The 228,898-nt window shown below is 62.6% G+C and carries 206 protein-coding genes, 1 tRNA gene, 10 pseudogenes and 1 riboswitch (2 of these 218 cut by a window edge); of the genes and pseudogenes, 116 read left to right on the forward strand and 101 right to left on the reverse strand.

Going from position 1 to position 228,898, the window contains the following annotated elements:
• From EJ078_RS10460 to EJ078_RS10510, 11 genes and pseudogenes are all read right to left on the reverse strand, one after another.
• Nucleotides 1-1,120 carry the 5' portion of an FAD/NAD(P)-binding protein gene (locus tag EJ078_RS10460; protein ID WP_091600474.1) on the reverse strand. It extends 311 nt beyond the left edge of the window, so the window shows 1,120 of its 1,431 coding nt (coding positions 1-1,120); its start codon is at nt 1,118-1,120; the stop codon falls past the left edge of the window.
• Nucleotides 1,117-2,291: pseudogene (gene ssuD, locus EJ078_RS10465) on the reverse strand (FMNH2-dependent alkanesulfonate monooxygenase). The gene EJ078_RS10460 and the pseudogene ssuD overlap by 4 nt, the downstream one beginning before the upstream one ends.
• Nucleotides 2,292-2,323: 32 nt before the next feature.
• Nucleotides 2,324-3,571 (reverse strand): SfnB family sulfur acquisition oxidoreductase, encoded by a 1,248-nt coding sequence (locus tag EJ078_RS10470; protein WP_127403634.1) that lies wholly within the window; start codon nt 3,569-3,571, stop codon nt 2,324-2,326.
• On the reverse strand, nt 3,568-4,359 hold the full coding sequence (locus tag EJ078_RS10475; RefSeq protein ID WP_126037999.1) for an ABC transporter ATP-binding protein: 792 nt from the start codon (nt 4,357-4,359) through the stop codon (nt 3,568-3,570). The genes EJ078_RS10470 and EJ078_RS10475 overlap by 4 nt, the downstream gene beginning before the upstream one ends.
• A 66-nt stretch (nt 4,360-4,425) precedes the next feature.
• Complete coding sequence (locus tag EJ078_RS10480; RefSeq protein WP_127240525.1) at nt 4,426-5,757, reverse strand: ABC transporter substrate-binding protein; 1,332 nt, start codon at nt 5,755-5,757, stop codon at nt 4,426-4,428.
• Nucleotides 5,758-5,810: 53 nt separating this feature from the next.
• On the reverse strand, nt 5,811-6,860 hold the full coding sequence (locus EJ078_RS10485; RefSeq protein WP_128261021.1) for a branched-chain amino acid ABC transporter permease: 1,050 nt from the start codon (nt 6,858-6,860) through the stop codon (nt 5,811-5,813).
• Between the two features lie 3 nt (nt 6,861-6,863).
• A complete protein-coding gene (locus EJ078_RS10490; RefSeq protein ID WP_095487011.1) occupies nt 6,864-7,760 on the reverse strand; it encodes a branched-chain amino acid ABC transporter permease in 897 nt (298 codons plus the stop codon).
• A complete protein-coding gene (locus EJ078_RS10495; protein ID WP_127403847.1) occupies nt 7,760-8,662 on the reverse strand; it encodes an ABC transporter ATP-binding protein in 903 nt (300 codons plus the stop codon). The genes EJ078_RS10490 and EJ078_RS10495 overlap by 1 nt, the downstream gene beginning before the upstream one ends.
• 56 nt (nt 8,663-8,718) lie before the next feature.
• Nucleotides 8,719-9,819 (reverse strand): dimethylsulfone monooxygenase SfnG, encoded by a 1,101-nt coding sequence (sfnG, locus tag EJ078_RS10500; RefSeq protein ID WP_127403846.1) that lies wholly within the window; start codon nt 9,817-9,819, stop codon nt 8,719-8,721.
• Nucleotides 9,820-9,844: 25 nt separating this feature from the next.
• The gene (msuE, locus tag EJ078_RS10505; RefSeq protein ID WP_245459193.1) at nt 9,845-10,414 is read right to left on the reverse strand and encodes an FMN reductase; all 570 of its coding nucleotides are present in this window, start codon (nt 10,412-10,414) and stop codon (nt 9,845-9,847) included.
• Between the two features lie 565 nt (nt 10,415-10,979).
• Nucleotides 10,980-11,627, reverse strand: a complete 648-nt coding sequence (locus EJ078_RS10510; protein WP_127403844.1) for an amidohydrolase family protein — start codon at nt 11,625-11,627, stop codon at nt 10,980-10,982.
• Nucleotides 11,628-12,079: 452 nt separating this feature from the next.
• Between EJ078_RS10510 and EJ078_RS10515 the strand changes: the two genes are divergently transcribed.
• Entirely contained in the window at nt 12,080-14,239 is a 2,160-nt protein-coding gene (locus tag EJ078_RS10515) for a S46 family peptidase (protein ID WP_127403843.1), read from the forward strand.
• Nucleotides 14,240-14,805: 566 nt separating this feature from the next.
• Here EJ078_RS10515 and EJ078_RS10520 read toward each other — a convergent pair.
• Together EJ078_RS10520 and EJ078_RS10525 are read right to left on the reverse strand one after the other, a co-directional pair.
• Entirely contained in the window at nt 14,806-15,558 is a 753-nt protein-coding gene (locus tag EJ078_RS10520) for an AAA family ATPase (RefSeq protein ID WP_127403842.1), read from the reverse strand.
• Nucleotides 15,555-17,339 (reverse strand): hypothetical protein, encoded by a 1,785-nt coding sequence (locus EJ078_RS10525; RefSeq protein WP_127403841.1) that lies wholly within the window; start codon nt 17,337-17,339, stop codon nt 15,555-15,557. The genes EJ078_RS10520 and EJ078_RS10525 overlap by 4 nt, the downstream gene beginning before the upstream one ends.
• Nucleotides 17,340-17,791: 452 nt before the next feature.
• On the opposite strand from EJ078_RS10525, the gene EJ078_RS10530 reads away from it, so the two are divergent.
• The 15 genes and pseudogenes from EJ078_RS10530 to EJ078_RS10605 all read left to right on the forward strand — a co-directional run bounded on the left by EJ078_RS10530 (nt 17,792) and on the right by EJ078_RS10605 (nt 37,223).
• Nucleotides 17,792-18,991 carry an IS256 family transposase gene (locus EJ078_RS10530; protein WP_127403840.1) on the forward strand — a complete coding sequence of 400 codons (1,200 nt, stop codon included), beginning with the start codon at nt 17,792-17,794 and terminating at the stop codon, nt 18,989-18,991.
• Between the two features lie 733 nt (nt 18,992-19,724).
• Nucleotides 19,725-21,326 carry a metallophosphoesterase gene (locus tag EJ078_RS10535; protein ID WP_127403839.1) on the forward strand — a complete coding sequence of 534 codons (1,602 nt, stop codon included), beginning with the start codon at nt 19,725-19,727 and terminating at the stop codon, nt 21,324-21,326.
• A complete protein-coding gene (locus EJ078_RS10540; RefSeq protein WP_127403838.1) occupies nt 21,323-22,351 on the forward strand; it encodes a GTPase-associated system all-helical protein GASH in 1,029 nt (342 codons plus the stop codon). The genes EJ078_RS10535 and EJ078_RS10540 overlap by 4 nt, the downstream gene beginning before the upstream one ends.
• Nucleotides 22,351-23,430, forward strand: coding sequence for a hypothetical protein (locus tag EJ078_RS10545; protein ID WP_128261243.1), 1,080 nt, complete (start codon nt 22,351-22,353; stop codon nt 23,428-23,430). Before EJ078_RS10540 ends, EJ078_RS10545 begins: the two co-directional genes overlap by 1 nt.
• Nucleotides 23,427-24,476 (forward strand): hypothetical protein, encoded by a 1,050-nt coding sequence (locus EJ078_RS10550; protein WP_127403836.1) that lies wholly within the window; start codon nt 23,427-23,429, stop codon nt 24,474-24,476. The genes EJ078_RS10545 and EJ078_RS10550 overlap by 4 nt, the downstream gene beginning before the upstream one ends.
• 756 nt (nt 24,477-25,232) lie before the next feature.
• Entirely contained in the window at nt 25,233-27,125 is a 1,893-nt protein-coding gene (locus EJ078_RS10555; RefSeq protein WP_208721411.1) for a hypothetical protein, read from the forward strand.
• Between the two features lie 490 nt (nt 27,126-27,615).
• Nucleotides 27,616-28,056: a hypothetical protein gene (locus EJ078_RS10560; RefSeq protein ID WP_208721413.1), complete on the forward strand. Its 441-nt coding sequence runs from the start codon at nt 27,616-27,618 to the stop codon at nt 28,054-28,056.
• On the forward strand, nt 28,037-30,412 hold the full coding sequence (locus EJ078_RS10565) for a hypothetical protein (RefSeq protein ID WP_127403462.1): 2,376 nt from the start codon (nt 28,037-28,039) through the stop codon (nt 30,410-30,412). Before EJ078_RS10560 ends, EJ078_RS10565 begins: the two co-directional genes overlap by 20 nt.
• A 1,494-nt stretch (nt 30,413-31,906) precedes the next feature.
• A pseudogene (locus tag EJ078_RS30850) lies at nt 31,907-32,664 on the forward strand (ABC-three component system protein).
• A complete protein-coding gene (locus EJ078_RS10580; protein WP_127403465.1) occupies nt 32,661-33,266 on the forward strand; it encodes a hypothetical protein in 606 nt (201 codons plus the stop codon). Before EJ078_RS30850 ends, EJ078_RS10580 begins: the two are co-directional and overlap by 4 nt.
• A complete protein-coding gene (locus EJ078_RS10585; RefSeq protein ID WP_127403466.1) occupies nt 33,263-34,291 on the forward strand; it encodes an ATP-binding protein in 1,029 nt (342 codons plus the stop codon). The genes EJ078_RS10580 and EJ078_RS10585 overlap by 4 nt, the downstream gene beginning before the upstream one ends.
• An 8-nt stretch (nt 34,292-34,299) precedes the next feature.
• Nucleotides 34,300-35,331: a hypothetical protein gene (locus tag EJ078_RS10590; RefSeq protein ID WP_127403467.1), complete on the forward strand. Its 1,032-nt coding sequence runs from the start codon at nt 34,300-34,302 to the stop codon at nt 35,329-35,331.
• Between the two features lie 230 nt (nt 35,332-35,561).
• Nucleotides 35,562-36,080 carry a hypothetical protein gene (locus tag EJ078_RS10595; protein ID WP_127403468.1) on the forward strand — a complete coding sequence of 173 codons (519 nt, stop codon included), beginning with the start codon at nt 35,562-35,564 and terminating at the stop codon, nt 36,078-36,080.
• A gap of 235 nt (nt 36,081-36,315) precedes the next feature.
• Nucleotides 36,316-36,702, forward strand: a complete 387-nt coding sequence (locus EJ078_RS10600) for a hypothetical protein (RefSeq protein WP_095204923.1) — start codon at nt 36,316-36,318, stop codon at nt 36,700-36,702.
• Complete coding sequence (locus tag EJ078_RS10605; protein ID WP_127403469.1) at nt 36,699-37,223, forward strand: RES family NAD+ phosphorylase; 525 nt, start codon at nt 36,699-36,701, stop codon at nt 37,221-37,223. The genes EJ078_RS10600 and EJ078_RS10605 overlap by 4 nt, the downstream gene beginning before the upstream one ends.
• 43 nt (nt 37,224-37,266) lie before the next feature.
• Here the strand turns inward: EJ078_RS10605 and EJ078_RS10610 are convergent, their stop codons facing one another.
• From EJ078_RS10610 to EJ078_RS10625, 4 genes and pseudogenes are all read right to left on the reverse strand, one after another.
• Nucleotides 37,267-37,989: an SMC-Scp complex subunit ScpB gene (locus tag EJ078_RS10610; RefSeq protein WP_127403470.1), complete on the reverse strand. Its 723-nt coding sequence runs from the start codon at nt 37,987-37,989 to the stop codon at nt 37,267-37,269.
• Between the two features lie 2 nt (nt 37,990-37,991).
• A pseudogene (locus EJ078_RS10615) lies at nt 37,992-38,945 on the reverse strand (DUF1403 family protein).
• Between the two features lie 267 nt (nt 38,946-39,212).
• Nucleotides 39,213-39,560, reverse strand: a pseudogene (locus EJ078_RS10620) (IS21 family transposase); the annotation flags it as partial.
• A 132-nt stretch (nt 39,561-39,692) separates the two neighbouring features.
• On the reverse strand, nt 39,693-40,103 hold the full coding sequence (locus tag EJ078_RS10625) for a tyrosine-type recombinase/integrase (RefSeq protein WP_127403471.1): 411 nt from the start codon (nt 40,101-40,103) through the stop codon (nt 39,693-39,695).
• Between EJ078_RS10625 and istA the strand changes: the two are divergent.
• A pseudogene (gene istA, locus EJ078_RS10630) lies at nt 40,091-41,431 on the forward strand (IS21 family transposase); the annotation flags it as partial. The gene EJ078_RS10625 and the pseudogene istA sit on opposite strands and share 13 nt — an antisense overlap.
• A 25-nt stretch (nt 41,432-41,456) precedes the next feature.
• A pseudogene (locus EJ078_RS10635) lies at nt 41,457-42,062 on the forward strand (ATP-binding protein); the annotation flags it as partial.
• Nucleotides 42,063-42,233: 171 nt separating this feature from the next.
• Here EJ078_RS10635 and EJ078_RS10640 read toward each other — a convergent pair.
• Nucleotides 42,234-42,470, reverse strand: coding sequence for a hypothetical protein (locus EJ078_RS10640; protein ID WP_091600251.1), 237 nt, complete (start codon nt 42,468-42,470; stop codon nt 42,234-42,236).
• Nucleotides 42,471-42,772: 302 nt separating this feature from the next.
• A complete protein-coding gene (locus EJ078_RS10645; RefSeq protein ID WP_127403476.1) occupies nt 42,773-44,692 on the reverse strand; it encodes a potassium transporter Kup in 1,920 nt (639 codons plus the stop codon).
• Between the two features lie 683 nt (nt 44,693-45,375).
• Between EJ078_RS10645 and EJ078_RS10650 the strand changes: the two genes are divergently transcribed.
• The 7 genes from EJ078_RS10650 to EJ078_RS10680 all read left to right on the forward strand — a co-directional run bounded on the left by EJ078_RS10650 (nt 45,376) and on the right by EJ078_RS10680 (nt 54,873).
• Nucleotides 45,376-47,121, forward strand: a complete 1,746-nt coding sequence (locus tag EJ078_RS10650) for a DUF6538 domain-containing protein (protein ID WP_208721417.1) — start codon at nt 45,376-45,378, stop codon at nt 47,119-47,121.
• A 287-nt stretch (nt 47,122-47,408) separates the two neighbouring features.
• Nucleotides 47,409-48,041: a hypothetical protein gene (locus tag EJ078_RS10655; protein ID WP_208721419.1), complete on the forward strand. Its 633-nt coding sequence runs from the start codon at nt 47,409-47,411 to the stop codon at nt 48,039-48,041.
• Nucleotides 48,038-48,400 (forward strand): hypothetical protein, encoded by a 363-nt coding sequence (locus tag EJ078_RS10660; protein ID WP_208721425.1) that lies wholly within the window; start codon nt 48,038-48,040, stop codon nt 48,398-48,400. Before EJ078_RS10655 ends, EJ078_RS10660 begins: the two co-directional genes overlap by 4 nt.
• 218 nt (nt 48,401-48,618) lie before the next feature.
• Entirely contained in the window at nt 48,619-49,068 is a 450-nt protein-coding gene (locus EJ078_RS10665; protein WP_208721427.1) for a hypothetical protein, read from the forward strand.
• A gap of 84 nt (nt 49,069-49,152) precedes the next feature.
• Nucleotides 49,153-50,061, forward strand: a complete 909-nt coding sequence (locus EJ078_RS10670; protein ID WP_208721429.1) for a hypothetical protein — start codon at nt 49,153-49,155, stop codon at nt 50,059-50,061.
• 111 nt (nt 50,062-50,172) lie between these two features.
• On the forward strand, nt 50,173-51,804 hold the full coding sequence (locus tag EJ078_RS10675; protein WP_208721431.1) for a DUF927 domain-containing protein: 1,632 nt from the start codon (nt 50,173-50,175) through the stop codon (nt 51,802-51,804).
• Between the two features lie 201 nt (nt 51,805-52,005).
• The gene (locus EJ078_RS10680) at nt 52,006-54,873 is read left to right on the forward strand and encodes a DNA methyltransferase (protein WP_245459197.1); all 2,868 of its coding nucleotides are present in this window, start codon (nt 52,006-52,008) and stop codon (nt 54,871-54,873) included.
• A 372-nt stretch (nt 54,874-55,245) separates the two neighbouring features.
• Here the strand turns inward: EJ078_RS10680 and EJ078_RS10685 are convergent, their stop codons facing one another.
• The 6 genes from EJ078_RS10685 to EJ078_RS10710 form a co-directional block, all read right to left on the reverse strand.
• Nucleotides 55,246-55,968, reverse strand: a complete 723-nt coding sequence (locus EJ078_RS10685; RefSeq protein WP_208721433.1) for a DUF6602 domain-containing protein — start codon at nt 55,966-55,968, stop codon at nt 55,246-55,248.
• Nucleotides 55,965-56,720 (reverse strand): nucleotidyltransferase, encoded by a 756-nt coding sequence (locus tag EJ078_RS10690; RefSeq protein WP_208721435.1) that lies wholly within the window; start codon nt 56,718-56,720, stop codon nt 55,965-55,967. Before EJ078_RS10690 ends, EJ078_RS10685 begins: the two co-directional genes overlap by 4 nt.
• A gap of 13 nt (nt 56,721-56,733) precedes the next feature.
• A complete protein-coding gene (locus EJ078_RS10695) occupies nt 56,734-57,495 on the reverse strand; it encodes a hypothetical protein (protein ID WP_208721437.1) in 762 nt (253 codons plus the stop codon).
• A 9-nt stretch (nt 57,496-57,504) separates the two neighbouring features.
• Nucleotides 57,505-58,140 (reverse strand): hypothetical protein, encoded by a 636-nt coding sequence (locus EJ078_RS10700; protein ID WP_208721439.1) that lies wholly within the window; start codon nt 58,138-58,140, stop codon nt 57,505-57,507.
• A gap of 94 nt (nt 58,141-58,234) precedes the next feature.
• Nucleotides 58,235-59,227, reverse strand: a complete 993-nt coding sequence (locus EJ078_RS10705; protein WP_208721440.1) for a hypothetical protein — start codon at nt 59,225-59,227, stop codon at nt 58,235-58,237.
• A gap of 87 nt (nt 59,228-59,314) precedes the next feature.
• Nucleotides 59,315-59,860: a hypothetical protein gene (locus EJ078_RS10710; protein WP_208721442.1), complete on the reverse strand. Its 546-nt coding sequence runs from the start codon at nt 59,858-59,860 to the stop codon at nt 59,315-59,317.
• 699 nt (nt 59,861-60,559) lie between these two features.
• On the opposite strand from EJ078_RS10710, the gene EJ078_RS10715 reads away from it, so the two are divergent.
• On the forward strand, nt 60,560-61,168 hold the full coding sequence (locus tag EJ078_RS10715; RefSeq protein WP_208721444.1) for a recombinase family protein: 609 nt from the start codon (nt 60,560-60,562) through the stop codon (nt 61,166-61,168).
• On the opposite strand, the gene EJ078_RS10720 is transcribed toward EJ078_RS10715, so the two are convergent.
• From EJ078_RS10720 to EJ078_RS10730, 3 genes are read right to left on the reverse strand one after another with little or no spacing between them, the layout of a single operon-like run.
• Nucleotides 61,152-62,189 (reverse strand): SagB/ThcOx family dehydrogenase, encoded by a 1,038-nt coding sequence (locus EJ078_RS10720; RefSeq protein ID WP_208721446.1) that lies wholly within the window; start codon nt 62,187-62,189, stop codon nt 61,152-61,154. The genes EJ078_RS10715 and EJ078_RS10720 overlap by 17 nt on opposite strands.
• A complete protein-coding gene (locus EJ078_RS10725) occupies nt 62,182-63,303 on the reverse strand; it encodes a SagB/ThcOx family dehydrogenase (protein WP_208721448.1) in 1,122 nt (373 codons plus the stop codon). Before EJ078_RS10725 ends, EJ078_RS10720 begins: the two co-directional genes overlap by 8 nt.
• A gap of 32 nt (nt 63,304-63,335) precedes the next feature.
• The gene (locus EJ078_RS10730; RefSeq protein WP_208721449.1) at nt 63,336-63,512 is read right to left on the reverse strand and encodes a hypothetical protein; all 177 of its coding nucleotides are present in this window, start codon (nt 63,510-63,512) and stop codon (nt 63,336-63,338) included.
• A gap of 358 nt (nt 63,513-63,870) precedes the next feature.
• On the opposite strand from EJ078_RS10730, the gene EJ078_RS10735 reads away from it, so the two are divergent.
• Nucleotides 63,871-64,338, forward strand: a complete 468-nt coding sequence (locus tag EJ078_RS10735; RefSeq protein ID WP_208721451.1) for a hypothetical protein — start codon at nt 63,871-63,873, stop codon at nt 64,336-64,338.
• Nucleotides 64,339-65,184, forward strand: a complete 846-nt coding sequence (locus EJ078_RS10740; RefSeq protein WP_208721453.1) for a hypothetical protein — start codon at nt 64,339-64,341, stop codon at nt 65,182-65,184. It abuts the gene before it with no gap.
• A gap of 2 nt (nt 65,185-65,186) precedes the next feature.
• On the opposite strand, the gene EJ078_RS10745 is transcribed toward EJ078_RS10740, so the two are convergent.
• Genes EJ078_RS10745 through EJ078_RS30405 form a run of 3 tightly spaced genes read right to left on the reverse strand, consistent with a single transcriptional unit; the run spans nt 65,187 to nt 66,785 of the window.
• A complete protein-coding gene (locus EJ078_RS10745) occupies nt 65,187-65,750 on the reverse strand; it encodes a hypothetical protein (RefSeq protein ID WP_208721455.1) in 564 nt (187 codons plus the stop codon).
• On the reverse strand, nt 65,740-66,558 hold the full coding sequence (locus EJ078_RS10750; RefSeq protein WP_208721457.1) for a hypothetical protein: 819 nt from the start codon (nt 66,556-66,558) through the stop codon (nt 65,740-65,742). Before EJ078_RS10750 ends, EJ078_RS10745 begins: the two co-directional genes overlap by 11 nt.
• On the reverse strand, nt 66,501-66,785 hold the full coding sequence (locus tag EJ078_RS30405) for a hypothetical protein (protein ID WP_245459247.1): 285 nt from the start codon (nt 66,783-66,785) through the stop codon (nt 66,501-66,503). The genes EJ078_RS10750 and EJ078_RS30405 overlap by 58 nt, the downstream gene beginning before the upstream one ends.
• 219 nt (nt 66,786-67,004) lie before the next feature.
• Between EJ078_RS30405 and EJ078_RS10755 the strand changes: the two genes are divergently transcribed.
• The gene (locus EJ078_RS10755) at nt 67,005-67,418 is read left to right on the forward strand and encodes a hypothetical protein (protein WP_208721459.1); all 414 of its coding nucleotides are present in this window, start codon (nt 67,005-67,007) and stop codon (nt 67,416-67,418) included.
• Between the two features lie 41 nt (nt 67,419-67,459).
• Here the strand turns inward: EJ078_RS10755 and EJ078_RS10760 are convergent, their stop codons facing one another.
• Both EJ078_RS10760 and EJ078_RS10765 read right to left on the reverse strand, forming a co-directional pair.
• A complete protein-coding gene (locus EJ078_RS10760; RefSeq protein WP_208721695.1) occupies nt 67,460-67,741 on the reverse strand; it encodes a hypothetical protein in 282 nt (93 codons plus the stop codon).
• Between the two features lie 12 nt (nt 67,742-67,753).
• Nucleotides 67,754-68,221 carry a MucR family transcriptional regulator gene (locus EJ078_RS10765; protein ID WP_208721467.1) on the reverse strand — a complete coding sequence of 156 codons (468 nt, stop codon included), beginning with the start codon at nt 68,219-68,221 and terminating at the stop codon, nt 67,754-67,756.
• A gap of 173 nt (nt 68,222-68,394) precedes the next feature.
• On the opposite strand from EJ078_RS10765, the gene EJ078_RS10770 reads away from it, so the two are divergent.
• Nucleotides 68,395-68,949 carry a hypothetical protein gene (locus tag EJ078_RS10770; RefSeq protein WP_208721469.1) on the forward strand — a complete coding sequence of 185 codons (555 nt, stop codon included), beginning with the start codon at nt 68,395-68,397 and terminating at the stop codon, nt 68,947-68,949.
• On the opposite strand, the gene EJ078_RS10775 is transcribed toward EJ078_RS10770, so the two are convergent.
• Together EJ078_RS10775 and EJ078_RS10780 are read right to left on the reverse strand one after the other, a co-directional pair.
• Nucleotides 68,943-69,524, reverse strand: a complete 582-nt coding sequence (locus EJ078_RS10775; protein ID WP_208721477.1) for a GIY-YIG nuclease family protein — start codon at nt 69,522-69,524, stop codon at nt 68,943-68,945. The genes EJ078_RS10770 and EJ078_RS10775 overlap by 7 nt on opposite strands.
• Nucleotides 69,521-70,324, reverse strand: coding sequence for a hypothetical protein (locus EJ078_RS10780; protein ID WP_208721479.1), 804 nt, complete (start codon nt 70,322-70,324; stop codon nt 69,521-69,523). The genes EJ078_RS10775 and EJ078_RS10780 overlap by 4 nt, the downstream gene beginning before the upstream one ends.
• 80 nt (nt 70,325-70,404) lie before the next feature.
• Here EJ078_RS10780 and EJ078_RS10785 point away from each other — a divergent pair, with 80 nt between their 5' ends.
• The 5 genes from EJ078_RS10785 (at nt 70,405) to EJ078_RS10805 (ending at nt 72,411) form a co-directional block, all read left to right on the forward strand.
• Nucleotides 70,405-71,109, forward strand: coding sequence for an SOS response-associated peptidase (locus tag EJ078_RS10785; protein ID WP_208721481.1), 705 nt, complete (start codon nt 70,405-70,407; stop codon nt 71,107-71,109).
• Between the two features lie 414 nt (nt 71,110-71,523).
• Nucleotides 71,524-71,715, forward strand: a complete 192-nt coding sequence (locus tag EJ078_RS10790; protein ID WP_208721483.1) for a hypothetical protein — start codon at nt 71,524-71,526, stop codon at nt 71,713-71,715.
• A gap of 6 nt (nt 71,716-71,721) precedes the next feature.
• Complete coding sequence (locus tag EJ078_RS10795) at nt 71,722-71,898, forward strand: hypothetical protein (protein ID WP_208721702.1); 177 nt, start codon at nt 71,722-71,724, stop codon at nt 71,896-71,898.
• Between the two features lie 11 nt (nt 71,899-71,909).
• A complete protein-coding gene (locus EJ078_RS10800; protein WP_208721485.1) occupies nt 71,910-72,095 on the forward strand; it encodes a hypothetical protein in 186 nt (61 codons plus the stop codon).
• A 22-nt stretch (nt 72,096-72,117) separates the two neighbouring features.
• Nucleotides 72,118-72,411 (forward strand): hypothetical protein, encoded by a 294-nt coding sequence (locus tag EJ078_RS10805; protein WP_208721487.1) that lies wholly within the window; start codon nt 72,118-72,120, stop codon nt 72,409-72,411.
• A 19-nt stretch (nt 72,412-72,430) separates the two neighbouring features.
• Here EJ078_RS10805 and EJ078_RS10810 read toward each other — a convergent pair whose 3' ends face one another.
• Both EJ078_RS10810 and EJ078_RS10815 read right to left on the reverse strand, forming a co-directional pair.
• Nucleotides 72,431-74,008: a hypothetical protein gene (locus EJ078_RS10810; protein ID WP_208721489.1), complete on the reverse strand. Its 1,578-nt coding sequence runs from the start codon at nt 74,006-74,008 to the stop codon at nt 72,431-72,433.
• Nucleotides 74,005-74,355 (reverse strand): hypothetical protein, encoded by a 351-nt coding sequence (locus tag EJ078_RS10815; protein WP_208721491.1) that lies wholly within the window; start codon nt 74,353-74,355, stop codon nt 74,005-74,007. The genes EJ078_RS10810 and EJ078_RS10815 overlap by 4 nt, the downstream gene beginning before the upstream one ends.
• Nucleotides 74,356-74,470: 115 nt before the next feature.
• On the opposite strand from EJ078_RS10815, the gene EJ078_RS10820 reads away from it, so the two are divergent.
• Nucleotides 74,471-74,737: a helix-turn-helix transcriptional regulator gene (locus EJ078_RS10820; protein WP_208721642.1), complete on the forward strand. Its 267-nt coding sequence runs from the start codon at nt 74,471-74,473 to the stop codon at nt 74,735-74,737.
• 44 nt (nt 74,738-74,781) lie between these two features.
• Here EJ078_RS10820 and EJ078_RS10825 read toward each other — a convergent pair whose 3' ends face one another.
• Complete coding sequence (locus tag EJ078_RS10825) at nt 74,782-75,147, reverse strand: DUF3768 domain-containing protein (RefSeq protein WP_208721493.1); 366 nt, start codon at nt 75,145-75,147, stop codon at nt 74,782-74,784.
• Nucleotides 75,148-75,217: 70 nt separating this feature from the next.
• Nucleotides 75,218-75,832 (reverse strand): hypothetical protein, encoded by a 615-nt coding sequence (locus tag EJ078_RS10830; RefSeq protein WP_208721495.1) that lies wholly within the window; start codon nt 75,830-75,832, stop codon nt 75,218-75,220.
• 493 nt (nt 75,833-76,325) lie between these two features.
• Here EJ078_RS10830 and EJ078_RS10835 point away from each other — a divergent pair, with 493 nt between their 5' ends.
• From EJ078_RS10835 to EJ078_RS10845, 4 genes are read left to right on the forward strand one after another with little or no spacing between them, the layout of a single operon-like run.
• Complete coding sequence (locus EJ078_RS10835) at nt 76,326-76,961, forward strand: hypothetical protein (RefSeq protein ID WP_208721502.1); 636 nt, start codon at nt 76,326-76,328, stop codon at nt 76,959-76,961.
• Nucleotides 76,958-77,491, forward strand: a complete 534-nt coding sequence (locus EJ078_RS30410) for an MBL fold metallo-hydrolase (protein WP_245459200.1) — start codon at nt 76,958-76,960, stop codon at nt 77,489-77,491. Before EJ078_RS10835 ends, EJ078_RS30410 begins: the two co-directional genes overlap by 4 nt.
• Nucleotides 77,476-78,204 carry a hypothetical protein gene (locus EJ078_RS30415; protein ID WP_245459201.1) on the forward strand — a complete coding sequence of 243 codons (729 nt, stop codon included), beginning with the start codon at nt 77,476-77,478 and terminating at the stop codon, nt 78,202-78,204. The genes EJ078_RS30410 and EJ078_RS30415 overlap by 16 nt, the downstream gene beginning before the upstream one ends.
• Nucleotides 78,205-78,232: 28 nt before the next feature.
• A complete protein-coding gene (locus EJ078_RS10845) occupies nt 78,233-79,213 on the forward strand; it encodes a hypothetical protein (protein WP_208721504.1) in 981 nt (326 codons plus the stop codon).
• A 352-nt stretch (nt 79,214-79,565) separates the two neighbouring features.
• Here the strand turns inward: EJ078_RS10845 and EJ078_RS10850 are convergent, their stop codons facing one another.
• Together EJ078_RS10850 and EJ078_RS10855 are read right to left on the reverse strand one after the other, a co-directional pair.
• Nucleotides 79,566-79,772: a hypothetical protein gene (locus EJ078_RS10850; RefSeq protein ID WP_066993806.1), complete on the reverse strand. Its 207-nt coding sequence runs from the start codon at nt 79,770-79,772 to the stop codon at nt 79,566-79,568.
• A 377-nt stretch (nt 79,773-80,149) separates the two neighbouring features.
• Nucleotides 80,150-81,031 (reverse strand): hypothetical protein, encoded by an 882-nt coding sequence (locus tag EJ078_RS10855; RefSeq protein WP_208721506.1) that lies wholly within the window; start codon nt 81,029-81,031, stop codon nt 80,150-80,152.
• Between the two features lie 153 nt (nt 81,032-81,184).
• Here EJ078_RS10855 and EJ078_RS10860 point away from each other — a divergent pair, with 153 nt between their 5' ends.
• Nucleotides 81,185-81,394, forward strand: coding sequence for a hypothetical protein (locus EJ078_RS10860; RefSeq protein WP_066993812.1), 210 nt, complete (start codon nt 81,185-81,187; stop codon nt 81,392-81,394).
• Nucleotides 81,395-81,452: 58 nt separating this feature from the next.
• Complete coding sequence (gene xth, locus EJ078_RS10865) at nt 81,453-82,241, forward strand: exodeoxyribonuclease III (RefSeq protein ID WP_095826011.1); 789 nt, start codon at nt 81,453-81,455, stop codon at nt 82,239-82,241.
• A 28-nt stretch (nt 82,242-82,269) separates the two neighbouring features.
• Here the strand turns inward: xth and EJ078_RS10870 are convergent, their stop codons facing one another.
• Nucleotides 82,270-82,557 carry a hypothetical protein gene (locus tag EJ078_RS10870; protein WP_066993818.1) on the reverse strand — a complete coding sequence of 96 codons (288 nt, stop codon included), beginning with the start codon at nt 82,555-82,557 and terminating at the stop codon, nt 82,270-82,272.
• Complete coding sequence (locus tag EJ078_RS10875) at nt 82,538-82,888, reverse strand: DUF768 domain-containing protein (protein ID WP_127213780.1); 351 nt, start codon at nt 82,886-82,888, stop codon at nt 82,538-82,540. Before EJ078_RS10875 ends, EJ078_RS10870 begins: the two co-directional genes overlap by 20 nt.
• A gap of 367 nt (nt 82,889-83,255) precedes the next feature.
• Here EJ078_RS10875 and EJ078_RS10880 point away from each other — a divergent pair, with 367 nt between their 5' ends.
• From EJ078_RS10880 to EJ078_RS10935, 12 genes are all read left to right on the forward strand, one after another.
• Nucleotides 83,256-84,506 (forward strand): phospholipase D-like domain-containing protein, encoded by a 1,251-nt coding sequence (locus tag EJ078_RS10880; RefSeq protein WP_245432959.1) that lies wholly within the window; start codon nt 83,256-83,258, stop codon nt 84,504-84,506.
• Nucleotides 84,507-84,746: 240 nt separating this feature from the next.
• Nucleotides 84,747-85,151, forward strand: a complete 405-nt coding sequence (locus tag EJ078_RS10885; RefSeq protein ID WP_095782978.1) for a DUF982 domain-containing protein — start codon at nt 84,747-84,749, stop codon at nt 85,149-85,151.
• 463 nt (nt 85,152-85,614) lie between these two features.
• Entirely contained in the window at nt 85,615-86,397 is a 783-nt protein-coding gene (locus EJ078_RS10890; RefSeq protein WP_245322486.1) for a heme-binding protein, read from the forward strand.
• A gap of 125 nt (nt 86,398-86,522) precedes the next feature.
• Complete coding sequence (locus EJ078_RS10895; RefSeq protein WP_306462651.1) at nt 86,523-88,274, forward strand: methanol/ethanol family PQQ-dependent dehydrogenase; 1,752 nt, start codon at nt 86,523-86,525, stop codon at nt 88,272-88,274.
• Nucleotides 88,275-88,323: 49 nt separating this feature from the next.
• Nucleotides 88,324-89,124: a substrate-binding domain-containing protein gene (locus tag EJ078_RS10900; protein ID WP_245322488.1), complete on the forward strand. Its 801-nt coding sequence runs from the start codon at nt 88,324-88,326 to the stop codon at nt 89,122-89,124.
• Nucleotides 89,121-89,654 (forward strand): c-type cytochrome, encoded by a 534-nt coding sequence (locus tag EJ078_RS10905; RefSeq protein WP_095799423.1) that lies wholly within the window; start codon nt 89,121-89,123, stop codon nt 89,652-89,654. Before EJ078_RS10900 ends, EJ078_RS10905 begins: the two co-directional genes overlap by 4 nt.
• Nucleotides 89,655-89,668: 14 nt before the next feature.
• Nucleotides 89,669-90,664: a cytochrome c oxidase subunit II gene (coxB, locus tag EJ078_RS10910; RefSeq protein ID WP_127213815.1), complete on the forward strand. Its 996-nt coding sequence runs from the start codon at nt 89,669-89,671 to the stop codon at nt 90,662-90,664.
• A complete protein-coding gene (ctaD, locus tag EJ078_RS10915; RefSeq protein ID WP_127213782.1) occupies nt 90,661-92,637 on the forward strand; it encodes a cytochrome c oxidase subunit I in 1,977 nt (658 codons plus the stop codon). The genes coxB and ctaD overlap by 4 nt, the downstream gene beginning before the upstream one ends.
• The gene (locus EJ078_RS10920; RefSeq protein WP_127213783.1) at nt 92,634-93,239 is read left to right on the forward strand and encodes a cytochrome c oxidase subunit 3; all 606 of its coding nucleotides are present in this window, start codon (nt 92,634-92,636) and stop codon (nt 93,237-93,239) included. The genes ctaD and EJ078_RS10920 overlap by 4 nt, the downstream gene beginning before the upstream one ends.
• Nucleotides 93,239-93,580 (forward strand): hypothetical protein, encoded by a 342-nt coding sequence (locus EJ078_RS10925; RefSeq protein ID WP_127213784.1) that lies wholly within the window; start codon nt 93,239-93,241, stop codon nt 93,578-93,580. Before EJ078_RS10920 ends, EJ078_RS10925 begins: the two co-directional genes overlap by 1 nt.
• Nucleotides 93,577-94,455 carry a cytochrome c oxidase assembly protein gene (locus EJ078_RS10930; RefSeq protein WP_067328536.1) on the forward strand — a complete coding sequence of 293 codons (879 nt, stop codon included), beginning with the start codon at nt 93,577-93,579 and terminating at the stop codon, nt 94,453-94,455. The genes EJ078_RS10925 and EJ078_RS10930 overlap by 4 nt, the downstream gene beginning before the upstream one ends.
• Entirely contained in the window at nt 94,436-94,852 is a 417-nt protein-coding gene (locus tag EJ078_RS10935) for a c-type cytochrome (RefSeq protein WP_127213785.1), read from the forward strand. The genes EJ078_RS10930 and EJ078_RS10935 overlap by 20 nt, the downstream gene beginning before the upstream one ends.
• Before the next feature lie 30 nt (nt 94,853-94,882).
• Here the strand turns inward: EJ078_RS10935 and EJ078_RS10940 are convergent, their stop codons facing one another.
• The gene (locus tag EJ078_RS10940; RefSeq protein ID WP_067328531.1) at nt 94,883-95,800 is read right to left on the reverse strand and encodes a hypothetical protein; all 918 of its coding nucleotides are present in this window, start codon (nt 95,798-95,800) and stop codon (nt 94,883-94,885) included.
• Nucleotides 95,801-96,244: 444 nt separating this feature from the next.
• On the opposite strand from EJ078_RS10940, the gene EJ078_RS10945 reads away from it, so the two are divergent.
• Both EJ078_RS10945 and glf read left to right on the forward strand, forming a co-directional pair.
• A complete protein-coding gene (locus tag EJ078_RS10945) occupies nt 96,245-97,297 on the forward strand; it encodes a glycosyltransferase (protein WP_245322490.1) in 1,053 nt (350 codons plus the stop codon).
• Between the two features lie 2 nt (nt 97,298-97,299).
• Nucleotides 97,300-98,436, forward strand: a complete 1,137-nt coding sequence (gene glf, locus EJ078_RS10950) for a UDP-galactopyranose mutase (protein ID WP_066993849.1) — start codon at nt 97,300-97,302, stop codon at nt 98,434-98,436.
• Nucleotides 98,437-98,445: 9 nt separating this feature from the next.
• On the opposite strand, the gene EJ078_RS10955 is transcribed toward glf, so the two are convergent.
• The 4 genes from EJ078_RS10955 to ftsZ all read right to left on the reverse strand — a co-directional run bounded on the left by EJ078_RS10955 (nt 98,446) and on the right by ftsZ (nt 103,468).
• Complete coding sequence (locus EJ078_RS10955; protein WP_127403477.1) at nt 98,446-99,621, reverse strand: beta-glucosidase; 1,176 nt, start codon at nt 99,619-99,621, stop codon at nt 98,446-98,448.
• A gap of 97 nt (nt 99,622-99,718) precedes the next feature.
• Complete coding sequence (locus EJ078_RS10960; protein ID WP_095829150.1) at nt 99,719-100,549, reverse strand: SIR2 family protein; 831 nt, start codon at nt 100,547-100,549, stop codon at nt 99,719-99,721.
• 171 nt (nt 100,550-100,720) lie between these two features.
• Nucleotides 100,721-102,094, reverse strand: coding sequence for a hypothetical protein (locus EJ078_RS10965; protein WP_206517771.1), 1,374 nt, complete (start codon nt 102,092-102,094; stop codon nt 100,721-100,723).
• Between the two features lie 381 nt (nt 102,095-102,475).
• Nucleotides 102,476-103,468, reverse strand: coding sequence for a cell division protein FtsZ (gene ftsZ, locus EJ078_RS10970; protein WP_208721508.1), 993 nt, complete (start codon nt 103,466-103,468; stop codon nt 102,476-102,478).
• A gap of 430 nt (nt 103,469-103,898) precedes the next feature.
• Between ftsZ and EJ078_RS10975 the strand changes: the two genes are divergently transcribed.
• From EJ078_RS10975 to pqqE, 8 genes and pseudogenes are all read left to right on the forward strand, one after another.
• Nucleotides 103,899-105,146 carry an ABC transporter substrate-binding protein gene (locus tag EJ078_RS10975; protein ID WP_127213789.1) on the forward strand — a complete coding sequence of 416 codons (1,248 nt, stop codon included), beginning with the start codon at nt 103,899-103,901 and terminating at the stop codon, nt 105,144-105,146.
• Nucleotides 105,147-105,165: 19 nt separating this feature from the next.
• Nucleotides 105,166-106,137 (forward strand): YVTN family beta-propeller repeat protein, encoded by a 972-nt coding sequence (locus tag EJ078_RS10980; RefSeq protein WP_127213790.1) that lies wholly within the window; start codon nt 105,166-105,168, stop codon nt 106,135-106,137.
• 79 nt (nt 106,138-106,216) lie between these two features.
• The gene (locus EJ078_RS10985; protein ID WP_127213791.1) at nt 106,217-107,005 is read left to right on the forward strand and encodes an ATP-binding cassette domain-containing protein; all 789 of its coding nucleotides are present in this window, start codon (nt 106,217-106,219) and stop codon (nt 107,003-107,005) included.
• Nucleotides 107,006-107,016: 11 nt separating this feature from the next.
• Nucleotides 107,017-107,876, forward strand: a pseudogene (locus tag EJ078_RS10990) (ABC transporter permease).
• A gap of 585 nt (nt 107,877-108,461) precedes the next feature.
• Complete coding sequence (gene pqqB, locus EJ078_RS11000; protein ID WP_095826076.1) at nt 108,462-109,400, forward strand: pyrroloquinoline quinone biosynthesis protein PqqB; 939 nt, start codon at nt 108,462-108,464, stop codon at nt 109,398-109,400.
• Nucleotides 109,397-110,155 (forward strand): pyrroloquinoline-quinone synthase PqqC, encoded by a 759-nt coding sequence (pqqC, locus tag EJ078_RS11005; RefSeq protein WP_095826027.1) that lies wholly within the window; start codon nt 109,397-109,399, stop codon nt 110,153-110,155. The genes pqqB and pqqC overlap by 4 nt, the downstream gene beginning before the upstream one ends.
• Nucleotides 110,152-110,448 (forward strand): pyrroloquinoline quinone biosynthesis peptide chaperone PqqD, encoded by a 297-nt coding sequence (pqqD, locus tag EJ078_RS11010; protein WP_127213794.1) that lies wholly within the window; start codon nt 110,152-110,154, stop codon nt 110,446-110,448. The genes pqqC and pqqD overlap by 4 nt, the downstream gene beginning before the upstream one ends.
• A complete protein-coding gene (gene pqqE, locus EJ078_RS11015; protein ID WP_127403633.1) occupies nt 110,445-111,566 on the forward strand; it encodes a pyrroloquinoline quinone biosynthesis protein PqqE in 1,122 nt (373 codons plus the stop codon). Before pqqD ends, pqqE begins: the two co-directional genes overlap by 4 nt.
• A 101-nt stretch (nt 111,567-111,667) precedes the next feature.
• On the opposite strand, the gene EJ078_RS11020 is transcribed toward pqqE, so the two are convergent.
• On the reverse strand, nt 111,668-112,345 hold the full coding sequence (locus EJ078_RS11020; RefSeq protein WP_127213796.1) for a GntR family transcriptional regulator: 678 nt from the start codon (nt 112,343-112,345) through the stop codon (nt 111,668-111,670).
• Nucleotides 112,346-112,479: 134 nt separating this feature from the next.
• On the opposite strand from EJ078_RS11020, the gene EJ078_RS11025 reads away from it, so the two are divergent.
• The 8 genes from EJ078_RS11025 to EJ078_RS11060 all read left to right on the forward strand — a co-directional run bounded on the left by EJ078_RS11025 (nt 112,480) and on the right by EJ078_RS11060 (nt 121,252).
• On the forward strand, nt 112,480-113,067 hold the full coding sequence (locus EJ078_RS11025) for an amino acid synthesis family protein (RefSeq protein ID WP_067328500.1): 588 nt from the start codon (nt 112,480-112,482) through the stop codon (nt 113,065-113,067).
• The gene (locus EJ078_RS30715) at nt 113,060-114,853 is read left to right on the forward strand and encodes an alpha/beta fold hydrolase (RefSeq protein WP_127213797.1); all 1,794 of its coding nucleotides are present in this window, start codon (nt 113,060-113,062) and stop codon (nt 114,851-114,853) included. The genes EJ078_RS11025 and EJ078_RS30715 overlap by 8 nt, the downstream gene beginning before the upstream one ends.
• Nucleotides 114,850-115,887 carry an LLM class flavin-dependent oxidoreductase gene (locus tag EJ078_RS11035; RefSeq protein ID WP_127213798.1) on the forward strand — a complete coding sequence of 346 codons (1,038 nt, stop codon included), beginning with the start codon at nt 114,850-114,852 and terminating at the stop codon, nt 115,885-115,887. The genes EJ078_RS30715 and EJ078_RS11035 overlap by 4 nt, the downstream gene beginning before the upstream one ends.
• A gap of 22 nt (nt 115,888-115,909) precedes the next feature.
• Nucleotides 115,910-117,382 (forward strand): aldehyde dehydrogenase, encoded by a 1,473-nt coding sequence (locus EJ078_RS11040; RefSeq protein WP_127213799.1) that lies wholly within the window; start codon nt 115,910-115,912, stop codon nt 117,380-117,382.
• Nucleotides 117,383-117,447: 65 nt separating this feature from the next.
• Nucleotides 117,448-118,452 (forward strand): ABC transporter substrate-binding protein, encoded by a 1,005-nt coding sequence (locus tag EJ078_RS11045; RefSeq protein ID WP_067328491.1) that lies wholly within the window; start codon nt 117,448-117,450, stop codon nt 118,450-118,452.
• A gap of 61 nt (nt 118,453-118,513) precedes the next feature.
• Entirely contained in the window at nt 118,514-119,374 is an 861-nt protein-coding gene (locus EJ078_RS11050; RefSeq protein WP_067328488.1) for an ABC transporter permease, read from the forward strand.
• Nucleotide 119,375: 1 nt separating this feature from the next.
• Entirely contained in the window at nt 119,376-120,176 is an 801-nt protein-coding gene (locus EJ078_RS11055) for an ABC transporter permease (RefSeq protein ID WP_127213800.1), read from the forward strand.
• Nucleotides 120,173-121,252 carry an ABC transporter ATP-binding protein gene (locus EJ078_RS11060; RefSeq protein WP_127403632.1) on the forward strand — a complete coding sequence of 360 codons (1,080 nt, stop codon included), beginning with the start codon at nt 120,173-120,175 and terminating at the stop codon, nt 121,250-121,252. The genes EJ078_RS11055 and EJ078_RS11060 overlap by 4 nt, the downstream gene beginning before the upstream one ends.
• 53 nt (nt 121,253-121,305) lie before the next feature.
• On the opposite strand, the gene EJ078_RS30855 is transcribed toward EJ078_RS11060, so the two are convergent.
• Complete coding sequence (locus tag EJ078_RS30855) at nt 121,306-121,623, reverse strand: hypothetical protein (protein ID WP_336619674.1); 318 nt, start codon at nt 121,621-121,623, stop codon at nt 121,306-121,308.
• Here EJ078_RS30855 and EJ078_RS11065 point away from each other — a divergent pair.
• Nucleotides 121,604-122,026: a DAK2 domain-containing protein gene (locus EJ078_RS11065; protein WP_346016362.1), complete on the forward strand. Its 423-nt coding sequence runs from the start codon at nt 121,604-121,606 to the stop codon at nt 122,024-122,026. The genes EJ078_RS30855 and EJ078_RS11065 overlap by 20 nt on opposite strands.
• 88 nt (nt 122,027-122,114) lie before the next feature.
• Here EJ078_RS11065 and EJ078_RS11070 read toward each other — a convergent pair whose 3' ends face one another.
• A complete protein-coding gene (locus tag EJ078_RS11070) occupies nt 122,115-122,972 on the reverse strand; it encodes a LysR family transcriptional regulator (protein WP_127241171.1) in 858 nt (285 codons plus the stop codon).
• A 128-nt stretch (nt 122,973-123,100) separates the two neighbouring features.
• On the opposite strand from EJ078_RS11070, the gene EJ078_RS11075 reads away from it, so the two are divergent.
• The 3 genes and pseudogenes from EJ078_RS11075 (at nt 123,101) to EJ078_RS11085 (ending at nt 125,749) form a co-directional block, all read left to right on the forward strand.
• Nucleotides 123,101-124,183, forward strand: a complete 1,083-nt coding sequence (locus EJ078_RS11075; RefSeq protein WP_095799496.1) for an amidohydrolase family protein — start codon at nt 123,101-123,103, stop codon at nt 124,181-124,183.
• 11 nt (nt 124,184-124,194) lie between these two features.
• The gene (locus tag EJ078_RS11080) at nt 124,195-124,548 is read left to right on the forward strand and encodes a Rieske (2Fe-2S) protein (protein WP_066994002.1); all 354 of its coding nucleotides are present in this window, start codon (nt 124,195-124,197) and stop codon (nt 124,546-124,548) included.
• Between the two features lie 301 nt (nt 124,549-124,849).
• Nucleotides 124,850-125,749 (forward strand): annotated as a pseudogene (locus tag EJ078_RS11085) (dihydrodipicolinate synthase family protein).
• A gap of 50 nt (nt 125,750-125,799) precedes the next feature.
• Here the strand turns inward: EJ078_RS11085 and EJ078_RS11090 are convergent.
• The 5 genes from EJ078_RS11090 to EJ078_RS11110 are packed head-to-tail and all read right to left on the reverse strand — an operon-like array spanning nt 125,800 to nt 131,443.
• Nucleotides 125,800-126,462 (reverse strand): TetR/AcrR family transcriptional regulator, encoded by a 663-nt coding sequence (locus tag EJ078_RS11090; protein WP_127403631.1) that lies wholly within the window; start codon nt 126,460-126,462, stop codon nt 125,800-125,802.
• Nucleotides 126,463-126,513: 51 nt separating this feature from the next.
• Nucleotides 126,514-127,038 (reverse strand): hypothetical protein, encoded by a 525-nt coding sequence (locus tag EJ078_RS11095; RefSeq protein WP_095826040.1) that lies wholly within the window; start codon nt 127,036-127,038, stop codon nt 126,514-126,516.
• Nucleotides 127,031-129,910, reverse strand: coding sequence for a sarcosine oxidase subunit alpha family protein (locus EJ078_RS11100; protein WP_208721510.1), 2,880 nt, complete (start codon nt 129,908-129,910; stop codon nt 127,031-127,033). The genes EJ078_RS11095 and EJ078_RS11100 overlap by 8 nt, the downstream gene beginning before the upstream one ends.
• Complete coding sequence (locus tag EJ078_RS11105) at nt 129,907-130,176, reverse strand: sarcosine oxidase subunit delta (RefSeq protein WP_067322843.1); 270 nt, start codon at nt 130,174-130,176, stop codon at nt 129,907-129,909. Before EJ078_RS11105 ends, EJ078_RS11100 begins: the two co-directional genes overlap by 4 nt.
• Before the next feature lie 13 nt (nt 130,177-130,189).
• Nucleotides 130,190-131,443, reverse strand: coding sequence for a sarcosine oxidase subunit beta family protein (locus tag EJ078_RS11110; RefSeq protein WP_127403629.1), 1,254 nt, complete (start codon nt 131,441-131,443; stop codon nt 130,190-130,192).
• A 356-nt stretch (nt 131,444-131,799) separates the two neighbouring features.
• On the opposite strand from EJ078_RS11110, the gene EJ078_RS11115 reads away from it, so the two are divergent.
• The 3 genes from EJ078_RS11115 to EJ078_RS11125 all read left to right on the forward strand — a co-directional run bounded on the left by EJ078_RS11115 (nt 131,800) and on the right by EJ078_RS11125 (nt 133,853).
• On the forward strand, nt 131,800-132,240 hold the full coding sequence (locus EJ078_RS11115) for a hypothetical protein (RefSeq protein ID WP_095777431.1): 441 nt from the start codon (nt 131,800-131,802) through the stop codon (nt 132,238-132,240).
• Nucleotides 132,241-132,249: 9 nt separating this feature from the next.
• Nucleotides 132,250-132,834 carry a hypothetical protein gene (locus EJ078_RS11120; RefSeq protein ID WP_245307477.1) on the forward strand — a complete coding sequence of 195 codons (585 nt, stop codon included), beginning with the start codon at nt 132,250-132,252 and terminating at the stop codon, nt 132,832-132,834.
• Between the two features lie 254 nt (nt 132,835-133,088).
• Nucleotides 133,089-133,853 (forward strand): pseudouridine synthase, encoded by a 765-nt coding sequence (locus EJ078_RS11125; protein WP_095799402.1) that lies wholly within the window; start codon nt 133,089-133,091, stop codon nt 133,851-133,853.
• Nucleotides 133,854-133,865: 12 nt separating this feature from the next.
• Here the strand turns inward: EJ078_RS11125 and EJ078_RS11130 are convergent, their stop codons facing one another.
• Together EJ078_RS11130 and EJ078_RS11135 are read right to left on the reverse strand one after the other, a co-directional pair.
• Complete coding sequence (locus tag EJ078_RS11130) at nt 133,866-134,447, reverse strand: histidine phosphatase family protein (RefSeq protein ID WP_127213807.1); 582 nt, start codon at nt 134,445-134,447, stop codon at nt 133,866-133,868.
• 196 nt (nt 134,448-134,643) lie between these two features.
• The gene (locus tag EJ078_RS11135) at nt 134,644-135,978 is read right to left on the reverse strand and encodes a dicarboxylate/amino acid:cation symporter (RefSeq protein ID WP_095826078.1); all 1,335 of its coding nucleotides are present in this window, start codon (nt 135,976-135,978) and stop codon (nt 134,644-134,646) included.
• 234 nt (nt 135,979-136,212) lie between these two features.
• On the opposite strand from EJ078_RS11135, the gene EJ078_RS11140 reads away from it, so the two are divergent.
• The 3 genes from EJ078_RS11140 (at nt 136,213) to EJ078_RS11150 (ending at nt 139,930) form a co-directional block, all read left to right on the forward strand.
• Nucleotides 136,213-138,078: a sensor histidine kinase gene (locus EJ078_RS11140; RefSeq protein WP_095826079.1), complete on the forward strand. Its 1,866-nt coding sequence runs from the start codon at nt 136,213-136,215 to the stop codon at nt 138,076-138,078.
• Nucleotides 138,075-139,463 (forward strand): sigma-54 dependent transcriptional regulator, encoded by a 1,389-nt coding sequence (locus tag EJ078_RS11145; protein WP_067322825.1) that lies wholly within the window; start codon nt 138,075-138,077, stop codon nt 139,461-139,463. The genes EJ078_RS11140 and EJ078_RS11145 overlap by 4 nt, the downstream gene beginning before the upstream one ends.
• Nucleotides 139,464-139,675: 212 nt before the next feature.
• Nucleotides 139,676-139,930: a hypothetical protein gene (locus EJ078_RS11150; protein WP_170950361.1), complete on the forward strand. Its 255-nt coding sequence runs from the start codon at nt 139,676-139,678 to the stop codon at nt 139,928-139,930.
• On the opposite strand, the gene ggt is transcribed toward EJ078_RS11150, so the two are convergent.
• From ggt to EJ078_RS11165, 3 genes are all read right to left on the reverse strand, one after another.
• Nucleotides 139,931-141,670: a gamma-glutamyltransferase gene (gene ggt / locus EJ078_RS11155; RefSeq protein WP_127248465.1), complete on the reverse strand. Its 1,740-nt coding sequence runs from the start codon at nt 141,668-141,670 to the stop codon at nt 139,931-139,933.
• A 222-nt stretch (nt 141,671-141,892) separates the two neighbouring features.
• Entirely contained in the window at nt 141,893-143,185 is a 1,293-nt protein-coding gene (rhaI, locus tag EJ078_RS11160) for an L-rhamnose catabolism isomerase (RefSeq protein ID WP_127213809.1), read from the reverse strand.
• A 159-nt stretch (nt 143,186-143,344) separates the two neighbouring features.
• Nucleotides 143,345-145,447, reverse strand: a complete 2,103-nt coding sequence (locus EJ078_RS11165) for a bifunctional rhamnulose-1-phosphate aldolase/short-chain dehydrogenase (protein ID WP_127404025.1) — start codon at nt 145,445-145,447, stop codon at nt 143,345-143,347.
• Between the two features lie 187 nt (nt 145,448-145,634).
• Here EJ078_RS11165 and EJ078_RS11170 point away from each other — a divergent pair, with 187 nt between their 5' ends.
• The 7 genes from EJ078_RS11170 (at nt 145,635) to EJ078_RS11200 (ending at nt 152,819) form a co-directional block, all read left to right on the forward strand.
• A complete protein-coding gene (locus EJ078_RS11170; protein WP_127217348.1) occupies nt 145,635-146,444 on the forward strand; it encodes a DeoR/GlpR family DNA-binding transcription regulator in 810 nt (269 codons plus the stop codon).
• Nucleotides 146,445-146,500: 56 nt separating this feature from the next.
• Nucleotides 146,501-147,496, forward strand: a complete 996-nt coding sequence (rhaS, locus tag EJ078_RS11175; protein WP_095782942.1) for a rhamnose ABC transporter substrate-binding protein — start codon at nt 146,501-146,503, stop codon at nt 147,494-147,496.
• Between the two features lie 119 nt (nt 147,497-147,615).
• Nucleotides 147,616-149,172 carry a sugar ABC transporter ATP-binding protein gene (locus EJ078_RS11180; protein ID WP_245322491.1) on the forward strand — a complete coding sequence of 519 codons (1,557 nt, stop codon included), beginning with the start codon at nt 147,616-147,618 and terminating at the stop codon, nt 149,170-149,172.
• Nucleotides 149,169-150,146, forward strand: a complete 978-nt coding sequence (locus EJ078_RS11185; RefSeq protein ID WP_127248461.1) for an ABC transporter permease — start codon at nt 149,169-149,171, stop codon at nt 150,144-150,146. The genes EJ078_RS11180 and EJ078_RS11185 overlap by 4 nt, the downstream gene beginning before the upstream one ends.
• Nucleotides 150,143-151,144 (forward strand): ABC transporter permease, encoded by a 1,002-nt coding sequence (locus EJ078_RS11190; protein ID WP_095799395.1) that lies wholly within the window; start codon nt 150,143-150,145, stop codon nt 151,142-151,144. The genes EJ078_RS11185 and EJ078_RS11190 overlap by 4 nt, the downstream gene beginning before the upstream one ends.
• Nucleotides 151,144-151,458 (forward strand): L-rhamnose mutarotase, encoded by a 315-nt coding sequence (gene rhaM / locus EJ078_RS11195; RefSeq protein WP_067322795.1) that lies wholly within the window; start codon nt 151,144-151,146, stop codon nt 151,456-151,458. Before EJ078_RS11190 ends, rhaM begins: the two co-directional genes overlap by 1 nt.
• Nucleotides 151,455-152,819, forward strand: coding sequence for an FGGY-family carbohydrate kinase (locus EJ078_RS11200; protein WP_127214412.1), 1,365 nt, complete (start codon nt 151,455-151,457; stop codon nt 152,817-152,819). Before rhaM ends, EJ078_RS11200 begins: the two co-directional genes overlap by 4 nt.
• 85 nt (nt 152,820-152,904) lie before the next feature.
• Here the strand turns inward: EJ078_RS11200 and EJ078_RS11205 are convergent, their stop codons facing one another.
• Entirely contained in the window at nt 152,905-154,161 is a 1,257-nt protein-coding gene (locus EJ078_RS11205; RefSeq protein WP_127214410.1) for a D-amino acid dehydrogenase, read from the reverse strand.
• Between the two features lie 181 nt (nt 154,162-154,342).
• On the reverse strand, nt 154,343-155,338 hold the full coding sequence (gene galE, locus EJ078_RS11210; RefSeq protein ID WP_095777447.1) for a UDP-glucose 4-epimerase GalE: 996 nt from the start codon (nt 155,336-155,338) through the stop codon (nt 154,343-154,345).
• 281 nt (nt 155,339-155,619) lie between these two features.
• Here galE and hemA point away from each other — a divergent pair, with 281 nt between their 5' ends.
• On the forward strand, nt 155,620-156,897 hold the full coding sequence (hemA, locus tag EJ078_RS11215) for a 5-aminolevulinate synthase (RefSeq protein ID WP_127324990.1): 1,278 nt from the start codon (nt 155,620-155,622) through the stop codon (nt 156,895-156,897).
• An 11-nt stretch (nt 156,898-156,908) separates the two neighbouring features.
• Here the strand turns inward: hemA and EJ078_RS11220 are convergent, their stop codons facing one another.
• Nucleotides 156,909-158,075: a pyridoxal phosphate-dependent aminotransferase gene (locus EJ078_RS11220; RefSeq protein WP_127214406.1), complete on the reverse strand. Its 1,167-nt coding sequence runs from the start codon at nt 158,073-158,075 to the stop codon at nt 156,909-156,911.
• Between the two features lie 104 nt (nt 158,076-158,179).
• Entirely contained in the window at nt 158,180-158,602 is a 423-nt protein-coding gene (mscL, locus tag EJ078_RS11225; protein WP_095777596.1) for a large conductance mechanosensitive channel protein MscL, read from the reverse strand.
• Between the two features lie 250 nt (nt 158,603-158,852).
• Between mscL and EJ078_RS11230 the strand changes: the two genes are divergently transcribed.
• Complete coding sequence (locus tag EJ078_RS11230; protein ID WP_127214404.1) at nt 158,853-162,338, forward strand: PAS domain-containing hybrid sensor histidine kinase/response regulator; 3,486 nt, start codon at nt 158,853-158,855, stop codon at nt 162,336-162,338.
• Here EJ078_RS11230 and EJ078_RS11235 read toward each other — a convergent pair whose 3' ends face one another.
• Both EJ078_RS11235 and EJ078_RS11240 read right to left on the reverse strand, forming a co-directional pair.
• Nucleotides 162,339-162,998, reverse strand: a complete 660-nt coding sequence (locus EJ078_RS11235; RefSeq protein WP_066996819.1) for a response regulator transcription factor — start codon at nt 162,996-162,998, stop codon at nt 162,339-162,341.
• Between the two features lie 121 nt (nt 162,999-163,119).
• Nucleotides 163,120-163,557 (reverse strand): hypothetical protein, encoded by a 438-nt coding sequence (locus EJ078_RS11240; protein ID WP_066996874.1) that lies wholly within the window; start codon nt 163,555-163,557, stop codon nt 163,120-163,122.
• A gap of 110 nt (nt 163,558-163,667) precedes the next feature.
• On the opposite strand from EJ078_RS11240, the gene EJ078_RS11245 reads away from it, so the two are divergent.
• Both EJ078_RS11245 and EJ078_RS11250 read left to right on the forward strand, forming a co-directional pair.
• Complete coding sequence (locus tag EJ078_RS11245) at nt 163,668-164,015, forward strand: DUF952 domain-containing protein (RefSeq protein ID WP_095799389.1); 348 nt, start codon at nt 163,668-163,670, stop codon at nt 164,013-164,015.
• Complete coding sequence (locus tag EJ078_RS11250; protein ID WP_127214402.1) at nt 164,012-165,091, forward strand: quinone-dependent dihydroorotate dehydrogenase; 1,080 nt, start codon at nt 164,012-164,014, stop codon at nt 165,089-165,091. The genes EJ078_RS11245 and EJ078_RS11250 overlap by 4 nt, the downstream gene beginning before the upstream one ends.
• Here EJ078_RS11250 and EJ078_RS11255 read toward each other — a convergent pair.
• On the reverse strand, nt 165,084-166,424 hold the full coding sequence (locus tag EJ078_RS11255; RefSeq protein ID WP_164750380.1) for an MATE family efflux transporter: 1,341 nt from the start codon (nt 166,422-166,424) through the stop codon (nt 165,084-165,086). The two genes, EJ078_RS11250 and EJ078_RS11255, sit on opposite strands and share 8 nt — an antisense overlap.
• A 123-nt stretch (nt 166,425-166,547) precedes the next feature.
• Between EJ078_RS11255 and EJ078_RS11260 the strand changes: the two genes are divergently transcribed.
• Nucleotides 166,548-167,486: a histone deacetylase gene (locus tag EJ078_RS11260; RefSeq protein ID WP_127214400.1), complete on the forward strand. Its 939-nt coding sequence runs from the start codon at nt 166,548-166,550 to the stop codon at nt 167,484-167,486.
• On the opposite strand, the gene EJ078_RS11265 is transcribed toward EJ078_RS11260, so the two are convergent.
• The 3 genes from EJ078_RS11265 to EJ078_RS11275 all read right to left on the reverse strand — a co-directional run bounded on the left by EJ078_RS11265 (nt 167,461) and on the right by EJ078_RS11275 (nt 169,600).
• A complete protein-coding gene (locus EJ078_RS11265) occupies nt 167,461-167,724 on the reverse strand; it encodes a DUF6460 domain-containing protein (protein WP_066996803.1) in 264 nt (87 codons plus the stop codon). The two genes, EJ078_RS11260 and EJ078_RS11265, sit on opposite strands and share 26 nt — an antisense overlap.
• 149 nt (nt 167,725-167,873) lie before the next feature.
• On the reverse strand, nt 167,874-168,629 hold the full coding sequence (locus tag EJ078_RS11270) for a glycosyltransferase (protein ID WP_127214398.1): 756 nt from the start codon (nt 168,627-168,629) through the stop codon (nt 167,874-167,876).
• Nucleotides 168,608-169,600 carry a hypothetical protein gene (locus EJ078_RS11275; RefSeq protein WP_208721512.1) on the reverse strand — a complete coding sequence of 331 codons (993 nt, stop codon included), beginning with the start codon at nt 169,598-169,600 and terminating at the stop codon, nt 168,608-168,610. Before EJ078_RS11275 ends, EJ078_RS11270 begins: the two co-directional genes overlap by 22 nt.
• 134 nt (nt 169,601-169,734) lie before the next feature.
• Here EJ078_RS11275 and EJ078_RS11280 point away from each other — a divergent pair.
• A tRNA-Gly gene (locus EJ078_RS11280) sits at nt 169,735-169,808 on the forward strand.
• An 88-nt stretch (nt 169,809-169,896) separates the two neighbouring features.
• Here EJ078_RS11280 and EJ078_RS11285 read toward each other — a convergent pair.
• Entirely contained in the window at nt 169,897-170,370 is a 474-nt protein-coding gene (locus EJ078_RS11285) for a hypothetical protein (protein WP_095799372.1), read from the reverse strand.
• Nucleotides 170,371-170,603: 233 nt separating this feature from the next.
• Here EJ078_RS11285 and EJ078_RS11290 point away from each other — a divergent pair, with 233 nt between their 5' ends.
• Entirely contained in the window at nt 170,604-171,059 is a 456-nt protein-coding gene (locus EJ078_RS11290) for a hypothetical protein (protein ID WP_164750379.1), read from the forward strand.
• A gap of 122 nt (nt 171,060-171,181) precedes the next feature.
• Here EJ078_RS11290 and EJ078_RS11295 read toward each other — a convergent pair whose 3' ends face one another.
• Nucleotides 171,182-172,171 (reverse strand): LysR substrate-binding domain-containing protein, encoded by a 990-nt coding sequence (locus tag EJ078_RS11295; protein ID WP_067322751.1) that lies wholly within the window; start codon nt 172,169-172,171, stop codon nt 171,182-171,184.
• 293 nt (nt 172,172-172,464) lie between these two features.
• Here EJ078_RS11295 and chvE point away from each other — a divergent pair, with 293 nt between their 5' ends.
• The 4 genes from chvE (at nt 172,465) to araD1 (ending at nt 177,746) form a co-directional block, all read left to right on the forward strand.
• The gene (gene chvE / locus EJ078_RS11300) at nt 172,465-173,535 is read left to right on the forward strand and encodes a multiple monosaccharide ABC transporter substrate-binding protein (protein ID WP_066996783.1); all 1,071 of its coding nucleotides are present in this window, start codon (nt 172,465-172,467) and stop codon (nt 173,533-173,535) included.
• Nucleotides 173,536-173,723: 188 nt separating this feature from the next.
• A complete protein-coding gene (gene mmsA, locus EJ078_RS11305; protein WP_067322747.1) occupies nt 173,724-175,259 on the forward strand; it encodes a multiple monosaccharide ABC transporter ATP-binding protein in 1,536 nt (511 codons plus the stop codon).
• Entirely contained in the window at nt 175,256-176,548 is a 1,293-nt protein-coding gene (gene mmsB / locus EJ078_RS11310; RefSeq protein WP_127214394.1) for a multiple monosaccharide ABC transporter permease, read from the forward strand. The genes mmsA and mmsB overlap by 4 nt, the downstream gene beginning before the upstream one ends.
• Before the next feature lie 208 nt (nt 176,549-176,756).
• Nucleotides 176,757-177,746 carry an AraD1 family protein gene (araD1, locus tag EJ078_RS11315; protein ID WP_127214392.1) on the forward strand — a complete coding sequence of 330 codons (990 nt, stop codon included), beginning with the start codon at nt 176,757-176,759 and terminating at the stop codon, nt 177,744-177,746.
• Between the two features lie 47 nt (nt 177,747-177,793).
• Here araD1 and EJ078_RS11320 read toward each other — a convergent pair whose 3' ends face one another.
• Both EJ078_RS11320 and EJ078_RS11325 read right to left on the reverse strand, forming a co-directional pair.
• Complete coding sequence (locus EJ078_RS11320; protein WP_127214390.1) at nt 177,794-178,561, reverse strand: ABC transporter substrate-binding protein; 768 nt, start codon at nt 178,559-178,561, stop codon at nt 177,794-177,796.
• Between the two features lie 82 nt (nt 178,562-178,643).
• Nucleotides 178,644-179,738 (reverse strand): 2'-deoxycytidine 5'-triphosphate deaminase, encoded by a 1,095-nt coding sequence (locus tag EJ078_RS11325; RefSeq protein ID WP_127214388.1) that lies wholly within the window; start codon nt 179,736-179,738, stop codon nt 178,644-178,646.
• A gap of 135 nt (nt 179,739-179,873) precedes the next feature.
• Nucleotides 179,874-179,951, forward strand: a riboswitch (SAM riboswitch).
• A gap of 56 nt (nt 179,952-180,007) precedes the next feature.
• Between EJ078_RS11325 and EJ078_RS11330 the strand changes: the two genes are divergently transcribed.
• Nucleotides 180,008-181,198: an O-succinylhomoserine sulfhydrylase gene (locus EJ078_RS11330; RefSeq protein WP_127403712.1), complete on the forward strand. Its 1,191-nt coding sequence runs from the start codon at nt 180,008-180,010 to the stop codon at nt 181,196-181,198.
• A 41-nt stretch (nt 181,199-181,239) separates the two neighbouring features.
• On the opposite strand, the pseudogene EJ078_RS11335 reads toward EJ078_RS11330, so the two are convergent.
• A pseudogene (locus EJ078_RS11335) lies at nt 181,240-182,384 on the reverse strand (ceramide glucosyltransferase).
• 218 nt (nt 182,385-182,602) lie between these two features.
• Here EJ078_RS11335 and apaG point away from each other — a divergent pair.
• Nucleotides 182,603-182,995, forward strand: a complete 393-nt coding sequence (apaG, locus tag EJ078_RS11340) for a Co2+/Mg2+ efflux protein ApaG (RefSeq protein ID WP_066996767.1) — start codon at nt 182,603-182,605, stop codon at nt 182,993-182,995.
• A 52-nt stretch (nt 182,996-183,047) separates the two neighbouring features.
• On the opposite strand, the gene EJ078_RS11345 is transcribed toward apaG, so the two are convergent.
• The 3 genes from EJ078_RS11345 to EJ078_RS11355 all read right to left on the reverse strand — a co-directional run bounded on the left by EJ078_RS11345 (nt 183,048) and on the right by EJ078_RS11355 (nt 186,314).
• On the reverse strand, nt 183,048-184,079 hold the full coding sequence (locus EJ078_RS11345) for an Hsp33 family molecular chaperone (RefSeq protein WP_082953802.1): 1,032 nt from the start codon (nt 184,077-184,079) through the stop codon (nt 183,048-183,050).
• A 108-nt stretch (nt 184,080-184,187) separates the two neighbouring features.
• The gene (argF, locus tag EJ078_RS11350; RefSeq protein WP_127215492.1) at nt 184,188-185,099 is read right to left on the reverse strand and encodes an ornithine carbamoyltransferase; all 912 of its coding nucleotides are present in this window, start codon (nt 185,097-185,099) and stop codon (nt 184,188-184,190) included.
• A 15-nt stretch (nt 185,100-185,114) separates the two neighbouring features.
• Nucleotides 185,115-186,314, reverse strand: a complete 1,200-nt coding sequence (locus EJ078_RS11355) for an aspartate aminotransferase family protein (protein ID WP_095829193.1) — start codon at nt 186,312-186,314, stop codon at nt 185,115-185,117.
• 356 nt (nt 186,315-186,670) lie between these two features.
• Between EJ078_RS11355 and EJ078_RS11360 the strand changes: the two genes are divergently transcribed.
• Nucleotides 186,671-187,189, forward strand: a complete 519-nt coding sequence (locus EJ078_RS11360; RefSeq protein ID WP_066996757.1) for a GcrA family cell cycle regulator — start codon at nt 186,671-186,673, stop codon at nt 187,187-187,189.
• A gap of 118 nt (nt 187,190-187,307) precedes the next feature.
• Here the strand turns inward: EJ078_RS11360 and EJ078_RS11365 are convergent, their stop codons facing one another.
• From EJ078_RS11365 to EJ078_RS11375, 3 genes are all read right to left on the reverse strand, one after another.
• Nucleotides 187,308-188,318 carry a magnesium and cobalt transport protein CorA gene (locus tag EJ078_RS11365; protein ID WP_127215491.1) on the reverse strand — a complete coding sequence of 337 codons (1,011 nt, stop codon included), beginning with the start codon at nt 188,316-188,318 and terminating at the stop codon, nt 187,308-187,310.
• A gap of 121 nt (nt 188,319-188,439) precedes the next feature.
• Nucleotides 188,440-189,165: a phosphate signaling complex protein PhoU gene (gene phoU / locus EJ078_RS11370; protein ID WP_127215490.1), complete on the reverse strand. Its 726-nt coding sequence runs from the start codon at nt 189,163-189,165 to the stop codon at nt 188,440-188,442.
• 108 nt (nt 189,166-189,273) lie between these two features.
• The gene (locus tag EJ078_RS11375) at nt 189,274-190,539 is read right to left on the reverse strand and encodes an ATP-binding protein (RefSeq protein ID WP_127847041.1); all 1,266 of its coding nucleotides are present in this window, start codon (nt 190,537-190,539) and stop codon (nt 189,274-189,276) included.
• A 185-nt stretch (nt 190,540-190,724) separates the two neighbouring features.
• Between EJ078_RS11375 and ppk2 the strand changes: the two genes are divergently transcribed.
• Nucleotides 190,725-191,630 (forward strand): polyphosphate kinase 2, encoded by a 906-nt coding sequence (gene ppk2 / locus EJ078_RS11380; protein ID WP_127215488.1) that lies wholly within the window; start codon nt 190,725-190,727, stop codon nt 191,628-191,630.
• Between the two features lie 86 nt (nt 191,631-191,716).
• On the opposite strand, the gene EJ078_RS11385 is transcribed toward ppk2, so the two are convergent.
• From EJ078_RS11385 to EJ078_RS11395, 3 genes are all read right to left on the reverse strand, one after another.
• The gene (locus tag EJ078_RS11385) at nt 191,717-192,463 is read right to left on the reverse strand and encodes an enoyl-CoA hydratase-related protein (RefSeq protein WP_127215487.1); all 747 of its coding nucleotides are present in this window, start codon (nt 192,461-192,463) and stop codon (nt 191,717-191,719) included.
• Nucleotides 192,464-192,473: 10 nt separating this feature from the next.
• Nucleotides 192,474-193,112 (reverse strand): acyl-homoserine-lactone synthase, encoded by a 639-nt coding sequence (locus tag EJ078_RS11390; RefSeq protein WP_066996739.1) that lies wholly within the window; start codon nt 193,110-193,112, stop codon nt 192,474-192,476.
• A gap of 276 nt (nt 193,113-193,388) precedes the next feature.
• Nucleotides 193,389-194,120 (reverse strand): LuxR family transcriptional regulator, encoded by a 732-nt coding sequence (locus EJ078_RS11395; protein WP_066996863.1) that lies wholly within the window; start codon nt 194,118-194,120, stop codon nt 193,389-193,391.
• A gap of 218 nt (nt 194,121-194,338) precedes the next feature.
• Here EJ078_RS11395 and EJ078_RS11400 point away from each other — a divergent pair, with 218 nt between their 5' ends.
• Entirely contained in the window at nt 194,339-195,211 is an 873-nt protein-coding gene (locus EJ078_RS11400; RefSeq protein WP_127215486.1) for a transporter substrate-binding domain-containing protein, read from the forward strand.
• On the opposite strand, the gene EJ078_RS11405 is transcribed toward EJ078_RS11400, so the two are convergent.
• A complete protein-coding gene (locus EJ078_RS11405) occupies nt 195,208-195,618 on the reverse strand; it encodes a tellurite resistance TerB family protein (RefSeq protein ID WP_095826065.1) in 411 nt (136 codons plus the stop codon). The two genes, EJ078_RS11400 and EJ078_RS11405, sit on opposite strands and share 4 nt — an antisense overlap.
• Nucleotides 195,619-195,786: 168 nt before the next feature.
• Between EJ078_RS11405 and EJ078_RS11410 the strand changes: the two genes are divergently transcribed.
• On the forward strand, nt 195,787-197,436 hold the full coding sequence (locus EJ078_RS11410; protein ID WP_127215485.1) for a lysine--tRNA ligase: 1,650 nt from the start codon (nt 195,787-195,789) through the stop codon (nt 197,434-197,436).
• On the opposite strand, the gene EJ078_RS11415 is transcribed toward EJ078_RS11410, so the two are convergent.
• On the reverse strand, nt 197,399-198,283 hold the full coding sequence (locus EJ078_RS11415) for a thermonuclease family protein (protein ID WP_245459202.1): 885 nt from the start codon (nt 198,281-198,283) through the stop codon (nt 197,399-197,401). The genes EJ078_RS11410 and EJ078_RS11415 overlap by 38 nt on opposite strands.
• A gap of 10 nt (nt 198,284-198,293) precedes the next feature.
• The gene (locus tag EJ078_RS11420) at nt 198,294-198,935 is read right to left on the reverse strand and encodes a helix-turn-helix transcriptional regulator (RefSeq protein WP_067322695.1); all 642 of its coding nucleotides are present in this window, start codon (nt 198,933-198,935) and stop codon (nt 198,294-198,296) included.
• A gap of 252 nt (nt 198,936-199,187) precedes the next feature.
• On the opposite strand from EJ078_RS11420, the gene EJ078_RS11425 reads away from it, so the two are divergent.
• A complete protein-coding gene (locus EJ078_RS11425; RefSeq protein WP_245459203.1) occupies nt 199,188-199,781 on the forward strand; it encodes a flavin reductase family protein in 594 nt (197 codons plus the stop codon).
• A gap of 12 nt (nt 199,782-199,793) precedes the next feature.
• On the opposite strand, the gene EJ078_RS11430 is transcribed toward EJ078_RS11425, so the two are convergent.
• From EJ078_RS11430 to EJ078_RS11460, 7 genes and pseudogenes are all read right to left on the reverse strand, one after another.
• The gene (locus EJ078_RS11430) at nt 199,794-200,336 is read right to left on the reverse strand and encodes a thioesterase family protein (protein WP_095829200.1); all 543 of its coding nucleotides are present in this window, start codon (nt 200,334-200,336) and stop codon (nt 199,794-199,796) included.
• Between the two features lie 9 nt (nt 200,337-200,345).
• A complete protein-coding gene (locus EJ078_RS11435; protein WP_127403830.1) occupies nt 200,346-202,565 on the reverse strand; it encodes a 3-hydroxyacyl-CoA dehydrogenase NAD-binding domain-containing protein in 2,220 nt (739 codons plus the stop codon).
• A gap of 14 nt (nt 202,566-202,579) precedes the next feature.
• A complete protein-coding gene (locus EJ078_RS11440) occupies nt 202,580-203,788 on the reverse strand; it encodes an acetyl-CoA C-acetyltransferase (protein ID WP_095829202.1) in 1,209 nt (402 codons plus the stop codon).
• A 33-nt stretch (nt 203,789-203,821) separates the two neighbouring features.
• Entirely contained in the window at nt 203,822-204,991 is a 1,170-nt protein-coding gene (locus EJ078_RS11445; RefSeq protein ID WP_127243395.1) for an acyl-CoA dehydrogenase family protein, read from the reverse strand.
• Nucleotides 204,988-205,431 carry an endonuclease domain-containing protein gene (locus EJ078_RS11450; protein WP_095826070.1) on the reverse strand — a complete coding sequence of 148 codons (444 nt, stop codon included), beginning with the start codon at nt 205,429-205,431 and terminating at the stop codon, nt 204,988-204,990. The genes EJ078_RS11445 and EJ078_RS11450 overlap by 4 nt, the downstream gene beginning before the upstream one ends.
• A 117-nt stretch (nt 205,432-205,548) precedes the next feature.
• A pseudogene (locus tag EJ078_RS11455) lies at nt 205,549-207,344 on the reverse strand (acyl-CoA dehydrogenase).
• A 230-nt stretch (nt 207,345-207,574) separates the two neighbouring features.
• A complete protein-coding gene (locus EJ078_RS11460; protein ID WP_082980529.1) occupies nt 207,575-208,036 on the reverse strand; it encodes a MerR family DNA-binding transcriptional regulator in 462 nt (153 codons plus the stop codon).
• A gap of 463 nt (nt 208,037-208,499) precedes the next feature.
• On the opposite strand from EJ078_RS11460, the gene EJ078_RS11465 reads away from it, so the two are divergent.
• The 4 genes from EJ078_RS11465 to EJ078_RS11480 all read left to right on the forward strand — a co-directional run bounded on the left by EJ078_RS11465 (nt 208,500) and on the right by EJ078_RS11480 (nt 215,997).
• The gene (locus EJ078_RS11465) at nt 208,500-212,672 is read left to right on the forward strand and encodes a peptidoglycan-binding protein (RefSeq protein WP_128294385.1); all 4,173 of its coding nucleotides are present in this window, start codon (nt 208,500-208,502) and stop codon (nt 212,670-212,672) included.
• Nucleotides 212,673-212,862: 190 nt separating this feature from the next.
• Nucleotides 212,863-213,780 carry a sulfite exporter TauE/SafE family protein gene (locus EJ078_RS11470; RefSeq protein WP_066996707.1) on the forward strand — a complete coding sequence of 306 codons (918 nt, stop codon included), beginning with the start codon at nt 212,863-212,865 and terminating at the stop codon, nt 213,778-213,780.
• Nucleotides 213,780-214,568, forward strand: coding sequence for a TIGR02186 family protein (locus tag EJ078_RS11475; RefSeq protein ID WP_067322676.1), 789 nt, complete (start codon nt 213,780-213,782; stop codon nt 214,566-214,568). The genes EJ078_RS11470 and EJ078_RS11475 overlap by 1 nt, the downstream gene beginning before the upstream one ends.
• A gap of 172 nt (nt 214,569-214,740) precedes the next feature.
• Nucleotides 214,741-215,997: an Hsp70 family protein gene (locus EJ078_RS11480; RefSeq protein WP_127404323.1), complete on the forward strand. Its 1,257-nt coding sequence runs from the start codon at nt 214,741-214,743 to the stop codon at nt 215,995-215,997.
• 12 nt (nt 215,998-216,009) lie between these two features.
• Here EJ078_RS11480 and EJ078_RS11485 read toward each other — a convergent pair whose 3' ends face one another.
• Nucleotides 216,010-216,918: a LysR substrate-binding domain-containing protein gene (locus EJ078_RS11485; RefSeq protein ID WP_127847160.1), complete on the reverse strand. Its 909-nt coding sequence runs from the start codon at nt 216,916-216,918 to the stop codon at nt 216,010-216,012.
• A gap of 123 nt (nt 216,919-217,041) precedes the next feature.
• On the opposite strand from EJ078_RS11485, the gene EJ078_RS11490 reads away from it, so the two are divergent.
• Genes EJ078_RS11490 through EJ078_RS11505 form a run of 4 tightly spaced genes read left to right on the forward strand, consistent with a single transcriptional unit; the run spans nt 217,042 to nt 221,807 of the window.
• Nucleotides 217,042-217,200: a hypothetical protein gene (locus tag EJ078_RS11490; RefSeq protein ID WP_164749258.1), complete on the forward strand. Its 159-nt coding sequence runs from the start codon at nt 217,042-217,044 to the stop codon at nt 217,198-217,200.
• Nucleotides 217,197-220,127 (forward strand): molybdopterin oxidoreductase family protein, encoded by a 2,931-nt coding sequence (locus EJ078_RS11495; protein WP_127403526.1) that lies wholly within the window; start codon nt 217,197-217,199, stop codon nt 220,125-220,127. Before EJ078_RS11490 ends, EJ078_RS11495 begins: the two co-directional genes overlap by 4 nt.
• A complete protein-coding gene (locus tag EJ078_RS11500; RefSeq protein WP_208721514.1) occupies nt 220,124-220,858 on the forward strand; it encodes a 4Fe-4S dicluster domain-containing protein in 735 nt (244 codons plus the stop codon). Before EJ078_RS11495 ends, EJ078_RS11500 begins: the two co-directional genes overlap by 4 nt.
• Nucleotides 220,859-220,871: 13 nt before the next feature.
• The gene (locus tag EJ078_RS11505) at nt 220,872-221,807 is read left to right on the forward strand and encodes a DmsC/YnfH family molybdoenzyme membrane anchor subunit (protein ID WP_208721516.1); all 936 of its coding nucleotides are present in this window, start codon (nt 220,872-220,874) and stop codon (nt 221,805-221,807) included.
• Between the two features lie 7 nt (nt 221,808-221,814).
• On the opposite strand, the gene pdeM is transcribed toward EJ078_RS11505, so the two are convergent.
• From pdeM to EJ078_RS11530, 5 genes are all read right to left on the reverse strand, one after another.
• A complete protein-coding gene (gene pdeM, locus EJ078_RS11510) occupies nt 221,815-222,531 on the reverse strand; it encodes a ligase-associated DNA damage response endonuclease PdeM (RefSeq protein ID WP_095799350.1) in 717 nt (238 codons plus the stop codon).
• A gap of 16 nt (nt 222,532-222,547) precedes the next feature.
• Nucleotides 222,548-225,079, reverse strand: coding sequence for a ligase-associated DNA damage response DEXH box helicase (locus EJ078_RS11515; RefSeq protein WP_208721644.1), 2,532 nt, complete (start codon nt 225,077-225,079; stop codon nt 222,548-222,550).
• 230 nt (nt 225,080-225,309) lie between these two features.
• A complete protein-coding gene (locus tag EJ078_RS11520; RefSeq protein WP_208721518.1) occupies nt 225,310-226,170 on the reverse strand; it encodes an NlpC/P60 family protein in 861 nt (286 codons plus the stop codon).
• Nucleotides 226,171-226,220: 50 nt separating this feature from the next.
• The gene (locus tag EJ078_RS11525) at nt 226,221-226,571 is read right to left on the reverse strand and encodes a MarR family winged helix-turn-helix transcriptional regulator (protein ID WP_066996450.1); all 351 of its coding nucleotides are present in this window, start codon (nt 226,569-226,571) and stop codon (nt 226,221-226,223) included.
• Nucleotides 226,572-226,645: 74 nt separating this feature from the next.
• On the reverse strand, nt 226,646-228,010 hold the full coding sequence (locus tag EJ078_RS11530; protein ID WP_208721520.1) for a leucyl aminopeptidase family protein: 1,365 nt from the start codon (nt 228,008-228,010) through the stop codon (nt 226,646-226,648).
• Nucleotides 228,011-228,132: 122 nt separating this feature from the next.
• On the opposite strand from EJ078_RS11530, the gene EJ078_RS11535 reads away from it, so the two are divergent.
• Nucleotides 228,133-228,898: the 5' portion of a tetratricopeptide repeat protein gene (locus EJ078_RS11535; protein ID WP_095799347.1), read on the forward strand. 62 nt of this gene lie beyond the right edge of the window; the window shows 766 of its 828 coding nt (coding positions 1-766); it begins with the start codon at nt 228,133-228,135; the stop codon falls past the right edge of the window.

Consider the following 228,898-nt stretch of genomic DNA (forward strand, 5'->3'; position numbering starts at 1 on the left):
TGTCGAACGTCTCGGTTGTCTGAGTGGGTTGGCGCCTTGGCCGCAGCGTGACCCGAATGCGCCCGTCGACCTGCTCGGCGCCGACGATCGATGCGGCGCGATAGGCGAGCATGCCTTCGGCAACGCGGCGATCGAGCACGTCCGCGACCTGTGGCGCGATGCGGAAGCGATGCACATCCCACAGCGTGCGCAAATGGCGCACGAGGCGGCGTTGCTCGTCGAGCGGCAGGGCCTGCCAGATGATTTGTCCCTGACGTCGGACGGCATCGAGCACCGGGTGCCAGTCTTCGCCCCGACGCTTGGCATCTAGGATCGTGGCCCGGATGCGTCTGAGCATCACTGTTGCGCTGCGTGAAGGCAGACTGATGAAATCACCAATCGGGTCGCCCGGGAGCACCGCGTGGCTGCGCGAACGATAACCATGACGTGACAGCGCGACGATGCGGCTACGATGCCCATTGCGGTCCAGCGTGGCAATGATATCCGCCGACGTCAATCCAGTGCCGACTACGAGCACTTGGTCGTCGCGGCCGATCGCTTGCAGCCCTCCGAGATCATAGGGATTGGCCACCAGCCGGGCAGCAGCAGCCACAGACCGCAGGGCCGATGGCAAGGCCGGTGGCGGATGCGTCGCCGCAATCACTAGGGCGTCGGCTGCGAGCGTCCTTCCATCAGCGAGAATCAGGATGTAGCCCTGGCCACTAAGCTCGACTGACGCGACGGCGGACCTGACATGACGGATCACTTTGCCGAACAGAAAGGGTTGGAGATAAGATTCCACGTAGCGCCCGAAAACGCGTCGTTGTGGGTAGAGTGCTCCATTTGCGGCAATAGCCTCGGCATCGTCGAGAATCGCGCCGGTCTGCTCCAGCCAATCGGCAAAGTGGCTGTCCTGGCCGGAGATCAGCGTCATTCTCGACGCCGGCACATTGATGCGGTGTGAAGGATCGGCCGTCGAGTAGGCCAGACCATAGCCGAGCCCCTCTCTGGGCTCGACGACCACGATATCGGCAGCACCGGCGGGCAGCAGCCGCGCAAGATGAAACGCGGTCGCCGCACCGGAAAAGCCGCCACCGATGATGGCTACGACCGGTCCCCTGCCCAAGTCTCTGGCGCTCAAGACTGACTCGCGCGCAGTGCCGAAGGCCGATGGTCGCCGGCCACCGTTTCGCCGAACGGTCCCATGTTCACTGCCGTCGGGCGCGTCGAGATTTCATGATCGAGCGGCAACAACGGCAACACCAGTTCGCCAAACCGATAGGCCTCCTCCAGATGCGGATAGCCGGACAGGATAAAGCTATCGATGCCAATGCGCCGGTATTCGTCGATCCGTTCCGCAACTGTCGCCGCATCGCCGACCAGGGCGGTGCCGGCGCCGCCGCGCACCAGGCCAACGCCAGCCCACAGGTTCGGACTGATTTCGAGCTTGTCGCGGCGGCCGCCATGAAGCCGGCTCATGCGCGACTGGCCGACGGAATCCATGCGCGCGAAAACCTTCTGCGCCTCGGTTATCGTGTTGTCGTCCAGGCGGCTGATCAGGCGGTCGGCATCGGCCCAGGCCTCATGATTGGTCTCGCGGACGATGACATGCAGCCGGATGCCGAAGGTCACCTGGCGCCCGGCTTTCTCGGCAAGACCGCGCACATGGGCAATCTTTGCCGCGACGTCCGCCGGCGGTTCGCCCCAGGTCAAATATTTGTCGATCTGTTCGGCGGCGACCGCGTTAGCGGCATCGGACGAGCCGCCGAAATAGAGCGGCGGATGTGGCGTCTGCACGGGCGGAAACAGTAGGCGACCGTCCTCGATACGGAAGTGCTTGCCTGCGAACGCTACGGTCTCGCCGCGAAGCACCGCCTTGTAGATGTCGAGGAATTCCCGCGTCACCTCATAGCGCTCGTCATGGCTGAGGAAGATGCCGTCGCCCTTGTTCTCGACCGGATCCCCGCCGGTGACGACGTTGATGAGCAGCCGTCCGCTGGAAATGCGGTCGAGCGTCGAGGTCATGCGCGCGGCTAGCGTCGGCGATTGCAGGCCCGGCCGGACGGCGACAAGGAAGCGAAGCCGCTGCGTCAGCGGTGCCAGCGCCGACGCCACGACCCAGCTATCTTCGCAACTGCGTCCTGTCGGCAGCAGCGCGCCATAGTAGCCGATGGCATCGGCGGCTTTCGCGACTTGGGTGAGATAGGGCAAGTCGACCGCCCTGCCCCCTCTGAGGTGCCGAGATAGCGGCTGTCGCCATGAGTCGGCAGAAACCACAGGACCTTGATCCTGTCGGGAGTGGCAATGCTCATGAATGGTCCTCTGTGATTTGGAGGCGCTTCGCTCAGCTCCAGGCATGGAGCGGCGGATTTACGTCGTTGAGGTAGTAGTTGCCGAGGATCGCGTATTTCCAGCGCACCGGATCGTGCAGCGTGTGGGTGCGGGCGTTGCGCCAGTGCCGGTCGAGATTGTGCTCGGCCAGCGTCGAGCGTGTGCCGGCGAGCTCGAACAGCTTGTTCGTGGCAATGATGGCGATCTCTGTCGTGAGGATCTTGGATTCGGCAACCGCGATCTGCGCTTCCGCGACGGTCTTCTCGTTCGGGTCGGCCACGGCGCGATCGACCGCAAGCCCGGCCCTTTCCAGAACCGCCTCTGCCGCTTTGGCCCGCAGGCGAAGGTCGCCAATCGCCTGGATCGTATAAGGATCCTGCCAGGCATGATCGACGCCGCTGTCGATCCAGGCGCGCGACTTGGTGCGCACGAAGCCGACAGTCTCGTCGATCGCCGCCTTGGCGATGCCGAGATCGACCGCGGCCTGGATGATCTGGAAGATGGCGCCGTCGGCCGTCGGCCTGTCATAGCCCTTGTAGCCGGGGACAAGATGCGTTTTGGGCACCTTGACATTGTCGAGCAGGACCGTGCCGGACAAAGTCGTCTTCTGTCCGAAGCTCGACCAGTCGTCGATCACCGTCAGTCCGGGCGCGCCGCGATCGGCGATGGCATACCAGGCGCGCCCCTCGTCATCGAGCGCCACGATCGGAACCAGATGGGCAAGCAGAGCACCGCTCGAATAGAATTTCTGGCCGTTGACCACGACATGGTGGCCGGCGTCGACGAACTTTGTCTCGAAGTCGGCCGCGCGCTTGGAGCCGAACTCGGAGAACGCGTTGCCGAAGCGCGTGCCGGACAGCACCTCAGCGAAAAGCAGCTTCTTCTGCGCCTCGTCGGAGACGGTGCGGATAGCGGCGACGACGCCAAGATGGTTCTGCGGAATCTGGCCGAGCGACGGATCGGCCGCCGAGATGATGGTGATCACCTTCGACAGGGTCACATAGGAGAGCTCCGGCCCGCCATAGGCTTTCGGCACGTTGATCGACCACAGGCCGCTCTGCGAAAACGCATCGAGCTCTTCCTTCGGCCAGATGCGTTCACGATCCCGCTTGGAGGCATCCCTGGCGAATTCGGCGGCGAGTTTTTCGGCGACAGCGATTGCCTCGGCATCGGCCTTGATCACATGCGCCTTGGCAGAGGGTCGTTCGACCGGCGGGACGGCACTGCGGCTATCCGACGCCTGCCTGGATTGGATGGTCATGCTGCTGTCTCCTTGGGAAAATGTTGCGGTGGAAGCGGCGCGCCGCCGAGGTAGTAGGTTTTGATATCGGTGCGCTGGCGCAAGTCGGCAGCCGATCCTTCCAGCACGCTGACGCCGTTCTCGAGCACGGTGGCGCGGTCGGCGTATTTCAGCGCGACCGCCGAATTCTGTTCGGCAACGAGGATCGAAAGGCCTTCGTCGCGGTTGAGCCGTTTCAGGGCGCTGAAGATCTCGTCGACGATCAGCGGTGCCAGCCCCATCGACGGCTCGTCCAGAACAAAGAGTTTCGGCCGCGACATCAGACCCCGGCCGATAGCCGTCATCTGCTGCTCGCCCCCGGAAGTGAGGCCGGACCGGGTTCGCCGCTTCTCGGCGAGCCTTGGGAAAAGTGAATAGACACGATCGAGGTCGGCCTTGACGCCCGTGCGAGAGGACGAGCGTCCGAGCGCGCCGGTGAAGAGGTTCTCTTCGACCGTCAGCGAGCGGAAGCAATGCCGGCCCTCGAGGAATTGGACAAGGCCGCTGCGGACTAGGTGCGAGGGGCTTGCCCTTGAAACATCCTCGCCACCGAAGGTGATCCGACCGGCGGTAATGGCGCCGCGCTCAGCCGGAAGGAGATTGGATACGGCGCGCAGCAGTGTCGTCTTGCCGGCACCGTTGGAGCCGAGCAGCGCGACGATCTCGCCCCTGCCAACCAACAAGTCGACGCCGTGTAGGGCGGCGATGGCGCCGTTGTAGACAGCTTCCACGCTGCTAACTGACAGTATCGGGTATTCCGGGATGGACATCGATGACTCCGCTCGGGAAGGTGGATGGCGCGGCCGGCCAGATTTGTCGGCCGCACCATACCAAATTCAGTTGCTGACCACCGCGTCGGCGTCCTCGGCCGTGCGGATCTTGATGCCCTTTTCCTTGGCATACGCCTCGGACGACTTCTCGATGATCGGACGCAGCAGCTTCCAGTCGGGAGCGATCCAGTCGGAGACGACATTCCACTTCTTGCCGTCCCATTGCTGGAAGGTCACGTAGCCGTCACCCTCGTGATTGTCCCAGGAGACGTTGATCGAGTGGAACAGGTCCTTGGCGCCGAGTGCCTCGACGCGCGCCGGATCGAGCTTGAGATGCTCGAAGCCCCAACGCACTTCGTCGCCGGTCAGCGTGCGGTTGCCGAACTTGGCCTGTGCGATGCGGACCGCCTCGACATTGAGGATGCCATTGACGATGCCGAGATTGTGGTAGACCGAGCCGATGCGGCTTTTGTCCTCGAGATTGCCTTTGCCGTCGCCGTAGACCGTTTTGACGATCTCCTGGACCACCGGATATCGCTCACCCGAGGCCTGGGTGGTGATGGCCGTATAGCCCTTGGCGGCATCGCCGGCGGGGATGACATCCTCTTCGGAATTCGACCAGACATTGCCTATGATGTGATCGGCCGGGAAGCCTGTCTTCTGCGCGGTCTTCAAGGCGACGGGGTTCATCACGCCCCAGCCGCGCAGCACGACATAGTCAGGATGCTCGCGCCGGATGGTCAGCCACTGCGCCTGCTGCTCGTTGCCGGGATGCGGCACCTCGATCTGCGACAGCTCGAAGCCGTATTTCTGCGACAGCAGCTCATAGATCGGGATCGTCTCCTTCCCATAGGGCGAGCCGTGATAGAGCACGACGATGTTCTTGCCCTTGAGCTTGTCGAGGCCTCCTTCCTTGGACGCGATGTAGTTCACGATGCCGGAGGTCTCGCTGTAAGGATTGAGCAGCAGCGGGAAGACGTAAGGGAACACCCGCCCGTCGGTCGTGTCTGTGCGGCCGTGGTTGATGGTGATCAGCGGCACCTTGTCGTCGGTGATGCGATCGATCATGGCATAGGCGATGCCGACCGAGAGTGGATTCCAGGCAGCGATCCCGGGATTGCTCTTCAACCGTTCATACACCTCGACGCCCTTCTCGACCTCATATTGCGTCTCGCCTTCGCTCCAGGCCAGCTTGACGCCATTGACGCCGCCGTCGCGGATGTTGATCAGGTTGAGATAGTCGATGAAGCCACCGAAAAAGCCGGTTCCGCCGGCCGCATACGGACCGACACGGTAGCTCTGCAGGGGAAAGTATTGTTCTTCGGCGTGAACCGCCGTCGCGCCGAGCACGAAGGCCGTGGCGATCGCCGCTTTTCTTAGGTGACTGAAGAAGGTCATTGCTTACGTCTCCTGATGGGTTGGTCCGAGCGGAGGAGGAAGTTGAGCGGCAATCAGCTGGACCTTGAGCCGATCCGTCGTTTGAGGCGGTCGAAGAGGGCCGACAGCCCGCTCGGTTCCGCGATGAGGAAGATGATGATAAGGGCGCCGAGCACGATGCGCTGGCTCATGTCGAGAACGCCCGAATCGAACAGGCCGCCGAACAGGAAGGCGCCGAGCCGGGACAGAAAGAGCGGGAGGACAACGATGAACGCCGCACCCAAAAACGCGCCACGGATCGAGGCCAGCCCGCCGATGATGATGATGAACAGGATCTGGAATGAGCGGTCGAGATTGAAGCCTGCCGGCTCGACGGTGCGCAGATAGGTGAAGGCCCACAGCACGCCGGCGATACCGATGATGAACGACGAGATGGCGAACGCCAGAAGCTTGGTTCGCAGCACCGGCACACCGATGACGCGTGCGGCGGTTTCGTTGTCCCGCACGGCGATGAAGTTGCGACCGGTCGCGCTGTTGACCAAGCGCCAGACGAGGGCCGTCAGCACCATGACCGTGGTGACCGAAAGCAAATAGCGGCCGGTCGCGCTGTCGAGCGAAAGACCGGCGACGGCCAGGTGCGGCGCCGAGATCACCCCGGACGGGTTGTCGTTGGAGAACCAGCCGAACTTGGTCAGCGCCCATTGCACGAAGAACTGGGCGGCGAGCGTCGAGACGGCGAGGTAGAAGCCGCGCAGCCTGAGACTGGGCAGGCCGAACACGACGCCGAAGCCGGCGGCGGAAATTCCGGCCAGGATCATGGTCCCCGCCAGCGGCAGGCCTTCGACCCTGAGGTTGAAATTGTAGGCGGCGAACGCGCCCACCGCCATGAAGGCGGAAGAGCCAAGCGAGAGCTGGCCGCAATAGCCGGTCAGCAGATTGAGGCCGACCGCCGCCAGGCTGAGCGCCAGGAATGGCAGCAGGATCGCCTCGACCAGATAGCCCGAAGCATAGGCAGGGACCACGCCGTAGGCGACGACGAACAGGGCGGTCGGCAATGCCAGCTTCTGAACGAGTTTCACCCAGTCGACTGGAAGCCTTGCGGCGTCGAGCGCTTGCACGGCCATGGTTCAGACCCTTTCGACGGTTTTCTGGCCAAACAGGCCGGAGGGGCGCACCAAAAGCACCACCAGCGCCAGCGCATAGGCGAACCAGCCCTCGATGCCGCCGCCGACGAACGGGCCGAGATAGACCTCGGCCAGCTTCTCGCTGGCGCCGATGATGAGGCCGCCAACGATGGCGCCGAGGATGGAATCGAAGCCGCCAAGCACCAGCACCGGCAGCGCCTTCAGCACGATCAGCGACAGCGAGAACTGGACGCCGAGACGCGCGCCCCACAACAGCCCGGCGACCAGCGCGACGAAGCCGGCCGCCGTCCACACGGTGCCCCAGATGCGAGGCAGCCGCAGGCCGACGGCGAGGGCCGCGAACTGATCGTCGGCGACGGCGCGAAACGCAAGGCCGATCCGCGTCCAATAGAAGAAGGCGCTGAGGCCTGCGACCATGGCAGCGGCGATCGCCGCCGCCAGCAGGTCGAAGGACGAGATCAGTACGCCGCCGACCTCGAATGGGGTGTCGTCGATGCCGAGGTCGAGCCCGTGCACCTGCGTGCCCCAGATAAGCTGGGCGGCACCTTCGATGATGTAGGAGAGCCCCAGCGTCGCCATGAACAGCGTCATCGGCGAGCGGTTGACCAGCGGCCTGAGCACGGTCCGCTCGATGGTGAAGCCGAGCGCGACCATGACCGCGAAGGTGATGAGCAGCGAAAGCGCGAAAGGGACGCGGCGTTCGACCAGGCTGACGAAAGTGAGTGCTGCAAACAGCACCATCGAGCCTTGCGCGAAGTTCAGCACGCCCGAGGTCTTGTAGATCAGCACGAATCCGATGGCGACGAGCGAGTACATGACGCCCGACAGCAGGCCTCCGACCAGCACCTCGATGACGAAGAGGAAATCATAGTAGCTCATCAGATGTCCTCGCCATTCTCGCCCTCGGCGGTGCCGAGATAGGCCCGGATCACCGCAGGATCGGCGCGCACCTCGGCCGGCGTGCCGTCGGCGATCTTGCGGCCGTAGTCGAGCACGGCGACGCGGTCGGAGAGGCCCATGACGACGCCGATGTCGTGCTCGATCAGGATGACGGTGACGCCGTGCCGGTCGCGCGCGGCTCGCACGAAGCCGGCCATCTCGGCCTTCTCGGTCGCCGTCATGCCGGCCATCGGCTCGTCGAGCAGCAGCAGCTTCGGCTCGGCGACCAGCGCGCGCGCCAGCTCGACCCGCTTCTGCAGGCCGTAAGGCAAGGTGGCGACGAGGCGGTCGGCGACGCTTTCGAGATGCAGGAAGGCGACTATCTGATCGGTCTTTTCGGCGATTCCCGCATCTTCGCTCCGGGCGCGTGGCAGACCTGCAATATGTTCGACGAAACTGGCGCGCCTGGTGTGGACGCGGCCGCACGCGATGTTGTTGCGCACGGACAGACCGCCGAATAGCGCCAGGTTCTGGAAGGTTCGCGCAACGCCGAGCCGTGCTAGACGGCTCGCCGGCACCCGGGAGAAGGACTGTCCGCCGATCGCAATCCTGCCGCGGTCGGCGTGATAGAGGCCGCTGATGATGTTGATCAGTGAGGACTTGCCGGCGCCGTTGGGGCCGATCACCGCGCGGATCTCGCCGACTTCGACTTCGAGATCAACATCGCTCAGCGCCTTGACCCCGCCAAAGGAAATGCCGATCCCGCTCAAGGTCAGGATCGCATCAGCCTTTGCCGACAGGCGCACCGCGCGCGTCTCGTCAACGCGACCAGCACCAGCAAGAAGGGCGGAAATTTCGGGCGCGCGCTCGTATGCGGCGGCTCCCAGCGAAGCACCAATCATGAAACGTCCCTGCTTTTGAAGGCGTGTGGGCTGCTGCCCCGTGGGCCGCGCCCGTCCTATTCCGCGGCGACAAGCTCCCTGTCGCGAGCTGCTTCCAGTTCGCGCACCAGAGTAATGACGCGCTTGCCGAAGAACTCGACCTCTTCCTGGAAATGCAGGAAGCCGAGCAGGATCAGGTCGGCACCGGCGTCCTTCAGTTTCAGGATGCGTTCGGCGATCTGTTCCGGCGTGCCGATGAGATTGCTGCGGAAGCCGTCATTGTACTGAACGAGATCCTCGAGGGACGACTTCGCCCAATTGCCTTCGCCTTCCGGCGAGGCCTTGCCGGCATTCTTGACCTGATCGGCAAAGCCCTGCACCGCCTCCGGATTCGCCTTGGCGATGATCTCGTCGAGCACGGCGCGCGCTTCCTGCTCGCTCTCGCGGGCGATGGCGAAAGCGTTGACGCCGATCCTAACCTTGTGGCCGTTGGCTTTCGCCTTGGTGCGGATGTCGTCGACCTGCTTCCGGATCTCCTCCGGGGTATTGCCGTTGGTGAAATACCAATCGGAGACACGAGACGCCATGTCGCGAGCGGCTCGCGACGAGCCGCCCTGGAATATCTCGGGCAAGGGCTCGATCGGCTTCGGCTTCATGGAATAGTTGGTGAAGCGGTAGAAATCGCCCTTCAGCGTGAAGCTGTCTTCCGTCCAGATGCCGCGCAACGCTCGGATAAATTCCTCCGACCGGCGATAGCGCTCGTCATGATCGAGCCAGAGTTCGCCAATCGCGGCGAACTCGCCTCGGAACCAGCCGCTGACGACATTGACGGAGACGCGGCCATTGGTCAGGTGGTTGATGGTAGCGATCTGCTTGGCCGCCAGCGCAGGGTTCCACGGACCGGGCAGGATCGCTGCGATGACCTTCAGCGTTGTGGTCGCGGCAAGCAAGGCATGGCTGAACGAGACTGATTCGTGCTGGTTGTCGGCCCCATAGCCGGCTGTGAAACGGATCTGGCTCAGCGCATAGTCGAACCCGTTGGCCTCGGCAATCTGGGCGAGCTTGCGGTTGTAGTCGATATCCCAACCCGTCCGCTGCTCGATGTTGGAGATGACTAGGCCGCCGGAGACGTTCGGGACCCAGTAGGCGAATTTGATGGCGTCGGAATGCGAACTCATGTCGTCGTTTCCCCTGTTGATTGGCTCAGCCGACGCGGGTGGCGACGGCGGCATTTGCGTGACTTGCGTTGAGCAAGGAGACCGCGTCGGTAGCGGCCCTTGCAATACGCTCGATGATGGCTGCGCCGACGATTTCGCCATCGACGAAATCGTCGGGCGTGCCGTAGACGCCCGTAGGGACGGTGACAGCGCCAAAAAAGCCGAACAATGGCCGGAGCTGATGTTCGAGCACCAGGCCATGGTATGGGCTCCCGCCGGTCGCCGCGAGAAGCACGGTCTTGCCGGTCAACGCGCGATAGTCGACCAGGTCGAACAGGTGCTTGAGAGCGCCAGTGTAGGAAGCCCTATAGACAGGCGTTCCGACCACGAGCAAATCGGCCTTCTCGACACGCTGGATAATCGCTTCTCCAGATGCGCCAAGTGCGCCGCGGGATAGTCCGGCGAAAAGCGACGGTGCTGCCTCCGTGATCTCAATCAGACCGGTGTCGGCAGGCAGGCGCAACGCGACCGCCTTGACCAGCGCATTGACGACCGCCGTGGTGCGGGACGGGTTGCTTACACCGCCGGATATTCCAAGAACCGATAATCGTGCCAAGTCATCTATCTCCCACACATGCGCCATAGGCCACCACCGAAACCAAACGATATTCTACCAAATCTGTAGACATAAGGTACTTTGTTCTGATGTTTTCACGTCAATGGGAAAAACGGCGCTGCTAGGAGCGGCACGCCCACCGCATTCGATCTCAAATGGGATTAACTTGGCAGGGGCCGTAGGCGTCACCCGCGAGTTCGACTTTGGCGAAAACAGGCTCCGCCGGCGCGATATGAGGAATGTCGTCCAGCCGTTTGTGACAGCGCTCTCCACCGATGCCACGCAATCAAATGAGCGCGTGTATCATGACGGCTAGGCGTGCGAGAAACGTCCTCAGGCATTGCCCTACGAAGGAGCCGACATTAGCGCCGAGATTTCAAGGCTGGTCAGGGACGATTGAGAGTTTTGAGCACCGGCAGCACGAAGGCGGCAATCGCAGCGTCATGCCTTCGGAACCATCGGTAGCTGCTCAATACGTTCTGTTGTGCTCCTGCCTGTATATGTGTTGCGTAATTCCCCTGAATGGCAACGGATTACCTGCGTCTGGTTATTCATTCTTCACCACTCACCCGCCCTTGATGATCTTTCGAAGCCGGGCGGGATCGGACAAAATCGCGAGGTCCTTCAACGGATTGCCGTAGACGGCGATGAGATCTGCGTGAGCGCCAGGCGCGATGGTGCCGATGAGGCCTTCCATGTTGAGCACGCGGGCAGCATCCACCGTCGCGGATCGGATCACGTCCCGAGGCTTGAGAACGCGGCCGCGCAGAAGAAATTCCTCTGATTGGTGCCCATGCATCTGGCCAAGCAGATCGGAGCCGTAGCCCATGGTCACGCCAGCGCTTTGAAGCGTTTCGAGCGCCGACAAGCCGGCATCGAGAACGAAGCTCACCTTTTCAAGGGATTCGGCCGACATGCCGTATCTGGCTCCGTCCCGAGCGACGACAGCAAAGGTGATGTTCGTCGGGACGACGAACGCGCCTGCCTCGCGAACCGGGTTGGCGGTTGTCGCTTTGATGAAGTTTCCATTCGATTCGAATGGTCGACGTTTCATCCCAGATTTACTTTCGCGCCTCACGCCGGCACTCGCGCACATAGTCCGCCGGGTTATGTCGCCAAGCGCCGAGCGGATTTGCGGCAAGGGGAAGTCCGGGCACTCCTCGCACCCTCGTCCTCGCGCAACACCGCACGTAACAGAAACGATAGCACGCATTCTCACAATTAACGACGGCTGTTCGGCAGTGGGCTTCGTCGCGAGCGAGGACGAGAGTGTCGGGTCTACAACCAAATGTCGGAGGTCGGACCCAAATGTCGGAGGTCGGACACGCAAGGCCCTTACCACGTAGGTGATTGAAAGCTTTATTGACGAGGCGCTCCAATGGCCGGCCCGCAATGCGGGAGATATTGTTAGAGGCGTCTCGAATGACTTCTCCGCGGGACCCGAAGGGCGTCTCAGGCATCCTTTGGCACGATTAGTGCAACGGATGATCCGCAAACGTTGCACCGATACAATGTGAGGGGAGGGTCACCCAGATTTTTGTGTTGACCGTCCACTCACTCTTCACCCAGTGGCTGCCGCGCAGGCGCTTGCGGACGCCGGTCAGCCCGATAGCTCATCGATCCAGATCAGCGGGGAACAATACACAGAATGGGAACGAGATCAGCATGAACTCGAATTTTAGTCGTTTGGCCCAAGCCACCGCTATGAACTTGCTCTGGACGGTCACCGCTACGTCGGCGAACGAAGGCATGTGGATGCCGGCCCAGATTGCGGAACTTGGCGCGGCCATGCGCGCGAATGGGCTCCAGCTTGATCCCGCGCAGCTCAGCCGTCTAGACACTGCCCCGCTCAACGCGATCGTATCACTGGGCGGATGTTCAGCTTCCTTCGTCAGTCCGCAAGGACTGGTTGCGACCAACCGTCACTGCGTGCTGGAATCGATCCAGTACAACAGCAAGGAGAGTCAAGACTATCTCACCAAGGGATTTCTAGCGAAAAGCCTCGGTGAAGAATTACCCGCGGTGCCCGGCAGCCGCATCTATGTGATCGAGGATATCCGTGATGTGACCGCCGACATGCTCAAGGGCGTATCGGACAAGCTGAACGGCTTTGCCCGCTATGAGCGGCTCGACAGGAACCGGAAGGCGCTGATCGCCGCATGTGAAGAACAGCCCAATCGCCGCTGCGACGTGGAGTCCTATTATGGCGGCGCCTCCTACTATCTCCAGCAGAAGCTCGAAATTCAGGACGTGCGCCTCGTCTATGCGCCCGCGCTCGGCATCGGTAACTTCGGCGGCGAAACGGACAATTGGACGTGGCCGCGCCACACAGGCGACTTCGGTTTTTACCGCGCTTATGTCGCTCCTGATGGTTCCTCCCGGCCTTATGCGCGCGACAACGTGCCCTACCGGCCGAAGAGCTGGCTGCGCATTGCCTCTAAAGGCGTGCAAGACGGCGATTTCGTCATGGTCGTCGGCTTTCCCGGAGAAACCAATCGGTTCCGCACGGCGGATGAAGTACGGTTCAATTTCGCGCGGTACGAACCGCTGTTGCAGCATTTGCTGTCGGATTATGCGGCCCAGATAAACCAAACCACGGCAGGCAATCGAGAAGCGCAGATCCGCTACGCCTCCATCCTGCAAGGCGTGGAAAACTACAAGAAGAAGTTGGCGGGCGATCTCGCCGGGGCCAATGCGATCGGGCTCGACGTGCGCAAGGCTATCGAGGAGAAAGCTTATCTCGACTGGGTCGCCGACGATCCCGCGCGGCAGGCGCGCTATGGCGCAGCGATCGGCGAACTGGGCGCCATGGTGGACGAGAATAGCCAGGCCTCGCTCGAGGGGCTGCGCCAGGCGCTGCTGAACCGCGCGCAAATGCTCTCATCCGCGCGCACTCTGTATCGCTGGGCCAAGGAGCACGAGAAGCTCGATGAAGACCGCGAACGCGGCTTTCAGGATCGTGACCGTAACCAGACCGTGGATCAACTGACGCAGATCGAACGCGGTTACCTGCCCGACATCGATCGCAAGCTATTTGAGGCCGCGCTCGATGAATATCGCCGGCTAGACGCAAAGGACCGCGATACTGCGTTCGAAACGGCTCTGGACCAAATCGGCCTTGACCGACTTTATGCAGAAACCAAACTCGCCGACACGGCCACGCGGCTCGGCTGGCTCGACAAGCCGGCTGCTGCCTTGGAGGCGTCGGACGATCCTTTCATCAAGCTGGCGGTCGCGCTCTATCCCGGCGACATAGCTGCGGAGCGCGCGGCGAAGGACCGCGCTGGCCGAGCGCAGGCGGCGCGCGCGACTTACATGCAGGGCCTGCGCGCCTACTGGCAGGCGATTGGCCGGCCGGTGTATCCCGACGCGAATGGATCGCTGCGCATCACCTGGGGCAAGGTGTCGGGGCGAACACGCGACGGGCAGATCTGGACGCCATTCACCACGGCTGAGGGACTTCTGGCCAAGCACACTGGCAAGGGCGAGTTTGATGCGCCGGCCGCCGCCGTCGCTGCGATCCGGGCCAAGAATTATGGCCCCTATGTCGCGCCGGAGCTGGGCACTTTGCCGGTCGACTTCATGTCCACGGTCGACATTACCAATGGCAATAGCGGCTCGGCCACGCTGAATGGGTGCGGCGAGTTCGTCGGTCTCGCCTTTGATGGCACGCTCGATGGAGTGATCTCCGATTGGGCATATGCCGCAGACCGCAGTCGAAGCATCCATGTCGACAGTCGCTTCATGCTTTGGACCATGGACAAAATTGACGGCGCTGCCTGGTTGCTCAAGGAGATGGGAGTGCTGCCGGCGTCGCGTTCATGAGCGGGGTAGTCTGGCGGTAGGCGGCCTGTCGGCGTCATACCTCCACAAATCCCCCTTGGAATTTTAGACAAATCCCGTGCGGAAGCGCCGCCTCAGCCGGTCTTGCAGCGCCTGCCGGTCGGCGACGAGGTCGTCGCAGCGACCCGGCGCCGCTGCCCGGCCATCAATTGTCCAATCGGCGCCCACGTGCCAACACAAACACGCCGCAGTCATAAGCATTCGGCTGTCGGGTCATGGGGGCTGCCTCGAAGGTGCCGTTCAGCACCCTTGCGAGCTGGTTTGCAGGCTCGTCGTTGTGGCCCTGTCCGGGAGGAGTCGTGGTGATAGGCGACCCGCTCCGGGTTGCGGCCATCAACGAGCAGCAGCGAGCAATGGGTGCTGTCGCTGGTACGATTGCCATTGCTCACTGGCGCGAATAGGAAGTCGGCTGGGCCGACAGCTCGATTATAGATGACCTGCAATGTCTCTTGCGCGTTCTGCGACCCTGCGTAACGCATTTGATCCACCTCGCGACCCAAGTTCCATGTTCCAGTGTGCCGTTCAGAATTATCTGTCGCTGCCCGGAATTAAGCCGATCTTCGGAGGTCGTTTCCGCGCTCGTGCAAAAGCTTAAGCGCATCGCTCCCGCACGACATGACACGAAGCGTGGTCTCGATCCGGGAAAGACGAATGCTGCCAACCCCGTTCGTAACGGCAGCGCAGTTCTGGAGGAGGTGGCAAAGCGCGCGAAGGGAGGTGTTCTCACCGAAGATAACAATCGCTTCGTAGGCGTCGGCTCCCTCAACGTTGTGTTCGGCGCCGATCCTCACGCAATCCTCCCGCGTCGGCTGCCCGACCTCGAAACGCATGCCGATACGGCTTTCTATCTGATCCATAGCGTGGATATCACGCCTCGTGCCCGCTAATCGATGAGTGTTGCCGGCGAGCAGTAAAGCGAAGCCGCAGCGCTCCTGAAGATGCAGCAGCTCCCGCAAAACAGTGGGTGTGAAGTTCTGATATTCGTCCACCAGCAACGGACGTGTCGGGCCGTATCCGGCGCCCAAAAAGCTCATGCAATCCTTCGCAAGATCGTATGTGTGCTTGCTGTCTTTTTGGACGCCGTAGGCGTCGTGCAGCATCAGGAACATCGGCCTGATAGCCTTAGTATGCTGCGCAACCTCACAATAGGCAGCTCCGCTTTGGGCGGCTATCCAGTTGAGCGCTACAGTCTTTCCGAGTCCGGCTTTGCCGACCGCAAGCACCGGATATCGCATCTTGACCGCCGTATCGAAGGCAGCCCGCACGGTGAGCGCAGCGCGGGTTTCAACGAATATCGTCATCCGACGATCTTCTTCACCAAGTCCATCTGAGCGGCTATGCGCGCGTCCTGTTCGCGGCGGCGCTCTTCGGAGATCAAAGGCTTCTTCGGCATAACGATCCGCGCCGGCCGCTGAGACGGGTCGAAAGACACTTTGCCCGCCGGCTCGTTGGGGATTACGTCAGATTGAGCCTGACCGAGCGCTATCAGCCGAGCTGCAACGTCGATTTGCGGGATTGAGCTAACCATCTCCGCAATCGCATCGCGATGCGCCTTTGCCCGTGCTGCCGTGCTTTGGGCGCCACGATGATCAAGTGGATGAAGTGCGACATCGGGGGTTGCGATCCCGAGCCTGTTGCCCTTCATGTCTAGCACAAGCAGCTCGGCCGGCGCATGATAGACAGGCTCGCAGACCAGCACTTTATCGTGCGTGTACTGCCACAACTCTTCGCAGGACCACCGACGCCCACGGATCTGGAACGCGCCTTGGATCACAGTGCGCTCGACACGGCGCGCTACAGCCGCTCGGACCTCATCCCGGTTCATGGTGATCGCTGACCAGCCGGCAGCAACGTGCTGTTGAAAAGTGGTGTTGGGCGAAAGCCCCTTGAGGCCGCTCTGCTTTCCCGTGGGCACGCTGTGATAAGCCTTCAGGAGACCGAAGAACGCTGGAACGAAATCTTCGAAGGTGCCATATGGCGCAACCGTCCGGCCGATCGCCTCCTGGCGCTTGTTCATACGGTTGCCAGCAATCCAGCCAGGCAGCGTGCTCAGATAGCGGGACTCGAAGTCGCCGAACCAACGTTCGATCGGCTTTGCTGGGGCGTTGTAGGGCAAGGCCTTGATAACTCGCATCGAGCGACCTGGCCCATGGAATCCGGGGACCGCCAGCGTCATGGCGTCATCCAGGTACGTCGCGAACCCGTATTCCTTGCCATTATCGATGTAGAGGGCTTCAGGCAGGCCAAAGGCTGGATGCTCCACCATGGCCGCAAATACTTCGATCACATCACGGTTGTTGACGCCGCCGCGCGTGTCGAATGCGATCAAATCACACCAGACGCGGCCAGTCGCCCAATCAAGAAACCCGATCAGCTTCGCAGTGCAAGTCGAGCCGTCCGCCCGCGTCAGGTGGATGTCGATCGGGTACACGTCTCCGACGACCAATTCCATCGGGCGCATCCCGTCGGTGGAGCGTCGCCCGCGCGGGCGGCTGTCCTCGTAGGCTTTGCGGTTCGTGCGAAACTGGTGGACCTTTCGATACTGCAGCTCTTCCGAAACGAGCGTCCACGGGATCGAACAAGCTTTCTCGAAACTCGCTGGATCACTGGGGCGGAATCCCCATGACCTGGTGGTCTCTATCAGGAAGTTGCGGGCCAGGATTTTGACGTGTCCCCAAGCTGCGCCGGCTGCCAGAAGGCCTTGGATTTCCTGTTTTAGGTCCTCTGCAATCCTGGCCTTGGTGATAGGGTCAAAGGGTACCAAAGCATCCCACTGCCGGCTGATGACGACGCGTTTCTTGCCTTTATCCGCTCGGTCGCGCCGGCCTCGCCTTGCAATCGGCTTCGGACGGTTTTGAACCGGCATTTCAATGGGCTTTAGACGGAGCTGCAACTCGAGTGGGAGGGAAGTCGAGTTGACGAGATACTGCTTGCCCGCGTTGCCGCCCTTGTCCCGGACAACGCGGACATCCAAGGAGTGTCCTCGCCAGTTGCCACGCTGGCAGGCCTTCCAAACTGCCTGCCGGGAGATTCCTGCCAACTCGGCGATCAGCGTGGGAGGCACGAACTCTTTGATCGTCATCGTGCTTGGTCCCTGTCGGCAGAAAGGTGACCCTCGATTAGCAGCTGAAATTATATCTGGCGTGACAGTCTCACTGTAGATCGCCACGTAACCTAACAAGCCTTATCGAGCCCTGCTCTGGTTTACCAATCCTGTCGTCTTGGGTTGACCAATCTGTTGCCGACCTTACGGGGTTGACCAACGAAAGGGCCTAGATTCTGCGCAATCCAAGCGCTTAATACCAATCCGGAATTAGTTGTCATTGAGGCTATTGGTAAACCCAATCTCAAGATCGGAAGCCCCTATCCTCAGCCAGAAGGGTCGTGTCCCACCGCGTGGTGTAGGTCGGCGATAGCGAAGCCGCTCGCGAGCGCCCTCAACAGCGCTGTAGCGAGCGAGCGGCGCAGCGGCGGTCATCGATGTTCTTCGGTAGGGTTGGGTTGCTGACACAACCTGATTCGAAGGAACCACCGATGACCAACGACATGATGAACCTGCGCACGCTCGTAGAGAAGACCCCCGATGCCGATATCCTGCGCGAGATGATCGGCTTTGCCGCCGAGCGGCTGATGGAGCTGGAGGTGGGCGCCGCCACCGGCGCGGCCCATGGCGAGAAGAACCCACTGCGGCTTGTCCAGCGCAACGGCTACCGCGACAGAGACTGGGAGACGCGGGCCGGCACCGTCGAGCTGCGCATCCCCAAGCTCAGGAAGGGCTCTTACTTCCCGAGCTTCCTTGAGCCGCGGCGCATGGCCGAGAAGGCGCTGACCGCCGTCATCCAGGAGGCCTACGTCCAGGGTATCTCGACGCGCTCGGTCGACGACCTGGTCAAGGCGATGGGCATGAGCGGCGTCTCCAAGAGCCAGGTCAGCCGGCTGTGCGAGGAGATCGACGGCAAGGTGAAGGCCTTCCTCGACAGGCCCATCGAGGGCGACTGGCCCTATCTGTGGATCGATGCCACCTACCTGAAGGTGCGCCGCGGCGGACGCATCGTCTCGGTCGGCGTCATCATCGCCGTCGGTGTCAACGCAGACGGCCGGCGCGAAGTGCTGGGCATGGAGGTCGGCACGTCTGAGGCCGAGCCGATCTGGACGGAGTTTTTGCGCAAGCTGACCCGCCGCGGCCTGCGCGGCGTCAAGCTCGTCGTTTCCGATGCCCATGAAGGCATCAAGGCGGCCGTCACCAAGGTGCTGTGCGCGACATGGCAGCGCTGCCGGGTCCATTTCATGAGGAACGTGCTGGCGCATGCCGGCAAGAGCGGCCGCCGCGTCGGCTCGGCCTTCATCGCCACCGCCTTCGCCCAGGAGACGGCCGAGGCCGCCAGCACCCAATGGCGCGCCGTTGCCGACCAGATCCGGCCGAAGGTGCCCAAGCTCGCCACCATCATGGACGACGCCGAGCCCGACGTGCTTGCCTACATGACCTTCCCCAAGGAGCACCGTGCCAAGCTGCATAGCACCAACCCGATCGAGCGCCTCAACGGCGAGATCAAGCGCAGGACCGAGGTCGTCGGCATCTTCCCCAATGACGATGCCATAGTCCGTCTCGTCGGCGCCCTCCTGCTCGAACAGAATGATGAATGGGCCGTGCAGCGGGCGCGCTACATGACCCTTGAGACCATCAGCCAGATGAGCGATGATCCGCTCATCAGCCTGCCGGCAGTGGCGCGCTGATCAGTCCGGCCCTTGCCGGAGAGCACGGCGACCAATGCCGTTACCTACACCACGCCAGTGGGCACGATCGCCAGAAGACCCTGCTGTTTTCAATTGCATAGGCTTTCCACCAGCGCCCCCATAATTCCGGACTCGTAAACCCCGTGAAATGGCAAATATTTCTGGACATCACACCAGGTTACCAATTATGCGACTTTCGAAGTACAAAGGGCGAACATCTAGTAGCGACTTATGTGTTTTCGACGTCAACAGCTCTGGTTCAGTTCGGCGACCGGCCGGCATTGTGAATGCCTGGAAAGGGCCTGTAACCGGTCAGACAGCTTTAATCTCTGATCAGGCAAAGCACCCATTCGAAGTGTTGAGACAAGGCCCGACATGTCGCCCGCGAACTACGCATGAACGATGATATTGTAGCTTCGGCCCGAGCGCATCCGCCTAACATCGAGCATCTTACGGCGTAGCGGCGGCTTTAGAACAGTCCGGCGTGAGAGACTGGACGTTTTTGTGCCGTTGGCCGCGAAATCAGCGCTCGGTCTCGGGTCTATTTGCGCACTTCGCAGGTACTTTTGCCGATGCCATAGTTCTCGCGGGAGCCGGAACAATGAAAAATGTGAGACTGGACATTTGAAGGATTTCGCGGCATCCAGAACGGGAAGTTCTGTTCGGCGATCTCACTATTCTCATCAGCGCGAACATTTCCGGCAAGACAACGGTCGTTGAGGCGCTCGCGCTATTGCTGGGGCGCGAGCGGATCGTGTGCAATCTCACGGAGCATGACTTCTTCGGCTCCGATCTGCTGGTGGCAACGAAGATAAAGATCGTTGCCACGATATCGGGTTTCCCGCCCAACGACGTTGCCCATAACCATGACTGGGTGCTGGCGATACGGTTCGGGACACCTTATGTTCTCTTCTACGATGCGCTGGGGGAAATCTTGAAATCAGTCTTCGTGCACCTGTCGGACATACATTTCGGCCAGGAGAAGGACGGCGGTACAGACGCTGCGAACGCAGACGCCAAGATGCGCCTGATCGAGGACGCGCGCGTTCAGGTCGGCAAGCTTGGCTGCACGGCGAATGGCGTGATCGTCACCGGGGATATCGCCTTTTCCGGGCAGGAGCACCAGTATGCGATGGCGGCGCAATGGCTCGCCCAGCTGACCGACGCCATCGGATGCGACCGCACCGATGTCCAGATGATCCCGGGCAACCATGACATCGACCGCAAGAAGATCACGAACACGATCGACAGCGTCCTCTTCTCCATCCGCGAGGGCGGCGATCACTGGCTGGACCGCCATCTGGACAACCCAGGCGACTGCGCGGCCCTCTACGGTCGCTTCGACGCCTACAAGGGGTTCGCGCTCGACTATCGGTGCGAATTGGATCTGAACGGCGGCATATCAAAGAGCGCGAGGCTCGACCTCGCACCAGGAAGGGCGATCCGGTTCGTCCGCTTGAACTCAGCCCTCATCTGCTCCGGCCACCCCGAAGAAGGAAAGCTGATCCTCGGCGCCCGCCAGAGGATGCTTCCGATCGATGTCGGCGTGGAGAACATCGTCCTCTCGCACCATCCGCTCAACTGGTTCCAGGACTCTGACAAGGCGCGTGGCTATCTGCGCGGCCGTGCGCGCGTCTTCATCTCCGGTCACGAGCACTTCCCGAACCTCGACATCGAGGACGTGGAAGACGGCTGCCAGGTCATGATGCTGGCGGCGGGCGCCACCGCCCCAGACGAGGTCAACGAAAAATTCACGTACAAGTACAACATCCTCACGTTCGAGTGGGACGAGCAGCAGGACGCGCTCGCCGTGACCGTCGATCCACGGACGTGGAATCCAGACATGGCTCGCTTCGAACACGACGACGCCTTCATGGACGGGCGGCAGGAGCGACAGGTTCTCGCCTCGCCCAACTTTCACGACGCACCGATACCAGCTTCCAACACGCCGGAGAGCGAGGTGACGGCCGAACTGGTGGAGGAGCCGTCGGAAGTCCGGCCGACCGAAGACGCGCTTCCGGCCGCCCAGGACGATACGTCGGCCACCGCGCCGCCAATTGCGGGCGCCGAACCTTTGGCCGAGACCGCGACGGAGCCCGAGCCCGAGCCGACGCAGGACGTGCGCGACCTTCAGCTTCGCTTTTTCCAGACGCTCTCCGAAGGCGAGCGTCTGCAGACGTTAGTGAAGTTCGGCGTCGTGGCCCAACGGCATGGCGGCATCGATCATGCCATGGAGCGGCGGTTGTTCCGCCGGGCGATCAGGCAGGGTAAGGCGGCCGAGATCAGGCAGATGCTCGACGCGACTGAAAACGGAAAGGGCGGCAGTTCGAAATGAGCATTATGGCAAAGCATTCCCAGATCATCTGGGCACAGCCGACCGACGCGGACGTGGCGGCGCGGAACAAGGCCGTCGTCACTCTCCGGACGCAGCTCGCGGGGCAATCCACACTCGGCGCCATCAAGACTGCCGGCGCGATCGCCGACTGCTTCGCGGGGGCGCAGCTTCCGGCTCCCCTGGCCTCCGAGGTGCAGAGCGCCATCAGCGACCATAGCCCGGCTTTCTTGCTTGCGAATGGCGAGTTGCAGGGCACGGTCTGCCTCGCGGTCGCGACGCTCGCATCGGTGCGGGAGCACGGCGTCGAACGGACGGGCTGGTCCAACATGGACGCCATGGCGGCGGCGCTCTGGTCCGCGCTCACCTTCCAGAGCCAGGTGGAGAACGCCAGGATCGAGGAGCTCCGGCAGGAACTTGTCGGCGCCTGCTGCGACCGGGTCGCCGTCGTCGCGAAGGAGGTGCGTGTCCGTCACGACGTGCCGGACGTCGGCACGCTCACGATACCCGAGGCCAATGCGGCCGGCACCAGGGCCAACAACGCGTATCGCAAGGCGACGGCGCCGGTCATCGCCGCGCTCAAGGGCAACCAAGACCTGGATCGCGAGGAGATCGACTTCCTCTGGTGGGTCCTCAGCGACTACAGCGAGATTCTCGGCTGTCCGCTTGACGCCAAGGATGTAATGCCCCGGGCCGTAGCGGCCGGCATCGAGGGGGCGAAGATGCTGCGCCGGCTGCCTGGCGACGGCTATCGCCACGCGGTCCTTCGCCGCGTCGGCGCATCGGACAAGTTGTCTCTGTCGGCCCTGATTGCCGCGGTCGGGGCCGATCGCGCTCCACTCGGCCAGGCGTTCGCCGGGACATGGTCGGCGGGGATCCCAACGGTCTTCCCACTTCTGTCTGCGCTGGCGGCGACCGGCGAGGTCCAAGCCCCGGGGACAACGCTCGATGCGCGGGACTGGGGCGCCCGTGCCCTGCTCGAGGCGTCCATCGTCGCGATGGAAGGCCGTTTCGGCGGCGACGCGTGATGCGCGGACCCTGCACGAACACGACCTGCACGTTCAACGCCACGCGGACTTGCGTGCTCGGCAATCCACCCGAGGAGTGTTCGAACCGCTCGCTGATCCCGGACGACTCCGACGACACGACGCTCGCCGAGCGGATTTCCTCCAACTCATTCGCCGATCACGAAAAGGCGGAAGGCGAAACCTTGCCGTCCGGCAGCTCCGGTACGCCGGTGCCGCTTGGGGGCGCCGTGCTCCCCGCGCCGGACGACGATCTTCCGGTTCTTCCAGCCAGCCGGACGCTCGGGATTCCCCAGGCCAACGCGATGATGGAGAGCCGCCCCACCTGCATGGTCGGCATTGTCGGCCTGGCAGGCGCGGGGAAGACCGCGGCGCTGATCAGCGCCTATCTCCTTCTCTCGCGAGACCAATTCGCCGGATATTCATACGCCGACAGCGACACGCTGCGGGCCTTCGAGGAGATTGCGGGCGGCAGCAGAACCTGGCAGGAGGGTAGCCCGCCCGAGCAGATCACGAGCCATACCACCCTCTCGAACGACCGAGAGGCCGGTTTCCTACATCTCCGCCTATGGCGTCACGCGGATGACCGCCTTCTCGACGTCCTGCTTCCCGATCTGCCGGGCGAATGGTCCCAGGCCCTGATCGGGCGCAACGACGCCGAGCGCCTCCATTTCCTAAGGTCGGCAAGCGTGATCTGGCTGATGATCGACGGCCGGCAGTTCGCTGACGATCACAAGGTCATGAAGGCCCGCTTCGACACGAAGCTTCTGATCGAGCGCCTCGCCAATCTGCTCGAGGGCCGGCGTCCCCGGGTTCTCGTCGTACCCACCTGGCAGGACAGGCAGCCTTTCCCGCAGGCGGAGGCGGACGAGCTGATCGCGTGTGGAGGCGCCTTCGGCTTCAAGGTCGAAGTAGTGCCGATCGCCTCCTTCTCGTGGAGCGACGACATGATTCCTGGGTATGGCGTAGCGGACCTGTTCGATCGCTCGTTCTGCGTCCTTCCCCCCGCCCCCGACTTCTGGCCCGTGACCGAGGCGGAGGAGGGCGACAGGCGGCTGCACGCGTTCAGGAGGCGGCCATGACCGACGGTTCCATTATCCTCGTCGGCGGCCCGGCCTCCGGCAAGACGAACTATATCGCCCGCCTCTGGCTCGCCTTCCAGGCGAAGAAGGGCCGGCTCAAGGCGGAACACTTTCCGGACAACATCGAGTACGTCAACGAGGCGGTCGCGCATCTCCTCGCACGCAAGTTCGCACCCAGGACCGAGCACAACATGGAGGAAGGCGCGCGCCGCGACTTCACCGTCCCCGTGCGCGGCGGCGACGGTGGGGGCCCCGTGCGGAGCCTCACCGTTCCCGACATCACGGGGGAACTGTGGAAGCGCTCACTCGAGACCTACGAGCTGCCGCAAGAATGGATCGACGCGCTGGAGGCCTCGTCGTACGCGATCATCTTTATTCGCGCCAACTCGAAGCTGAATCACCAGCCGATGGACTGGGTGACGGCCCGAGAAATGCTGAAGGGGCATGACGACGAGGACGACGACGATACGGAAGACGACGGTGACGACTACGGTCAGAACGAGGACGAGGACGGCGAGCCGATAGCACGGGCCGACCCGCAGCCTCCGGCCGATCCGCCCTTCCTGGTCGAAGCACCTGCCCCGGCCACGGAGGACATGGGCACCGCTGAACCCATACTGGCCGACGCCGAGGTGCAGGATGCCTCCACGAAAGCGGCAGGCCTGCCCGCCCAGGTCGGTTTCTGCGAACTCGTCCGGTATCTGACGCTTCTGCTGGCGGACCGACCGGACGGATCGAAGCCCCGCGTGGCGATCGTGGTGACCGCCTGGGACACGATCCATCCCGCCACTAGGGCCGCCGGCCCCATGCGGTATCTGAAGGACCAGTTCCCGATGTTTGCTGGCCGAATCCGGACGCCCGGCCGCCTGGATTTCGGCGTCTTCGGCATGTCCATCGTCGGCGGCGACCTGCGCAACCCGGCGTTCCGCGAAAGTCTGAAGCGACGCGATCTTTCCAACCTCGGCTATACCGCCGTAATGAGGGACGGTGCGGTGGTGGAGGACCCTGACGTCACCCTGCCGCTCGCCTGGGCTCTCGGCGACTGAAAGACTGGCCATGATTGTCGACCAGCAGCTGCACGGATATCGCAACGGACACGAGCTTCTGTCTGGGACCATTCGGCTGCCTGCCCGAGATCAGGATCTCGTCGACCGCCTCTCCGACATCGCCGGCCCCATAGGCCCCGGCGAAAAGTTCGCGCCTTATCTCACATGCTACCCGCTTCCGAGCGGCTCCCACTACATCGTGGCGCGGACTTGGCTGGACCTGACCGCGCCGAGGGCCGGATGTGTGCGCACACGTTCTCTAATCGTCGCCATGTCCGACTGGACCGGCCTCGCCGGTCCTGCCTCGCTCGCCCGAGTGGCCACGGAGGCCGGTCCGACCGATCCCGGCCGTCAGCTGATGCTCGAGCCGTCGCTCGCCCCGCCGCTTCCACCGGTGGAAGGGCCCGGCGTCGAACTTATCGAGGCGCTGTTCCTCGAGGACAGCGTTCCGGTTGCTGTCTTCGGCGCCCCTGCTCCCGAGCTCCTCGCGCTCCGCTTCCTGACCGCGATCTGGCCGTCGATGCGTCGCCGATTCACGGTTTCGACCTTCTGCAATTCCCCCGGACCATCGCGAAGCGCAGCTTCGACCTCGTCTTCGCGCCGGTCAGCGCCCGATCGCGCTTCTCCGACTGGAAGGGGCGCCGTATCGACGGGACGCGAAAGAGCGCGTCGCGCCACCCCTGGTCGGCGCGGATCGAGACCGAGGTGCTCCGCGCACCCCATCCGTCGCTACTCGGTCTAGACGTTTTCGGCGAGATGGCTGGCGACGAGCAGGGCAGCCAGGAGACGCTCCGACTATCCCTTCTCTGGGAGGAGCTTGCCGGCAAGATCGACACCGAGCCCCATGCGGCGCTCGGGCTGCTCGACATCGCCAATACCCGTCCTGCGAGACGCGCCGAACTGGTCGAGCGACTCACACCGGCGCTGGCGGCCGCCGCGAATAGCGCCGCGTCGCGCATGCCCCCAGCCGACGCTTGGCGCTTCCTCCAGGTCCTGATCGGAAAGCTCGGGCAGACGCGCTGGCAGCTCTCGCTCGCCCGCTCGGTCAGATCGACTACCACCGCGCTCGCCACCCGCACCCCACTCGACGCCGTCGCCGCCGTCCCCGTCCTCCTGCGCGAGAGCGGCGGCGACTTCCTGCTAGGCGGGCTTGCCAACGGTCTTGCCAGGGCGAAGCCCTTTCATCCGATAGCCGAGGCGCTCGCCGGCCTCCCGCCGCTCGATCTCCTCAAAGTGATGTTGGGCGCACAGGATCTCGCCGCTGCCGCCTTTCGCGAAGACGCCGGCCTAGAGTCGCCGCTCGCCACGGGCATCGAGCATGCCCGGACCGGCGAACGGGCCGAGGCCTTCCGTCGCTTTCCGCGGCATCTTCTCGCGGATCGTCACGCCGAGGTCCTGCACGCGCTGCTCGTCGATGCGTCCGCCGACATCGTTGTCGCCGAGACGCGCCGCCTCGCCGGTGGAAACGCCCTGCAGCAAGCCGCCCTCAACGACGTCGTCGTCGAAGCCGCCCGCCTTAGCGGCGCCGTCCGGGCCGTCCGGGACATCGCGGTCAGCGCGCCCCACAGCGCCCCCGCGAACCGGATGCTCCGGGACCTCCTCGAGCCTACCCCTGGCGACGTCGACTGGATCGTCTCCCTCCCGGTCTCCGATCCGCGCAAGTCCGCCTTCCTTGTCGACGTCCTCTCCTCCGCATCCCAGGAGCAATTGCGTTCCATCGTCGCGCGCACCGGTGTTCTGGCCAGGATCGTGCCGATTCTGGGCACGATTCCGAGTGACACCGAACTCCTCGCCCGGATCGCCGAGACGGTTCCGCTTGCAGCCGAGGAGTTGATCCCGCTCGTTGCGCAGCTGCTGCCGTCGTTGACTGGGAAACGTGGCAGCGCCCTCGCTGCACGCGCGCTCGACAAGGCTCTTAGTCGAGATTTCGGAGCCGATCGCGACAAAACGATCGCCGCCCTCCTCGATCGTTCCGGCCGGGAACTCTATGCCGCCGACGCTTTTCGCACCGGCCTTGCCACCGGCGTTCCTGCCGCGCTGGCCAGCCACAACCTCGTCCTTTTCGATTCCTCCGCCCCGGAGACCCGTGGCGCCTTCCTCCGAATCCCGGAAGTTCTCGCCGAGACGATCATGGCCCGCCGCGTCCTCGACCTTTCCTATCAGGCCGCGGAAGCAGCCGGCCGCATCCTCTGGGACTCCGCCAAGGTCAACAACCGCGGCTACATCCGTGCGAGCGCTGCGCTGCTTCGTTTCGTCATGCACGAGCGCGGCATGTCCGCATCCCCGATTGTCGCCGCCGTGTTCCCCTCCGTCTACCGCGAGCTCCAACAGGATAGCATCCCGGACTTTCTCTCAATCGTCTTCCTCTTCATGGACTGGGATCGCTGCAAGATCGCCCGCCGCGATCTCGCCGAAACCCTCCTGTCATCGAAATGGCGGCCCCGCGACATCGCCCTCGCTGCCGCAAGAGCGGGCGATCCCGAACGCATCCTGCGCAACGTCGCGAGAAGACCAGGCGGTCAGGCCGCGATCGCGTCGATGGAAAAGGAACTCGGATCCATTGCCGATCCATGGCGGGCGCAGGTTCGGAAAGCGATCAAGGACGCGAAGGGTGATGGTCTGCCGGCTAAGCTGCCTTTCGACATCTAGCACCAATCGTGGCCGGCAGACCGACATAAGGTTCCGACGACCAATAGCCTAAGCCGACCATAGACACGTATGGCAGCTTCTGGGGTCGGCGATTTCGCCGATGAACGACAATCTGGCGCATTGCGGTCCGGCAGCCTTGGCCCGAAAGCTGACCGGCAGCTGTGGGTGGGTGGTGATGTAAGTGGATAAGAGCGGTCACCACGGCGACCCGAACTTTTTACCCAATTCATGAGGTCGTGGGGACGCCCACATGGGTGACCGCCTGCTGAATAGCGGTTATTAATCAATTCCTTAGTGGTACTTAACCTCACCTTAATCATAAATGGCGCGTTATTACCTGAATTGCGGGGGCACAATATTTATGGGCGAACGTCATCGGGAAGAGGTTCTAAATACAGTTCTCGCAGCCTGCTTGGGGCGACGCGGTGTTGACGCTGATCCTGAGACAATTCTTCAGAAGGGCCGATCCAGGCCAGATGTGATGGCAGTAATGCGCGGGCTGCGCTGCGCTGTCGAAGGTAAAGTAGCCGACACCCCGAACGCCGACCTTGTTGTTCTTGCCCAGGCTAAAAGTCGTGTGGATCAAGGCGTTGCTCATCTAGCCATCGCGGTGGTTTATCCCACGTATATACGCTCTGTTCAATTCAGCCGATTGCCCCAAGAGCTTGGCTCTGCATCCCTCAAATTTTCGGTACTCACAGATGCTGACAACGCAACTTGGCATCACGGGAGCGTCAATGAAATTCTTGCCGAGTTGCGACGCGCGCACGATGTGATCGTGCGCGACGACGTGCTGCAACAGGCAGTCGATACCCTGAACATTGGGCTAGCTGAGGTATCTAGTGCTCTACTCGACAGCGGTGCGACGTGCGACCGCTTGATTAAGTTGCTCGGGATAGGGACCAAGGGGCATGCCGAAACTACCGTTTGAGTATCGTCGGCGCGAGACAACCGCAAAGCTCTCAGCATTGATGCTGGCCAACGCGTTCATATTTCAGGAGCAACTGTCCGCCCTTGAAGAGAAGGTTTTGCCAATCAGATCATTCCTGCAAAGGCGTGACTTCATAGGCGAGACGGCACAGCACTGGGAGATGATAATCAGTGAAATCAACTACGTGCCAATTTTTAAGGTAGCGCGTGAAATTCTGCTGTCCATGCCGTCAAATCCAGACAGCGACGCCGCCATAAGACACTTGGCAAATCGCGCGCTTGAAATTGTATCTAAAAAGGCAGCGTTGCGGCACGACTTGATGGGTCGAATCTATCATCTGTTGCTGCTTGACGCAAAATATCTGGGAACCTATTACACGTCGGTTCCTGCCGCTACTCTTCTGCTGAAACTAACGTTGAGCATAGACAGATGGCACGACAAAGACTGGTCTGACCCGCAGACCTTGAGGCGATTTCGCATCGCGGACTTGGCCTGTGGCACCGGCACGCTGTTGATGGCAGCTAGCCAAGCGCTCACCGACAATTTCATCAAGTTTAGAATGAGCAAGGATGAGCAAGTTAACGATGAATCGCTTCGAGATCTACATAAGCTGATTATCGAAGAAATGTTGTATGGCTATGACGTATTGCCGTCCGCCGTCCACTTAACCGCATCGACGCTTGCGATGCTCGCTCCAGAAACTTGTTTTCGCAATATGCATCTATACTCCCTTCCAATGGGCAGAATGCAAACGGGTCAGGTGTACCTTGGAAGCATCGACTACATCTCGGCAGACACAATCCGAACCCAACTCGACCTCATGACGAGCGGTGGTGGTGCTGAGCAAGTCGGCAAGGAAACCTACCAATCTTCGGCACCGCTGCCGTCATTGGATTTATGCGTAATGAACCCGCCGTTCGTTCGCAGCGTTGGTGGGAATTTGCTCTTCGGATCACTCCCGGACGAGCGTGGGGAAATGCAGGAAGAACTGGCGCGGCGCGTCAAGACCTCCAAACTGGCTGCATCGTCCACAGCGGGCCTGGGGAGCGTTTTCACGGCCGTCGCCGACAAACACCTGAAAGATGGCGGAAGGATCGCCTTGGTCCTGCCTGCGGCCCTAGCAACTGGCGTCGCATGGGAAAAGACGCGCGATTTGTTCCGACACGGCTATGTGCTTGAAACAGTCGTCGCAAGCCATGACCCTACTAGGTGGAATTTTTCGGAAAACACCGACCTGAGCGAGATACTGCTGATTGCGCGCAAGCGAAATGGGCAGTCGGAATCCGACCAGATGATGGCAGGCCACACAACTCAATTTATCAATCTGTGGCAGAATCCAAAGAACAGCGCTCATGCTCTCGCCCTGGGCGAGGAAATATTGCGTGGAGCGCCAGCGCCTGTCGGCACATCGGCGAAGCCGGTCCACGGCTTGTCTGAAATCATCATCGGGGCTCAGAAATACGGCGAGACTCTTGAAATCCCATGGGGCGATGTACGGCAAAGTCCGTGGATAGGATGTTCATTCGCTCAAACAAATCTCGTCCGGACAGCATGGATGCTTCGGCGGGGCTATCTTTATCGACCGGGTCGGAATGAGTCGGTTGAGGTTCCAATTCAAGCCCTTAGGGAAATTGCCTCTCTCGGCCCAGACCGCCGTGATATTGCCGATGGCTTTACTGTTTCTAACTCTCACACACCATTTCCGGCACTCATTGGCCACAGCGGCGAATTGATCCGCACCATTGAAACCCTGCCGAACAAGTGGCTCGCGCCGCGTACCTCCCCTGCCAAAGGAAGACCAGCGCGCGATATCGGCCTTCTGTGGCCTCGCGCTGGCACTGTGATGATAGCCGAGCGTTCCAGACTGAATACTCAAAGGGCGTTGGCTGTGCGACTACCTGAGCGCGGGCTGTCGAATGTCTGGTGGCCAGTTAGGTTACACAGTGAAGATGAGCGTGCTGAGAAGGTCATTGCGATGTGGCTCAACTCAACACTTGGGCTTCTCACCTTGATAGCACATCGGGTCCCGACGGAAGGCTCGTGGGTACAGTTCAAAAAACCCACTATTGAGAACCTTCCAATTTTGGATGTAAGGGCTCTTTCCGAGCGACAACTCGCACAGCTGGCCGGTTCTTACGAAAAACTCGCCTCAATGGATTTAAGAACTATCCCTAATATGGCGGATGATCCGGTCCGAAAGGCGGTGGATGAGGCTTTCTCCAAGGTCTTGGGCTTGCCACACCTGGATAGCCTTCGCGCTGAATTAGCCGCCGAACCCGTCATCTGCAACAGGGCGCTCGGATTTGAAGTCACCGCGCCCGCCATCGAAGATCAACTGCAATTCGAACTTATCTAATATCACCTCGCGTTCCGCAGCCAATAGCCAGCCCATGCCCAGCTCGGATTGATTGACTGGCACCGCGTTTATGTCCTGCTTATTGGCTAAGGCAAGTTCGGGCTCAACGGCACATGGGCGCATTGCCGACAGGCAGTTTAGGGCCGTTAGCGGAAAGTCCGGTTCCAGCGGGACGAACTGGAAAGCGGACAGAATTCTACTGATCGAGAGCAAGGGAGGAATGCGCTCGCGCTCAGCCCTGCAACGGCATCAGCATCTCAAAGTATGCGGATGTTGAGATACTTTAAACAGACACATTATTGCAGTGGCGCACATGGACCAAACCGGCCAGAATGCGATCAAGCAAGTTTACGCCGCCTAGCTTCCAACCGGCTCGGCGTGCACTGACAAAGCCACTTAGAGGATGCTGGCGGGCGCATGGTAAACATTACCGACCATTTCGGCGACCGCGTCACGACCCTTTCGATCGATCTAGACATAACGGTCGAAGCGAAGTTGCACGTCTGCCTCGCACAGCTTCCGAAGCCCCCGCAAGACGCGATTGCGGGCGATGCAAGCCGGCCTGTTGCAGTCACCTCGGCGACACAGTTGCTGACCGGCGGCGGTGGCCATGCCGGCCCTGCACTTAGCGAGATGGCGCCGGGCAATGAGACCGTGCTTGTGGTATTTCCCGAGTTCGCCTTTGGCTCGGTCGATTGGGAAGCGCTCGACGCGGCGATTCGTGCCTCCGCGCGCCCGCTGATCGTGTTGGCCGGGTTCGGCGCGACCGCTGGGGGTTGGTTAATCGACTGGGCAGGGCTTGCAACGGGAGATGGTCAGACTCGCCGCCGACTGGCTTGGGATCAGGCCGGGGACGGCATTGGGGATATACGGCGAGTCAATGGCGGCTGGTGTTGGGTGCACGTTCCCGGCGAGACCCATTGCATCGCCTATTTAAAGACCGTCGCCGAGCAGAATTTCGAGGCGGTGGTCCTGCCGGACCTGCAGTTCGGCCGCTGGATCACGCATCTGCGCTTCAATGACGTCGATCTGTTTCCCCTAATCTGTGCCGACATGCTGCAATTGCCGGGCGACCATCCTGACAGCGCGCAGGCCCGCATCGCTGAGGCGCTGCTGGATCTGCCAGGAGACCGGCCGGCGATGGTCATTGGATCTCTGCTGCAGCATGGCTACAACATCAACTGGGTGCGCGCGATCGACTCGCTGTTGGTACATGTCCTCGCTGGACGGCGCGGATTGGTTGCGCTGGCAAATGTTGCCGACGCGAAGGTGTCCGCGATCGAAGCCGAGGATCAGTGGCGTAGCCTGACCGGGGTGTTTGGCAAATGGGACGAACTCACTAAGGGACAGGTCAATCTGCCCTGCGGGCGGCGGGTAATGACCGCGGGCGTAGTCGGTGCGGTAGTGCGCCAATCGGACCCTGTGGTGACCTGCGGCGCGGTCGATTGGGGACCTTATGGACCGGTCGACAGTAACTTCGTCTGGCATACGGCGATGCTTTGTCCGATCAACCAGGGCGGATTGGTCGCCCCGCTCGCGCTACCGCCGCCTCCGCACGCCTGCGAGATTGGCCGCTTCCTGCGCCGGCACCCCGGTGATCCAAATTGGTCGCCGCGGCTACGCGATGGCAGTGCTGCGATTGCCGCCCATCTTGCGGCGGGGACTCCGCCCCAAGCGAAACAGATCCTCAACACGCTGTTCCACGGCCCGGACGGCGGCGCGGTCGACCCCGATACGCTACACGAAATCGCTCAGCAGCAAGCAGCGGAGCACGGCCTACACGCGCTGGCGACGCTCACCCAATCGACGGGAATGTTTGGCAAGCCGCCCCCAGTCAACAAGGACAGTTGCGACAGGACGCCTCGGGCCGCCACCTCCTAGTCTGGCGTGATGCGCGCAAGACCAAGATGCAAATGCGGGCGATTCTGAGCAACTGGCAGCAGCAGGGGGGCGAGCACCCCGATCTTATCGTGATTGCGCAGTCGCATTTCGGGGACATTGACGAAGGCGCGGTCGCCGAAGCGCGGCGTGACGATTTCAGTGCCGCGCCAGCGACTGCAGCTGGGGCCGGAGGCGGGCTGATGGCGGAGCAATCGGATTACACCCAGCCCCGTGGCCGCCGGCGGGTATCAGTCGTCAGCCTTGCAGCCGTCGCTTCGCTCTATGCCGATTATCAGCCTGGCGTCGATGACGCGCCGTTGGTTGAGGGATTGCAGGCCCGTCTTAATGCAGCATTTGGGGCGGTGGCATGAACGGTCCCCACATTGATGCGTGCATCCAGGCGCTGGAGCCGCTATGCGCGAAGGTGGCAATGGCACGCCAAGCGCAATTGCCGGGCCTTGCTGAAGTCGCGAAGCCACCCGCCGGCACGGCCTTGTGGTCGGGCGGTTATGCGCGGCTGCTGCTTTGGCCTGTTGCGGCGAATCAGAGCGACGTGATCGCGCGCGCCGCCGATGAGGGCGAAGGTTGGCTCGATGCCCTGCTCGCCCAGACCGAGACGTTGTCCACTGCCCCGCTCGATGGCTATCTGGTCCTCGCCTTGCCGGCCCCGCCCGCACCGGAGACCGATGAGGAAATCCGCAAGGTGGAACTCTCATCGCGTATCTGCCGCAAGCATCTGGTCTGGCCATCATCCACTAAAGCGCTGGCCGCGGGCGCTGAGCCCTGGGCGCGCATAGCCGACATTACCGCGCTTGGACTGCCCGACGCCGCTACCGCCGCCAGCGACACGCTCTATTGGCCGGAGATTGGCGATGCAGCGGATGCCCTTTGGCTGGAGCTGCAAGAAAAGGGTGCGCCCGCAGTGGCACAAGCTGACGCCGAAGCGCCGATCCCGACTGGGGGCCTTGAATGAACGGCGTGCGCATCAGCAAAATGCGCGTCGAAGCCTTTCGCGGCATCGGCGCGCCCATCTTATTCGATTTCACATCGCCATTGACGCTGGTCTTCGCGGCAAACGGCACCGGCAAGACGACGATGTGCGAAGCGGCGGAATGGCTGTTGACCGGCCAGGTCGAGCGGCTTCGCGAAAAGGCTCACTTCAACCAGGCGGTGCTGCTTCCGAAATTTTCCAGTTTGACGCAGGCGCCGGTGGTTGACGCGCAAATTCATCTCAATGACACCGCGCAACGCCTGCAGCGCATTGTTGCCGGAAATGAGACCCAAGCTCGCACGGGGGGCGCGGATGGAGTGCTTGGAGCGACTATCGGTCTCAACGACATGCTCAGCCGTCTCGCTCCCGCAGCCGCGGCTGCGGAATCGCACCACCTGCGTGCGATTCCGCTTCGCCAAGGATGGCTGCGGGGTACGCGGTTTCTTTCCGCCGAAGCGCTGGCGACTCTGGTCGATTCGGACGACGGCACAGTAGAGCGGCGTAAGGACGTGTTCGCGGACTTGCTCGGTATTCGGCACCTGCTCGAGGCCGAGAAGCTGGCCGAGCGGTATGTCGCGGAGATCGGTAGCCGCGAGCGCCTCCTCGCGCAAACAGTTGCCGGACGCGAAGAGGAGGTCGTGCGGCTGACGGTCGAACTCGAAAGCGCGCCGCCGCTCGCAATTTCGTCTGCCGCTGTCGAAGTTGCTGCCGCCGAACATCGTCTCGGGCTAAGTGCGGGACCGGCTGACGGACCTCAAGCGTCGCTTGGTGGGCGGATCGAGGCGCTCGATGTCGAGCGGCACCGGCGCCAACATATCCTTGTAACGCGCCGCGACGCCATCGAAGCCTCTGCCGTTCGCTGGCCCGAACGCGCGCAGCTCGCCACCGCTGTCGGTGTACTCGATGCCGCGCATCCTACACTTGCCGCCAGGTCGCCGAGGTTGTTCAGGAAGGTCAAAAAGCCGGCGCTGCCGTCGCTGCCGCAAGTACCCGGTGTGACACACTGAAGGAACAGATGCGCGCACTCGAGGCAGCTCGGACGGTGTTAACTCCCCTGGTTCGCCGCTTTTACGGCGCGCTCTCTAAAATGGCGAGCGCAGCCAATTTGACCGGAGATGAAACGCTCGACGAGCTGTTCCAGATTTTGCCGCAGGCAAAACAGAGCGCGGATTCGATCGAGGCACTTCGAGCTGAAGTCGGCGCCGCGCTCACGGAGGCGCGCGCCGCAGAAGATGCGAATCGTCGCATCTCGCTCTTGCGTGAACAGCTGACCGAAGCTGCCGCCAAGGTCATGACCGAGGAGGCATTGGCCAAACTACGGTCCGAGGCGGATCGGCTCGAAGCCGAAGCACAGCGTGCCAAGCAACTCCACGATGCAACAGCCGGCCCCCTCGCCACGCTGCAGATTGCGGGCCGCGAGCTGCTCGGCCATCAGCACGCCAATGGCGCAAGTGAGTGCCCATTGTGCAGCCATGACTGGAAATCCGCCGACGCGCTTCGCGAGGCAATGGCCGCAACGCTCGCGCTGGTACCTGAGATGGAGAAGCTGGCGCAGCAGGCCGCTGCCAGGAGCAGTGAAGCGGCGCGGTTGGCGCGCACAACGTTTGAGGGGGCTCAGCGTCAAGCCGCTCAGTATGAGCGTCTCCGCGCGGAGCTTGCCGGCCTCGAGCGCGCGGCCCATGCAAGTGCGCCCCGCCTGGCGCGGCTCGGCATTATCGACACCGACCATGTCACTGCGCTCGAAGCGCTCGATAATGCGCTTGTTGCCTCAGCTTCATTGTCGCGCTTGCTCGGCGAGCGCGATCGAATATCAACCGCGCTGCCTGGCTCCGCTGTTCCTCTGCTCGGCGAAGGAACAACCCTACGGACACTCGAGGCCCACATTGAGGACCCAATCCGCGCGCGTGAAGCGGCGGTGCGAGATGAACTGGCCAGAGCCGAGATGATGCTGGCAGAGCACACCATGCGGCGCGACGGGCTGCGCAAGGATCATGCGGTCGCCAGCGAAGCCGTACGCGCTACCGCGACGAACAAGCCCGGCTTCTAAAGGAGCTCGAAAAGCTTCGGCAGGTTTGGCGAATCGCCGCGCTTGGCACTGAGTGGAGCGAGGAAAATCTTGCCAGCTGCCGCGACTGGGTTCGGGGCGAACAGGCGCTGCTCGAGGATATTGCGTCGCGGACTGTCGGGGCGCAGGCAGCCTGGACTACGGAGGCACGGCGCGCGCGGCTTGAGACGTTACGGCGCGAAGTCGCCCCGCTGCGGAACCGGCTCGCATATTTGGCCCAGCGCATCGCCGCAGCGCGGCAGGCAAGTGCGCGTTTCCACGACAGCTATGTCCAAGTCAGCGGCCGACAGATTGAGGACCTTGGCAGGGTAGTGAATCCGCTATTCGCCCGCATGCACGCCAATCGCGTCTTTGATCGCATCAAGCTCGGTCAGGTTGAAAACCCGCTGAGGTGGCTGGCTGACGCGGGCAGCCAGGAAATGGATCCCGGCAAGGACTTCAGTCAGGGGCAGCGGCAGGATCTGGCGCTCGCTTTGTTCTTAGCGCGTGCGCGCAGTCTCGGCGGCACCTTTTTCCTCGACGAGCCTGTCACCCATCTCGACGACCTCAACCGGGTCGGGCAGCTCGATATCTTCCGGGCTACCGTCCTCGAGAGCAGCAGGTCGCTCAACCTGGTAATCACCACTGCCAGTAAGCCGCTGGCTCGTCATCTCATCGAGAAATTTGGCCGCGTCGGCCCCGTCGAGACGACCGGCGGGCGCGTTGCGCCGCTGCGGGGTTGTCGAGCTTGATGGCAATGGCCGGACGGGGGTCACCTTGCAGACCGTCTATCCTTCTGGCGGCTAAGCCGTATCTCCGCCGCTGCAAAAACTGTGCACAGTTCACTTGCCGACGTCTGCCCTTCAATGCCGCGCTGTGCGCGCGTGGGAACGATCGGTGCGGCAACTTGACGAGGCAGGCCCTGTTCACTTGCTATGCCTAGAAATGTGCATATATTGTGCGCATGAGAGAGGTCGGAGATTTGTCATGACCCACGCACAGCTCGCACAATCGAAAGTGGTCTCAGGTTTTGTCGACAGCCTGCAGGAGCCGCGCACGCCTTATATCTCGCCGAAGCGCCTGTCGCAGGCCCTGGGCGTGAAGGTGGCCAACCTGGCGCAGTTGACCGGCGTCCACCGCAACACGCTCCGTAACCCGTCATCGGAGCGACTGCAGGGTCGCATGCGCGAGATGGTGAAAGTGATTTCGGCCGCAACGGAACTCACCGGCGACGTCAAGAAGGCGATCTTTTGGTACCGCAATGAACCGATTGCCGACTATGGCCATCGCACGGCTGCCGAACTCGTCGCGGACGGCCAGGTCGAGGCGGTTCTGGCCTTTATCCGGGATCTCGAGAATGGAGCGCGTGGGTGAGGATCACCCGCGTCGGTCCAGACGAGATCTTGCATCGCTATCTGACGCCCAAATGGGCCTTCCTGCCCACCAGCGGTGCAGGCGCGGCGATCGACGGCGGTCGTTTCAACCGGCCAGGCGTCGAAGCGCTTTACCTGTCCCGCGCGCCGCAGACGGCGTTGGAGGAATACAAGCAGGGTGCCAGCATCACTCCGCCCGCCACCCTTGCCGCCTACAAGATCACGCTCGGCCAGGTGGCCGACCTTTCTCAAGGGTTCGACCCAAACATCTGGGACGGCGCTTGGCAGGAATGGGATTGTGCCTGGCGCCAGGTCGCTCGCATTGACAAGAAGATCCCGCCATCGTGGAAGCTCGCGGACCTGATCATCACTGCCGGGCTTCGCGGTATCCTGTTTCCGTCGCTGCGCCACGCCGGCGGCACCAACCTGGTGATCTTTCCGGCCAATCTTGTCGACGGCGATCAGGTCGCGGTCCATGATCCCGATCACCGGCTGCCGCACGATCGGTCATCGTGGCCCTGAGTTGCTAGAATAGCTGTCGTAAGCAACCCGATTTCCGATCAGTTCAGAGCGCCTCATCCTCAACGAGGCCAGTCGTTGGCTCGCCCTCTTCGCCGTCGCCCTCCCCCCGGCCAAGACCGGTGGGTATATCCCCGGCCAGCAGCTTCTCCTTCGACAGCAGCCCTGCGTCCTCGAGCGCCTCGAAATCCGGCAGCTGGCGCAGCGTGTCGAGCCCGAACTGCGACAGAAAGTTTTTTGTCGTCACATAGGTATAGGGCGCGCCCGGCTGCGGCGAGCGCGGCCCCGAGGCGATCAGCTCCTGCGCGCGCAGAACGCCGATCAGATCGCGCGACACCTCCTTGCCGAAGAAGGTCGACAGCTCTGCGCGGGTGATCGGCTGGAAATAGGCAATGCACATCAACACCAGCGCCTCGGATTGCGACAATTCCTTCGCACCCTGCCCCGCAGGCGTACCGAATGCGGCGTGGATGATGTCTCCGAAGGCTTTCTTGGTCCGGTGCTGCCAGCCGCCCGCGACCGCGACCAGCTCATAGGGGCGGCCGGCGAGCTCGGCGCGGATGTCGTCGATGATCAGCTCGAGATTGCAGTTTCTTCCCACCACCCGCGCGAGGACACTACGTGTCACCGGTTCGCTGGCGGCAAAGATCACCGCTTCGACGCGGCCCATCCATTCGCGCCAGCGCAGCTCCGGCGGCAGGTGGTCCAGTTCTGTGTCGAGCAGCACAGGCTGTTCGTTCGGCTTGCGGCGGGCAGACGCTTCGCTCATCGCTAGAGTCCGAACAGCCGAAAAGTCGTGCGGCCGGAAAGCTCGCGCACGGCCTCGAGTTGTTGCAGCCGCTCGAAGAGGCGTCGCGCCGCAAAGCGAGACGGGTTTTTGGTCGTCAGCGATCCGGAGACGGCATCGTCGTCGAGCAGTCTTTGGATCACATCGCCCGCCCCCTTTGCCCTGAGCTTCGGTGCGACGGCGATAAGCCGCTCCGCGCGCCGCGACAGCTCGGCGGCCAACCGGCAGGCGTCCGCCGCAGCCTGCGCCAGCGCCAGGCACACCGCCCGCTCAAAGTCTTTTTCGCCTGGCCGAATCCGCTTCCCGCCGGCCTCGCGGCGAAAAGCCGGACCAAAGGCCTGGGCGATCAGCAGCGGCAGCGGCCGCGGCCAGCGCAGGCTTTGCGCCAGAACCAGGTCGGCCAGCCACCAGGCGAAAAGCTCGGCATCGGGGCGCATGGTGATGACGCGGGCCGCGATGGCCGCGGCGGCGAACGGCGCCGGCCGCTGCGCCCCCGCCAGTTTTTCGATCTCCGTGCAAAGGTCGGCGAGAGCCTCGCCGTCCCAATGGAGACCCAGCTGGTCGACGATTTTTTCGAGCCGGTCGGCACTGACGACGAGCGGCTGCACGGAAAACTGCCGTCAGGCGCCAAGAACCGCGCCGGCGGGGCCGGTGTCGGCGCCGGCCGGGCGGAGATACCACGCGTCGCGCAAGGCGACCTCGTCCTCTGAGCGGCCGGCGAGCCGCATGCTGGCGGCGGCACAGCGAAGCGCCAGCCGCTGCCGCCAGGCCCCGGCCCAACTGGCTTGCGCGCGGGCGAGCGTGTCGAGCGTGCTCACGGCGGCGCCGACCTGGAAGGCGGCGTCGGTGTCGCTGAGAGCGCCGCCGTGAGCGAGCGCCCAGGCCGGCACGGCCGGCGGCGCGGCGGGGCTGGCGGTCGCGGGATCGAGGCGAATCATGGTTTTGGAGAGTAAAGTGCCGGTGCGCTTTTTGCTATGATTTTTGCGTCGAAACGCACAGCCTGTCGGAGCATTAACACGAATGATAATGTTGCCTTATCAGTCGTTTAACTCTTCACGAGTTCGTCCCTGCTAAGCCATCCGGCTAACAAGTAAGTCTCGACAGGGCACCTTTTTGCGCAGCCGGACGAAATTCCGTTCGGTCATGTCACGAAACGCTCGGCCCGCTCCTCTGCCGGCCGATGGTCAACGAAATCCCCTCCCCTAGCTGCGGTTGATCTCGGGGTCGTAGAAGCTGGCGCTGCTGACGCCCGACTTCAGATTGTCGGGAACGATCAGCCGGGGAACGCCTCCGAAGAAACGAAACATCCGGACATGCGAGCCGATCCAGTCCGGGAGCGTTTGCGTCCAAGTTGCCTCCGCAAAGGTGAAGCTGGATGCGCCGAGCACTGCCACGAAGATCTCTGCCTCGCGGATCTCACCGGTCTTGCGATCAACAATCGGGATCTTCTTGCCGGAATAGTCGACGAAGACCTTGTCGCCGGCCGCATGCTCCTGGCGCATCGTCGGCGAAAGCCGCTGCTCGAAACTGCGAAAGAGTTCGTAGAAGCGGCTAATATGTTCGGCATAACACTTCACCTGTTATGTTGTGGCCAAATTTATGTTGCGTCTCCGGGGATGAGCCAAGGATCTCAGTGATTTCCTTGGCCCAAGCCGCCACATAAGAAGAACGGCGATGGTAGTTCGCTACAGGGCTTTCAGGAATGCCATTAATGACAGCAGAGATCGCTGCCGTGGGGGCTCTTTCAAGCCGCTGACTTCAACCTTGGCCAACGCCTTTGCCTTCATTTCCAGATCAACCTCGGCGTAGATGTGCGTGGTGTCCAACGACACATGGCCGAGCCAGGCGCGGATCGTGTTGATATCGACGCCGGCACGCAGGAGGTGGACGGCTGTCGTGTGACGAATCGTATGGGGGCTGACGCGCTTCGTGGCCACGGTCGGCACGGTTTTGCTCGCCATGGCGGCATATTGCGTCACGACGCGGTGTATTCCGAACCGTGTCAAAGGTTCCTTCATCCGCCCCAGAAAGACTGCATCGCTCCTATCCCGATCGGTCACGAGGCGAGCCAGCGATATCGCACGACGACGCGACACTTGAGCGGCTGCTGTTTGGCCGTGCCGGTCGTCCGCCGCAAGACCTAAGCGAACCGAACTTTGCGTTGATCGCCAGGGAGTTGAAGCGCAAGGGGGTGACGCTGACGCTGTTGTGGCAGAGTATCGCGCCGCCCACCCCGACGGCTACGGCTACACCTGGTTCTGCGAGCACTTCGCCGCTTTCGAGCGCCGGACGAGCGCGACATTCCGCAACCGGCATGCGGCGGGCGCGGTGATGCAGACGGACTATGCCGGGCAGACGGTGCCGGTGATCGATCCGGCGACCGGCATCATTTACCCGGCGCAGATTTTTGTCGCGGTGCTGGGCGCCTCCAATCTGACCTTCGCCTTTGCCAGCTCCAGCCAGAAGCTGCCGGACTGGATCGAGGGCCAGGTGCGAGCGCTCGCCTTCTTCGGCGGCGTCACCAGAGCGATTGTGTGCGACAACCTGAAGGCCAGTGTCGTCAAGGCGCTGTGGTTCGAGCCGACGCTGAACGCGACCTTTGCCGCGATGGCCGAGCATTACGACACCACCATCCTGCCGACCCGCAGCCGCAAGCCGCGCGACAAGGGCAAGGTCGAAGGCGCGGTGCTGATTGTCGAGCGCTGGATTCTGGCGCGGCTGAGGAACCGATCCTTCTTCTCGATCGCCGAGCTCAAGGCGGCGATCGCCGAACTGCTCGAGGAGCTGAACAACCGGCCGATGCGCCATGTCGGCCAAAGCCGCCGCGAACTGTTCGGGGAGATCGAGCGGCTGCCTTGAAGCCGCTGCCGGCGGCACCGTTCGAATACGCCGAGTGGAAGTCGGCGAAGGTCCATCCTGACTACCATGTCGAGGTCGAAAAGACCTTTTACTCGGTGCCGCACCGGCTGATCGGGCGCACCGTCGAGGTGCGGCTCACGCATCGAGTGGTCGAGATCTTCCACGATCACCAGCGTGTCGCCAGCCATGTCCGTCGCTCACAGCGTTCCGGCCATGTCACCGTCAACGAACACATGCCCAAGGCGCACCAGCGCTACGCCAACACCACGCCGGCCAGCCTGATCAGCAGGGCGGCCAGGATCGGCCCCAACGCCGCCATCCTGGTCGAGCGCATGATGCGCGACCGGCCGCATCCGGAACAGGGATATCGCTCGGCCATGGGCATCCTGTCGCTGGCGCCGCGCTATGGGCCGGAGCGTCTCGATGCCGCCTGCGAGCGGGCGCTGCTGATCAACGCGATCGCCTACTCCTCCGTCACCGCCATCCTCAAAGCCGGCCTCGACCGGGCCAGCTCCGCAGAACCGGCAAAGCCGACACCCCAGACGCCAACATCCGCGGCTCCACCATTACCAGTGAAGGAAAAAGAAAGAATGCTGACGAACCCTACCCTCGACCAGATGCAGGCCCTCGGTCTGGCCGGCATGGCTGCCGCCTGGCGCGAACTGGCCGAACGCAACAACGCCAACGAGCTCAGCCGTGACGAGTGGCTCGGCCTGATGCTCGACCGCGAGGTCGCCATGCGGGCCGACAAGCGCGTCCGGAACCGGCTCGCCTCAGCCAGGCTGCGCTTTCCCGAAGCCTGCATCGAGGACATCGACTTTGCCGCGCCGCGCGGACTCGACCGGCGCAGCACCATGGCGCTCGCCCAGGGCGAATGGCTGAAAACTCATGAGAACCTGATCGTCACCGGCCAGACCGGAACCGGCAAGTCGTGGCTGGCCTGCGCCTTCGGACGGCAAGCGGCACGGCTCGATCATTCCGTGCTCTATGTGCGCGTGCCGCGCCTGTTCGAGGATCTGGCGCTCGCTCGTCTCGATGGCCGCTTCCCACGCCTCATCGACAAACTCACCCGCGCGCAACTGCTCATCCTCGATGACTTCGGAACTCACAGCCTCACCGACCAACAGCGCTTCCATCTGTTCGAAATCGTCGAGGAACGCTATCGCCGCAAATCCACCCTGATCACCGCCCAGCTCCAGGGCGACGCGGGCCTTCCGTAACGAGACGAGCAGCCGCTCCAGTAGGCCTTCATCCAATTCGGATGCTAGGCCCGAAACCCCGGTCGTGCTCAACGATCCGGTCCTGTATCGACACTACGGTTTCATAACGAGCTACAAGGCTCGTGAGGACTTCCTGATGATCGGAGGTCATACGCTGCCCGTTCTGGGCAAGGAGCGGGCATCAAGCTTAAGGCGTTCATAAAGAACGGCCTCATCGAACTCGCCGTCCGAGAACAGTGCCATTACGCTCACGCTCAGGCGCTCCGCCTGCATGCTACTAACGGAGATACCTGCCTCGGCGCAGACACGATCAAAGACCTGCTTCAACAAAGCCAGGTCGCTGGGATAGGCAATGCCACTCATTGAGCTGGTGTTACTGACCATAGCTGTTCCTCCCATTAGGGCGGAAGCGTGGCCGTCGCTCAACGGCGATGCCCATGATGTAAATCGCCGATGGAAGCAGGCTACTCCGATTCATGCGGAGAGTCTGGGAAAGGGCTGCTAGAGTTCTGCTCACCGAAGTCGCGCCTCCCGAGACAGAACCCAAGCAGCGATCCTTGGTCAATTCCTAAAGATATCAAGAGTTGGAAACGTACCAAACAGAGGATGGGGATGTTTGGTATTCAGTGAGGCGCTTTCTATGGACACGCTCAAGTGGCTTCTCAGCTGCTGAACTGCGGCATGCACTAAATCGCCACCTGTGTCCCGATCTCGACGACGCGTCCGGTCGGGATCTGGAAATATTCCGTTGCGTCGGCCGCCGTGCGCGCCAGCCCGATGAACAGCTTGTCCTGCCAGACCGGCATGCCGGAATTGGGCGAGGCCTTGAGCGAGCGCCGCGACAGGAAGAAAGAGGTCGTCATGATGTCGAACTTCCAGCCCTGCTTGCGGCAGATCGCCAGCGCGCGCGGGATATTGGGCTGCTCCATATAGCCGAAGGTCAGCGTCACCCGCATGAACAGCTCGTTGATCGTTTCCATCTTGACCCGGTCACTGTCGGGCACGACGGGTTGTTGCGCCGTCACCACCGAGAGGATGACATTCTGTTCGTGCAGCACCTTGTAGTGCTTCAGGCTGTGCATCAACGCGCTCGGCGCGCTGGCGGGATCGCTGGTCAGGAACACGGCCGTACCGGACATCAGCTGCGGTTTCCTCTTCAACAGATTGCCTGCAAGGGAATCGAGCGGAATCTCGTTCCTGCGCGTCTTGTCGAATAGATACCTGGTGCCTCTCATCCAAGTCCACATGGTCATCACGATCACTGCGGCAATGGCAAGCGAGGCCCAGCCGCCTTCGAATACCTTGACGATGTTGGCTGCAAAGAAGCCGGTATCGATGAAGACGAACACCGCCATTAAGGCTATCGCGACGCCGAGCGGCCATTTCCAGATGCGCGTCATGACGACATAAAGCAGTATGTTCGTCACCAGCATGTTGCCTGTCACCGAAATGCCGTAGGCCGAGGCAAGCTTGCTGGATTCGCCAAAGCCGACCACCAGCAGCATCACCACGAGCGCCAGTAGCATGTTGACGCGCGGCATATAGATCTGGCCGGATTGTCTTTCCGACGTATGCAGGATTTCCAGGCGCGGCAGCATGTTGAGCTGCACTGCTTGCCTGGTCAGCGAGAAAGCGCCGGAGATCACCGCCTGGCTGGCGATCACGGTCGCCGCCGTCGCCAGCACCACCATCGGGATAAGCATCCGGCCTTCGTTCATCTCGAAGAAGGGATGACCGACGACACCGCCATTCGCCAGCACGAAGGCGCCTTGCCCGACATAGTTGAGCAACAGGCAAGGAAACACGATGGCCAGCCAGGCAAGCACGATCGGCTTGCGCCCGAAATGGCCGAGGTCGGCATAGAGCGCCTCAGCGCCGGTGACGGCGAGAAAAACCGCACCAACCGTGACGAAGGCGACTTCGGGCGAGTTGATCAGGAATGACACGATATAATGCGGGCTGATTGCCAGCAGGATTTCCGGGTCGTCCATGATGTGGTTGAGGCCGGAAAGGCCGATGGCCAGGAACCACAGCGCGGTAACGGGCCCGAACACCAATCCTACGCCGCCGGTGCCAAACCGCTGTACCGCAAACACGACCGCCAGAATGGCCAGTGTCAGCGGCACCACATAGGGCTGGAATGTCGGCGTGACGACATTCATACCTTCGACCGCCGACAGCACCGAGATCGCCGGCGTAATGACTGCGTCGCCGAAAAAAAGCGCCGCGCCGACAATGCCGATGCCGAGGATCACCGCCGAGCGCGTCGGGAAACTGTTGCGCGCCAGCGCCATCAGCGACAGCACCCCGCCCTCGCCGCGATTGTCGGCACGGAGCACGAACATGATGTATTTGATGGTGACGGTGATCGTCAGCGACCAGATGATCAGCGAGAGTACGCCGAGGATGTCGCCACGGTTGGCGACGTTGCCACCGGCCGATGCGTGCAACGCCTCTCGGAATGCATAGATCGGGCTGGTGCCGATATCGCCGTAAACCACGCCCAACGCGCCCAGCATCAGCACCTTGGTGCTGTGCTGCTCGACCTCAGAATGGCTCGATTGTTCGACAGGTTCTGCCTCGTTACCAGCATTGGTAAGGGCCATGGACGACACTCCGATAAGCGGGCGGTGCTCTACGCTTGCTGCACTGCAATATCAAGTGCCGTCACGTAATGTCTGCGCTCGGTATTGCCTATCGCTCGTCGGCTTCGCAGACTCGTCAGCCCCGAAGCGGCTTGGGAATTTTTGCGAGACTATGCTGAAGCTCCGGGAGCAACGATGCCCAGAGCCAGTATCGGATCAGGTCAATGCTCGGGCGCGCGAGCTCAGATGCCGAGAGCTTAAATTAACGCTGTAGCCGTGTAACAGACTGTGTAACAAATGCCGCGAAAAGCTCAATATTTTCAGGGACGTAAGCGTCAAGTCGAAAGACGCTCTCGCCGCCATCTTCAAGTGGTAAGGGCGATCAGATCTCGGGGAAATTGGAGGCAGCAGCGGACCTGCGACTTGCTCAACGCTCCGCTTCTGAGATAAGGTTGGGATGCGATGGCATTGAGCGAATAGAGCGATATCCGGGAACCGAACCAATCCACAGAAATATTTTGTTGGTATTTTTGTTGGCTATCCCTGCTCTTGTGTGGGTGTCAACTATTTGGAAACAAAGCCAGATTTCCTTCGCTTCGAATCCGCCTCTGGGCACCATCACCTTCTTAAGGTGTTGACGCAGCTGAAAAACTAGCAAAATTATATGCTTAGGCCTGCCCGAGTGCTACACACGGGTGTTACACATGGTCCTTGCTATGAGCCGTCCTGTCAAACATCGTAAGACCGGCGTTTACTGGTTTCGAAAACGCCTACCGGCGGACATAACCGCCCTCACAGGCCGAAAAGAAGTTAACAAGACGCTAGGGACAAAAGACCCTGAAGAGGCCAAGCGAAAATACGCAGAGGTACTTGCAGAGTTCGAAGCTGATTGCTCGCGAATTCGACTCGGTTCCGCTGACAGCGAAGTGAGAAAGCAATTCACCGAGGGAAGCGCCTCCCCGGCACGTCCCATCACCGACCGCGAGGCGCACTCCCTTGCCCAGAAGGTGCACGATGAATGGCTTGCAAAATTCTATGACAACCCCAGCGAACAGCTGCACTGGCATCCTGACTACTACGATGGCATGTGGACGGATTATCCTTTGCCCTCGACCGATCCAGTTCCGGGAGTAGAAGGAATCTCTGACCCGATCCCGGGATCGATGCCGATCGAGAACATCTTTTGGAAGTCGATGAGGGCCGGATGCATCAGCAGGGCCAAAGACATCCTTCTCGAGAATGATTTTCCAACCGATCCATGGAGCATCACGAGAACCGCGCGGGCTGTCGGCGCTGCTTTCCAAAGAGCCAGCTTGACTCTGCAAAAGCTTGAACGCGGGGAATATGAGTCAGAACCGCGGCCAGCCGGTCTAGCTCATCGTTCTGCAGTATCTCGACCAGCGGACAGTCGATCAATTAAAGCGACGAGCGCAACGACGGAATCTGATTCAGCCACACTAATGGAGTTGGTTGAAGGTTGGTGGAAAGAAAACAAAGCCGCTGGCCGGAAGCCGAGCACCTATGAGAGCTATCGGAGTGCGTTCGCCTATCTTGTCGATTTCCTTGATCACGACGATGCATCTAAAGTGACAGCGAAGGACGTGATCGCATTCAAAAATCATCGGCTGAGCACCCCCTCTCCCAAGACCGGTAAAATGGTCTCGGCCAAGACCGTCAAGGATAGCAATTTGTCGGCCTTAAAAGTTGTCTTTGATTGGGGAGTAGCAAACGGGCTGGTCACGCATAATCCTGCGGCAGGCGTGACCTTGAAGGTAGGGAAGACGGCGCGGCTTAGGTCGAAAAGCCTTTCCGACGAGGAAGCCAAAGCTATTCTTTTCGGCGCTATGTCACATCAACAGGGCCAGGAAAGTCCGAAAACCTATGCTGCCAAGCGCTGGATTCCGTGGCTGTGTGCGTTTACGGGAGCCCGAGTCGGCGAACTGGCGCAGTTGCGGAAGCAGGATGTGTTCATACACGATCGCACTTGGATAATCCGTATTACGCCCGAGGCGGGAACGGTCAAGACAAACGAAGCCCGAGACGTACCCCTCCACCAAGAGCTAGTCGACCTTGGCTTTACAACCTTCGTGCAGGAGGCACCTAATGGTCACCTTTTCCTGAACGTCAGCTCCTCAGAAAACGTTCGAGGAGCTCTGCGCGGGCTAAAAAATCGCCTCGCCGAATTCGGACGCAGTTTCGTCTCCGACCCCAACGTCGCTCCTAACCATGGTTGGCGACATCGTTTTAAGACAGTCGGGATGGAAGCCGGTATTCCGCCACGCATTCTTGACGCAATTCAGGGGCAGGCCCCCCGAACGGTTGCTGAAACTTACGGCGAGGTCACTTTGAAGACGATGGCAGCGGAGATTGAGAAGTTGCCCTTCTATCGCCTGCGGGCTCAGGAACCGAGTCCAGCCTCGCAGTTGGAGCAGTCGAACGCGCCTGCATAGGCTTGATCCTTTGGCCAGACGGCCAACCGACGGCGGATCGCGGACTACAAAACTTTTTCGTGGCGAACAGCTCGGCCGCTCCTCCTTTAATTACACCGATCTCTTGAATACCCGGCTCGCAGCCATCTTCTTGAGCGTCAAACCCAAGACGTTGAAGAACCGGCGCGTTCGCGAGGGCGGCCTCCCTTTGTTCGTATCGACGGCACTGTTGCGTACCACGTCTCCGCCGTGCGAGCTTTTAACGAAGTCGGTCTGCGTTCGAGCACCTCCGACATGGGAGAGGCGCAATGGGAATCCTCGAACACAGAACCTACAAGAGGCAGAGCGGGCGTCTAGAAATAGTGCCAAGTCGCGACGAAAAGATAGCCGCCCTCCTCGAAAGCCAGTTTCCAAACCACGAGGCGATTCTGTGGGCAGTAGGGCTTGCCGATGAGAAGCACGGCCCGAACGCTCAGTTTAGAGAAGATTGGCTGAATACGGTCGCCGAGCCTATCAGTCTTGAAGGCGTCTGGAACCCGTCCGATGACAGCGAGAGCCCGAACGGCGAAACGAGGCTTTCTCAAGCCGACGCCGAGCGGCTCAAGCGAATGCTCGAACCCCTCTTGGAGGAGGAACAGCGGCTCCGCTCACTGAGCCCTGCCAAGCTGGACGACCTCCACGAACATCTGCTCGACCAAGGCAGGTTCTTCTCAAAAGAGTCCGCCCGGCCCGACTACGCGCGTTGGCGCGGTCTCAAGGTGTGGTCGGCCCAGGAAACGGTGGCGCTGTCCCTCGATAAGGAACCCCTCTGTGTCAACGCCCGCAGCTTGAAGCAGTTCAAGAAATCGCCTTTCGCTACCGAATTTCGGAGGCGTCTCGCTGAGGCGAACAGAGCCATCAAACTCGGCGAACTCCGGGGGGCATATCGCGAGGCGACTTGAAATTGTTGTTCTCTCGAATGGGCGTCGAAATCCCTGCAGGCTTCGTCACCAACCGACTTGCCACCGTTGAGGATGACATTGCGGATGAACCAATGCGCGAGAGCACCAAGCGCGTCCTCGAAACACTGATACTCGTTATGGCAGTAGAGAAGTACGAGTATGATCCTAGTGCCGATGACCAAGGACACGTGTTCCAGGCGATCTGCGACGCCGCTAAAGCGAATGGTTTGTCCCTCGCGGAGAAACCGTCCCGAACAAGCTCAATGCAGCGTGGCGACGCTTCTTCTCGCGCAAAGATCTCGACGGCAAGCTGCAGGAAATCAAAAAGCGGTACGACGAGAAGGCTGTTCGGCGACTGAAAAGCAGAAAGTAAGTACCTGCCGACAGCCACCACCCTAGCCGCCATCTGTGCCATCTGAGCGACCTCGATCAACGGAGGGCCAGATGGCACAGACTCACTAAACAGCGCTTCGGCCGGGATATCCGGCTGTTTCCTACACCAGAACTGCACCGGCAAAAGCCTAGCCCTGTAAAGGTTGGGTGAGGCGTAGCCATGCGCAAAATTCGGAGACGTTATATGGAAGAAATTACCGATATCGGGCCTGCTTTAGAAATGGTCCTGACCGAAGTTGTCTCGACCGACGAGACGTTCGTCACCACGAGGGCCTATGAAAATATCTGCATGATGGAGACGTCCTTGGCGGAGGATTACTCCTTCCGCTTGCCTGATGCAGACGACCTCATGGAGAGCCTAGTCTATCCCGAGACGTCGTTCGGCGGCGCAATGGGCATCGTTTCTTATAATCGCCACCTCGCCCACATGTATGTAATGGTCGTCTCGATGATGATTTCCGAGGGCACGAAAAGCACTTCGCTCATTGGATTTCTTCGCTTGTTGGTGGCGGGTGGTCTTTCCAACCTTCTTACTGTCAAGAGGGAAGGCGGGGATGTGTATTTGATCGGAACGCCGGAGTTTGAGCGCATACATCAGGTCCGTCTGCACGCCAGGATTCCCTATCCCCAATAGCTACTAAGAGGACCGGCGACCTGACTGATCGCCGGTCCTTTTTTGCCCATTGGGTCTTCCCGTCCCTGTCTGATCGGACGCCAAATGACGATCTCCCAATTCATCTACGACCACGAGCTTGATATTCGCGATCGGCTGAAGGCCATCGTGCCGGAAGCGGCGGCTGCGGCAAAGGCGGCCGGGCGTCGCCATAAGGGCAATGCATCCTTTGCAAGGTTTTCCGTTGCCGGGCTGGCAACGAAGCAGGCCAACGCCGTCGATGACGTTAGGGCCGCTGGTCTCGACGTTCGCACGTACAAGTCTGCCATCCATCAGGGTTTCGACAGCCTCCACCACGGTCCGGCGAAAAGCGCCGCCTGCGTCTATGAGCGCTTCCGCGCCCGGCTGACGGTCCTGACGAAAATCGCACCGCTGTTCGCCGACGGCGAGAATGTGCACACCGTCGCGCTGGCTAAGATCGCCCACCGGCAGCCGGTTGGATCACTTGACCAGTTTCGGCCGACGGCCGCCCTGAGGATGGTCAGCACGATCCATCGGGGGCTGAAGGAGCGTGGGGTCGCTTCCAAGATCTTCGGCATCGTGGAGGTGTCGCTGATCGAAGAGGACGGTGCACGGCTCTTCGAGCCCCATGTCCATATGATCATCGAGGGTCCGACGTACGAGGAGCTATCGGCGGTGGTTCCCCGTCGCCCTCGCCACAGCTCTAAAATTGAGCCGGTCTACCATAGCGGGGGCTCTGGCTTGTACTTTTCGAAGTTCGAACCTGAAGAACGGTCCGGCTACGAGGATAGCCGCGGCAACCAAGGTCGGCAGCGCAACCGGATGCAGGCATCCGAGCGCGCCGAATGGCTTGCATGGTACGCGCAGCACGGCATGGCCGAACTCATGATCCTCAGGGGCTTTCAGCCGGGTTTGATGAAGCAGTTCATGACCGCCGATTTGCGCGAGCTGGTTCGCGAATTCCTCGGAAGACGACGTCGGGGGCGTGGTTGAAGGCTTCAATGGGTATGGAAGAGCTTCGCTCTTGATAACTGCAATTGGTGACGAGTGACGCCGAACCCCGATTTAGGCGAGGCTCACAAAACAGGTGGGAAAGGTGGTAAGGTGGGAAATCCGGAGCAAGAGATCCACGCAAATCAGCAAAAAAGGCGGACTGAACAATTAGCAAATGGTCCGCGCATTCTCGACAAGGTGCGTGACCAAGATGGCCGTATCCACTATCGCTACGGGACGGATAACATCGCGCTGTGGTTCTCGGCCGAAGATCTCTTCGATAACCCGAGGAAGGTCTTCGGCGCTCTGGTGAAAAGCGGATTCGGCTTTCATTCGCGCAAACCCCAAGAGGCAATGTTGGCTGCGTTGGATGAATATCCGACCATACGCGAAGCTCTTGTGGCCAGCAGCCCGGGCTGGGTGAATGACAACATCTACGTGTTCGGCGACGGTACGCTCATCCGAGAAGACGGCCTCGACAGCGAAATTCTGATCACCTTCGAACCTGACGGTCGGTTTACGCCGGTTGGGGAGCTTGCGGCATGGAAGACCGGGGTCGAAAAGATCGTTGGCGGCGAACGACTGGCGACCTTTTTGCTGAGCTACGCTTTCGTTGGCCCGCTGTTGCGTTTTGCCCCTTCTTACATCGTCAACCCTTCTGTCGAGCTTGTAGGGGAACCGGAGTGCGGGAAAACCACATTCGCGATCCTGGCGACGAGCGTCTACGCAGGAGACCCGACCAGCGACGTGGGAGGTGGCGATAGTTTCAACTTTAGCGAGATGTCATTCGACGACCTACGAAGGCCCCGCCGCGATTCGATGCTTTTCCTTGACGAGCAAAATGAAATGGACGCGTCGCTCAAGTCGTCAGGCAAGATGGCGTTCAAACACTCATCGTCTTCGGGCCGACGCAGGCCGGGGAAGGAACCGGACAAAGGCGTCAGGGTGGCCCTTCTAACAACAGCGAACGAAGCATCGAAGGACGCAATGAAGGCTGCAGCTGATACTGTTGCTGCCGTAGGAAGCCGTACCTGCACCATTGCGTTTGAAGGTAAGATCATGAAGGTCTGTCCCGAGGGGTTCTCGGACCCGCTGGAGGCCATGAACAAGCTGAGGGAGTTCTGCAATCAGCAGTATGGCACAGCGGGGCGCAAGTTCGTGACAGCTGTGGCAAAGCAAATCAAGGATAACGGGGCGGACGCTCTTCGGGAACAAATTAGGCTGTTCGTCGACGAATTTCGGTCCTGGATTCCATCCAGCAAGGCACCCGCCCGCGTCGTCAACACCTTTGCTCTCACCTATGCCGCAGGTCGGCTCGCCCGCAAATGGGGAGCGCTTCCTGCTTTTGAGCAGTCGGTTGCCAAGGCCGTGCGAACTATTTTCGATCTAGCCAGCTCAACGACGGCCGCGCCCGAACCGAAGGACATCAAGTGGGCGTTGAAGCGCACTCGATCAGTGATCGAGAAGAACGCGGACAGGACAAAAGACCTGAGCGCAGGTGTCGGCCTTCTTATGTTGGGGCCGCCATTTGCGTATCGCAAGACCGTCAAGAAAATGGTGACTTACTATGTCCCCACCAAGAACTTACAGCGCGCATTGGGTCCGGACTGCCACCTCGTTCTTCAGCGGCTTAGAGCTGCTGGTAAGCTGAAATCCGAAGGCGGCAAGAACCCGAAGCTCTCAATCAAAGCGCCGACGTTTGTGCCGTTGAGTGGTCAAAGGGTTTATTGCATTACGCTGTGAGAGCTGGTCTCGGGAGCGGGATAGCGGGTACATGGTTCAAACGCGCCACGTTGAGCCACGGGTCCGGCCGAGGCCGGGAATTCACGCCATGAGCGCAATGAAAGGGCATCGCCGGGCTGAAGCAAATTCTACTGCCTTTCCGAAGTGCAAACGTCCAAAATTTACAATCCAAAAATAATATACGAATAAACAGCCCCCGTTATGCAATCCAAACCGTTCGACGAATCAACATGCAAAGGCTACACGAACGGCATGACGCCCGAAAAATTCATCGCCAAGTGGAAGGATTCGACCCTCAAGGAGCGGTCGGCTTCCCAGTCCCATTTCAATGACCTTTGCGACGTACTCGGGGTCGAAAAGCCCACGGATGTCGATCAGAAAGGCGATTGGTATTGTTTCGAACGCGGTGCCTCGAAAACCGCAGGCGGGGAAGGCTGGGCCGACGTATGGAAGCGCGGGCACTTCGGCTGGGAATACAAAGGAAAGCGGAAGGATCTGACCGCTGCCTATGCCCAATTGCAGCAATATGCCGTCGCCCTGGAAAACCCCCCGCTCCTGGTCGTGTCCGATATGGACCGGTTCGTTGTCCATACAAACTGGACGAACACCGTTTCCGAGGTCCACACGATCCAGCTTGAGGACTTGAAGGACGCGGGCAAACGCGACCTTTTACGGTGGGTTTTCACCGATCCCGAGCGGCTGAAGCCGTTGAAGACGATCGACGCCCTGACGCGGCAAGCCGCCGACAAATTCGCGGGGTTGGCTATCCGCCTTCATGAGCGGGGACACGATCCCCACCAGGTGGCGCACTTCGTCAATAGGCTTGTTTTCTGCATGTTCGCCGAGGACATCAATCTCCTGCCCCGGCAGCTTTTTAGTCAGTTGCTCGACAAGGCCTTCCACCGGCCCGACATCGCCCAGGGCCTCCTGGAACAATTGTTCGGGGCCATGCGGGCGGGCGGGCTTTTCGGAATCGATGAAATCGAATGGTTCAATGGCGGGCTGTTCGACAATTCCTCCGCCCTGCCTCTCACCCGCGACGACCTGAAAACGATCGGCGAGGCCGCAGCCCTGGATTGGTCGGACATCGACCCCTCGATTTTCGGCACGTTGTTCGAGCGCGGGCTGGATCCTGCCAAGCGAAGCCAGCTCGGCGCGCACTATACCGATCCCGAAAAGATTATGATGATCGTCCGGCCAGTCATTCTCGATCCGTTGTGGCGGGAATGGGAAATCGTAAAATCGGCGATCGAGAAGCCCCGTACTTCAGAGAAGCGCAAGCGCGATCTTTTAGGGGGCTTTCTTGAGCGCCTGCGGCAATTCCGCGTCCTCGATCCCGCCTGCGGCTCGGGAAACTTTCTCTATCTTGCCCTGTTGGGGCTTAAGGACCTTGAACACCGCGTCAACCTCGACGCGGAAGCCATGGGCTTTGGACGCCAGTTTCCGACCGTCGGGCCTCGAGCAGTGAGCGGCATAGAGCTAAATCCTTACGCCGCCGAGCTGGCACGCGTCACCGTGTGGATCGGGGAAATTCAGTGGATGCGAAAGAACGGGTTTGACGTTGACCGAAAGCCCGTTCTCAAACAACTTAACAATATCGAATGCCGGGATGCTATCCTGAATCCTGATGGCACGGCCGCCGCGTGGCCGTCAGTGGATGTGATTATCGGAAACCCGCCCTTCCTCGGTGCCAAGCTCATGAAACGCCGCCTTGGCGTCGAGACGACGGATGCTATCCGCAGCGCCTATGACAAACAACTGCCAGGCTTTACCGATCTCGTTTGCTACTGGTTTGAAAATGCCCGGGCGGCAATCGAGGCGGGAACAGCGGCCAGGGCAGGTCTCGTGGCGACAAACTCGATCAGAAAAAACACGAACCTTCCCGTCTTGCACCGCATTGCAGCGACGACCCAGATTTTTGAAGCCTGGAGCGAAGAGCAATGGACGGTGGACGGCGCAGCGGTGGACGTATCCCTGATTTGCTTCGGCCAGGTCAACGACCGGCCGACAAGACTCGATGGCCGCGTTGTAAATGGGATCAATCCTGATCTGACAACCGGCCTTGATCTGACAGCAGCCAAAGCGCTCCCGGAGAACAAGGATGGGGCATTCCTCGGCATCCAGAAAAGCGGCCCGTTCGACGTACCGGGCGCAGTTGCCAGAACTTGGATGAAAGAACCGTCGAACCCCAATGGACGGCGCAACTCTGAAGTGCTGAAGCCCTATTGGAATGGCGACGACCTCACCAGCCGACCCCGCGACGTATGGTTTATCGACCTCCCTCTTGGGCTGAACAAGGCGGACGCTGCCTTGTTTGTGAGGCCCTTCAATTACATTGCCTCGACACTGGATGAAGATGGCAAAACAGTTGAGCAACTGCGGGAAGCCAGCGGTAGCACAAGCGAAAGTTATCCATGGTGGCAGCCCTGGCGGCCGCGACCCGAAATGCGCGCCCGGATTGAGCAACTAAGCCGTTACATCGTGACCGCCGAAACGGCCTCGCATCGAATTTTTATCTGGCTTTCCTATCCCGTACTTCCCGACAAAAACCTGATCGTGATCCCTCGGGAAGACGATCTGATGTTCGGCCTGCTCCAAAGCCGCTTTCATACAGTGTGGTCTCTCCGCAAGGGGTCCGATCTGGAGGATCGGCCGCGATACACGCACACCAGCACGTTCGCTACCTTTCCCTTCCCGAAGGGAATGACCCCCGCCGATCCGGTTCCGTTCTCGCGAGCGCTACAATCGGCGGCGGCGATTGAAAAAGCGGCGGCCAGGCTCAATGAATTGCGCTGTGCATATCTCAATCCAGTGGACCAGGTGACGAAGGTGCCCGAGATCGTCCCAGGCTTTCCCGACCGCCTGCTACCGAAGGATCAAGCCTCTGCTCAGGAACTTGCCGGACGAACTCTAACCAACTTATACAATGAGCGGCCCGCCTGGTTGGACAATGCACACAACGCGCTCGACGCCGCCGTTGCCAAGGCGTACGGCTGGCCCGCCCATCTTCCGGACGAGGAAATTCTGGCGCGTCTCCTGGACCTGAATTTGCAACGCTCGAAGTCGTGACCAGTCGCAGGGGCCCTTCCATGGCCAGGCGGCCCTGGACCCTCTCCGGATCGAGCGCCGCGCCGTGGCAGAAGGGGCGTCACACCCCGGGATGACGGGCCGTATCGCCTAGCGGGGCGTCCGGCCGCTGGCTTAGTAGTCCGCCGCGAGGCGAAGTCCGTGAGGAAGGTATTGAAGGCTACGTTGTCCCAGTGATGCTTAATCGATAGCTGCATTGTGCCTCTCCATCTGTGTTTTCGATGGAGCGCGCAGCCGGGACGGCACTCGCTTAAGGTGATTTGTCGCAAAACAGGAAAAGCATTCCGCAGCGCCCGACACCACTGGTCTCCGCCACCCCGTCACCCCCGATCATCCTAGTCGCCGGATCTTGCGTTATTCAATCAACCACCGCGCATAGGCCCGGACGTCGATCATGGGAACGGTTCCAATCTCCTGCAGCCGGGCGATCAGTTCCATCAGGAAGGCAGTAGCGGGCTTGCCGCCTGTCGTCACTGCCGTCTGCCCGTCTACGCTGCGGCCGAACCAGCCGTGCGCGGCCACGCATCCGATATCTAGCAGACTTTCATCCGGGGCGCTGTCGAGGAGGTCCGTCATGGTTTTGCCCATGGGCGGGCTCCAGTCGCTTTCGAATGTGAGGATGCCGCTGAGAATGTGGTGTGGTTTCTTAGCCTCGGCCTTTCCGCCGAGCCATGGAACCGCCAGACTGGTCCGATCAAGCTTGCGGACACTGGCTGCCTTGTCGCGGGCATAGCCCACATACATCGCGTTGAGCGTCTGTTTCGCCTCAAAGATAGCATAGACACTTTCGGCCGGGATGATCTTGATGCCGTGCATCTCGAAGATTAAAGGCGTGTACTGCCGGTCGTAGATGACGACATCGATCTGCTGGCTGAACGAGCCGTGATTATCGACGACATGAGCGGTGTCCACCTGATATCGCTTCGGCAGATAAGTGTTCAGCAGATCGACCCAGACGGCTTCGCTCGCGTCGCCCTTCGTGCCGGGATGGGCGAACGATTTGCGCGCCTGATTCAAGCTCTGCTCGACCTTGTCGTGGAGCCCGGCGAGCAATTCATGCAGCGACCATCCGCTCATTTGACAAACTGCCCCCATGTACCGTTGATCGCCTGCGCTGCGGCGGCGCTGATCCTTTGTTTCTCAGCGGCGGTCAGGTCGTCCGAAATTACGTTGTTGGTGTTGGCCGGATCGACGAACCGGGCGTTCGGCAAGCGGTCGCGGAGATATATGAGGCACGCGAGTACCCGTTCGCTCAGGGTAGCGTGGTTGGTGTTGCGCAGCGCCTCGATCACGGCCAACTCGACATAGAAGGACGGGAAATCGAGGCCCTTCTGGTCTCGCCACAGCTTAATAAGGCGCGACTCCTGCTGGCGGCCGCCTGCCCAGACGGTCGCGATATGTGTCTGAACATTGGTTTTCGTCCAGGTATTGGCGCGGCGGCGATACAGGCTGTGATCGCTCGATAGCGAGTTCTGCCGCTTCGCGGGAACTAGGTCCACATCGTAGCCATTAACCCGGATGTTGATGGAAACATTTTGGCGCTTGGGCGCGTAGCCGACCGCCGTCAGCTTCTTGAACAGCAATTCGTATATCTGCTGCAGCGTTTCGGCGGTGTCTTCTGAAAGCGAAATAAACAGGTCGATATCTGTGCCGCTGTGGTTGGCGGTTCCCTTCGCGAAAGACCCGCTCGGGTTCACCGAAAGCAGCTTGTTGCCCGCCCACCCTGAAATCACAGGCATCAAGGCTGCCTGAACGCCTCTCACAGGCGAGGAAAGTCCCGTATCGACGGCCTCGCGGGCCAGTATTCCCTGCAGATAGGCGTCGCTCATCCGGTTTCGATCCCTATAGCGGGTCCGACTGGGCGGCCGCCTTTTTCCTGTCCGCGTTTGCGATCATGTTCTTGACGCTTTCGCTCGCTTTCTTGCGCCTGACATCCTCGTTAGTGAAGGCAATGTCGAGCGTGTCTCGCGGGTCCCAGCGGCTATGGTCAGGCGGGGCCAACCCATAGCGTCGCCGCAGGTCGGCGGCGAGATCAAGGGCGCAGAGACCGACGCGGCCGTACTGGTAGCGCCTTTCCTCCCAGACCTCGTCCCAGTTCGGCGGCCCTGAGTGCTGCGCGAATGCGACTATCGTGCTGTCGGCCACCGCGATCTCGTTGGGCAGGGACAGGGTGCGGTACATGAGGGCCGCGTCCAGCGTTTTCCAGTCGAGGTCGGCCGGGAATTCCAGTCCCGGGGCGTCGACCTGCGGGATCAATTCGTCGTCGACGTACTCGCCCTGGTCATGGATCACGTCAACGCAGCGAAGCACGAACGGGTCCAGCATGCAGACGACGCGCGCGGCGACATAGGTGGCGTGCCGCTCGCGCTCTTCCTCCGTGTCCCTGACGACCGTCCATCGGTGACCGTAATAAGTGACCGCGACAGTACCTCCCGTCGTCAATGCTGCCGTGCCTATCGCCGTCAGGATGGCAAGCGGCCAGCCGCTCCAAACGAAGTCGCCGGAGGCTGTCGCCGGATCGGTGGCCGCGTGGGCGGACGACATGCATGACGCGAGAGCCAGCGTGACGGCGGGGATGATGGTCTGCCGATTGAAGTTGATCATCGTCCGAATTCACCTCCACCAGATCGAACAAGTCTGGTGGAATGACGCCAACTCCCTCTTTAATTCGTTGTCGTCGATGCTCTCCGTGCTCTCGCCATACGGAGACCGAACGAAGGGCAGCCCCACGTAAACCGTTGTCGAGGCGACAGCCCCGTCAGCCTTCTTGAGTGCGTCTAAGGCGGTTTTCGCGATCATGGTTTTGTCGGGATCGACCACAAAGGCATCCCTGCCTTCGAAGATCGAAAACCTCAGGCCTTTGTAGGTATCGTCGTAAAAGGCTTTGACTATGCCAAGGATTCCATCCGTAGGATAGGCTTTCGTCGACGGCCCGATAACCTTGGCTGGGAATGCTTTGTCCGCGACCTGGAGCCATCCTGGCTTACCAGCACTGATCTCCGGAATCTTTTCGGTATCAAGCGACACCTCGATCGAGTTGCGGTCACGTGCGCATGCAAGTTCCACGATCCCAAGCTGATCTGGGACCATCGGTTTGTCGTTGTATAGTTCAATCCGAAGCTTCGCCGTGATGCCGTCGAAAGAGTACGAAATAGTCGACAGGGATGGTTTGACCTTGGCTGTTTCCGTCGCAGTCGAAGGAATGCTGGATGCCAACACGGCAAGCAGCGCGTATGCAATTCTTTTCAAAATTGACGTCCCCATGGCGACGATGATGCCGATCCCCGCGTCACACTACAACCTCATGCATTCACGGCAAGTCAGTTGACCTTTGTCTCTTGCGTCATGCCGCGCGCCTAGCGATTATGGCTACCACTGCGACCGCGGAGGAGGTCGCTTCGAGGCAGAGGGCAGCCAATTGACGCGTCGCGGTCCTGCGGTGCTGGAGGTGGACGGCGAGGTCGACCGCCGCCCGCGCATGTGCCCGGACCTCCTTATAGCCTTCCCCCGGAAGCTCGTGGCGCACGTATGCCTCGAGCATCCTCTTCGCGTCGGTCTGGCTCGGTTTCACCCCGTCGGCGCTCTCGTGGACCCCTTCGACGAAGACGGCTTGCCCGAGGCTGATGAGCACCTCTCGGCACACCAGCCCCACCGCCTGCCAGTCCTCCTCCGCCGATGCCATCGATAACTGCGTACGGGCCTTCGCGAGAGAACGGTCCACACGTTCCCAGCCAGTCGGTTCGCGCTCGGTGACGGGGCTGGGGTTGTTCACCCTTATTACGGCTGCCGTCATAGGGCCGGAGAACAGCTTCCTGACATACTCCCGCCGCTCAGCATATGTGCCCCAGCCCTGCGCCTTCCAGTGGTTATACCAGTCCCACAGGCTGTCATGCGGGTTTTCGTACTTGATACCGGCCGCCGCGCATCCTTGGACAAGGCGCGCCTGGCGTGCGCCGTAGTAGTCGTCCACGTCCTGGATCGACTGCCCTCCGGTCGCCACCGCGATCATCATCTCACGGTGGATGATGAGGTCAGGGAGCAGCGTCGCCGGGCCTTCCATCGGGTCGCCGGTCTGCTTGACGACGATGTCCTCCGGGACGCGCAGATCGCGTCGGCTGAGGACGGCCTCGGCGATGCGCTTGCGATCCCTCTGCGGGAGGGCAGCCAGGGCCTCGACGAAAGGCTGCGGGACGCGGACGACGACGACGCCCTCCCCAGAAGAGCCTAGCACGCCGTAGTCGATATGGGCGTGCAGGAGCAGCGCCGACAGGTCCCCGCGCCTCAGGCTGTCCAGGTAGGCTCTCGCGTTCTCTCCGTTCGTCGTCGAATCAGTCATGCGGTCATGAAATGCGCGACCGCCCAGTTCCGCAAGCCCCAGTCGTAAGGCGGACCTTCAGCAGTGCGGCAGGACGATGAGTCGAGGTCAATCGACATCTGGCCAGAACTCCTGATCCTGGTCTTCCGCTTCGATCTGTACCTGCTCGACGACGCGCTTCCATTGAGCGACGACCTTCGAAGCCCGGCCCTCCCATGCCTGTTCCAGGCTAGCCAGCAGGATCGGGTCGGCCATGACCATCGGATCGAGATCGGCGTACGGAGTTTCGTGGCCTTGTCGGCGGCGCCTGACGACCTGCGCGAGCAGGTGTAGGTAGGCCTGCGGGAGGATGGCGTCCGGGTGTTCGCGGTACTGTCCGAAGCGCTCGGCTCCGTCACTGGTCAGGTCTGCGATGGAGCTGTCGTTGGCGAAAACCAGAAATTCGACGTCCCTATCGAACCGCTCGAACAGTCCGGCTATCAGGTCTGGCTGAACGTTGGAACCACTGATCTCCGATGCCAGGCAGAACATGGCACATAGGTAGCAGTCGCCGTACTCGAGATCGGAAAGGTCCCGGCTCGCGGCGTCCCGGATGGCGACGGCGAACGCCAGCGACCCGAGCATGGCGTTGTCCCGCGCGTAGTCGAACAGCATGCGCTCGACCGCCTTCTCGCCAACGCCGCGCTGGAAGGATTTCTCGGCGGCCTCGACTATCCTGGCCTCGCGGACGTTGTCCCCAAGCGTCCGGCGACCTTTTCGACCACGTAAGATGGGAACGGCGCAGCCTTATCCTTCGGCTGCTTAACAGTCTTTTTCCAGAACATAGTCCCCCTGACGGGTGCGATCCTAAGCACCCACGGCGGCAGCCGCAACTTTTTCGACCTGGATCCTGTCGTAAGCACATGAGTTGTCCGGGTTAGGTAGCACCCGAGTTGTGCAATGGCGAAACCACCGGAGATCGGCGAAATAGTGGAGCGCATGCGCTCTGGGGAGAACAGAAGCAAGATCGCCCGTGAATTTGGAACGTTCGCAGCAACAGGCACGGGAGAACTGATACCCACAATGGATGCAACTGGCTGCTGGTAGAAACTACCTCAATATGCTGAAAGGTTTCTCCGGCGGCAACGAGGTCACGAGAAAGTTAGATGAAGCGATCGTGTTGAACATGGAAGCATTTAGACTATCGCCTCTCAGCGGACCGACGCACGGTGGAATCCTCTACCAACGTTGTGCAACATCACGGTATACCCCGGCGTGACGTAACAGCGTCGTGGCCTACAGGCGTAACATCGGAGTTGACATCGACTATTTGTGACAAGGTAGCTTCAAGCCTAAACCTTGAGGTGACACCACATGAGCCGGATAGGCTACGCCCGCGTCAGTACGATCGATCAGGACCTCGATACGCAAATCGCCAAGCTGAAGGCCGAAGGGTGCAGTATCATCAGGTCGGAGAAAGTCTCTGGGGCCAGCCGTGATGACCGAACCGAACTTGCAACCATCATCGACTTTTTGCGGCCGGGAGATGAGCTGATCGTTACACGGTTGGACCGGCTCGGCCGCGACACCCGCGACGTTCTGAACCTGATCTACGAGTGCGAGCAGCGAGGAGCGTTCGTGACCGTATTGGACCCGCATGTCTCGACACGTGGAGAGATGGGCCACATCGTGCTGACCGTGCTCGGCATGGTAGCGCAAATGGAGCGCCGGTTCATAAAAGAGCGCCAACGCGAGGGAATTGAACAAGCCAAGCGCGAGGGAGTCTACAAAGGCGGCAAGCGGCGTATAGACCGAAACCGTATTTTTCAACTGCAGCTTGAGGGTCTGGGGCCATCTGCAATTTCCAATGAGATGGGCTGCTCAAGGATGCAAATCTACCGGGTTCTTAACCAAACCGAGTCTCAACAGACCGAGCGAGATAAAAGACAAATCGCCCGCTCGTGGCTCAAAACCCCAACGTGATCGAATGAAAAACCTGACGCTCGTCGGGGTCTATATCGAGGAGTTTCGCTAGGTCGTCATCAACTGTTGCCGGTGTTATATGCGTCTTCAGTCCAAACGCAGTCGATACCAATATAAAGTATTGAGCCATTCTCCCAACGTCGAAGTAAAGGTTGCGAAGAGCCCGCTCGTGTCGATACCGCCACTGGAATCGTCTGAAATCGGCTACAAGCAGGACGGTGCAAGCGGCCGTTAATGCTTGTTCGTGTCCAATCAAGCCTGACGATATCTGTTTCCGAAACACCCCCTTCTTAACAAGTTTCAATCGATCCTGACTGATGTTATAGTCGTATAGCCCGGGCTCAATTCCGTTAATATCAAAGATGGCTAGAAATGGGTCAAACGCGAAGCCGACACCATGCAGGATATTGTGGATATGGTCCTCAACATTAGGTACGTGGTAGGGGCGTGAAACTGAGAATCCATGGAATAAGAGACCATGGAGCAAAGCCGCATCCGTCTTTCCGCCCGAAGAAAATGCTAAGGTCGTGACACGGTTCGCCAATACCTCTCCGACAGATTCGTTTTCGGGAAGATCGGCCGCCTCTGGTAGCTGTATTGCCTCCTCCTCCTTTATTGGCTCAGGTAGGGGAAGATTACTTTCATCCAACATATCCCTCAGCGCAGTACATCGGATGCGTTCGTAATCCTCGCCCTCGTCGAGAAACATGCTTCGTCTCGACCACAAGTAATAGCTCAGGGCAAAGGTCCAATTTCGAGACGTCCAGTGCTCCACGCCCTCAGAACCCGTCTCAACCGGATCCCAACTTTTGGCGAGCAGGCCCGTTTCCTTCAAACTGGTCAATACGTGATCCGTACGAGGGTGATCGCCGCATAGCGCATCAAGCAGATCGCGCTTCCGAACCTTGTAACGCTGCTGCCCTAACGCATCGCTAATCTGCACTTCGCCACGCTTGCCAACAAAATTGGGTCTGATCGTAAGCACTGGCTTCCATTCCAACGCAAGGGAACGTTTAGTCATTTCGATGCCCTTGCTGGCCGCCTACTGCTGCGCCGTAGATTACTCCCTCGACGAGGGGATCTAAACCTAACGCAGCGCCTACAGCTTCATCGTCCAAGCCGTGCTGGACGAGGCAATTGAGTTGCAGGCTCTTCGCCACAATGTCTAATGTTCCACAGAGATGGCCGACATCCATGTAAATAGCGCGAAAGCTCCTTGGCTCCCTATACCGATACATGCTGCGGTCAAATTTGCTCGTCATCACGATAACGGCATCAACGGCGAAGGACGCGCGAAGCGGCCCCGAGAACAAAAGATGGCGTTGAGACTCTGTGACATCGAATTTAGCGATTTGATCGAGCGAGCTATCCGTCACGTTGAAGTGGTATATCCCTTTCGGCAGATCCCTCACATTCCAAGCAAACAGATATGCCTCTGTTGGGTGTCTGGAGCCGCCGGAAGGGCTCGTCTTGCCAATCGCATCGGCCATTAGCGAACGATCATCTGCAAGTCGCCTTTCTCGCAGCTTGCCGAATACCGATGACATCAAAATTCCCATCTTGCTTCGATCGCAGACCGTCAGGTCATATTCATTGACCCACAGATGCGCGAATAACTCATTTAGCGTGGAAAGCGCTTTTGGGGTGGGGGGTACTTGCCATTTCGAGACAACGCTCGAATACGACTTTGTGCGCTCCATATCGGGTGCGTCGCGAACATACGAGACCATCCTCTTAAAATCGATATCTCGTCCGTCTCGCGAATAGTCTACAAACGGATAGTTTAGTGTCGCCAAATGATAATCAGCGGCATCGACCCAGCCCCATGCAGACCATGCCGACAATAATACTTGAGCTCGTCGATGCGTCGCATTATCTGGCTCTACCAAAAGTCCGAGCTCTTCAAGGCAATCGATAGCCGTCTCTATGCTTTGGAGCTCAAAATTGTATCGGTCTGCAAACTCCCTAGAGACTGCCGAATTGGTGTCACCGTCCGCAAAAGCCACGAGGAGCATCGTTGCGAGGCGGCCGCAACGATACTCCACGCATGTTTCAAGGTTCGCAACTCGCCAACGATCGGCACTGGTTCCCGAAGGATATAGGCGGACTGCCGAATGCGTAACCAGATATCCCATGTGCTATTCGCAGCGGTCGATGCGGATCGGGTCTACTTCGATTTGTCCGTGTTGTCCCCGCTGGACTTATCTCGAAGAAGCCAAGGCTCGGCCTTCATCTGCTTCAACGCCCCGACAGGCTGACCAAGCACTTCTATTATCACATCCTCGCCTTTCGCCGGGTCCCTGTAAACACGTACCAATTCTTCACGGCCGCCCTTCTCTGGCATAGTACCTCTCCGTTGGTGTGAGTAAGATGCGTGGTGCGAGCACTCTGCAAACAAGCAGAGATATTACGATACAAAAAAATTGGAGAGTTGTCAGTAGCAGTCTTTTCTTTCATGACCGAGTTCGCCATGGTGAGGCGAAGACGTGCGGGCATTGCCCGCAGCAGAGCGGTGAGAGACCCCGGGTAGCTTGGGGAAAATGACGCCAATCGAGCTTGCTGTCATCATCTGCGCAAAGCTTACTCTTGCTGGTGGCTATTGGCTACCGTATTGGTAAGTGTCCACTGCTATTATCAGTTCCCGAATGGATACCGAAACGACCCCTACTCCTGCTGTCTGCAACGATCAGTGGCTTCATGCCATGACCGCTGCAAACGCGTGGCGCGGACGTTGCCTTGATTTGTTCGCTCGGAGCGAGGCCGCCGTTAGCGAGACACTTCTTGTACTGGCGAATTCGTCGAGGCATGGCGCTGTAGTGAAACTGCCTCATCTGGTCGGACAGCGCTTCGAAGAATTGGCGACTTTGATTGGACCGACTGGGGCTTTTGCTTCGGAAGGAAAGGCATCCGCAGCAGCACTGTTGGCCTTCCGTCCGCACGAGGGTTTGCGCGCATCGCTTGCCCACGGCGTCGGTAAAGTTGTGCTCGACCAACAAGGGGGTTGGTTGCTCGTGCTGCGAACACTTGCGTTTCGATCAAAACAGCCGCAACGCACAGTTCTTGTTATTGAACAGAACGAGGCTGACGAAATAGTCAAGTCACTCCAAACAACTGGGCGACGACTCGTTTCGGAGCTGGGAAACTTGCGACACACCCTAGGCTCGACCTGAATGTACGACAAGTTTGGCTTCCGAATCGGCTCCAAACGCTCGATGGCGGCAAGTCTTTGCGAGCGCGGTGCGACACAGGCCGACTTGGTCGCAGCGACCGGAACGACGCAATACAACATGCTGAAAGATGCCGAGCGGCGCGGGCATCGTGTTATCGTCAAGGGCGATCGATATTGGCTTATCGCGGTCGGGGACAGTGTAGCCGCAAAAGGCTCCAGCAAGATCGGCACTACCCTCCCGCCGAAGAAGCAGGCCACCAGCCCACGGCCCGTTGCAAGCCAAGAATGGCTGAGGGTCGAAGGCGCGCCAGTTGCAGCTGTCCCCTCCATCCTGAGTGTTATCGGATGGCACGGCGAGGAATCGCCGAAGGATATCGTTGCCCGGAAGGCTGAGGACATTGCCAGAACCGGGTGGACGCTCTGGGTTGTCCAGTCATGGAAGGCGAAGACTGACGCAGTGCAGGCATTCGGCAGGGCATATCCCGCAGCCTTGGTTTATTTCATCGAAGGCGGTTCGATGCCAGCTGGAATGTCTCAGGCTGCGGTGCAGATGTCCGAAGATCGGCGGATTTGGGAACCGCTACCGGAGGGCATCGGAAAGGTGACCGGTAAGCTCGCTGGAGCGACGGCGCTTGTGCTCGACCAGCTTACATCATGCGACGGAGCCACAGTCGACCTATGGCGATTTGTGGAGTATCCCGGCAATGATCCTCTCAGGTTCATTCGAGGTGCTTCGACCGCTTGCGTGATCCCCGCGATGAGCATGGTTGCGGGAATGAAATCTCGTCATCGTCACGTAGTGGCGATAGGCCGGTTGGCAGGGCCGTATGGAGCCTATCTACGCTGATGTTAGAATTCATTGCGCACTGCCGATTCTAAATACTCGACACGAACGACACATTCCGGTGAGCTCTCAGCGCTCCCCCTATCGTCCAATATCATATGGTAAACGCTGATCCGCGAATTGTGAGAAAATTCGAATCTACTGGCAAAGAAGGTCGCCTTCTCCGAATTCATTAATTGCGGTGTGATGTGATATTTATCCTGTATCTCCTGCGTAATTTTAGCGAAGTCGCCAGTGCATTTTTCTGCCATTGAATCTTTTGGATAGTTCCGCGAATAATCCAAGTTTATTCTTTTAAGTTTCTCGTTTCGGAAAAGAAAATTGATTGTAAAATCCTTTCCGTTAATATTTCTTGGCCGCTTTGAAAAATATTCCACGCCGTCACCGGATGAATCAGACTCGAATACGTCGATTTTGTCTTTAAGCTGGTCTGCGGTTATCCCGAAGGGAAACTCTGCAAATCCGGTGAGGTCGTTTGCGCGCGCATTCAACTGCAGGAATGGTATCAAGGCACATCCAAGGGCTGCAATCTCCCACCTAGCCAGCATTCTGTTGCTCCTAGCAGCCATCTAGCGCTCGAATTGAGTATATTAGGTTCTTGCTTTTTCTTCGGACCGTCTCGACGACTGATCGCCCTACGCATGTTTGCGATTTGCGTTTGAACGTATAGCGAGCAAGAAAGCGGCCTCCAGGTTGTGGATCAAGGCTAACGAGCTGCAGCCGCTTTTCGAGATTGCCGTAGAAGGCGGTTATGGCCGTCGCAGAGAGTGGTCCCCGATTGCGCTTCTCTGGAACGACATATTGGGCGGCTTGATCACCGTTGCCGTCCCCAAGCGCATAGTAGAAGGCCCTAACAGTTGTGGCCGCGGTTCCGTACTCTTCAGTAATGTCTTCGGCGGGCGAGACCTCGACGGCGCTCGCCAACAGAGGCGCATGATGGTGTCCCGTGATCGCAGCTGCCTGACCGGCCAATCGGACCTCGACGTCCTTCCCCACGAGGGAACGCAGCAATGGCTCCGTGGCGGTCGTCGGGGAGAGCTGAACGGTTGAGACCGGCGCGGCTTCGTTCGCGAACTCGTCACCTGTCAGGCATATGGGCGAAGTAAGTCGGAGTATGTAAGCAGGCTCGGGCTCGTCACCCGCTGTCACATCTTCGAAATTGGGAGAACCCGGAAATATCTTGTAGGTGAGTTGGCCAGCCAGATGCTCCGGTTGTCCTTTGGAGATGTCAAAGCACTGGCTCGCCTCCAGCCGAACTGACGGAACCGGCAACGTGAGCACAATCGCGATCAGTGATCCGAACCATTTGCTGATTGATCTCATATCTTGGCCTTCCGCCACCCAGCCCACCACGCCTCCCATTCGGAACAGAACCATCTCTCGCCCCGGGCCGGGTTGATGCGTGTCGCCGAATAATATTCCTGACCGGGCACGTGATAGATGTGCTCGCCGCGATCGTTGATATTTCCCTTGATGTCACAGCCGATCTTGCGCACCGCGCTAAAGGACGATGACGTACCGGAATAATGAACTGCTGGGAGCGGACGCTGCGTGTCTGTGGCAATGTAACCGACGGAAGCTAGGCCAAGCAGCGCGAGCGAAATTGGAAGGCGAGCCCGAAGGAACGTATGCCTCCAAGACCTTCGCCTCCGGTAGGCCCACAGATGAATAGGCTTCCCCATCGCCATCTCCCCCGAGGAGAAGAATGCGTCCAGTTGAACGAAAAGTCTAGATTCTGGAACTAGAGACGCTTCACTCAGGCTGAGCTGGACGAACGTGCGCCATCGCTCTAGGAGTTTCCCAAACATACGGAAGGGGGCAACATGCCGCTGAGGGAACAGGGCGTCGTTGACGCGATTGAGGGGTGGCTGAATGCAAATGGTTTCTCGGAGGTGAGAGCCCTAAAGGCCGGTGAGCGAGGCTACGATATCCAGGCCAAGCGCGACGATACGGGCGAACGCTGGCTGGTTGAGGCAAAGGGCGGTGCGTATTCTGGTGCCGACACCTCCAATGACGCTTGGGTACGGACGGGGGCCGCGTTTTTGATGACCGCCGGTTGGCGGTTTGAGGAAGGCATACGGGGCGAGCGGTTCGCCCTTGGCATTCCAAAATCGCGTTGGTTCGATGTCCATGTTGGTCGGATATTGCCAGCGCTGAAGTACCTCGGCATCTCGGTATTTCAGGTAAGTGACGACGGAAGCGTGACTTTTATCGAGAACTTCCCCCGACCCGAGTAGGCGGCAGCTGCCGAGATAGCCCTAGTCGCGAGAACAAAGGGCTATTCGGCGCTATCCTCGTCGCTTTCATCCGCAGGGACTTCGTCGTCCGGCAAAGGCTGTTGCTCCTCAACGTAAGCCTGACAGCCTTCATTGAAGGATTGGCTGTTGCCGTCGCAGTCGGTGGCGTCTGAAATACCATTTCGCTCGGCCCAGTCGTATCCTGCTTGGTGCCCCGAACAGTCAGCGGTGCAGTCGTAGCCCTCGAAGGTCTGCTGGGCCATTGTGGGCGACACCCACAGGCCCAGCCACAGGGTCGCAGCAAACACTGCAGGTTTGATCATCGATCTTGAGCCTCAGGACTTCGACCGCCGACCGGCAGCCCGCTTGGCGGCTGGCTTGGAGGCTTTCACGGCCGCCTTCCGGCCGAGCCCTGAGGATTTCGCCAGTGCCGATCGCTGGGCGGCGTAGTTCGGTGCCACCATTGGGTAGTCTCGGGCCAATCCCCATTTGGCTCGATAGTCCTCCGGCGTTAGCCCGTAGTGGACGTTGAGGTGCCGCTTCAGCGACTTGAACTTCTTCCCGTCTTCCAAGCAGACGATGTAGTCGGGAAACACGGATCTCTTAGGACTAACCGCCGGGATGAGTTCAGTCTTCGCCGGTTGTGAAGGCTTTCCGATGGCCGACAACGCAGAATTGACGCTGGCGATTAGGTCCGGCAGGCCGTTCGCCGGAACTGCGTTCTTTTGGACGTATGCGGATACGACCTCAGCCGTGAGCTCCAGAATGTCAGTGCTTGCCACTGATTCACTTTCGTTTGCCATCGTCAGATTCTCCAAGGGGTACAAATCTCTCCTAGTCAATGACGGGAATATCTGCAACATCGCGGCCGAAAAGCTTGTCACCCTCCACCACTTGGTGAGATGTTATTGGAGGACTTGTTAGTCTACCTTTCGAACCGGGAGAGACGGTTTTTTAGCACGACAAGCACATCGCCATGCCCGCATATTCCGGGAAAGCTCAACCCTACTTGGATGCGATTGCCGACGGCATATTTGCCTCCCAATATGTGAGAGATTGGCTGATCAAAGGCACCTCTGCCGAGGCTGACTATACGGGAAGCTCCGTTCTTGTAGACGAGCAGCGCACGAAACGCTGGCAGACGCGGCCCACAAAACAGCCGTTCTGGGCCAACTATTGGTGTGGCCTGGACAGCCGTTGCACGTGCCGAATACCCGACAGCAAGGGCCTTGAATCAGACGCTATCTTCTTCTTTCGAAATTCGCAGAATCGCGTTCTCGCAATCCATACCGAGTTCAAGCACCCCGGCGAGCGCTTCGGTTATGGGCAGCCTGAGGCTTATCCCCTCCGGGCCGCCTGCTTCGCCAAAACTTACTCAACTCGCAAGACGCTTAATGCTCACCATGACTGGACGACAGTGATCTTCTGCGGTTCGGAGACCGCATCCGATCCAAGACTCAAAAACTTCGAGAGAGTTATTTACCACTCCGAAGCCGCAACGGTCATCGACACATATCCCAAGGGCTACTGACCAGCACTCCGCATGTTCCACGGCAGGGCATACTTCTTGATCAGACCAAGCTCCAGCCCAGCGCTGCCGTGAACCGGCAGGCCGTTCCATTCAAGATCTGGAGGGAATGCGGCATAGATATCGATCGTCGGATGCGTCGCCAATTCGCCGACGATGATCGCGTTGATCCGCAGGCTTGTTCGCTGGGAGACCCCGGGCCGACCGTAGAAATAGAGGCGTTTGGCGAGCCCCATGGTTGCCACTCCGACATACAGGACGATATCGCGCTTGGCGAAGGCATACACGCCCACCGCCGTCGGCAGCTGCCGGTCGATGACTAGGCGCTGCTCCGGCGAGAGAATCCAGCTGCCGACGTGCTCGAAGCCACCAGCCCTGAGATCGCTTACAAGAAGACGTGGTTTGCTCGGTTTTGCCGCTGCCCCAACCGAGGTGAGATTGGCCTTCTCTCCAGAGCCGAAGCCTGCGCTCCGGAGCACACCATAGGCGAATTGGTAGCGAATGCCGAGAACTCGAGCTATCTCCGCCGTGCTCATGCCCGACTTCGCTAGCTCGCGGATTTTCTCAGATTTGCTCATGCCGGGACTTTGCCGGGGTCTTCGGACGGAAGGCGCGATACCAAGTCCTTCAGCCGCCTTTGCGCAGCATCGAGATTATTGGGGTCGGTCTTAGCGGATAGCGCTTCTCGCGGCTTGCGACCGAGGAAATAGGCGATACGTTCCGCGTTTGCGCCGCTCGGATGTGGAAGCCCGTCCAGCACTCTAGACTGCGCGATCGCCCCCGATTTCACTAGATGATGAACCCCAACTGCTGCCTTTGGTCCGAGCGGTATCCACACAGCGTTCGGAAGCGCTGCTGCTTCTTCCCGAAGGAACTCGTCGATCATCCGCCTGAGTGACGGATGAGAGGTCATCGGCGGGTGCCCGTTATAGTTCGTCGATCCCACGAATACGGGATATCGCAACGCTGAAGTGAAGTGGACAAGTCGCTGATGAGTTGACCATAGAGCCGCGGTTGAGGTGACCCCCAGCCAACCTGCCAGTCCGATGTGGTCCAGCATTGCCACTAGGTTGGTTCGCATTGGGCCTGAAAAGGATGCGAACACTTTGGCAGCAGCTAGCGCTGACTCGTTGGTGTCACCTGCAACTAGTCTTCGACGAAGCTCAATCAGAGCGTTACCAGCCTGCTGCGCACCCGGCGTAATGCCAACTAGGACGACCCGTGCATTGCGCTCAATGTGCTCGAAAGGTGCGTAACTGATAGCAAGGTCTCCCGCTCGTTCCAGCAAAAGCCTCCCGCTTAACGTCACATCGGAGCGCAGCGCAGCTTCGCTGGTTGAGCGGATGACCGAGGAGTAGAGGGCGAGTTGAGCGGACATGTTCGCCTTATAGCTCGGACCCCACAGTAGGCAATGCGGGCATCTGGCGGAAGTCACGGGGATCATGCAGATTGGGAATTATGTGTAACCTCTACAACATCACCACCAGCCAAGAAGCCATCCGCCAGTGGACTCGTGCCCTGCGGGATATCGTGGGCAACCTCGAGCCATCCATTGACATCTATCCAAATCAATTCGGCCCTGTGGTTCGCAACGCAGCGGACGGTCAGCGCGAGCTTGTCAACTTGCGATGGGGAATGCCGACGCCGCCGGAACGCATCAGAGGCAACGTGGACTCCGGCACCACCAATGTCCGCAATCCCCAATATGCCCACTGGCAGCAATATGTCGGAGTGGAGCACCGGTGCGTTGTGCCGGTGACGAGTTTTGCGGAACCCAGCCCTACGCCAAACGACAAAGATCCAGAAACCGGCATTCAGCGAAACTTCTGGTTTGCACTGAACGAGGAGCGCCCGTTGTTCTTTTTCGCCGGTTTGTGGACGCCTTGGCACGGAGTCCGCAAGGTCAAGGAAGGCCCCGGTGATCATGAAGTCTATGGCTTCATGACGACTAAGCCCAACGCGTTGATTGCTCCCATTCACGAGAAGGCAATGCCGGTGATCCTGACGACGCAGGATGAAGTGGAGACTTGGCTCACAGCGCCGTGGCCTGAGGCGCGGCACATGCAGCGCACAGCGCCTGACGATGCTTTGGTGATCGTCGAGAAGCCTGCGACGCAGATCAAAGCGCCTGCGCCAGGACCTACACAAGGCTCGCTGTTTTAGCCTGCATCATCTCGCCAGATCACTTTGCGGACCATGCGGATTTCGACAAGTCGCCTGACCCGTATCTTCGCGCTTTGGACGGCACTGGGCAGCAGAATGTCGACGTCGAACTCCCGGCGGCGGCAACGCTCGCATCGCATGTATCGTTCCACATCCCAGAACGGGATATCCCCCATCAGCTTGAGGAGGTCCCCGGCAGATAGTGCCGCGTGATGTTGCAGTTGATGCACCGGACGCGGATCAGCTGCCCAATCTCATGCGCACGGCATAGGGTCTGCACAACGCGGCGAGTTCTTCGGCTGGGCTCCGGCATGAGTTACGAATAGGAACCTATTCCTCGCCGAGTCAATTCGATCTTGACAATTTTGTTCCTTTTTTGTTCCCTATCAAAATGAACAGTCTGGAGTGATGAAAATGGACCAGATCGTCAGGCTAGATAGCCGCCAAGAGGCTGTGCTTCAAGCCACCGCAGACAAGTTCATCGCCCTCCACAAGGGCGATGCCGTGAAGGCACTCAAGGAAATGATCGTGCTCAACGGGCATCTTCAGCAGCGGCTTGATGCGCTCTCAGGGTCGCGCCAGAAGCCGCCTCTTTTACCGGGCTGACCACACATGAGCGACGAAATCAGAATGTCACCCAAGGAGTACGCGACCGCGCCCGGCATTCAACATCACTTCTGTCAGCATCCTGGGTGCGGTGCGGACGCCGGTTGGGGCTTTGCCAAACCAAAGCAAGAGCCGCACTGGTTCTGCTTCGAACACCGCGCCGACGGTGAGCGATTTCTGTAGGAGGAGAAAACATGCACAGGAAACCACCCAATATGCCGACGGGAGTTTCAATCGGCTTGATCAGCGAGGGTCAAGACAAGGTTGGAGTGCTGACCTTTGAAACGTTGGGAGAAGACATCTCGATTGCGATCAACCTGCAGGCTGTGGATGTCATCAACAAAGCTCTCAACGCCATCGGTCAGGAATTGCGCAAATAGCGCCATTAAGAAAGGCACATCGATGTCTCGCCACCAGTTCGTGCAAGAGTTGGAACAAGTCGCCGATCACATCGGCGACGCCTCGCGAGCCGATCTGCAAGTGTTGCTTCGCCGCGCCGCGCTCTTGTTGCGAAACATTGGCGGGCTCGCCATTCAGCCGGGTACGGATGAGATCCTGAACGATCTGGCTGCTGAGATGGGCAAGCCGAAACTTGATCTGGTGGAAACGATCTTGGCCGACTGGTTGACTGCCAACGCCTATCTGCCGGTGCCGCATGAACTGGACGAAGAAAGTTCCGCGGAAGGCAGCGCCTGAGGATACAAGGCCTTTTGGGTCAGTGAGCGATGCAATTCGCTTCGGTTATGTTCTTGAATTGCTGCCCGTCAGCATCTGCGAAACTCAGTCGGCTGTTGGCGACGTCGTAGATCGCGAACCTTTTGCGACCGTGCAGCGCTCCTCCTAGGAACATTTTTTGCATCGCTTGGAATTGCATGTTCTCGTCATCGCTGAGGCCCATTGAGGCACCGGTGGCGTCCTTCGAACCGGCGAGCAGGTAGTCTTCAGCCGAGATCATCGAAAAGGTGACAGACCCGCCATTCCGAACGACATCGACCGCAGCAATCCTTTTTCCCTCGACGATGAAGTCACCGGCGGAGGTAAGCCCGACTTCCACCTCGTTCTCGGGGTCTTCCGAACCCATGTTCGGCACTCCAAGCACGGCTGTGCCTCTTACGGAGCAAGTCATTTCCGATATGCGGGGGTCCAAGGAACTCTGGTCGGCGAAATTCTGGAGGCTCGGTGGACTCGATGATGACGGTCCCGGTTGGATCGAGCCTGCGGTTCCGGCATTGGCATTGGGCGACGGTTGTTGCATCTGGCCTGTTTCGATGGCCTGCAATTTCTCCTCAGTGAGGTTGTCCAATTCGTTCCATTCTTTGGATTCCCAGACCCCAACAGATTCGTTGCGTATTCTGATCATCTCGGCCCTCATGTCGCGCAAAGCTGCCTCCGATGAAGGGTCGAGCGGCAGGGCTCGAGCCCTTTCGGTCAACTTGATGAGCGCTTGCTTACCAGCTTGCGTCTTGGCTTGCTCTTGCGCGACCATTAACGCCTGTGTTCGAGCCTCCTTTAGGTTGCTGACAAGCACTTGTAGCATTGCGTCGTAGTTTGCGACGGCAAGTACATCGTCCTTCGCGATGACAGTTGACATCTCGGGTTTGCATCCGCTGGCTATCTCCAGCAGTGCGTCAATCTCCGCAACGCTTAGATCGGCGAACGCTTTTCCGTGAAAGTAGCTGCCCCCTTCCAGCAATTCGTCGCACGTGGGCTGCTTTGCAACGGCGGGTGCTTCGTCGGAATCGGCAGGGGAGATAGCATCGGCCTGCGCAATCCTTGTCGGGCACATCGCCTTGAAGTTGTCGATGGCGACATCGTAGTTGGACGAGCGCTCCTCCGATGTGTCGCCGCCCTCAGCTTCAAGATTGTAGGCGTAGTCACCATCGGCCGCTGCGCCTTTGAATATGAACCGGCGGCCCCAGACGTTGGTGAACTCTCCAGTTTCGCAGTTGGCGGATACCTGCGCCTGCAGATTAACATCCTTCAGCGTCCGATCTATGCATTGCAGCAGGCCGCTGTTCAGTTGGGATTCGGCACAATAGCCCTTCGCGTCTTGCGGCGTGAGTTTGAGATTGATTTGTGCATGATCGGTGTCGATACCTGATCGTCCAGTGATCGTGACGTTCATTCCCGCCTCTGGTCCATAGGACAGGACATTGGTTATTTCTGTGGCATCGGCGGTGCTGAGACTTGGGTCTAATGTCACCTCGACAATCTGGAACACCGAGGCACAAGCCAGCCAGATCCAAAAGCTCCGCTGCCGACGCTTACCCTGCTTACAAAACCAGACCGTCACTTTGGAGCCTCACCTGATGTACGGGCTGCCCGCGCCCTGCGCCACGCAAAGAACGCCATGGCGGCGAGGATGAGGTCGGCGAAGGCCCAAATCTTCATGTCAGTGAAAGCACTGGCCGCAATGAAGGCGAACAGGCTGCCGACAACGAACACGATCGCTGAGACAAGCGGCAGTCCGAATGCAAAGGCCCCGCCGACGAAAAACAGCAACCCGACCAACACACCAACTGACCCAGCTCCGGCAAGGTCATGATTGGACGTGATGCTGCCGCCGGTCGCCACCGCGCAGGACTGCAGCATCGATATCAAGCCGAGCAGAATTCCTATGATTCCAACTGCAATTTTCATTTCATCCCCCGATCCCCAATGACGGTTGCGCAAATCCTTTCAGCAACCCTCGCGCTAAATATGGGACTGTCAGTCCGTCGATTGTCAAGCCGTTCATACTGCTTTCTTGCTGGCGATGAACGTCCGCAAGATCATTGGTTGGAACCTCCGCAAGCTGCGTGTCGCACAAGGTCTGTCGCAGGAGCGGCTGGCGTTGGCGGCGGACATCGATCGATCCTACGTGGGGCGGGTCGAGCGTGGCTCGGAGAACGTGACCATCGACACGCTTGAGGCATTGGCCAAGGTGCTTGGCGTCTCGGCAGCGGAGCTTTTGACCGAACCTCCAAAAGGCGCTCGTGATCCTGCCCCGCTGTCGTCGGGCAGAAAACCAAAGGCGAATTAGACGAGTGGGCAGTTGTGCCCCTGTGCCCAGTGCATTGGATGCCATCAGTATTCCTCCGGCAGCATGACAGTCATGACGCGGATCGTGACGGCAGGGTCGGCCGGGTCCGGCGATAGGTTCGCCAGATTTCGATCATAGCAATCTATTTTCCAGAACAGCTGGCGCTCGCCGACGTGCAGTAGGGCGCAGTCGTGCTCGCCCCACGGGTCGTTGTCCTTGTCGAAGGCGTCGAAGTTGGCGATGGCCAGCAGGATGGTGGCAATTTCGTCCGGGGGGAGAGCGGCGACACCGGCGGTCATGACCATGCGACCGCCGACGCCGGTCTGTCGCAGTTGATCGTTGAGGGTTCGAATGCGCGTCTTCCTGTCGGCCGCGGTGGGCGGATCGACGCGCTCTGTTGAGCAGGTCATGCTTTGGTTCCTTGTGGATGTTGCTTGAAGGGTGACGGGCCGGAACGAGCCCAGCCCGTCGCTGGTCGAGCTATTTCTTCGCCAGTTGCCGGGGGTGGATCAGGCCGAGTTGGTAGTAGCTGCGATCGATCTGAGGGGCGTCCGGGTAGTCGCGGAACTTCAGGGTAAAGATTCCCTTCGCCTTCGCTTTGACGATGCGGGCTTCAAAATATCCCTCGTCGGGACCTTCCGACGCCAGCACTAAGTCGCCGACTGCCAGCTTGGCCCACGGATCGGGTGAGCCGCTGTCGCCTGAACCGGCCCCTTGCCCGTCGTCGGCATGGCCTTTTCTGGCCTCAGGCGAGCCCGCTGAAGCGTTTTCGGCGGCTTCGGGGTCATCGGTGCCCGTCGAGGCTTGACACGGCTCGTCAGTGACGCCTGCTAGGGCCGCAATTCGGGTATACAGATCGCTCTTGCAAAAAGGCACGAACGCCTTGCCGCTGTCGAAGAGCTTGCCGCGAGGGAGCCGCATGGCGATGTCCGCGGCCTCGCCGGGCTCAAGGCGATGCGAGTACATCCCCATCAGTTTGGCGGCCCCTTCGGCCGCCTCGACGTCGGGCAGCAGGAAGACCGAGGCATGGGCTTTGCTGGTCTCGTCGCGTCCAAAGACGATCAATGATGGGGTGGTTTCGGAGGCGACATTCATCGGCCTGCCTCCATAAATGAAGAAGGGGCCTTGCGGCCCCCTTCGATGTGCTGTGCTGGCTGCCGACACAAGGTGTCGGGTCGGTCTCTGAAAGGCATCGTAATTGCTCCTGTTAAGTGCTGGCCTAGCCGCGTCAGCCGACGCGGCCCGCCACAACCATTATATCAGGAATATATGCCTAAGTCAACCGGAGGTTGTCGCTAGCCGAGTAGAGTGGGCGAGTTTTATGCGCCGTTGAGAGCGTCTGGCTTTAAGGGAGCAATGCCGGTTGAGCTAGCAACTACCGCCCCCGGGAGTGCGCGCCCCCACGGCTGGTGAGCCAAATGCCATGCCCCATATACACAGGCTCGCCCATGCCTCCGAAGATGTATTAGAGATCATCTTCATCATCGCCATCGGAATCCGCTAAATGGCAGCATCCAGTTGCAGCGGTCTTGCGCGATCCACAAAGCCGTTTAGGTTCGGTCACCGACACCAAGACCCGGCGAACCCTATGTATTCAGATCCAGCAGGCGAGATCGATTCCTACTTAGCGACTTTGCGGGCGAACATTCATCCGCTGAAGACGCGGTTGCTCGCTCTAGAGCCCGACAGGTCAAAGCTACCTTCACTGTCGGCATCCTTTTTTTCAGAGTTGGACAAATTACGAGAGCTCGCTGACTCCCGATTCCCGCTTGACGAAGGCCGTACGTCTATAGCTTCCGCCAACAAACCTGACAGTGGAAATGCGAGACTGTCCATTTACGATCCCGACGATTTTTCGTTGTCGCCGGGAATGTTTGGGGGCATTGATTCTGGCCAACTTCTTTTCGCGAACCCCACATACAATGGATCGGTTCTGAAGTTCGAGTTCGAACGAGCGGGACACTATATTGCGGAACTGTGCATGTCAGTTGCTCCCAATACGACTGTCCGCCTGTCTGAAATGAAGATACTGAAGGGAACCAAGGGCAACACGAAATATTCTGAATATTTTTCACTGAGATCTGAGCGCGCTGTGTTCTCATTCACCGTCCCAGACAACCCGCTCTATAGCTTAGCGTTGAGCTTCTCCAGCTCCGACGCGAAACCTGCATTCAGATGGGGTAAATTCACGCTGCTGACTGGCATTCCGGGCTACGATGCATGAAGTTCTGCATACATCGTGGTAGCGATCAGATTGGTGGAAGCTGCGTCGAGCTTGAACACGGCGGTGAGCGCATTCTGGTAGACCTTGGGCTACCGCTTGATCAAGAATTCGATACGGCTGATCTACCACCCATCGAAGGGTTGGAGAGGTCCAATTCGAAAATTCTCGCTGTGCTGCTAAGCCATAGCCACCGCGATCATTGGGGATTGCTACCCAAGCTGCCTTTGCCAATCGACGTATATCTCGGCCGTAAAGCTCTTTCGATGATGACAGCGGCACGGCCCTTCGTTCCCGGTGGATATGTACCGGAACGCGCCGTCACATATCAGGACCGGGTGCCCTTTAACGTAGGGCCATTCGAAGTGACGCCTTATCTGGCGGACCACTCAGGATTCGACGCGTACAGCCTCCTCATCCGCGCTGGCGGCAAGACCATCCTTTATTCCGGCGATATCCGTTCGCATGGCAGAAAGGCAGCTCTGTTTCAGAAGTTTTTGGCGGACGCGCCCGCCCCGTGGACGCGCTGTTGATGGAGGGGTCGAGTCTTGGCCGATTGCCACGAGAACGGCGCTTTGAGACTGAGACCGATATCGAGCAGCGTCTAGTCGAGCTGCTGTCGGCCACCGACGGGATGCTCGTTGTAGCCTGCTCAGTTCAAAACATTGATCGGGTTGTTAGCGTCTATCGAGCTGCCAAACGCTCCGGCCGCCAATTGGTTGTTGACGCCTACGGAGCTGAAATCCTGAAGGCGACCGACACAGCCTCGATACCAAAGCCTTCAGGCGATTGGGATGACGTGAAAGTTTACATTCCACAATTTCAGCGTCGCCTGCTGGTGAGGAACGGCATCGCGCACTTGGTGGACAGCTATAAGGGGAGGCGAATCTTCCCTGAGAAATTATCTGGTCAAGCCAGCAAGTCAGTAATGATCGTCCGTCCTTGGATGCTGACTGATTTGCAAGAGGTCGGAGCCCTCGAAGGAGCTCGAGCTGTGTGGTCTCAGTGGGAGGGCTACCTAACCTCGGAATCGGGAGTAGCCTTCACCGAGAAATGCAAAGCCCTCGATATTCCGCTGGAGACGATCCACACTTCTGGTCACGCTGATATTCACGCCTTGCAACAGTACGCGGCTGCTGTGAATCCAGTTAGGCTAGTCCCGATTCATACATTCTTCCCGAGCCAGTTCTCCGAGCTGTTCGCCAATGTCGAGCTCTCGCCAGACGGGAATTGGGTTGAAATCTGAAACATTACGTCCCCACAACAGGTGAAAGATGTCTGACACTCCACCAGCCTTTCGATACCTCGACCCAGAATTTCTGATGGCGCTTGACGAGCTGGCGAGTTCATCCTCGGGGAATTGGTGGCGTGACGTATTGCTACGACCAGATGTTGTGATAGCGATACGACGCAATTCAATTAATGTCTATAATCACGGTGCTTCGATCTTCAAAGTCGATTGGAGTAGAAGATCAATATCATTATCCACACATGCAAAGTACCTAGTTAGGCAAGAGCAAAACTATATCCCGCTCACTGACTCAGGCTTCGAGCTTACTACTGACAAACTTTTCTGGCGGACGTACGAAGGCCCCAAAACGCTCGACTCGATGATTGCAGCCGCGAAAAAACTATCAGTGTCAGAGAAAGCTGGCTTGCATCCCTTGCTGGTTAACGATCCGAAAGTGATCGATGCTGAAATTGCGCTTGTGCGCCCGGCCGAAGCCGAGACGGGCGAAGAGGATGATGAAAAGATCCTCGCCCCACCGCCCGAGCGGCGACAAGATAGGCTGGATGCCGCAGTAGTCCGTAATTCGGCGGACGGTCCAGTTGTAACATTTTATGAAGCGAAGGATTTCTCGAATGGAGACTTGCGGGCGCTAGGCGACGCTCCGCCTGCTGTGCTCTCTCAAATAGCGGCCTACGAAAAGGCATTAGCTACCTATTCCGCGTCGCTGGCCGCCGGATACGTCAACGTTGCAAGGACACTGGTAAGACTGTCCGCCATGCGGCAGCGCGTGAGCAGTGATGCTCCCACCAGACAGATCGATCCATTGGTTGCAAGCATTGCGGAGGGGTCATCGCACCCAATAATCGACTGCAAGCCACGGCTTCTAATCCTCGGATTTGACAAGGCTCAGCGCGACGATAGAGGTTGGCAGGCCCATCTGGCTAAACTAACGTCGGCGGACGGACTAGGATCTAGTCGAGTGCAGGCTGTCGGACGGGCCAAGCGCCAAACGCGGTTTTCCTAACGATGGAGAGATCAGGCCCCCCCTAAGTCTGTTCGCTTCAGTTTGTACAACTACCTTACGCCTCTCGCGACCTGAGAGCGACGCGACATCGATTCGACTTTGCGCCACATCGGTGTTACACAGGCCAGCCAAAATGGGTTGGCCTGCCATTGATTCTGCTCGGTTTTTCCGGCGCTCTGCCTTTTCCGCCTCTGGGCACCATCACCCTCTTCTCCCCGCATTCGCTTTCGCCGAAGCTTCTACGCTGCAGCAAGCAGCTGGTGTTGGCGATCTTTTTGCTAGCGATGGCGCAATTTGGCGGGATTAGGAGCGCTGCGCTGGAGCTGTTACGGCTGCACGCTTGCCAGCCGGTTTAGCCGTGCCCAGGTTCTTCGAGCTTTTCCAGTCTCGCGGACAGCCGGTCAAGGTCAGTTGTGCCCTGGCCGAAAAGGCTCATGGCCCTCATGGCGACCAACTGGCGGTCTTCCTCGCTCTCAAGTCCATGCCTTGAACAATAGCGATGGACAGCTTTTGAGAGGATTTCAAGTTGGGTGGAATCCAAAACACCATGCAGGGACATGCGTGCCTCCTAGCCAGGGGCGAAAGCACGATACCGCTTTCAAGCGTCCGCTTGCCTCACTACTCGGTACGAACGACAAAGGGGTGATACGCCTCTCCGGCAAGTCGCGCGCTAACAAATGAGGCCGTGATGAAAATCGCGCCTGAGCGGTTACGTCTTCTTGAGAAGGCGCGCCTGCCGAAGAAGCGAAGCTGCGTCGATGCTGATCAAGTCGATGAGCTCGCGTGCTTGGCTGCGGGGATGCCGGTCCCGCGGGGCTGAAATCGCACCCGAAATTCCTTTTCGGCCTGTGACATTCCACCTGAACGTCGGGTACGCGAGCCTTGGCGGCGGCCCGTCTCGCTTGTCATGTGACAGCCATCAAAGACCCAAGAATATCAATCGGCACTTCGCGAACGTTTTCTCCGCTCCAGGCTTTTCACCTTTCGGCGAGCGATTCTGAGTTCGCCAAGCGTCGGCCGCCACCACCCTCTCGATCGTTCCGCTGATCCGGCAGGACGCCGCGCCGGCCATGTCTTGATCAGTTCAGCCAAGGTCGGCGGCCGCCACCTCGCCCAAACGGCGCCGAAGCCGGTCTCCATCGACTGTGGGTAGAACGGCGCCAGCTCAGAGGGGTCGGCGAGCTCGCCTGAAATCCCGGTGAAGACAACAACGTCATATTGCACCGTCGCCACGGCGCGACCGAGCGGAGGCAGGTCTTCGGCTGGAACCGGATAGCGCCGGCGCCTGCGTTCGGCATGGCGCAGCCTGGCGGCCTTGTGCTCATGGGAGTGTTTACCAGCCTCCCGCCGGCGTTTCCTCTCCTCCGGCTCGGCGCGCTGGGCGGCTCTTTCGATGCTTGGCCAACGGCGCCGCAGCTCCTCATAAGCGCGAAAAGGCACCCGCCAGACCCGCAGTTCGTCGTCCCAACTCGCCCATGGAACCGCTCGCAGTTCCTCCAGCACGGTCTTCGAATAAGGCGTGCGAATGCGCAGGTCGTCCGCGACTTCCAGATAGTGGCTCGACAGTGGATCGAAGGCGAAGGCATCCCGCCCCTTACTGTCGTCATGGGCTGCGCGAGCCGCTGTCTCCTGTGCCAGCCAGCGCTCGATCCGCCGCGCCGCCGTTTTTCCGGGCACGAACCAGCTCCTGAGCTCGTCGCTCCACCTCGCGCGCGGAAACGCAAGCTGGAACCGCTCAACTGCCGCTCGATCGTACGGGAAGCGCGCTTCGGCACCACGAGGCTTCTGCGGTTCAAAATGGGCTTCGGATTTTTCCATCGGATTGCGCTTGCTAGCTCTGCTCGCAAGGAACGCCGCGCAAGTTCCTTGGGTTCAAGCCACACAGCCGAGACAAGCCGAACTGCTCGAGGAACCGCGAGCGGAAACCTTCCCGGCATTCGACGGTTAATCCGGATCAGGAGAGGTCAGCCCATGGCGAGACGACGTGATGCAGATGAAACAGCGGCGAGCCGGCCCAGAAGGCCACGTTCGCGCCCGCTGAAAGGCGAAGAAACGGAAGTGAACCATATCGTGGAAACGCAAAACATCTCGCCGGCCCAGGCGCGGGAGCTGGTGCGGCGTCACGGAAACGATTGGCGCAAGATCGATGAGGCCGCCAAATCCTACAAGAAAGACAGCTAGTATTCCAAACCAAGTATCGGGGTGACTGCCCGGAGAGATCATCGGCCAAGATAACCGGATGACCAGGATCGCTACTTTCAACGTAAATGGCGTCAATGGGCGATTGCCGGTCCTCCTGAAATGGCTTGGCGAAACCGGCTATGACATCGTCTGCCTGCAGGAGCTCAAGACATCCGATGAGAAGTTCCCTGCCGAGGCGATCCGGCAGGCTGGTTACTGCGCCGTCTGGCATGGGCAGAAATCTTACAACGGCGTAGCGATTCTGGCCCGTGGGAAACAGCCGCAGGAGCGCAGGCGCGGACTGCCAGGCGACCCGGACGATACGCACAGCCGCTACATCGAGGCCGAGGTGGATGGGCTGGTGATCGGCTGCATCTATCTGCCGAACGGCAATCCCGCGCCTGGACCTAAATTCGATTACAAGCTCGCGTGGTTCCAGCGTTTGATCAGCTATTCCCAGACCTTGCTTAAAGAGGAAACGGTCCTGTGCGGCGATTACAACGTGGTGCCAACCCTGATTGATGCGGTGGTGCCGGCGCGCTGGTTGGGCGATGCAGTGTTTTTCCCGCAGAGTCGTGACGCTTACGCCGATTTGCTGAAGATGGGCTGGACGGATGCGGTTCGGCAGATCCATCCCGAGAAGAGGGTCTACACCTACTGGAACTTCTCCTACCGGGGCGGTTATGATCGGAGCTCCGGCCTGCGAATGGACCATCTCCTGATCAGTCCGGCACTTTCAAACCGGCTGCGGGGGGCGGGCGTCGATGCTGCGGTAAGAGCTTTGGAAAGGCCAAGCGATCATGCCCCGGCGTGGATCGAGCTGACCTGGCCTGGAAAGCTCGACTGAGGTTCCGATGGCCTGCCCAGGAGCGGCATCAGCCCGAGCGTATCACGCCGGGCTCATCGGTCTGTTCGTGGGCTTGTCCGACAGCTTGGGGCGCGGCCACAAGGTCCTGGAATCCGATCGTGGCGACCAGATACCCCGCTTCGTCGTAGATTCTCGTAACCCACGATGTCGGGTCGACGCCTTCGACAATCCCATCGAGCATCGCCTCCTTAGCCGCGCGTTTCGCCTCGGCCTTGGCGGCATCCAAATTTTCCATGTCGACCTGGATGGCCGGCTGCGCCGTACTTTCGATGAACTCAAAACGGAACTTCGGCATTGGCTTCTCCATTCGGCGCCGCCGGGAGCGGATCGGGCGGGCTCTCAATCTTGCCGTTGCTGGAAGTTTCGTCTCCGAGCACTGTTTCCGCGATGTATTGCTTGAGATCGCCGACTTCGTCGCCGATATCCTCAGCCAGTATTCCCAGGCTTTCGGCATCGGCGATGCATTGTTCGGCGAGCTTCTCGGCGGCGATTTCGGCCGGGATTGCAGCTGCGGCTTCCGCCTTATGCTCGTCGATCCATTCCCCGACGAAATGTGCGGTCTTGTTCACGATGATATCCGGTTCCTGAGCGGAAACCGTGTCAGCGTCAGTTGGCTTCGTGTCCATGTCTAAACCCGCCCTCTAGGATCCTTCTTCAACGCCGATTGCCTGCGAAGGATGCAGGCGTTGGTCGAAAGTTGTTATAGCTTCAGGCTTGCACTTCAGACTCCCGGCTCAAGGCTGGAACCTGCGTCAGGATCAACAGTTCTTGAGCATGGCAAATCACCCGATAACGAGTTTCCTCACCTCAATCGGCACTTTTGCGTCCCGTCCCGCCGCATTCCAGGTGCTGCTGGCCTACGCAGCACTGTGTGTCGTTTTCGATCGGCAAAGTCTGAATTGGTATGGGGCGGCCACCCTGGCGCCTCCAGCGGGCGCGTGAAAGGTGAGATTTGGTCGGAACCGGCGGAGGCTGCTCAGCAGCCTCAAGTATTTGGCCGTCGCGCTTGTCGCCAGTCTGGTCACGCTGCTCGCGATCAACTTGATCCCCGAGACCCGTGTCATCCGCACCATCGTGCCGCACCGTTTCGATGCGGCAGATCCGCAATTCGCAAGGAGCATGAGCAGCTATTCGCAGGGGCAGATGTTCGAGGCGAACGCCGTGCAGACCCTCGTCAACGGCGACGAGATTTTTCCCGCCATGCTGCAAGCGATCCGTTCGGCCCGAAAGACCATCAACATGGAAACCTACATCTATTGGTCGGGCTCGGTCGGCTACGAGTTCGCCACGTCTTTGGCTGCGAAAGCCCGAGAGGGTGTCGAAGTGCGCGTGCTCGTCGATTGGCTTGGCAGTCTTCCCTTCGATGAGAAGCTGATCCAAATCATGACGAGTGCTGGCGTTCGGTTCGAGCGCTATCGGCCGATCCACTGGTACACGCTCGACCGCGTCAACAACCGGACGCATCGCAAGCTGCTCATTGTGGACGGGCGGGTCGCCTTCACAGGCGGGGTCGGCATCGCGGACAACTGGCTGGGAGATGCGCGCAACCCCAATGAGTGGCGCGACACGCACTACCAGATCGAAGGGCCTGCTGTGCCCGGGTTCCAGGCGGCCTTCGCCGAGAACTGGCTGGAAACAGTGGGCGAGACGTTGCAGGGCGAGAACTTCTACCTGCCGCCCGAAGCCGCGGGTGCGCTCCGTGCCCAGCTGATCCTTTCTTCGCAGCCGAACGGCTCCGAAAACATGGAGCTGATGATGCTGGCCGCCATAGCCGCGGCCAAAGACCACCTGCGCATCGGCATGGCCTATTTCCTCCCGGACGACATCGCCCTGCAGCAGATATTGGACGCCAGAAAAAGAGGCGTCGCCGTCGATGTGATCGTTCCCAATTCCCTGACGGATGTTCCGATCGTCCGCAAAGCTTCGCGCTATTTCTGGGGCAAATTGCTCGAGGCCGGGGTGCGGATCTACGAGTTTCAGCCCACAATGTATCACCCCAAACTGCTGATCGTGGACGACGTCTGGGCGAGCTTCGGTTCCACCAACCTGGACCAGCGGTCTTTGCGTTTGAACGATGAGGCCACGCTCAACGTCTATGGCAAGGAATTCGCACGAACGCAGATCGACTTGTTCAACGAAGATCTGAAGCGCTCGAGGCAGATCAGCCTTGCCGAATGGAGATCGCGTCCCATGCGCGAAAAGTTCACCGATTGGCTGGCCAGCACGCTCCACGCGCAGCTCTAGTCAGCCCATGGAGCCGAACGCAAACACCAGCCGCTGCTTGTCTCTTCGGCCGCCCGTCACCCAGATCGGCGGAGTTGCCAACCCACCCCAGGTGAGCCAGGGTCGGCCGCCACGGGGCGGCTCTTGACGCCGAAAATCGCGCTTCCAATATTTCACCTCAGCGCCGCCGGCACATGCCCAACACCTTGCTGAGCATCTGTTTGGCCTGCCGGCGATTGGCGCATCAAGCGGAGGAAGGTCATGGGCCCAAATGTCTTCGGGGAGCCCGTTGGGCGTGCTTTGATTTCTCGGCAAAGCGACAACTATGGTCACGACCACGGCGCGGCAGAACCAGGCGCGATGAGCACTGATGTGTTCGCTGAACCTGTCCTTGTTGATGACGTGCCATTTGGCGTGAGGAAAATCCGTTGCGCGATGGACGCCATCGAATTCCTGGAGGAGTGGCCGTTCGAGAAGCGGTGCCGCCTGCACGGTTTGGCCAGCGACGCTTGCTGCGCGGCATATGATGGCCGCGGGCCGGTCGCCGCGGCCAGGAAAGTGTTCGTCAGCTGGGCGATCCAGACCGGGATTTGCGCGAGCGCGCCTTGCCTCGAGCTCGACGCCGCCGAGGCAGCGGATCAAGTCACAGGCAGTGGCACGTCCTGATGAGGAAGAACACGCCGACCCCATAGGGAAGCAACAAAAGCAGCAGGGCCAGCCAGTAACCGGGCTGTGCGATCGGCGCGAAATCTGAACGAAGCTGCTCCATTGCCCGTCCAACGCAGGGCGGCACAGCTGGTTCCTCTACTGCACATGTCGCAAGACCAAGCAGCCGCGTACCTCCTGCTGTTGACGGCTGCAGCAATCGAGGAACGCTGGCCGCCTCCCAGGAGCGGTGATGGCACCGCCAGGTCCTTGGTGCTGTTGGGCCGGACTTCGATATGGATGCACCTGCCACACGCAATTCTTGCAGTCCCTTTCTGGGCAGCAGGAACAAAGGGGCTCGTTGTCCGTTCGGTTTCGCGCAGCAAGAGCAGGATCAGCTTGCAGAACGGCGAGACCGGAGTTTCTGCCGCCAGATTTCTGTTTTCCCTTGTTGTCCGCGTTGAACAAGGTGTTCCGAAGCGCCATGCATTTCCGCCAGTGTCCGTCGGCCGCTCTTGGCCTCCTGCTCTTGGCCATCGCGGTGCTGCCACACAATCCCGCTTGGGCGCAAGCGCCCTGCCCGACCGATCACGACAAACTGCTGTCGGCCTTGAAGGCCAATGTCAAGGCGAGTGGCGGGCCGGCAAATGGCGGCTTCGAGAGCAATGAATGGGCCGCGATCGTTGCCCGTGACGGTACGGTCTGCGCCGTCGCCTTCAGCGGCCCTACCGTGGACGCGCAATGGCCCGGCAGCCGGCTGGTCGCGGCCGAGAAGGCCAACACGGCCAACGGGCTCAGCCTGGCGAATATGGCCCTGTCGACCGCCAATCTTTATGCCGGGGTGCAACCAGGCGGGCCGCTGTTCGGCCTGCAGGCCACCAACCCCGTCAATCAGGCGGCGGCTTACGCCGGCGACGCCAAGACATTCGGCAGCCCCAATGACCCGCTGATCGGCAAACCGATCGGAGGCGTGGTGGTGTTCGGCGGAGGCCTGGCCCTGTACGACGGCAAGGCGATCGTCGGCGGCCTCGGGGTCAGCGGCGATTCCTCCTGCGCCGACCACAACGTCGCCTGGCGCGTCCGCGCAGCGCTCGGCCTCGACAAGGTTCCGGCAGGCGTCAATCCCAACCGCAAGGACGCCATCATCTACGACCTCGACCCAGGCGGCAAAAGCGCATCCGGCTGGGGTCATCCGCTTTGCGCCGGGCGCGAGGCCGACATAGCCGCCGAACTGGGCGCCAGCGTCGGAGGCTCGGTCCCGAAATGAAGGCAGCGCGACAGCTGACGGCGAGGTGTGCGCAGTCCGGACGCGCTCGCCTCACCCGGGCTGCGCGGCAATATGCGGGATTAAGCATTGTTGGGGCGATGATGCTGGCCTGTCTCCCAGTTCTGATGGCCGCCTCGGAGTCGCCCTCGACGCCTGCGATCTCGCCGCCGGCCTCCGCCGCCCCGCCCGACGACGGCCAATGGACGATGCCAGCCAAGAACTACGCCTCGACCCGCTATAGCGAGCTCGCGGAAATCAATGCAGGCAACGTCAAGAACCTGCAGGTCGCCTTCACCTTCTCGACCGGCGTGAACAAGGGCCAGGAAGCGGCACCGCTGGTGGTCGGCAGCACGATGTATATCGTGACGCCCTTTCCCAACATCGTCTACGCGCTCGACCTCTCCAAACCTGGCGCACCGATCAAGTGGAAATACGAACCCAATCCCGAGCCCGCGGCACAAGGGGTGGCGTGCTGCGACGTCGTCAATCGCGGCGCCGCCTTCACCGACGGGCGCATCTTCGTCAACACGCTGGACGGCCACACGATCGCGCTCGATGCGAACTCCGGCCAGCCGATCTGGAACACCCATATCGGCAACATCAATGTCGGCGAGACCCTCACCATGGCGCCGCTGGTGGTGAAGGGCAAAGTGCTCGTCGGCAATTCGGGCGGCGAGATGGGCGTACGCGGCTGGGTCAAGGCGCTCGACGCCGGCGATGGCCATGTCGTCTGGACGGCTTACAGCACGGGTCCCGACAAGGAGGTGCTGATCGGCCCGGATTTCAAGCCGCATTACGACATGGACAAGGGCAGGGACCTCGGTGTGACGACCTGGCCGCCGGAGGCCTGGAAGATCGGCGGCGGCAATATGTGGGGCTGGATCTCCTATGATCCCGATCTCAATCTGATCTTCCACGGCACCGGCAATCCAGGCCCCTGGAACCCTGACCTGCGCCCCGGCGACAACAAATGGACATCGGGCATTTTTGCCCGCGATCCCGATACCGGAGCGGCCAAATGGTTCTATCAGTGGACGCCGCACGATCTGCACGACTATGACGGCATCAATGAGCAGATCCTGCTCGACATGAACTGGCAGGGCAAGCCGCGCAAGGTGCTGGTCCGGCCGGAGCGCAACGGCTATCTCTACGTCCTTGATCGCACCACCGGCGAGGTCCTGTCCGCAAAACCCTATGGCCCCGTCAACTCCAGCAAGGGTGTGGATCTCAAGACGGGCAGGCTGATGGCAAACCCCGACAAGAAGACCGGGACCGGCAAGGTCGTCCGCGACATCTGCCCGACCGCCTCGGGCCTCAAGGACTGGCAGCCTTCCGCCTTCTCGCCGAAGACGGGCCTGCTCTACATCCCGCACAACAATCTGTGCATGGACGAACAAGGCGTCGAGGTGAACTACATCGCCGGCACACCCTATGTCGGAATGAACGTGCGCATGATCCCGGGCCCCGGCGGCAATCGCGGGGCCTTCACCGCGTGGGATATCGCCGCGGAGAAACCGGCCTGGAGCCTCAAGGAAAACTTCCCGGTATGGAGCGGCGCGGTCGTAACCGCCGGCGATATCGTCTTCTACGGAACCATGGAAGGCTGGTTCAAGGCCGTCAGCGCGAAGACCGGCGAACTGCTTTGGCAGTTCAAGACCTCCTCCGGCATCATCGGCCAGCCGGTGACTTATCGCGGCCCCGACGGACACCAATATGTCGCGATCCTGTCCGGCGTCGGCGGCTGGGCCGGCGCCATCGTCTCGGGCGATCTCGACCCGCGCGATGCCACTGCTGCGCTCGGTTTCGTCAACGCGATGAAGGACTTGAAAAACACGACAACGGCGGGAGGCACGCTCTATGTGTTCCGACTGCCTTGATGCATTCAAACCGACGGCACTGGCGAAAAGATCCGCCCCGCGGGCCCTCGTGGCCGGTCTCGTCGCGTTGGTCTGGCTGGTTCTGGCCGGCGCGGCGGATGCGCGGGAACTGCGCGCCTGCGCCGATCCCAACAACATGCCGTTCTCCGACGCCAGCGGCGAAGGCTTCGAGAACAAGATCGCCGAGATCGTTGCGGCCGACCTTGGCGCGAAGCTTACCTACACCTGGTGGGCGCAGCGCCGCGGCTTCGTTCGCAACACGCTGAAAGCGGGGCTTTGCGATCTGGTGCTCGGAACGCCGGCAAATGTCGAAATGCTACGCACCACCTCGCCCTACTACAGATCCTCCTACGTCTTTGTCGCACGACAGGATGGACCGGACGTAACGTCCTTTAACGATCCACGGCTGCGCGACATGCGCATCGGCGTTCAGCTCATCGGCGATGACGGCGCCAATTCGCCGCCGGTCCAGGCGCTCGGCCGTCGCGGCATTGTCGGACATCTCGTCGGCTACCCGGTCTACGGCGACTATTCCGCTCCCAACCCCGCGGCGCGCATTGTGGAAGCTGTCGCGAGCGGCGAGGTCGACGTCGCCGTGGTCTGGGGCCCGCTCGCCGGTTACTTCGCTACGAAGCAAAAGGTGCCGCTCCGGATCACGCCGGTCACACCTCGCATCGATGGACCGCAACTGCCACTGATGTACGACATCTCGATGGGCGTTCGGCGCGAGGACGAGCGACTGCGCGGCGATGTGAATAGCGCGCTCGCCAGGCACAAGGCCGAGATCGACGCGGTTCTGACGCAATATGGCGTTCCGCTTCTCGACATCGCCGGGAGCCCGGTGCGATGAGGCTGGGTCTCGCGACGCTGCTGTCCGTGACGCTCGCCTTGGCGGCATGCCAGCGCGAGGAGCGGGACACGCGCCCGCAATCTTCGCTCGGCTCCGGCGGGCAGCCGACGCCCGTGACTACGCTGGAACCTGGCGGCCAAAGGCCCTCCCCCAGCAACAACAAGGCGGCGAGCTTCGAGGCGAACGCCTTTCATCTCAGCGAGGGCAAGCGCCTGTTCGGCTGGTTCAACTGTTCGGGATGCCACGCCAATGGCGGCGGCGGCATGGGCCCGGCGCTGATGGACCAGAAGTGGATCTATGGCAGCTCCATGGAAAGCATTCACGCCACCATCCGCGACGGACGTCCGAACGGCATGCCGAGCTTCCGCAACAAGATCCCCGACGATCAGATCTGGGAACTGGCGGCCTTCGTGCGTTCGCTAAGCGGCAACGCGCCCTCTTCCGCTGCGCCACAGCGAAATGACGACATGATGCCCCATCCGTCGGAAAACCGCATGCCGGATGCCGCCACGCTGGGGAAGTCGCCGTGAAAGGCCTCGCCTCGATGGCGCTTGCCGCGGCAAGCGTCCTTTCTCTCCAGGGATGCGCGGGCTGGCAATCGGCGCTCGACCCGAAAGGCCCCGCGGCGAGCGAGTTGGCATGGCTGATCTGGTTCTTCATAGGGCTTTGCTCGGTAGTGTGGGTGCTGGTGATGATCGCTCTCGCCGCACCGCTGTTGATGCGGCCACCCAGGCGCACCGAGCCGCTGATGCTCCACGCCAGCGCCGACCATCGCAAATTGCGCGTTGTGGTCATCGCTGTCGGGCTGACCGCAGCGACGCTGGTCGGGCTGACCCTGCTCAGCTTCTTGGCCAACAGGACGCTTGCGGCAATCGGCTCGAACGCTGCGCTCACCATTCGGGTGACCGGGCACCAGTGGTGGTGGGAGGTGCGCTATGAGGATGCCACGCCGAGCCGCATCCTGACGACGGCGAACGAAATCCACATCCCCGCCGGCGAACCGGTGCGGCTTCTTCTGACCTCGACCGATGTGATCCATTCCTTCTGGATCCCAAGTCTGGCCGGCAAGCTCGACCTCATCCCCGGTCACATGAACGTGCTGGATATCAAGGCGGACAAGCCCGGAACCTATCGCGGCCAGTGCGCCGAGTTCTGCGGCGCGCAGCATGCGAACATGGGCACCTTTATCATCGCCGAGCCGCGGGCAAAGTTCGACGCCTGGTGGAACGACCAGCTGCAGCCGGCCGCGGCCCCGACGGGCGACGAGGCGAAGGCGGGCGCAAACTTGTTTCTCAAGCGTCCCTGCGTGATGTGCCACAAGATCGGCGGCACGCCCGCGGGCGGAACGGTCGCTCCGGATCTCACCCATATTGCCAGCCGGCAAACACTTGCCGCGGGAACCTTGAGGATGAGCCGCGGCAATCTCGCCGCCTGGATAGCCGATCCGCAAGGCATCAAGCCCGGCTCCCACATGCCGGTGGTCGAGCTCAATGGCGACGAGCTCAACGCGATCGTCGCCTATCTCGAGGGCCTGAAATGAGCAGCGCGGACCTGGCCAGCGAACGCGACCTGCCGCCGGAACGTGAGGCGACTGCCAAGGGCGACGTTGCCCCCGAACGTGATGGGCCGCGCGACACCGGCATGGACGATGCCAGCCTTCACCGCTGGCTCGCGCGCACATGGCGGACGCCGCCCGGCATCGTCGGCGCGTTGTCCAGCGTTGATCACAAGGTCGTCGCAAGGCGCTATCTGATCACGGCATTCGGCTTTCTGTGTCTGGGCGGGCTGAGCGCCGTCGCCATGCGCATCCAGCTTTCGGGACCGCAACGCGGCCTGATCGGGCCGGACCTCTACAACCAGCTGTTCACCATGCATGGCGTCACCATGATGTTCCTGTTTGCCGTGCCCATCGTGCAGGCGACCGGCATCTATCTGGTGCCGCTGATGGTCGGCAGCCGCAACATCGCCTTTCCGCGCCTGAACGCGTTCAGTTACTGGATTTATGTCTCGGGAGGTCTCTTCGCCTGGGTGTCCTTCGCCCTTGCAATGGCGCCGGATGTCGGCTGGTTCGCCTATGTGCCGCTGTCAGGTCCCGAATTCAGTCCCGGCAAGCGCGCCGACGTGTGGGCGCAGATGATCACCTATACCGAGGTCTCATCGCTGGCGGTCGCCGTCGCGACCATTGTCACCGTATTGAAGCAGCGTGCGGCAGGCATGTCGCTGGACAAGATCCCGCTCTATGTCTGGGCGTTGCTGGTGACCTCATTCGTCGTCGTCTTCGCCATGCCGGCGGTCATGATCACCTCGACCTTCCTGATCCTCGACCGACTGGTCGGAACGCATATTTTCAATCCAGCGGAGGGCGGCGACGCCCTGCTGTTCCAGCACCTGTTCTGGTTCTTCGGTCACCCCGAGGTCTACATCATCTTCCTGCCGGCGACAGGCATCGTCTCCGCGATCATTCCCGCTTTCGCTCGAAGGCCGGCGTTCGGCTATCTCGGGCTGGTCCTGTCGTTGATCGCGGTCGGCTTCCTGTCGTTCGGTCTCTGGGTCCACCACATGTTCGCGACGGGATTGCCGAAGCTCGGTGCAAGCTTCTTCACGGCATCCAGCATGTTGATCGCCATTCCCAACGGCGTGCAGATCTTTTGCTGGCTGGCGACCTTGTGGGACGGCAGACCGGTGATCCGCACGCCGTTGCTCTTCGTCTTCGGTTTCTTCTTCATCTTCGTCATTGGCGGTCTCACCGGTGTCATGCTGGCCTCGGTGCCGCTCGACCTGCAGGTGCACGACACCTATTTCGTCGTCGCGCATTTCCACTATGTGCTGATCGGCGGCTCGGTTTTCCCACTGCTGGGTGCCGCCTATTTCTGGTTCCCCAAGATCACCGGCCGCATGATGAGCGAGCGCCTCGGACGCTGGCATTTCTGGCTGGCCTTCATCGGCTTCAACGCGGCCTTCTTCCCGATGCACCTTGTCGGCCTGTGGGGCATGCCGCGCAGGGTCTATACCTATCCGGCCGAGCTTGGCTGGGGGAACATCAACCTGTTCATCACCGGCGGCGCGGTGCTCTTCTTCCTGAGCTTCGTGCTGTTCACCTTCAACCTCGTGCATGGCGCCTTGAAAGGCGCGCCGGCCGGCGACAATCCCTGGGATGCCGGCACGCTGGAATGGGCCACGTCTTCGCCGCCTCCAAGCTATAATTTCGCGCGCATTCCAATCGTCACGAATGTCGAGCCGCTCTGGGCCGAACGCGAGGCCCTTCCCGTCGCCACCGGCCTTCGCGTCGATGTGCGCGAGCTCCTCATCTCGACGGTGGCGGAAGCGCATCCCGATATCCGCGAGAAATCGGCGACGCCGTCGATCTGGCCGCTGTTCGCTGCCATCGCTGTCGGCGGCACCTTTCTCTATTCGATCTTCACGCCCTGGGCGATCGTCTGGGGCGCCGCGCCGATCGCAATCACCCTGATCGGCTGGTTCTGGCCGAAAGATACGCCGGAGGACGAGGAATGAAGCAGCGTCCCGCCGCCGATCTGTCAGGCCTGCCAAGCTTCGGGCTTGGTCCGCGCAGCCCGACCTGGTGGGGGACGCTCGGTTTCATGGCGCTGGAAGGGATGGGCTTTGCGCTGGCGGCCGGCGCTTATCTCTATCTGGCGACCTTGTGGCCCAACTGGCGTCTGAGCGCCCCGGAGCCCAACCATTGGCCGGGAACGATCGTGACGCTGCTTCTCATCGTCAGCCTGGTGCCGAACCACATCCTCAACCGCTCCGCCAAGCAATGCGCCATCGGGCCGGTGCGGATCGGCATGGTGGTGATGTCGCTGCTCGGCAGCGCGCCGCTCATCGTGCGCTGGTTCGAGTTTCCGGCCCTGAACATCTATTGGGACACCAACGCTTATGGCTCGATGCTGTGGGTGCTGCTCGGCCTGCACACCATCCATCTGATCACCGATGTCGGCGACACGATCGTTCTGACAGTGCTGATGTTCACGCGCCACGCCTATAGCGGCCGGCGTTTCGGCGACGTCGGCGACAACGTCTTCTACTGGGATTTCGTGGTCTTGACCTGGATCCCGATCTATCTGCTCATCTACTGGGTCCCGAGGCTAGGCTGATGCGCGCGCTGCGTTTGGGAACGTCCTGGGGTGGTCTTGTGTCGGGGGCTCTGGCCTGGGCCATCTCTACGCAGCTGAATTACGCGCTGGTGCCCTGGCAATGTCATCGCCAGGTCCCGGTGGTGCTTCCCGTCGCACTGGTGCTCATGGTGTTTTCGCTCCTCGGCGGCGTCCTGTCGTGGCAGGCGAAGCGGCAAGGCGGCGCCGCCTTCAAACCGGAGCGTACACGCAGCACCGAGCGATTCATCGCCGATCTCGGCATGCTTTCGGCTTTGCTGTTTGCCCTCGTCATCGTCATGCAGGCCAGCGCCGCGCTCATCCTCGACGAGTGCCTGCGATGAGCTTCGAGGCGTTCTTCTCGACCTCGATCTGCTACGGCGCCGGCGCGCCCGAGACCGGGTGGACGCTTGCCCTTCCCATCACGCTTCCGCTGGCCGCGCTCGCGCTGGTCTATGCGACCGGCGCCAACCGGCTGTGGCGCCGCAGCAGCCGAGGCCGACCAGAGCGGATACGACAAACCTTGCTGTTCGCCGCAGGGTGGTGCGTGCTGACGGGAGCGCTGGTCAGCCCGATCCATGCGCTCGGCGAGCGGGTCTTTGCCGCTCACATGATCGAGCACGAGCTGCTGATGGCGCTGGCGGCTCCGCTGCTGGTTGCAGCCCGCCCCGGCGCGGCACTGGTATGGGCATTACCGGTCGCGTTTCGGCAGAGAACGGGAAGGCTCACGCATGGCAAGATGCTGCAGGCGGTCTGGGCCTTCGCCAGCCGCCCTCTCAACGCAACAATCATCCACGCGATCGCCATCTGGATCTGGCACATCCCGTTCCTGTTCGAGGCAGCCCTGCAGCGGGGCGTGCTGCACTATACCCAGCATGCGAGCTTCCTCGGCACTGCCTTGCTGTTCTGGTGGGCGCTTCTGCCCCGTTCCGGTCGGCAGCAGGCCTATGGCAGCGCCGTCATGCATCTCTTCTTCACCTCGATGCACACCGGCCTGCTCGGCGTGCTGCTGCTGCTGTCGCCCAAACTCTGGTATCCGGAAAATGCCGGTGGCGCAGCGCTGTGGGGTTTAAGCCCGATCGAGGACCAGCAGCTTGCGGGTCTGGTGATGTGGGTTCCGGCTGGCCTGATCTATGGCGGAGCCGCTTTGCTGCTCGCCGGCCTCTGGATAAGCAAGAGCGGAACCAGGGAGGCGACGCATGCGCTCCGATCTGGCTAGACTGATCGCCGGCGCCCTCGCCGCCATGATCGTAGTTGCCGTAGCCGTCGCCGCCGTGGCCTTATGGGCCGACCGGCGTGATCGTGTCCGGCACGAGTCGGACGCGGCAACCGGCGGCGTGGGCGCGCGCGCCATTCCGATCATGACCGCGAACGGCTGCTCCGGCTGCCATACGATCCCTGGCGTGCCGGGCGCGCAAGGTCAGGTCGGCCCGCGCCTCGACGCCAGCCTCGCCCGCCGGGTCATTATCGGCGGCGTGCTGGCGAACAATCCGGAGAACCTGATCCGCTGGATACGCGGCGCCAGAGAGGTTAATCCGCACACCGCCATGCCATCGACGAGGATCACCGAGCAGCAGGCGCGTGATATCGCGGCCTATCTCTATGCTTTGAAATAATTGAACCCCGCCGCGCCGGAACCTGGGCTGTCACGCAACCTTCGACAGGACGCTGATATCGCATCTGGCGAGGCCATATCGCCAGCGATGGTTCGTCGCCGCGACACGGCTCTGGTAAAAAAGCGTGAGCTGTTCGCCCTCGATCATGACGGTCGAGTGACCGTTTTCTCCTGGCCCGCCTGGATCAAGAACCGGACCGATCGAAACGTACGGTCCGGTAACCTCGGCGGCGATGGCGAAAAACACGCGTTGTCGGCTGCCTCGCGCTCCCCGCGGAAGGAAGCACGTGGCGTTCAGAAGCACGCGGCCATCGGGGAGCTCGACCAGTTGGGCGCCTTCGATCCCCCACTCGTAGTCGGGATCATCGCGCGTATTGTGGTGTGGGATCTCACTATGGTCGAGGATCTTGCCCAGCCGCTTCCAAGGTCCGAACCACGAGTCCGACTGGCTGCGCGCCAGGTAGACATCGGGTTGCGGCACACGACTGAATTTCGGCATGCCGGAATAGACGATGTAGCGCTTGCCGCCGATGATCGCCGGATGCGGATCATAGATCCCATCTTCGTCCGTGCCAGGGATCGACAGGATTGCCGGGTTGAGCACCACCCAGTTGAAGCCATCATTCGACACCGCGTGCTCACAGCGGCCGCCGGACTTCATGAACTCGGTCTGGATGAACATGTGGAAGACGCCGAGCTCGTAGACAACACCGGGCGCGGCAACGCCCGATCCTGTGACAGGAAGCTCGATGGGCTCGTGCTCCGTCCAGGGACCATGCAGCTCCGGCGCGGTTGCGTGAAGTATCTTCCAGCTCTCGGTTGTTACCGTGCCGCTCGAGCCGAAGACGTGCCAAAGCCTGCCGTCAAAGACGGGGCATGGATCCTTAAGATCGTCCACCGCCTGCGGATGGAAGAGCGGGAACACATTCGTCTCGAACTCGATCTTCATCACCTGCCCCAGCAATTGCCGGCCGTTTGAGGCTCGTTTGGCTCCGGTCCAGGCGAATCGTTGGAGCCGTCGAACAGCTTAGCTGCCCATGCTACCGAAATACGGCCACCGAGTGACCGTCCCCAGGAACCTGCGTGCGAATCTTGGCTCCACCTCCCAAAGGGGCAGCAGCACCGCGGCATGATCCTTCGCTGCTTTAACGGTTCGCGGCTGGAACAAGTTATTCGACGGAAAGTTAGACGGAAAGGTGGATCTCGTCTCCGCTGCCTGCGATTAACAAATGTTAATCGCAATATAATTCGGCTGCCACTAGGGAAAATTTGTATGGACGCGGCAATAAGAATACCACCTCGCAGAAAAACCACGAAGACGCAAGACTTACTGATATGCTTCTCTCATTTACGATGGAATTTTGTCTATCAGCGTCCACAGCATATTCTTACCTTGGCCGCGAAGGAACATGAGATTATCTATTTCGAGGAACCTGTTTTCGAGGAGCGCTCGCATCCTTCGATGCGTTTCTCAGAGGTGGCGCCGGCAATTCGGGTCGCGACTCCTCTGCTTCCAATTGGCACAAGCCCGGCCAGAGCTGATGCCGTGCAGCGCAAATATCTCGACCGGATCATCGCTTCGACGCCGCACACTAACCTGACCGCCTGGTACTACACGCCCATGGCCCTACGCTTCAGCGCGCACATCAATTGCGATGTCTGCGTCTATGACTGCATGGACGAACTTTCGGCGTTCAAGAATGCGCCAACCGAGTTGGCCATGATGGAGCGAGCCCTCTTCGGGCGTGCCGACGTGGTCTTCACCGGCGGCTTGAGCCTCTTTGAAGCGAAGCGCTGCCAGCACCGTGCCATCTATCCGTTTCCGAGCAGCATCGACGTCAGCCACTTCCACAAGGCAAGGACACCCGGCAAGGACCCGGCCGATCAATTCGGCATTCCTCATCCACGGGTGGGCTTCTTCGGCGTCATCGACGAGCGCCTCGACATCGATCTCGTGGCCCAGGCCTCCAAGGCCATGCCGGACGTGCATTTCGTCATGCTCGGTCCGGTGGTCAAGATCGACCCGAGCAGCCTGCCGACAGCGGGCAATCTGCATTGGCTCGGCGGGAAAGCCTATGCCGATCTTCCAGATTATCTGCGCCACTGGGACGCCGGCTGGATGCCGTTCGCGCTCAACGAGGCCACACGCTTCATCAGCCCGACAAAAACGCCGGAGTTCCTCGCCGCTGGCCTGCCAGTGGTTTCAACAGCAATTGTCGATGTTGTGCGAACCTACGGCGCAGCCGGGCTCGTCGACATAGTGGACGCCGAGGACGTCGACATCAAGCTGCGATCCGTCCTTACCCAATCGCGCGAGGCGCGGCTTCAGCAGGTCGATGCCTATCTCCGGGACATGTCCTGGAAGCGCACATGGAATGGCATGGCCGCTCATATCAGGAACGCCAGTGCTCGGAAAAAGGTCGTCCCGTTCCGCAGGAGCGCCTGACCATGTTCGACTGGCTGATCGTCGGCGCCGGCTTCGCCGGCAGCGTTCTCGCCGAACGGATTGCCTCGCAGCGGGGAGAAAGCGTTCTCCTCATCGATCGCCGCAATCACATCGGGGGTAACGCCTATGACTGCTACGACGAAGCAGGCATCCTCATCCACCGCTACGGGCCGCACATATTCCATACAAATGCGCGGTCCATCGTGGATTATCTGTCACACTTCACGACATGGCGGCCGTATGAACATCGTGTGCTGGCGGCGGTCGACGGAATGCTTCTCCCGATCCCCATCAATCTCGATACGATCAACCGCCTCTATGGTCTCGATTTGGATCCGGTGGAACTGGAAGACTTCTTCGCGTCTCGCCGCGAGACCATCGAGGAAGTCCACACGGCCGAGGACGTCGTGGTCAGCACTGTCGGGCGGGAACTCTATGAGAAATTCTTCCGCGGCTACACCAGGAAGCAATGGGGCGTAGACCCCTCCCAGCTTAGCAAATCGGTAACCGCCCGGGTTCCGACCAGGACCAACCGCGACGACCGCTACTTCGGCGACAGCTTCCAGCACATGCCCGCGAACGGGTACACGCGCATGTTCGAGCGCATGCTCAACCATCCCAATATCAAGATCATGCTGCAGACGGATTATCGTGAGGTCCGGGACCGGATTCCGTTCCGCAAGCTGATCTACACCGGCCCTGTCGACGAATTCTTCGACTGGAGACTTGGCCGTCTGCCGTATCGCTCACTGCGTTTCGAGCACGTGACCGTCGAATGCGAACAGTTCCAGCCGGTCGCTGTGGTCAACTATCCGCAAACGGAGGACTTCACCCGGATCACCGAGTACAAGCATCTGACCGGCCAGAAGAACGCCCGGACAAGCCTCACCTATGAATACCCGACCGACATTGGCGATCCGTATTACCCGGTGCCCAGGCCGGAAAACGAAGCGCTCTACAAGCAATATGAAGCCTTGTCCGCCAGTCGCCCGGATGTCTGGTTTGTCGGCCGCCTTGCGACATACCGCTATTACAATATGGACCAGGTCGTGGGTCAGGCTCTGGCTACTTTCGCCCGCATTCAGAAGACGGTCCCAATTGGAGGCGCCTTGCAGCCGGCAATGGCTGTGCCGGGCTAAAGCCGCTTGCTACTCCGGCAAAGGCTGCGTGGGTCGAGAACGCTGGCCAAACAGCCTCTGCTGCCTCGCCAGTTCATCGGCCATGGGCTGACGGGTGCGGCGCGATCCATCCGCATGGATGACGGAGAAAAGGCCAACTTCGGCGTGGCGTGAATTGTCCCATCCAGGGTAAGCCGTAATCGGATAAAGGCAGATTCCCCCGACCGGCGCGCCTTGGCTCACGGCGTCCCGCACCTCGTCGCACACATAGTGAAGCCATGCCGGGCCTCCCGATCCTTCCGCACCGGTCTCTGCAATGTACATCGGCTGTCGGTAGCGTTGGGCGACCTCGACGAGCATTTCCGACAGAGCCCGGTATTCGTGATGCCCCATCGGGATTGTTGGCCCGTGCAGGTACCACTGATTGTGCGGGTAGAAATTCAGACCGATGACATCGATGAGATCTTCGCTGCCGCCAAGCTGCGGCTCGACGCGCCCCATCAGCATGTCGTACGCTTCGAACTGTCCTTGACGGACTTTTTCAGCCGCCCGCATTTCCGCGCGGCTTCGATCGCGCGGCGCGATGTGAATAAGCGGCTCGGCCCAGATGAACCGGCATTCTGGATCCGCTTGGCGCATGGCTCGTATGCCTTGCACGGCAGCCTTGACGAGGTGGCGTTTGAACCAACCCCTTCGCCTTGGGCCGGCCGGTGGAAAATAGCCCACTTCGACTGCCCAGGCGAAGAACGATATCTCGTTGATCGGGCAGACGAGCGCAGCCTTCCCGCTGACGGCCCGATGCAACCGGACAGCTTCCGCTGCGAAATCGGCATAGCGCTCGATCAGCTCCTTCCCGCCCTGGTCAAGATAATCGGGGGTTCCGTAGTGAAAGACATCCCAGATGACCTGAACGCCGGCGAGATTTGCCGCTTCGATCATCGGCGCCCAACTCGACCAATCGTACACGCCCGGCGCCTTCTCGATCAGGTGCCAGCGTAGCCCGTCACGAACAGTTCTGAGCCCAAGGTTCGCGCAGCCGCGATAGTCGCGTTCTGCGTGAGAATCATGGCCAGTCGCCCGCACGAGATCGAGACGCACGCCATCCTTTCGCCGGTGCGAGGAGCATTCGAAACCGCCCATGAAAAAACTGTCGAATGTGACCGCGCTGGCAGCCGGATTCACGTTTGGGCTAACGGCTTGCGGCACATTCCTACTCCTTGCATTGGCCGGCACGGTCGACCAACGGCCGAAACCCTCTTTGGGTTGGGCAAATTCTTCGTTCTTGCCGCGTGCTGAACGGCGTTCAGCCCAGCGTGATCTCCTGATCGTTCACAACCTCGGCCAGCCGACTGAGGAAACTCACGAGACCGACTTCCGGATCGTCGTTGTCGCCTGTGAGCACGGAGATACCCCAACGCCCCAGCACGGCTTCTTCGACGGGGTCTCGGCTCGCCATGAAAATGTATGACGGCGGCCGATCCGCCTCGTAGCCCGAACGGTTCCATGTCTGCCAAAGCCGATGCAACAGCAGCCGGATGTTCAGGTCCGAGAGACTATAGCCGACGAACAGAACCGTGCTGCCCAGCGCATCGGAACGAAACCGCACATCGAGCGGCGAATCGAAGGATAACCGATCGAGATAGTCGGTTTCCGTAAGGACCAGCGAGGAATCGTCATCGAAGTCGCCGTGGAATTTCACGATGCAAGCGACGTCCCGGCGAGCCTTCGAGACATCCCTAGCATTTGCCACCTTCACATATGCGCGGCCGTGTATCTCAAAGGCGACTTCGAGGTTCCGGTCATAGTTGGTGGTGTAGATCACCGGAAAATCCAGCGCGACGATCAGACGATGCAGTTCGGACTCCCGAATCTTCTCCCTCGTCACGGTCCAGTGCCTGTCCATCCAACTGCGCAACGGCCCGATGCTGCCATGCTTGATCCGGTAATACTCGGCCAGGGTTTGGAAGCGATCACGCGGTCTCGCGCCATCCAGGCCGAGTTCGCTCGCCATGCGTTCAATCAGCTTCTCCCAGGAAGGCAGCCCCACGCTCATCGAAACACCAGCTCCGACAAAGAGCACCGCATTGCGCTCTCGGATCGCTTTAGCGAGTGGAAGAATCGGGTCCTCGTTCATTGCCGAAGCTGAGTGGGCTGCCGGGGGTGGGGCATGACGCATACTTCCGAACCTGGAGGTGGATGAAGTGTTCCCCGCTCAGCCGTGAAAATCCAGAAGACGCCGATACTCAGGTCAGACTCGCCGAAAGCAATGCGCAGGCAGGGACAGGCGGCTTGGCTTCGGTCCCTCTCAGCATCGGCGAATCGCCAGCGCGACATCGGTCGCGAACGGTGGCACCTCCAGCTTCAACCTACCGTCCGCTTGCGCCCGCCATTCCGCCGCTTGCGTGCCGGCCGCAGTATCCCAGCCGACTATGCGGTAGCTACCCGGAGCCAGCCCAGGCAGGTCGATCATGACGGGCTCGGTTTGCGCGACGGCCCGCAGCATGCCGTTGGGCCCGATCGTCTCGCGGTGAACCAGCCAGGCCACCGCCTGGGCATCGTCGCCGCAGGCTACCGCCGCGACATCGGGGCGGGAAACCCGCACCCGGCCGCCGAGATGGACACGTCGGAACCGACGCCAGTCGATCAGCGGCAGGAAACCCGCCAGCGAGCGCTGCGCCCGCCGCATGCCGGGTGTGAGCACATGCGGCGTGCGGTTCGGCCAGCGCATACCGCCACCGGCACCGCCGGCAGCCAGGTGCGCCCATTGCATATGGCGGAAATATTCGTCATCGAACGGCTCCGGCAGCGTGATCTTCTTGTCCTTGAAGGTATGGATCGGGCCATGTTCGCTGTCGAGGAACGGGCGGCCATCGCGAGTTTCGGCCAAGGCCTCGCCGACGATCCGCCCCAGGCCGAGCGCCGGGGCCACTGTGTCGCTGGGATGATCGATCGTGCCCTCCTCGTAGATGTGGAGGGAGGCGAAGTCGAGATCCGGATGCCGGAAGATAGGTTCGCGGAGCGGCATGTGCGCCCGCCAGCGAAGCTCCGGTCCGAAGAGCGAAACCGTTTGCGGGTGGGAGCGGCCGTAGAGCGAAATCTCCAGCCGGCGAACGAAAGCACCGAGATCGTGGATGAAGTCGCCGAAATCGTCGGCGCTGCCTTCGGCCTGCTCGGGATGGATCTCGTTCCAGAGGTCCCAAGCGAAGAGCGCGCCGCTGCCGCCCCATCTGCGCACCGCGAATTCCAGCCTTGCCTTGATGGCGCGGCGCGTGGCCGTGCAGACCAGAAAGCGCGAGGGCTGATCCAGCGCGCCGCCGTTCCTCTGATTATAGGGGTGATGACGCCAGTGCCGCCACTGCCAAAATGTATCGAACGGGGTGAGCAGTATTCTCAAGCCGTGCTTTTCACAGAGACGAAAAAGATCGTCCCACAGCCGCACCATGGCAGGGACGAAGCGACCGAGCGGCCGCTCGAAGTAGCGGTGGCGGACCTGAGCATATTCCAGCATCAGCCTGAGGCAGGTGACGCCGCTTTGCCTAAGCCAGCGGAGGTGAGCCTCCACGCCGGCTATGTCCTTGCGCCGGAACAGCCCATTTAGCTCAGGCCAGCTTATCGCGTCATTCTGCCCGATCGGCATCCACGGCTCGCCGTCCTCAGTGGCGAAATACGAGCCGCTCACCGTGATCCACTGCAGACCCGCGGACCGGACAGCGAATACGCCCTCCGCGTCACTGGTCGTGCTTCCCGTTAATCCCGTATTGTCCAAGTGGCTTTCCGGTATTCCCCAAGGCACTCCAAACTGTCTCAGGGGAAAAATGTTCACCGGCGCCGGAGCAAAAATCGCAGCCCGCCCGGGCCTCATCGCCGAGAGAATGGCCCGTTATTAAAGAATAGCCAGCTGATCTGCTCCAGCTTCGCTCGACTGAAAACCCTAGCTAGGATCCGCTCGCCACCATCCCGGCCGTAGGGGCCTGGGCAGGCCACCGAAAGCCAACCAAGTCAAGTCATAGCGACGAGTAGAGATTCGCCGGCGGGATCTCGCCAACCAGGAAGGCCGGCTTCAGGCGATCCTCTGCTGAAGCTGCGGCATGTCTTCGCTCTTCCGCAGACCCGTTGCGACGACCGACACCCGAAACTTTCCGGCCAATGCCTGGTCGAAGATGGCGCCGACGATAATGTCGGCGTCGGCGTCGACCTCTTCCCGTATCCGTGTCGCGGCTTCGTCGACCTCGAAGAGCGTCATGTCCGTGCCGCCGCAGATCGATACCAGCAGGCCTCTGGCGCCCGTCATGGAAGCCTCATCGAGCAGCGGGTTGGCGATTGCTGCCTCGGCCGCCGTCCTTGCGCGGCCCTCCCCCGAGGCCTCACCGGTTCCCATCATCGCCCGGCCCATGTCCCGCATCACCGACTTCACGTCGGCAAAATCGAGATTGATCAGGCCTTCCTTCACGATGAGATCCGTGATGCAGCCGACACCGGCGTAGAGAACACGGTCCGCCATAGCGAAGGCATCGGCAAACGTCGTCCTGGCGTCGGCGACCCTGAAAAGGTTCTGGTTGGGGATGACGATCACGGTGTCGGCGCTTTCGCGAAGGCGTTCTATGCCCTCTTCGGCGGCCTGGGACCTGCGCTTGCCCTCGAACGTGAAAGGCTTGGTAACGACGGCCACCGTCAAAATGCCGGCATCGCGCGCCGCACGCGCAATGACGGGCGCGGCGCCAGTCCCGGTGCCGCCGCCCATGCCCGCCGTGATGAAACACATGTGCGTTCCCGCAAGATGATCCATGATCTCGTCGATGGATTCCTCGGCGGCCGCGCTGCCGAAGTGGGGGAGAGATCCGGCGCCCAAGCCTTCGGTCACATGCGCACCCAACTGGATCAGCCGCGGCGACTTCGACATGGTGAGCGCCTGGGCGTCGGTATTGGCGACGACGAACTCGACCCCCTGCAGGCCTTCAGCGATCATGTTGTTGACGGCGTTTCCGCCAGCGCCACCGACCCCCACAACGGTTAACTTAGGTCTCATCTCCAGGATTTCCGGCTTGGCGGTCATTGTGATCTCTCTACGGGACGCAGTGGCTGCGCCAGAGCAACTAGCAAACGAATCAGATGGTCCCGCCAAGATCAGGGAATCAGAGGACAGGCCTCGCCGCAAGGTCAAGCTGAGGGCGTCAAATCGCAAGTTTTGCTTCAGGAGCGCCGTGGTCCGAGCGCAACCTGCGTGAACCGGTGGGGGTGCTGGGGGCGACGAAAGACAAATGGTTCGCCGAAGCAACTCTTCCCTGAGATACGTCCGGGCCGCTTCGGACCGTCGCGCGGCCAGCATCGTTCGGAACTTACTGCGCAGTTGCCGGCAGAGCCGGAGACGTCCTGCTCACGAGGTTGATAAATCCCGCCGGCTCTCTAAGTTCGCCTTGGGACACCTTGACTTCGCGCTGGTCCGGCAAACGATCGGACTTAGGCGCAAGAACGGTGATTTGTCGATGACAAGCGCGGTGTCGGGCACCTTGGCGGCCCTTTTGTGCTTTCTGTCCCTGATCGCTGCTGCTCCGCGTGCGTTCGCCCAGCAACCGACCGTGCAGCCGGCCGGAGCGATCAAGCCGGACGAGAAGACAACCGAAATCAAGATAGGCTATTTACGGGCCTACGCGCCGCGCCTGACGCTTTCCCTGCTGGACGAGCCGCCGCGTGACGAAGGTGTCGCCGGCGCCAATGTCGCCATCGGCGACAACAACACCACGGGCAAGTTCATCAAGCAGAAATTCAGCCTCGATGTCACCGAGATAAAACCGGAAGCCGACGCGGTTCAGGCATTCAACGCGTTGATTGCCAAAGGCGAACGCTATGTCCTCGCGGACCTCTCGGCCAAGCAGCTGCTGTCTATCGCCGACATTGCCCGCGACAAGGGCGTGCTGATCTTCAACGTGGGCGCCACCGACGACAGACTGCGCGAGGAGGACTGCCGCATAAACGTCTTCCACATCGCGCCGACGCGAAGCATGCTCGCCGACGCTCTGGCGCAGTATCTGATGGTGAAGAAATGGCCGAACTGGGTGCTGCTCTACGGCTCGCATGATGAGGACCGCCTCTATGCCGACGCGTTGCGCCGCGCGGCAGCCCGCTTCGGCGGACAGATCGTCGCGGAGAAAGAATTCAAGGATACCGGGACGGCGCGCCGCACTGACACCGGGGCGACGCAGATACAGCAACAGATTTCGGTATTCACGCAAGACCTGCCGGAGCATGACGTGCTGCTTGTGGCCGATGAAAGCGAGGTGTTCGGGACCTACGTGCCCTACCGCAGCTGGACGCCGCGGCTCGTCGCAGGCACGGCCGGTCTTGTGGCATCGTCATGGCATCCCGCGAGTGAACAGTGGGGCGGCATTCAAATGCAAAATCGCTTCCTGAAGACGGCAGGCCGGCGAATGATGTCCAAGGACATGTCGGCCTGGACGGCCGCGCGGGCCGTCGGCGAAGCCACTACGCGCACCAATGGCGACGATCCGAAAAAGATCAGCGATTACATCCGCTCGGACGACTTCTCGGTCGCCGCCTTCAAGGGACAGAAGCTGACCTTCCGCAAATGGAACCTCCAGCTTCGCCAGCCGATCCTGCTTGGCGATGCCAAATCGGTCGTCTCGACATCTCCCCAGGAGGGCTATCTCCACCAAGTCTCCGAACTCGACACCCTCGGCATCGATCAGCCGGAAACGAAATGCGTTCTCAGGTAGCGCCGATCGGGAGGAATTCGTGCAGAGCCGAGCTTGCGTACTCGCCATTCTCGCAACCGGCGTCATGGCCGGCCCGGCATCGGCCTACACGGCCTACGTCTCAAACGAGAAGGACAATACGATCACCGTCGTCGATACGGCGACGATGCAGGTGGTCAAGACCGTCGACGTCGGCCAGAGGCCGCGCGGCATCACAATCTCGCACGACGGCAAGTTCATCTATTTGTGCGCCAGCGACGACAATACGATCCAAATCATCGATACCACGACGCTGCAGGTCGTCGGCACCCTGCCCTCCGGCGACGATCCCGAATTGTTCGTGCTTTCGCCAGACGGCAAGACGCTTTACGTCGCCAACGAAAACGACAATCTGGTCACCGCGATCGACCTCGACAGCAAGCAAGTCAAGTCCGAGATCCCGGTCGGCGTGGAGCCCGAAGGCATGGCCGTCAGCCCCGACGGCAAGACCCTGGTCAACACCTCGGAGACCACCAGCATGGCGCATTTCATCGACACCGAGAGCCATGAGGTAACCGACAACGTGCTGGTCGACACGCGCCCGCGCTTCGCCGCGTTCAAGCCCGACGGCTCGCAGGTCTGGGTCAGTGCCGAGATCGGCGGCACCGTCAGCGTCATCGACAACGCCAAGCGCCAGGTCGTGAAGAGGATCAAGTTCGCGATTCCCGGACTGCGAGCCGAAACCATCCAGCCGGTCGGCATCGCCATCAGCGCCAACGGGAAGAAGGCTTATATCGCGCTCGGCCCGGCGAACCATGTCGCAGTGATCAACACCGAAACCTACGAGGTTGAAAAATACATCCTCGTCGGACAGCGCGACTGGCATCTGGACTTCACCCCCGATCAGAAGACACTGATCACAACGAACGGCAATTCCAACGACATCACTTTCATCGATACGGCGACCGAGGAGCCGGTTCAGTCGGTCACCGTGGGTCAGCAGCCGTGGGGGGTGGTCATATCGCCCAAGTAGAAAAGCAGCCGGAAGATTAGGCCATGAAGCCGGGCCAAAGACGTCGACCGCGCTAGATAAGCACCCTCAAGGAGCATCCATGCAGCATGCGAGGACGGCGAAAACGGGGACCGGAGCGGCGGCACTCGATGTCGCCGGCGTCAGCCATTCCTATGGCCCGAAGCGGGCGCTCAACGACGTCTCGTTCTCGATCGCGCCGGCGACTTTCACCGCCCTTCTCGGTCTCAACGGCGCCGGCAAGACGACCCTTTTCTCGCTGATCAGCCACCTCTACGACACGCGCCAGGGATCGATCCGCATCTTCGGCCATGACGTCAGCCGTGCGTCCGGCGAGGCGCTCAGGCGGGTCGGCATTGTGTTCCAGGCGCGCACGCTCGACCTCGACCTGAGCGTATACCAGAACCTCTCCTATCACGCCTCGCTGCACGGCATCGGACGGCACGAAGCCCGACAGCGCATTGCAGCGATGATCCAGACAGTCGACATGCAAGGCCGTCAGCATGACAAGGCTCGCAGCCTTTCCGGCGGCCAGATGCGGCGCATCGAGATCGCCCGGGCGCTGCTCCATCGCCCGTCCCTGCTGCTGCTCGACGAGGCGACGGTGGGTCTCGACATCCAGTCGCGCGCGGGCATTCTCGCCACCATCCGCAAGCTGGTCGAAACCGAGGGCATCGGCGTGCTTTGGGCCACCCACCTGATCGACGAGGTTGAAGATGGCGACCATGTCGTCGTGCTGCGGCAAGGTGACCTGGTCGCCAAAGGCAAAGTGGCCGACGTGGTCAAAGCGAGTGGTGCCGCGTCGATCCGCGACGCCTTTTCCAGACTCAGCCGCGGCGAAGCAGCCGGCCAGGCGGAGATCTCGCCATGAGCACTCCCGCAATGCCGGAAAAGGTCGCCGCCGTCACCCCGGTGAAGTCCGACGCGTTCGGCTTTCGTCACTACCTCATCTGCCTCAAAGGCGTCGTCGTGCGGGAAGGGCTGCGCTTCCTGCACCAGCGCGAGCGCTTCATCTCGTCGCTGGTGCGACCGCTCGTCTGGCTGTTCATTTTTGCCGCCGGGTTCCGGCAGGTGCTCGGTGTCTCGATCATCCCGCCCTACAAGACCTACGTGCTCTACGAGGTCTACATCACGCCGGGCTTGTGCGGCATGATCCTGCTGTTCTCGGGCATGCAGTCTTCGCTGTCGATGGTCTACGACCGTGAGATGGGCAATATGCGCATCCTGCTGGTCAGCCCATTTCCCCGCTGGTATCTGCTGGTGTCGAAGATGCTCGCCGGCGTCTCCGTGTCGATCGCGCAGGTTTATGCCTTTCTGATCGTTGCATGGTTCTGGGGCGTCAAGGCGCCGCCGCTCGGTTACCTATTCGTGCTGCCGGCCCTGTTCCTGTCGGGGATGATGCTTTGCGCGCTCGGCATGCTCCTGTCCTCGATGATCAAGCAGCTCGAGAATTTTGCCGGGATCATGAACTTCGTGATCTTTCCCGGCTATTTCGCGTCGCCGGCGCTCTATCCTTTGTGGCGCATCCAGGAAGCGAGCCCGCTGCTTTACAAGCTCTGCCTCGCCAACCCCTTTACCTATGCCGTCGAGCTGATCCGCTTCGCCTTCTACGGGCAGATCGATTGGGTGTCGCTGGGCGTCGTCGCCGGCTGCACGCTGCTGTTTCTCGGGGGGCCATCATCGCTTATGACCCTTCGCGCGGACTGATAACCCGCAAACAAGGCGCGGGAGGAAACGGTTGATGGAACGGATGCGCCTGGTTCGCAGCCTGGTGCGGCTGTCATGCTCATGCCCCACGCCGGCGCCACGGCCGCGAACACCGATCCGGACTGGGCCCTGCATGCAGCGCAAGGTGCCGCAACTGGTCGCCGGGGTGAGCTTGATCGAACGGGAGAGACACGAAGCTAAGGAACTCATCCCTGAGCTAGGCAGTTGTGTTTTGTTCCTGGGTTTTGGCTGTTTGAGAACCCAGCGTTTCATTTGTCCGTTTGTGAGGTGATGGATGAGCCATTGCATTGCCCGCAATGGCGCCAATGAGGGCCGGTCCCTTCGGGCTGGCTAAAGAGGAGAATGCAATGAAGAAGAAGAGCTGGAAGAAACCGACGATGTGCCAGGTTGCCGCGGGCTTCGAGATTTCGCGGTATCTGCCTGCTGAAACGCCTCCCAGGAAGTAGGCCGCAGAGCTGCGTGTCCCTGGCTGTGGGGGCATGCATCCCCTTGCCGCTTGAGGTCGTCGAGACGGGGGCTGCCGCGGGAAGCGCGGGCGCGAAGCCGTTTGCCACCGAGAATTTGGCGCCGGTCAAATGGGCCGCAGAGCAGGCATCGCCATGCGCGTGAAGATCATAGGATCGGCGGCGGGAGGCGGCTTTCCGCAATGGAACTGCAACTATCGCCTGAGCCGCTCGGCTCGGAGCGGCATGGCCGGCGTGCATTCGCGGACCCAGTCGTCCATTGCCGTATCGGCTGACGGGACAGGCTGGGTTCTGTTCAACGCGTCGCCCGACATTGGCCGGCAGATTGCGCAAACGCCCGAACTGCAGCCCGCGGCCGATGCGCCGCTGCGCTCGACGCCCATCCGCGCGGTCGTGCTGACGAATGGCGACGTCGACCATGTCGCCGGCCTGCTCAGCCTGCGGGAGCGGCAGCCCTTCGCAATCTATGCAACGGCACAGGTGCTGGCGACGCTGGCGGCGAATTCGATCTTCAACGTTCTCGATCCGGCGATCGTGCCGCGCCGCCTTCTGGCGCCAACGGAGCAAGTGGCGATCTGCAACGCGGACGGCCAGCAGACCGGCGTGGTCGTCGACGCCTTTCCCGTGCCCGGCAAGATCGCGCTCTATCTCGAGCAAAGAGGCGATCCAAGCGCCGATTTCAGCTCCGACACGGGCGCCACGATCGGCGTGCGTATCAGCGGGGCTGGAAGTCGCGCTGCTTTCTTTTACATTCCCGGCTGCGCGGGCATCGATGCCGCCCTGCGCACGCGTCTGGCGGACGCCGCCTGCCTTCTGTTCGACGGCACTGTCTATACAGACGACGAGATGATCATCGCCGGCGTCGGCCAGAAGACCGGTGCGCGCATGGGGCACATCGCAATGTCTGGAGAAGCGGGTTCGATCGCCGCCTTGGCCGATGTGAGGACCGGCCGCCGCGTCTTCATCCACATCAACAATACCAATCCTGTTCTCGACGAGAGTTCCGCCGAACACGCGGCGGTCAGAGCGGCTGGCTGGGAAATCGGGAGCGACGGAATGGAGATCGAACTTTGAGCGACTTCCACGACGCGGCGCGACATGGTCTGTCCAAGAGCGAGCTCGAGGCCGTGCTGCGGCAGGTCGGCGCCGAGCGTTATCACAACCGCCATCCCTTTCATCACAGGATGACCAGTGGCGTGCTGACGAAGGCCGAAATGCAGGCCTGGGCATTGAACCGCTACTGCTACCAGGCCGTCATTCCGCGCAAGGACGCCATGATCCTGGCGCATGCCGAGGATCCGGCGTTTCGCGCCGCCTGGCGCAAACGCATCGAGGATCACGACGGCGAGGACGGCTGGAGCGGCGGCATCGCGCGCTGGCTGCATCTGGCGACCTCGCTCGGGCTCGATGCCGAAGCCGTCAAGAGCGAAAGGCTGGCGCTGCCGGCGACCCGCTTCGCCGTCGGCGCCTACCTTTCCTTCTGCACGAACCGCACGCTGCTCGAGGCGGTGGCATCGTCGCTGACCGAGATGTTCTCGCCGATCATCATCGGCGAGAGAGTGCCGGCGATGCTGGCCAAATACGACTACATCACCGACGACACGCTGGCCTATTTCAGCCGGCGGCCGGAACAGGCGTCGCGCGACGCCGACTTCGCCCTCGCCTATGTGCTGAGCCACGCCGACACGGCCGAGCGCCAGCAGCGGGCGATCGATGCGCTGGTGTTCAAATGCGATATATTGTGGGCGATGCTCGATGCACTTCAACATGCCTATGGCGCGCCGGGAAACGTCCCTCCGGGCGCCTTCCAGCCGGAGGCAACCCGATGATGGCGCTGCGCGAGAGAGCCATCGTCTCCTTGCAATCAATGCCATCGCTGCCGAGGCACGTGCGTATTCAGTACGACCCCGTGCGGCAGGCCTTCGCCGTGCTTTCGCCGGAAAAGGTATTCTGGCCGAACGATATCAGTCTCGACATATTGCGCCGCTGCGACGGGCGGTCCGCGGTCGGCTACATCATCGCTGGTCTTGCGGCCGATTACGATGCTGAACAGGAGGCCGTAGCGGCCGATGTCATCGCCTTCCTGCAGGAATGGTCGGACAAGCTGTTGGTGAAGCTATGAGCGAGCCGCTTCTGCCTCCGATCGGCATGCTGGCGGAACTGACGCATCGCTGCCCGCTGCAGTGCCCTTATTGCTCCAATCCGCTCGAATTGCTCAAGGCCGATCGTGAGCTCGACACCCAGACCTGGCTCGATCTTTTCTCGCAGGCCGCCGATCTCGGCGTTCTGCAGGTGCATCTGTCGGGCGGCGAGCCGACGCTGCGCCGCGATCTCGAGCAATTGATCGCCGGGCTTTCGACGCGCGGCGTCTACAGCAATCTCATCACCGCCGGCATCAACATTGCCGAGGGCCGCATCGAGGTCTTTGCCGAAGCCGGGCTCGACCACCTGCAGCTGAGCTTCCAGGGCGCCCGCCCGGCGACGACCGACCGTATCGGCAACCACAGCGGCAGCCACGAAAAGAAGCTGGAGACGGCACGCCGCGCCCGCGCGGCCGGGCTGCCGCTCACCATCAATGCGCCGATCCATCGCCACAACATCGAGGAAGTGCCGGAATTCATCGACCTGGCTCTTTCGCTGGACGCCGAGCGGCTCGAGATCGCCAATGTGCAGTATGCCGGCTGGGCGCTGGCCAATCGCAATAACCTGATGCCCGAACGCGCCGCCGTCGAACGGCAGGTGGAGATCGTCGCGGCGGCGCAAGCACGGCTTGCCGGCGTCATCAACATCGATTTCGTCCCGCCGGACTATTTCGCCGTCTATCCCAAGCCGTGCATGGGCGGCTGGGCGCGCGACGCCTTCATGGTGACGCCCGACGGCACGGTGCTGCCATGCCATGCCGCGCAGACCATTCCTGCGCTCCGCTTCGAGCGTTTCGGAGAGCGCTCGCTGTCTGAGATCTGGACCGATTCACCGGCATTCAATGCCTTTCGCGGTACCGAATGGATGCTGGAGCCGTGCCGAAGCTGCGAGCGGCGCGAGATCGATTGGGGCGGCTGCAGATGTCAAGCGATGGCGATTGCCGGCGATGCCGCTGCAACGGATCCGGTCTGCATCAAATCGCCGATCCATGCCCGGGTGGGCATGCTCACCGATGAAACGCAGCGCCCCGCGGCAGACAATGCGGCGGGCGAACCCTTCATTTACCGTCGGATAGGAGCTGTGGCGGAGCTCGCCTGACCGTCTTCTCGTAGGTGGTCCCCAATAGGATAAACCGGAATTCGGCATGGCGGGATTTGGGCGAAAGCGCGTCGCCTGAATCCGTTCCAGCGCGACACGCTTTAGAGAGGGTCAAGGCGGAGTTTGTCCCGGGCGATCTTCCAGGCGGATTCGACGTGGCGCCGTGCCGCGGCTTCCGCCTCCTGCGGCTTACGCGCCCGGATCGCCTCCATAATCGCGTTCATCTCGGCGATCGCCGGCTCGCGACGGTTTGCCGAGGCGATCGTCATCGAACGCAGCTGGTTGATGCGCACATTCAACCCGCTGACGATCTCCCAGGCGACACGCTTGTCCGCAGCCTCGAAAAGCGCTTCGTAGAACTTCGTCGTCGCGCGCATCACCGCCGGCGGCTTGCCCGAGGCCCAGGCCTCGAAGAGCTCGCCGAGGGCGTGCTCCAGTACGGCCAGTTGGCCATTGGTGGCCGATTGCGCGCAGGCGCGCGCCGCGATGCCCTCGAGCAAAGCCCTGAGCTCATAGATCTCGTCGGTGCGGCCGATATCCGGCTTGGCCACAGCTGGACCATGCCCAGGGATCATCTGCACAAGGCCTTCAGCCTCCAGTTGCCGGAGGACCTCGCGCACAACCGATCGGCTGACGCCGAGCTGGTCGCAAAGCGGCCGCTCGACCAGCCTTTCGCCGGGCTGAAAATGAAAATCCATTATGGCCTCGCGCATGCGCTCAAGGGCCAATGTTCTCAAGGTCTTGGCGCTGCGATCGATGCGAAGCGTGTCGTCCTGCATGTCTCTGCTCCCTTGGCCGCCACGAAAACAGATTCCATGGCAGGTTGACAAGGTATTTGGTGCTCCATACTATGGTATACCATAAGACGACAGAGAAGTTGGCGTTTCTCGAGCGCCACCTGACAGAGGTTTCCATGCAGCCGGCCATTCGCAAGATCGTCACTTACAGCGAGAACACGCTGATCGAAGGCGGCAAGGCAGCATCCAAGCCGCTGCGCCTGATCGGCGTCGCCGCCGTGCTGACGAACCCCTGGGCGGGTCGCGGCTTCATCGAGGATCTTTCGCCCGAGATCCGCGCCTTTGCGCCGGTGCTTGGAGAAACCCTGACCCGCGAGATCGTTGCCGCCGCCGGCTCGGCCGAGGCGATCGAGGGCTACGGCAAGGCCGCGATCTGCGGCACGTCGGGCGAGATCGAGCATGCCTCGGCGCTGATCCACACACTGCATTTCGGCAATCACTATCGCCGCGCCGTCGCCGCCAAGACCTATCTCGCCTTCACCAATCTGCGTGGTGGGCCGAACACACCGATCATGATTCCGCTGATGGACAAGAATGACGAGGGCCGCCGCTCGCACTATCTGACCGTGCATTTCCAGATCGGCGACGCACCGGCGCCGGACGAGTTGGTCGTGGCGCTCGGTGCTTCGATCGGCGGCCGTCCTCACCATCGCATCGGCGACCGCTATCAGGACCTCAAGGAAGTGGGCGACCTGCATGGCTGACGCCGTCGCACCTGGATGGACCCGGGCAGCCGCGCCCGATGGAACCGGCTTTATCCGCGCCGGATCGGGCGCGCCGGTGCTGTTCATCCACGGCGTCGGCATGAACGCGACGATCTGGCAGCCGCAGATCCAGCGGATGGCTGACCGCTTCGACCTGATCGCCATCGACATGCTTGGCCACGGCCGCTCGCCGCTGCCGCCGCAGGAGCCGGAACTCGCCGACTATGCCGCGCAGGCGATCCGGCTGCTCGATCATCTCGGCCTCGACAAGGTGTCCGTCGTCGGTCACTCGATGGGGGCTTTGGTCGCGCAGGAACTCGCGCTGCTAGCGCCGGAGCGCATCCGCCGTGTCGTGTCGCTCAACGCCGTGTTCCGTCGTCCGCCTGATCTGGCCCAAGCCGTGCTCGAGCGCGCGGCGGCGCTCACCGGCCACAGCGATGCGGCGGGGGTCGCCCAGACCATCGCCCGCTGGTTCGGCGATCCGGTTCCGGCCGAGCTCACGGCGGCGGCCGGGAAGGCGGCGGCAGCGTTGAGCGAGGTCGATCCCGAAGGCTACGCCCGCACCTATCGCCTGTTCGCCCGTGCCGACGGCGACCACGCCGAGCGCCTGCAGACCCTGGCCATGCCGGCGCTGTTCATCACCGGCTCCGAGGACAAGAACTCCTCGCCGGCAATGTCGGCCGCCATGGCCAGGCTCGCGCCGCATGGCCGCTGCACCGTTCTCGCCGGCCAAAGGCACATGATGGCGGCGGCGGCACCGGATCTCACCTCACGATGCATCGCCGAGTTCCTGAACGAAGGTGAAAGCCTGGAGCAAGGAGCAGCAGCGGACGCCAGCTTCGACAGCGGCGAGTTCCGGCGTGCGCTCGGCTCCTTCCTAACAGGCGTCACCATCGTCACCACGATCGGCGCGGAAGGCGAGCCGCGCGGGTTCACCGCCAACTCGTTCACATCGGTGTCGCTTGATCCGCCGCTGGTGCTGGTCTGCATCGCCCACAAGGCGCTCGGTCATCCGGTGTTCGCGACATCGAAGAGCTTCGCCATCAACATTTTGAACGAGACCCAGAAAGCGGCCTCCGGCATCTTCGCCTCGAAGGCAGCGGATAAATTCGCGTCGGTCGACTGGCGCCCGGGGAAGACCGGCAGTCCGGTTCTCGACGGCTCGGTCGCAACCTTCGACTGCGATATGGAGCGGTTGGTCGAGGCGGGCGACCATTCGATCCTGATCGGCCGCGTCCGCGACTTCCAGCACAATACCTCGCAGCCTCTCGGCTATTGCCGCGGCGCCTACATCACGCCCGGGCTCAGTCAGGAGGCGCTGGCCGCCGCCCAGCCCGGCACCGATGTCGGCGCCATTCTCGAAAACGGCGGCCGTATCCTGTTCCTCGAAACGCCAGACGGCTTCCTCGAACTGCCGCGCGGCCGGGGGCTGGGCTCGGCAAGCGACGGCAAGAGCCTCAACGGGCTTCTGGCCGCAAAGGCCATCGAGGCCCAGCTCGGCTTCCTCTTCGCCGTATGGGACGGCGCGGGCAATCCCTCGCGCACCCATGTTTACTATCGCGGTACCTTCGACGTGCCGGCTTCCAGCGATCGAGGCATCCGGCTGATCGACATCGACGCGATCGACGGCTTGAAGATCGCCGATCCGGCCATCCGCTCGATGCTCACCCGCTATGTGCGCGAATGCACTGAAGACGCATTCGGCGTCTATGTCGGCAACGAGGTCGAAGGCGAGGTAAGGCCGCTCGCCAGGACCGCCGCCCTCAATACAGGTGACCAGGGATGAAGTTCTCGCTCTTCGTGCATATGGAACGCTCGGATCTCGCCAAGCCGCATTCGGAGTTGTTGCGCGAGTTGGGTGAGCTGGTCCTGCTGGCGGAACAGGCGGGCTTCGAGACCGCCTGGATCGGCGAGCATCACGGGATGGAGTTCACCATCTCGCCCAATCCATTCATCAACATCGCCTATCTTGCGGCCAAGACCAGCCGCATCCGCCTAGGCACCGGAACCATCATCGCGCCCTTCTGGCACCCGATCAAGCTTGCCGGCGAGGCGGCGATGACCGACGTGATTGCCGGCGGCCGGCTCGACATCGGCATCGCCCGGGGCGCCTACAGCTACGAATATCAGCGCGTCTTCCCCGGGCTCGATGCCTGGGGCGCCGGGCAGCGCATGCGCGAGATCATTCCGGCGATCCGGGGTCTCTGGGAGGGCGACTACGAGCACTGCGGCGAATTCTGGCAGTTCCCGCCAACCACCTCCTCTCCCAAGCCGCTGCAAAAACCCTACCCGCCGATCTGGGTGGCGGCGCGCGATCCGAACTCGCACGACTTCGCTGTCGCCAACGGATGCAAGGTCCAAGTGACGCCACTGGCGTCCGGCGACGATGAGGTTGCAAGCCTGATGCAGCGGTTTAACGACGCCTGCGCCGCGCATCCTGAAATCCCGCGTCCGGAAATCATGCTCCTGATGCACACGTTCGTCGCCGAGGACGCCGCCGATGCCGATCGGCTGAGCCAGGATCTGTCGAACTTCTACTGCCAGTTCGGCGCCTGGTTCCAGAACAAGAAGCCGGTGCACCAGGGCATTTTGGAACCGCTGAGCGCCGAAGAGATCGCGGCCATGCCGCAATACGCGCCGGACAAGATGCGCCAGAACCTGGTGATCGGCGAGGCGCACGAGGTGGTCGCGCGGTTGAAAGCCTATGAGACGCTCGGCTTCGACCAGTACTCGATCTGGATCGACAGCGGCCTTTCGCACGAGCGCAAGAAGAAATCGCTGCAATTGTTCATCGACCGGGTGATGCCGGCCTTCATCTGATCGCGAACGAACGGGCAAGGCCATGACCGACGCCGCATTCAGGAACTTCATCGACGGCCGCTTCGACGAGCCGTCGGCCAGCTTCGACAGCGTCGATCCGTCGACCGGTGCGCCATGGGCGAAGATGCCGGCGGCGGATGAAGCCGATGTCGACCGCGCCGTCGAGGCCGCGCATCGTGCGCTGCGCACCGGCCCTTGGGCATCGATGACAGCAACCGCGCGAGGCAAGCTGCTGGTCAGGCTCGGCGACCTCGTGGCCGCCAATGCGGGTCGCCTGGCCGAGCTGGAGACGCGCGACACCGGCAAGATCATCCGCGAGACGCGCGCCCAGATCGCCTATGTCGGCGACTATTACCGCTACTATGGCGGGCTCGCCGACAAGCATGAAGGCGCGCATGTGCCGATCGACAAGGCCGATCTCGACGTCACCATCCGCCGCGAGCCGATCGGCGTCGTCGCCGCGGTGGTGCCGTGGAACTCGCAGCTCTTCCTCTCGGCGGTCAAGCTCGGCCCGGCGCTTGCCGCGGGCTGCACGGTGGTGCTCAAGGCCTCAGAGGACGGCCCGGCACCGTTGCTCGCCTTCGCCGAGTTGGTCAGCGAAGCAGGCTTTCCGGCCGGCACCGTCAATATCCTCACGGGCTTCGGCCAGGAGTGCGGACGGCGCCTGACCAGTCATCCGCTGGTCTCGCGCGTCGCTTTCACCGGCGGCCCGGCCACGGCGCGCGCCATCGTCAGGAACACGGCGGAAAACCTCGCGCACACGACGCTCGAGCTCGGCGGCAAGAGCCCGGTCGTCGTCTTCGCCGACGCCGACCTCGACAGCGCCGCCAATGCGGTCGTCGCCGGCATCTTTGCGGCGACCGGACAGAGCTGCGTCGCCGGTTCGTGCCTGCTGATCGAGCGTACCGTAAGACAAGAATTCCTTGGTCGGTTGAAGCGCAAGGCCGAAGCGATCCGCATCGGCGATCCTCAGGATCCGGCCACCGAGATGGGGCCGCTCGCGACCCTGCGCCAGCGCGACCGGATCGAGACCATCGTGGCCGAAAGCCTCGCCGCCGGGGGCACGCTGGTCACCGGCGGCAGGCGCCCCGACGCCGGCGCCGGCTTCTACTATGCGCCGACGATCATCGATGCCGGTGATAGCAACCTGCCCTGCGTACGCGAGGAATTGTTCGGGCCGGTGTTGAGCGTGCTCGCCTTCGACACCGAGGCCGAGGCATTGGCTCTAGCCAACGACACGCCCTTCGGTCTCGCCTCCGGCGTCTTCACCTCGAATCTCGGCAAGGCGCACCGCATGGCGCGCGACATCCGTGCCGGCGTCGTCTGGGTCAACACCTATCGCGCCGTGTCGCCGCTCGTTCCCTTCGGCGGCTACGGGTTGTCGGGTCTTGGCCGCGAAGGCGGGCTCGACGCCATCCGCGACTACACGCGCTCGAAATCGGTCTGGATCAAGACCTCGGACGAGCCGATTCCCGATCCCTTCGTCATGCGCTGAGAACGCATGCCGAGGGTGCAGCGACAAGAACAAGAAACGGAACAGAGAAATCAGAGGAGAATGACATGAGACTGATCTTAGCCGGCGTGCTCGCCGGGCTGCTATCGGCAACCGCCGCCAAGGCCGACGAAATGGTATTCACCAGCTGGGGCGGCACCACGCAGGAAGCGCAGACCAAGTCCTGGGCCGAGCCGTTCGCGGCGAGCTCCGGCATCAAGGTGCTGCAGGACGGCCCGACCGACTACGGCAAGCTGAAGGCCATGGTCGACGCCAAGAACGTGACCTGGGACGTGGTCGACGTGGAAATGGATTTCGCCATCAAGGCCGCCAAGGACGGGCTGCTCGAGCCGATCGACTTCGCCGCCGTGCCGAAGGCCGATCTCGACCCGCGCTTCAGCAACGAGCATGCCGTCGGCAGCTTCTACTATTCCTTCGTGCTGGCCTGGAACAAGGGCGCCGTTTCGGGTGAGCCGACAAGCTGGGCCGACATGTTCGACACCAAGAAGTTTCCCGGCAAACGGACCTTCTACAAATGGTCGGCGCCGGGCGTGATCGAGATCGCGCTGCTCGCCGACGGCGTGCCGGCGGACAAGCTCTATCCGCTCGATCTCGAGCGCGCTTTCAAGAAGCTCGACACGATCAAGTCGGATATCGTCTGGTGGGGCGGCGGCGCGGAGTCGCAGCAGCTCATCGCTTCGGGCGAGGCTGCCTTCGGGCAGCTCTGGAACGGCCGTGTCTTCGCGCTCGAGAAGGACGGCGCCGATGTCGGCGTCTCCTGGAACCAGAACCTCACCGCCGCTGACGTTCTCGTCGTGCCGAAGGGCGCCAAGAACAAGGACAGCGCGATGAAATTCCTCGCCGCCGCGACCAGCCCGACCGGCCAGGCGAAATTCGCCGAGGCAAGCGGCTACGCGCCGATCAACACCAAGGCCAAGGCGGAAATGCCCGCCGACGTGGTGAAAGGGCTGCCCGACGCGCACGTCGAGGGTCAGATCAATCTCGACATGAACTACTGGGCCGAGCACCGCGACGAGATCGCCACGCGCTGGTACGCCTGGCAGACCAAGTAGCGCCACAGCAAGCCGGAGGCGCGGCAAGCCGCGCCCCCTTCGGGACGACGGGAACCGCTCGATGCAAGCACACTCCCTCAGCCGCGGCTCGGTTGCCGGCCTGCCGGCCGGCAGCGGCGGCGCCCTGCCGGCCCTGGTGCTGGTCGGCCTGTTCTTTGTCGTGCCGGTGGTCGCGCTCTTGCTGCGCAGCGTCACCGATCCCGAGCCCGGCCTGCAGAACTATGCCGCGCTGTTCGGCAGCGGCACTTATGTGCGGGTGTTTCTCAACACCTTCCTGGTCGCGGCCGTCGTCACCGTCGTGACCATCCTCGTCGCGTTTCCGGTCGCCTGGATGCTGGCGATCATGCCGCCGGCGCTCGGTTCGGTCGTCTTCGGCATCATCATCCTGTCGATGTGGACCAATCTCCTCACCCGCACCTATGCCTGGATGGTGCTTTTGCAGCGCACCGGTGTGATCAACCGGGCGCTGATGGGGCTCGGCGTCATCCACGAGCCGCTGCCGCTCATCAACAATTTGACCGGCGTCACCATCGGCATGGTCTACATCATGCTGCCCTTCATGATCCTGCCGCTGGTCGGCACGCTGCGCGCCATCGATCCGATGACGCTGCGCGCCGCCGCCCTTTGCGGCGCTAGCCCGTCGCAGGCATTCCGCCGCATCCTGCTACCGCTGTCGCTGCCCGGCATCGCCGCCGGCGGGCTGATGGTCTTCGTCATGTCGCTCGGCTATTTCGTGACGCCCGCGCTGCTCGGCGGCACATCGAACATGATGCTCGCCGAAATGATCACCCAGACGGTGCAGTCGCTGCTCAACTGGGGGCTCGGAAGTGCTGCGGCCTTCGTGCTGCTCGCCGTCACCATGGTGCTCTACGCGATCCAATTGCGCATGGTCGGCGCCAGGCGCCTCGCCGGAGGGCTCTAAGATGCTGCTCGACTACGACCGGCTCGGATGGCTGCGTGCGGCGCTCGCCGGCTTCACTGCGCTCATCGCGGCTTTCCTTCTGTTACCGGTGGTCTTCATCGTCCTGTTGTCGTTCGGCTCGTCGCGCTGGCTGGCCTTTCCGCCACCAGGCTGGACGCTGAAATGGTATCACGAACTTCTTGCCGACCCGGCCTGGGTCGACGCCGCTTTGACCAGCGCGAAGATCGCCGCGATGGCCGCCATCCTCGCGGTTCTGATCGGCCTGCTCGCCTCGTTCAGCCTGGTCAGGGGCGAATTTCGCGGCCGGCAGTTCCTGCGCGGCCTGCTGCTGACGCCGATGGTGCTGCCGGTGGTGGTTTTCGCCATCGCCATCTACGCCTTTTTCCTGCGCATCGGGCTCGCCGGCACGACGATCGGTTTCGTCATCGCCCACACGATCCTGGCGCTGCCCTTCGCCATCATTCCGATCGCCACCGCGCTCGAAGGTTTCGACAAATCCATCGAGGACGCGGCGATCGTGTGCGGCGCCAGTCCGCTGCAGGCAAGGCTCAGGATCACCCTGCCCTCGATCCGCATCGGCATCTTCTCGGCGGCGATCTTTTCCTTCCTCGCCTCATGGGACGAGGTGGTGGTGGCGATCTTCATGGCGAGCCCGACCCTGCAGACCTTGCCGGTGAAGATCTGGGGCAGCCTGCGTGCCGATCTGAGCCCGGTCGTCGCCGCCGCCTCCAGCCTGCTCGTCGGCCTCACTCTCGCCCTGATGATCGTCACCGCACTCCTTCGCAGAAGACTGTCCAGATGACCCGGCCATTCCTGTCCATCCGCGCGGTGAGAAAGGCGTTCGGCGCCTTCGTCGCCGTCCACGACGTCACCATCGATGTGCCGAAGGGCGAATTCCTGACCTTTCTCGGGCCGTCAGGCTCCGGCAAGTCGACGACGCTCTATGCGATCGCCGGTTTCCAGGATCCGACGGCGGGCGACGTGCTTTTGGAAGACAAGTCGCTGCTTTCGGTGCCATCGCACAAGCGCAACATCGGCATGGTGTTCCAGCGCTACACGCTGTTCCCGCACCTGAGCGTCGCCGAGAACGTAGCCTTTCCGCTGCGGGTGCGCCGCCGGCCGGATGCCGAAGTGAAGCGCAAGGTCGCCGATATGCTGGCGCTGGTGCGCCTGGAAAAATTCGCTGAGCGCTATCCCGGCGCGCTGTCCGGCGGCCAGCAGCAGCGCGTGGCGCTTGCCCGCGCTCTCGCCTACGATCCCCCGATCCTGTTGATGGACGAGCCGCTGTCGGCTCTGGACAAGAAACTGCGCCAGGAAATCCAGGCCGAGATCCGCCGCATCCACCGCGAGACCGGCGTCACCATCCTCTATGTCACCCACGACCAGGAGGAGGCGCTGCATCTTTCCGACCGCATCGCCTTGTTCAAGGAAGGCCGCATCGAGCAGATCGGCACCGGCGAGGATCTTTATCTCAGACCCGCGAGCGAGTTCGTCGCCGGCTTCATCGGCAATTCCAACTTCCTGCCGGCGGAGCACCTCGAAACATATAACGGCGTTGCCTTGGTGCGGCTGGCCGATGGCTCGATCGTCAAGGGCGTGAAAGCCACACAGGCGCTCGGCCGCGGCCAAAAGGCCAGGCTGATGGTGCGGCCGGAAGCGTTCCGCCTGACCCCCATGGAGGGGAATGCATCGCTTGCCGTCGAGATCGTCGACACCGCCTTCTTCGGCGATCGCCGGCGCGTCGTGGCGCGCACGGGGTCGGGCGACGAGATCGATATCAGGCCAACTTCGGATACAGCCGAACCGGGCGGCACCGATGCCGCTTCGGGACGGCAGATTTTCTTCGATCCCGCTACGGCCTTCCTGTTTCCGGTCTGAAGCCGGGCTGGGTCATCCCCGCGACTGGCTCGCCGCCATCCAGTGCCACGTCGTCACAACCGCGACATGGCCGGCGCCTCGATCACCGTCATGCATCTCGATGACGAATTGCAACGCATGATCGACCATCCGTGCGACTGCGCCATGTTCCGGAGCTGAGCGAGATGGACTTCACGTCCGGGGATTTGAAAGCCCTTTTCGGCACTTTCTCCGAGCGGATGGCGACGGAACGCGACAGGCTCTGCGCGCTCGACGGAGTGATCGGGGACGCCGACCACGGCGTCGCCATGGAACAAGGCATGAAAGCCGCGGCCGAAGCGGCGCAAGCCGCCGAAGGCACGCTGCGGGATTATATTCAATACCGCGGCCAAAGGCTTTCTCAACGCAGTCGGCGCCTCCTCCGGACCGCTCTACGCAACCGCGCTTTTGCGCGCCGGCAAGGCCGCGGGTCCGCGCGCATCGATGCCGACCGGCGAGTTGCGTACCATCATTGCGGCGATGCGCGACGGCATCGCCCAGCGTGGCAAGGCGGAACTCGGCCAGAGGACAATGCTCGACGCCTGGGGGACGGCCGCCGACGCGGCAGTCAATGGCCGCAACGCCGATGCCATAGCCGCCGCTGCCCGCCGGGGCGCGGAAGCGACGCGCGACATGATCGCAACCGTCGGTCGTGCCGCGCGTCTCGGCGAGCGCTCGCTCGGCAATGCGGACCCCGGCTCGGTCTCGGCCGCAATGCTGGTCGAAGAAATCTGCAGGGCGATAAAGATCGCTTAGGCGGTGTGCCGCCATGCAATCAGCACTTGCCAGCAGGCCTGCATTCGATACAGGAGGCGCTTCAGCCGTTTACGATCGATTGTATCGATCAACTCTCCAGCGACATGACGGCAAGGTGAAGCGCGCGGACGCCTTTCTTAATGATCGGCTCATGTCGGCGTCGGGCGAGGACCGCCGTGTAGACGGGCTGATGCAGAGTTGGAGCTTCTTCCACGATGTGGGAGGGGCGCTCGGCGGCGAAGCGTCGCGCATCCTCGGCGCGCATGTAGCATGTGCCGCCGGCCCGCCGCAGCATATTGTCCGCAAGCGTCTCGGAGCCCATCGAAAGCCGGCACGCAGTCAGGTTTGGCAGCGCCTCGGCATGAGCCTTCTCGAGCGCCACCGTGTAACCCGGCCGGATGTAACTGTCGGGGCTTACATCGCAAAGCCTGCGCGCCGTGGTCGAGACCATCACATATTCTTCGACCATGAGCTGGTCATATGTGATCTCGGGCAGGTAGCGCGGAGCGTAAACAACGGCAATATCAAGGTTTCCCAGGCTCAGATCCGATATCATCTGCGGCGAATAATCGGATTCGACGTGGATCGAGGACCGGGGCAAGACTTGCAGCAGCATTTCCAGCCAACCAGGCAGGATCGAGCGGGTCATCCCGACCTGGGCAGCGACCCGTAGGCTGCCCTCGAACCTGTTGAAGGCGCGCACATCGTGACGCGCCTGGGACCAGGTCGACAGCATCGACCGCGCATAGGCCTCAAACCGCCGCCCTGCCGCCGTCGGCTCGGCACCGGCGCGGCCGCGGTGGAAGAGCTCGGATCCAACGGCGGTTTCCAGGTTCTTGATACGGGTGCTGACCGTCGATTGCGTCAGTCCGAGGCGCTCCGCCGACCGGTTGAAGTTCCGCGATTCGATGATGTCCAGAAAGGTTTCGACCTGTTCCAGCTGCATGGGCCAGCCAATCGATTTTTACGATCGTATCCGCCCGATCATACGCTTGATCCAAACACTGACAAGGCAGAAGTTCGATGCAAGCAACCCAGGGGCCTCCAGAGCGCCCGCATCATTTAGAGGGACAAGTGTTCATAGTCGATTGCGATTGCCACAATTACTGGTCCAGCGCGACGGTGCTGGAGCCCTACCTGTCCGGCGTCTGGAAAGACATGTTCATCGAAGGCGAGAAGACCGGCCCCGTCGGCGCCTTTCCGCACGGCCATCGCCCCTGGTTTCATCCGCAGGATTTCTCCCGGAAGGACGTGCGGCCGAAGGTCGAGGCGGACAATTACCTGATCATGAAGGAGAAGCACCTCGATAAATACAATATCGGAGTGGCAATCCTGACTGGCGACGAGCCGATCGAGGCTTCGACGCTGGCAAATCCCTATTACGCCAGCGCGCTGGTAAGCGCCTATAACGACTATCAGATCAATGAATGGCTGCCGAAAGACAGCCGCTTGATGGGCTCCATCGTCATCGCGCCGCAGGACCCACGCCTTGCGGCGGCGGAGATCCGGCGGCTCGGCGCGCATCCCCGGATGGCGCAAGTTCTGGCCTCCCAAGGCTCGGTGCGGCCGTATGGCGATCCGTTCTATCACCCGATCTTCGAGGCCTGTGCCGAGGTCGGCTTGCCGTTCGCCATACATCTTGGCGGGCATGGCGGCATCAACTGGAATGCCGTCGCGCCCGCGCCCACGACTTTCTTCTGGGAGACCCATGCGATCCTGCACATGTCGGCCATGTCGCATGTCGCGAGCATGATCGCGCATGGTGTGTTCGAAAAATGGCCGGATCTTTACTTTGTCGTCATCGAGTGCGGCATCGCCTGGGTGCCGTCGGTGCTCTGGCGACTTGACGCCGACTACAAAGCCCTGCGCAAGGAGACGCCATGGCTGAAGATGCTGCCGTCGGAATATTGTCGACGCAACATACGCTTCTCCACGCAGCCGTTGGAGCAACCGTCGAACGTCAAACACCTCTGGGCGCTCCTGGAAGCGATGGACGGGGAGAACACGCTGCTGTTTGCGTCCGACTACCCGCATTGGGATTACGATGACGTCAACACGCTGCACATCCCGCCGGAATGGCGCGGCAAGGTGCTCGGCCAGAATGCGCTCGATGTCTACAAGCGGATCCCCCGCCCGCAAGCCGCCGCGGCAGCGTGACGAGGACCCAAATGGCCGAGAAGACGTATATTTGTCGCGCCGACGAGATCCAGGTCGGGACGCCATTCATCGCCAAGGTGCGCAGCCTGTCGATCGGCGTGTTCCGGATCGGCGATAGTTTCCATGCGCTGCTGAATGTTTGTCCTCACCGAGGCGCTCCGCTTTGCGAAGGGCCGCAATGCGGAACGACCGCTCCCGTCGAGGGACCCGAATTCATCTACCACCGCGAGAACGAAATCGTTCGCTGCGCCTGGCATGGGTGGGAGTTCGACATCCAGACGGGTGCGGCCCTGGTCAACCCGTCCGTTCGCGCGCGGACGTTCCCAGTCACCGTCGAGGCCGGGAGCATTTACGTGACGGCCTGATCGGAGCGGCGCGCGCCTTGGCGACCGGTTGGGCGCCGTTACCCGAAGCAGCCGTCTTATGCGCCCGGCTTTTGGCATGCTGCTGCTGGCGCCGATCGCATCGGCATCCGCTGCAATAGGCCGCTGACGGATCGGCGCCGGTTTCTTCGCGACAAACCGCTGGCGCTATGGCGAAGACGCATTTGCGGCTTGGCAGGTCAACATGTGGCGTTAGAAATGGGAAGCTGGTGCCGACCGGCGATACGGCATGCGTCCCTTCTATGACGCCTCCGCCGGCCACACCCCAACCAAGGAGCATTCCATGACCTGGAGCGGCGTGTTTCCAGCAGTGACGACCAAGATGCAGGCTTCCGGCGCAGTCGACCTGAAAGCCACGCAAGCCAGCATCGAGCGGCTTGTTCAGAACGGCGTGTCAGGCGTGATCGTCCTGCCCATGCTTGGCGAGAATGCCACGCTGACACAGGCCGAGCGCGATGCCGTGGTTTCAGCGGCCAGGGAAGTCGTGGCGGGACGGGTGCCGCTGCTCTCCGGTCTTGCGGAATGATCCACCGACGACGCGGCCGCGGCGGCTCGCAACTACCAGAAGCTTGGAGCCGAGGGGCTGATGACCTTCCCCAGTCTCGCCTATCGCACCGACCGCCATGAGACGGTGGCATGGTACAAGACCGTGGCCGAGGCCAGCGACCTGCCGGTGATGATCTACAACAATCCGCTCGCCTACAAGGTCGACGTCGACGTCGAGACGCTGAAGGCGCTGGTCGATGTTCCTGGCATCGTCGCCATCAAGGAAGAGACCGGCGATATCCGCAGGGTAACCGACCTGTTCAACGCCTTCGGCGACCGTTTCGACATCTTTTGCGGCGTCGACGATCTTATCCTTGAAAGCCTGACGCTCGGTGTCGCCGGCTGGGTTTCGGGCATGACCAATGCATGGCCGGCCGAGTGCGTATCGCTGTTCAACGCCGCCCGCGGCGGCGATTATGCGGTAGCGCTTCCGCTCTATCGGCTGATGACGCCGGCATTTCATCTCGATACGGACGTCAAGCTGGTGCAGTACATCAAATTCGCCGAGCATCTGGTGTACGGCGCTCCGGAACACGTTCGAAAGCCGCGCCTGCCGATCGGCGGCGAGGAACGGTCGAAGGTGGAAGCGGTGATCAGGAAGACGATTTCCGATCTCACAGCGCTGAAACGTGTTTGAGAAACGTTTGCAGGTGACGGCGCTGCGGACCGCCGAGCAGTCGGCCATGGTCAACTGCCGGTTCGCACCCGCACCTTTTCGGCGAAGGCCTCCACCTCGCCCTGGCGAGGTTGCTTGCCGGTGTGCGTGAGCAGGTAGGCCGGCGTCAGAGACAGACGGTTGCTCACCGGCTCGACGATCTCGAGCGAGTAATAGCCGATCTGCGTGAAGTACAGCACGCGCGCCCGCACGAAGGCTTCGGTGTCTGCGTAACCGTGCCGCAAAAACATCGCCCGGATGGCATCGACCCGCGCATCGTCTTCCTCGTTCACGATACGATGGACCTTGGCGGACTGGCGCGACCAGGCACGCACGGCGAAGTCCAAGCGCGGATTGAACAGCCTCCCATCCAGCCAGCACTCGAAGACATTGAGCACGGCCTCAGTTATCGACGCGGCGGGCCGGCCGGCCTGCTCGAGGATGAAACGGGTGTTGTTGTTGCGCCAACAGTCGAGAAGCTGATCGAGCAGGTCCTGACGGCTCTTGAAGTACCAGTAGAAACTGGAACGGGAGACGTTCAGCTTCTGCCCGAGCGCGAGGACGCGCACCGCCTCCACGCCTTCGGAGATCAACGTCTCCAGCGCGAGCTTCATCCAGTCCTCGCGCGTCACCTTGGTGTTGCCGATCAGACCGGACCGTCGCACGACTGCATCTGCACTGGAATCGGAAGGCATGTCGGGCCGGCCAGGTTTGAATGCCGGCTAGATAGACCTGAAACCGCCCCGCTACAATACTTGCACCTGTTCGAGCCACTCCCAAAGATACGGGGCAATGCTCCGGTCGACGTGCACACGCGCCCGATCGGGGTTGCCGAACCGGTAGAAGAGAACGCCGGAGCCGGCAAAAAGGATCGAAGCCGAGAGACTTGCCTGCCTCGGATCGAGCGCCGTGCCCCTGGCGACCAGACCGGCCAATCCCGGCCCTTCGATCTCGAATACATGCAGCCCGGCATCCATGACCGTGACCGCGAAACCGGCCGCGTGCCAGCCGGCCGCGACGGGTAATGGCCGTCCGCTCACGGCGAGAATACGATCGCGCGCGATGCGCACCATGTATTTGTCGCCGTTGGCAACCGCGCCGGCTCCGACTCCTTCCCCCGCGAGACCCGAAGCCTGCGCCCAAGCCGTCAGGTCGCCGCTGACCAGAAGCTGCTTCAGCCCGTCCAATGTGCGCACGCTAATCCCGTCCGTGTTCAGGACCGCGGTGGTCCAGTCGGGCGCTGGGGGCCATTTTTCGGCAAGGTTACGCATGCAGGCGGCTCCCTTCCGGATCGAAGGCGCAGGGCGCGACGATGGTGGCCTGGCGCAGGACGCCGAGGTGCTGAACGTCGATCGTTTGGCCATGCCGTGCGGCACCCCGTTCGATGAGCGCCAGGGCGACGGGGCGGCCCAGGGTCGGGCTTTGATAGCTGGAGGTGACGAAGCCGATGCTCCGGAGCCGGTCGCCGCTTTTCTCCACACCATGCGCGCCGGTCGCCAGCGGCGCCTCGCCTTCGCCGACAGCCAGGCCGACAAGCTGATTGCGATCGGTTCGGCACGCCGCTTCGGTGAAAAGCGAGCGCCGGCCGACGAACTCACCTGTACGCTTGGTCCGCGGTCCCGCGACGCCGAGGTCGTGCGGCATGACGTTGCCGTCGGTGTCCTTGCCGATGACGATGAAGCCCTTCTCGGCGCGCAGGATCATCAGGGATTCAAGCCCGAGCAGCACGGCGTCGAACGCGCGGCCTTCCTGCTGCATTCTTGCCCAGAGCGCCTCGGCCCGGTCGGCGCGGATGGAGATTTCGTAGCTTCGGTCGCCGGTGAAGGAGACCCGGGCAATGCGCACCTCGTCGCCGGCAAAGCGGCCGGCGGTAACCGCCATGTGCGGCAGGCTGGCATCGTCCAGCGCGGCACCCAGATCGAGCGCCTCTATCAGCCCGCGCGCTTTCGGACCCGAAATGGTCAAGGTGGCGTATTGCGCGGTGGCGTTGTGGATATAGACCGCATCGCGGCCGAAACGATCCTGCCGCCATTCTTCGAGACGCGCGTGGACAGCGGCGACATGCGACGACGAGCAGGAGACGATGAAGCGGTGCTCGTCGAGACGAACCAGGACGCCGTCATCGAAGACGACGCCATTTTCCGACAGCATGAAACCGTAGCGGCAATGGCCGGGTTTGAGGGTCGACATGGTGTTGTAATAGATGAAGTCGACGAATTCGGCCGCGCGTGGACCGATCACCTCGATCTTGCCGAGCGTCGAGCCGTCGAAGAGCGCAACGGACTGCCGGGCGCGCCGCGCATCCTCCTGGATCGTGGCTCCGGCTTCGCCGCTTCCGTAATAGGCCGGCCTCAGCCAGCCGCCATATTCCTGGAACACTCCGCCTGCTGCGCGATGGTTTGCCTCCAGCGGTAGGCGACGGACCGGGGCGTGCATGCTGCCCCGACGCGCTCCCGCCAGGCTGGCGAACGGCACAGGCGTGAAAGGCGGCCGGTAGGTGGTGATGCCGACATCCGAGATGGCGCGGCCGGTAGCCGCGGCCAGCAGCGCCAGACCGTTCAGGTTCGACGTCTTGCCCTGGTCGGTCGCCATGCCAAGGGTCGTATGGCGCTTCAGGTGCTCGACGGAGACAAAATTCTCCCGCGCCGCCAGTTCGACGTCCTTGGCGGTGACGTCGCTCTGGTAGTCGATCCAGACGCGGCCCTTGGCTTTGGGCTTCGGCCACAGGCTGACGACGCCAAGCGTTCTTTCCTCGCCAGTGCTGCGAGGTGCCGGCGGCGCCGAGCCGAACCCGCCGAGGGCCGCCAGGCCGCTGGCCAAGGTTTCGGAAAGCGAGACCGTGCCGGCGACGGCGCCGGCTACGCCGATCCCCTCGATCGCTTCTGCGGGAATGAAAGCCGACAGTTGATCGCTCCAGGCGAGCTTGCCTTTTGCCTGCGAGAACAGATGCACGGTGGGTGTCCAGCCGCCCGAGACGAGCAGGCAATCGGCCGCAAGGGCAGTACCGTCGTCGAGCAGAACACTCTGAACGGCGTTGCGGCCGCGCGCCGCTGCAATGGCGCGTCCGGCGAGGACCCGAATATCGCTCCTCGCCTGTACGCCACCCTCACGCCGGCAATCAACCACCGTCACCGAAGCGCCGGCCGCAGCCAGCGCCGAGGCCGGCTCGTAGGCGCTGTCATTGTTGGTTGCGACCACGATCTGCCGGCCGACAAGGACGCCATGCCTGCGCAGGTAGCTCAACGCCGCGTCAGCGGAGAGTATGCCCGGAAGGTCGTTGTTGGCGAACGGGACCGGCCGCTCGATCGCGCCCGTCGCCAGCACGATGCGGCGCGGGCGCACGCGCCACAGCGTGTCGGGTCGGCCGTCGCGGTGAATCTGGTTGAGCGCGACCAGATTGTGATCATAGAGGCCGAAGGCGGTCGTATCGCTGAGCACGAGATGCCCACTGCTCTTCAGCCGGGCCACCGTGGCATCGATCCATGCCGCACCCTTGACACCGTCGATTTCGCCTGCACGGTGGCGCAGCGACCCGCCGGGATGCGTCCGCTCGTCGACCAGCACGACCGAGTGCCCGGCTGCCGCCGCGCCGGCAGCCGCGGCGAGGCCGGCCGGTCCGGCGCCGACCACCAGGACGTCGCAATGGTGGTTGATCTGGTCCGAGACGGGACGCGGCTTCCAATTGCGGTCGACGACGCCAAGCCCGGCCATGGCGCGGATGCGCGGCTCGAACAGGTGCCAGTCCGGCCACATGAAGGTCTTGTAGTAGAATGCGGCGGGCAGGAAACGGGCAAGGCGGTCCAGCACCGCGTTGCGGTCGGCCAGCGCCGTCGGCGACGCGTTGACGCTCTTGACCATGAGGCCGTCCCGCGCCGGCACGGTCGTTGCCCGCGCATTCGGCACGCGGCCGCCGGCGCTCTCGACATCGACCAGCGCGTTGGGCTCCTCCACACCGGATCCCCAGATGCCACGCGGCCGATGATATTTGAAGCTGCGGCCGACGATCGCCCGGCCGCTCGCCAGCAAGGCAGACGCGATCGTGTCGCCGGCAAAGCCGTCGACGCGCGTGCCGTCGAAAGTGAAGCTCAGCGGGCGGGCCCGATCGATGTCGCAGCCGCCATTGGCAAGACGCGAAGCGCTCATGCGCCATGCTCCGCGTCGCCGAGCACGGAGGAACCCGACACCTTGTGATTGACGCTGTCGCGGCTCATCGCAAAGCACTCGCCGCAGGTCAGGTGCATCCAGATCTCGCGAGTCGGCCCCTTCGGGTTGTTGCGCATATGGAGATAGCCGGCCCAGCGCTCGGCCGTCACGTCCCCGCCGTCGGGCCGCAAATTGCCGGCCTCGCCGCCATAGTGAAACTCGCTTTCTTCGCGCGGCCCGCAGAACGGACAGGGAAAGAGCTGCATCTTTTCTACACCTTCAATGGGCAATGCCGGAGCCGGCAGCCTCGTCGATCAGCCGGCCGCGGGCGAAGCGGTCGAGATCGAAAGGCCGGCTGATGTCGTGGTGCCTGCCGGTGGCAAGCAAATGGGCAAGCAGCGTGCCGCCGGCGGGAATCGCCTTGAAGCCGCCCGTGCCCCAGCCGCAATTGAGGAAAAGCCCGGGCAGTGGCGATTCGCCGATGATGGGCGAGGAATCGGGGACGACGTCGACGATGCCTGCCCATTGCCGCATCATCTTCAGCTGGCCGAAGATCGGGAACATTTCGAGCATGCCTGCGATCACGCCTTCCAGCACCGGCAAGTTGCCGCGCTGGCCATAGGACGGGATGCGGTCGAGCGCGCCGCCGATCACCAGTTCGCCCTTGTCCGATTGGCTGACATAGACGCCCGTATCCGGCGAGATCACCACCGTGTCGATGATCGGCTTGACCGGCTCGGACACGCAGGCCTGCAGTGCATAGGAATTGACCGGCAGCCGGAATCCCGCCTTCGCCGCCAGCACCGAGGAGTGGCCGGCCACCGCCATCCCCGTACGCTCGGCCCGGATTGCGCCGCGCGACGTGACGACCCCACGGCAGCGCCCGTTCTCAATGATAAAGTCGCTGATCTCGCAGTTCTGAATGATGTCGACGCCGAGACGGCTGGCGGCGCGCGCATAGCCCCAGGCGACAGCGTCATGACGGGCCGTGCCGCCGCTCGGCTGCCAGGTGCCGCCATAGACGGGGTAGCGGGCATCCGGGCCGAAATTGTAGATCGGCACCACCCGCCGGACGTCCTCGATCGAGAACAATTCGCAATCGATGCCGTTGACCTGGATGGCGTTGACGGACCGGGCAGCGGTTTCCATTCCCGCTTCGCTATGCGCGAGGGTGAGAATGCCGCGCGCGGAAAACATCACATTGTAGTTCAGATCCTTCGACAGCCTCTTGTAGAGACCGTGCGCCAGCCCGTAGATCGCCGCGCTTTCCGGGTAGAAGTAATTTGAGCGGACGACGGTTGTGTTGCGGCCGGTGTTGCCGCCGCCGATCCAGCCTTTCTCGAGCACCGCCACATTGGTGAGGCCGTGGTTCTTTGCGAGATAGTAAGCCGTGGCGAGGCCGTGGCCGCCACCGCCGACGATGACGGCGTCGTAACGCGGTTTGGGCTCCGGCGAGCGCCAGGCCTTCTCCCAGCCCGTCTGGCCGGCGACGCCTTCCTTGAATAGCGAAAGCGCTGAATAGTGCCTTGTCATGCGCTCAGGCCCGCATCACGTGAGCGATAGTGCAAGGGTGCCAAGAACCGCTGAGACGCCAGATCGGCGGCGCCGTACCAAACCGGCGCAATCAACTCGCCCCGTCCTCGAAAGTCCATAACCCATCCCGTTCTGCCGCGGTTCGACAAAGTCGTCCACCTTCGCGCGGGGCGAACTTAGCTTGAATGGACACCTGTGTCCATTGGGCAATCGGGACCGCGGGCCGTACGAGCGCGGTATCGGCCATCTAAGCCAAGTGAAATGCATTTGCGCGTGTCAGGCGCATGGCGGATTTCATTTGCTTGGTGATCCTCCTCCCATGGGGCAAACTCCCTGCCGGGCTGTCAGGAGGAGAAATGAGAGCACGCGCAGCGACGGTCGGAGATCTCGAGGATGTTTTCCGCGGCCTGTCCAAGCGAATGTCGGACGAGTACCTGGCGGCCGGCAAGGACAGCAAGGCCGCCTACGACAATCTGATGATGAACCTGAAGGAAGGCCGGGCCCATGCGCTGGTCGAGGGCGAGCAGGCCGTCGCCTTTATCGCCTGGCATGAGCATGGCGACGCGGCCGACACGCTGTTTGCCGCGCAGGAGGACTTCTTCAGAGCGGCAACCGTTCGCTTCTGCAGGCGTCACATCCGCCACATCCAGGCGCTCGCCGGCAACCTGCCCGTGCACTCGCGCAGCTGGCTCGATGGACCGGACGTCGCAAAATGGTTTCGGCTCATCGGCTATGTCGAGCGGGGACAGGAGAATGGCGCCACCCTGTTCGAACTGCCGCCGGCGCCCAATGGGTGACACGGGTTATTGGCGCAGCGGCTTGCACCGCGCAGCAATTGGCGGGATGGTGTGGAAGGCAGCCGGGGGCGCTGGCAGGCCGGAGATGCATGGCTGCTGGAAATCAAAATGGTGCGAGCTTGTTTGGCCCTTGTCGCCCTTGTTGCCCTTGCGAGGCCAACAGAAGCAGGCGAGCGAGCGGCTCCTCTCTTCGACCGCTCCGATCTGGCGTCCGCGTATTCGGGTGAGTCCGACCTCGTAACCGCATATACGACCGGGATGGCCCGGTACCGTCTTCAGCTCATGGCGCGTACCGGCACCGCCAATCTCGCCGCCCCTCTCGAACCTTTGGCCCTGCGGCCGGAATTTCGCCAGCGGACATGGCGCTCGGCCGATGGCAGCCTGCTGCAGGGCTTCGCCGGCAAAGGCGGCTTCCGGCTGACTGTCGGCAACTGCCTTGCCCGCCTCTGCGCGGCCAGCGAATGCAGCGAGGCCGGCTGGCCGGTCTATGCCTGCAGCGACGGCCATAAGCGCAAGATGTCGGTGAAGAGCTTCGTGACGGCAACCTTCGACGGCGTCCCTTACCGGCGGTTGAGCGCTCCGCCGGAACCGTGATTTGATTGCGGTCGACGACGCTGCCGGTTCAGCAAAGTCAGGTACTCGTCACCACCCGAAACGCTGGCTGCACCGCTTCTCGTCACCGGAGCAGCCACATCAGCACGGGACCGCCAGCGAGCGTGGCGACCAGGCCGGCCGGGATCTGGCGCGGGATCAAGGTGCGGCCGATCTGCGAGCGAAAGGCAATGCGAGAAGTGCAAGCACGGCGGCCAGGTTGCGCCGGCGTTGCCCGGCATGGCATCTGTCGGCCGATGACACGCAAGCCCCTACGACAGCTTCCCGAATTCCCGCGACGACCGATCGCTGGAAAAGTCAGCCTCAACCGAGCGCTGTCGAAGCTAGGATTCTGCTCGCGCAAGCAGGCCGAACTGATGATCGCCGAAGGACGCGTGCGCGTTGCCGGCAAGGTGGCGCGCGATCCGTCGCTGCGCGTCGATCCGGATCGCGACCGCATCGCAGTCGATGGCGCACAGGTCGCCGCGGAACGAAAAGTGTATCTGATGCTCAACAAGCCGCGCGGGCTGGTCACCACGCGCGACGACCCCGACGGGCGCGGCACGGTCTATGACTGCCTTGCTGATCTTGACCTGCCCTTCGTGTCGCCGGTCGGCCGTCTCGACAAAGCGAGCGAAGGTCTGCTGTTGATGACCAACGACACGCGCTGGGCGAACGGCTTGCTCGATCCTGCCTCGCATGTCGCCAAGACCTATCATGTGCAGATTGCTTCCGCGCCCGACGAGAAGATGCTCGAGCGGTTCCGCCAAGGCGCTGTCGTCGACGGGGAATTGCTGACGGCGAGCTCGATCGCGCTCTTGCGCAGCGGCGGGCGCACGGCCTGGCTGGAGATCGTGCTCGACGAAGGCCGCAACCGCCAGATCCGCCGCATGCTCGGCGCCTTCGACATCGAGGTGCTCAGGCTGGTGCGGGTGGCGATCGGGAGGCTGCAGTTGGGTGATCTCGCGAAGGGCAAGGCGCGGCATTTAACGGCCGTGGAGCTGGCGATGCTTGCCGCTTAACAGGGGCCGGAACTACTTTTGGTTCCAGCGGCGGATGACCGGTTCGGTCAGGTCGTGCTCGTAGCCGAGGATGCTGAGGCTCGCGGTATCGAGGACGAAATGTTCGCCGCCTTCCGGCGGCAGGCTGATCCAGCGCGCCGCAAGCACGCGCAGGAAATGCGAGCTCGAGAAGATGAGCACATTGCCGGCCGCCGTCCGGATTTCGGCCACGATCGCATCGGCCCTTGCGCCGACATCGGCTGCCGTCTCGCCGCCCGGACAGCCGTCGCGAAACAACTGCCAGCCGGGACGTCCGGCAAGGATTTCCTTCGTCGTCACGCCTTCATAGGCGCCATAATCCCATTCCTGCAGGTCGGCCTTCTTGAGCGCGCGCTCGCCGAAGCCGGCCAGCCGGCAGGTGTCGAAGGCGCGCTGCGATGGGCTCGACCAGACCGCCTGGAAGGTCTGCTCCTTGAGGCGGTCGGCGACGCCGCGTGCGGCCTGTTCGCCTTTCGCGGTCAACGGAATGTCGGTGCGGCCGGTATGCTTTCCCGATGCGCTCCATTCCGTCTCGCCATGGCGGACAAGGTAGATCTCGGGAAACGCGCTGCTCATCCGCCGGCCCTCACGCTTGGATGCACCGGCAAGAATGCCGGCCCGCGCCACCCTATGCGGCGTCCGACAAAAAGGACAGGCCGCGGCGGAGCCACGGCCTGTTTCGGCTTGGGTGGACGCTCGTTGTCTGTGCAACTCCGGATCGAAGGCTACGGTGAAGTCACCGAGGCAATTTTCCGGGAATTGTTTCGATCGCTCAGGCCGGCTGCAGGCCGCCTGAGAGCGCGAGGTCTGCCTCCTCCGGCATCTGGCCGGCCATGGCGGCGGCGAACTGCTTCTGGTCGAGCTCGCCTTCCCAGCGCGCCACGACGATGGTCGCGACGGCATTGCCGACGAAGTTGGTGAGCGCGCGACACTCCGACATGAAGCGGTCCACGCCGAGGATCAGCGCCATGCCGGCAACCGGCACCGAAGGCACGACCGAAAGCGTGGCTGCCAAGGTGATGAAGCCCGCGCCGGTGATGCCGGCGGCCCCCTTGGAGCTCAGCATGGCAACGAGCAGCAGCAGGATCTGGTCGCCGAAAGTGAGCGGCGTGTCGGTCGCCTGGGCGATGAACAGCGCTGCCAGCGTCATGTAGATGTTGGTGCCGTCGAGGTTGAACGAATAGCCGGTCGGGATGACGAGACCGACCACCGAGCGGTTGCAGCCGGCGCGCTCCATCTTGGCCATCAGGCCGGGAAGCGCTGCCTCCGACGAGGAAGTGCCGAGCACCAGGAGCAGCTCTTCCTTGATGTAGCGGATCAGCGCCAGGATGGAGAAGCCGTTGTACCATGCCACCGCTCCCAGCACGATCAGCACGAAGAGCAGCGACGTCAGGTAAAAGGTGCCGATCAGGAAGGCGAGATTGGCGATCGCCCCGATGCCGTATTTGCCGACGGTGAAGGCCATGGCGCCGAAGGCGCCGATGGGCGCAGCCTTCATCAGGATGGCGACGAGGCGGAAGATCGGCGCCGTCAGCGCCTGCAGGAAGTCGACCACCGGACGAGCGCGCTCGCCGACCAAAGCGAGAGCGACGCCGAACAGCACCGAGAAGAACAACACCTGCAGGATGTCGCCCTGGGCGAAGGCGCCGGTGATGGTGTCGGGGATGATGTTCATCAGGAAGCCGACGATCGTCGTGTCATGCGCCTTCTCGGTGAAGGTCGAGACCTTCGAGGCGTCGAGCGTCGCCGGATTGATGTGCATGCCGGCGCCGGGCTGGACGACATTTGACACGATCAGGCCAACGATGAGCGCCAGCGTCGAGAAGACGAGGAAATAGATCATCGCCTTGCCGGCGACCCGGCCGACCTTATGCAGGTCGGAGACGCCGGCGATGCCGGTCGCGACGGTGAGGAAGATCACTGGCGCGATCACCATCTTGACCAGCTTGATGAAGGCATCGCCGAGCGGCTTCAGCGAGGCGCCGATGTCGGGATAGAAATGGCCGAGCAGGATGCCGGCGGCGATCGCCGCCAGGACCTGCACGTAAAGATGCCGATAAAAGGGAACTTTGCCGCGCGGTTCCGCGGCAGCGATTGCCGTCTGCATGATGTCCTCCGTTCGGCCCCGATCGAGAAGCTCGACCTCCCGGGGCAGTTGACCTTCACAGCCTCGCGGCTGCTGCGGATGCATTTGCAACGGCCGTGCCAGATTGCGCCTTGAGGCGTCGAGCATTGATTTTGTTTGGTTTTCTGACGCAACGCGCTTTGCCATTCGACAGCGCAGTGCGGCGATCCGCATAGCTCGAATTGTGCTTTGTGCGAAATCATGCACAAATGGGCGATGCTGCAACGCCCCGCCGCTGCCCTCGCTTCGACGCCCGAACTGCTCGCCGGGCGGGCGCGGCGCGCCTGGCTGCTGTTTGCGGCGGTGGCGCTTCTCATCGTCTTTGCAGCGCTCTATGGCGCCGGCCTCTACGGACGCTCGACCGAGATCGAGGCGCTGTCGGCGCAAGGGCGGACCGACGCCAATCTCAAGGTGGCGCTGCTGCGTGCGGTGCTCGAAAACCCGCGCGCGCTGCCGCTGCTTCTGTCCGAAGACCAGCAGGTGCATGACGCGCTCGCTGAGCGCAGCCCCGCCTCGATCGACGTGCTGAACCGCAAGCTCGAAGGGCTGGTTTCGGGCACCAAGGCCTCGGTGCTTTACGTCACCGGCCCGGACGGGCTGGCCATCGCTTCCAGCAACTGGCGCGAGCCGGTTAGCTTTGTCGGCAATGACTACGGTTTTCGCGCCTATTTCTCGGGCGCCATGCAATCCGGCACGGCCGAGTATTTCGCGCTCGGCAATGTCAGCAAGCGCCCGGGCCTCTACATTTCGCGCCGTGTCGGGAGTGCGGCGGCCCCGCTCGGCGTCGTCGTGGTCAAGATGGAGTTCGACCAGCTCGAAGCCGACTGGCACGAGGCGAACCGCCCGGCCTATGTCAGCGACGAGCATGGGGTGGTGCTGATCACCAGCGTGCCCTCCTGGCGCTTCATGACGACGGCGCCGCTGGCCGCTCCAGTCGCGGCCGACATCCGCGCCAGCCAGCAGTTCGGCGAGGCTCCGCTGGTGCCGTTGCCCATCACGAGACCGCAACCGCTGAGCCTCGATGTCGCACTGGTGCACGCCATCACGCCCGGCGGCAGCGACGCGGAGTATCTGCGGCTATCCACCGCCGTGCCGTCGACGCCATGGCGCCTCGACTATCTCGTGCCGGCGGAAGCGCCGATCGCGGCGGCGCAGCGCGAAATGCGTTTGTTGGCCCTCGGCGTCCTTGTCCCGCTGCTCGCTTTGGCCGCTTATCTGTTGTGGCGCCGGCAGTCCGCGCAGATGCGGATCGCTGCCGAGCAGGCAGCGCGCGCCGAACTCGAACGGCGCGTCGTCGAGCGCACGCAGGACCTCAGCCTCGCGCGCGACCGGCTGCAGGCCGAGATCGCCGACCACCGCAGCACCGAAGCCAAGCTGCAGGTCATGCAGCAGGAGCTGGTGCAGGCCAACCGCCTGGCGACGCTCGGCCAGGTTGCCGCGGGCGTCGCGCATGAGATCAACCAGCCGGTGGCGACCATCCGCGCCTATGCCGACAATGCGCGCGTTTTCCTGGAACGCAAGCAGACGGCGCCGGCGGAGGAAAATCTCGGCGCCATCGCAGCGCTGACCGAACGCATCGGCTCCATCACCGAGGAGCTGAAAGCTTTCGCCCGCAAGGGTCGCACCGCCGCCGAGCCGGTCGAGTTGCGCAGCGTCATCGAAGGCGCAGTGGTGCTGCTCAGGAGCCGCTTTGCCGGCCGATTGGACGCGCTGGCGATCACGCTGCCGCCGGCGACGCTGAAAGTGATGGGGAACCGGCTGCGGTTGGAGCAGGTGCTGATCAACCTGTTCCAGAACGCGTTGGAAGCGCTCGAGGGGCGTGACGGTGCTCGGGTCGAAGTGTCCGCCGCGGAAACCGCCGACGGCGTCGCGCTGATCGTGTCCGATAACGGACCGGGGATTCCGCCGGCGATCCTGAAATCGCTGTTCACGCCTTTCAATACCTCGAAGGAAAAGGGCTTGGGGCTCGGGCTCGTCATCTCGAAGGACATCGTCGCCGACTATGGCGGGCGTATCGAGGTGACAAGCAGCGGGACCGGCACCCGCTTCACCATCCATCTCTCGAAGGCTGGCCCGAGATGACAGACGGCAATCCGGTCATCCTGATCGATGACGATAGTGACCTGCTCAAGGCGACGAAGCAGACGCTCGAACTTGCCGGTTTTGCCGTGTCTGCCTTTTCCTCGGCAAGCGAGGCACTCGCCGGCCTCGATGCCGGCTTTGCCGGCGTCTTGGTGTCAGACATCCGCATGCCCGAAATGGACGGCCTGCAGCTTTTCGACCTCGTGGTCGACCTTGACCCGGATATCCCCGTCATCCTCGTCACCGGGCACGGCGATATCGCCATGGCGGTAAAGGCGATCAAGGACGGCGCCTATGACTTCATCACCAAGCCCTTCGCGGCCGACCGGCTGGCGCAAAGTGTATGGCGCGCCGCGGAAAAGCGCCGTCTTGTTATGGAGAACCGCGCCTTGCGCGAAGCGGCCGAGCAGGCGCAGGAAGGCCTTCCGCTGATCGGCCAGACACCGGCTATGGAGCGGCTGCGCCGCACGCTGAGACAGATCGCCGACACCGATGTCGATGTGCTGGTGACCGGCGAGACAGGCTCGGGCAAGGAGGTGGTGGCGAGCCTGCTGCATCGCTGGAGCCGCCGCGCCAAGGGCAATTTCGTCGCGCTCAATTGCGGCACGTTGCCGGAGACGGTGATCGAAAGCGAATTGTTTGGCCATGAGGCCGGTGCCTTCACGGGCGCGCAGAAGAAGCGCGTCGGCCGCATCGAGCATTCGAGCGGCGGCACGCTGTTCCTCGATGAGATCGAAAGCATGCCGCCCTCCACTCAGGTGCAGATGCTGCGCGTGCTCGAAATGCGCGAGGTGACGCCACTCGGCACCAACGAAATCCGGCCGGTCGACCTGCGCGTCGTTGCCGCCGCCAAGATCGATCTCGGCGATCCCGGCCAGCGCGGCAATTTCCGCGAAGACCTCTATTATCGGCTGAATGTGGTGACGCTTTCGATCCCGCCATTGCGCGAGCGCCGGGACGACGTGCCGTTGCTGTTCGGGTATTTCGCCGAGCGCGCCGCTGCCCGCTTTCATCGCCAGGTGCCCGCGGCGCCGGCCGCCGTCCAGCGCCATCTGCGCGAACACGACTGGCCCGGCAATGTCCGCGAGCTCGCCCATTTTGCCGAGCGCTTCGTGCTCGGTCTGGAAGAGATCGGCAGCAGCCCCGCCGCTCAGCCGACAGATTTGGACGTCTCGATGCCCTTGCCGGAACGGCTGGAGCGCTACGAGGCCGAGATCATCCGCGAGACACTTGGCCGCAATGGCGGCGATGTCCGGCGTACGATCGAGGCGCTCGGCATTCCGCGCAAGACCTTCTACGACAAGCTGCAGCGGCACGGCATCGTGCGCAGCGATTTTTCCAGAGAGATCAAGCTTGTGGAACCCGATCGAAGCCCCCGGCGTTGAGGCTATCCAGGAAACCGTGGCACGTTGGCACCAGCCGGTTGGCGAACGCATGATGGCGGTGGCCTTGCCGGTTGCACTTGGCAAGCGTTGATGGTTTGTTGCCGCTCAGCGGAGAACGAATGATGCGCGAATCCCTCGGTCAAGACGAATACGGCTCGGCCAGCCCCTTTGATCCCGACGATCTGCCGAATCTCAACGCCATGGGACCGGCGATGGGCAGCGGCAATGATTTCGAGAAATATGCCGTTGCCGTCATCATCGTGTTCGGCGCGCTGATCATCGGCGGCCTGATGGCCGCGTCGATGACCTTCGGCCACCGCAACGGCTTCCTGTTTGCGTTGGGCGGCGCCACTTCGGCCTGGATTTCGGGCAACGCGCTGCTGATTGACCGGCCGCGCATTTATGCGCTGTTCGTCGGCATTGCCGCGGTGCTGCTGATTGCCTCAACCATCACCCTTGTCGTGTAGTCAGTAGCCCAGCGCCTCGCCGGAAGCGGCGCGGCTGTCGATGGCTCCGTTGTAGCGGGCGCCGCCGCCTTTCTCGATCTCCGCCAGGCTCTTGCCGCCGACCAGGATGCCGGCCGCCTGGCCCCAGGTCTGGTCGCTGAGATCGAGATGATAGCCCATGCCGGCAAGCAGCCTTTCGGTGTCGGGAGAAAGCCCGAAAGGCTCGACATAGACGGTGTCGGGCAGCCATTGATGGTGGATGCGCGGAGCGTCGATCGCCTCCTGAATGTTCATGCCGTGGTCGATGACGTTGACGATTGCCTCCAGCGTGATGGTGATGATGCGCGAGCCACCCGGGCTGCCGATGACCATGAACGGCTTGCCGTCCTTCACAACGACGGTCGGGCTCATCGAGGACAGCGGGGTCTTCTTCGGCTGGATCGCGTTGGCCTCGCCTTGGACCAGTCCGTAGAGGTTGGGCACGCCGGGCTTCTGGGTGAAATCGTCCATTTCGTTGTTGAGCAGGATCCCGGTGCCGTCGGCGACGACGCCGGCGCCGAAGGAACCATTGAGCGTATAGGTGACGGCTACCGCGTTGCCATCCCTGTCGATGATAGAATAATGGGTGGTTTCCTTCGACTCGCCGAAACCCTTGGGCATCAGGTCCTTCGAGACGCCGGCGCGGAACGGATCGATCTTGTCGCGGATGTCCTTGGCATAGCCCTTGTCGAGCAGTTTCGAGACCGGATTGTCGACGAAATCCGGATCGCCGAGCGCCGAATTGCGGTCGACATAGGCATGACGCATGGCCTCGACCATGACGTGGACGGTCTCAGCCGAGCCGGCTCCGAGATAGGACAGCGGATAGCCTTCGAGCACATTGAGGATTTCGCAGATGATGACGCCGCCCGAACTCGGCGGCGGCGAGGAGATGATCTCGTAGCCGCGATAGGAACAGGTCACCGGCTTCAGCTCGCGCACCGCGTACTGCTCGAAATCGCCTTTGGCGAGGATGCCGCCCTTGGCGCCGCTCGCCTTGACGATCGCGTCGGCAATCGGCCCCTTGTAGAAGGCATCGGGGCCTTTCTCGGAGATCGCCGAGAGCGAGGCCGCAAGGTCCGACTGAACTAGCTTCTCGCCGATGCCATAGGGCTTCCCGTCTTTTTTCAGAAAAATAGCGGCCGCTGCCGGATCCTTGGCCAGCCGGTCGGCGCCGCCGGCGAAGGAGGCCGCGTCGCCCTGGTTGAGGACGAAGCCGTCCTTGGCATAGGCGATCGCCGGGGCCATGAGATCCTGTCTGGACAAGGTCCCGTATCTCTCGCGCGCCATCTCGAAGCCGGCCACCGAACCAGGCACGCCGACGGCGAGATAACCGTCGAGGCTGGCACCTTTGATCGGCTTGCCCTCCTTATCGAGATACATCGTCTTGGTCGCCGCAAGGGGCGCGCGCTCGCGGAAATCGATGAAGGTCGAACGGCCGTCCTTCAAGCGGATGGTCATGAAACCGCCGCCGCCGATATTGCCCGCATTCGGATAGACGACGGCCAGCGCATAGCCGACGGCGACCGCCGCATCGACGGCGTTGCCGCCCTTCTTCAGCACGTCGACGCCGACTTCGGTGGCGAGATGCTGGGCGGTCACCACCATGCCGTGCTCGCCCTTGGCGGGAGCCGGCGAAGCCGCAAAAACGGCGGCCGATGGTGTGAAGGCAACAGTGAGCGCAAAGCTGACGGCGATCAGCGTCCGGCGGGTGAGATGCATGGTGGGTCTCCAAGGCGGGGGGACACCCAGGAAAGACCGTTGGAGCGCGTTAGTCCAATAACAATTGGAGTAGCATTGGGCAGAGCCCTCACCTGCCCCGAATTGCGAAGGGCAATTCGGGGCAGTCCGACCTCTTCCCGCGGGGGAAGGAGCTCGTCAGCGCCGACGCCAACCTCTTCTGCCTTGGGAGAAAGGCGGCCGCGAAGCGGCCGGATCAGGGTGTCAGACGATCCCGCCGCCACCGCCGGCGACGCCCGGCCGCTCCGCCGCGACCTTCGCCCGGTAGCCGGCCTCGCGATAGGCGGCGACCGGATCAATGGCGCCGCCGGTTCTCAGCCGCGCCATGGCGAGGATCGGCTCGACATCGGTGCGGTAGGCGGTCTTCAGCGTCTGCGTCGCCATCAGGGCGTCGTTCGCTTCCTGAAACCCGTCCAGCGCCTTGCGGTCGACCAGCAGCGCCTGCGCATAGGCGCGCTGCACCTCGACCGCGGACTGCATCAAGCTTTCGATCGGATCGGTGACGTTGTGGCTCTGGTCGAGCATATGCGCGGGATGGAAGCCCTTGGCACCCGAAAGCTCTGCATCGACCAGCTCGTTGAAGACCAAAAACAGCCGGTAAGGATCGATCGAACCGGCGTCGAGATCGTCGTCGCCATATTTGGAATCGTTGAAGTGGAAGCCGCCGAGCTTGCCGAATTGAATCAGCCGCGACACGATCATCTCGATGTTGACGTTGGGCGCGTGGTGGCCGAGGTCGACGAGGCAGAAGGCCTTGTCGCCGAGCTCCTTGGCGATGATGTAGTTCGTGCCCCAGTCCTGCACGACGGTCGAATAGAAGGCCGGCTCGTACATCTTGTGCTCGGTAAACAGCCGCCAGTCGTCCGGCAGGCCGGCGTAGATTTGCCGCATGGCGTCTAGATAGCGCTCGAAGGCCTTGGCGAAACTGACCTGGCCGGGGAAGTTCGAGCCGTCGCCGATCCATACCGTCAGCGCCTTCGAGCCAAGCGTCCTGCCGATCTCGATGCATTCGAGATTGTGCTCGACCGCCTGGCGGCGCGTGCCGGCATCGGCGTGCGACAGCGAGCCGAATTTGTAGGAGAGCTTCTGGTCCTTCGCGTCGGAAAAGGTGTTGGAGTTCATCGCATCGAACCCGAGCCCGAAACGCGCCGCCGCCTGCTTCAGCCGGTTCGGATCGGCCTTGTCCCACGGGATATGCAGCGAGACGGTAGGCGTCGCTTGCGTCAGCTGGCTGATGACGGCGCAATCCTCGATCTTGTCGAAGATGTCGCGCGGCTCCCCGGCGCCGGGAAAACGGGCAAAACGCGTGCCGCCGGTGCCGACGCCCCAGGACGGGATCGCGACCCCGAATTTTTCCATCTTGTCGCGGATGGCGTCGATGGCAATGCCGCGCCGGTCGAGGCGCTCGCCGAGCGAGGCGTAGTCGCGCTCGAGGGCGGGTTGGCGAGTTGAGTTGTGGTTGGCGACGAGGTCGGCTGAGATGATCTGTTCGGACATTTTTTCCTCCCAATTCGTCTGCGCTGCCCCTCATCCGCCTACCGGCACCTTCTCCCCGTATAGTCACGGGGAGAAGGGACGCGTTCCAGCGCTGGCGCCCCCTCTCCCCGTTCTTACGGGGAGAGGGTAAGGGTGAGGGGCAGCGCTGGCTCTGACAATTTACCGCGTAAAGCTCTGCGCGTTGCCGGCGTCGACATTGACGATGTTGCCGGTCGACTTGGCCGACATGTCGGAAGCGAAGAAGTAGATCGCTTCGGCGATATCTTCCGGAAATACCGAGCGTTTCAGCATCGAACGCGACCGGTAATGCTCCTCGAGATCGTCGGTCGACATCTTGTAGGCGGCGGCGCGCTGTTCCTTCCACTCGCCGGTCCAGATCTTGGAGCCGCGCAGCACGGCGTCCGGATTGACGACGTTGACCCTGATCTGCGCCTCCGCACCCTCAAGCGCGAGACAGCGCGCGAGATGGATCTCGGCCGCCTTGGCCGTGCAGTAAGCGGCGGCGTTGGGCGAAGCGGCAAGGCCGTTCTTGGAGGCGACGAAGACGACATTGCCGCCGATCTTCTGCGCGCGGAACAGCCGGAAAGCCTCGCGCGAAACGAGGAAATAGCCGGTCGACAGGATGTCCATATTCTTGTTCCACAACGCCAGCGTCGTCTCCTCGATCGGCGCCGAGGAGGCCAGGCCGGCATTGGAAACGAGAATGTCGATGCCGCCGAACTCGACCGAAGTTTCGGCAAAGCCCGACGTGACCTGATCTTCCGAGGTCACGTCGATCCGCACCGGACGGACGAAGTCTTTGCCGTAGGCTTTCGACAGCTCTTCGTGAGCGCCGGCAAGCGCGGTCTCATCGATATCGGCCAGCACGACGCAGGCGCCTTCGCGCAGCAGGCGGCTGGCGGTGGCGCGGCCGATGCCGCCGGCACCGCCGGTGACCAGGGCGATCTGTCCCGCCAGCGCCTTCGGCTTCGGCAGGCGCTGGAGCTTGGCTTCTTCCAACTGCCAGTATTCGATGTCGAAGGCCTCCTGAGCCGGCAGGCCGACATAGGACGAGACCGTCGAGGCGCCGCGCATGACGTTGATGGCGTTGACGTAGAACTCGCCGGAGATGCGCGCCGTCGCCTTGTCGCCGGCGAAAGTGAACATGCCGACGCCCGGCATCAGATAGACGACCGCGTTCGGATCGCGGATGGCGGGCGAGTCCTTATGTTTGCAGCTGTCGTAGTAGGCCTGGTAGCCAACCCGATAGGCCGCAATGTCGTCGGCGAGGCGCGCGATGACGGCATCGACATCCGGCTTTGCCGGATCGAACTCGATCACCAATGGCCGGATCTTGGTGCGCAGGAAATGGTCCGGACAGGACGTGCCCAGGGCCGCCAGTGGGCGCAGGTCTTTCGAATTGACGAATTCGAGCACTGCCGGCTGGTCGTCGAAATGGCCGAGCTTATGGCTCTTTTCCGAGATCAGGCCGCGGATTCTCGGCATGAGTTTCGCGGCAATGGCACGCCGTGCCGGCGCCTCGAGCGCCTTCACCACCTCGCCGCCGAAGATCGCCTTGCCCTCGGATTTGCGCTCGAACCAGTCGATCGCCTGATTGATCACCGAAATCGTCGTTTCGTAGCATTCCTTCGGCGCGTCGCCCCAGGTGAACAGGCCGTGGCCTTCGAGAACCACTCCCTTGGCGCCAGGGTTGTCGCGGCAGAATTTCTCCAGCCACAGCCCAAGCTCGAAGCCCGGCCGCTTCCAGGGCAGCCAGCCGATGGCCTCGCCAAACACCTCTTTCGTGATCGCTCTGGAGTCCTTCGCCGCGGCAATCGCGATAATGGCATCGGGATGCATGTGGTCGACGCAAGCCTTCGGCACGAAGGCATGCAGCGGCGTGTCGATGGAGGCCGCGCGCGGATTGAGGTTGAAGGTGCAGTGGGGCAGATAGCCCACCATCTCATCCTCGTGGTCGACGCCGCGATAGAGGCTCTTCAGCGCGCGCAGCTTGTCCATGTAGAGGGTTGCAAACCCGTCGAGCTTGATCGAAGCGCTGTCGCCGCCCGAGCCCTTGACCCACAGGACCTGGACGTCCTCACCGGTCAGCGGGTCTTTCTGCCAGACCTTGGACGAGGTGTTGCCGCCGCCATAATTGGTGACGCGCTTGTCTGAACCCAGCGTGTTCGAGCGATAGACCAGAAGCTCGGGACCGCTCATCCCTTCGGCCTTTGCATCGTCCCACAAATTGGCGAGGCGCGAGCCGGAGCGCTTGTCGAGCATAGGTATCCTCCCTTGGGACGCTAAAAATGAGCAGTCCAATTCTGGCTGGAATGTCTACGCAACTGGGCCTCTTGTCAATCACAAACGATCAAAATCGATCATATTGCACTGCACAATGAAAATATGTGATCGGAAATGATTGACACTGCGCGTTTTCTGGTGCCTGATAGCCAGGCAGGGAGGAACCATGCACGAAAAAGAGCGCCACAGGATCATTCTGTCCGCCGTCCAGGAAAAGCCTGTGGTGACGGTGCAGGAAATGGTCGACCTGACGGACTCCTCCGAGGCGACGATCCGGCGCGATATCGCGGCGCTGCATGTGCAAAAGCGCCTGCGCCGGGTGCGCGGCGGCGCCGAGGCGATCTCACCGCCGCAAATCATCGGCCTTGCCGGCCGGCCCTTCTCGGTCAACGAAACGCTGAACGCCGCGCAGAAGCGGGCGATCGCGCGGGAAGCGGTGAACCTTTGCAAGGACGGCGAGCCAATCATCATCAATGGCGGCACCACGACCTTCCAGATGGTGCATTTCCTGACCGGCCGCCGCATGCCGATCTTCACCAACTCGTTCCCGATCGCCGAGCATCTGCTCAAGCACTCGAAGAACATGGTGATGCTGTCGGGCGGCACGATCTATCGCGAGCAGAACATCATCCTGTCGCCCTTCGACAATGACGTGACGCGCAATTTCTATGCGCGGCGCATGTTCATGGGCGCTCAAGGGTTAGGCCCGCTCGGCTTGATGGAAGGCGACCCGCTGCTGATCCAGGCGGAGCAAAAACTGATCGACCAGGCCGACGAGCTGGTGGTGCTGGTCGATTCCTCGAAATTCCGCATGCGATCCAGCCTGATCCTGTGCGGGCTGTCGCGCATCACGACCGTGATCACAGACGACGGTATCGACGACCGCGAAGCCAAGATGCTGGAAACCGCGGGTGTGGCGCTGATCGTCGCCCGCAAACAGTCAAGCGACAAGGAGGAATCTTCACTGCAGGCCTGAGGACAACTCGCGCCCGCAGCGGCGATGGAATGCAACGCTCAAGGGAGGATATTCGAATGAGCTTTTTGAAGAAACTGCTGGTCACGGCGGCCTTTTCCGCCGCCATGTTCGTGAATGGCGCCTATGCCGAGAACGTCAAGATCGCGCTGGTCGTGAAGTCGCTCGGCAACGGCTTCTTCGACGCCGCCAACAAGGGCGCCGAGGAAGCGGCCAAGGAACTGGGCGACGTCGACGTGATCTATACCGGTCCGACCAAAGCGACGGCGGAGGCGCAGATCGAGGTGATCAACTCGCTGATCGCGCAGAAGGTCAATGCCATCGCCGTCTCGGCCAATGACGCCGATGCGCTGGTGCCGGTGCTGAAGAAGGCGATGGATCGCGGCATCACCGTGATCTCGTGGGACTCCGGCGTCGCCAAGGAAGGCCGCCAGCTCCACCTCAACCCGTCCGACACCAATTTGATCGGCGAGACCATCATCAAGCTCGCCGCCGACTACCTGCCGGAAGGCGGCGATGTCGCCATCCTCTCGGCATCCTCGACCGCGACCAACCAGAATGCCTGGATCGAAGCGGCCAAGAAGGTGCTGCCGGAGAAGTTCCCGAAGATCAAGCTGGTCGCCACCGTCTATGGCGACGACGACTCCGCCAAGAGCACCGACGAAGCCAAGGGCCTGTTGAAATCCTATCCGAACCTCAAGGCGATCATCGCGCCGACCACCGTCGGCGTCGTTGCCGCCGCGCAGGTCGTCACCGACGAGAACCTGATCGGCAAGGTCAACGTCACCGGCCTCGCGCTGCCGTCGGAGTTCAAGAAGTTCATCGACAACGGCGCCAGCCAGGCGGTCGCGCTGTGGAACCCGATCGACCTCGGCTACTCGGCGATCTATCTCGCGCATGACCTGGCGGTGAAGAAAGAAGAGGCCAAGCCCGGCGCCACGCTGTCGATCGGCCGCGTCGGCAAGGTGACGCTCGACGACACCAACTCGGCTGCGATGGCTCCGCCCTTCCAGTTCGACAAGACCAACATCGAGAAGTTCTCAAAGATCTATTGATCTGAGGAGCTTGCACCCTCCCCCTTGTGGGGAGGGTCGGCGAGGCGGTGTCGCGAAGCAAAACTGGCGAGACGGGGCGGGGGTGACGACGCTTCCATGCACCAGGACCTTAACTTGATATGCTAGACAACCCCCATCCCGCTCACGTTGTTCGCGACCCTCCCCGCGAGGGCGAGGACAAATTGGCCCCGCGCCTGACGCTCTCAGGCATCTCCAAGAGTTTTCCGGGCGTTCGGGCGCTGCACAATGTCAGCCTGTCGCTCTATCCCGGACAGGTGACGGCGCTGATCGGCGAGAACGGCGCCGGCAAGTCGACGCTGGTCAAGATCATGACCGGCATCTACCAGCCCGACGCCGGCGAAATCAGCATCGACGGCCAGGCCACGACGCTGCCCAGCGCGCATGCCGCCTTCGGCCACGGCATCACCGCCATCCATCAGGAGACGGTGCTGTTCGACGACCTTTCGGTCGCCGAAAACATCTTCCTCGGCCATGCGCCGCGCACCCGCTTCGGCACCATCGACTGGCGCACCATGCGCAAAAATGCGCGCGAGGTGCTGGAGACGATGCGCGCCGGCCACATCGACGCCGACACCCGCCTGAAGGACCTCGGCATCGCCAACAAGCATCTGGTGGCGGTGGCGCGCGCCATGTCCATCGACGCGCGCATCGTCATCATGGACGAGCCGACCGCCGCACTTTCGATGAAGGAGATCGACGAACTTTTCCTCTTGATCGAATTCCTGAAGAGCGAAGGCAAGGCGGTGCTCTTCATCAGCCACAAGTTCGACGAGATCTACCGCATCGCCGACCGCTACACCGTCTTCCGCGACGGCGAGATGGTGGGCGAAGGCCTGCTCAAGGACACCGGCCAGAACGAGATCGTGCGTATGATGGTCGGCCGCAACGTCGACCACATCTTTCCGCAGCGCGAGCCGAAGATCGGCGCGCCGGTGCTGTCGGTCTCCGGCCTGTCGCACCCGACCGAGTTCGACGATATCGGCTTCGAATTGCGCAAGGGCGAAATCCTCGGCTTCTATGGCCTCGTCGGTGCCGGCCGCAGCGAGGTGATGCAGGCGATCGCCGGCATTACGCGCACCAGCCGCGGCACGATTTCGCTGGACGGCAACTCAATCGCGCCGAAATCGGCGGCGGATTCGATCGAGGCCGGCATCGTCTATGTGCCGGAAGAGCGCGGCAAGCAGGGTGTCGTCATCGGCCTGCCGATCTTTCAGAACGTATCGCTGCCTTCGCTTGCGCGCACCTCGAAATCCGGTGTGCTCAAGCTGGCGGAAGAATTCTCATTGGCCCGCTCCTACACCGAGCGGCTGGACCTGCGCGCCTCGTCGCTCAGCCAGGATGTCGGCACGCTTTCCGGCGGCAACCAGCAGAAGGTGGTCATCGCCAAATGGCTGGCGACGACGCCGAAGGTCATCATCCTCGACGAGCCGACCAAGGGCATCGACATCGGCTCCAAAGCCGCCGTGCACGGCTTCATGGCCGAGCTCGTGGCGCAGGGGCTATCGGTGATCATGGTCTCCTCGGAACTGCCGGAAATCCTCGGCATGTCCGACCGGGTCGTGGTCATGCGTGAAGGCCGTATCGCGGCCACCTACGACAACAAAGGCCTCGACGCCGAGACGCTGGTCAGGACCGCAGCGGGGATCGCGGCATGAAGAATTTTCTCAAATATCGCGAGATCTGGCTGCTCGCCGGCATCGTCCTGTTGATCGGGCTGATCTCGACCCGCTTCCCCGGTTTTGCCTATCCGGCCAATCTGCGCCAGGTGTTCAACGACACCTCGATCCTGATGATCCTGGCGCTCGGCCAGATGGTGGTGATCCTGACGCGCTCGATCGATCTGTCGATGGCGTCCAACCTCTGCTTCACCGGCATGGTGGTGGCGATGCTCAACGCTGCCCATCCGGCGATCCCGATCCCGGTGCTGATCGTCATCGCACTGCTTGTCGGCCTCCTACTCGGCGCCATCAACGGCTTCCTGGTGTGGCGGCTGAATATCCCGTCCATCGTGGTCACGCTCGGCACGCTCACCATCTATCGCGGCGCCACCTTCGTCGTCTCCGGCGGCGCCTGGGTCAATGCCGACCAGATGAGCCCCGACTTCATCAACTTCCAGCGCGCCGCCTTCCTCGGCCTGCCGGTCCTGTCGTGGATCGCGCTTCTCGTCATTGCGCTGTTCTTTCTGGCGATGACGCGCACGCAGATCGGCCGCTCGATCTATGCCATCGGCGTCAACCCGACCGCCTCGGTCTATGCCGGCATCGATGTCGGCCGCACCAAGTTCATCGTCTTTTGCATTTCCGGCATGATCGGCGGGCTAGCCGGGTACTTATGGATCTCGCGCTACGTGATCGCCTCGGTCGAAGTCGCCAACGGCTACGAGCTCAACATCATCGCCGCCTGCGTCATCGGCGGCATCTCGATCGCCGGCGGCATTGGCTCGGTCGGCGGCGCGGTGCTCGGCGCGCTCTTCCTCGGCATCATCTCCAACGCGCTGCCGGTCATCAACATCTCGCCCTTCTGGCAGATGGCGATCTCGGGCAGCGCCATCATCCTGGCCGTGGTGCTCAACGCGCGCGGCGAGCGCCGGCAGGGTCGCATCATCCTCAGAAAGGCGGAAGCGGCATGACCGACACCCCTGCCCCGCGCCATATCCCCGACCGGCTCGACAAGCCGCTTTCTTCGGCGATCTTTTCCTGGGAGGCACTGCTCGTAGTCATCGCGATCCTCATCTTCGCGGTGAACAGCTTCGCCTCGCCCTATTTCCTCGACCCGTGGTCGCTCTCGGATCTGACCTTCAACTTCACCGAAAAGGGCCTGATTGCGCTTGCAATGGCGCTGCTGATCATCTCGGGCGAGATCGACCTGTCGGTTGCCGCGATTGTCGCGCTCGCTTCGACGATGATGGGCATGGCGGCGCAGGCGGGCGCCGGCACGCCGGTGCTGGTCGCGATCGGCATCGCCGTGGGGCTCGGCTGCGGCGCCTTCAACGGATTGCTCGTCACCAGGCTCGGCCTGCCTTCCATCGTCGTCACCATCGGCACGATGAGCCTGTTTCGCGGCATCGCCTTCATCATCCTCGGCGACCAGGCCTATAAGGGATATCCGGAGAGTTTCGCCTTCTTCGGCCAAGGTTATGTCTGGTGGGTCTTCTCGTTCGAGCTGGCGTTGTTCCTTTTCGCGGCGCTGGTCTACTGGTTCGTGCTGCATCGCACGAGCTTCGGCCGGCGCGTCTTTGCCATTGGCAACAATCCGGTCGCCTGCCAGTTCTCCGGTGTGCGCGTCGACCGCATCAAATTCATCCTGTTTTGCCTCACCGGGCTGATGTCGGGCATCGCCTCGGTGCTGATCACGTCGCGGCTCGGCTCGACAAGGCCGTCGATAGCGCAGGGCTATGAGCTGGAGGCCATCACCATGGTGGTGCTGGGAGGTGTGTCGATCCTCGGCGGCGCCGGCAGCATCCTCGGCGTGGTTCTTGCCGCCTTCATCATGGGGCTGGTGACCTTCGGCCTCGGCCTGCTCAACGTGCCCGGCATCGTCATGTCGATCTTCATCGGCCTGCTGCTGATCATCGTCATTGCGCTGCCGATCGTCTGGCGGCGGCTGCGCGAAGGACGTTTCGCCTGATGGAGAAACACGCCTTCAAGATGAAGCTCAATCCCGGCATGAAGGCCGAGTACAAGCGCCGCCATGACGAGATCTGGCCTGAGCTGGCGGAGCTGCTGAGAGATGCCGGCGTCTCCGACTATTCGATCTATCTCGACGAGGAGACCAGCATCCTCTTCGGCGTGCTGTGGCGACGTGACGATCACGGCATGGCCGACCTGCCGAAACATCCTGTTATGCAGCGCTGGTGGGCGCATATGGCCGACCTCATGGAAACCAAACCCGACAATGAGCCGGTGGCGGTGCCGCTGGAAACCATGTTCCATATGGCATGATCCGCCACGTCGCCGTCATCGATATCGGCAAGACCAACGCCAAGGTGGCGCTGGTCGAGCTCACGACGCCGAGCGAGATCGCGCTGCGCCGCACCGCGAACGCGCCCGTTTGGCAGGCGCCCTACCCCTATCACGATGTCGAGGCGCTGTGGACGTTCATCCTGAACAGCCTCGCCGATATCAACCGCGAGCGGCGGATCGATGCGATCTCGATCACCACGCATGGCGCGACCGGGGCGCTGGTCGACGCCGCCGGCGAACTGGTGCTGCCGGTGCTCGACTATGAGTTCGACGGCCCCGACCAGCTTGCGGCCGACTACGACGCCGTACGCGCTCCCTTCGCCGAAACAGGCACGCCGCGGTTGCCCATCGGCCTTAATCTCGGCGCGCAATTCTTCTGGCAGCAAAAGCTCTTTCCAGTGGAATTCGCCAAGTCCGCCGCGATGCTGATGTATCCGCAATATTGGGCGCTGCGGCTGACCGGCGTCGCCGCCAACGAAGTGACATCGCTGGGCTGCCACACCGATCTGTGGAACCCCTGGACGTCCGACTATTCCTCGCTGGTCGACAGGATGGGCTGGCGTCCGCTGATGGCGCCCGTGCGTCGGGCGAAGGACAGGCTCGGATCGATCCTGCCGGCGATTGCCCGACTGACAGGGCTCGACCCCGCGACTCCCGTGTTCTGCGGCCTGCACGACTCCAACGCCTCGCTTCTGCCGCATCTGTTGTCCGATCGGCCGCCCTTCTCCGTCGTCTCGACCGGCACATGGGTGGTGTCGATGGCGGTCGGCGGCAAGAAGGTCGAGCTCGACCCGGCGCGCGACACGCTGGTCAATGTCAATGCGCTCGGCGATCCCGTGCCGTCGGCGCGCTTCATGGGTGGACGCGAGTTTTCGCTGCTGACTGAAGGCCAGCGGCAGGACTGGACCGAGGCCGATGTTGCCGCCGCGCTGGCACGAAAAGCATCGCTTCTGCCGTCAACCCAACAAGGCTCCGGGCCATTCCCTCACCGCGCCGCGCAATGGGTCAACGCCGAGGGCTTGCCTCCCGGCCAGCGCTTCACCGCCATCTCGTTCTATCTGGCGCTGATGACCGTGACCTGCCTGGAGTTGATTGGCGGCGACGGGCCGACGACGGTCGAAGGGCCCTTTGCGCGGAACCCGCTTTTCATCCGCATGCTGGCGGCGGCAACGGGACGGGCTGTCATTGCGTCGGAGACGTCGACAGGAACGAGCATCGGCGCGGCACTGCTGGCGTCAGACGGCGCTACCGTCATCAGCAAAGGCGAGCGGACCGAGCCACCCGCAGATCCGGCTTGGCATGATTACGCGCGAGCGTGGCAGCGGGTCGTCGGGACGTGATCCCCGCCATGGTATTTGCCACAACTTGACAGGTCACGCCGACCAGCGCCGACATAGGCCGGTGGCAACTTGCGGACCGAACGTCTCAGCCCGCTGTCGCGTAAAGCAACCCTTGCGGATCGATCTCGGGCTTGCGGCCGGCGACGAGGTCGGACAGGAATTTTCCCGAGCCGCAAGCCATGGTCCAGCCGAGATGGCCGTGGCCGGTGTCGAGATAGAGGTTGCGGTATTTCGCCTGACCGAAGATGGGCACGGAACTCGGCATCATCGGCCTCAGGCCTGCCCAAAGCAGCGCCTTCTTCTCGTCGAAGGCGCCCGGGAACAGGTCCTTGCCGGTTTCCAGGATGGTTCTGAAATCACCCGGCTTGAAGCTGCGATCGAAGCCGATGAATTCCGCCGTCGAGGACATCCGCAGCCGGTTGCCCAGCCTCGAATAGCCGATCAGCCGGTCTTCGTCGGCGCCACCCATGGTGGGGCCCCTGCTTTCGTCCTCGAGCGGGACGGTCACGGTGTAGCCCTTCACCGGGTAGACGGGCAGGTCGATGCCGTAGCGGCGGCCGAACAGGCCGCTTTCGGGTCCCATCGAAATGACGACGGCGTCGCCCGTTACCGGTCCGGCCGAGGTCATCACGGCTCGCACCCGGTCGCCCTCGATGTCGAGGCCCTCGATTGTCGTGCCGAACAGGAACCTGACGCCGAGCTTCTCGGCCGCATAGGCGGCGAGCTTGTCGACGAATTGCTTGGAATCGCCGGTCTGGTCGATTGGAGAATAGATGCCGCCGGCGATCTTGTCCTTCACGCTGGCAAGGCCCGGCTCCAGCTCGGCCAAGCGGTCGCGGCCGACGATCTCGATCGGCAGGCCGCGCTCGCCGAGATAGCGGTAATTGTCGGTGCCGGTGTCGAAGCTTTTCTGCGAGCGGAAGAAGTAGAGGATGCCTTTCTTGCGTTCGTCGTAATGGATGCCGGTCGCCTCCGAGAGCGCATTGATGCAGTCGCGCGAATAGAGCGCGAGCCTCAGCTTGACGTCGGTGTTGGCGCGCAGGCGCGCTACGGTGCACTCGCGCAGGAAGCGCAGGCTCCAGGCATAGAAATACGGATCGAGGCGCAGCCGGACCTTGATGCCGAGGTCATGGTTCCAGAGCGCGCGCAGAAAGGTCTTCAGCGCCGCCGGCGAGGCCCAGGCGGTGGCGTCGCCCGGCGAGACCAGGCCGGCGTTCGACTGGCTGGTGCCGCGCGCCGCTGCCTCATGGCGCTCGATCACCGTCACCTCATGACCGTCTTTAGCCAGATAGTAGGCGGCCGCCGTGCCAATCACGCCGGCGCCGAGCACCAAGACCTTCATGCCGTCCCTCAAGGCTCATTCCAATAGTGCGCCTTCGGCACACCAACGCATGAGCCTCAATACCGCGTCTAAACTCGCCGGACGAGCCCTTGGCCCAACAGGTCAGTCTCATTACGCAATTCCGGGACGAAGGCTACGGCGAAGTCGCCGAACCCAACCGCTACACACTTTCCTCAACTGCTTAGTTTCGAACGGAGTTCTTGGTCGTCAGGATGCGTTCCCAGGCCAGCGCATCCTTGACGATCTGGTCGAGATCGTCGCGCTGCGGCGTCCAGCCGAACTCCTTGCGGGCAAGGTCGGAATTGGCGACCACGGCGGCGGCGTCGCCCGGCCGTCGCGCACCCATGCGAACGTCGAAATCATGGCCGAAGGCGCGGCGCACGCTGTCGATCACTTCCAGCACCGAATAGCCATGGCTGTAGCCGCAATTGGCCACGAGGCTCTCCCCGCCATCGCGCAGCCGCTGCAGTGCCAACCGGTGCGCCGCCGCCAGATCGCTGACATGGATGTAGTCGCGGATGCAGGTGCCGTCCGGTGTCGGATAGTCCTTGCCGAAGACCTGCATGAATGGCCGCTTGCCGAGCGCCGTCTCGCAGGCGACCTTGATCAGATGCGTGGCGCCGGGCGTCGACTGTCCGGTGCGGCCCTTGGGATCGGCGCCGGCGACATTGAAATAGCGCAGCGCCGTGTAGCGGATGTCGTGCGCAATCGCGGCATCGCGCAGCATCCACTCGCTCATCAGCTTGGAGAGGCCGTAAGGCGATTCCGGCGCCAGCCGGGCATCCTCGCGCACCGGCTCCAGCCCGGCGCCGCCATAGACGGCTGCGGTGGACGAGAAGATGAAATGCGGCACGCCCTCGCGCACGGCGGTTTCGATGAGCGCGCGCGTCTTGCAGGTGTTGTTCTCGTAATAGCCGAGCGGATCGGCGACGGATTCCGGCACCACGATCGAGCCGGCGAAATGGATGATGGCGTCGACCTTGTTTTCCCGGATGATCCGGCCGACCAGATCGCGATCGGCGACGTCGCCGACGACGAGCTTCGCCTCCGGCGCCACCGCCCATTCGAAGCCGGTGGAAAGCCTGTCGAGCACGACGACGCTTTCGCCGGCGTCCAAAAGCTCCCAGACCATGTGGCTGCCGATATAGCCGGCACCGCCCGTCACCAAAACCGTCATCGCTTACCTCGCTGATCAAGATTATCGGAAACTGTCTCAACAGCCGCCGTGCTGGAAACCCCGCCGTAAGCCCATTAGCCTCCCATTTTAGTGTTAAGTCTGTAACAGTTCCGCCTGCCCGAGGCATCGTACCGAAACAAAGCTGGTTCACATCCCCGGGAATAGGCCATGATCCGGCATCGTTAGGAACAGGCCGCGGGGCGTGGCATTTTGACCGGTGCGGCGCGGTGGACGTAATATAGGCCCGTGACTATGATCCGGCGCAAAATTGGGAAGCCGACATGAACTACCAGCGGTTCTTCGAAGACGCGATCGACCAGCTCCATGCCGAGCGGCGCTACCGCGTTTTCGCCGACCTCGAGCGCATCGTGGGCAAGTTTCCACGCGCCATCTGGCGCTCCAACGGTCGCGCCCAGGAAATCACCGTCTGGTGCTCCAACGACTATCTTGGCATGGGCCAGAATCCGGACGTCATCGCCGCCTTCCAGAACGCGGCAGGCCGGATGGGCTCGGGCGCTGGCGGCACCCGCAACATTTCCGGCACGTCCAACCCGCTGGTCGAGCTGGAGCATGAGCTCGCCGACCTGCACGACAAAGAGGCGGCGCTGGTCTTCACCTCCGGTTTCGTTTCCAACGAAGCCTCGATCTCGACCATCGCCAGGCTCTTGCCCAACTGCCTGCTCATCTCGGACGAGTTGAACCATGCCTCGATGATCGAAGGCGTGCGGCGTTCCGGGGCCGAGAAGAAGATCTTCCGCCACAACGACGTTGCGCATCTGGAAAGCCTGCTGCAGGCGGCAGGACGCGAGCGCGCCAAGCTGATCGTCTTCGAAAGCGTCTATTCGATGGACGGCGACATCGCGCCGATCAAGCAGATCGTCGAGCTCGCCGAGCGCTACAACGCCCTGACCTATATCGACGAGGTTCATGCTGTCGGCATGTACGGTGCGCGCGGCGGCGGCATCACCGAGCGCGAGGGTCTTGCCGACCGCATCGACATCATCGAGGGGACGCTGGCCAAGGCCTTCGGCACGCTGGGCGGCTACATCACCGGCACGAGCGCTGTGATCGACGCGGTGCGCTCCTATGCGCCGGGCTTCATTTTCACCACCGCGCTGCCGCCCGCGATCGCGGCGGCCGCCACCACCTCGATCAGGCATTTGAAGCGCTCGCAGGCCGAGCGCGACGCCCAGCAGCGCCAGGCAGCGCGGGCCAAGCAGGTGCTTGCCGCGGCCGGGCTGCCGGTGATGGAATCGGCCACCCATATCGTGCCGGTGCTGGTCGGCGATCCCGAGCTTTGCAAGATGGCGAGCGACCGCCTGCTTGGCGTCCACGGCATCTACATCCAGCCGATCAATTATCCGACGGTGCCGCGCGGCACCGAACGGCTGCGCATCACGCCCACCCCGTTCCATTCGGACGCGCTGATCGCCGAACTGCAGGACGCGCTGGTCGAGACCTGGGATGCGCTCGGCATCCCCTATGCCGCCTCCGGCCGTCCGGCCGTCGCCAAGAGCGACCGGGTTATTCCACTCCTGGTGCCGAAGTCAGGCGGCTGAAGCCGCCCGTCTCACACCGTCTTCATCCATTTCGCCAGGCGATTTGCCGCTTCCTCGAGCTGATCGAGGCGGCGGTGGAAGCATAGCCTGAGGAAGGCCTCCCCGCCGGGGCCGAAGGCCGTGCCGGGCGCCAGCCCGACATTGGCGTTGTCGACGATGTCGAAGGCGGCGGCGCGGGAATCGGTGATGCCGTCGACAGTGAAGAACAGGTAGAACGCACCTTGCGGCACGGTGAAGCGCGCCTTGCCGGTGGCAGCCAGGATGTCGCAGACCAGATCGCGCGCCGCACGTGCCCGCTCCACCTGCTCGACGATAAAGCCGTCACCCTTGTCGAGGGCCGCAACCGCGCCGCGCTGCATGAACTGGGCGACGCCCGAGGTCGAATACTGGATCAGGTTCTCGAACACCTGCTGCAGCGCCGGATGCGTCTTGATCCAGCCGACTCGCCAGCCGGTCATCGCCCAGTTCTTGGAGAAGCTGTTGACGAACAGGATGCGGTCTTCCGCCGTTGCGATATCGAGGAAAGACGGCGCGCGGCCGTGGCCATAGTGGAACAGCGCATAGATCTCGTCGGCGATGATCCAAAGCTTCTTCGTGCGGGCCAGATCGAGGATCGCTTGAAGCGTTTCCTTGTCGGCTGTCCAGCCGGTCGGGTTCGAGGGGGTATTGATGAACAGCGCCTTGGTACGCGGCGTGATGGCGGCTGCGATCTTGTCGACATCGCAGGACCAGCCATTCCCGGACTGGTCGAGCGTGACCGGCACGGGAACAGCGCCGGCAACACCGGCGGCGGCAGCGAAATTCGGCCACGCCGGCGAGAGATAGACGACCTCGTCGCCGCTGCCGGCGATCGCGTCGATGGCCAGCTGAATGGCATGCATGCCCGAGCTGGTGACGATGAATTCTTCCTCGGCGAAGCGCTGGCCGAAATACCTGGCATAGTAGCGGGCGAGCGCCTGCCTAAGCTCGGGAATGCCCTTCTGCCAGGTGTAGAAGGTCTCGCCATTGGCGAGGCCGCCTGCGGCGGCATCGCTGATGAAGGAAGGCGTCGGCAGGTCGCCCTCCCCGGCCCAGAGCGGAATCAGGCCTTCGCGCAAGCGGCCGTGATTGACGACGGCGACAATGCCGCTTTCGGGGGCAGCACGGGCTTCTGCGCGCAAGGTCTCAATCAGGATCATGGACAAATCCGTCCTCGTTTTTGCTGCGCTCTTACCAGATCACTGAACAGAAAACCCCAGCCGCAAGCGGCCGGGATTTTGGTCCAGCGAGAACGTTGGATGCGTTATTTCCTGGCGAGCAGGTCGCGGATTTCGGTCAGAAGCTGGACATCCGCCGGCGGCGGCGCCGCGGCAGGCGCGGGCTTCTCTCGCTCCAGCCGCCTGCGCAGATTGTTCACCGCCTTGACCATCAGGAAGATGATGAAGGCGAGGATCAGAAAATTCAGCACGACGGTGATGAAGCTGCCATAAGCGAAAACGGCGCCCTCTTTCTTGGCCTCGGCCAGCGTGGCCGAGTGGACATTGGAGGACAGCCCAAAGAAGTAATTGTTGAAGTCAAGCCCGCCGAAAATCGCGCCGATGATCGGCATGATGATGTCATTGACCAGCGAATCGACGATCTTGCCGAAGGCGGCGCCGATGATGACGGCGACGGCCAAGTCCATCACATTGCCCTTGGAGATGAATTCCTGGAATTCTTTCAGCATCCGACCCTCCTTGCCATAACGGGCCGCGCTGCCGCCCCGGCTCTCCGGCGCCGGCCCCGAAGCCACAATAACAAAAACCCCCAGTTGCAAAACCGGAAAAAGGGCGGAGCCGCCGGTTTGTGCCTAACCGATTCGCGCTTCTGGGCGTCACCAAGCACCTATGCGCCGAAAGCCGCGGTGGACTTGGCGTCAAAGCTGTGGTTGCGTTTGATAACCGGACGAGCAGCCGGTCAGGAAGGAAGTTCGAACCGTGCAAGGCTGGTTCGTCGTCATCATCGCGATCGCCTATGTGACGCTGCTTTTTGCCATCGCCAGCGTCGGCGACCGGCGCTCCGTGGCAGCCGGACTCGGCCGCGCACGGCCCTCCATCTATGCGCTCAGCCTCGCCATCTACTGCACCTCCTGGACCTTCTTCGGCTCGGTCGGGCTCTCCTCCGAGCGGGGTCTCGAATTCCTCGGCATCTACACCGGCCCGGTGCTGGTCTTCGTGTTCGGCTTCCCGCTGCTCAACCGCATCGTCCGGCTGGCAAAGAGCGAAAAGATCACCTCGATTGCGGACTTTCTCGGCGCCCGCTACGGCAAGAGTTTTGCCGTCGCGGCGATCGCGACCCTGATCGCCACGGTCGGCGCCGTGCCCTATATCGCGCTGCAGCTCAAGGCGATCTCCGGCTCGGTCAGCCTGATGATCGAGCACTATACGGGATCGCCGCCTTCCTTTGATCCTTTTGTAAGCGACATCTCGCTGGTGGTGGCGATGCTGCTGGCGCTGTTTGCGGTCCTGTTCGGCACCCGCCACGCCGACGCCACCGAGCACCAGGACGGGCTGGTGCTGGCGGTCGCGGTCGAGACGGTGGTCAAGCTCGCCGCCTTCCTCGCCATAGGCCTTATGGTCACGTTTCTCATCTTCGGCGGCCCCGGCGACATGCTGGCGACGCTCGGGGCGAATGCCGAGGTGCGCCAGGCGATGGGCTACAACACGTCCTTGGTCACCTGGCTGGTGCTGACGACCTTGAGCGGCTTCGCCATCCTGATGCTGCCGCGCCAGTTCTACGTCACCATCGTCGAGAATCGCAGCGAGGCCGAGCTGCGCACCGCGACCTGGGTGTTTCCGCTCTATCTCGTGGCGATCAACCTCTTCGTCCTGCCGATCGCCTTTGCCGGGCTGTCGCTGGTCGGCGCAAAGACCAGCAGCGACCTCTACGTCCTGTCGCTGCCGCTATTTAGCGGCCACGACGTGCTGGCGATGATCGCCTTCATCGGCGGCCTGTCGGCGGCCACCGCCATGGTCATCGTCGAGAGCGTGGCGCTGTCGATCATGATTTCCAACGACCTCGTCATCCCGCTGTTCGTGCGTCGATTGCTCAAGACCACTTCTTCGGAGAACGAAGACTGGTCGACGCTGATCCTGAACGTTCGGCGAGCGTCGATTTTCATCATGCTGTTCATCGCCTTCCTCTATTACCGCGAGAGCACCAACAGCGCGCGGCTGTCCTCGATCGGGCTGATGTCCTTTGCAGCGATCGCGCAATTCGCGCCCGCCTTGGTCGGCGGGCTGATCTGGCGCCGCGCCAATGGCCGGGGCGCCGCGCTCGGCATGGTCGCCGGCATCGCGGTCTGGGGTTACACGCTGCTGCTCCCTTCGCTTGTCGGTCCCGGCTCCGACTTTGTCGTCCATGGACTGTTCGGCTTCGAGGCGCTGAGACCCCAGGCGCTGTTCGGCACCGTCGGCGAGCCGCTGAACCATGGCGTGCTGTGGAGCCTGTCAGTCAACACGCTGTTCTTCGTGATGGGTTCGCTGTCCCGCGCATCGGTGCCGCTGGAGCGCATCCAGGCGGCGATCTTCGTGCCGCGCGAGGCGGGGCCGATGCCAAGCCTGCGCCGCTTCCGCACCGCGGTCACGGTCAACGACCTCAAGGACACGATTTCCCGCTATCTCGGCGTCGAGCGCACCGAGCGCTCCTTCCAGTCCTTCGAGAAGAACGCGAACGTCTCCCTGCACGGCAAGGAACAGGCCAGCATGGACGTCATCCGTTTCTCGGAGCAGTTGCTGGCGAGCGCCGTGGGCTCGTCGTCGGCGCGGCTTATCCTGTCGCTGCTGTTCCGCCGCAACGACCGCGACTCCAAGGATGCCTTCCGGCTGCTCGACGACGCCACCGAGGCGCTGCAGCACAACCGCGACCTGCTGCAGATCGCGCTCGACCAGATGGAGCAGGGCATCACCGTCTTCGACCGAGATTTGCGGCTGATCTGCTGGAACCGGCAATACCGGGCGCTGTTCGATCTGCCCGACGAGATGGGCCAAGTGGGCGTGTCGCTCGACCAGATCCTGCGGTATCTGGCCGAGCGCGGCGATATCGCCGCCGACCAGCGGGTGACGATGCTCAACCGGCTGACCAGCTTCGTCGGTCCTTGGCAGATGGAGCTCAGGACCAGCGGCCGCATCCTGGAGCTGCGTTCCAACCCGATGCCCGACGGCGGCATCGTCGCCACCTATGCCGACATTTCCGGCCGCGTCGAGCAGGACCTGGCGCTGAAGCGGGCCAATGAATCGCTGGAGCAGCGGGTCAGGAGCCGCACCGCCGAGCTCACCCGCGTCAACGAGGAGCTGGCGCAGGCGCAGATGCTTGCCGAAGAGGCCAATCTCAGCAAGACGCGCTTCCTCGCCTCCGCGGGCCACGACATCCTGCAGCCGCTCAACGCCGCCAGGCTCTATTGCTCCTCGCTGATCGAGAAGGCCGGCAAGGGGCCGGCCGGCAGGGCCGCGACCAACATTGAATCCTCACTGGAATCGGTCGAGACCATCCTCGGCGCGGTGCTCGACATATCGCGGCTCGACGCCGGCGCGTTGAAGCCCGAGGACACCGCCTTCAGCCTCGGCGGGCTGCTTGGCCAGATCGGCAACGATTTTCGCCCGCTCGCCGCCGAAAAGAAGCTCGGCCTGAAAATCATGCCGTCGTCGCTCGGCGTGATGACCGACCGCAATTTGCTTCGCCGGCTGATCCAGAACCTCGTTTCCAATGCGATCAAATACACGCGCGAAGGCCGCATATTGGTCGGCGTGAGAAGGCGCGGCGAGCTGGCCGAGATCCAGGTGATCGACACCGGCATCGGCATTGCCGCCGACAAGCTGAACACCGTCTTCCACGAATTCACCCGGTTGGACGAGGGCGCTCGCGAGGCCGAAGGCCTTGGCCTTGGCCTTTCCATCGTCGACCGCATCGCCAGGGTTCTCAGGCTCGAGATCCGCATCTTCTCCAGCCCCGGCAAGGGCACGCGTTTTTCCGTCATCCTGCCGGTCGCCGCGATCGCGGCGCCGCCGCGCGAGACGGGAAAGGCCTCCGCGCGCGCGCCATCCTCACTTGCCGGACTCAATGTGCTGTGCATCGACAATGACGCGCGCATCCTCGACGGCATGCGCCTGCTGCTCGAAGGCTGGGGCTGCAGCGTCGAGACCGCTTCGGGATCGCAGGATCTAATGCACCCGGGTGCGGCAAGGCCGGATGTGGTGCTCGCCGACTATCATCTCGACGGCGGCACCGGGCTCGACGCCATCGCCAGGCTGCGCGCCGCCTACGGCAAGGACCTGCCCTGCGTGCTGGTCACCGCAGACCGCTCCAGCGCGGTGCGCACTGCTGCTGGTCAGCTCGATGTGCCTGTGATCAACAAGCCGCTGAAGCCTGCCGTGCTGCGCTCGATGATGGCGCGCGTCAGGGCGCTGGCGCCCGCGGCCGAATGATCAGCTCACCGGCTGCAGCGGGTCGCCGCCGATCTTGGAAAGCTGGATGACCGCCTGGGTGCGGCTGTCGACGCCGAGCTTCTGCAATATGGCCGAGACATGCGCCTTGATGGTGGCTTCGGAGACGCCGAGCTCATAGGCGATCTGCTTGTTGAGCAGGCCTTCGGCCAACATGCCGAGCACCCTCGTCTGCTGCGGCGTCAGCGCCTGCAGGCGCTTGATCAGATCGGAAATCTCCGGGTCGCGCTCGACGCCGAGCTCGATGCCGGCGGGTGCTGCGATATCGCCGGCAAGCACAGTCAGGACGGCGCTGCGTATCTCCTCCATGCTTGCCGATTTGGAGATGAAGCCGGACGCGCCGAGATCGAGCGCGCGGCGGATGGTGGCTGGATCGTCATGAGCCGACACCACTACCAGCGGCACCGAGGCATGGATGCCGCGCAGCGAGATCAGTCCGGACAGGCCGCTGGCGCCCGGCATCGACAGGTCGAGCAGCACCATGTCGATGTCTTCATTGGCGACGACCAGCGCCTTGGCGCTTTCGAAATCGCCGGCCTCATGGATGGCGGCAACGTCGCCTATGCCGGCCAGCGCTTCCTTTAGCGCGCCGCGAAACAGCGGATGGTCGTCGGCAATGACGAAAGTGTGGCCCGACGGCAAATATTCCTCCCCGGATCCCATCGCCGATTGTGTGCTTTCTTACGGGATCGGAACGATTATGCGGCGGCGCGGCGCGTTTTCAAGCAGCAAAGGCCGCGCGCGCAGGCTTTTTCCCGGGAGCTCAGGTCTTTTGCGGGCTGGGCTTCGTGCCACCGTCGCCTTCCTGCCTGTCGATGTCCTTGACGATATCCATGAAGCTGCGGAAGAAGCGCTCCATGTAGCTCATCGTCTTGTTGAAATCCTCCTCGCTCGGCAGTTGGGACTCCAGCCGGGCCGAGAGCGAGTTCTCGAGCTTCGCGACGCGCTCGTCGAGTGCCTTCACCGTGCTCTGCAGCCGGTCGATCTCGTCCTGGAAGGCGGAGCGCTCGTCGGCGGCCAACTTGCAGACGAGCTGGCCGGAGCGCTCCTCGCAGATCGACATGGCGCCGGTCTGGGTGTCCATGCGGACATAACCGTTGGCGGACTTTTCGAGCCGATAGCGGTCCGTCTCCTCGGAATAGGCCGATGCGGCGACCAGCGAGCAAAGCGCCGCCGGGATTAGAATGTGCTGCAGACGCATGTTATCCTCCATGAGCCGTTGTGCGAACAATATCACAGGTTTGCGCCTGAAATGGGGAAGAGTTCGCAAGCACCCTTTCCCCCATGGATCGTTCGGAATATAGCGCGCCAATGTCTCAGTTTATCTACAAGATCGCGCCTGAAGCCATGTGGCGCGAAGCGGAACGGAACGGCCGCTTCACCGGAGCGCCGATCGACATCGCCGACGGCTTCATCCACTTTTCCACCGCAACTCAAGTGCGCGAGACGGCGGCCAAGCATTTCGCCGGCCAGGCGGACCTGCTTCTCATCGCTGTCGACGCGGCAAAGCTGGGCGACGCGCTGAAATACGAGGTGTCGCGCGGCGGCGCCCTGTTCCCGCATCTCTACGCCGCGCTCGCCCTCGACGCCGTGCTCTGGGTGAAGCCGTTGCCGCTCGGCGCCGACGGCCACGAATTCCCGCCGCTGGAGGACGAATGAGCGTGCTCGACCGGATCGGCCAAAAGCTGCTTTTCTCGTTCGACCCGGAAACGGCGCATGGCCTGTCGATCGCGGCTTTGCGCTGCGGCCTGCCGGCCGCCTCGCCTCCCCCGCGCGACGCGCGGCTCGAGGTCAGCGTCTGCGGGCTCGATTTTCCGAACCCGCTCGGCATGGCGGCCGGCTATGACAAGAACGCCGAAGTGCCGGACGCGCTGCTCAAACTCGGCTTCGGCTTCGCCGAGGTCGGCACCATCACGCCGCTGCCGCAACCCGGCAATCCGAGGCCGCGCATCTTCCGGCTGACCGCCGACGAAGCGGTGATTAACCGGCTCGGCTTCAACAATGAAGGGCATGCGGCCGCCGAAAGACGGCTTGCCGCGCGCAAAGGGCGGCCGGGTATTGTCGGCGTCAACATCGGCGCCAACAAGGACAGCGCCGACCGCATTGCCGACTATGAGCGCGGCGTCGCCCGCTTCGCGGCCCATGCCAGTTATCTGACGGTCAACATCTCCTCGCCCAACACGCCGGGCCTGCGCAACATGCAGGCGCGCGAGCAACTGGGCGAACTCCTGTCGCGCGTGGTGGCGGCGCGCGCGGCTGCGTCGGTTCAGCCGCCCATCTTCCTCAAGATCGCGCCGGACCTCGTTGAAGCGGAACTGGAAGACATCGCCGCCGAAGTCATCGAGAAAAAGATCGACGGGGTTGTCGTCTCCAACACGACGCTTGCCCGGGTCGGGTTGCGCAGCGCAAGTCTGGCCGGCGAAGTCGGCGGGCTGTCAGGCAAGCCGCTTTTCGAGCGCTCGACGGCGGTACTCGCCCGGATGCGCAAGCTGCTCGGCCCACAAGTGACGATCGTCGGGGTCGGCGGCGTCGACTCGGCGGAAACCGCGCTGGAGAAGATCCGCGCCGGCGCCGATCTCGTCCAGCTCTATACCGGCATGATCTATGCCGGCCCGGCGCTGCCCGGCCGCATCGTTGCCGGCATGGCGCGGTTTGTGGAGCGCGAGCGGCTTGGCTCGATCCAGGATTTGCGCGACTCGGCTTGCGAGCGCTGGGCTTCAAAGCCGATCAGCTGAACGCCGTGCGCATCCTGAGCCTCAGCACCGCAAGCAGGCTGAAACCCCGCACCAGCAAAAAGACGTGCAGCGCGGCCCATAGGCCGTTGTTGCCGAAGGCGGGCGCCAGCGTGATCAGCGCCGCGGCGAAGGCCAGGAAGGACAGGAGCATCATGTTGCGCATGTCGCGCGACCAGGTGGCGCCGATGAAGACGCCGTCCATCTGGAAGGCGAGCACGCCGCTCAGCGCGGTGAAGGCGGCCCAGGGCAGATAAATGTCGGCGACCGCGCGGACCTCCGGAGCGGTTGTCACCATCGCCACCAGCTGTGCGCCGGCCGTCAGCAGGATAAGACTGGCGACCGCCGCCAGGCCAACGCCCCAGATCAGCGTCAGCCGGACGGCTTGCCGGAAAGGAGCGGCCGCATGCGCGCCGATGGCGCGGCCTGCCAATTGCTCGGCTGCGGTGGCAAAGCCGTCCAGGAAATAGCCGGCGACGAGGAAGAAGTTCATCAGCACGGCATTGGCGGCGAGCGTCACCGTGCCGAATTGGGCGCCCTGCCTGGTGAACAGCGCGAAGGCGGCAAGCAGCGAGAAGGAGCGGATCATGATATCGCGGTTGAGCGACAGCATGCGCCGGTAGGCCGGCAGGTCGAGGATGCGCCGGCGCGACGGCCGCTCCAGCTTGCGGAACCGCCTCAGCACGATGGCAAGGCCGAGCAGCATGGCCAGGAACTCGCCGGTGACGGTCGCCCAGGCAACGCCCGCCACGCCCCAGCCGAGCTCGAGGCCGAGCAGGAAGCAGAGCAGGATGTTGATGCCGTTGAGCACGGCCTGCAGCATCAGCCCTATCCCGCCCTCGCCACGCCCCAGCACGTAGCCCAAGATGGCATAGTTGATGAGCGAGAAGGGCGCGGCAATGAGCCTGATGTGGATATAGACCGACATCGCCGCGCTGACACGCGGCTCGGCGCCCATGAACCACTGGCCGCCTACCGCAAACAGCGGCGCAAGTGCTGCAAGCACCACGCCGGCGACGACCGCGATCAGCACGGCCCGCCAGAGCACCGCCTGCTCCTCCAGCGGATCGCCGCGTCCGAAAGCCTGAGCGACGAGGCCGGTGGTGCCGGAGCGCAGGAAGTTGAAGGTGGTGAAGACGACGTCGAAGACCAGCGCGCCTGCCGCCAGTCCGCCGAGAAGAGCCGCATCGCCGAACTGCCCGATCACCGCGGTGTCGACGATGCCGAGCAGCGGCGTCGTCAGATAGGCAAGCGTCATCGGCACCGCGATCGCCAGCACCGACCGGTTGGTGACGATGAAGGTCCCGGCGTTGATGTGGGTCGCACCCTTGTCCAAGGATTGCTGCCTTGCTCATTGCGGCTTGCTAGAACGGCCGATGTGCCCCAGTTTGCCGCTGCCGCGCAATCGCCATCGGGTGACGGCCAACCGAATTCCAGCTCTGGCGCAGGCCGCCCCATCATGCCTTTGCAGATCGTCCACCATCCCGACTACGACGCCGGCTTTGCCGTCAATCACCGCTTTCCGATGAGCAAATATCCGTTGCTGATGGAGGCTTTGCACAGCCGCGGGCTGGCAGCAGCGGGAGCGCTTTCGATGCCGGAACGGGCGCCGGCGGCGTGGCTCAAGCTCGCGCACGAGGCCGGCTATGTCGACCAGGTGCTCACTTGCGAGGTGCCTGAAAAGATCGAGCGCGAGATCGGCTTCCCGGTCAGCCAGCGCGTGTCATTGAGAGCGCAGCTAGCAACGGCAGGCACGGTGCTGGCGGCGCGGCTGGCGCTGAAACACGGCATAGCCTGCAACGCCGCCGGCGGTAGCCACCATGCCAGGCGTGCCCAAGGCGCGGGCTTCTGCACCTTCAACGACGTGGCCGTGGCTTCCCTGGTCCTGCTTGCGGAGGGCGCCGTCGAAAACATCCTGGTCGTCGATCTCGACGTGCATCAGGGCGACGGCACGGCGGACATTTTGAAGGATGAGCCGCGCGCCTTCACCTTTTCCATGCATGGCGAACGCAATTATCCGGCGCGCAAGATCGCCTCCGATGTCGATATCGCGCTGCCGGACGGCACCGGCGACGCTGCCTATCTCGACCGGCTCGGCGCCATTCTTCCAGAGCTTTGCGCAGGGCGGCGCTGGGACATCGTGTTCTACAATGCCGGCGTGGATGTCCATGCCGAGGACCGGCTTGGCCGGCTGACATTGACCGACAACGGCCTGCGCAGCCGCGAGGAGCTGGTCATCAGCTATTTCCGCAAGGCCGGCATCCCGCTATGCGGCGTCATCGGCGGCGGCTATTCGAGCGACGTGCCGGCGCTTGCCGCGCGCCACGCCATTCTGTTCGAGGTCGCGGCCGCGTATGCTGACGCTCGCCAGGCTACTTCCTGTAGCTCGCAATCCTGAGCAGGATAAAGGCGGGCACGACGATCGCGGCGCCGAGCAGGATATAGCCCAGGAAGCGGTCGAGAGTATGGAAGCCGAGATTCCACAGGTCGATGAAGAACTGGCGGATGCCGTAGAGCACGTCCATCGGCGACCAGCCGAAAGCGTGCATGACGAGGCCGACGAGGAAGGAAACCACCAGCAGCTTCACAAGCACCCTGAGTGGCGTATCGCCGAGAAAGCGTGTCAGTGCGGACAAGGCCGTTCTCCGGTTCGAGCTGCCCGATTCGGGGCGCGACCTCAGAAATACGCACTCGGATACCCGGCATCAAGCCGAAGGCCGCGCGCGAAGCTATTGTGCCGGCGGCCTTGATAGCCCGATCCGGCCGGCACACGTGGCTCGCTCGGTCAGATTCTCCACCGGAAGATGCGGGCCCAAAGCGGCCGGTCGCGGTAGACTTCCCTGGAGCGCCACAGCCTGTTGTAGCGGTTGCCGCCGCCGATACCGAGGTGCGATATCGGCTTGCCGCCCCGCTTACGCTTGATCGCGACCGGCTCGCCATCATGGCTGAGGCAATGGCCGAAATCCGCGGACGGCTGAAGAGGCGCGGCAGACGGCACCGACCTGAGGGCTTCGCCGACGATAAGGTCTTCCGGTTCGCAGGTCAGCGCGACGGCCTTGCCGAACAAGGTCGGGCCTGTGGGGCAGAGCGCAGTCGGCCCGTAATATTCCCGTTTCACATTAGCGCAGACAAGCTCGATCGCCTTGGCGAGCGCCTTGTGGCGAGGCGGCGCGGCAACAACGCCGATGCTGGTGTCCCAAGGGGTCGAGCTGAGGAAATCGCGAAAGATCGACAATTTTCCATCGGCGCGCGGCACTCCGCGCAGGAAGAAATAGGAGAGATCGGCATAAAGGCCGCCTTGCTCATGGAGCAGGCAATATTTGGCGAGGTCCGCCTTGTAGGAATAAGGTCGCAGCGTCCTGAAAGCCGAAAGCACCTCTGCTCCGAAATGCGTCGAAATGAACTCCGCCAACGCCGCTTCCCGGAACAGGCGGTGCTCTTCGCCCGGATGAGCAGCCGTGAGCGAGTGGATGTTTTCGGCAACGAGCCCGGAAACGTGCTCGCTGCCGTCGTCGGTGATCAGAATGCTGAAGAGAGGCATCCGGCTTCCGTCTCGATCAAGGTGCCTTGGTGAGCCTTCAACTTGCCCCAGTCGCGCCACTGGTGGGGACTGGCCTTCAGATAGGCCAGGTGCCGATCGGCGAAGTCTTGCGCGGCGCTCTGGATCAGTTCGGCCTTGTCCTGGCTGCGATCAAGATCGATCGGATTTTCCACAGTCACCCGTATCTTGCCTGTGCTGTCGTCACGAACGACGAAGACCGGCAGCAGGGGAGCGCCGGCGATCCTGGCCAACCGGGGCGCGCCGCCCGCAAATTCAATGGCCGACTGGCCGATTCGCGCACGCACGAGCAACTCACCCTCCCAGGCGCCAGCGGTGATGGACGCAAACTTGCCCTGGCGAAGCAACCGCCTCGCCTCGTTCATGCTGGCGGCGGGATTGGCGCGGTCGATCACGATACGGCCCGCGGCATGTCTGAGCTCGACGCCGGTTCTGATCGGGTTGAGGAACAGGATGCCGAAGCGCGATTTCGAGAAACCGTGCTCGGGCCTGCTGACATGGAAGACATCGAAGCCGGCTTTGGCGAAAACCATCTTCGCCGCAAGCGCATTGAAGGCGAAATGCGCAATCCACAGGACGGCGCCACGGCCCTGTTCGCGCGCCGCATCGAGATGCTCGGCGCCGAGGAGTTCGATCTCGGGTCGCCAGCCGACGAGCCACTCGCGGACGATCTGGATGTTGTGTTCGCTGCGCATCGCGTCGACCCGGAGCCGGTCCTCGCGGCCGGCTATGCCAAAGGCGGCAAGATCCGGTTGGTCACCAACGTCGCGCCGAGACTCAGGCGCCCGTTTCAGCCGCTCCAGCCAAAGGCAGACACTGCGCCATCTCTTCTCAGGCACGAAAAGAGAGACGAATACAAAAACAGGAAGCCTCAGCAGGAATCCGAGATCTTCCACAGCAAAGGCTTTTCCGGAGCGAGAGGCTCGCTTCCTCTTCCGAACATTGATTTTCAAGCTGGGTCCCCACCCTTAACCCCTGAGCCATTACCATGTTGTGGCGCGGCGTCAAAGCGCCGGTGGATGGCTCTCGGCTTTCAATGTATCGCCGATTGCTAGATGCGGGGCCATCATGGTAACGAGGCTGTTGCGCGGGTATGATGTAATGGTAGCCTGTCAGCTTCCCAAGCTGAACGCGCGGGTTCGATTCCCGCTACCCGCTCCATCCCTCGCTACAGTGCCGCGCGGTCGCAGCGATCTGGCAGAGCGTCCTCAGGCGGCCGATGGCGAATGCGATCGTTGCCGCTTGCCGGTCAGGCCAGCACGCCGCAGAGGGGAAGATGCTTTGCGGCCTCGGCGGCTTCCATCCGCACGATGGTGCGCGACAGGCCGCCGCGTTCCTCGATCCACAGGCGAACCCAGTCGGGATATTGCGAGATCAGGTACCCGGCGGCGATTGCGTTCTCATGGGCGCCGACGCCGTAAGGCAGATGGAAGCCGAAGGATGCACGCGGCGTGATGCAAAGCTGCTCGGCGGGCAAAGACAGATAGAGCGTGCAGGCGCTGTCGCAGGCACCGTCGAATTCCACAGGCTCGTTCGCGGCGCGCAGCTCGGCGACGTGCAAAGCGAAGATCACGATCTGACCGCCGGGATTTTCCTGCACCGTTTCGGCATCTGCGGGCAGCGTTGTCAGGGCGGCGGCGAGGAACGCTAGCGCCTTGGCTATCAGCCTCCGCTTAACCCGCGCGCGCGGCAGATCGGCGTGCATATTGGTGACCTCGCTCATCCGGCGAGACCAAGGCTAACATTGCGATGGTTAACAACAGGCAGCTTTGAAAACATCGAACATCCAGATCGCCCAACTGCCCGCATCCTCTCAACAGCAGGGGGACTGGAAAATCAACGTGCTTTTTGACCGCACTCCGAAGGGAGCCACCTCGTTCGGCGAAAGCGCGCAAACGAAAGAGCCGCTCGAAAGGCGAGGGGCTTGGGCCCTAGAAGAGGATCGCCGCGCGAACTATGGCGAAAAAGAAGCCAGCCACCTTGCGGCGGCCGGCTCTGGACCGGTTGAGCAATCCAGGACCACGTCTCGGTCCGGAATTCCGTAAAAACAGTTCTTTACTGCGGGTGAGCGGCTCTTATCCAAAGCTGAACCGCTATGGACCCCTAAAGCCAAAAGCCAATCCAAACACGTTCGCGCCAGCAGCGGCGACGCCAGCGGCCACGACGCCAGTAGCGGCGGCAAACACGTCTCCAAACGCGGCGCCGTCTGCGGCGGCGACGGCCGTGATGCCAATGACGATGGTAAACCTGCTCCACTTCAGCACGTTCGTCTCCATCCTCGAAGACGGCGGTATCGGGCTTATCGAGTTCATCGAGAATTCCGTTGCCGCTTGGAATTCCGGCAACCGCCCTACTGGGGCCAGCCAGGGTTGCAATTGCCGCTGCCCCCGCAACGCCAAGCATTCCAGTTAGAAACAAGCGACGTTCCATCAAAGACCTCCCGATAGTTCAGCATCGGCAGGTGGTTCCCTCACCCAAACGGGCTCCAGCGAACTGCCGATCTGTTTGAACGCACAGGTAGCATTCTCGTTCCGTTACCCCACTTCGCGCAGGATGAAGTCGTGCAGCATCTTGGCGGCGGGCGAGAGCGCCCGGTTCCTGACCGTGATCAGGCTGTAGGGCCGGACCTCGATGTCGAACTCGGTCTGAACGACATCGATCGCTCCGGACAGCCCGTCGCCGCTCTGGATGAACTTGGCCACCTGCACCGAAACGGGGGCGATGGCGTCAGATTGCGCCACCATTACCAGCGTCAAGAGCAGCGACGAGGTGTTGAGGATGCGGTCGGGAAGCGGGATGTTGCGGTTCAAGAAATTGCTTTCCATCGCCTGGCGCAGGGGCGAGCCGCCGGACTGGAAGACCCAATCATAGGCAGCCGTCTCCTCCAGGCCGACCATCCCGCCGCCGGCAAGCGGATGGCCGCGGCGCACGATCAGGCAGGCCTTCTCGATGCCGATGACGCGCGATTCGAACAGCCGCGGATTGAGGTCATCGGGGATGCGGGCGATGATGAAGTCGTGGCGGGAGGCGATCAGCTCGCGAGCGAGCACGTTCGAGGTCTCGACCTGCATGGTGATCTCGATGCGCGGATAGATGCGGCGGATCTCGCGAATCGCCGGCACCGCCAGTTCGATCGCCGGCGCAGTCACGGCGCCGAGAAACACCGAGCCGCCCTTGCCTGCCTTGAGTTCCGAAATCTCGCGGTCGGCTTCGCGCATTTCGAGCAGGATCGAGCGGGCGCGCCTGGCGAGCGCCTGACCGTAAGGGGTCAGCGTCACGCCGCGCGGCAGCCGCTCGCACAATTTCACGTCGAGCACCGCCTCCATCTCGGCGATCATGCGCGAGGCCGCCGGCTGGGAAATATTCATCACCTGGGCGGCGGCGCTCACCCGTCCGTGATCGTCGAGCGCGGCGATCATTCGCATATGGCGCAGGCTCAGGCCGCTGCGCAGGAGCGTTTCGCCGTCCCCCGGAAGCTTCTCGTAACTCCCTGAAATCGCATCAGGATCGCGCAGAGCCGCCATGATTTCCCAGCCTCTCCGGCAGTTCTCTGCTCTACGCTAAATCATACCAGTTTCGGTATAGCAACCAGCAAAGATCGCATTTGACAGTTATGTCAAAGGGACACACCCTTCGCGCGTTCCGAGACGCAGCGATCGGCAACGAGCAAAATCGTATCGATTGAAACTGCGTCGCGGGGCCGATTGGGAGGATACCGGAGATCGATAAAGCCGACAGAGGCGCGACTGCGCTCCTGTTCGACTGCGCGGCCCGCGAAGCCCCGAGGTGTCGCGTCCATCAACCAGGGAGAGTAAATGTGAAGATCATCAAGACGCTGGCCGCCGTCGCGGCCCTTGGCATTGCCGCCACGACCTATTCGGCGCACGCCGCCGACAAGGGTCTCGTCGGCGTGCTGATGCCGACCAAGACCTCGCAGCGCTGGATCAACGACGGCGACGCCGTCAAGTCCCAGCTCGAAGCGCTGGGCTACACGGTCGACCTGCAATACGCGCAGGACGACATCCCGAACCAGCTCAGCCAGCTGGAAAACGAGATCACGAAAGGCCCGAAAGCGCTGATCATCGCTTCGATCGACGGCACCACCATGGCCGATGCGCTGCAGAAGGCCAATGACGCAGGCGTCGTCACCATCGCCTATGACCGGCTGATCAAGAAGACCCCGAATGTTGACTACTACACCACCTTCGACAATTTCGGCGTCGGCGTGATCCAGGCGAATTCCCTGGTCAAGGGCCTCAAGGAGCGCTTCCCGAACACCAAGCCGTGGAACGTCGAGCTGTTCGGCGGCTCGCCCGACGACAACAACGCCTTCTTCTTCTACAACGGCGCGATGTCGGTCCTGCAGCCGCTGATCGACGACGGCTCGATCAAGATCAAGTCCGGCCAGATGGGCATGGACAAGGTCGGCACGCTGCGCTGGCTCGCCGCCACCGCCCAGGCCCGCATGGACAACCTGCTCTCGGCCAACTACTCGGACGGCAGCCGCGTCGATGGCGTTCTGTCGCCCTATGACGGCCTGTCGCGCGGCATCACCGCCTCGCTGCGCGCTGTCGGCTACGGCACGGATGCTCAGCCCTGGCCGATCGTGACCGGTCAGGACGCCGAGACCGCCTCGGTCAAGCTGATCATTTCGGGCGAGCAGTATTCGACCGTGTTCAAGGACACCCGCGAGCTGGCCAAGGCCACCGTGCAGCTGGTCGACAAGGTGCTCTCCGGCGGCAAGCCCGACGGCCTCGACACCAAGACCTACAACAACGACGTCAAGGTCGTTCCCTCGATCCTCTTGACGCCGCACGAGGTCGACAAGTCGAACTACAAGGCGCTGGTCGTCGACTCCGGCTACATCAAGGCCGAAGAGCTGAAGTAATCCAGCCTTTAAGGGAGGGGTCCTGCGCGACGCAGGGCCCCTTTTCGTTCAGAAGCGACCCCGGTATTGTTTTTGCCGGCTTCTGCAGCGCCATGCGCCATCGCGGCGCGAGCCAGACTGCAGTATGTTGATTTCGCGCATAACGCCTTCCGGAAACGGCAGGCATGCGCCAGGGAGCGGAATTCCTGATGAGCTCGACGATTTTGGAGATGCGCGACATCACCAAGACGTTCCCCGGCGTGAAGGCGCTGTCGAACGTCAACCTCAGCGTCGAGGAAGGAGAAATCCACGCCATCGTCGGCGAGAACGGCGCCGGCAAATCGACGCTGATGAAGGTGCTGTCGGGCGTCTACCCGACCGGTACCTATGAAGGCGAGATCGTCTTTCGCGGCCAGGAATGCCACTTCAAGGGTATCCATGACAGCGAGCATATCGGCATCGTCATCATCCACCAGGAACTTGCCCTGGTGCCGATGCTGTCGATCGCGGAAAACATCTTCCTCGGCAACGAGCACGCCAGCTACGGCGTCATCGACTGGAACGCCAACGAGAAGCGCACCAAGGCCCTGCTCGACAAAGTCGGCTTGAAGGAAGATCCCAAGACGCTGATCACCAATATCGGCGTCGGCAAGCAGCAACTGGTCGAGATCGCCAAGGCGCTCAGCAAGGAAGTGAAGCTGCTGATCCTTGACGAGCCGACCGCCTCGCTCAGCGAAAAGGACAGCCAGGCGCTGCTCGATCTTCTGCTCGAGTTCAAGCGCCAGGGCATGACCTCGATCCTGATCTCGCACAAGCTCAACGAGGTGAACCGCGTCGCCGACAAGGTGACGGTGATCCGCGACGGGCGCACCATCGAGACCCTGCCCAGGAAGGACATCAGCGAGGACCGGATCATCACTTCGATGGTCGGCCGCTCGCTCGACGACCGCTACCCGCCGCGCGAGCCCCAGATCGGCGAGGTTATTTTCGAAGTGAAGAACTGGTCGGTGTACCATCCGATCCACGCCGAGCGGCAGGTGATCAAGAACGTCAACCTCAATGTGCGCAAGGGCGAGGTGGTCGGCATTGCCGGGCTGATGGGCGCCGGCCGCACCGAATTCGCGATGAGCCTGTTCGGCCGTTCCTACGGCCGGCATATCAGCGGCGAGGTCCTGCTCAGGGGTAAGCCTCTCGATCTTTCGACGGTGAGCAAGGCGGTGGAGAACCGGATCGCCTATGTCACCGAGGACCGCAAGACCTTTGGCCTCAACCTTATCGACCACATCAAGCACAACGTGACGCTGGCCAATTTGGGAGGCGTCTCCAGCCGCGGCGTCATCGACGACATGCGCGAGATGAGCGTCGCCAACGACTATCGCAAGAAGACCAACATCCGCGCATCCAGCGTCTATCAGCTGACCGGCAATCTTTCGGGCGGCAACCAGCAGAAGGTGGTGCTGTCGAAATGGCTGTTCGCCGACCCGGAAGTGCTGATCCTCGACGAACCGACGCGCGGCATTGACGTCGGCGCCAAGTACGAAATCTACACGATCATCGCCCGCCTCGCCGCAGAGGGAAAGGCAATCGTCGTCATCTCGTCGGAAATGCCGGAATTGCTCGGCATCACCGACCGCATCTATGTCATGAACGAAGGGCGTATCGTCGGCGAAATGGCGGCAAGCGACGCCAGCCAGGAAAAGATCATGCGCGCCATCGTTCGGGGAGAAGGAAAAAAAGCCTCATGAGCACAGAAAGCGCTCCCGCGCCGCAGAGCGGCGTCGCCGAAGACGTCAAGCATGGTCCGCGTGTCGCCGTTTCGGCGCTGACGACGAACCTGCGCGAATACGGACTGATCATCGCGCTGATCGTCATCATGCTGTTCTTCCAGTACACGACGTCCGGCACGCTGTTCAAACCGGTCAACCTCAGCAACCTGGTGCAGCAGAACTCGTTCATCATCGTGATGGCGCTTGGCATGCTGCTGGTGATCGTCGCCGGCTATATCGACCTCAGCGTGGGATCGGTCGCCGGCTTCATCGGCGCGCTTGCCGCAATGATGATGGTCATCTGGCCGCTCGGTGTATTCAGCAATCCTCTGGTGGTCTCTATCGTTTGCTTGATCGTCGGTGCGCTTATCGGCGCGGCGCAAGGCTATTGGATCGCCTATCACCGAATACCGAGCTTCATCGTGACGCTGGCGGGCATGCTGATCTTCCGCGGCATCTGCCAGGCACTGCTTGGCGGCGGCTCCTCGGTAGGTCCGCTTCCCGACAGCTTCAAGGCGTTGAGCTCCGGCTTCATCCCCGACGTCATCGGCCCGCTGACGCTCATTCCGCCGACGGTGAATGCCGCCGGCAAGACCATCGTCGGCAGCGGCCTTACGCTGCACATGACGACGATCGTGCTCGGTCTGGTCGCGGTGCTCGCCTATGCCTATTTCGGCTTCAGGACACGGCGTAAGCGCGAACGGCATGGCTATGAGGCCGAGCCCTTCCCGCTGTTCGTCGTCAAGACGCTGGTCGGCAGCGCGCTGGCGCTGTTCCTGGTCTTCCAGTTCGCCAGCTACAGGGGCCTGCCGGTGGTGCTTCTGGTGATGGGCGTGCTGATCTCGCTGTTCGTCTTCGTCACCAAGCGCATGACCATCGGCCGCCGCATCTATGCGATGGGCGGCAACGCCAAGGCGGCGCAGCTGTCGGGCATCAACACCGAAAGGCTGACGCTGCTCGTCTTCATCAACATGGGCGTGCTGTCGGCGCTCGGCGGCCTGATCATCGCCGCTCGCCTCGGCCAGGCCGTCCCGGCCGCCGGTCTGGGCAGCGAGCTCGACGTGATCGCCGCGGTCTTCATCGGGGGCGCCTCGGCGATGGGCGGTGTCGGACAGGTCATCGGCGCCGTGGTCGGCGGCTTCATCATGGGCGTGATGAACAACGGCATGTCGATCATGGGCGTCAATGTCGACTGGCAGCAGGTGGTCAAAGGCCTGGTGCTGCTCGGTGCCGTCATCTTCGACGTCTACAACAAGAACAAGGCGTAGAGGCCGGAGGCAAGGACTAAGGAGGCATACGGGTTCTAGATCGCGAAGCTGCCGGCAACCCGTCGGCGCGAAGAAGTCCTGGAAGGACCAGGCTCGCGAGTGCAATCCGGACGAAGAGTTTCAACCGTGGCGCGGATCGGTTCCGGGCTGCGCCGGTCAGGGCTTGCCAATCGGCAGCCGGGCCAAGGCAAAAGAGAGAGGGTTCATCATGCTGATTTCCCAGAGCCTCGATGACGCCGAGACGATCCGCGTCGTTGCCCGCAGCGGCGGCAAGACCCGGATCATCAACGGCGCGCGCAGCGTCTATTCGCTGGCGATGGAGGCAGCCCGCACCGGCACCGGGCTCGAGGCGCTGATCGAGCGCAAGGGCTATGGCGAGACGGTCGACCTCGACGCCGTCTACAAGAAGGGACGCCTGGTGTCGCCGATCAACCATCCCGACCCCGCGCATCTCCACCTTACCGGCACCGGGCTTACACATCTCGGCTCCGCCGCGACACGCGATTCCATGCACAAGAAGCTCAGCGACGGCGAGGAGCAGCTCACCGATTCCATGAAGATGTTCCGCATGGGGCTGGAGGGCGGCAAGCCGGCCAAGGGCGAGATCGGCGTGCAGCCGGAATGGTTCTACAAGGGCAACGGCACCATGGCGGTGGCGCCCGGTGCCGCGCTGATGTCGCCGGCCTTCGCGCAAGACGCCGGCGAGGAGCCGGAGATCGCCGGCATCTATGTCATCGGCGACGACGGCGCGCCGTTCCGCGTCGGCTTCACGCTGTCCAACGAGTTTTCCGACCATGTGACCGAGCGCGTGAACTACCTGTTCCTCGCCCATTCCAAGCTGCGCAACGCCTCGTTCGGACCGGAAATCCTGATCGGCGAGCTGCCCGCCGACATAAGGGGCTCTTCACGAATCTGGCGCGACGGCAAAGTGCTTTGGGAAAAGCCGTTCCTGTCCGGCGAGGCGAACATGTCGCACACCATCGCCAATCTCGAGCATCACCATTTCAAATATTCGGCCTTCCGCCAGCCGGGCGACGTGCATGTGCACATGTTCGGCACCGCCACACTCTCGTTCGCAGACGGCGTCAGGACCGAGGAAGGCGACACGTTCGAGATCGAGGCCAAGGATTTCGGCCTGCCGCTGCGCAACCCGCTCGAGATCGAGAAGCCAGTGAAGGTGGCGGTGAAGGCGCTGTGAGGTTAGCGTGATCTCCCCCACGAGGGGGGAGATTGGCAGCTTCAACCTCAATAAATATCGAAATCGAAATACTTCGATTGGATCTTCTTGTAGGTGCCGTCGGCAACAATGGCGTCGATGGCCGCGTTGAGGCGGTCGCGCAGGGCGGTGTCCTCCAGGCGCACGGCGATGCCGGCCTCGGTCTCGGTGCCCTTGACGTCGCCCACCAGCTTGCAGCAGCCGTCGCTCGCCTTCTTCATCCAGTCGACCAGCACGAACTTGTCCGAGATGACGGCGTCGAGCCGGCCGTTGAGCAGATCGGTGACCGCCTCTTCCTGGGTCGGGTAGAGCTTCGCCTCGGCGCCGGCCTTGGCGTAGACGTCCTGGGCGTAGTTGGCCTGGGTGGTCGAGGCCTGGGCACCGACCGTCTTGCCGGCAAGCGAGGCCGGCTCGGTCGAGGCGATATCGGCGTCCTTCAGGGCGACCAGCGCAAGCGGCGTGGTGTAGTATTTGTGGGTGAAGGCGACCTGCTTCTTGCGTTCCTCGGTGATGCTCATCGAGGCGATGATGGCGTCGAATTTCTTGGCCTGCAGGGCCGGAATGATGCCATCCCAATCCTGGGTGACGATCTCGCATTCGACCTTCATCTGCGCGCAGAGCGCATTGGCGATGTCGATGTCGAAGCCTTCCACCTTGCCGTCCGGCGTGATGGTGTTGAAGGGCGGATAGGCGCCCTCGGTGCCGATCTTGATCTTTTCGGCCGCGTCTACCGAACCGACGCCGAGCGCCAGCATGGCGGCGGCCGCAGCCGACAGGATCCATCTGGATATCTGCATTTTCATCCCCTTGGGTTCAGTTGCTACATGCTCAGACGCAGCCAAGCACGGCGCGCGAGGCCGGGCAAGCACAGCCTGGCGATCAGCGCGCGGCGCGAAAATGCTTGGAGAGCTTCAGCCCCTGCGCCTGATAGTTGGAACCCAGCTCGCTGCCATAGAGCGCCTGCGGCCGCTTCAGCATATGCTCGTAGACGAGGCGGCCTACGATCTGGCCGTGGTCGAGGATGAACGGCACCTCGTGGCTGCGCACTTCAAGCACCGCGCGGCTGCCGCTGCCGCCGGCGGCGGAATGGCCGAAGCCCGGGTCGAAAAAGCCGGCATAGTGGACGCGGAACTCGCCGACCAGCGGATCGAAAGGCGTCATCTCGGCGGCATAGAGCGGCGGCACGTGCACGGCTTCGCGAGAGACCAGGATGTAGAACTCGTCCGGGTCGAGCACGAGCTCGCCGGCCCCGCTCTTGTAGAGCGGTTCCCAGAAGTCGACCACATCCTGAGCGGCGCGCTTGTCGACGTCGACGAGGCCGGTGTGGTGCTTGCCGCGATAGCCGACCAGGCCGTCCTTGTCGCCGTCGAGATCGATAGAGAGCGCAATGCCGCCGCCGGAGATGTTGGGCGGCTCGGTCGCAACCAGCATCTCGGCGTGATGGAGGTCACGCAACTCATTCTCCGACAGCACGGCATTGCCGGTGCGGAAGCGGATCTGCGACAGGCGCGAGCCGGCGCGCACGACGATCGGGAAGGTGCGCGGGCTGACCTCGAGATAGAGCGGGCCATGATAGCCGGCGGCGATCTTGTCGAACTCATGGCCGCGGTCGGTCATGACACGCGTGAAAATGTCGAGCCGTCCGGTCGAGCTCTTCGGGTTGGCCGAAGCCGAGACTTCCGCCGGCAGCGCCAGGCTTTCCTGCAGCGGCACGATGTAGACGCAGCCCGTCTCCAGCACCGCGCCCTCGGCGAGGTTGATCTCATGCAGCTTCAGCCGGTCCAGCTTGTCGGCCACCAGATGATCGGGACCGGGCAGAAAGGAAGCGCGCACGCGAAAGGCCTTGTCGCCCAGTCTCAGATCGAGGCTAGCCGGCTGGATCTGGTTGGTGCCGAGCGCGCGCGGCGACTTCAGCGCGCCCGACTGGAAGAGCGCCGCGATGTCCTGATCCGGAAGAATGCCTGTCTGCCGCAATGTCTGGCTCCGGGCGAAGTCATTGTCGTCGCAGTTTCCTGTCGCAAAACCGCGGGACACTTTTGCGGAAGCTGCCTGGTACAAACCTCTTAATCAAGCCGGCAATTGACGCAAGCGCGGTGCGGGTCTAAAGGGTCGTTATCCCGTGGTGATTTGGCCGGTCGGCTTGCAGCCACGTTAAACAAGTCGCTAAAGGACCGTCGGGCCGCAAGGCCGTATGGACCGGTTGCGACGTCGCGGCCGGTTTTTTTGTGTTTGGAAGCAGGGCGATGACCAAGACGCGTAACTGGAAACCTCAGACGGCACTCGTGCATGGCGGGACGCTGCGTTCCGGCTTCGGCGAGACCGCCGAGGCGATGTATCTCACCCAGGGCTATGTCTACGAGACGGCCCAGGCAGCGGAAGCCCGCTTCAAGGGGGAGGAACCCGGCTTCATCTATTCGCGCTACGCCAACCCGACCGTCGATATGTTCGAGAAGCGCATGTGCGCGCTGGAAGGCGCCGAAGACGCACGCGCCACCGCTTCCGGCATGGCCGCCGTGTCCGCCGCCCTGCTGTGCAGCGTCAAGGCCGGCGATCACATCGTTGCGGCGCGGGCGCTGTTCGGCTCCTGCCGCTGGGTGGTCGAGACGCTGGCGCCGCGCTATGGCATCGAGGCGACGCTGATCGACGGCACCGACATTGCCAATTGGGAAAAAGCGGTCAGGCCGAACACCAAGCTGTTCTTCCTGGAAAGCCCGACCAACCCGACGCTGGAAGTGGTCGATATCGCCGCTGTCGCCGCTTTAGCCAATTCGATCGGCGCACGCGTGATCGTCGACAACGTCTTTGCCACGCCGCTGCAGCAGAAGCCGCTGCAGCTCGGCGCCCATATCGTGGTCTACTCGGCGACCAAGCATATCGACGGACAAGGCCGCTGCCTCGGCGGCGTCATCCTGTCGGACAAGAAGTGGATCGACGAGAACCTGCACGACTATTTCCGGCACACCGGCCCGAGCCTGTCGCCATTCAACGCATGGACGCTGCTGAAGGGCCTCGAGACGCTCCCGCTGCGCGTGCGCCAGCAGACCGAAAGCGCCGGCAAGATCGCGGACTTCCTGGCTGGCCGGCCGGAGATCGCCCGCGTCATCTATCCGGGCCGGGCCGACCATCCCCAGGCGGATATCGTCAGGAAGCAGATGTCGGGCGGCTCGACGCTGATCTGCCTCGACGTCAAGGGCGGCAAGCAGGCGGCCTTCGCCTTCCAGAACGCGCTCGACATCGTGCTGATCTCGAACAACCTCGGCGACGCAAAGAGCCTGATCACGCATCCGGCGACGACGACGCACAAAAACCTCACTGACGAGGCCCGCGCCGAGCTCGGCATCGGACCAGGCACGCTCAGGCTCTCCGTCGGGCTGGAGGATACCGACGACCTGCTCGCCGACATCGAACAGGCGCTGAAGGCGGCGAAGGAATGAACCGTCACGGCGGCAAAGAAGACGCTTGAGCCGCAGCCGGCTCAAGCAATCTCTTCGAGTTCAGTCATCCCGCTGTTGCGGATGGTCATTGCGTTGCCACGCCATTCGACGGCCACGCCAAGCCAGCCGCGCGCCCAGATGGCGGGAAGCATCGCGTCGCGCACGATCATCGCGGTGACGCTGCGCGGCGACAGATACCAGCCCTTGGACCAGGCGAGCATGCATTCGGGCACATAGGCGATCGCCAGCACGCAGAGCGCGGTCGTGGGCAGGCTGACACCGGCGCTTGCCGCCGCAATCAGCGCCATAAGCAGCGGCGCGACCACACCGGTCAGGATTTCGGGCGCGAAGAACAATGGGAAGGTGACGCGGCGCAGCCGCGCCCAGCGCGCCTGGCGCGACCAGATTTCGGCGAGCGTGCGCTGGCCGAGCGGTTGCTCGAAGGGCGAGGCCACGAGATTGACCCGAAGGCCTAGGCTGTTGACCAGCTTGGTCGCCGCCGCGTCCTCGGCGATCTCGGCGGCCAAAGCCTGGATGCCGCCATTTGCATCCAGCATCGGCTTGCTCCACAGCATGCTCTTGCCCTGGGCGAAGCCAAGGCCGAGCGCTTCGCCGGCATATTGCCAGCGCGCCTGCAGCGTGTTGAGGAAGGCGCATTCGACCTCGGCCCAGAAACCGTTCGGACGCGAGCCGATCGGCGTCGAGCAGACGAGGCCGGTGTCCGGCCCCAGGGCGCCATCAGATGCTGGACATAGTCCTTGGGCATCAGCACGTTGGAATCGGCGAGGATCACTCAGTCGTGCCGCGCCGCCTGCCAGCCCTTGATGCAGTTGTTGAGCTTGGGATTGGCGCTGATCCTGTCATCGCCGACGAGGAGCCGCGCCGGAACATTCGGAAAGCGCGCGATGGCGGCGTTGATCAGCTTGACCACGGGATCTTCGGCGTGCGCGACGCAGAAGATCAGTTCGTAGCGCGGCCAATCGAGCGAGAAGGCGCGGTCGAGCGTCTCCTGCGTGAACGGCTCCACGCCGCGCGACGGCACGACGATCGAGACGGGGGGCTGCTTGCTGGAAGGCGGATGAATGACCCGCCTGGGCTTCAGCCGCGACGATGCGAACAGGATGCTGGCAAGGTTGGAAAAAAGAAGGGCCAAGGAAACAAAGGCGGCTGCGAGGGTCAGTTCCATCGAGATCTGGTCACTCCGGAAAGGCCGCCCGCGGCCATTTCATCACTCGACAAAGCGCCCGAGTCGCCCGCACGGTTTGTGCACACCAACATTGTCATGTGTCACTTAAATGACATTGTTTGTCGGCACTTGCGGTGGAAAAGCCGGCAGGCTGGCGACGCTGCGGAGGTAGAACCGCGAAGCGCGCTAAAATGTTCCCTGCGGCACCGGAGTGGCTCATGTATCGCGCCGTGACGCGCAACATCGAAGTGCAGGTCAGGCCGTTCTATCTGGAGGACCGTTCCGATCCGTCCGAGAACCGCTATGTATGGGGCTACCAGGTGACGATCGACAACCGGTCGGACGAGTTCGTGCAGCTTCTGTCGCGCTACTGGCACATCACCGACGGGCGTGGCCGAGTCGAAGAGGTGCGCGGCGAGGGCGTGGTCGGCGACCAGCCGGAGCTCAACCCCGGCGACAGCTATCAGTACACGTCGGGATGCCCGCTCTCGACGCCATCCGGCATCATGGTCGGCCACTACACGATGCGCAACGGTCGCGGCGAAACGTTCGATGTCGCCATTCCGGCTTTCTCGCTCGATATGCCGGGAACGAAAAGGACGGTGAATTAAAGAACTCGAGTTCCCCGCCTCCGCAAAGCGGGGGCGAGGAACCGGAGCTTTCTCACTCCGCCGCAAACTCCGCCGGATCGAAGTCGTACTGCGTCGAGCAGAACTCGCAAGCGACATGGATGCCGCCGTCCTCGGTCGAGTCCTTGATCTCCTCGGCCGAAAAGCCTTCGAGAATGCCTCGGATTTTGTCGCGCGAGCAGGAGCACTGATCGGCGACCGGCACACCGCGGAAGACGCGCACGCCGTGCTCGTGGAACAGCCGGTAGAGCAGCCGCTCGGCGCCCACCGTCGGATCGATGAGCTCGGTCGGCTCGATGGTGCCGAGCAGCGCCAAGAGTTCCCGCCAGGAATTGTCGGCCGGTTCGTGCGTCACGTCTCGTGGATCGCCATCCCCGCCCGAAATGTCGGGCACGCGCATGCGTTCGGGCGCCTGCGGCAGGAACTGCGCCAGGATACCGCCGGCGCGCCATTGCTCGCGGGCCCCGCCCGGGCCCGGGGTCACCAGCTTCGCAACCGACATCCTCAGATCGGTCGGGATCTGCTCCGACTGGCGGAAATAGGTGCGCGCGGCTTCTTCCAGCGATGTGCCGTCGAGTTGGACGATGCCCTGATAGCGCTGCGTGTGCGCGCCTTGATCGATGGTCAGGGCCAGGACGCCGGTGCCGAGCAGCTTCTCCTGCGAGATCTCGCCCGAGGCAATCAGTGCCTGCAGCCGGTCGGCGTCGAAGCGCGCATAGGCGCGCAACGAATGCGGCGTGGTGAAGTCTGCCACCAGCATGTCGACCGGTCCGTCGGTGCGGGTCTGCAGGATGAACTTGCCCTCGAATTTCAGCGACGTGCCGAGCAGCACGGTGAGCACGCAGGCCTCCGCCAGCAGGCGCGCGACCGGCTCGGGATAATCGTGACGGCTGAGAATGGCGTCGAGCATCGGCCCGAGCTGCACGGTGCGGCCGCGCACATCCAGGGGCGCTACTTCGTAAGGCACGACATGGTCGTCGCCGGCGAAGCCGAATTCGCCGAGTTTGGGTTGATGCTCAGCCAAGGAAAGCGTTTCCAGCATGACAAAACTCCGGGGCGCATCCATCCCGCTTTCCAGGCGGCATGGGTCGAAGCGCGTTCGATTTCAGTGATGGCGCGCAAATAGGCATCACACATCCCCGGATCAAGTTGGCGCGGATCAAGTCAACCCCGGTCAAGCGCCCAGGCACCAGGCCAGCACCGCCTTCTGGGCGTGCAGCCGGTTCTCGGCCTCGTCGAAGACCACCGAATGCGGTCCGTCGATCACCTCGTCGGTGACCTCCTCGCCGCGATGCGCAGGCAGGCAGTGCATGAAAAGCGCGTCGGACTTCGCCCTCGCCATCAGCGCGGCGTTGACCTGGTAGGGCAGGAAGACGTTATGGCCGCGGGCGCGATGCTCCTGGCCCATCGATACCCAGCTGTCGGTGACGACGCAATCGGCCTGGTCGACGGCCTCTTCGGCCGAGCCGGCAAACCTCACCTTGCCGCCATTGGCCTTCGCCCAGTCGACATATTTCTCGAACGGCTCGCTGCCCTCCGGCACGGCGACATTGAGGTTGAAGCGGAACCGCGCCGAGGCTTCTAGAAGCGAGTGCAGCACATTGTTGCCGTCACCTGTCCAGGCGAAGGTCTTGCCGGCCACCGGACCGCGATGCTCCTCATAGGTCATGATGTCGGCCATCAGCTGGCAGGGATGGGTATCGTCGGTCAGCCCATTGATCACCGGCACGGTCGCGTTTTCGGTGAGTTCCAGCAACCGGTCATGCGAGGTGGTGCGGATCATGATGGCATCGACATAGCGCGACAGCACCTTGGCGGTGTCGGCGATGGTTTCAGAACGGCCGAGCTGCATCTCGGTGCCGGTCAGCATGATGGTCTCGCCGCCGAGTTGGCGCATGCCGACGTCGAAGGAAACGCGCGTGCGCGTCGAAGGCTTGTCGAAGATCATCGCCAGCACCTTGCCCTCGAGCGGCTTCGAACGCTCGCCGGCCTTGAGCCTGGTCTTTCGCGCCATCGCATCGTCCAGCATGATGCGCAGATCGCCTGCGGAAACGGCGGACAGATCGGTGAAGTGACGAACGCTCATCGGCAGATTCCAGAACTACTTCGCGGCTTCGGCCGCGATCGCGTCGGTCAGGCCCTTGGCGCCCGACCGAATGCGCTTCAGCGCCTCGCCGATCTCCTCGTCGGTGACGGTGAGCGGCGGCAAAAGCCGAATGACGTTGTCGCCCGCCGGCACCGCAAGCAAGTGCTGGTCGCGCAGCGCCATGTTAACCTTGGCGTTGGGCATGGCACATTTCAGCCCAAGCATCAGGCCGGTTCCCCGGATGCCTTCGATGACCTCGGGAAATTCGTCGCCGACCGCCGCCAGTCCCTGCTTCAGCAGCAACGCCTTGCGCTGAACGTCCTCGAGGAAGCCGTCGGCCAGCACGACGTCGAGCACGGCATTGCCCACCGCCATCGCCAGCGGATTGCCGCCGAAAGTGGTGCCGTGCACGCCGGCCGTCATGCCGGCCGCCGCTTCGTCGGTCGCGAGGCAGGCACCCATCGGAAACCCGCCGCCGATGCCCTTGGCGATCGCCATCAGGTCAGGCGTGACGCCCGCCCACTCATGCGCGAACAGCTTGCCGGTGCGCCCGATGCCGCACTGGACCTCGTCGAAGATCAGAAGCAGGCCGTGCCGGTCACAGAGCTGCCGAAGCCGCTTCAACGACTGCGTCGGCACCGGGCGGATGCCGCCCTCGCCCTGCACCGGTTCGATCAGGATAGCCGCGGTTTCCGGTGTGATCGCCTTCTCGGCGGCATCGATATCGTCGAACGCGACCTGGTCGAAGCCCTCGACCTTCGGACCGAAACCCTCGAGATATTTGTACTGACCGCCGGCGGCGATCGTCGCCAGCGTGCGGCCGTGGAAGGCGCCCTCGAAAGTGATGATGCGGAAACGCTCCGGATGGCCTTTGACGAACTGATAGCGCCTGGCCGACTTGATGGCGCATTCCAGAGCCTCGGCGCCCGAATTGGTGAAGAACACCTTGTCGGCGAAGGTTGCATCGACCAGCCTTTCGCCCAGCCGGCGCTGCTCCGGGATCTCGTAGAGATTGGAGACGTGCCACAGCTTGGCCGCCTGCCCGGTGAGCGCCGCGACCAGATGCGGATGGCTGTGGCCCAGCGAGTTCACGGCGATGCCGCCGGCGAAGTCGAGATATCGCTCGCCCTTGTCGGTGACCAGCCAGGTCCCCTCCCCGCGGTCGAAGGCCAGGGGTGCGCGAGCAAAAGTCTCGTAAAGCGCCGAACCGCTCATTATATGCGTCTCCGGAACCGGAAATCAAAAAGCCGCCAATGCGGCGGCCTTTGCGGCTTATCATGTTTTTCGGCCATGAAGTCAACGAAAAGGTCGCGCAGAAGCGCGCGGCAAGGCTCCAGCGCCATGCCGGCCCATCAGCGGTTGGGCAAGTTGGGGAAAACCGTAAAAACCGAATCGGTGTTGCCCTGGGGACTCTTGTCACCGAGTCAGCGCATAAGGTAATTGTAGTCGAGAAATAACTAGATTTCGTGCGGCGGATCTAATCACCCGGTACATGTGGTGTCGTTTGCCCGGCGAGAGCCGGCTCGGGAAAGGATTCTGACCGCCGCACGCCTCAGCAGGAGCGCGGTCTCATGAACTGGACTGACGAGCGAGTCGAACTTCTCAGGAAATTGTGGTCGGAGGGTCTCAGCGCCAGCCAGATCGCCGCGCAGCTCGGCGGCGTGAGCCGCAATGCCGTTATCGGCAAGGTGCATCGCCTGAAACTGTCGGGCCGCGGCCGCGCGACCGCGGCGCCGGCACGGCAGAAGAAGGCCACGCAGGGCGCCTCGATGCAGAAGTCCGTGGCTCGTGCCGCCAGCGCAGCCCGTCATGTGACGGCCTCCATCGGCGCGACCGCTCTGCAGGTGCAGTTCGAGGCGGAGCCGGTGGCGCGCCACTATATCCGCCCGGTCGAGAACGTTGTCGTGCCAATCTCGCGCAACCTGCAGCTCGTCGAGCTGACCGAGCGCACCTGCAAATGGCCCAACGGCGATCCGCTGTCGGAAGACTTCAGCTTCTGCGGCAACGACGCTGGCGAAACCGGGCCGTACTGCAAATACCATGCAAGGGTGGCGTTCCAGCCGGCGGCGGAAAGGCGCAGAAGCCGCTAAGCGAATAGCGAATAGCGAATAGCGAATAGCGAATAGCGAATAGCGAATAGCGAACGAAATAGGAATCTGTATTCGAGTCCGGCACAAGCTTCTTTATCGCTATTCGCTATTCGCTATTTCACAGCCATCCATTCTTCCTGAACCGCCAATACAGAAACGCGCAGATCAGCGCGATGGCGGCCAGGACTGTCGGGTAGCCGTATTCCATCTTCAGTTCAGGCATGTCGTCGAAATTCATGCCGTAAATGCCGGCGAAGGCCGTGGGCACCGCCAGGATGGCCGCCCATGAGGCCAGCTTCTTGGAGATCGCCGTTTCCTGGCTCTGTCCGACCAGAAGGCTTGCCTCGAAGGCGAAGGCGAGCACCTCGCGCAGGCTGTCGATCTTTTCCTGCACGGTGCGGATGTGGTCCGTCACGTCGCGGAACAGCGGATGCATGGCGGCATGGATCTGCGGCAGCTCGGCGCTGGTCAGCCGCCGGCAGACCTCGACCAGCGGCAGCGCCGCGTTGCGCAGCCTGAGCAGATCGCGGCGCAGCATGTAGAGCCGCTCGATGTCGCCACCGCTCATCGGCTTCAGCAGCACCTTGTCCTCGATCTGCTCGACCTCGTCCTCGATCTGCTCGAGCACAGGCATGTAGTTGTCGACGATGAAGTCGAGAATTGCATAGAGGACGAAATCCTCGCCCTTGGCGAGCGAGGACGGGCAGCTTTCCCAGTGCTGGCGCACCGCGGCGTAAGAGGTCGACGGGCCGTGCCTGACGCTGACGATATAGCCGGTGCCGACGAAGAGATGCGTCTCGCCGAAGGTGACGCGGCCATCGATCAGTTGCGCTGTGCGGGCGACGATGAACAAGGCATCGCCATACTGTTCGATTTTCGGCCGCTGATGCGGGTGTTCTGCGTCTTCGATCGCCAGATCATGCAGATGGAACTGCGCCTGCACCCTAAGCAGCAGGTTGCGGTCCGGCTCGAGCAGGCCGATCCAGACGACATGGCCGGGCTTTGCCGCCCATATTCCGGCCTCTTCGATCGTAATGTCGGCGACGCGCTTGCCGGCGGAATAGACGCTGGACGCAACAATGCCGGATGTCGGCTGCGGGGCCGCGGTCAGGTTTCGAACTTGCTCCATCGCAAAACCTCCCGAGACGGCGACTGACAAAACTGCTGCACCTGGAGGAGCTTAGCCTAAATTAGAAAGCCATTCGAGTGGCCGCCCTTCACTTGGCCGATCTTGGGTCGCCGATACCGCGTCACCCGGCCGATAGTGGGCCAGGCAACACCACCTGGTCGGTCTTGTCGCCCTTCGGCCGCTCGGCCGGCATCTGGTCGCCGGTGACGATGTAATAGATGGTTTCGGCGATGTTGGTGGCGTGGTCGCCGATCCGCTCGATGTTCTTGGCGCAGAACAGCAAGTGGGTGCAGGGGGTGATGTTGCGCGGATCTTCCATCATATAGGTCAGAAGTTCACGGAACAGCGAAGTGTACATGGCGTCGATCTGGTCGTCGCGGTCGCGCACGAAGCCGATCTTCTCGACCGAGCGCGAGGCATAGACGTCGAGCACTTCCTTAAGCTGCGTCAACGCCAGATCGGCTAGCGCCTTGAGGCCGCGGAAGAGGCTGCTCGGCTGGCGGCCGTCAATGACCGCCGCGACGCGCTTGGCGACGTTCTTGCCGAGATCGCCGACGCGCTCGATGTCGGCCGAGATGCGGATGGCGCCGACGATCTCGCGCAGGTCCGTCGCCATCGGCTGGCGCCTGGCGATGATGACGATCGCCTTGTCGTCGATCTCGCGCTGTCCCTCGTCGAGAACGAGATCGTCCTGGATGACTTTCTGTGCCAAACCCGGATCGGCGTTCACGAGGGCCGCGATAGCCTGCTCGACCATGCGCTCGGCATGCCCGCCCATGGCGGCGATGCGCTTCGACAGGAATTTCAGTTCTTCGTCATAGGCACTGACAATGTGGACGGACTGCATCGATATGCCTTCTCGGTTCCTGCCGGCTGGTGCGTTCCCTCAATCTGCCGCTGATACGCGAGCCGGATGACAGAAAAAAGAAAATGCCGGTTGCCAACCAATATAGGATCATTGAGCCGGCAAATGAACCGTGAACGCCGCGCCCTTGCCGACTTCCGACTTGATCGACAGCCTTGCGTTATGACGTGTCAATATATGCTTGACGATCGAAAGGCCAAGGCCGGTGCCTTTCTGAGTCCGGCTGTTTTCCACGTCGACGCGGTAGAAGCGCTCCGTGATGCGGGGGATGTGTTCCTCGGCAATGCCTGGACCATAGTCCCTTATGGTCACGTCGATGCCTGGGTCGTGGCCGTCCTCGGCGTGTGCTATCGACACGGTGACGCGTCCGCCCGACTGGCCGTATTTGCAGGCATTCTCCAGCAGGTTCTCGAAAACCTGGAAGAGCTCGTCGCGGTCGCCCGGCACGGAAATCGGCCCATCGATGAAGTCCCGCTCGATGGCGATGCCGTTCTCGTTGGCCAGCGGCGCGAGCGAGTCGATGACGCTGTCGATGGTCTGTCGAAGGTCGACTTCGGTCCCCGGCCGCAGATAGGGCTTCATCTCCAGCCGCGACAGCGACAACAGGTCGTCGATCAGGCGCGCCATGCGGCCCGTCTGGTTCTGCATGATCTGCAGGAACTGGTCGCGCGCCGCCGCGTCGTTGCGGGCAGGCCCGCGCAACGTCTCGATGAAGCCGGCGATCGAGGCGAGCGGGGTGCGCAGCTCATGGCTGGCATTGGCGATGAAGTCGGCGCGCATGCGGTCGATGCGGCGCGCCTCGCTCTGATCCTTGAACACCAGCACGTAAAGATCGGTGCCATGGCCGACCGAGGACGCGCTCACCCGGTATGTGCGCTCGACCGGCAGCTTTTCCGTGTAGTCGACGACATCTGACGCCATAGTTCCCGAGACGATCCCGTCAAGCAAAGCCTGCATTTCCGGCGCGCGGAATTTGAGCGACAGCGACATGCCGGGGGCCAGCCCACCGAAGGCGGCAAAGGCGGCCGCGTTGGCGTGGACGATAGTGGCGGTCCGGTCGAAGATGATCAGCGGATCGGCAACGGCGGCGGCCAGATATTCGCCGGACAGCCGCTGCAACCCGCCGACTTCGATGGCGGCAGTCCCGCCGGCTGACTGGCGCTCGGCGGCGGTCGGCAGCATTGCGGCCGCGACCAGCAACGCCACGGCCAGCAGAGGCACAAAGATCGAAAGGCCGCCGAAACAATAGACGCCGAGGACCGCGACCAGGGCCGCGGCCAGCAACCAGCGGCTGCGCCGCAGCTGGGCTATGGCTGCCCGCGTTGCGCCTTTCTGGTCTGCGCCCTTATCGACCATGCGCTGCCTCGTATCTCACGTCGGTGAAAGGTCAGCCGACTCGACCTGCGCATGACCCCCAAAAATCGGAATCGATTTTCTGGAGTGTTCATGCGCAAAATCAAAGTGCTACCGCGCGTCCGGTCGGACGCAACGCCTCAGAGGCTCCCATAGCACGAGTCCGCAAGCTGAAAAGGTTCGTCCCGATGAAAAAAGCCGAGGGAAATGCCGACGCGGCGCCTGCCGCAGGACCGATCAAGATGAGGATAGGCGGTAAGGAACGCGAGTTCGACATCGACAACCCGGTGCTGCCGGACTGGATCGAGGACAACAAGCTGACCGCCGGCGGCTATCCCTACGACAAGAAGATGAAGGGTGAAGAGTACGACGAGGAACTCGAGCGGCTGCAGATCGAATTGGTCAAGGCGCAGGCCTGGCTGCAGGCGACCGGCAAACGGGTGTTGGCGCTGTTCGAGGGGCGCGACGCGGCCGGCAAGGGCGGCACGATCTTCGTCCTGCGGCAGTACATGAACCCGCGCACGGCGCGCAACGTGGCGCTGACCAAGCCGACGCCGACGGAGCATGGCCAATGGTACTATCAGCGCTATGTCGACCATTTCCCGACCTCCGGCGAGTTCGTCACCTTCGACCGCTCCTGGTATAACCGCGCCGGCGTCGAGCCGGTCATGGGATTCTGCACCCCGGAGCAGCACGCGACATTCCTCGACGAGACGCCGCATTTCGAGCGCATGATCTGCAACGAGGGCATACACTTGTTCAAATTCTGGCTGAACATCGGCCACGAGACCCAGCTCGAACGGTTCCATGACCGCCGCTGGTCGCCATTGAAGAACTGGAAATTCTCGCCGATCGACATCGCCGGCATCAGCAAATGGGACGACTACACCAAGGCGCGCGACCTGATGTTCGAGCGCACTCACAAGGAGTTCGCGCCCTGGATCATCGTGCGCGCCAACGACAAGCGCCGTGCGCGGCTTGCGGTGATCCAGCGTATCCTTCTGTCCTTGCCTTATGACGGCCGCGACCTCGACGCCGTCGGCAAGCCCGACAAGAAGATCATCGGGGAAGGCCCGTCGTTCCTGGAGAAATAGCTTGCACCGTGCCCGCGGCCGGCGGCCAACATTACAGCGCCGCGCACCTTCGCGGGTACGCGGCGCTGAGACTTTCCACCAAGGTGTCACGCCGCGAGGCGGGCGATCCGCTGCAAACGCTTCAGCGTGGCATCGTCCTGCAGCGCTTGCTGGAACAGCGATATCTCATGGTCGATGCGGTCGCACAGAACGTCCGTATCCCCCTTGAGCAGGCCGCGGGTCTGCAACAGCGCGGCAACCGGCTTCTTGGCGAGCTGCCTTGCCCGCGCCAAGGCCATTTCCTCGGCGCTGCCTTCCACGATCTCACCGACAAGGCCGAGCGCCTTGGCGTCGTCGACGCCCAGCGTGTCGCCCAGGCAGAAGAAGCGGAAGGCGCCGGCATAGCCGAGCTTCTGGGGCGCCAGGATGCTGGTCGCCGCGTCCGGCACCAGGCCGAAATCGACGAACGGCACCCTGAACGTGCTGCCCCTGGAGGCGATCACCATGTCGCAGTGGAACAGGATGGTGCAGCCGACGCCGACGGCGTCCCCGTCGACGCAGGCAAGGACCGGCTTGGGAAAGGTCGCAAGCCTGCGAAACATATCGGTGACGGCGGCAATCAGCTGCTGGTGCTTGGCGGCGTCGAGGAACTCCGAGAAGTCGCCGCCGAGGCAGAAGCAGCCGGCAAGGCCGCGCAGCACGACCACGCGAACCTCGTCATTGACGGCGGCCTCGTGGAAGGTCCTGGCGAGGCACGCATAGGCGTGCCTGTCCAGCACCGGCCGGCCGTCATGCGAGGACACGGTGACGACCAGCGTGTGGCCGCGCAGCTCAGGTTCGGGGTGGAAGCTCATGACAACCACCTCACGAAGCCTGTCTGAGGCCGAGCTGGCCGGGATAGCCTCTCATCAGCACCGGCGGGAAGTGGTTGCGGCGCTGGCGCACCACCTCCAGCGTATGCTCGGAAAAGGTGAGCAGCGTCGCCACCACCTGCTGGTTGCCATAGGTGCGCTGGTAACCGAGCGGCGTCGCCAGGAAGTGCAGCTGCAGCGCGCGCAGCACCCACATCGGTTCGAACTCGATGATGACCTGGTTGACGTTGCGCTTGAGGCCCCATTCGACGAAACCGGCGATCAGCTCGGTGCCGACCGTAGAGACGCCGCGCTTGCCGTCACGGAAGCCCGGCGCCACCGCATAGCGGGTCAGCTCCCAGACTCGCGGCCCCGAGGGGGGCGTCCCCTCATAGAGGTCCGTCAGCACATCGGTCAGTAGATGCGGCCGCGTCGTCGGCAGCATGCGCTGATAGCCGGCTAGCTCGCCGTTGCGGATGACGAGGTGATGCTCGGCTTCGTCATGATCGAATTGGTCGATCTCGAGGCCGTCCGGGCGGTCGAGATCGGTCCAGCCCATCTCCTCGACGAAGATCTTGTAGCGCAGGCGGTGAACCGCTTCCCACAGATCGGGGCGCTCCATCAATTCCTGAGTTGTGAGGGAAAAAAGCATTAGCCGTCTCCTGGGCTTGAGAGGAAGATACGGCCGGGCTCTCCGGAAAATATTACGCGATCGCGTAGGCAATAATTTTTAGGTCGGCACCGACCGACCCCGCCAATATAGCCGCGCCTAACTGCCTCCGCGACCGCCTGCACGCGGTTGGCGACGCCCAGTTTGCTTTGGCGTTAAGAAAGTATTAGCCCTCTCTTAAGACAAGGACACCGCTCGCCCTTGCTTAAAATATTACGCGAATGCGCATGGGACCGTTTCTGGGCCAGCACGGCCGATTTAGCTAATATAGCCACGCCTGATCGCCTCGGCGACTGCCTGCACACGGTTAGCGGCGCCCAGTTTGCTCTTCGCGTTGAGAAGGTGTTTCTCGGAGGTATGCTCCGAAATGCCGAGAATCTGCGAAATTTCCCACTCGGACTTTCCGACAGCTGCCCATTGCAGGCATTCGCGCTCACGCGGTGTGAGTTCGATGTGGTCGACGACCTTGCCGGCCATCGTGTGAAGCTGCATGGCGCGGCCGATGGCGTAGGTGGACACCAGCGAGACCATTCCGAATTCGACGTCCGACAGTTCAACGGACTCGCCACCCAGCGAGACCATGACGATCTGGCCGTCGAGCGTTACCAGCGGGAAGGCGAGGCCGTCGCGCAGCTTGAACTCGCGGGCGTCGCCCATGACCTCGTCGCTGCTCTTGTCGATGACGATGGCCTGGGAAGCCTCCCGCCACTGGAACGGGGCCTGCAATTGCTTCATGTGGCTGACGACCGGATCATGGTCGACATAGTTGCGCGCCACATAGCGCTCCAGCCACTCGCCCGGCCAGTCGCAGAGCAGCACATGGTCCTTCTGCTGGCCGCGCGGCGTGCCGGGTTGCGGGACCGTTCCGGCCATCAGCGCCGTCAGCCCGAAACTCGAGGTGACGCCGAGCAGCCGCTCGCACACTGCCGCAGCAGTGTTGGCGTGCTGTAATTGGTCGATGTATTCCAGAGTTCTATCGAACATGCTCATCGCAACATCTACCCCATGTTGCTTCTGCTTTTCGTACCGATAGTAGATGCCCGAACCACCCTTCGCCATCAACCCCGGACCACAAGTTTCTTCGCGACACCTGCCCCTGTTGCGGGCGCGCGCTGAAACTTGCAAACGCACTAAACCATACGCCGAATTCGCCCGTTTGAAATCAAAAACATTGTGCCTGCACTGTTTTCGTACGAAAAGCCAAGGACATGATTGGGCGGAGCGTTATCGTGCCATTCCGATGGATATTTCTGGCCCTCCTGTCGGCGCTGATCGGAGCGTTGCCATTTGCCGACGCGACTCGCGCGGCGGAGCCGCAGGTTCCGGTGCTGTGGGATGCCAAGGAGCGGCTGCCGAAGCCTGATCTTTCGGCGTTGCCGAGGCTGAGGTTCCTCACCACCACCGATTTTCCGCCTTTCAACTTCCTCGACGGCTCCGGCCGGCTGTCGGGTTTCCACATCGACCTGGCGCGGGCGATCTGCGCCGAACTCGGCATCGTCGAGAAATGCCAGATCCAGGCGCTGCCCTGGAACGATCTCGACGACGCGCTGCGGAAAGGCGAAGGCGAGGCGATCATCGCCGGCATCGCGGCGACGCCGGAAAGCCGCGAGAAATACGCCTTCTCGCGTTCCTATCTGCAGTTCCCGGCGCGCTTCATCATGCCGAAGGCCAAGGCGTTTACCGAGCCGATCCTCGACAAGCTGCGCAGCAAGCGCGTGGGCGTCATCGCCGGCTCGGCGCATGAGAAGATGCTGCGCGACTATCTCAGCACGGTGCAGGTCGTGCCCTTCGACAAGCCCGAGGACCTCTACGCGGACCTCAAGGCCGGCAGGATCGACGCCGCCTTCGGCGACGGCATGCGCTTCGCCTTCTGGCTCGGCGGCTCGGAAGCCGCCGGGTGCTGCCGCTTCGCCGGCGGCCCTTATCTGGCGCCCGAATATCTGGGCTCGGGCATGGCGATCGCCACCAGGGCGGGCGACCCGGCGCTGGCCGCCGCCTTCGACTACGCGTTGCAGGAAATCTCGATCAAGGGAACCTTCGCCGAGTTCTACCTGCGCTATTTTCCGGTGAGCTTTTTCTAAGTCAGTGTGCGCAGGCGGGCCTTCGCCGCACGGGCGATCGCCGCCACGGTGAGCGTGTCGAGATCGAGCTTCCGTCGGATGAGCTGCAGCACCCTCAACTCCTCCATGCGCATTTCGAGATCGACTGCCGCGACCTCGAAAGCGGCGGCATAGGCGGTGTCACGCAACCGCTCCGGCAGCGCATCGGCGACGCGCGCGAGGACGCCTTCCAGCCCGTCCTTGTCGTGCAGAGCCTGCTGGCATGCTTGAGCCACGCCGACCAGGCTGTCGCTGTTGAAATCGACAAACACGGGCCAAGAACGGACGACGTCCCCGATCCGCGCCAGTTCGACATCGGTCATGTCGCGGTCGGATGCCGAAGTGATGACCATGAGATAGATCAGGGCTTCGTGCGGCGTCAAAGGCATTCAAAACTCCTTGATGGTGAGGCTTCAACGTAGGATTGGCAGTGAGGCGCCGCAAGGAAAAGCGCCGCAAATCGTTGACGCTCCGGCCCGTCGCGCCTAGAGACCGGGTGAAAATCTTTGCGCGCCCAAGCCGACACATCTGGCCGGCAGATTACCCTGGAAAGTGACATGACGGGATCAAACATCATCGATCTCAATGCCGAGATGCTTGCGGCCGCCGCCGAAAGCAAGGCATGGCCGTTCGAAGAAGCCAAGAAGATCATTGCCCGCTACAAGAACAAGGACTTTCCCGATACCGTCCTATTCGAGACCGGCTACGGCCCGTCCGGCCTGCCGCATATCGGCACCTTCGGCGAGGTGGCGCGCACCACGATGGTGCGGCACGCCTTCCGCGTGCTGACGCGGGACAAGGTCAAGACCAAGCTTTTGTGCTTCTCCGACGATATGGACGGCATGCGCAAGATTCCCGACAACGTGCCGGATCGCGCGGCGCTCGAGCCCTACCTGCACAAGCCGCTCACATCGGTGCCCAATCCGTTCGGCGGCGACTATGCGAGCTTCGCCGATCATAACAACGCAATGCTCTGCCGCTTCCTCGACACGTTCGGCTTCGACTATGAGTTCGCCAGCGCGACCCAATACTACAAGTCCGGGCGCTTCGACGAAGTGCTGCTGCGCGCCGCCGAGCGCTATGACGAGATCATGGCGGTGATGCTGCCGACGCTCGGCGAAGAGCGCCAGGCGACCTACAGCCCATTCCTGCCGATCTCGCCGAAAAGCGGCCGCGTGCTCTACGTGCCGATGAAGCATGTCGACGCCAAGGCCGGCACCATCACCTTCGACGATGAAGGCAGCGAGACCACGCTGCCGGTCACCGGCGGCCATGTGAAGCTGCAGTGGAAGCCGGATTTCGGCATGCGCTGGGCAGCGCTCGGCGTCGATTTCGAAATGTTCGGCAAGGACCACCAGACCAACGCGGCAATCTACGACCGCATCTGCAACATCCTCGGCGGCCGCGCGCCGGAGCATTTCGTCTACGAGCTGTTCCTCGACGAGAACGGCCAGAAGATCTCGAAGTCGAAGGGCAATGGGCTCACCATCGACGAATGGCTGACCTATGCGCCCACCGAGAGCCTCGGCCTCTACATGTACCAGCGGCCGCGGCAGGCCAAGAAGCTTTATTTCGACGTTATCCCGAAGGCGGTCGACGAATATTACGCATTCCTGTCCGCCTATCCGCGCCAGGAGTGGAAGGAGCGGCTCGGCAACCCGGTCTGGCACATGCATGACGGCAATCCGCCGGCCATCGACCTGCCGGTCCCGTTCGCGCTGCTGCTCAATCTGGTCAGCGCCTCCAATGCGCATGACAAGGCGGTGCTGTGGGGTTTCATCTCGCGCCACGCGTCCGGGGTGACGCCGCAGACGCACCCCGAGCTCGACCGGCTGACAGGGTATGCCATCCGCTATTTCGACGACTTCGTGAAGCCTACCAAGGTCTATCGCGCCGCCGACGAGGTGGAGCGCGAGGCGCTGGCGAAGCTTTCGGAAGCGCTCGGCGAGCTGCCGCAGGGCGCGGACGGCGAGGCGATCCAGAACGCGGCGCTCAACGTCGCGCGGCGGATCGAGCGCTATCAGGACCATTCCAAGCAGAGCCCGGAAGGCGGACCCGGCGTGTCGGTCGCCTTCTTCCAGATGATCTATCAGGTGCTGATCGGACAGGAACGGGGGCCGCGTTTCGGCTCTTTCGCGGCGCTCTACGGCATTACGGAGACGCGCGCGCTCATTGAGCGGGCTCTGGCTGGTCAGCTGGCTGCGTAACGTCGCCATCTTCCGCCGGCAGGATGGAACTCGGCGCGGCGGGCGCCGGGCCGGTGGCGGCCGGCAATGCCGGCAGGCCGCCGAGATTCGGAGCGGCGCCGAAAATGCCTTTCCTCGCCGCGCGCGCCTTGTCGCCCGCCTCGACATAGGGGCCGCCTGGCGCCGCGCGGGCCCAGCCGTTTTCCACCAGCCACAGACCGACATCCTTGTTGCCGACCCAGCACTTGACCGCGATGGCCTTCTGCCCGTCTTGCGGCGGCACTGAGCAGACCAGGGTCCGGCCACGCAGGAAAGCGCGGAATGCCGTCCTGGCGCGAACCCCGCAGTCCCATGACTTGCCTTCGTCGCTGCAGGTCTCGTCCTCTTTGACGATGTCGATGCCCGACACGGCGATGGAAAAATCCTTGGCCTTGATCAGGCCGGCGGCGGTGGCGACGGGCTGGAGCAACTTGGTGCCCTCCTCGCCATCCGGCAGTTTCGTTTTCCGCGGCCTGGGCGGACCGGCCAGCGCCAGATCGCTGAGCGGCGCGCGCGGCTCGACCCGTTCCAGTTCCTCGGCAGGCACTTCGGGTGGCGCCACCACGTCGGGATCGATCGCCCGCGAATGCGCCACCGGCTTCGGCGGCTGCGGCGCGGCAGGCGCCAGAATGGCGGACGTCGCCGGTTCCGCAGTTATCGATTCCCGAGGCGCCACATCGGCGTCTTGCCCCGGAAGTGCACTGGCCGGATCGATCTGATCGACCGCGACGACGCTTTCGCTGCCCTTCAGCGAGTGGCCTCCGGCGACGACCAGCGCCGCCATTGCCGGAACCGCCACAAGCGCCAGGGCAAGATGGAGGACCCGCACCAGCCCGGACCTACTGGCTTGCCCAGACGATCCGCGCCACCCACTCGACCTCGCTCATCGGGATATCGCGGTCCGGGTGAGCGGGGTTGAGCGAGACCAGCACGACCGACTTCGCGGTCTGCCGGTCGAGCACCTTGGCCATCACCTCGCCGGCGGTGGTCTTGACGACGACGCGGTCGCCCTTGCGCGTCGGCGCGCCCGGCTCGACGATCAGCACGTCGCCATTGCGGTAGAGCGGCAGCATGGAATCGCCCTGGACCTTCAGCGCATAGGAGGTTTCCGCCGCCCGCGCCGGAAGCTCGACCAGATCCCAGCCCTGCCCTGAGGGATAGCCGGCATCGTCGAAGAAACCGCCGGCACCGGCCTGGGCGAAGCCAAGCAGCGGCACGGCCATACGCGGCGGCGGCGCGGCGGAGGCACCGTGACCCTCAACCAGCACGGTGAATTCTTCCAGCGAGGCGCCGGTGGCCTCGATGATCTTGGCCAGCGATTCGGTCGAAGGCCAGCGCGGCCGGCCGTCGGAGGACAGGCGCTTGGATTTGTTGAAGGCGGTCGAATCGAGGCCCGCGCGGCGGGCGAGACCGGAAGCCGAGAGCGAATAGCGTTCGGCAAGAGCATCGATTGCGGCCCAGACGCGATCGTGTGAGAGCAAGTCCGCTCTCCTTCGAAAAACAGGAAAAAATGCCTCACTGCTGTCTAACGCGCGACCATTCAATTGTCCACCGGCGCGAACAGCGGATTGCAGAGAAAGTCGCCGCTTCCGCAAGATTGACGGGCTCGATCCTGAGCCGGGCGCCGGCACCGACCATGTCGCCGCGTGCGCGATGCAACGTTCGACCCCGGCCGAAACGTCTCGGTGCGCAAGCTTGGTAGGGTGCGGTCCTCGAATTACGAAGGACTGCTCATGTTGCCGAACCACCAATCCATCGCCCCATCCGTTCTGAATTTTGGGACGCCTGTCGTCCTGATGGTTACCCGAAACGATGACGGCCGCGTGGGCCTTGGGTTCATGCGTGGTCCTCGGCTTGAGTTCGGCGACCCAGGGCGCCATCAATCTTCTGCGGGATGGCGAATGCACCCTCAATTTTCCCGCGGCCAGCCTCTGGGCGAATGTCGAACGGATCGCGCGCACCACGGGTGCGAATCCGTTCCACCCCATAAGGCCGAATTGGGGTTCGTTCATGAGGCCGACAAGTTCGCTTTAGGCGGTTTTGCGATCCAGCCCAGCGAATTGATCCTGACGCCGCGCATCGCAGAATGTCCCCTGCAGTTCGAAACACGCCTGCTGACCTGCCATCGCAGCGCGAAGCAGCAAGGCGCATCCTCGACGCACCTCATCATGGAGGTAGACGTGCAGCGAGTACATGCGCACAGCAGCATCGTCTTGCCGGGAACGAACCACATCGACACTGCGCGATGGAATCCGCTGTTCTATGTGTTCCGGCACTATTTTGGCGACGCGGTCGATCTGGGCAAAACCTTCCGGGCCGAACATTGAACGCTTGCTCGATCAGGCCCGCTTGGCCTCTTCGCGCAGGTTCCGGTGCGAGATCATGAATGCCCGCTCGGGCTCGGTCGGCGGGCGCGGTTCCGCCGAATGGCCGAGCGCCGCGACGACCTCCTCAATTTCGAGAAAGCGGCCACCGCGCCGGTCATAGACGCCGCCGGTGGTCAGGATCAGCGCCGCCGTCTCCCCATTGTCGAGGACGAAGCGGTGCTTGCCGATCACCGAAGTGCCTTCCCAGGTCTCGATCGACGACACCACCTCGAAGCGGCTCCACAGCCTGATCTCGCGCACATAGGCCGATTGCAGCCCGCCGATCATCGGCGCCCAGCCGTTCCGCCGCGCGAGCGCGACAAGACCGACGCGAAGAAAAACATCGATACGGCCAAGATCGGCCAGCATCATGTAACGGGCATTGTTGAGATGGCTGTTGAAATCGATGTCGGTCGGCAGGCAGCGAAAGGCCAGCCGGCTCTGATCGCCGATTTGATAAGGGCCACGGCTACGCGCCGTGGCCATCATGCGCGCGAGGCGCCCCCAGACATACATCGGAGTTCGTCAGGCGGCCTTCTTGACCTCGCCCTTCTGGTAAGGGTCGAAGCGCTGGTAGAAAGTCTCGCCCTTCTCGGCCATGTCGAGCAAAAGCTTGGGCGCCTTGAACTCGGCCCCGTATTTCTTCTGCAGGCCCTTGGCGATCTTGACGAAACGCTTGGCGCTGATGCCGTCAATGTAGGAGAGCGCGCCGCCGGTGAACGGCGCGAAGCCGAAGGCGAGGATCGAGCCGACGTCCGCCTCGCGCGGATCGGTGACGATGCCCTCCTCCATGACGCGCACTGCCTCCAGGGCGATGGTGACCAGCAGGCGCTCTTTGAGCTCCTCGTAGTCGACCTTCTCGGGCTTCAGCTGCGGATAGAGATCCTTGAGACCCGGCCACAGCTTCTTCTTCGCCGGCTTGGCAGGATAGTCGTAGAAGCCCTTGCCGTTCTTGCGGCCGAAGCGGCCATGCGTGTCGACCATGGTGTTGATCAGCGCCATCTGCTTCGGGTCGACGGCTTTCTCGCCTAGATCCTTGATGGTCTGCTTCATGATCTTCTGGGCAAGGTCGATCGCCGTCTCGTCGGTCAGCGCCAGCGGGCCGACCGGCATGCCGGCGGCCTTGGCGGCGTTCTCGATCATCGCCGCAGGGACGCCTTCGATAAGCATCTTGTAGGCTTCCGACATATAGCGCAGCACGCAGCGATTGACGTAGAAGCCGCGCGTGTCGTTAACGACGATCGGCGTCTTCTTGATGGCGCGTACGAAGTCGATCGCGACCGCGAGCGCCTTGTCGCCGGTCTTCTTGCCGAGGATGATCTCGACCAGCATCATCTTGTCGACGGGCGAGAAGAAGTGGATGCCGATGAAGTTTTTCGGCCGCGCCGAGTTCTTCGCCAGCGAGGTGATCGGAATGGTGGAAGTGTTCGAGGCAAAGATCGCCGAGGACTTCAGCGCCGCTTCCGCTTTCTCGGTGGCGAGCTTCTTCACGCCTGAATCCTCGAACACCGCCTCGACGACAAGGTCGCAGCCGGCAAGATCGGCATAGTCGGCCGTCGGCGTGATCAGCGACAGCAACCTGTCTTTCTCTTCGGGCTTGGCGCGGCCCTTCTTCACCTGGTCCGAAATCAGGCTGTCGGAATGCGCCTTGCCCTTCTCGGCCGACTCCATGTCGCGGTCGAGCAGCACGACCGGAATGCCGGCCCTGGCCGTGACATAGGCAATGCCGGCGCCCATGAAGCCGGCGCCGAGTATGCCGATCTTCTTGAACTTGCTGTCCGGCACGCCGGTTGGGCGGCGCGCGCCCTTGTTCAGTTCCTGCAGCGACACGAAAAGCGAGCGGATCATCGCCGCCGCTTCCTTGGTCTGCATGATCTCGGTGAAGTAGCGCTGCTCGATCCGGAGCCCGGTGTCGAAGGGCACCAGCAGGCCCTCATAGACGCATTTGAGGATCGCGGCGGCCGCCGGATAGTTGCCATAGGTCTCGCGGCGCAGGATGGCGATGGCCGGCGGCCAGAGATTGGCGCCGGCTGCCGAATAGATCGGACCGCCGGGCAGCTTGAAACCCTTTTCGTCCCATGGCGCCACCGGCTTCAGGCCGTTTTTGATCATCGCCTTGGCGGTCTCGAGAAGCTTCTTCGGCTCGGCGATCTCGTGGATCAAGCCCATCGACTTCGCCTTTTGCGGCGTCAGATTCTGGCCGGTCGTCAGCATCTGCAGCGCCTGCTGCTGATCCGTCAGCCGCGGCACGCGCTGGGTGCCGCCGGCGCCCGGGAAGATGCCGATCTTCACCTCGGGGAGCGCCATCTTCACCTTGTCGGAATCGGCCGCGACGCGGCCATGGCAGGCGAGCGACATCTCGAAGGCGCCGCCCATGCAGGTGCCGTTGATCGCCGATACCCACGGCTTGCCGCAGGTCTCGATCTTGCGGAACAGGCCGGTCATATAGCCGGCATTGTCGAACAGCGCCTTGGTCGCCTTTTCGAGGTCCTTCTCCTTTTCGACGGCGAAGGTGGCGAGCATCTTCTGCAGCATGGTGATGTCGGCACCGCCGGAGAAGCTGTCCTTGCCGGAGGTGATGACCGCGCCTTTGATGGCGGCGTCGTCGGCCACACGATCGACGATGGCGTTGAGCTCGCGCATCGCCTCTTCGGTGAAGACGTTCATCGAGCGGCCCGGCATGTCCCAGGTGACCAGCGCGATCCCGTCGGCGTCCACGTCGAGGGTGAAATTGGTGTAGCTCATCTTTTCTCTCCCCGTCAGACGCGTTCGATGATGGTGGCGGTGCCCATGCCGGCGCCGATGCAGAGCGTGACCAGCGCGGTGTTCAGGTCCCGGCGCTCCAGCTCGTCCAGCACCGTGCCGAAGATCATCGCGCCGGTGGCGCCGAGCGGATGGCCCATGGCGATCGCGCCGCCATTGACGTTGATCTGGTCATGCGGGATGTCGAAGGCCTGCATATAGCGCAGCACAACGGAAGCGAAGGCCTCGTTGAGCTCGAACAGGTCGATGTCCGACAGCTTCATCTTGGCACGCTTCAAGAGCTTTTCGGTGACGTCGACCGGGCCGGTCAGCATCAGCACCGGCTCGGAACCGATATTGGCGAACGAGCGGATGCGCGCGCGGGGCTTCAAGCCCATGGCCTTGCCGGCCTTCTTGGAGCCGAGCAGTACAGCAGCGGCGCCGTCGACGATGCCGGATGAGTTGCCGGCATGGTGGACGTGGTTCACTTCCTCGACTTCCGGATGCTTCTGCACGGCCACCGCATCGAAGCCGCCCATCTCGCCCGGCATGACGAAGGACGGATTGAGCGAGGCGAGCGACTGCATGTCGGTCGAAGGCCGCATGTGCTCGTCACGGTCGAGGATGGTGAGGCCGTTCTGGTCCTTGATCGGGACCACCGAATTCTTGAAGCGGCCGTCCTCCCACGCCTTGGCGGCGCGCTTCTGGCTCTCGACGGCGTAAGCGTCGACGTCGTCGCGGCTGAACCCGTATTTCGTCGCGATCAGGTCGGCCGAGATGCCCTGCGGCACGAACCAGCCGGGAAGCCCGACGGAGGGGTCCATGAACCAGGCGCCGCCGGACATGCCCATGCCGACACGCGACATGGATTCTACGCCCCCGGCAATGACGATCTCGTCCGCGCCTTGCGCGATCTTGGCGGCGCCGAAATTGATGGCATCGAGTCCGGAAGCGCAGAAGCGCGATATCTGCATGCCGGGCGCCTTGGTGTCGTAGCCGGCCTCGAAGGCGGCGGCGCGCGGAATGACCGAGCCCGCTTCGCCGACCGGATCGACGCAGCCGAAGATGATGTCGTCGACCGTGCCGGTGTCGAGCGCGTTGCGGTCACGCAGCGCCTCAAGCGTCTTTGCCGCGAGCCGCACCGCCGGCACCTCGTGCAGCGAGCCATCCTTCTTGCCTCTGCCGCGCGGCGTGCGCACGGCGTCATAGACGTAAGCTTCGGCCATTTTCGTGCTCCTTGGATTTGCCGGTCGCTGCGCTCAGAGAGAGCGCCCGATCAGCAATTTCATGATCTCGTTGGTGCCGCCGTAGATGCGCTGGACGCGGGCGTCGCGGAACATGCGGGCGATCGGATATTCGTTCATGTAGCCATAGCCGCCATGCAGTTGAAGGCATTCGTCGACGACTTTGCCCTGCAGGTCGGACAGCCAGTATTTGGCCATAGAGGCGGTGACCGGGTCGAGGCCGCCGTCGATGTGGCGGGCGACGCAGTCGTTGTAGAAGACGCGGCCGATCGTGGCCTCGGTCTTCAGCTCGGCCAGCTTGAACTGGGTGTTCTGGAAATCGATGATCGCCTTGCCGAAGGCCTTGCGCTCCTTGACGTAGTCGATGGTCAGCGCCAGCGCCCGCTCGATCATGGCGATCGCGCCGGTGCCGATCTGCAGCCGCTCCTGCGGCAATTGCTGCATCAGCTGGACGAAGCCCTTGCCTTCCTCATGGCCGAGCAGGTTGGAGGTCGGCACGCGCACGTCGTTGAAGAACAGCTCGGAGGTGTCGTTGGCCTTGAGCCCTATTTTGTCGAGGTTGCGACCGCGTTCGAAGCCCTCGACCTCGTCGGTCTCGACGACGATCAGCGAGGTGCCCTTGGCGCCCTTGTCCGGATCGGTCTTGGTGACGACGATGATCAGGTTGGCAAGCTGGCCGTTGGTGATGAAGGTCTTGGAGCCGTTGAGCTTGTAGTGATTGCCGTCCTTCTCGGCACGGGTCTTGACGCCCTGAAGGTCGGAGCCGGCGCCGGGCTCGGTCATAGCGATGGCGCCGATCAGCTCCCCGGTCGCCAGTTTCGGCAGCCATTTTTCTTTCTGCTCCTCGGAGCCGTAATGCAGGATGTATGGCGCGACGATCGAGTTGTGCAGGCCGATGCCGAAGCCGTCGACCCCGACGTGGCCGATAGCCTCGATGATGGCGCTCTCATGCGCGAAGGTGCCGCCGGAGCCGCCATATTTCTCCGGCATAGAGGCGCAGAGCAGGCCGGCGGCGCCCGCCTTCAGCCAGCTCTCGCGGTCGAAAATCTCGTTCTTCTCGAACTCTTCGTAGCGCGGCGCGATCTCCTCCGACATGAAGCGGCTCGCCATCTCGTAGAGCATGCCGACTTCGTCCGCCGCCCAGGCGGGCTTCGGCAGGCCAAGAACTTCGGCTGGATTTGTCATGCTGTTTCCTCCACTGCGCCGGCGTCCCCCTCCCCCTTGAGGGGAGGGTGGCCGCGAAGCGGCCGGGAGGGGTCGCCGATGAGGTGCTCGGCCTTGTCCTTAACAAACTGCGCCACATGCCATGCACTGTTAATGACATCAGGCTCATCAATCCTGACAACGACATACCCGAGTGACGGCAAACAGGCGTCGCGGTTCACATCATGACGTCTGCCAGCTTCGGTTTCGTGCAGGTCGCCGTCGACCTCGACGATCAGTTTGACCTTCGGGCAGACGAAATCGACAATGTACGGGCCGATCGGCGATTGCCGCCTGAACTTCAGGCCATCAGCCGTCAGCTCGCGCAATTCGTACCACAGCAGGGACTCGGCCTTCGCCGTGTGCAGACGAAGCGAGCACGCTTTCTGTCGCATCTCGAAACTGACCCGCGTGCGGGGCATTGTGTTAGTCCTTCTCCCAGGGTGCGTCGCCAGAATTGGCGTCGAGTTCGTCGCGGGCGACCCCTCCCGGCCCTTCGGGCCACCCTCCCCTCAAGGGGAGGGGGACGCCGAGCATTTCTAGAACGCTTCCGCCGGCAGCGCCATTAGCGTATCCGCGCCACTGGAAATGCGGGCGAGGCGCGTCGCGCTCTCCGGCATGATCCGCTCCATGAAGAAGCGCGCCGTCACCAGCTTGTTGTCGTAGAACGACGCGGCCCCATTGGCACCTTCGGCGAGCTTCGTTTGGGCGGCCTTGGCCATCTGGCCCACATGTAGCCCAATGCCACCAGGCCGAAGAGATGCATGTAGTCGGTCGAGGCGGCGCCCGCATTGTCGGGCTTGGCCATGGCATTCTGCACCAGCCACATGGTCGCCGCCTGCAGGTCGTTGAGGCCCTTCTTCAGCGCCTTGGTGAAGGGCGCCATCTTGTCGTCAGCGCGGTTTTCCTCGCAGAATTCGCCGACCTCCTTGAAGAAGGCCTGCACGGCGCGGCCGCCATTCTGCGCCAGCTTGCGGCCGACCAGATCAAGCGCCTGAATGCCGTTGGCGCCTTCATAGATCATGGCGATGCGGGCATCGCGGACGAACTGGCTCATGCCGTGTTCTTCGATGTAGCCGTGGCCGCCGAACACCTGCTGCGCCATCACGGCGTGATCGAAGCCCTTGTCAGTCAGCACGCCCTTGACCACCGGCGTCAGCAGACCGGTGTAGTCGTCGGCCGACTGGCGGTCCCTTTCGTCACCGGAGCGGTGCGCGACGTCCGACTTGATCGCCGTCCACAGCGCCAGCGCTCGGCCGCCCTCGTTGAACGCCTTCATGGTCATCAGCGAGCGGCGGATATCGGGATGGACGATGATCGGGTCGGCCTTCTTGTCCAGTGCCTTGATGCCCGACAGCGAGCGCCCCTGGAGGCGGTCCTTGGCGTAAGACACCGCGTTCTGATAGGCGATCTCCGAGACCGAGAGCCCTTGCAGACCAACGCCCAGGCGGGCCTCGTTCATCATCGTGAACATGGCCTTCAGGCCACCGTTCAACTCGCCGAGCAAAGTGCCTTCGGCCTCGTCATAGTTCATGACGCAGGTCGAGTTGCCGTGGATGCCCATCTTCTCCTCGATCGAGCCGCAGGAGAGCGCGTTGCGCGCGCTGACATTGCCCGAGTCGTCGAGCTTGAACTTCGGCACGATGAACAGCGAGATGCCTTTGACGCCTTCCGGCGCCCCTTCGACGCGGGCCAGCACCAGATGGACGATGTTGTCGGCCATGTCGTGCTCGCCGGCGGAGATGAATATCTTCTGGCCGGAAATCCTGTAGGTGCCGTCGCCATTGGGCACCGCCTTGGTGCGCAGCAGGCCGAGATCGGTGCCGCAATGCGGCTCGGTGAGATTCATGGTGCCGGTCCAGGCGCCCTCGATCAGCCTGGGCAACCAGGTGGCCTTCTGCTCGTCCGTGCCATGGGTGACAATGGCCGCGATCGCGCCCTGCGTGAGGCCGGGATACATCATCAGCGCCATATTGGCGGACACCATGTATTCGGAGACCGCGGTGTGGACTGTATAGGGCAGACCCTGGCCACCGAACTCGGCCGGTGCCGCTAGGCCCATCCAGCCGCCCTCGCGATACTGGCTGAAAGCGTCCTTGAATCCCTTGGGCGTGGTCACGCTACCGTCTTCATGGCGCACGCAGCCTTCCATATCGCCGACCCGGTTCAGCGGATGCATGACGTTTTCGGCTAGCTTGGCGCCTTCGGCAAGAATCGCCTCGACGACGTCCGGCGTAGCGTCCGAGAAGCCCGGAAGATTAGAATAGCGCTGGTAGCCGAGCACGTCGTTGAGCACGAACAGCGTGTCCTGGACGGGCGCCCTGTAGATCGTCATGCCTTCCTCCACCCTTGCGGTCCCGGCCGGCCAGCAAGTTTCCGATCCGGATGTGGATGGGAGGCCGAGCCAATGTCGATGCCCCCGATAGCAAATATTGACGTTTGCGTAAACGTCAACTTCGTCGCAGCCCGAAATTTTTGATTAGCGCTCGCTCCAAGGCAACAAAAAAGCCGCGCGGCTGCAGCCACGCGGCTTTCTCTATCCTAGGCTATGCCGTTAGCGTGAGATCAGCCGGCGGCGCTTGCCTGCGGCGCGGCCCGCTCGGCCAGCATCTGGCGAACGATCGCCATCGAATTGCTCAGGTCGCTGATAGCCTCATCGATCAGCGCGCGCTGCTTCTGCAAGCGGGCAAGCTGCTTCTCGGACTTGTCGAGCGCCAGCCGCAACTGCTTGGTGTTGGATCCGGTCGGATCGTAAAGATCCATCATCTGCTTGACGTCCCGCAGCGAGAAACCGACCTTGCGGCCGAGCAGGATCAGCTTCAGCCGGGCCTTGTCGCGGCGCGTGTAGAGACGGGTCGAGCCGTCGCGCTTCGGATTGAGCAGGCCCTTGTCCTCGTAGAATCGCAGCGTGCGCAAGGTCACGCCGTACTTCTTGGCCATCTCGCCGATACGGACGAATTCTTCGTCGGTCTCGACCGATATGTGATTGCTATTGGCCGCGGCTTCGCCGGGCGAAACAAGTTTCATGGTCACTGGCTTTCCCCTGATGGCGTCGCGGTCACGGACCAAAACGTCGCCTGAGTGGAAGCGGGGGCGTGCTTCCAATCGTGGTTTCGACAATTCAATCGCAAGAGGCACGGCTTCGCACCTTTTACGTTTACGTCAATTCTATACCGACAGCCGGCACCTGACGCAAGGGCGTTGTCGGAAACACTCCTTTATGCCGCACTCGGATGCCATTGGGGCGGGCGGGTCAGGATTATGCGCCACTTCTTAAGCTTAGTTAACGCCTTGTTTACCACGTTGGGCGAAATGTGCGCATGTCGGTCACCCGTGTTTATCCTGTAGCGAATTTTTCACGGTTTTCGAAGCGTGGGTGAGAAACCCGGGAAGCCCGTCTTCCTCCGCAGCAAAACCGCGCGGACGCCTTCGTTCCCGGCAGACTCTGGGAAACCGGTCTCAGCCGGTCATTCTGAACACGGGCGCATCGATGAACAGCAAGCGGTCCTATCTCGATACACTCAACGCCGGTAGGCAGCGCCGGTCGCAGACCTCGCTGGAGGATCTGAGCCGCTCGCTCGAAACGCTGGAGCAGCGGCTGGAGCGGACGCGCAGCGACACGCCCGAGCGCCCCGATCCGCGGCGGCCGGCCCCCGAGCCGCGCTATGCGGCCGCGCAACCTTATGGTTCGCCCCGCTGGTACGAGGAACCCTACACCACGCAGAGGGACCAAAATCGCGGACCGCAAAACCGCGGGTCGCAGAACCCGGCGGCCGCAGCTTCCGACTTCGGCCCCAATTATCAGGCCATTGCCCGCGACATCGACCGGGTGCGCGGACAGGAAGATGGCGTCGCGATGGTTGGCAAGATCGCGGTCGAATTGCGCGGACTGCGCGAGGAGTTGCGCCATCAGATGACCGCCGGCCTGCAGCGCGAATTCGACGCGCTGCGTCAGGATATCGATCGCGCCATGCAGGCGGCGAGCCAGCATGGTGCCCCCGCCGACAAGAACAGCGCCGAGCTCGGCCTCGAGTTCGAACGGCTTTCCGGCGCCATCCACACGCTTGCCGAAAAAAGCGACGATCGCAGCGTCAACCTGCTGCGGCTGGAGTTGGAGCAGGTCAAGGCGGCGCTCGACACGCTGGCGCGCGAGGAAAGCGTGCGGGCCGTCGACCAAAGCGTGCAGGCCGTCGACCGCCGCTGGGACGATTTCGATCGCCGCTGGAGCGCCTTCGAGGATCGCGTCGACGCCGACCAGCGCCAGCGCGCCGAGGGTCCCAACCTTTCGGCGCTGACCGACCGCCTCGAACAGATCAGCAGCGCGGTCAACAACCTGCCGAAATCGCTGTCGCTCGCCTCGCTGGAGGAAAAGGTGCGCACCCTCGCCGGAGCGGTCGACCGTTTCGCCAGCCAGCAAACGATGCGCGGCGGCGAGACGCTTGCCATGATCGACGAGCGGCTGGACGAGATCTCGCGCGCCATCGTCGCCTCGACGGTGGCCGCGCAGGCCAATGCCTTCGATCCGGAAACCTTCGGGCGAATCGAGAAACGGATCGCCTCGCTGGCGGAGCAGATCGAGGAGGTCGCGCAGTCGCGTCCCGGCGCCGAGGTCATCGACCGCCTCAACCTTCTGTCCAGCCGTGTGGACGAGCTCGCTGAGCGCGCCCATCTGCCGGAGCAGGCGATGGAGCGTCTCGGCAAGCAAATTGCTTTGATCACCGACAAGATAGACCGCGCGCCGGCGATGCCCGACGCCGACCACATCTTCCAGGGCCTGGAGCAGCGTTTCGACGCGCTGTCCACGCTGCTCGAGCGCCGCCAGGGTGATGCCATCGAGCAGAGCAACCTGCTGTTCCGCGAACTCGAGCGGCGGCTGGACGAAGTCGCCGACAGGCTCGACCAGCGCATGCGGCAGGACGACGGCGCTGGCATCATGGAGGCGATCGACGCCCGCTTCACCGCGCTTGCCAAGCGCATCGAGACGCGCGCGCCCGATCCCGCCAACGAGATGGCGATCCGTGGCCTGGAAAGCCGGCTCGAGGACATCTCCAGCCGGCTGGAATCCTCCGCCGCGCAGGTCGCCGGCATTGATCCGGCACTGATCCGCAGCCTTGAGTCGCAGGTGACCGCCCTTTCGGCGCATCTTTCGAAGCCGAGCGCACCGCTTCCCGATTTCGAGGACATCAGCCCTCGCCTCGACGAGATCGAGAAGTCGCTGGCCGGCACGCGCGATTCCATCCTCACCGTCGCGCGCGAGGCTGCGGAGAACGCCGTGCGGTCGCTGGGCGAATCGAGTTCCGGCACGGCTGCTTCCAACGCAGCCGCCGTGAGCGGGCTCGCGCAGGACCTGAAGACGCTCGAAGCGCTCACCCGCCGTTCCGACGAGCGCAATTCGCGCACGTTCGAGGCGATCCACGACACGCTGCTCAAGATCGTCGACCGGCTCGGCTCGCTGGAGGCCGAAGGTCCCAGTGAAGCGGTCAGCGAACTGATCGACCCGCAGCCGGGCGGCAAGCGGGCCGCCCGCACCGGCAAGATCGCCGTCCAGGACGCGCCGTCGATGGATATCGACCAGCCGCTGCCACTGACCGGAGACATCGCCGATCTCGATGCGCGCGCCGCCTCCATCCTGCGCCACGATCCGGTTTCGCGAAACGAGCCGGCTGCACCGGGCGAACCTGTTACGCGTAGCGAACCTGTTACGCGTGGCGAATCTGTTACGCGTGGCGAACCTGTAATGCGCGGCGAAGCTGCCGCTCGCACGCCCGCCGAGGCCGCGGCCGCCGCCGCAATGGCTGCGCTCGGATCGGACGAAATTGGCGAGAAGGCTGAGACCACCGGCCGCAAGAAGTCGATGTTCAGCGGACTGGCGCGCGCCTTCAAGGGCAAGAAGAACGAGGACACGCCGCCGCTTGCCGGCTCGGCACCGGCCGGCGACGTTCCGACCGTCGACATCGACGAACCGCTCGATCCCAGAGCCGCCAACCGGCCGCTCGAACCTGGTTCCGGCGCGCCGGACCTCAACGCCATCATGAAGCGCGTGCGCGACGAGCGCGGCGGTCAGCCGGCCAAGCGCAGCGAGACAGATGCCGCCAAATCCGATTTCATCGCGGCCGCCCGCCGCGCGGCGCAGGCCGCCGCCGCGGAAGCCGACGCGCTGAAGCGGCAGTCGACGATGACCGGCCCGGTGAAGGCGCTCAGAATCGGCGATCTGCTCAAGGCGCGGCGCAAGCCGATCCTGATGGCGGCGGCCGCGATCATGATGGCACTGGCCGGCCTGCAGCTCGGCAAGGCGTTCTTCTCCGACCCCGCACCGGTCGCCAGCAACGACGTCGCGCCGATCGTCTCCACCCAATCGGTCGAAACCGCCTCGCTCGATGTCAGCACGCCCAAGCCCGACACGGGCACTGCGAAGTCCGAGAGCGCGCCGGCGCGTGCCGTCAGGCAGGCCGAGCCGTCGAAGGACGATCCAACGCCACAGGCCGCCTTTCAACCATCCGCACCCGAAATGCCCGCGGCCGCGGCGCCAGCCGAACCGGCGCCTGCTCCGGCGACTCCGTCCGCGCCTGCCCGGCCCGCGCCGATGGCTTCGGCGACACCCTCGGAGCCAGTCTCTCCGGCTGCGAACGGGCCTGCCATGGACACGGACGGCGATGCGCAGCCCACCATCGGCGCGCCGGCGAGCACACCAATGCCCGGTGCCGCCGCAGCCGGTGCTTCCTCGGCCGGCACGCCGGCAACCACGTCCGCCGATACCACGGGCACCGTCCCGCCGGGCGGCGGCCAGACGGCAAGTTCGGCCGCCAAGATCGATGTCCCGGCCGATATCGGTCCGGTGGCGCTGCACGACGCGGCCGCAGGCGGTGACGCCAAGGCGCTGTTCGAGATCGGCTCGCGCTACGCGGAATCGCGCGGCGTCAAGGAAGACATGGCGGCGGCCGCCAAATGGTATGAGAAATCCGCCGAACTGGGCTTCGCACCGGCCGAATACCGCATCGGCAATTTTTACGAGAAGGGCATCGGCGTCGCGCGCGACATCAAGAAAGCCAAGACCTATTACCAACTCGCGGCGGAACAGGGCAACGCCAGCGCCATGCACAATCTGGCGGTTCTGTTCGCCATGGCGGCGGACGGCGTGACCGACAATGAGTCGGCGGCGCACTGGTTCCAGGAGGCGGCCGACCTCGGCGTCAAGGACAGCCAGTTCAATCTCGGCATCCTTTCGGCCAAGGGCGTCGGCATGAAGCAGAACCTGGAGGAATCCTACAAATGGTTCGCTCTCGTCGCCAAGACCGGCGACAAGGACGCTGCGGCCAAACGCGACGAGATCGCCAATGCGCTCAGGCCCGAGCAGCTCGAGCGGGCGCGCGCCGCCACGGACCTGTGGAAGGCCAAGCCGCTCAACGCGGCCAGCAACTCGGCCGACATTCCGGAATCCTGGCAGGACAGCACGCCGCAGACCACCGCCGGCATCGACATGAAGAAGGCGGTGAAGAACATCCAGCTGATCCTCAATAAGAACGGCTATGATGCCGGCGGCGCCGACGGCGTGATGGGCGACAAGACCAAGAACGCGATCATGGCCTTTCAGACCGACAACAAGATGAAGCCGACCGGCGAGATCGACGCGCCACTCGTCAAGGCGCTGCTTGCGCACAAATAACGGCAGGCGCGTCGCTTCCGCGACGGCTTGCCACAGATTTGCCTGTTAACTGATTGAGACGGTTTTCGTTTCGGCGCGGCGCCGGGGTTTGACCCCGGCGCCGCGCCGCGCAAGAAAAAATTGGCTTTTCGGTGCGAAACTGTCGGGGACGGCGGCATTCGCCGACAGGCAAACTGATCGAGACAGACGGGTGGGCATCTATCTCCCGATCGCGGAAATTTCCGTCAACGTGTTCGTGCTGCTCGCGATGGGCGCGGCGGTGGGCTTCCTGTCGGGCATGTTCGGGGTCGGCGGCGGCTTCCTGATCACGCCGCTCCTGATCTTCTACAACATCCCGCCGGCGATCGCGGTGGCCACGGGGGCCAACCAGGTCATAGCCTCCTCCTTCTCCGGCGCGCTGTCGCACTTCAAGCGCGGCACGCTCGACTTCAAGCTCGGCGGAGTGCTTCTGGCCGGCGGCATTGTCGGCTCGACCGCCGGCATCTATGTCTTTGCGCTGCTGCGCCGGCTCGGCCAATTGGACCTCTTCATTTCGCTGCTCTACGTCGCGCTGCTCGGCACCGTTGGCGGGCTGATGCTGGTCGAGAGCGTCAACGCGCTGCGCGCCTCGCGCAGCGGCGCGGCGCCGGTGCTGAAGAAATCCGGCCAGCACAACTGGATCCACCGGCTGCCGTTCAAGATGCGCTTCCGCGCCTCGAAGCTGTTCGTCAGCATCATCCCGGTGCTCGGCCTCGGCGCGGCAATCGGCTTCCTGTCGTCGATCATGGGCGTCGGCGGCGGCTTCATCATGGTGCCGGCGCTGATCTACCTGCTCAAGGTGCCGACCAACGTCGTTATCGGCACCTCGCTGTTCCAGATCATCTTCACCTCGGCCTACACCACGCTGGTGCATGCCACGACGAACCAGACGGTCGACGTGATCCTGGCCTTCCTGCTGATGGCGGGCGGCGTTGCCGGCGCGCAATATGGCGCCAAAGCGGGCCAGCGGCTGCGGGGCGAGCAGTTGCGGGCGCTTCTGGCGCTGTTGGTTCTGGCCGTCGCCATCCGCCTGGCCATCGACCTCTTCGTGACGCCTCCCAATCGCTATTCGCTCGCGGGCCTGACCTGATGGGGCCGTTGAGAGCGTTCGCAGCCGCCATCCTGTCGCTCGCTGCCGCAGCACTGCCGGCGGCGGCACAGACGCCGGCGACGGAAAGCATCCAGATCGGCCTGTCGACCGACGCCATTTCGATTACCGCCGGGTTTTCCGGCGCTGACCTCACCATTTTCGGCTCGCTAGAAAATCCCGATCCGCTGATCGCGCGCCAGGGACGCTACGATGTCATCGTCGTGCTGGAGGGTCCCGCCCGCCCCGTCGTCGTGCGCCGCAAGGACAGGGTGCTCGGCGTCTGGATCAATCTGGAATCGGAGACTTTCGAGAACGTGCCGGTATCCTACTCGGTGGCGACGACCCGCCCGCTGCAGGACATCACCGAGCCGAACAGCTACAAGCAGCTGTCGCTCGGCGCTTCGAACCTCTACATGCAACCGGCCGAGCCCAGCGACAGCCCGATCACGATCGAGGAATTCACCTCGGCACTTCGCGAGCGCAAGACGGCGACCGGCCTTTACAGCGAGAATGTCGGGGGCGTCCAGTTCCTGTCGCAGAACCTGTTCCGCGCCACCGTCCGGCTCGCGCCCAACATCCCGGTCGGCACCCATAAGGCACGCGCCTTCCTGTTCAAGAGCGGCATGTTCGTGAAGGAGAGCTCGGCCCAGCTCGAAATCCGCAAGTCCGGTTTCGAACAGTCGATCTTCCGCGTCGCGCACGACTATTCCTTCCTCTACGGCGTGTTCGCCGTGTCCCTTGCCATGCTCACCGGCTGGCTCGGACGCATCGTTTTCCGCAAGGATTGACGTTTTTCGCGCGAATGAGGGTTCCCCTGTTCCCGGATTTGGGATAAGTCGCCGCCTCCCAACTCGGGGACAAGCACACATTCAATTCGGCAGAGCGGTCCGGCGACCGGGTGACGGCGCGTTTTTCGACGCCGGCGATGCGCTGCGACGAAACCAATGACAGGAGGCTGCTATGCATCCAGCATTCGGCGGCATCGATTTCGGCACGTCCAATTCCACAGTGGGCGTGATCCGCAACGGCCGGGCGCAACTGGTGGCGCTGGAGGGCGAACAGCCCACTTTGCCGAGCGCCGTCTTCTTCAACTTCGAGGACGGCCACACCTATTTCGGCCGCCGCGCAATCGCCGACTACACCGACAGCGTGGAGGGCCGGCTGATGCGCTCGCTGAAAAGCGTTCTCGGCAGCTCGCTCGCCAACGAGAAGACGCGCATCAAGGCGCGCCTGATCGGCTTCACCGACATCATCGGTTTATTCATCAGCCATTTGAAGAAGCGGCTGGAAGAGGATGCCGGCGGCCCGGTCGAACGCGTCGTGCTCGGCCGCCCCGTGCAGTTCGTCGATGACGATGCCTACGCCGACGCTAAAGCGCAAAGCGAGCTTGAAAAGGCAGCGCGCGCGCAGGGCTTCAAGCACATCGCCTTCCAGTTCGAGCCGATCGCGGCCGCACTCGACTACGAACAGAATGTCGCCCGCGAAGAGCTGGCGCTGATCGTCGACATGGGCGGCGGCACCTCCGACTTCTCGATCGTGCGCGTCTCGCCGGAGCGCGCCCGCTCGGACGACCGCAAGGGCGACATATTGGCCAATCGCGGCATCCATATCGGCGGCACGGATTTCGACCGGCTGCTTAGCATCGCCCATATCATGCCCGAGCTCGGCTATCTGACCCCGACCAAGGACGGCAAGCGCAATCTGCCGGCAAGTTATTTCATCGACCTCGCCACCTGGCAGCGCATCAATCTCATTTACACCGCGAAGGCGATGTCGGATTTGAAGCAGATCCGCTTCGAAGCCGAGCGCGCCGATCTCGTCGACCGCTTCATCCACATTGTCGAGCATCGTTACGGCCATGCGATGGCCGGCCTGGTCGAACGGGCCAAGATCGCGCTGACAGAACATTCCTGGGCCGAGGTGAAGGTGTCGCTGCCCGGCGTACGCTTCGCGGCCGGGATCACGCGCGCCGGCCTGGAAGAGACGATCGGCGGCGATATCGAACGGGTGGCCGCGACGGTCAGGCAAACGATTGCCGACGCAGGCGTTCCCGCTTCGGCCATCACCGCTGTGTTCCTCACCGGCGGTTCGACGGCGATCCCGCTGGCAAAGCGGCGGATCCTTTCGCTGGTGCCGCAGGCCTCGGTTATCGAAGGCGATATGTTCGGCTCGGTCGGGCTTGGGCTCGCGCTTGATGCGCGGCGCAAATTCGCCTGACGCTTCCTTGCTCTAGCCCCTGCCCGTTGACGGCGCGTCCTGCTTGCCGGTGAGATGCGCCTTGAGCGCCATTTGCGCGAGGCTCGCCTGCCGGTCGCGATGGGTAATCATGGCGAAATCGCGTTTCGGCAGAACGACCGGCACGGATCGCAAGCTGCCTTCCGCCAGCGAGCGCGCAATGACGAGCTCGGAAATGATGGTCGCGCCGGCACCAGCCTCCACCGCCTGACGCACAGCCTCGTTGCTGGGCAGAACAAGAAAGATCTGCAACTCGGCCGGCGGAACCCCTTCACTGCGCGCGAAATCCTCCAGCGCCTCGCGCGTGCCCGACCCGCCCTCCCTGATGATCCAGCGCAACGACCTGATGTCGAGGTTTCCCGCCGGCGTCATCGGAAGCTCGGGATGTGAGCCCGCCACGACCAGCATGGGGCGATCCTCATCGACCGTGGCGCGCCGCAATATGTCGGACTCGGTTCGGCCTTCGACCAGCCCGAAATCGGCCCGGCCGTCCAGCACATTGGTTTCCACTTGCCGCGTGTTGCCGATGGTGACGCTCAGGCGCACCGCCGGATAGGCCTCGTGGAAGGACGCCAGGCGCCTCGGCAGCCAGTAGCTGGCGATGGTCTGACTGGCCGATATCGACAGGCTGCCGGTGATGGTCTGGGAAACATGCTCCAGCACGTTGTGGGCAGCCGCTGCCCGTTCCAGAACAGCCTTGGCTTCGGGCAGGAAGCGGTGGCCGGTCTGCGCAAGCTCGATGTTGCGGCCGACCCGGTTGAACAGCCGCACGCCATGATGGCTTTCAAGCGCGCGGATGGCGGCAGAGGCGGCCGATTGCGAGATGCCGAGCAGGTCGGCCGCCTTGGTCATGTGGCCATGCTCGGCGACGGCGACGAAGATGCGAAGCTGATCGAGGGTCATGGCCAACTAAGAAGCAAAATCGATCGGAATTACAAGAGCGGCTTGTTAGACAGATCAATCGCTTTGTTCTAACTTTTTACCCGAGCTTGGAAAAAATTGGCCGTTCTGCCGCCAAGGTTGGAAATGATCGGGCGCTTCAAATCCCTTTTCGCGCATTGGAGCCGCCAGCTGAAGCGGCAGCTCGCCGGCGACCGCTACCATCCTGAGCTGCACTATATGCGCGGGCCCGGCCCGAAGACCAAGGCCAAGATGGCAAGCGACAAGAGCGTTCGCGGATCATGAGCCTAGCTGAACCACGCGGCGCAAACTCCGCGCCCTCGCAGCGGCCGCTGGCCGACAGCCAGGCGCCTGACGAAGGCGACGGCGTCGAGACCTCGCCGAGCGTGTCCGACCGCATCGCCAAAACCACCTGCTACATGTGCGCCTGCCGCTGCGGCATCGACGTCCACATCAAGGACGGCAAGGTGCGCTACATCAACGGCAACAAAGACCACCCGGTGAACCGGGGCGTGATCTGCGGCAAGGGCAGCGCCGGCATCATGCAGCATTACAGCCCGGCGCGGCTGAGGAAGCCGCTGCTGCGCACAGGGCCTCGTGGCTCCGGCGAGTTTCGCGAGATCGAATGGGACGAAGCGCTCACCATCGCCACCGAGCGGCTGTCGGCGGTCCGCCGCACCGATCCGAGAAAGCTTGCCTTTTTCACCGGGCGCGACCAGTCGCAGTCGCTGACCGGCTGGTGGGCGAGCCAGTTCGGTACGCCCAACTTCGCCGCCCATGGCGGCTTCTGCTCGGTCAACATGGCGGCCGGTGGGCTCTACACGATCGGCGGCTCGTTCTGGGAGTTCGGCGAGCCCGACTGGGACAATACGAAATACTTCATGCTGTTCGGCGTCGCCGAGGATCACGATTCCAATCCGATCAAGATCGGCCTCGGCAAGCTCAAGGCGCGCGCCGCCAAGGTGGTGTCGATCAACCCTTGCCGCACCGGTTACAACGCGATCGCCGACGACTGGATCGGCATACGACCCGGCACGGACGGACTGTTCGTGCTGGCGCTCGTCCATGAGTTGCTCAAGGCCGGCCGCATAGATCTCGACTATCTGCTGCGCTACACCAACGCGCCGGTGCTTGTCGTACAGGAGCCCGGTTCCGCCGATGACGGATTGTTCATGCGCGATGATGACGGCAACCTGTTGGCTTGGGACAGGGTGGCGAAGGCGCCCGTCAATGCCGCCGACCCGGATGCCAAACCAGCACTGACCGGCAGCTACACGGTCAATGGCCGCCGCTGCGCACCGGTATTTCAGCTGATCGCCGACCGATACCTGCACGAAAGCCATTCGCCGGAGGCGGTGGCGGAGCGCTGCGGGGTCGGCGCCGACACCATCCGACGGATCGCGGCGGAGCTGGCGCATATCGCCTTGGAGCAGGCGATCGAGCTGCCGGTCGCCTGGACCGATTGGGCCGGCCGCCGGCACGAGACGATGAAGGGCCGGCCGGTGTCGATGCATGCCATGCGCGGCATCTCGGCCCATTCCAACGGCTTTCATACTTGCCGCGCCATCCACCTGCTGCAGGTTCTGCTCGGCACGGTGGACGTGCCCGGCGGCTTCCGCTTCAAGCCGCCCTATCCGCGTTGCGCGCCGCCGGGGCCAAAGCCCGCAGGCAAGAACGTCCGCCCGATGACGCCGCTGGAGGGTATGCCGCTCGGCTTCGTCTCAGGGCCCGACGATCTGCTCGTCGACGAGGTCGGCACACCGATCCGCATCGACAAGGCCTATTCCTGGGAGGCGCCGCTTGCGGCCCACGGCCTGATGCACAGCGTCATCCGCAATGCCTGGGCCGGCGATCCTTATCCGATCGACACGCTGATGATGTATATGTCGAACATGGCCTGGAACTCCTCGATGAATACCGTCGAGACGGTTCGTATGCTCACCGACAAGGACGAGGCGGGCGACTACAAGATCCCCTTCATCATTTATTCCGACGCCTATTATTCCGAGACGGTGCCGTTCGCCGACCTGGTGCTGCCCGACACGACCTATCTCGAGCGGCACGACTGCATCAGCCTGCTCGACCGGCCGATCAGCCATGCCGACGGGCCGGGCGATGCCATCCGTCACCCGGTGGTGCAGCCGGACCGGGATGTCCGGCCGTTCCAGTCGGTGCTGATCGAGCTCGGCGCGCGGCTCGGCCTGCCCGGCTTTGTCAACGAAGGCGGTTCGGCGAAATACCGCGACTATGCCGACTACATCGTCAACCACGAGCGCACGCCCGGCATCGGCCCGCTTGCCGGCTGGCGCGGTAAGAACGGCGACGCGATCGGCAAGGGCGAGGTGAACCCGGACCAGTTGCAGCGCTACATCGACAATGGCGGTTTCTGGCACCACGGGTTCGCCGACGACCAGCGCTATTACAAGATGGGCAACCGCGCCTATCTCGACTTTGCCGTGCAGATGGGATTCATCTCCAAGGCCGATCCGATCATCTTTCAGCTCTATTCGGAGCCGATGCAGCGCTTTCGCCTCGCCGCGCGCGGTCATGGCAAGGTGCAGCCGCCGGAGGCCGAGCGCGACCGGATCGAAGCCTATATGGACCCGCTGCCGTTCTGGTACGCGCCCTTCGAGGACGACGCCGTCGATCTCCAGAAATATCCGCTGCATGCGCTGACGCAGCGGCCGATGCACATGTACCATTCCTGGGGCTCGCAGAATGCGTGGCTGAGACAAATCACCAGCCAGAACCGGCTGTTCGTGCACCGGGAGACCGCAGCGAGGCTTGGGCTGGCCGACGACGACTGGGTGTGGATCGAAAGCATCAACGGCCGCGTGAAGGGGCAGATCAAGCTGATCGACGGCGTCAACCCGGACACGGTCTGGACCTGGAACGCGATCGGCAAGCGGCGCGGCAGCTGGGGCCTGAAGGACGACGCCGCAGAGAGCAATCGCGGCTTCCTGCTCAATCACATCATCGGCGACCAGACCGCAGCCACCGTCAAGGGCAAGCGCTATTCGAACTCCGACCCCGTCACCGGACAGGCGGCATGGTTCGACGTGCGCGTGCGTATCGCCAAATGCGCGGCGGAAGAGGCCGGCTTCACCGAGCCGCAATTCGAGCGCTTGCGGCAGCCGCCAAATTTCGAGCCGTCACCGGATGTGCTTCGCTTCGGCGATGCATTCCGCATAAAAAGGGAAGCCGCCGAATGACCTGCCTTCCCGCCCAAACCGAGAAGAAGCTCGGCCTCGTCATCGACCTTGACACCTGCGTCGGCTGCCAGGCCTGCGTTACCGCTTGCAAGGAATGGAACACCGGCGGACACATGGCGCCGCTGACCGACATCGATCCGTATGGCGGGCGTGTCGACGGCGTCTGGTTCAACCGCGTGCACAGCTATGAGCACACGACCGAACAAGGCGGCCGCACGGTGAACTTCCCGCGCTCCTGCCTGCATTGCGAGCAGCCAGCCTGCGTCACCGTCTGTCCGACCGGCGCCTCCTACAAGCGCGCCTCCGACGGCATCGTGCTGGTCGACGAGGACAAGTGCATCGGCTGCAAGCTGTGCAGCTGGGCCTGCCCCTATGGCGCGCGCGAATTCGATACGGATGTCGGCGTGATGAAGAAATGCACGCTGTGCGTCGACCGCATCTACAACGACAATCTGGCGGCAGAGGACCGCGTGCCGGCCTGCGTCGCCGCCTGCCCGACCAGCGCCCGGCATTTCGGCGATCTGGGCGATCCCGCCTCGGCAATCTCGCGCCTGGTAGAAGAGCGTGGCGGCGTCGACCTGATGCCCGAGCTTGGCTACAAGCCGACCAACAAATACCTTCCCCCGCGAGCCCGCACCGAGCGCGCGGCGAAGGTGGACGCGCCGGTGCTGGAACCGATCCGGGCCGACGGAGGCTTCCTCGGCTGGATCGATCGCATGCTTTCGAACTGAAATTCGCGCAGCCATGCATCCCGCCTATTCCGTCGTCTTCTTCACCACCGCCACCGGGGCCGGTTATGGCCTGCTGGCGCTGCTCGGCGTTCTTGGCGGGCTGGGATTCATCGCACCCGATTTCTGGCTCGGACTCGTCGGCATGGCGCTTTCGCTTGGCTTGATCGCGGCCGGCCTGCTCTCCTCGACCGGCCATCTCGGCCGCCCTGAACGCGCCTGGCGCGCCTTCTCGCAATGGCGAAGCTCCTGGCTGTCGCGCGAAGGGGTCGCCGCGGTCGCGACCTTCATCCCGGCCGGGCTGTTCGGCATTGGCTGGGTGCTGATGGGCAAAAGCGGCGGTTGGGTGGCCATCGTTGGCCTGATGGCTGCCGCCGGCGGCGTCGTGACAGTCTGTACGACCGGAATGATCTATGCCTCGCTGAAGCCGATCGCGCAGTGGCACAGCCGATATACTTTGCCGGCTTATCTTATCTTCTCGGCAATGACGGGTGGCTTGCTGCTCAACGGCCTGCTGCGAAGCTTCGGGGCCGGATCAACCTTGGTTCTGGCCGGCGCGCTGCTTGCCACGCTCGCCGGGTGGGGCTGGAAGCTTGCGACCTGGCACTACAACGACAAGCTGGAAATCCCGACCACGGGCAACACGGCGACCGGCCTCGCCGGCGGCACTGTGCGGTCCATCGAATGGCCGCACACCGAAGAAAACTACCTGCTCAAGGAGATGGGTTTTCGCATTGCGCGCAAGCATAGCGCGAAGCTGAGGCGAATCACGCAGGTGCTGGCCTTCGCCGTGCCGGCCATCTTGCTCGTGATCGCCTTCGCCTTGCCGTGGCCTTTCGCAGCAGCCGCATCACTGCTTGCAGCGCTTATGCAATTCGCGGGCATGCTGGTCGAACGCTGGCTGTTCTTCGCCGAGGCAAAGCACACCGTCACGCTCTATTACGGCAGATGAAGCCGCTTCAGCCCGGCCGCAGCATCGAACCGGAAATGGCAAAGATGCGCTCCGCACCCAGCATGTAGGCAACAAGCGTTTCCAGGCGGAACAGTCCGGCATAGGCGCGGTCGAGCACGTTGAGCGAGCCGGTATAGGCGCCGAAGGCCGGCATGATCATGCGGCCGCCGTCACCGGCGAAGCAGCGCCGCCTGACCGAGCGGCCGCGCTGGACGATGCGGGCGCAGGGATGCAGATGGCCGGCGATCTCGCCTTCCACCCGCAGCTTGGATGGTTCATGGCGGAAGACAAGCGAACCGATCGCGAGTTCCCTCACCGTCTCGCCAGGCAGGTCGGCGGGAGCATCCGGATCATGGTTGCCGGCAACCCAGAACCAGTCGCGGCCGGCTATCATCGCCTCCAGCCGCTCGCGGAAGCTTAGATGCATGCGCTCGGCGCCGCCGCCGTCGTGGAAGGAGTCGCCAAGGCTGACAACGATCCGCGGGCCGTAGTCGGCGATCACGGCCTGCAGGCGCAGCAAGGTCGCACCTGTGTCATAAGGCGGGATCAGCGCGCCGCGCCTGGCGAAGGACGAGCCCTTTTCGAGATGCAGGTCGGCGACCGCAAGCAGCCGCAGATCGGGGAAATAGAGCACGCCGCGCCGGTCGCAAACCGCGCGTTCGCCGGCGATGCCGACAAAGTCGGCCTCGGCGATCAGCGTTGCGCGCGACAGCGAAAAATTCATCCCCTCTTGCCTTCTCTCAGTCGGCCATCTCCGGCCCCATGGCCTCTTCAACGAGGGTGGCGGCATCCATCAACAGCGTTTCATCCGCCTCGCCATGCACCGGCATCTTGCCGATTTCGAGCATGATCGGCACGGCTAGCGGCGATATCTGTTCCAGGTCCTTATGCACGATTCGACCGAGGATGCGCGAGAGCATCTCGGCAAGTCTGCTGACATCGAGCAATCCGGTCGCTGCATCGGCACGCGTCGCCTGGAGCAGGATGTGGTCGGGCTCGTGGCTGCGCAGCACATCATAAATCAGGTCTGTCGAGACGGTGACCTGGCGGCCGCTTTTCTCCTTGCCGGGATGACGTTTCTCGATCAGTCCGGAAATCAGCGCGCAGTTGCGGAAGGTGCGCTTGAGCAGCCAGCTGTCGGCAAACCATGCCTCGAGATCGTCACCGAGCATGTCCTGATCGAAGAGCGCAGCCAGCGATGGTTTTTTGTTTTTGAACATCCAGCCCATGTCGGCCAGCGACCAAATAGCCAACGCATAGTCGGTGGCAACGAAGCCGACCGGTTTGGCGCCCGCTCGATCCAGGCGGCGCGTCAGCAGCATGCCCAGCGTCTGATGCGCGAGCCTGCCTTCGAACGGATAGGCTACGAGATAGTGCCGGTTTCCGCGTGGAAAGGTCTCGATCAGCAGATCGTCCCGTTTCGGCAGGACGGATTTATCCGCCTGAAACCGCAGCCAATCGGCCACCTGCTCGGGCAGCTTCTTCCAGCGCTGCGGATCGTCGAGCATGGCGCGCACCTGCTCGGCGAGATAAGTCGAAAGCGGGAATTTGCCGCCGCCATAGTAGGGCACCTTTGCTTCGCTTCCGGGAGCATTCGACACGAAGCACTCATTGTCGCGGATACCCTCGAACCGCAGAACCCTTCCGGCGAACATGAAAGTGTCGCCATAGGTCAAGGTCTCGAGAAACGCTTCCTCGATCTTTCCCAAGACTCTGCCGCCGCGCGAGGCCGCGCCCTTGCTTCCAGCCTGGACGTAACGAACGTTGAGGGCCGGCACTTCGATGATGGTCCCGACATTGAGCCGGTACTGTTGCGCCACGCGGGGATTGGATACTCGCCACAAGCCTTCCTTGGTTTGGCGGATACGGGCGTAGCGCTCGTAGTTTCTCAGCGCGTATCCGCCGGTGGCGACGAAGTCGATGACCCGGTCGAATGTCGGGCGGTCTAGGCTGACATAGGGCGCAGCCGATCTCACCTCGTCAAACAGCGCGTCGGCGTGGAACGGGGCACCGCAGGCGCAGCCGAGCACATGCTGCGCCAGCACGTCGAGCCCGCCATTGACCAAAGGCGGCGTGTCCTGCGCGCCGAGATAGTTGGCGTCGAGCGCGGCACGGCATTCAAGCACCTCAAACCGGTTGGCCGGGATCAGGATCGCCTTCGATGGCTCATCCATGCGGTGGTTGGCGCGGCCGATGCGCTGTGCCAGGCGGCTTGCCCCCTTCGGCGCGCCGACATGCACGACCAGATCGACATCGCCCCAGTCGATGCCCAGGTCCAATGTCGAGGTGGCGACGATAGCGCGCAAGGCGTTTTCACCCATCGCCTTCTCGACCCGCCGCCGCTGGGCGACGTCGAGCGAGCCGTGATGCAAGGCGATCGGCAACGTGTCGTCGTTGACGCGCCACAGCTCCTGAAACAGCAGCTCGGCCTGGCTGCGCGTGTTGACAAAGAGCAGCGTCGTCTTGTGCCGCTTGACCTCGCGATAGATCTCCGGAGTGGCGTAGCGGGCGGAATGGCCAGCCCATGGCACCCGCTCTTCGGAATCGAGAATGGAGATGTCGGGCTTGGCACCGCCTGTGACGACGATCAACTCGGACATGGCCTCAGGGGAAGCCTGGCTGACCAGCCAGCGCCGCAACTCATCCGGCTCGGCGACCGTAGCCGACAGGCCGATGGTCTGCAGCTCAGGGACGAAGGTGCGCAGCCGCGCCAGGCCTAGCGCCAAAAGATGCCCGCGCTTCGAGGTGACGAGCGAATGCAATTCGTCGAGGACGACATAACGCAAATCCTCGAAGAAGCGCCTGGCGTCGGCCGAGGCAATCAGAAGCGCGAGCTGTTCGGGGGTGGTGAGCAGGATGTCGGGCGGCGCGAGCTTCTGCCGCTGGCGCTTGTGCGAGGGCGTGTCGCCGGTGCGGGTTTCGATGGTCACCGGCAGTCCCATCTCCTCGACCGGCTTGCCGAGATTGCGCTCGATGTCGACGGCCAGCGCCTTGAGCGGCGAGATGTAGAGCGTGTGGATGCCACGGTGCGCCCCACCGGGCCTGCGGCGCGGACGTCTGGCGAGCTCGGTAAGCGAGGGCAGGAATCCGGCCAGCGTCTTGCCGGCGCCGGTCGGCGCGATCAGCAGCGCCGATTGGCCGGCTTGAGCCTTCGCCAGCAGTTCGAGCTGGTGGGCGCGCGGCGACCAGCCTTTTGCAGCGAACCATTTTACGAACGGCTCGGGGAGAAGGACGGCGACATTCTGTTCGGCGAGGCGCGGCTGCTCTGTCACGCGCAAAGAGGTAGCGCGCTGGCAAGCGATCGCCAAGGAAAATCGGAACAAAAAGGGATCATTCTTCCCCTCTCCCCGTGTGGGAGAAGGTGGCCCGGCGCGCAGCGCCGAGACTAATGAGGGTGATCCAGCTTGGCGCTACTTACCCCTCACCCGGATTGCCAGCCGACTTGCGAAGAGCAAATCGGGGCAATCCCACTTCTCTCCCATGGGGAGAGGTTAGGGCGGCGCTAAGGCCTGCGGAACCCGGTCGGGCCGCCATAGAGATAGCCGATCCGCTCGACGGCATCCTTCAGCCCTTCGCGCGAGACCAGCATCGTGTGGCCATTGGCGTGGATCATGTCCTTCGCGTCGGTCATGATCGCGACGTGGCCCTTCCAGAAGACGAGGTCGCCGCGCTGCAGCCCGGAATACTCAGGGCCTGGCTCGAGCGGCGTCCCGATCGATGCCGCCTGCATGTCGGAGTCGCGCAGCACATCCTTGCCGGCCATGCGCATCGACAGTTGCACGAGGCCGGAGCAGTCGATGCCGAAGCCGGAGACGCCGCCCCAGAGGTATGGCGTGCCGAGGAAGCTTTCGGCGACCGTCACAAAGTCGTCTGCAACCTCGGCGAGCGGCCGCAGATGGCGGGCAATGACGGCCTGGCCGGATGGCAGCAGCGCGTAGTGCGTGCCGCGCGTTTCGGCGGAACCCGTCACCGTCACCGCGGAGCCCATCGACAGTTGCCCGCCGATCGGGAAGCGCAGGTCCGGTCCGGGATAGAGGAAGGTGCGCGGCACGGAGACGATGTGGGTGGGCGCATGCTCACGTGCGCCGAGTACATTGTCGGCGGCATAGCCGACATAGCCGTCGCGCTCGGCCTGCACCCAGGCCCAGCCTTCCGCAACCTCGAAGACCAGCACGTCGTCGCCGAACAGCGCCTGCGTGTTGATGCCGGCATCGGGGCGCGGCGCCTTGCGCAGGTCGGCGACGGCGGTGGTGATCCGCGCCGGGCGGCCGGCGACAAAGCGATCGGCGGCGACTTCCCCCTTCAGCCTGGCATCGGCGAGATCGGAACGAAAGGCGTGAAGGCGGGCATCCCTGGCGGTCAAATCGGTAGTCCAGTCAAATGAGTTTATCGGTCAGACAGACGAGTTGTCGGTCAGATGGGCAGCTCATGCGCCTTTGCGACGATACCATCGCCGAAGCGCTCGACAAAGAGCGCGCCCTCCACCGTGCGCCGGATCAGCACATTGCGCTTGTCGAGCTCGTCGCGGTGGCGCGAAACCAGCTTCAGCGCGCCCATCGTGTCGAGCGCGCGGGTAATGACCGGCTTGGTGACGTTGAGCCTCGCGGCCAGCCCGCGCACCGTATGCGGCGGCGGATCGAGGTAGATGGTGAGCAGGATGGCGGTCTGGCGCATGGTGAGGTCGGGCGCGTCGTCGCGCACCTGCGACAGCAATACCTGCTGCCACAGTCGCAAGGCCTGGCTCGGGCGCATCGAGATCGACATTTGCCAAGCATGACGGCAAATTGTTTCGCTTCCGTTTCAGTCCGCGGCGGCTTTTGCCAGTTTTCTCGTCACACTCACCCGAAGCGCTTCGAGATCACTCGCTCCAGCGCGCGAATGCCTTGCGCCTCGCCCCCGGTCAGGCCGTGCGGGCGGTCATTCGGGTTCCAGGCAAAAATGTCGAAATGCGCCCATCCGGGCGTCTTCTCGACAAAGCGCTTGAGGAAGAGCGCCGCCGTGATCGATCCGGCGAAGCCGTCCGTCGTGACATTGTTGACGTCGGCGATCTTCGAGGAAAGCTTCGCGTCATAGGGACGCCACAGCGGCATGCGCCACAGCGGATCCTCGACAGCAAGCGAAGCCGCAGCCAGGTCGGACGCCAGTGCCTCGTCGCCGGTATAGAAGGGCGGCAGATCGGGGCCGAGCGCAACACGGGCCGCTCCGGTCAAGGTCGCCATGTCGAACAGCAGGGCCGGCCTTTCCTCGTCGGCAAGCGTCAGAGCGTCGGCCAGCACCAGCCGGCCTTCAGCATCGGTGTTGCCGATCTCCACCGTTATCCCCTTGCGACTCCTCAGCACGTCGCCAGGCCGGAAGGCATTGCCGGCGATCGAATTCTCGACCGCAGGGATCAGCACGCGCAGCCGCACATTCCGTTTCGCCGCCATGATCATCGAGGCGAGACCCAGCACGTTGGCGGCGCCGCCCATGTCCTTCTTCATCAGCAGCATGCCCGACGACGGCTTGATGTCGAGGCCGCCGGTGTCGAAGCAGACGCCCTTGCCGACCAGCGTCACCTTCGGCGCGTCGCTCGGGCCCCAGGTCATGTCAATCAGCCTCGGCGCGCCGGCCGAGGCGCGGCCGACGGCATGGATCATCGGAAAATTCCGCGCCAGGAGATCGTCACCCTTGACGACGGAGACGTCGGCGCCGTGCCCGGCTGCCAATGCCCGGACAGCCTCCTCGAACTCATCCGGCCCCATGTCGCTCGTCGGCGTGTTGACGAGATCGCGCGTCAGGAAAATAGCCTCGGCGGTGCGGCGCAGATGCGCGCCGTCGGCGCCCGACGGCAGCGCGAAGCGCAACGCCCTGCCGGGTTTCTTGCCGTAGCGGGTGAAGGCGTAGCCGCCGAGGACGACGGCCAGCCCCGCAAGATCGGGCGCTGGCAGATCCTGGGCGAAATGCCATTCACCCTCGGGCAGCGCCCGCGCCAGGGCGCCCACGGCAAGCTGGCTCTCGCCGTCGCCGGTGCCGAACAGCGCGCCGGCGAGACCGCCACCTTCGGCCGGCAGAACGAGCGTGCGGCCCGCCTCGCCGGAAAAGCCGTTGGCCCGTGCCCAAGCGATGACGGAAGGGGAAAGGCCAGTGCCGTCGAGGCCATCCTTTCCCACCAGGTAGACTGGCAAGGCTGCTTCCGGTTTCTGGTCAATAAGTTCGACAGGCATTCGATGGTCTCCGGCCGGCACGGCGAGTCGGCTTCTTAACGATCCGTTAGGGTTAACAGAATATTTCTGTGGGAGGGAAGACGGCCAGCTTAATGGCCGCGCAGGAATGGAGATAGGCGCCGATGCCGATCAAAGCGTTGACCTTCACAAGCAAGCGTCTGGTCACCACGGCATTGATGGCGGTGCTGGCGGCCAGCGTGGCCGGCTGCGGCAGTACCAGCAAGTTCACGACCGGCTCCATTTCCCGCTCCGACAACCGGCCCCTGGAAACGATGTCGGCCAGCGAACTGCACAGTGCCACGACCAGGCTCGGCGAATCCTACGCCCGGAACCCGAATGACAAACGCATCGCCACCAACTATGCCGCGGCGCTGCAGATGGATGGCGACGCCGACCAGTCGCTGGCGGTGATGCGCAAGCTCGCGATAGCCTACCCCAAGGACCGCGACGTGCTCGCCGCCTACGGCAAGGCGCTTGCCGCCAACGGGCAGTTCGAGCAGGCGCTCGATGCGGTGCGCCGCGCGCAGACGCCGGAATATCCGGACTGGCGCCTGGTTTCGGCTGAAGCCGCCATCCTTGACCAGATGGGGCAGCGGGACGAGGCACGTCAGGACTACCGGAAGGCGCTCGAGCTCAAGCCGAACGAACCCTCGATTCTTTCCAATCTCGGCATGTCCTATGTGCTGGAGGGGGATCTGCGCACCGCCGAGACCTATATGCGCTCGGCCGCGCAGCAACCCAACGCCGACAGCCGGGTGCGGCAGAACCTGGCGCTGGTCGTCGGCCTGCAGGGTCGTTTCGACGAGGCCGAAAAGATCGCCTCGCAGGAGCTTTCGCCGGAGCAGGCGCAGGCCAATATCGCCTATCTGCGCCAGATGCTTGCGCAGC

The organism is Mesorhizobium sp. M1A.F.Ca.IN.022.06.1.1, assembly GCF_003952605.1.
Lineage (GTDB): Bacteria > Pseudomonadota > Alphaproteobacteria > Rhizobiales > Rhizobiaceae > Mesorhizobium.

Bases quoted from the DNA above. Each gene is read 5' to 3' on its own strand.
- EJ078_RS11525 (WP_066996450.1), bottom strand. From the start codon at position 226,571: ATGTCGATCTCGATGCGCCCGAGCCAGGCCTTGCGACTGTGGCAGCAG.
- apaG (WP_066996767.1), top strand. From the start codon at position 182,603: ATGTATCGCGCCGTGACGCGCAACATCGAAGTGCAGGTCAGGCCGTTC.
- EJ078_RS10895 (WP_306462651.1), top strand. From the start codon at position 86,523: ATGGCCGCCTCGGAGTCGCCCTCGACGCCTGCGATCTCGCCGCCGGCC.
- EJ078_RS11140 (WP_095826079.1), top strand. From the start codon at position 136,213: ATGCTGCAACGCCCCGCCGCTGCCCTCGCTTCGACGCCCGAACTGCTC.
- EJ078_RS10590 (WP_127403467.1), top strand. From the start codon at position 34,300: ATGCGCGCACTCGAGGCAGCTCGGACGGTGTTAACTCCCCTGGTTCGC.
- EJ078_RS11330 (WP_127403712.1), top strand. From the start codon at position 180,008: ATGACCAAGACGCGTAACTGGAAACCTCAGACGGCACTCGTGCATGGC.
- EJ078_RS10890 (WP_245322486.1), top strand. From the start codon at position 85,615: ATGCATTTCCGCCAGTGTCCGTCGGCCGCTCTTGGCCTCCTGCTCTTG.
- EJ078_RS11125 (WP_095799402.1), top strand. From the start codon at position 133,089: ATGACACGCAAGCCCCTACGACAGCTTCCCGAATTCCCGCGACGACCG.
- EJ078_RS11320 (WP_127214390.1), bottom strand. From the start codon at position 178,561: ATGCAGATATCCAGATGGATCCTGTCGGCTGCGGCCGCCGCCATGCTG.
- EJ078_RS10480 (WP_127240525.1), bottom strand. From the start codon at position 5,757: ATGACCTTCTTCAGTCACCTAAGAAAAGCGGCGATCGCCACGGCCTTC.
- EJ078_RS11365 (WP_127215491.1), bottom strand. From the start codon at position 188,318: ATGGAGCAAGTTCGAAACCTGACCGCGGCCCCGCAGCCGACATCCGGC.
- EJ078_RS11025 (WP_067328500.1), top strand. From the start codon at position 112,480: ATGCAGCCGGCCATTCGCAAGATCGTCACTTACAGCGAGAACACGCTG.
- EJ078_RS11135 (WP_095826078.1), bottom strand. From the start codon at position 135,978: ATGCAGACGGCAATCGCTGCCGCGGAACCGCGCGGCAAAGTTCCCTTT.
- EJ078_RS10850 (WP_066993806.1), bottom strand. From the start codon at position 79,772: ATGTCCCTGCATGGTGTTTTGGATTCCACCCAACTTGAAATCCTCTCA.
- EJ078_RS11165 (WP_127404025.1), bottom strand. From the start codon at position 145,447: ATGCTCGACAAGCGCTCCGGCTCGCGCCTCGCCAATTTGTGGGACGAT.
- EJ078_RS10960 (WP_095829150.1), bottom strand. From the start codon at position 100,549: ATGAACGAGGACCCGATTCTTCCACTCGCTAAAGCGATCCGAGAGCGC.
- EJ078_RS10645 (WP_127403476.1), bottom strand. From the start codon at position 44,692: ATGGCCCTTACCAATGCTGGTAACGAGGCAGAACCTGTCGAACAATCG.
- EJ078_RS10585 (WP_127403466.1), top strand. From the start codon at position 33,263: ATGAACGGCGTGCGCATCAGCAAAATGCGCGTCGAAGCCTTTCGCGGC.
- EJ078_RS11130 (WP_127213807.1), bottom strand. From the start codon at position 134,447: ATGAGCAGCGCGTTTCCCGAGATCTACCTTGTCCGCCATGGCGAGACG.
- EJ078_RS11200 (WP_127214412.1), top strand. From the start codon at position 151,455: ATGATCCGCCACGTCGCCGTCATCGATATCGGCAAGACCAACGCCAAG.
- EJ078_RS10780 (WP_208721479.1), bottom strand. From the start codon at position 70,324: ATGTCCGCTCAACTCGCCCTCTACTCCTCGGTCATCCGCTCAACCAGC.
- galE (WP_095777447.1), bottom strand. From the start codon at position 155,338: ATGACGGTTTTGGTGACGGGCGGTGCCGGCTATATCGGCAGCCACATG.
- EJ078_RS10870 (WP_066993818.1), bottom strand. From the start codon at position 82,557: ATGCCGAAGTTCCGTTTTGAGTTCATCGAAAGTACGGCGCAGCCGGCC.
- EJ078_RS10495 (WP_127403847.1), bottom strand. From the start codon at position 8,662: ATGATTGGTGCTTCGCTGGGAGCCGCCGCATACGAGCGCGCGCCCGAA.
- EJ078_RS11050 (WP_067328488.1), top strand. From the start codon at position 118,514: ATGCAAGCACACTCCCTCAGCCGCGGCTCGGTTGCCGGCCTGCCGGCC.
- EJ078_RS11530 (WP_208721520.1), bottom strand. From the start codon at position 228,010: ATGCCTGTCGAACTTATTGACCAGAAACCGGAAGCAGCCTTGCCAGTC.
- EJ078_RS11390 (WP_066996739.1), bottom strand. From the start codon at position 193,112: ATGCTTTTTTCCCTCACAACTCAGGAATTGATGGAGCGCCCCGATCTG.
- EJ078_RS10540 (WP_127403838.1), top strand. From the start codon at position 21,323: ATGAGCATTATGGCAAAGCATTCCCAGATCATCTGGGCACAGCCGACC.
- EJ078_RS11395 (WP_066996863.1), bottom strand. From the start codon at position 194,120: ATGAGCATGTTCGATAGAACTCTGGAATACATCGACCAATTACAGCAC.
- EJ078_RS11400 (WP_127215486.1), top strand. From the start codon at position 194,339: ATGATTGGGCGGAGCGTTATCGTGCCATTCCGATGGATATTTCTGGCC.
- EJ078_RS11220 (WP_127214406.1), bottom strand. From the start codon at position 158,075: ATGATCCTGATTGAGACCTTGCGCGCAGAAGCCCGTGCTGCCCCCGAA.
- argF (WP_127215492.1), bottom strand. From the start codon at position 185,099: ATGAGCGTTCGTCACTTCACCGATCTGTCCGCCGTTTCCGCAGGCGAT.
- EJ078_RS10580 (WP_127403465.1), top strand. From the start codon at position 32,661: ATGAACGGTCCCCACATTGATGCGTGCATCCAGGCGCTGGAGCCGCTA.
- EJ078_RS10560 (WP_208721413.1), top strand. From the start codon at position 27,616: ATGCGCGGGCTGCGCTGCGCTGTCGAAGGTAAAGTAGCCGACACCCCG.
- EJ078_RS10710 (WP_208721442.1), bottom strand. From the start codon at position 59,860: ATGCTGTTCGACTACGCGCGGGACAACGCCATGCTCGGGTCGCTGGCG.
- EJ078_RS10935 (WP_127213785.1), top strand. From the start codon at position 94,436: ATGCGCTCCGATCTGGCTAGACTGATCGCCGGCGCCCTCGCCGCCATG.
- pqqD (WP_127213794.1), top strand. From the start codon at position 110,152: ATGATGGCGCTGCGCGAGAGAGCCATCGTCTCCTTGCAATCAATGCCA.
- ftsZ (WP_208721508.1), bottom strand. From the start codon at position 103,468: ATGACCGCCAAGCCGGAAATCCTGGAGATGAGACCTAAGTTAACCGTT.
- EJ078_RS11425 (WP_245459203.1), top strand. From the start codon at position 199,188: ATGTTGCCGAACCACCAATCCATCGCCCCATCCGTTCTGAATTTTGGG.
- EJ078_RS11070 (WP_127241171.1), bottom strand. From the start codon at position 122,972: ATGCAGCTGGAACAGGTCGAAACCTTTCTGGACATCATCGAATCGCGG.
- EJ078_RS10715 (WP_208721444.1), top strand. From the start codon at position 60,560: ATGAGCCGGATAGGCTACGCCCGCGTCAGTACGATCGATCAGGACCTC.
- EJ078_RS11150 (WP_170950361.1), top strand. From the start codon at position 139,676: ATGGGCAGCGGCAATGATTTCGAGAAATATGCCGTTGCCGTCATCATC.
- rhaS (WP_095782942.1), top strand. From the start codon at position 146,501: ATGAGCTTTTTGAAGAAACTGCTGGTCACGGCGGCCTTTTCCGCCGCC.
- EJ078_RS11480 (WP_127404323.1), top strand. From the start codon at position 214,741: ATGCATCCAGCATTCGGCGGCATCGATTTCGGCACGTCCAATTCCACA.
- EJ078_RS11375 (WP_127847041.1), bottom strand. From the start codon at position 190,539: ATGGTCGATAAGGGCGCAGACCAGAAAGGCGCAACGCGGGCAGCCATA.
- EJ078_RS10600 (WP_095204923.1), top strand. From the start codon at position 36,316: ATGACCCACGCACAGCTCGCACAATCGAAAGTGGTCTCAGGTTTTGTC.
- pqqE (WP_127403633.1), top strand. From the start codon at position 110,445: ATGAGCGAGCCGCTTCTGCCTCCGATCGGCATGCTGGCGGAACTGACG.
- EJ078_RS10845 (WP_208721504.1), top strand. From the start codon at position 78,233: ATGTCTGACACTCCACCAGCCTTTCGATACCTCGACCCAGAATTTCTG.
- EJ078_RS10795 (WP_208721702.1), top strand. From the start codon at position 71,722: ATGAGCGACGAAATCAGAATGTCACCCAAGGAGTACGCGACCGCGCCC.
- mscL (WP_095777596.1), bottom strand. From the start codon at position 158,602: ATGCTGAAAGAATTCCAGGAATTCATCTCCAAGGGCAATGTGATGGAC.
- EJ078_RS11170 (WP_127217348.1), top strand. From the start codon at position 145,635: ATGCACGAAAAAGAGCGCCACAGGATCATTCTGTCCGCCGTCCAGGAA.
- EJ078_RS10735 (WP_208721451.1), top strand. From the start codon at position 63,871: ATGACCGCTGCAAACGCGTGGCGCGGACGTTGCCTTGATTTGTTCGCT.
- EJ078_RS11440 (WP_095829202.1), bottom strand. From the start codon at position 203,788: ATGGCCGAAGCTTACGTCTATGACGCCGTGCGCACGCCGCGCGGCAGA.
- EJ078_RS11290 (WP_164750379.1), top strand. From the start codon at position 170,604: ATGGCGAAAAAGAAGCCAGCCACCTTGCGGCGGCCGGCTCTGGACCGG.
- EJ078_RS11080 (WP_066994002.1), top strand. From the start codon at position 124,195: ATGGCCGAGAAGACGTATATTTGTCGCGCCGACGAGATCCAGGTCGGG.
- EJ078_RS11500 (WP_208721514.1), top strand. From the start codon at position 220,124: ATGACCTGCCTTCCCGCCCAAACCGAGAAGAAGCTCGGCCTCGTCATC.
- EJ078_RS11180 (WP_245322491.1), top strand. From the start codon at position 147,616: ATGCTAGACAACCCCCATCCCGCTCACGTTGTTCGCGACCCTCCCCGC.
- EJ078_RS11060 (WP_127403632.1), top strand. From the start codon at position 120,173: ATGACCCGGCCATTCCTGTCCATCCGCGCGGTGAGAAAGGCGTTCGGC.
- EJ078_RS11475 (WP_067322676.1), top strand. From the start codon at position 213,780: ATGGGGCCGTTGAGAGCGTTCGCAGCCGCCATCCTGTCGCTCGCTGCC.
- hemA (WP_127324990.1), top strand. From the start codon at position 155,620: ATGAACTACCAGCGGTTCTTCGAAGACGCGATCGACCAGCTCCATGCC.
- ctaD (WP_127213782.1), top strand. From the start codon at position 90,661: ATGAGCAGCGCGGACCTGGCCAGCGAACGCGACCTGCCGCCGGAACGT.
- EJ078_RS11185 (WP_127248461.1), top strand. From the start codon at position 149,169: ATGAAGAATTTTCTCAAATATCGCGAGATCTGGCTGCTCGCCGGCATC.
- sfnG (WP_127403846.1), bottom strand. From the start codon at position 9,819: ATGAGTTCGCATTCCGACGCCATCAAATTCGCCTACTGGGTCCCGAAC.
- EJ078_RS11040 (WP_127213799.1), top strand. From the start codon at position 115,910: ATGACCGACGCCGCATTCAGGAACTTCATCGACGGCCGCTTCGACGAG.
- EJ078_RS11285 (WP_095799372.1), bottom strand. From the start codon at position 170,370: ATGAGCGAGGTCACCAATATGCACGCCGATCTGCCGCGCGCGCGGGTT.
- EJ078_RS10905 (WP_095799423.1), top strand. From the start codon at position 89,121: ATGAGGCTGGGTCTCGCGACGCTGCTGTCCGTGACGCTCGCCTTGGCG.
- EJ078_RS10475 (WP_126037999.1), bottom strand. From the start codon at position 4,359: ATGTCCATCCCGGAATACCCGATACTGTCAGTTAGCAGCGTGGAAGCT.
- EJ078_RS11490 (WP_164749258.1), top strand. From the start codon at position 217,042: ATGATCGGGCGCTTCAAATCCCTTTTCGCGCATTGGAGCCGCCAGCTG.
- EJ078_RS10490 (WP_095487011.1), bottom strand. From the start codon at position 7,760: ATGAGCTACTATGATTTCCTCTTCGTCATCGAGGTGCTGGTCGGAGGC.
- rhaI (WP_127213809.1), bottom strand. From the start codon at position 143,185: ATGTCCGAACAGATCATCTCAGCCGACCTCGTCGCCAACCACAACTCA.
- EJ078_RS11090 (WP_127403631.1), bottom strand. From the start codon at position 126,462: ATGCCTTCCGATTCCAGTGCAGATGCAGTCGTGCGACGGTCCGGTCTG.
- EJ078_RS11260 (WP_127214400.1), top strand. From the start codon at position 166,548: ATGCCTTTGCAGATCGTCCACCATCCCGACTACGACGCCGGCTTTGCC.
- EJ078_RS10760 (WP_208721695.1), bottom strand. From the start codon at position 67,741: ATGATCAAACCTGCAGTGTTTGCTGCGACCCTGTGGCTGGGCCTGTGG.
- EJ078_RS11460 (WP_082980529.1), bottom strand. From the start codon at position 208,036: ATGAAACTTGTTTCGCCCGGCGAAGCCGCGGCCAATAGCAATCACATA.
- EJ078_RS10740 (WP_208721453.1), top strand. From the start codon at position 64,339: ATGTACGACAAGTTTGGCTTCCGAATCGGCTCCAAACGCTCGATGGCG.
- EJ078_RS11110 (WP_127403629.1), bottom strand. From the start codon at position 131,443: ATGACAAGGCACTATTCAGCGCTTTCGCTATTCAAGGAAGGCGTCGCC.
- EJ078_RS11430 (WP_095829200.1), bottom strand. From the start codon at position 200,336: ATGTATGTCTGGGGGCGCCTCGCGCGCATGATGGCCACGGCGCGTAGC.
- EJ078_RS10640 (WP_091600251.1), bottom strand. From the start codon at position 42,470: ATGGTCAGTAACACCAGCTCAATGAGTGGCATTGCCTATCCCAGCGAC.
- EJ078_RS10515 (WP_127403843.1), top strand. From the start codon at position 12,080: ATGAACTCGAATTTTAGTCGTTTGGCCCAAGCCACCGCTATGAACTTG.
- EJ078_RS10610 (WP_127403470.1), bottom strand. From the start codon at position 37,989: ATGAGCGAAGCGTCTGCCCGCCGCAAGCCGAACGAACAGCCTGTGCTG.
- EJ078_RS11100 (WP_208721510.1), bottom strand. From the start codon at position 129,910: ATGAGCGCTTCGCGTCTTGCCAATGGCGGCTGCGACATCGATCGGGCC.
- EJ078_RS10730 (WP_208721449.1), bottom strand. From the start codon at position 63,512: ATGCCAGAGAAGGGCGGCCGTGAAGAATTGGTACGTGTTTACAGGGAC.
- EJ078_RS11465 (WP_128294385.1), top strand. From the start codon at position 208,500: ATGAACAGCAAGCGGTCCTATCTCGATACACTCAACGCCGGTAGGCAG.
- EJ078_RS11405 (WP_095826065.1), bottom strand. From the start codon at position 195,618: ATGCCTTTGACGCCGCACGAAGCCCTGATCTATCTCATGGTCATCACT.
- EJ078_RS10750 (WP_208721457.1), bottom strand. From the start codon at position 66,558: ATGGTTCTGTTCCGAATGGGAGGCGTGGTGGGCTGGGTGGCGGAAGGC.
- EJ078_RS11035 (WP_127213798.1), top strand. From the start codon at position 114,850: ATGAAGTTCTCGCTCTTCGTGCATATGGAACGCTCGGATCTCGCCAAG.
- EJ078_RS11450 (WP_095826070.1), bottom strand. From the start codon at position 205,431: ATGCCCCGCACGCGGGTCAGTTTCGAGATGCGACAGAAAGCGTGCTCG.
- rhaM (WP_067322795.1), top strand. From the start codon at position 151,144: ATGGAGAAACACGCCTTCAAGATGAAGCTCAATCCCGGCATGAAGGCC.
- EJ078_RS10765 (WP_208721467.1), bottom strand. From the start codon at position 68,221: ATGGCAAACGAAAGTGAATCAGTGGCAAGCACTGACATTCTGGAGCTC.
- EJ078_RS10790 (WP_208721483.1), top strand. From the start codon at position 71,524: ATGGACCAGATCGTCAGGCTAGATAGCCGCCAAGAGGCTGTGCTTCAA.
- araD1 (WP_127214392.1), top strand. From the start codon at position 176,757: ATGCTGATTTCCCAGAGCCTCGATGACGCCGAGACGATCCGCGTCGTT.
- EJ078_RS11435 (WP_127403830.1), bottom strand. From the start codon at position 202,565: ATGAGCTACACCAATTTCACCCTCGACGTGGACGCCGACGGGATCGCG.
- coxB (WP_127213815.1), top strand. From the start codon at position 89,669: ATGGCGCTTGCCGCGGCAAGCGTCCTTTCTCTCCAGGGATGCGCGGGC.
- pdeM (WP_095799350.1), bottom strand. From the start codon at position 222,531: ATGAATTTTTCGCTGTCGCGCGCAACGCTGATCGCCGAGGCCGACTTT.
- EJ078_RS11250 (WP_127214402.1), top strand. From the start codon at position 164,012: ATGAGCGTGCTCGACCGGATCGGCCAAAAGCTGCTTTTCTCGTTCGAC.
- EJ078_RS10650 (WP_208721417.1), top strand. From the start codon at position 45,376: ATGGTCCTTGCTATGAGCCGTCCTGTCAAACATCGTAAGACCGGCGTT.
- EJ078_RS10725 (WP_208721448.1), bottom strand. From the start codon at position 63,303: ATGGGATATCTGGTTACGCATTCGGCAGTCCGCCTATATCCTTCGGGA.
- pqqB (WP_095826076.1), top strand. From the start codon at position 108,462: ATGCGCGTGAAGATCATAGGATCGGCGGCGGGAGGCGGCTTTCCGCAA.
- EJ078_RS10940 (WP_067328531.1), bottom strand. From the start codon at position 95,800: ATGAAGATCGAGTTCGAGACGAATGTGTTCCCGCTCTTCCATCCGCAG.
- EJ078_RS10685 (WP_208721433.1), bottom strand. From the start codon at position 55,968: ATGAGCGGATGGTCGCTGCATGAATTGCTCGCCGGGCTCCACGACAAG.
- EJ078_RS10820 (WP_208721642.1), top strand. From the start codon at position 74,471: ATGAACGTCCGCAAGATCATTGGTTGGAACCTCCGCAAGCTGCGTGTC.
- EJ078_RS30410 (WP_245459200.1), top strand. From the start codon at position 76,958: ATGAAGTTCTGCATACATCGTGGTAGCGATCAGATTGGTGGAAGCTGC.
- mmsB (WP_127214394.1), top strand. From the start codon at position 175,256: ATGAGCACAGAAAGCGCTCCCGCGCCGCAGAGCGGCGTCGCCGAAGAC.
- EJ078_RS10925 (WP_127213784.1), top strand. From the start codon at position 93,239: ATGCGCGCGCTGCGTTTGGGAACGTCCTGGGGTGGTCTTGTGTCGGGG.
- EJ078_RS11505 (WP_208721516.1), top strand. From the start codon at position 220,872: ATGCATCCCGCCTATTCCGTCGTCTTCTTCACCACCGCCACCGGGGCC.
- EJ078_RS11360 (WP_066996757.1), top strand. From the start codon at position 186,671: ATGAACTGGACTGACGAGCGAGTCGAACTTCTCAGGAAATTGTGGTCG.
- EJ078_RS11205 (WP_127214410.1), bottom strand. From the start codon at position 154,161: ATGAAGGTCTTGGTGCTCGGCGCCGGCGTGATTGGCACGGCGGCCGCC.
- EJ078_RS11345 (WP_082953802.1), bottom strand. From the start codon at position 184,079: ATGGATGCGCCCCGGAGTTTTGTCATGCTGGAAACGCTTTCCTTGGCT.
- EJ078_RS10805 (WP_208721487.1), top strand. From the start codon at position 72,118: ATGTCTCGCCACCAGTTCGTGCAAGAGTTGGAACAAGTCGCCGATCAC.
- EJ078_RS11295 (WP_067322751.1), bottom strand. From the start codon at position 172,171: ATGGCGGCTCTGCGCGATCCTGATGCGATTTCAGGGAGTTACGAGAAG.
- EJ078_RS10665 (WP_208721427.1), top strand. From the start codon at position 48,619: ATGGAAGAAATTACCGATATCGGGCCTGCTTTAGAAATGGTCCTGACC.
- EJ078_RS10985 (WP_127213791.1), top strand. From the start codon at position 106,217: ATGCAGCATGCGAGGACGGCGAAAACGGGGACCGGAGCGGCGGCACTC.
- EJ078_RS10485 (WP_128261021.1), bottom strand. From the start codon at position 6,860: ATGGCCGTGCAAGCGCTCGACGCCGCAAGGCTTCCAGTCGACTGGGTG.
- EJ078_RS11045 (WP_067328491.1), top strand. From the start codon at position 117,448: ATGAGACTGATCTTAGCCGGCGTGCTCGCCGGGCTGCTATCGGCAACC.
- EJ078_RS11145 (WP_067322825.1), top strand. From the start codon at position 138,075: ATGACAGACGGCAATCCGGTCATCCTGATCGATGACGATAGTGACCTG.
- EJ078_RS10855 (WP_208721506.1), bottom strand. From the start codon at position 81,031: ATGGAAAAATCCGAAGCCCATTTTGAACCGCAGAAGCCTCGTGGTGCC.
- EJ078_RS11095 (WP_095826040.1), bottom strand. From the start codon at position 127,038: ATGCGTAACCTTGCCGAAAAATGGCCCCCAGCGCCCGACTGGACCACC.
- EJ078_RS10510 (WP_127403844.1), bottom strand. From the start codon at position 11,627: ATGCGTGCTATCGTTTCTGTTACGTGCGGTGTTGCGCGAGGACGAGGG.
- EJ078_RS30715 (WP_127213797.1), top strand. From the start codon at position 113,060: ATGGCTGACGCCGTCGCACCTGGATGGACCCGGGCAGCCGCGCCCGAT.
- EJ078_RS11270 (WP_127214398.1), bottom strand. From the start codon at position 168,629: ATGCCTCTCTTCAGCATTCTGATCACCGACGACGGCAGCGAGCACGTT.
- EJ078_RS10525 (WP_127403841.1), bottom strand. From the start codon at position 17,339: ATGACGATCAAAGAGTTCGTGCCTCCCACGCTGATCGCCGAGTTGGCA.
- EJ078_RS10680 (WP_245459197.1), top strand. From the start codon at position 52,006: ATGCAATCCAAACCGTTCGACGAATCAACATGCAAAGGCTACACGAAC.
- EJ078_RS10745 (WP_208721455.1), bottom strand. From the start codon at position 65,750: ATGGCTGCTAGGAGCAACAGAATGCTGGCTAGGTGGGAGATTGCAGCC.
- EJ078_RS10690 (WP_208721435.1), bottom strand. From the start codon at position 56,720: ATGAGCGACGCCTATCTGCAGGGAATACTGGCCCGCGAGGCCGTCGAT.
- EJ078_RS11495 (WP_127403526.1), top strand. From the start codon at position 217,197: ATGAGCCTAGCTGAACCACGCGGCGCAAACTCCGCGCCCTCGCAGCGG.
- EJ078_RS10770 (WP_208721469.1), top strand. From the start codon at position 68,395: ATGCCCGCATATTCCGGGAAAGCTCAACCCTACTTGGATGCGATTGCC.
- EJ078_RS10530 (WP_127403840.1), top strand. From the start codon at position 17,792: ATGACCAACGACATGATGAACCTGCGCACGCTCGTAGAGAAGACCCCC.
- EJ078_RS10655 (WP_208721419.1), top strand. From the start codon at position 47,409: ATGGGAATCCTCGAACACAGAACCTACAAGAGGCAGAGCGGGCGTCTA.
- EJ078_RS11055 (WP_127213800.1), top strand. From the start codon at position 119,376: ATGCTGCTCGACTACGACCGGCTCGGATGGCTGCGTGCGGCGCTCGCC.
- EJ078_RS10755 (WP_208721459.1), top strand. From the start codon at position 67,005: ATGCCGCTGAGGGAACAGGGCGTCGTTGACGCGATTGAGGGGTGGCTG.
- EJ078_RS11020 (WP_127213796.1), bottom strand. From the start codon at position 112,345: ATGCAGGACGACACGCTTCGCATCGATCGCAGCGCCAAGACCTTGAGA.
- EJ078_RS11105 (WP_067322843.1), bottom strand. From the start codon at position 130,176: ATGCAGCTCTTTCCCTGTCCGTTCTGCGGGCCGCGCGAAGAAAGCGAG.
- EJ078_RS10520 (WP_127403842.1), bottom strand. From the start codon at position 15,558: ATGACGATATTCGTTGAAACCCGCGCTGCGCTCACCGTGCGGGCTGCC.
- xth (WP_095826011.1), top strand. From the start codon at position 81,453: ATGACCAGGATCGCTACTTTCAACGTAAATGGCGTCAATGGGCGATTG.
- EJ078_RS10830 (WP_208721495.1), bottom strand. From the start codon at position 75,832: ATGAATGTCGCCTCCGAAACCACCCCATCATTGATCGTCTTTGGACGC.
- ggt (WP_127248465.1), bottom strand. From the start codon at position 141,670: ATGCATCTCACCCGCCGGACGCTGATCGCCGTCAGCTTTGCGCTCACT.
- EJ078_RS11385 (WP_127215487.1), bottom strand. From the start codon at position 192,463: ATGAGCTTCCACCCCGAACCTGAGCTGCGCGGCCACACGCTGGTCGTC.
- EJ078_RS10565 (WP_127403462.1), top strand. From the start codon at position 28,037: ATGCCGAAACTACCGTTTGAGTATCGTCGGCGCGAGACAACCGCAAAG.
- EJ078_RS11355 (WP_095829193.1), bottom strand. From the start codon at position 186,314: ATGAGCGGTTCGGCGCTTTACGAGACTTTTGCTCGCGCACCCCTGGCC.
- EJ078_RS10550 (WP_127403836.1), top strand. From the start codon at position 23,427: ATGACCGACGGTTCCATTATCCTCGTCGGCGGCCCGGCCTCCGGCAAG.
- EJ078_RS10875 (WP_127213780.1), bottom strand. From the start codon at position 82,888: ATGGACACGAAGCCAACTGACGCTGACACGGTTTCCGCTCAGGAACCG.
- EJ078_RS10705 (WP_208721440.1), bottom strand. From the start codon at position 59,227: ATGACTGATTCGACGACGAACGGAGAGAACGCGAGAGCCTACCTGGAC.
- glf (WP_066993849.1), top strand. From the start codon at position 97,300: ATGTTCGACTGGCTGATCGTCGGCGCCGGCTTCGCCGGCAGCGTTCTC.
- EJ078_RS10825 (WP_208721493.1), bottom strand. From the start codon at position 75,147: ATGACCTGCTCAACAGAGCGCGTCGATCCGCCCACCGCGGCCGACAGG.
- EJ078_RS10975 (WP_127213789.1), top strand. From the start codon at position 103,899: ATGACAAGCGCGGTGTCGGGCACCTTGGCGGCCCTTTTGTGCTTTCTG.
- EJ078_RS10670 (WP_208721429.1), top strand. From the start codon at position 49,153: ATGACGATCTCCCAATTCATCTACGACCACGAGCTTGATATTCGCGAT.
- EJ078_RS11410 (WP_127215485.1), top strand. From the start codon at position 195,787: ATGACGGGATCAAACATCATCGATCTCAATGCCGAGATGCTTGCGGCC.
- mmsA (WP_067322747.1), top strand. From the start codon at position 173,724: ATGAGCTCGACGATTTTGGAGATGCGCGACATCACCAAGACGTTCCCC.
- EJ078_RS11245 (WP_095799389.1), top strand. From the start codon at position 163,668: ATGTCTCAGTTTATCTACAAGATCGCGCCTGAAGCCATGTGGCGCGAA.
- EJ078_RS11190 (WP_095799395.1), top strand. From the start codon at position 150,143: ATGACCGACACCCCTGCCCCGCGCCATATCCCCGACCGGCTCGACAAG.
- EJ078_RS10785 (WP_208721481.1), top strand. From the start codon at position 70,405: ATGTGTAACCTCTACAACATCACCACCAGCCAAGAAGCCATCCGCCAG.
- EJ078_RS10800 (WP_208721485.1), top strand. From the start codon at position 71,910: ATGCACAGGAAACCACCCAATATGCCGACGGGAGTTTCAATCGGCTTG.
- ppk2 (WP_127215488.1), top strand. From the start codon at position 190,725: ATGAAAAAAGCCGAGGGAAATGCCGACGCGGCGCCTGCCGCAGGACCG.
- EJ078_RS10835 (WP_208721502.1), top strand. From the start codon at position 76,326: ATGTATTCAGATCCAGCAGGCGAGATCGATTCCTACTTAGCGACTTTG.
- EJ078_RS10920 (WP_127213783.1), top strand. From the start codon at position 92,634: ATGAAGCAGCGTCCCGCCGCCGATCTGTCAGGCCTGCCAAGCTTCGGG.
- EJ078_RS10470 (WP_127403634.1), bottom strand. From the start codon at position 3,571: ATGACCATCCAATCCAGGCAGGCGTCGGATAGCCGCAGTGCCGTCCCG.
- EJ078_RS10695 (WP_208721437.1), bottom strand. From the start codon at position 57,495: ATGATCAACTTCAATCGGCAGACCATCATCCCCGCCGTCACGCTGGCT.
- EJ078_RS10860 (WP_066993812.1), top strand. From the start codon at position 81,185: ATGGCGAGACGACGTGATGCAGATGAAACAGCGGCGAGCCGGCCCAGA.
- EJ078_RS11115 (WP_095777431.1), top strand. From the start codon at position 131,800: ATGAGAGCACGCGCAGCGACGGTCGGAGATCTCGAGGATGTTTTCCGC.
- phoU (WP_127215490.1), bottom strand. From the start codon at position 189,165: ATGCAGTCCGTCCACATTGTCAGTGCCTATGACGAAGAACTGAAATTC.
- EJ078_RS11485 (WP_127847160.1), bottom strand. From the start codon at position 216,918: ATGACCCTCGATCAGCTTCGCATCTTCGTCGCCGTCGCCGAGCATGGC.
- EJ078_RS10885 (WP_095782978.1), top strand. From the start codon at position 84,747: ATGGGCCCAAATGTCTTCGGGGAGCCCGTTGGGCGTGCTTTGATTTCT.
- EJ078_RS11445 (WP_127243395.1), bottom strand. From the start codon at position 204,991: ATGACAAATCCAGCCGAAGTTCTTGGCCTGCCGAAGCCCGCCTGGGCG.
- EJ078_RS10720 (WP_208721446.1), bottom strand. From the start codon at position 62,189: ATGACTAAACGTTCCCTTGCGTTGGAATGGAAGCCAGTGCTTACGATC.
- EJ078_RS10545 (WP_128261243.1), top strand. From the start codon at position 22,351: ATGCGCGGACCCTGCACGAACACGACCTGCACGTTCAACGCCACGCGG.
- EJ078_RS10815 (WP_208721491.1), bottom strand. From the start codon at position 74,355: ATGAAAATTGCAGTTGGAATCATAGGAATTCTGCTCGGCTTGATATCG.
- EJ078_RS11240 (WP_066996874.1), bottom strand. From the start codon at position 163,557: ATGCGTCTGCAGCACATTCTAATCCCGGCGGCGCTTTGCTCGCTGGTC.
- EJ078_RS10930 (WP_067328536.1), top strand. From the start codon at position 93,577: ATGAGCTTCGAGGCGTTCTTCTCGACCTCGATCTGCTACGGCGCCGGC.
- EJ078_RS10775 (WP_208721477.1), bottom strand. From the start codon at position 69,524: ATGAGCAAATCTGAGAAAATCCGCGAGCTAGCGAAGTCGGGCATGAGC.
- EJ078_RS10555 (WP_208721411.1), top strand. From the start codon at position 25,233: ATGGCTGGCGACGAGCAGGGCAGCCAGGAGACGCTCCGACTATCCCTT.